The sequence below is a fragment of the Pararhizobium qamdonense genome (assembly GCF_029277445.1).
GTDB lineage: Bacteria > Pseudomonadota > Alphaproteobacteria > Rhizobiales > Rhizobiaceae > Pararhizobium > Pararhizobium qamdonense.
Genome location: NZ_CP119566.1, coordinates 3131709 through 3356766, shown reverse-complemented (window position 1 = coordinate 3356766; position 225058 = coordinate 3131709). Strand labels below are relative to the sequence as shown.

Below are 225058 nucleotides of genomic sequence, written 5' to 3'. Positions count from 1 at the left end.
CTGGAATACCGTCAGCGTCAGATCGACCGCGGCCTGTTCCGCAACTCGTTCTAATCTATGCCCCCTGTCCGGCTGCCTGCTTCGGTAGGCTGCCGGGACCTATGCAAAGAGCGTATAGCAGCTTGTCTTTTTGCGCCTGATACGCAGCTTCTAAGCGCCCACCGATATCAGCGCAAGCGCGGCGTTTTTGCACCTGTAGCGCTTGAAATGCCGATTTTCGCGCAGCCGCCATTGAACAGCCATATCCGCATCGTCTATCAGAGCCTATGTTGTTCAGACGCAAAAAACCGCCGACCTGGTCGGGAAAGCTCCGTGAATTCCTGTGGCCGCGAAAGGGTTTTTCGCGCGGGCTGCGGTATCTGTCGATGCGCGTGCTGCGCCTGTCGTCCTCGCCCCATTCGATCGCGGTCGGCGTTGCCGCCGGTGCTGCCTCCTCCGCCACGCCATTTGTCGGCTTTCACATTCTCATCGCGCTCGCCTTTGCCTATCTCCTGTCCGGCAACATGATCGCAGCCGGCATTTCCACGGCTCTAGCCAATCCGTTGACCATCCCGTTCATCCTGGCGGCCACCTATGAGGTTGGCCTGATCGTGCTGGGGACGGAGGGCAATGGTGCGATGGCCGGCCAGGATATCCTGCATATGCTGCGCCATCTCGAATTTTCGCATCTTTGGGAGCCGGTCTTGAAGCCGATGCTGATCGGCTCATTGCCGCTTGCGGCGGTCAGTGCGGCCGTCTTCTATGTGGCAGCCTTTTATGCCGCCCGGCTATTCCAGTCGCGCCGCCAGATGCGCCGTCAAAACAAACTGCGCGCCCGCAGCGTCGCCTTCGCTGAGGACGTCTGAGCGCTGACGGCTGTTGAACCGCAATATTTGGCAAAGGGTGCACCGGGTGCGCCTGTGGCCCTCTCTTTTAAGGTATTTTCATTTCGATGATTATCGGCATCGGCAGTGACCTGATCGACATCCGGCGTATCGCCAGTTCGCTTGAACGCTTCGGTGAGCGTTTCAGCCATCGTTGCTTCACGGATGTCGAGATCCGCAAGTCGGAAGGCCGCAAGAACCGCGCCGAATCCTATGCCAAACGCTTTGCCGCCAAGGAGGCCTGTTCGAAGGCCTTGGGAACCGGTCTTTCGCAGGGCGTGTTCTGGAAGGATATGGGCGTCGTCAATCTGCCGGGCGGCAAGCCGACCATGCAATTGACCGGCGGGGCTGCAGCGCGGCTGGCCGAAATCCTGCCGGATGGCCATCGCGGCGTTATCCACCTGACCATCACCGACGATTTTCCCCTGGCGCAGGCCTTCGTCATAATTGAAGCTCTGCCCGTTGCTCAAGATTGAGGAAGCGTTTAGAGCATGTCTCGATGACGTGGACCGTATAATCGGGCTGAGGTTCATTTGAAAGGACGGCGCCGCGCGCGATAGGCGTGAAGCAGCCTCCGATCGGATGACCCGGCAGGATACGGAACTCCAAGCAATTCTCCGCCCGGCTTTCAAGCGCGGGCGGGTCCAGATCAAGGAACAAGTCGCGTGGCAGAACATATCGACAAGAAGCAGGCCGGCGGCCTTTGGGAAAACGTCAAGGTCATCATCCAGGCGCTTCTCTTGGCCGTGGTGATCCGCACGGTATTTTTCCAGCCGTTCACCATCCCGTCGGGCTCGATGATGCCGACGCTGCTTGTCGGCGACTATATCTTCGTCAACAAGTTCGCCTATGGCTACTCGAAATACTCGCTGCCGTTCTCGCCCGACCTGTTCGAGGGCCGGATCTTTGCCAGCGAACCCAAGCGCGGCGATGTCGTGGTGTTCCGTTTCCCGCCGAACCCGGACATCGACTATATCAAGCGCCTGATCGGCCTGCCGGGCGATAAGGTCCAGGTGCGCGACAGCATTCTCTATGTCAACGACAAGGCCGTTGAGCGCGTGCCGGACGGCATGTTCCGCGCCGATGATCAGTATGACACCGGCGCCGATGTGCCTGTGTATCGCGAGACGCTCGATAACGGTGTCAATTTCGACACGCTCGACCAGTTTCCCGATTCGCGCGGCGACAATACCCGCGAGTTCATCGTTCCCGCAGGCCATTATTTCATGATGGGCGACAACCGCGACAATTCGGCCGACAGCCGTTTTGACGTCGGCTTCGTGCCCGCGCAAAACCTGATCGGCCGCGCCTCGATGATCTTCTTCTCGCTCGGCAACGACACGTCCTTCCGCGAAATCTGGAAATGGCCGGCCAACCTGCGCTACGACCGCCTGTTCAAGGGCGTCGAATGAGCAAGGGCCGTTCGCTGAACACAGAGGACCGGCAGCGGCTGGAAGTCACGATCGGCTACAGCTTTGCCCAGAAGGAACGGCTCGACCGGGCGCTCACCCATTCCAGCGCCCGCAACGCCAAGGGGTCCAACTACGAGCGGCTGGAATTTCTGGGTGACCGCGTGCTGGGGCTCTGCGTTGCCGAACTGCTGTTCGATACCTTCAAGGATGCCGACGAAGGCGAGCTTTCGGTTCGCCTCAACCAGCTCGTCAGCGCCGATAGCTGCGCGCTTGTGGCTGATTCCTTGTCCCTGCATCTGTTCATCCGCACCGGCGCCGACGTGAAGAAACTCACGGGAAAATCGATGCTCAATGTGCGCGCCGATGTGGTAGAGTCGCTGATCGCGGCGATCTATCTCGACGGCGGGCTGGAGGCGGCCCGTGGCTTCATCCAGAGGCACTGGTCGTCGCGGGCAAGCCGGGTCGATGGCGCGCGGCGCGATGCCAAGACCGAATTGCAGGAATGGGCCCATGCCAAGTTCGGCGTGACGCCAAGCTACCGCATCGACGACCGCTCCGGCCCGGATCACGATCCGCGCTTCACTGTGACGGTCGATATACCCGGCATCGGCCCCGAAACGGGCATCGACCGGTCCAAGCGCGCCGCCGAACAGGTGGCCGCCACGAAAATTCTGGAGCGCGAAGGCGTCTGGAAGAAAGCGACGACGGCCTGATCTGTCCGGAGGCACGGTTCCTCCCGAAAGATCAGGCAATCCTTTGATGGACAATGCGATTTTGCGCGCCTCAGCGGCGCCCGGTCGCCCAATCGGAAATGACGGACACGATGAGCGAAACAGAACCAACAGCAGTAGACACCGGAGAGGGCCCGACCCGGTCCGGTTTCGTCGCCCTGATCGGCGCCACCAATGCCGGCAAGTCGACGCTGGTCAACAAGCTGGTCGGCGCCAAGGTGTCGATCGTCAGCCACAAGGTGCAGACAACCCGCGCCATCGTGCGCGGCATTGCCATCCACAAGCGCGCCCAGATCGTCTTCATGGACACGCCCGGCATCTTCAAGCCGCGCCGCCGTCTGGACCGCGCCATGGTGACGACCGCCTGGGGCGGCGCCAAGGATGCCGACGCGATCATGATGCTGATCGACAGCGAACGCGGCCTGAAAGGCGATGCGGAAACCATCCTTGAAGGGTTGAAGCATGTCGAACAGCCGAAGATGCTGGTTCTCAACAAGATCGACCAGGTCGAACGCGAAGACCTGCTGAAGCTTGCGACCGCCGCCAACGAATTCGTCGATTTCGAACGCACGTTCATGATCTCGGCGCTGACCGGTTCCGGCTGCGACGACGTGCTCGACTATCTCGCCATGAAGCTGCCGGAGGGTCCCTGGTACTATCCGGAAGACCAGATTTCCGATCTGCCGATGCGCCAGCTCGCCGCCGAAATCACCCGTGAAAAGCTGTTCCTGCGCCTGCATCAGGAACTGCCCTATTCGTCGCATGTCGAAACGGAGAAATGGGAAGAGCGCAAGGACGGCTCGGTGCGCATCGAGCAGGTCATCTATGTCGAGCGCGATAGCCAGAAGAAGATTGCGCTCGGCAAGAACGGCGACGCGATCAAGGCGATCTCCATGGCGTCGCGCAAGGAACTCTCCGAAATCCTCGAACAGCCGGTCCACCTGTTTCTGTTCGTCAAGGTCCGCGAAAACTGGGGCGACGACCCCGAACGTTTCCGCGAGATGGGCCTGGAATTCCCGAAGTAAGACCAAGGCGCTGGAAACGGCGCCTTTTTCACTTCGTCAGATGCTCTTCAGCGCGACCCGCTGTTCAAGTTTGCCTGCCTCTTCCTTGCGTTCGCTGTAGCGGTCGGTGAGATAGCTTGAGGCATCGCGCGTTAGCAGCGTGAACTTCATCAGTTCCTCCATCACATCGACAACGCGGTCATAATAGGGCGATGGCTTCATCCGGCCGTCGGCGTCGAATTCCTGGTAGGCCTTGGCGACGGAGGACTGGTTGGGGATGGTGATCATCCGCATCCAGCGGCCGAGAATGCGCATCTGGTTGAGTGCGTTGAAGCTCTGCGAACCGCCGCTCACCTGCAGGATCGCCAGCGTGCGCCCCTGCGTCGGCCGCACGGATCCGACCGAGAGCGGGATCCAATCAATCTGCGCCTTCAGGATGCCGCTCATGGCGCCGTGCCGCTCCGGGCTCACCCAGACCTGACCTTCCGACCACAGGGATAGCTCCCGCAATTCCTGCACTTTCGGGTGGCTGGCCGGGGCGGCGTCTGGGAGGGGCAAGCCTTCCGGATTGAAAAATTCCACCTGCGCGCCGAAATGTGTGAGCAGGCGGCCCGCCTCCTGCGCCAGAAGACGGCTGTAGGACACGCTCCGCAAGGAACCGTAGAGGATGAGGATGCGCGGCGGGTGGCTGGAAAATGCCGGCCGCAAAGCCGCGATATCCGGTTGGGCAAGATGGTCGGTGCTGGCTGCGGGAAAATCAGACAATGCGCTTGCCCCCAGCATCGAGCACCTGTTCGCCGTCTTCCTTGGCAAAGGCGCCTTGATGCCTATTGGGCAAGATGTCGAGCACGACCTCGGACGGGCGGCACAGCCGTGTGCCCATCGGCGTCATGACGAAAGGTCGGTTGATAAGGACCGGATGTGCCAGCATGGCATCGAGCAGCTGGCCGTCGCTGAGTGCAGGATCGGAAAGCCCAAGCGCGTCAAACGGCGTGCCCTTTTCGCGGATTGCAGCGCGCACGCTAAGGCCAGCCGCCGCGATCATCGCCTTGAGTTCGTCCCGTCCCGGCGGGTTTTGCAGATACTCGATCACTTCAGGCTCGATCCCGGCATGGCGGATCATCGCCAGCGTGTTGCGCGACGTGCCGCAATCCGGATTGTGGTAAATGGTGACGGTCATGGCTGGATACTCCTGGTGTCAGTCGTTTTGTTGAGCGGCAGACCGCGCTCGTACCATCCCCGGCTCCGGTTCACGATCCACACCACCGACAGCATCACCGGCACTTCGATCAGCACGCCGACCACCGTGGCAAGGGCTGCGCCGGAGTGGAAACCAAAAAGGCTGATCGCGGCCGCGACGGCGAGCTCGAAAAAGTTCGATGCACCGATCAAGGCGGAGGGGCCGGCAATGCAGTGCCTTTCGCCTGCCAGGCGGTTCAGCACATAGGCCAGCCCGGAATTGAAATAGACCTGAATCAGGATGGGCACTGCAAGCAGCGCGATCACCGCCGGCTGTGCGATGATCTGTTCCCCCTGGAAACCGAAAAGCAAAACCAGGGTCGTCAGGAGCGCGAGAAGAGACACGGGTTGAAGTTTGGCAAGGAGGTGGTCGAGCGATCCGGGACTGGCTGAAAGCCGCCTGCGGATCAGTTGCGCAACCAGAACTGGAAAGATGATGTAAAGACCGACGGACAAGAGAAGCGTGTCCCACGGGATTGTGATTGCGGATAGTCCGAGCAGGAGGGCGACGATCGGTGCAAACGCCACGATCATGATCGCATCGTTGAGGGCAACTTGCGACAGCGTGAAATGCGGCTCCCCCCTCGTCAGATTGGACCAGACGAAGACCATGGCGGTGCAGGGAGCTGCCGCAAGGATGATGAGGCCGGCGATATAGGAATCGATTTGCGCCTCAGGTAGCAGCGGCCGCAACAGCCAGCCGATGAAAAGCCATGCCAGAAGTGCCATCGAAAAGGGCTTCACGGCCCAGTTGATGAAAAGCGTGACCCCAATGCCGCGCCAGTATTGTCCGACATGGCGAAGGGCCGAAAAATCGATGCGCAACAGCATCGGAATAACCATCAGCCAGATCAGCACGGCAACCGGTATGTTGACCCGGGCGATTTCAGCAGCGCCGATCGCCTGGAACATCCCTGGCATGATGTAGCCCAGCGTGATGCCGGCGATGATGCACAGGAAAACCCAGGCCGTAAGGTAGCGTTCGAATGCTGACATGATTCAGGCTGCGTCTTTCTGACTGTCAAACACGTTGATGCGGTGTTCAGGGCGGGGAAGAAGAGGATAGGCAAAGCGGTCAGGCATGGCCCTGTTCCTTTGGCGCGCAGCAGGGCACGAGGTCGGCGATCAGCGGTGCGCAGAGATCGGGATGGCCCGAGCAGCAATCCTTGACGAGAAACGTCACCACGGTGCGCAGGCTGTCGAGGCTGGCGCGGTAGACGATCGAGCGGCTCTGCCGTTCCGCCGTGATCAGCCCGGCACGCTGCAGGATCGCCAGATGGGTGGACATGGTGTTGTGGGGAACCTCCAGCTGCCGGGCGATTTCGCCGGCGGGCAGTCCATCCGGTTCGTGGGTCACAAGCAGCCGGAAGGCATCCAAGCGCGTGGTCTGGGCAAGGGCTGCAAAAGCCGCGATGGTGTCAATATTGTCCATATGTCGAGATTTATCGACATAATTATCATGCGTCAAGCATTTTGGACAGGCCGAACGGCGGTGCCAATCATCGAACAGTCTGTTGCGGGTCTGCACCCTTGCCGTTTTCGCAGGTCCATGAGATTCCAGAGGGCGTGACAGCCCGGCAGTTCCGGGCTTTTGCCGGGACAATGACGGGGACGAGACAATGCCGCAGCTGGTCGATGGAAAATGGGAAACGGGGGATGTCGCCGCCAGCGAGATGAAGAACGGCGCCTTTCACCGCGAGCCGACCAGCTTTCGCAGCTGGATCACGGCCGATGGATCGCCGGGCCCGGACGGGCAGGCGGCCCTTCCAGCTGAAGCCGGGCGCTATCAGCTCTTCGTTGCCTTCATCTGCCCCTGGGCGTCGCGCACCCTGATGATGCGCGCCCTGAAAGGGCTGCAGGATATCGTTGCGGTGTCGATCTCCGAGCCGGAACTTGGCGAAAACGGCTGGACCTATCAGGAGCCGCAGGATGCCGGTCCGCGCGCCGGCAAGATCCGCTACCAGCATGAACTCTACACCGCATCGGACCCGCACTATACCGGCAAGGTGTCCGTGCCGGTGCTGTGGGATCGCAGGCAAGGCCGTATCGTCAACAACGAGTCTGCCGATATCATCCGCATCCTCAACACGGCCTTCAACCATCTGACGGGCGATAGCCAGGATTTCTATCCGCAAAGCCTGCGGCCGGTCATCGACCGCTGGAACGCGCCGATCTACGACCGGGTCAACAACGGTGTCTACCGGGCAGGCTTTGCCAGGACGCAAGGCGCCTATGAGGAAGCGGTCACCAGCCTTTTCGGCATGCTGGATACGCTGGAAGACCATCTTTCCAGCAACCGCTATATTGCGGGCACCCATTTCACCGAAGCCGATATCCGCCTCTTCGTTACGCTGATCCGCTTCGATGCCGCCTATCACGGCGCTTTCAAATGCAATCTGCGGCGTCTGGAGGACTATCCCAGCCTGTCGAATTACCTGCGGGAAATCTATCAATGGCCCGGCATCCGCGAGACGGCGCGGATCGATCATATCAAGCGCGGCTACTACTCCATCGCCCATATCAACCCAACCTTGATCGTGCCGCTCGGCCCAGAGCTCGACCTTGATCGTCCGCATGATCGCGAAAGGCTTGCAGGCGAGGGCGTAATGGCCGTTTGACCGCGAAGGATTTGCTAAGCAAATAAATCCTTGAGGGACCAGTGCACCTATTGCGCAATGCTAAAATGGAATTATCCTAGCGGATGTTCTGATGGATAGAGCTCCCCGGCCGGGGTGCCCAGACGATCTGTCCGGCAGCCGGACGGCGACCGTTTCAGCGTTGCCGCACATCCCGTGTGCCCCGGACGACGCCGACGGCGCTCCAGCTGCGGTTCTTCTCGTTTCCGAACGTCCGGCATAACCAAGGCCGGCGGCACGTGACCATTCACCAGAATGTTTTAGCATCTGTGGTCGAGGTCCGGAATGAACACGACATTTCTGAGAATTTTCCGCCGGCTGGTTCAAAAAGGCAATCTGACACTCATCCTCTCGTCTGGAGAACGTGCCATTCTCGGCGACGGGTCCGGCATTCCCGTCACCGTGCGAACGCTGGATGAGGAGGCCGAAAAAGCCATCCTGCGCGATCCGGGCCTGCGCTTCGGCGAAATGTATGTCGAAGGCCGCATCGTTATCGACGAGGGCAATATCTTCGATCTGATATCGATGGTGAAGGCCAACGGCCTGGAAAAGGCGGCCACCATCAGCAATACGGCAACAGCGCTTCTGCATGTGGCCGAGCAGCAGATCAAGAGCCGCCTGCCGGTCAATCGCAACAAGCACAATGTCGCCCATCATTACGATCTCGACGGCAAGCTGTTCGACTTGTTTCTGGATCAGGACTGGCAATATTCCTGCGCCTATTTCGACCCGCCCGGCATCAGTCTGGACGAGGCACAGGCGGCCAAGAAGCGCCATATCGCCGCCAAGCTCCTGCTGCAGCCCGGACAAACGGTGCTGGAGGTCGGTTCCGGCTGGGGCGGCATGGGCATGTATCTGGCTGAATCTTCTGGCGTCAATGTCACCGGCATTACGCTCAGCGAGGAACAGCTGAAAGTCTCGCGCGTCCGGGCGCAAAAGCGCGGGCTTGAAGACCGCGTCCGCTTCGAGCTGCAGGATTACCGCACGATGGTCGATCGGCAGTTCGACCGCATCGTCTCTGTCGGCATGTTCGAGCATGTCGGCATGGCAAATTACGGCAATTTCTTCACCAAGATGGCCGGCCTTTTGGCGCCCAAGGGCGTGATGGTGCTGCATTCGATCGGCCAGGCGGAAAAGCCCTGGGCGACCAATCCCTGGATCGAGAAATATATCTTTCCCGGCGGCTACATGCCGGCGCTGTCGGAAGTGGTGCCCGCAATCGAAAAGGCGCGGCTGGTTATCCGCGATATCGAGATCCTGCCGATGCACTATGCCCACACGCTGCGGGCCTGGCGCGAGCGGTTCACCGCGCGCAAGGAAGAAGCGATCCGGCTTTACGACGAGCGGTTCTTCCGCATGTGGGAGTTCTATCTCGCCTCGTCGGAAACGGCCTTCCTCTACGACAACCTGTCGATCTTCCAGATTCAGCTGTCGCACGAACTGGAGGCGGTGCCCTTTACGCGCAACTATATTTCCGAGCGGGAAGCGGCCTTGCGCGACTTCGAAAAGACCCGTGCGCCGCTGGAGCCGGTGGAATTCTGAGCCACCGGCGGCCACGTCATCGCCATCCATCTGTGGACGCCCCCGCGACGGCTTGCGCCTTCACTTGGCCTTGAAGGCATGTGCATCTATGGTTCCCGCCAAATCACCGCAAACCACGGAATGCCATGTCCCTGCCATCAAAATCCATCGCTGTCCTCATCGCCCAGGAAATCAAGGCGACGCCCGCCCAGGCGATCGCAGCCATCGAGCTTCTGGACGAGGGTGCGACCGTTCCCTTCATCGCCCGCTACCGCAAGGAAGTGACCGGCGGATTGGACGATACGCAGCTGCGCAATCTCGCCGAACGGCTGGTCTATCTGCGTGAACTCGAGGCGCGCCGGACCTCGATCCTCGATTCGATCCGCAGCCAGGACAAGCTGACGGCGGAGCTGGAAGCCAAGATCGCCGGGGTGACGACCAAGGCGGAACTGGAAGACATCTATCTGCCCTATAAGCCCAAGCGCCGCACCAAGGCCGAGATTGCCCGCGAACGTGGCTTGGGTCCGCTTGCCGAAGCCATCCTGGCCGACCGCGCGATTGCACCCGCAGACCGCGCCGGCGCCTATATCACCGCCGACGTGCCGGATGTAAAAACAGCGCTCGACGGCGCCCGTGACATCATTGCCGAAGGTATCAGCGAAAATGCCGATCTGCTCGGCCGGCTGCGCGCCCATATGCGCCAGGTGGCGCAGATCCGCTCCAAGGTTGTCGAGGGCAAGCAGGAGGCCGGCGCCAAGTTTTCGGATTATTTCGATCATTCGGAAAAATGGGCGACGGTGGCCGGGCACCGCGCGCTGGCCATGCTGCGCGGCTGGAACGAGGAATTCCTCTCCGTCGATATCGTTGTCGATCTCGACGATACGTCCCCGGTCAAGCCCGTCGAGCGTACCATCGCCGCCGTCTACAAGGTCGGCGGCACGCTGCCTGGCGATACGTGGCTGATGGACATGATCGGCTGGACCTGGCGCGTCAAGCTCTCTCTATCGCTGTCGCTCGACCTGATGCGCGAATTGCGCGAGCGGGCCGAAGAGGAGGCGATCCACGTCTTTGCCCGCAATTTGAAGGACCTGCTGCTTGCAGCCCCCGCCGGATCGCGCGCCACGATGGGCCTTGATCCGGGCATCCGCACCGGCGTCAAGGTGGCCGTCGTCGATGGTACCGGCAAGCTGCTGGAAACCACGACCGTCTATCCTTTCCCGCCCAAGAACGACATTCGCGGCACGCAGGCCGAACTGGCAAGCCTGATCCGCAAGCACAAGGTCGAACTGATCGCCATCGGCAACGGCACCGGCAGCCGCGAGACCGAACGCCTGGTCGCCGATATGCTGACGCAACTGCCGGCCGGCCCCAAGCCAACCAAGGTTATCGTTTCGGAAGCGGGCGCATCGGTCTATTCCGCATCGCAGGCCGCTGCCGATGAATTTCCAGGCCTTGACGTCTCCCTGCGCGGTGCCGTCTCGATTGCCCGCCGCCTGCAGGATCCGCTCGCCGAACTGGTGAAGATCGAGCCGAAATCGATCGGCGTCGGCCAGTATCAGCATGACGTCGATCAGGGCCGTCTCAACCGCTCGCTCGAAGCCGTCGTCGAAGATGCGGTGAATGCGGTGGGCGTCGATCTGAATACGGCGTCCGCCCCGCTGCTGGCCCGCGTCTCCGGTCTCGGCAAGTCCTCGGCCGAAGCCATCGTCGCCCATCGCGATGCGACCGGCGCCTTCACCAGCCGCAAGGAACTGATGAAAGTGCCGCGTCTCGGCGCCCGCACATTCGAACAATGCGCCGGCTTTCTGCGCATCCGCGATGGCAAGGAGCCGCTTGATGCGTCCTCGGTCCATCCGGAAGCCTATGGCGTGGCCAAGAAGATCGTTGCCGCCTGCGGCCGCGATCTGCGCGCCATCATGGGCGATAATGCCGCGCTGAAGAGCCTCGATCCGAAAACCTTCGTCGATGAGCGCTTCGGCCTGCCGACCGTCAAGGACATTTTTGCCGAACTCGAAAAGCCCGGCCGCGATCCGCGCCCGTCCTTCAAGACGGCCACCTTTGCCGATGGCGTCGATGACATCAAGGATCTGAAGCCGGGCATGCTGCTCGAAGGCACCGTCACCAACGTTGCCGCCTTCGGCGCCTTCGTCGATATCGGCGTGCATCAGGACGGGCTGGTGCATGTCTCGCAACTCGCCGACCGTTTCGTCAAGGACCCGCATGAGGTGGTGAAAGCCGGCGATGTCGTGCAGGTGCGCGTCACCGAGGTCGATATCCCCCGCAAGCGCATCGCGCTCACCATGCGCAAGGAAGGTGCCGCAGAGTCAGGCGGGCGCGAGATGAAGAACGATCCGAAGGCGGCCGCACAGGCGCGCCAGACCTTGTCCCGGGTTCAGCAGCAGAAGCCGCAGGCCCCGTCGCAAGGTGCGTTTGGCGCGGCACTCGCCGAGGCCATGAAGCGGAAATAGGAATTTGATCATCGGGACGTCCGGTTGCGGAACCTCCGGCAACCGGATTTCGTCCGGATTGTCTTCGCCTGCCGCCAGGGGTAAAACTGAAGACATGCAATGGAGCGATCAGGCCATCATCATCGGCGTCAAGCGTCACGGGGAAACCTCCGTCGTCGCCGAGGTGATGACGCGTGCGCGCGGCCGCCATCTCGGGCTGGTGCGCGGTGGCCGGTCGCGGACGATGCAGCCGGTGCTGCAGCCCGGCAACGAGGTCGAGGTCACCTGGCGCGCACGGCTTGACGAGCATCTCGGCGAATTCAAAATGGAGCCGGTCCGGCTCCGCGCCGCCCGGCTGATGGAAGCGGCAACCTCGGTCTATGGCGTCCAGGCCATGGGCGCGCTCCTGCGGCTTTTGCCCGAGCGCGATCCGCATCCGCATCTTTATGAAGCGCTCGATGTCATCCTGGAAAACCTGCACGATCCGAGCGACGCGGGCGAACTGTTCGTCCGCTTCGAGATCGCCGTCCTCAACGATCTCGGCTTCGGGCTGGACCTTGCCGAATGTGCCGCAACCGGCACGCGCGAGGACCTGATCTATGTCTCGCCGAAATCCGGCCGTGCCGTCAGCCGCACTGCCGGCGCGCCCTACGCCGGCAAGATGCTGGCGCTGCCGGGTTTTCTGGCCGATGGCGGTGCCGCCGATTATGACAGCCTGGCCGCCGCCTTCCGCATGACGGCCTTCTTTCTCCACCGCCATGTCTACGAGCCGCGCGGCCTTGGCCTTTCAGCCGCCCGCGATGGTTTCGTCCAGGCCGCACTCAAGGCCTTGAAGCCGCAAGGCGCCACGCTCCCGCCATCAGGAATTCCGACCGCATGAGCATCGAACTCTACCCCGGAATGACCGTGTCCGGCATCGGCACGGTGCCGCTTGACATTGTGGCGCGCGATGGCGGGCTGAAGGCGATGCGCGATCTTCTGGCGGGCGTGCACCCGGCACCGCCGATGGCCGCGACCCTCAAGTTCGGATTGACCGAGGTCGAGGAGGGCAGGGTTGTCTTTACAGGCCTGCCATCCGCCGAGCATCTCAATCCGCTCGGCACCGTGCATGGCGGCTGGGCGGCGACGATCATGGACTCAGCACTCGGCTGCGCCGTGATGACGACGCTGAAGCCGGGCGAGGCCTATACGACGGTCGAGTTCAAGGTCAATCTCGTGCGCCCGCTGCTGCCCGGAATGGGGGAGGTTTACTGCGAAGGCAAGATTGTCCATCGCGGCCGCACGCTCGCCACCTCGGAAGCCCGGCTGACGGACAGGAATGGCAAGCTTCTGGCGCATGGCACGGAAACCTGCGCCATTTTCCCGATCGAAAACCTGATGCGATAGGCTCTGACCGGTCCAGCCGGCCGGGTGCGGTTGCAGTCTCTTAAAGATTTATCCGAAAATGATCAAAATTTGGCAATTATCCCGTGAAGAGATTGCCGGGCTCAGCCGTCTCCGATTTGGCCTTTGGTTGAAAAGCTGTATGGTCGGGAGCATTGCGCCGGTTCCGGTGCCAGGGAGAAAACATGCTCGAAGTCATTGCTTTCGTTGCTTTTGGTCTAGCGCTCGCAGCGCTTCTCAACGGACGCAAGATTGCCGAAAGGCTGGATGGCGAGATCGCCGCGCTGAAGGAACAGGTGGCGCAGCTTGAGGCAGTCCGTCCGGTTGCCCCCGCCGCTTATGCGGCCCCGGCCGCCGATGCGAATGTTGAAGCCGCCGCTCAGCCGCAGGTGCCGCAGGATGTGGCAGAGCCGCTGGAGGCAACACGGTCGCAAACCCGGCAGATGTCTGAAATCAGCAAGGGCGATGCCATTTTCGGCGGACCGCCACCCAGCCAGGACGCCGTCGAAAAGGCATCGCGTGGCGAACCCGTCAGCGCCCGTGCGCGTGCAGCAACCGCCATCGATGCGGTCGTGCCCCGCCAGAAGGAAAGCCTCGAAAGCCGCCTTGGCGCCCGCTGGGCCGTCTGGGTCGGCGGTATCGCGCTGGCGCTCGGCGGCGTTTTCATGGTCAAATATTCCATCGACGCCGGATTGCTGAGCCCCGCCGTGCGCCTGTCCATGGCAGCCGTGTTCGGTCTGGTGCTGATGGCGATCGGCGAGTTCGTGCGCCGCCGCGCGGTGCCGCTGGTCGCAGATGCGTTCCAGAACGCGATGATCCCCGGTATTTTGACGGCTGCAGGCGCGGTGACGTTGTTCGGCGTCTGCTACGCCGCCCATGGTGTTTATGGTTTCATCGGGCCGGTGACGGCTTTCGTGCTGCTGGCCCTCGTATCGCTTGCCACCGTTGGTCTGTCGCTTTTGCATGGGCAGGCGCTGGCCGGTCTCGGACTGCTCGCCTCGCTGATCACCCCGGCGCTGGTCTCGTCCGAAAGCCCCAGCCCCTGGAGCCTGTTCGGATTTCTCGCCGTCGCCTGGACTGCCACTCTGCTCGCCGCCCGCATCCGCCGCTGGACCGTCGTGCCGTCGATGGCCAATATCGGCCTGAGCCTCTGGGCGCTCGCCTATATCGCCTCGTCGACACCGTTTGAAACCCGGCCGGTGACCCTGATCATGCTGGTGATGATCGCCGGTATCGCCTTCATCTGGCCCGGCCATGTCGCTGACGGCGCAGAAAACGAGCCTGAGGAGACCGGTCAGCCGCCTGCGAAAACGCGTTTCTCCTTTGAGCGCATCATGACGCCGCCTTTTGCCGCCGTCACGGTCACCGCCGGAATTTCCGCGCTGCTGACGGCGCTGGCGATGATCAGCCCGCTTGCCACCGCCTCCGGTTATCCCGTCGTGGCGTTCAGCCTTGTCGTGACCGCTCTTGCAGCCCTTGGCGCATCGCGCGGTTATGCCGTCTATCCCGCCATCCTGTCGGCCGTGGTTGCCATTGTCGGTGTCTGGAGCATGACGGCGCTGAGCGGCCTGTTGACCTATATCGACCCGACCATCCCCGGTCATATCGTGACCTTCGCGATTTCCGGCCACACCGCGATGCTGGCCGCGATGGCACTCTCCTGCGTCTTCGTGGCGCTCGGCGCTTTCGCCATTCAGCGGCATGGAAACGGACGGCCGCCGCTGGCAACGATCTGGGCCGCGATTGCGGCCATCGTGCCGATCGCGCTCACCGGCATGTCGCTGCTGATGACCGGCAACCTGACATTCGATCTGCCGCATGGCCTGTTTGCGCTGGCGGTTGGCCTTACCCTTCTCGGCCTCGCCGAGTGGTTTTCGCGCAAGAAGGCGGAGGGCGAGGGCCTCGATCTGCCGCAGGCATTCCTGGTCGCCGGTTCTCTCGGCCTCATCGTCATTGCGCTGCATGCGTTGACGGACGGTCTTGCGACCACGATCCTGATCGCACTCGTGGGCGCCGCCTATGTTGCGGCAACACGGGTGCGCGTTTGGCCGGCATTGCCCTGGATGATGGTGGGTGCCGCCGTCATCGTCCTTGCCCGCATCGCCTGGGAGCCGACCATCGTCGGCGCGCTCAATCTTGGCCGCACCCCGGTTTTCAACGCACTTCTCGCCGGCTACGGCATTCCGGCGCTGCTGCTTGTGCTCAGCGCCTTTGAGCTCCGGCGCTGGCCGGATCTGCGCGTGCGCAACCTGTTGCAGGCGCTGGCCAGCCTGTTCGTGCTGCTGACGGTCGCCATCCTCGTGCGCCATGCCATGAACGGCGGCGTGCTCGACAGTTCCGTGCCGACGCTTGGGGAACAGTCGATCTACACGCTGCTTGCCATAGGCGGTTCCGCCATCCTGATGACGCTCGACCGCAAGTCGCCAAGCCCGGTCTTCCGCTACGGCAGCATGGCCATCGGCGTCCTGTCGATCCTGTCGATCCTGGGCGCCCATCTGATCGGCCTCAATCCCTATTTCAGCGGCGAACTGCTCGGTTCCATACCGTTCTTCGATCTGTTGCTGATCGGCTATCTGCTGCCCGGATTGGGCTATGCCGGTCTTGCCTGGTATGCAAACGGCAAGCGGCCCGTGCCCTATGTGACGGTTCTGGCCGTTGCCGCCGCCGTGCTCGTCTTTGCCTGGGCGACGCTCTCGGTGCGGCGTTTCTGGCAGGGCCAGAACATTGCCGACTGGAAGGGGTTTCTGGCGGGCGAGACCTATACCTATTCCGTCGTCTGGCTGCTGCTCGGCGTCCTGCTCCTGGTTCTGGGCTCCCGCTTCAATGCCAAGAGCATCCGCATCGCCTCGGCGGTCCTGGTCTTCGTGGCGGTGCTGAAGGTGTTCCTGATCGACATGGCCAATCTCGAAGGCTTCCTGCGCGCCCTGTCCTTCATCGGCCTTGGCGCTGTGCTGATCGGCATCGGGCTGTTCTACCAGAAGATCCTGTCGGGCAAGGCCACATCGCAACAGGATACGCCGGTGGACATCGAGGCGCAGTCTGGCCAGACTGGCTGACGCCATCAAGGGAAACGGGTCTTTCTGCATGGATTTGACATGAGCCAAACTGCCTTGCTTTCCGCCGCTTTCGCGCCTTACCAGGTCCTTGCGGAACAGTTGCTGCCTCATGCCTTCTCCGGCAATGACGGCTCGCATGATGCCGCCCATCTCATCCGGGTCTGGAAGAATGCACTGCGCATCCATGGCTCCGAGGGCGGCGACCTGCGGCTGATCGCGGCCGCCGTCCTGCTGCATGATTGCGTCGCGGTGGAAAAGAATGCGCCGGATCGCGAGAGGGCGTCGCGGCTGGCGGCGGAAAAGGCTTTCGAGGTGCTGGATGCGCTGGGCTGGCGCACCATGGAAATCTCAGCCGTCGCGCATGCGATCATCACCCACAGCTTTTCCGCCAATATTCCGCCGGAAACTCTGGAGGCGAAAATCCTGCAGGATGCCGACCGGCTGGATGCGATCGGCATGATCGGCGCTGCCCGTTGCTTTTATATTGCCGGGCGGATGGGAAGCGGGCTCTATGATCCGCTGGACCCGCTGGCGGAAAACCGCCCTCTGGACGACAAGGCCTTTGCGATCGACCATTTCGAAACCAAACTGTTCAAGCTGACGGACGGTTTCCAGACGGCAGCAGGCCGCGCGCTGGCAAGGCAGCGGCAGGAAAGACTGCGCACGGTGCTTTCCATGATGCTCGAAGAAATCTAGCCGGAACAATGCGTTGTCCGGCTTGCCGGAATCAATCTGCGATACGCTTGAATCACACTATAAACGCCTGGGAGTGACGATATGAAGGTGACCGGTCTCAACATCCATCCGCTGAAAAGCGGCCGCGCCATCGCCCAGACCTCGGTTTCGGTCCAAAAAGACGGACTGGCCGGAGACCGGCGCTTCATGCTGGTTGATCCCGATGGAAAATTTATCACGCAACGCGAATTGCAGCTTTTGGCGCAGGTCGAGGCCAAGCCGATGACCGGCGGCGTGCATCTGACCCTGGGCACGCGCACGGCAAACGTCATATTTGATCCCGCAAGACGGCTTGATGTCCGCGTCTGGGATAGCGAGGTCAATGCCGCCGTGTCTGAAGACAGCGTCAACGAAACGCTGTCCGGCTGGTTCGGCCGCGCAGTCAAGCTCGTGCATATGGACGAGCGGGCGAAACGCCTGGTGGGCGAGGAATGGGCAGGCGAGGCAGCACCCGTCGGCTTTGCCGACGGCTTTCCGGTCTTGATCACCACCACCGCGTCGCTCGCCGATCTCAATGTCACGCTGGTCGCAAAGGGGCAGGAGCCGGTCGGCATGGACCGCTTCCGCACCAATATCCTCATCGACAATGACGCGCCCTGGGAAGAAGACGTCTGGGAAAGCGTCGAGATCGGCGGCATCACCTTCGATCTCGTCAAGCCCTGCGCCCGCTGCATCATGACGACGCAGGACCAGGTGACCGGCGAGCGCATCGGCGGCAATCCGATCCAGGGGCTCGCTGAAAAGCGCATGTCGGCCGACCGCCGCGTGCCTGGCGTCCTGTTCGGCTGGAATGCCGTGCCACGCACCGTGGGCACCATCCATCTCGGCGACGGAATGCGGATCGTCACGGAGCGCAGCGACCGGTGGCCGATGAAGATCAGGGCGTAGTCCGATCCGCCAGGTGGCGTCCGACCGCGTGTCTCGTCTGCCGGTATTCACTGCCGTTTCACGACGTTGACGATGCGCTGACAACAGCACTGCCGCACCCGTTTCCTCACGCGCCACTGAGCCCTGCCGGTCATCCATCAATCCGGCTGATCGCAAGGTCATTTTATTTCGCTTTTTTAACGGTGTGCTGCGGCGTAGATTGCAACTCCCATCCTATGGAGTCGCTGAATGTCCGCCGTTTCCACCGCGTCCACAACCCGGACGCCCACCGCCAATCCAGGTCTGCCCTGGCTGATCATCATTGCCGGCTCCCTCATCGCTGTTCTGACATTCGGGCCGCGTTCGGCCATGGGTTTCTTCCAGCTGCCGATGCTTGCCGATACCGGCTGGGACCGCACCACATTCGGTCTCGCCATGGCCTTCCAGAATCTCGCCTGGGGCGTCAGCCAGCCCTTCTTCGGGGCGATTGCCGATAAATACGGCTCCTGGCGGGTGCTGGCCTTTTCCGGCCTCGTCTATGCCGCAGGCCTGATCATCATGGCTTATGCCGATGCGCCGATCTGGCTGCATATCGGCGGCGGCGTCATGGTCGGGCTGGGCGTCGGTTCCGGCTCCTTCGGCATTCTCCTCTCGGCCTTTGCCCGCAACGTCACGCCGCAGCAACGCTCCATGGCCTTCGGCATCTGCACGGCCGCCGGGTCTGCCGGCATGTTCCTGTTTGCGCCTTTGAGCCAGGGGCTGATTTCAGCCTTCGGCTGGTCGGACAGCCTGATCTACATGAGCGCGCTGATGCTGCTCGTGCCGCTGTTTGCCATCCCGCTGCGCGGCAATTCATCCTCCGGCACGCAGAAGGAAGCGCAGTACAAGCAGTCGATCGGCGAGGCGCTGAAGGAAGCGCTGGGTCACAAGAGCTACCTGCTGCTGATCACCGGCTTCTTCGTCTGCGGCTATCAGGTGGCCTTCATCACCGCGCATTTCCCGGCCTATATCGGCGATATCGGCATCGATGCGCGCTATGCGGTGATTGCGCTGGCGCTCATCGGTTTCTTCAATATCATCGGGTCGCTGGCCGCCGGTTTTATCGGTCAGCGCTATTCCAAGCCCCAGTTCCTGGCATGGATCTATATCGGCCGCTCGATCGTCGTCTCCGCCTTCCTGCTTTTGCCGCAGTCGCCGGCATCGGTCATCATCTTTGCCGCCGTCATGGGGCTGCTCTGGCTATCGACGGTGCCGCCGACCAACGGTCTCGTCGCCATCATGTTCGGCACGCGCCATCTCGGCCTGCTCGGCGGCATCGTGTTTCTGTCGCACCAGGTCGGCTCGTTCCTCGGCGTCTGGATGGGCGGCTATCTCTATGATCATTTCGGCTCCTACGATCCGGTCTGGTGGTTCGGCGTGGTGCTCGGCATTTTCGCCGCCATCGTCCATTGGCCGATCCAGGAAAAGCCGGTCGCCCGCCCGGCCATCGCTTGAACGCACGAATTGTGCACTCCCGCAGAAATAGCGGGAGGGCATTCTTGAAAACCGTCACAAAACCTTTTAAATCTGATGCACCGGCGATGCCGGTTTTGTTTTGATCCTATTATGCTCATTTTGAGCAAAATAGGTCTGCCGCCGGAGGGGCGGCAAGAGGAGCAGGACGATGACCATTGCACAGAGCACGGTGAGCCTTGAAGCGTCGGGTGCGGTCAGAACCGCCGCCGAACGTTTCGGCATCCTGGAGCGGCCGGACCTGACATTCACGCCGGAGATCGCCCGCGAGACGGCCCATCTCTACGAGCGCGTCAAGCAGTTCGTGCCCGCCTTCGAATGGCCCGTCTATGCGCCCTATGTCCATGCCATCAACCGGCTGAAGAAGGAGCGCGGCGCCGTTATCCTCGCCCATAACTATCAGACGCCGGATATTTTCCACTGCGTTGCCGATATTGTCGGCGACAGCCTGCAGCTCGCCCGCGACGCCACCAAGGTCGATGCCGAGATCATCATCCAGTGCGGCGTGCATTTCATGGCCGAGACCTCCAAGCTGCTCAATCCTGAAAAGACCGTGCTGATCCCGGATGGCAGGGCCGGATGCTCGTTGTCGGAATCGATCACCGGCGCGGATGTGCGCCTGTTGAAGCAGCGCTATCCCGGCGTGCCGGTCGTCACCTACGTCAACACCTCGGCCGATGTGAAGGCCGAGACCGATATCTGCTGCACCTCGTCCAATGTGCTCGCCGTGGTCGAAAGCCTGGAGAGCGACACGGTCCTGTGCATCCCCGACGAATACCTGGCCATGAACGTCGCCAAGCAGACCAACAAGAAGATCCTCACCTGGAAGGGCCATTGCGAAGTGCACGAGCGCTTCACAGCGGCCGAACTGCTCGCTTACAAGGAAGCCGATCCCACCATCGAGATCATCGGCCATCCGGAATGTCACCCGGACGTGATCGCCGTCTGCGATTTCGCCGGATCGACGGCCGGCATGATCAATTATGTCAAGGACAAGCGCCCGCCACGCGTGCTGCTCGTCACCGAATGCTCGATGGCCTCCAACATCCAGGCCGAGATTACCGGCGTCGATTTCATCAAGCCCTGCAATCTCTGTCCGCACATGAAGCGCATCACGCTGCCGAAGATCCTCGACAGCCTGCTGTTCATGACGGAGGAAGTCCTGGTCGATCCGGCAATTGCCGGCCGCGCAAGGCTGGCTGTCGAGCGCATGATCAATTTGAAGAGTTGAACGAACGATAGGCGTTTGCTATCTTATGAGCAGCTTTAATGAAGTCCTGGAGGTCTATCGTGTCGGGTCCGCTACCGCCGTTGCTCTGAACCGGCAGGCTGCTTTTGGGCGCCTGCTGCAACAGCCTCATTTTGATATCGACGAACGCTTTGCGGCTGGTGTCGAGGGCCGTCATTTCTGCAAGAATATGATCGAAAACGTGGTCTGGATGGGGCTCCCACCAGTCCCGGTTCAAATCCTTGAGCACTTTTATTCCCAGATAATCGACGAGCTGCGACGTTTCCCTGTAGCTCGCCAGAGCGCGCAGCTTGCGCGGCTTGTCAAATTCGGCGAGGCTGGAGGACAGCACCACCGCCGTGGAACCCTGAAGCTTGCTGTAGAGAATATATGTGCGGATCAGCCGTGCCTGGTTCGGATGCATGCGGTGGATGAATTTCATCATCTCCTCGCTCTCGGAATCGTCCGAAGAGGGAACGGAAAACTTAAAGTCGTCCGGGCCATCGATGATCTGCTGAACCATGATGTCGAAGGCATCGTCGCTGTGGCTGTTCTTGAAGTCATGGCCGCGGATGACGACGTCGTTCTTGAAAAGAGCCGTGGCGTTGCGGAACAGTTTCCTGTCTTCGCGGCGCGCAAGGATTGCCGTCAGAATCACCTTGCCGAAATAACCCAACGCGCCGATCGAGCCCGAAAGCAGGGCGACAACGATGGCTGCAAGGAACGTATCTCCTTCCGCGCCCGCCAGCCAGGCAAAGACGGCGCTGTATCCGCTGAGCGCGGGGTCGGCCGGTGGCTGCATGCTCAACCTTCGCATGTGTTGTTGGTAACGGAAAAAATCTACCATTGCTTGTATGATTTGCAAGCGCCCCTGAAGCCGCGCAGAAGGCGCGATCCCTGCCGTCCTCACAGGTCTGGCAGGAGCGGAGACAGCACCCATGCTCACTGATCATTTCCGCCCGCAGTCCTTCAACGGCATTGACGATATCGTTATCGTCGGCGGTGGCCTGGCCGGGCTCTTTTGCGCGCTGAAACTCAGCCCGCGTCCCGTCACCGTGCTGGCGGCCGCGCCGATTGGCCATGGTGCCTCGTCGGCCTGGGCGCAAGGCGGCATTGCGGCTGCCATGGGGCTTGGCGATACCGTCGACAAGCATGTTGCCGATACGCTGATTGCCGGTGCGGGGATCGTCGATGAAAAGATGACGCGGATGATGGTGGCCGAAGGCCCGGCCCGTATCCATGACCTGCTCGGCTATGGCGTGCCATTCGATCGCGACCTTGAGGGTCAGCTTCTCCTGTCGCGCGAGGCCGCCCATTCCGAGCGCCGCATCGTCCGCGTCAAGGGCGACATGGCCGGCAAGGCGATCATGGAAGCCCTGATCGCGGCCGTGCGCAACACGCCCTCGATCCGCGTGCTGGAAGGCTATGTCGTCGAGGAACTGGTGCGCCAGGGCCGGTTCATTTCAGGCGTCATCGCCCGCCCCGATGCGGGCCAGTCGAAGAAGCGCGTGTCGTTTCCGGCCCGCGCCGTCGTGCTCTGCTCGGGCGGCGTCGGCCATCTGTTTTCCGTCACCACCAATCCGACCGAGGCCTGCGGCCAAGGCGTCGGCATGGCCGCGCGCGCCGGTGCCATCATCGCCGATCCGGAATTCATCCAGTTCCATCCGACGGCGATCAATATCGGCCGCGATCCCGCACCTTTGGCAACCGAAGCGTTGCGCGGCGACGGAGCGCACCTCATCAACGCGGCAGGCAAGCGCTTCATGCTGGATATCCATCCGGACGGCGAGCTGGCACCGCGCGACATCGTTTCGCGCGGCGTCTTTGCCGAAGTTCAGGCCGGGCGCGGCGCATTTCTCGATTGCACCAAGGCGGTCGGCGCCCATTTTCCGCAGGCATTCCCGACCGTCTACGCCTCCTGCATGTCGGCCGGCATCGATCCCGTCACGCAGCCGATCCCGGTGGTTCCGGCAGTGCATTACCATATGGGCGGCGTGCTCACCGATGCGGAAGGCCGAACCTCGATCGATGGCCTCTGGGCCGCAGGCGAGGTGACCTCCACCGGCGTCCACGGGGCCAACCGGCTCGCCTCCAATTCTCTGCTTGAGGCGGTGGTCTTTGCCGCCCGCATTGCCGAAAACATCAAGGGCATGCTGCCGGAGCCGAAGATCACCGGCTGGGGCGACAATGCCGGTGAAAACGACGATCCGGTTACGCTGGAAGACAGCCCGCCGCTGACGGCGCTGCGCCATGTCATGAGCGATCATGTCGGCGTGATCCGCAGCCGCGAGACGCTGGTCAAGGCCATCCGGGCGATTGCCAATCTGGAACGCCAGAACACCCGGCTGCGCTTCAGCAATATCGTCACGACAGCCAAGCTGATCGCCACCGGCGCTTACCTGCGCACCGAAAGCCGGGGCGGTCACTACCGCTCCGATTGCCCCGACGCGCGCCCGGAATGGAAGCACCGGACCTTCCTGACCCTCGCAGACGCGGACCGCGTTGTGGCGGAGGTGACAGAAATGGAAAGCACGTAGAATTCCCCTTCTCCCCATCGGGGAGAAGGTGCCCGAAGGGCGGATGAGGGGGCCAAACACGCGAAATGTGCCGTGCCGCCCCTCATCGCCTCGCATCCGCTCGGCACTTCTCCCCACTTAGGAGAAGAGGAACGCCGCCCAGTTCGAAACCGGAAATATTGAGCCATGACCCCAACCGCCCTTCGCCCCGAACTGCCCGCCCTGATGATCGAGGACCAGGTCCGCGCTGCGCTTCTGGAAGATCTCGGCCGCGCCGGTGATATCACCACCTATGCGACGATCGCGCCGGACAGGACCGCAACTGCCGCAATGAACGCCCGTGAAGATGGCGTGGTCGCCGGCATGGAGCTTGCCCGATCTGCCTTTCGCCTGATCGATCCGGCGATCGGCTTCGAGGCCTTCGTGACGGACGGCGACCGGATCGGGCCCGGCACGGCGCTGGCACGCATCTCCGGAAAGGCCCGTGGCCTCCTGTCGGCCGAGCGTGTGGCGCTGAATTTCCTCATGCATCTCTGCGGCGTCGCCACCTATACCGCGAAATTCGCAGACGAAATCGCCCATACCCGTGCCAAAGTCTGCTGCACGCGGAAAACCCTTCCAGGGCTCAGGGCATTGGAGAAATATGCGGTCCGTCTGGGCGGCGGCTCCAACCATCGGTATGGCCTGGATGACGCGATCCTGATCAAGGACAATCATATCGCCGTCTGCGGCGGCGTCGCCTCCGCCGTCCATGCCGCGCGCGCCTATTGCGGCCATTTGGTCAAGATCGAGGTCGAGGTCGATGGGCTCGACCAGATGCGCCAGGCCCTGACGGCCAGTCCCGATGTCATCCTGCTCGACAATGTGGGGCCGGACCTGCTCAGCCAGGCCGTTGCCCTCAATGCCGCCCATTGGCAGCTCTCAGCCGAGGCCTATGCCGCCGATCCGCGCCGGACCAGGCTGGAGGCCTCCGGCAATGTCAATATCCAGACCATCCGCGCCATTGCCGAAACCGGCGTCGATTACATCTCGACCTCGAAGATCACCATGGCCGCCCCGACGCTGGATATCGGGCTGGACGTGGTCATCGGCTAGGTAAGACGCGTCACCCGGCGTGACGGCGTGTCCATTCGTCGGCGACGTCGCCCATCGTCTTTTCCGTGCCGTCCTTGATAAAGGCCATGAAGGCGCGGTCGAACACAAATCCCGCGCCGCATTCTGCAGTCAGAAAACGGCGGACATTTTGCGTGTTGCGATAGGCCGGTGTCACCGGCGTATCGCGGCTGATTGCATCGGCATGCCAATCGAAAGCCGTCATCGCTGATCTCCTACCGCTGCAAGATGAAAGGGCAGACCACATGTGCGCCGATGGTCAGCGTCTTGCCGCAATCGTAACGGCAGGTTTTGAATTGGCCATTCACGTCATCGCTGGTGAGATTACACTCTGAGATCACCGGTTGGCCGGAAGCCCCGTTGCCATCGAAATAATTCGGGATGGCCGGCTTGTCCTCAGGTGCCGTCAAAAGCGTACCCGCAAGGAGAAGAGCGATCATCGTCATGGGTGCCTCCTTTATCGCACAGCGCTTGTGAATTGCCGTTCTGGAACCTTTACCTATAGGACAGTGTTGGCGCAAATAAGCCGGGTTTTAAACGGTTGGATTTGAAGAAGGATTGTTCGTGCCGGCAGATTTCTGGATGTTCGTCGTCATCGGTTTTTTCGCGCAATTGGTCGATGGCGCGCTCGGCATGGCCTTTGGTCTTTTGTCCACCACCAGTCTGCTCGCCGTCGGCATGCCGCCGGCAACGGCGAGCGCCATGACGCATATCGCCGAGATTTTCACCACTGCCGCCTCCGGCGCCTCCCATACCTACCAGCGCAATATCGACTGGCGCCTTGTTGCGCGTTTAGCGCCGGCCGGCATGATCGGCGGCGCGCTGGGTGCCTATGGCGTCTCTAATGTCGATGGCGAGATGATCGAGCCGTTCGTCTCGGCCTATCTGGTGCTGGTCGGCGTCTATATCCTGTTCAAGGCGTTCCGTCCGCTCTGGCTGCGCGAGGTCCGTGATTGGGCGGTGCCGTTCATCGGTCTTGGCGGCGGCGCGCTGGATGCGGCCGGCGGCGGTGGCTGGGGACCGATCGTCACGACCTCGCTGATCGGCCGTGGCCATGATCCGAAAAAGGTCATCGGCTCCACCAGCCTCACCGAATTCGCCGTCACCCTGACGATTTCGGCGACCTTCGTGATGACGCTCGGCTGGTCGGATCTGGGCTCCGCCATCGGTCTCGTCATTGGTGGCGTGCTCGCGGCCCCGATCGGCGCGCTTGTCGTCAAGCACTTGCCGGTGCGGCCGCTGATGATTGCCGTTGCGCTTATCATCATCGCCACATCGGCGGTGCGGATTTTCTGATCCGGCGCTTGCTGCAAGTGAGAGGTGCGCTGCGGTTGATGATGGAACCGCCGGCGTCATCAGGCGTTGCATCTTGAGGACATCACCCCACCGGAGGACTCTCTCATGAAACGCCTGATCACCACACTCGCCATGGTTCTCGTCACGACGGGTGCCGCCTTTGCACAACCGTCATCGCAGACGGCGGTCGCCAATTTCGTCGGGAAGGATGGCAAGGAAACCGGACGGGCGTCGCTGACGCAGGGCAAGAACGGTGTGCTGATCGAGGTGGAAGTGACAAACCTGCCGCCGGGAAAATGGGTGGCCTTCCATGTGCATGAAACCGGCAAATGCGACGCAGCGCACAATCACGAATCGGCCGGTAAGCATTTCAATCCCGGCGAGACCGAGCATGGGTTCCTCGCGGCGAATGGCCCGCATGCCGGTGATATGCCCAATCAGTATGTCGGCGCGGATGGCGTCATGCGCGCCCAGGTTTTCAACAGTATGGTGGTGCTCGACAATGCCGAAAACGGCATTCGCGGCCGGGCGCTGATGGTGCATGCGAAGTCGGATGACAATCGCAGCCAGCCGTCCGGCGATGCCGGCGACAGGCTTGCCTGCGCCGTCATCGAGTAACCGGCGGACCGGCGAGGCTCCGGCTCACACCGCTGCCGGTTCCTCCTCGCCGGGTTGCTCCGGCAAATAGAAGACGCGTTTTGCCGCCCGCAGCATCTCGCGTGTCGTCGCCCACCAGCGTCCGGTCGCAACCCAGTAGCGCAGTGTCAAGGAGGTGCCGTCCTTGCTGAGATCGGCGATGAAGGTTGAGGGGGCGGGCGCGTGCTCTATTGCGGGATGGTCCTTGGCAAGCTCCAGCAGAGTGGCCTGCGCCGCGTCCAGATCTTCGTCATTGCCGATCACCACTGTCAGATCATGACGGCGCAACCGCTCGCGGCTGTAATTGGTAACGGGAACGTTCCAAAGCGTCGAATTGGGCGCCAGCCGGTAGAGACCGTCGGCTGTGCGCAGTTCCGTGGCAAACAGGCCGATTTCGGTGACGGTGCCGGTCACCGCCGGGGTCTCGATCGATTCTCCGACCCGGAACGGCCGCAGCACCAGAAGCATGATGCCCGCAGCAATATTTTGCAGCGTTCCCTGCAGCGCCAGTCCGACGGCGAGGCCTGCGGCGCCCAATGCCGCGATGATCGAGGCCGTCTGGACCCCGAACTGGCCGAGAACCGTGATGAAGACGAGGAGGAGGATTGCGTACCGCACGATGTTGGAAAAGAACCGTGCCAGCGTCTCGTCGATGCCATGGACCCTGGAAAGCCCGGAATAGGCCCAATTGTGCAAAACGCGCGATATGACCCAGCCAAGGAACAGCAGGATAACCGCCCCGAACGTCGAGAAGGAATATTGAACCGCGAGCGCGCTTGCTTGGCTCAGCGCCGTGCGCGTCGCGATGATGACGTCCGTTGCCTGTTGTTCCATCGTGCCTTTCCCTTGTCATGCTCGAAGGGGAGGGAGATGGAGCGCAGGGCGGATGGGTCAACCCTGAAATGACCGGCTTTGCGTCATCGGCCGCCGACTTTAGAGCCTCGTACGATAAATGCGTCTCATTTACCGTACGAGGCTCTAAGCCCTGGTGCGGGGCGTTCGTCGAGGATCTGGCGGCGAAAGCGGAAGAGTGCTGCGGGCCGCCCGCCGGTGGCAGCCGTTAGCATGCCAGTCGGTTCGACCAGCTCGGCACCCTCGACCAGGCGGCGGAAATTCTGCTTGTGCAGATGCCGCCCGGAAATCGCCTCGACCGTCGCCTGCAGGTCCGTCAGCGTGAATTCCGGCGGCATCAGTTCGAAGATCACCGGCCGGTATTTGATCTTGCCGCGCAGCCGCGCCACGGCGGTGGCAACGATGCGGCGATGATCGTGGCGCATGGTCAGGCCAAGCGGTGGTGTATTGCCCGGTGCCGCGCGTCCGTCGATGATGGCTTCGCCGACAAGACCCGCCTCATACAAAAGCTCGTAGCGCTCCAGAACGCGCTCCTCGTCCCAGGGGAAATCGTCGAGCCCGAAGGCAAGGCGGATGCGGGTCCGCCGCTGCGGCAGTCCCAAGCGCTCCTCCTGATGCCCGCCCTGTTCCCATTGGCGCAGCGCCGGAAGAATAAGCTGGTCGATCAGGAGCGGCCGGCCCTGCCGCCAGTCCTCCCAGGGCAGGTAGCTGTACCAGTCGCGCCAATGGGCGCCGGCCTCGGCCAGCCGTGCATTGTTTTCCGCATCGGTGCGGGTGAGCGCGAGATAGCCGACCGACACCATATGGGTGCTGCTGTCGCCGGCCATGCGGTGGCGGCCCTGGTCGCCGAATGTATAGAGCTGTTCGATATAACCAAGGTCGAGCGCCGTCTGCTGTTCGACGCTGTCGCGCAGGCTGTTTTCGAACGTCCGGTGACGGGCGGGATCGAACGGACCGAAGGGCAGGCCATCGCGGCTGTTTCCATGCTCGTCGCTGACGGCGAGAATGCGCGGCGAACGACTGGTGACGGCGACGATCGCCGCATTGAGGCCGATCTCGACGGCGGCGGTCCGCTCAGCCGGCATGAACGGCGGGCTCCGGCACGGGGGAAAAGATGAAGGGCACATTGCCATCCGTATCGGCACCACGGCCGATCGCCTTGATCGCAGCCACCAGCCGGCCATTGCGCGACAGCAACCGGTCGCCAATCTCGATCAGCCGGGAATTGGGCGTGACATAGGCGGAGGCGGCGCGAAGGCGCAGCGCAAGCTCCGTCTCGTCCTGATCGGGCGCGACCGCCAGCGCAGCAATGACGGCTGCCGCTGGCGAGCGCGAAATCCCCATCCAGCAATGGATCAGCAGCGGCGCCGACCGGTCCCATTGTCTAGCAAAGTCGATGATCTCCAGCACATGCTCTTCGCCCGGCGCCACCAACGCGGCATTTCCGGCAAAGGTAATATCGTTCATACCCAAAAGCAGATGACGGCTGGCCGCAATCACCGCCGGGCGATGAAAGCTCTGCTCCTTCGCCATCAGGCTGATCATTTCGCAGGCGCGGTGACGCACGGCCATCTCGGCGATACGCGACAGGGGCGAGATGACGATCACAGGCATCTCACAACACCGCCCGCAAAGCCGACCGTTCCGCCTCGATGGCGTCGAACCGTTCGGCAAACAGCTTTTGCGCCTCAAGGGCCGGAAGCGGATCGATCAGGATCATCTCGCGGGTAATGCCGCGCGGCTGGCCGAAGAATTTGCGGGCTTCGCTCAGCGAAAACCCGGCCAGAACGGTCGCCTCGAAATAGGCGGCGATCTGGTCGGCCTTCTTGATCCGGGTCTTCAGCTCGGCAGGCGCTGTCGCGGGAAGCCCGAAACGCAGGTGGATCGCGCCTTCCAGCCGTTTTTCGACAACCTTGTAGCCGCCGCCGACCACCGCCTTGAACGGCGAGATCATGTCGCCGATCACATATTCAGGGGCATCGTGCAGCAGCGCCATCTGGCAGTCGTCGGCCGTGTAGGGAAACTGGCGGCGGAAGATTTCCTCGACAACGAGGCTGTGCTGGGCAACGGAAAACGCATGGTTGCCGTTCGTCTGGCCGTTCCAGCGCGCAACGCGGGCCAGCCCATGGGCAATATCGGACAGTTCGACATCGAGCGGCGAGGGATCAAGCAGATCGAGCCGCCGTCCGGAAAGCATGCGCTGCCAGGCCCGGGCAGACATCAGGCGGTGGCCTCATCGGCCTCGGCCGGGAAATCGAGCCCGGTCCAGGCGGGCAGGGTGAGCGTTACCGCGACATCGCCGGCAAGGATCGGCTCGCCCGAGGCGATGGCTTCGCCAGCCTTGTCGATGCGCACGATCGCCAGACCCGAGCCGCCGATAACGCTGCCAAGCACACCGATCGAGCGGCCCTTGGCAGTGAGCGGGGTGCCGGTTTCCGGCAATGCCGTTTCCGCCGCGACGATCACGACACGGCGGCGCGCGGTGCCCCGGTGCTGCATGCGCGACACGACTTCCTGGCCGACATAGCAACCCTTCTTGAACGACAGCGCGCCGTTCTTGTCCATCAGCACGTCATGCGGAAACGCGTCCTGCAGCGCATAGTCGGCGCCCGACACCGCAATGCCGTTCGCGATGCGCAGGCGGTCGTAATCGCCGGCGCCCGTGGTGGCTCCAGCCGGTCCATAGACGCGGTAAACGGCCTGTCCGGCCTTGGCAAAGCGCGCATCGGCATAAGCGCCGGGGGCCGCATCGAAGCGGATGGACACATCGGCGGGATTGGTGAGCGCCAGCGAAATGGGCGCGCGCAGCTTGTACATGGTCAGCCGCTTCAACAGCGCCTCGGCCTGCTCGGTGCCTGTTTCAAGGCGGATTGTTGTGCCGTCGCGCGTGACCATGAAATCGAAGAGGATCTTGCCCTGCGGGGTCAGGAGCGCGCCTGGCTTGGCTTCGGCATCCTCGAGAAGGTCGAGATCGGTCGTGATCAGCGCCTGCAGGAAGTCCTGTGCGTCCTGTCCCGACACGGTAATCACGGCACGATCTTGAAGGGTGGCGGGCTGCATGGCATTTGTCCTGTTCATCAGGTCAAACAGGTAGGATTTCGCAAGCGTCGCGGCAAGCGCTTTGCGTGAGACGTCAGTCGCCAGCGACAAAAAATTTCCACTGTCCATCGGGCGTGATGCCGACACGGTAGAAATTATAGTTGCCGCCTTCTTCCATCTCGGCAAAATCGCCTGCTGTCACCAGCCGGAAAAGATCGACCTTTTCAGGCGGCGTTAGCGATGCAAGCGGCTTTTCGGTAAAATAGGGCCAGACATAGGCTTCGTCGGGCGTGCCCTTTTCCGTGAGCACGAAGCCGGTCGAGAGAACGTCGAGTAGGATCGCCAGGATCTCGATACCCTGCGGATCGCCGGACAGGCCCTTCAGCGTCTCAATGGGATCGGCATCGGTCTCGCCGACCTGGGTCTGGGTCGGGCCTTTGCCGAGCAGGGGGCGCAGGCGCTCGATATCGCCGGAGGCGGCAGCTTCCACGATCAGTTCGCGCATCCGGGCGACGGCGGGGGGGATTTTTGAAACGTCCGATAAAACTTCGACGGGGCCGGCAGGAGCCTGATCCTCGACGGTGTCATCCTTGACCGTACGTGCGGGCTTGTTGACCAGCGGATCCGGCATCGGGATCTGCATCGGCACTTTTTCGGCGGGCTTTTCTTCGGCCGGAACGTCCTTGGCCTTCTGGTCCTGGCTGACTTCGCCGGGGATCTGCTTCAATTCGCTCAGCGCAAAAGCGGCAGGCGGCGTGAGCAGGGAGGAGGAAAAAAGGCTGGCGAGCAACAACGCGGAAAGGCGAACCGCACGCATCCGGCATGCTGATATCTGACGTTCCATGATGGCCTCGAATTACTGCAGGGTGCGTTCCGGCGAGAATTCACCGGCCAGCATGCGCTCGCGAAGCGAATTCAGCATGGCCTCGGCCCCGTCTTCGCCATGAAGGCGGATCGTTTCACGCATGGCAAGCGCAATGGCAGCATCGGCAATGATTTCAGGTTCGATACCATCTGCCATGCCATCCGCCCAGGCCTCATTCTGGTGTTCCAGGGCTGCCTGCATCTTCTCATGAACAATCATGTCGTCGATGTCATTCAGACTGGGTTCCATCATTCGTTCCATGCCGTTTCACGCTCTTTACTTGACACCAGACTCAAGGGAGATGCCACTTCTTACCACTCTCTTAACAACCTTAGCAGCCTTTTCCCAAAACGACACGGGCTCCTGAAGAAAGAGGTTAATTTATCGTTAATTTCCAAAGCGGGCGGTTATTTCTGACGCAAGTGTTGCTCCTTCGGCACGGTATCGCTCGTCGGCAACGACGGCCGGCGGCGTGCAGGCCGTGTAAACCGAGGCAAATGTGCGGTAGCCGCGGTTGAACGCAGCGGTCATGCGCGCCCGACGCCCGGCTTCGCCCTTGGCCTCCTTGTCGAGCAATTCCTGCATCGATTGCCGCCAGCCATCGGCGGCCGGATCCTTGCAGAGCGTGCGCAAATAGTGAACGGAACCAAGGATTTCCGACAGGCGCAACAGGCGCGCATCATAGGGTGCGGGCTTCTCGGTGGCGGTAGCAGGCGTCTCCGATGGCGCAACGGTCTGTGCCTGCGCAATGAGCGGCAAACAGGCAAAAGCCAGAATAAGATACGATCGTGCGGCTTGAAAACGGATCATGGTCCTTTCAAGCCCCGAATCACGCCCAAGGGCAAGCGGATTTTGGCGCGGCTGTTATTGCTGGCGCAGGGCTTCGAGTTTTTCCACGCATTCCCGGACGCTGTCGGGGATTGGCAGGCCGAAGATCTCATCGGCCGTATACCAGCCGATATCGGCCGCATCGTCGGCGGCGATCGCAACGGACAAGGCATCGGCCTCGACCCTGAACACCGAAAGAAAGAAATGCCGCGCACCCGCCCCGTCGGATATGTTGGCGGGCAGGTCGTAGGTCTGAAATAGCAACGGATTGCGCGGCAGAATGCCGGTCTCTTCCTGAAACTCGCGCACGGCCGTCTGTGCCGGTGTCTCGCCAGCCTCAGCACGGCCGCCCGGAAAAGCATACATGTCGGCCGAAGGCGGATTGGCGCGGCGCACCAGCAGATAGCGTCCGTCCCGTTCGAGGATGGCGGATGAGGCAAGTTGGGGAGCGGCCGGGCTCATGTCGTCTTTCATCGAAGCAATTCCTATATGCTGGTCTATATTCCGGCTAATCAACCAAATACAATCGGAGCCAGCGAAGCAAGAGCATGGATATGACCGCACGCAGGATAGATCGGGAGGGCCTGATGCTCCTCGCCCAAAAATACATCTGGTGGAAATCCCCAAGTGATGCGGCGGATCAGCCGGAACGCGTCATCGCGCAGGTCATGAACATCGGAGATTTCGAAGACATCCAGCGTCTCGAAGCCTTGGCCGGAAACGACATGCTGGTCGAGGTTCTGAACCGGGCGGAGATCGGACAATTCACGCCGCGTTCCTGGACCTACTGGCATTACCGGCTCGGTATTGCCGATATCGACCAAGTGCCGCCGCTGCCCTCGCGGAGATTTGTGTGACTGCTCTCATTCCTCATCTGGAGACATTGCCTTTTGAGCAGCAGTCCATCTGGCCGCTGCTTCGGCCTGCGGCAAAGCTGGGTTTTGTCCTCTACGGCGGAACGGCAATTGCGTTGCTTCTTGGACACCGGCAATCCATCGATTTTGACTTCTTCATAGAGAAGACGCTGGATTTTGACGCACTTTATGACGCTATGCCGTTTCTGAGGACAGCCACCGTCGTTCAGCATGAACCAAATGCGCTCACGGTGCTTGCATCTGTATCGGGCCAGGCAGAGGCACCTGTAAAAATATCCTTCTTTGGCCCTGTTCGGACAGGCAGACTGGACATTCCGCAATTCACAGAGGACGGCGTCCTGGCTGTTGCATCGATCCTTGATCTATTCGCGACCAAGGTGAAAGTCCTGCTTCAGCGTATTGAAACGAAGGACTATCGGGATATCGCTGCCCTGATCACCGCAGGCGAGGATTTGGCACATGCGCTTGGTGGCGCGAGGGCTCTCTACGGGTTATCGTTCCAGCCGAGTGAAAGCTTGAAGGCGATGACCTATTTTGAGGGTGGTGACCTTCATCAGCTATCGCGACAGGAACGGCTCGTGCTTGTCAATGCGGCAAGCGCCGTAAAAACAATTCCTGATGTGGAAATTGCCGGTAAAAGCCTTTTAGCCGGGATGGGGGCCTGAGATGTGCGGTCGATTTGCGCTGACGGCGGCACCGGAACAGGTCGGGGAACGGTTTGCGATTCTTGAAAAAGAGGAATTCCCGGCGCGCTACAATATTGCGCCGACGCAGCCGATCCTTGTCGTCATGTCCGGCGAGCGCCAAAGGCCGGGCAGTAATTTGCCGGATCGCCGTGCGCTTCTGGTGCGCTGGGGGCTGACGCCGTCCTGGGTCAAGGATCCGCGTGATTTTCCGCTTCTGATCAATGCGCGCGCTGAAACGGCGGCTGAAAAGGCCTCGTTCAAGGCGGCCATGCGTCACCGGCGGGTGTTGATCCCGGCCTCGGGTTTCTATGAGTGGCACCGGCATTCGAAGGACAGCAAAGAGGCGTCGCAGGCCTATTGGATCAAACCGAGACACGGCGGCATCGTCGCCTTTGCCGGGCTGATGGAGACCTGGTCTTCGCCGGACGGATCTGAAGTCGATACCGGCGCCATCCTGACGACACATGCCAATGCGAGAATTGGCGATGTGCACGACCGCATGCCGGTGGTGATCAAGCCGGAGGACTTTGCCCGCTGGCTTGATTGCAGGACGCAGGAACCGCGCGATGTCGCTGATTTGCTGTCTCCGGCCGATGACGATTATTTCGACGTCATCCCCGTGTCGGACCGGGTCAACAAAGTGGCTAATACCGGCGCTGATCTTCAGACGCCGGTGCATGTGGCTGAACGGCCCCAAGCAAAGCCGTCCGCCGCAAAGCCGAAAGACCCGCCTTCAGATCCGCAGCTGTCGCTCTTTTGAGCGATCAGGCTTGCAAGCGATCAGGCTGGCTTTTTCACCGGCTTCGGCTTGATCTGCAGCGCGGCGGCAAGCACGGCCTTCAGGCCGAGCGGACGGTATTGCTCGACGAGATTGGCCGCCGCTCGCGGACTGTTCCCTTCGGTTTTTGTAGCAGGCATTTCAAATTCTCCTCAGATGCTTTCCCTAAGCGGTTACGCTTCGTTCCAAATGGTTTGCACCAGAACGGCGTTCCTTATTGTGCCCCAGGAAACAGGCATTAATGTGCAAGTGCTCAAAGCCCTGTATCCCCGGACATCCGGCGTCTCCAGATAAGCTCAATCATGACAAAACGATGACGAACTATCCACTATCAGACTATAAGATGCTGGAGCGCGGCTGACCTCTTGACCGGAACCGATCGAAGCGCGATAAAGCACCCCATGAAAACGGTTATCTGCATTATCTGCCGGATTATTATTCGCTAGCCCCAACGCTGGCCTGGCCGTTTTCGTCTCCCAAAAATCAAGATGACAACGCGATGGTCCAGCCGGGCGCCTGCGTGATTCGGTCTTATGCGGAAGGGGAGATTGGAATGGACGAACTGCCGGAATTGAAATTGTACAACACGCTGACGCGGGAGAAGGCGGTCTTTGCGCCGATCGATCCCGGCAATGTCCGCATGTATGTCTGCGGCCCGACGGTCTATGACTTCGCCCATATCGGCAATGCCCGCCCGGTCATCGTCTTTGATGTGCTCTACCGGCTGCTGCGCCATGTCTATGGCGCAAGCCATGTGACCTATGCCCGCAACATCACCGACGTCGATGACAAGATCAATGCGCGGGCGCTGCGGGATTTCCCCAACCTGCCGCTGAACGACGCCATCCGCGCTGTAACCGAAAAGACCGAAACGCAGTTTCTGGACGATGCCAAGGCACTCGGCACGCTGGAGCCGGACGTACAGCCGCGCGCCACCGACAATATTGCTCAGATGATCGAGATCATCGAGGCGCTGATTGCCAAGGGCCACGCCTATGCGGCGGGTGAAGACGTGCTGTTCGATACCCGCTCCATGGCGGACTATGGGCAATTGTCGAAGCGCAATCTCGAAGAACAGCAGGCCGGCGCCCGCATCGCCGTCGATGCGCACAAGAAGAACCCGCAGGATTTCGTGCTGTGGAAACTCTCGTCCGACAATGAGCCCGGCTGGGAAAGCCCGTGGGGCAGGGGGCGTCCGGGCTGGCATATCGAATGCTCGGCGATGAGCCAGCGCTATCTCGGCGAAACCTTCGATATCCATGGCGGCGGGCTGGACCTGATCTTCCCGCACCACGAAAACGAGATCGCCCAGTCGCGTTGCGCCCATGGCACCCAAGTGATGGCCAATGTCTGGATGCACAACGGCTTCGTGCAGGTCGAAGGCCGCAAGATGTCGAAATCGGACGGCAATTTCGTCACCATCCATGACCTGCTGCACACCGAGAATTTTGGCGGCCGCAAATGGCCGGGCCCGGTGCTGCGCCTGGCCATGCTGATGACGCATTACCGCGAACCGATCGATTTTTCGATGAAGCGGCTGGAGGAGGCCGAGCGCCTGCTGGCCAAATGGCCTGCCGGAAAGCCCGGCGATGCCGCCCCGGACGCGTCCGTGCTCGCCGCCCTGGCCGATGATATCAACACGGTCGCAGCGGTGCAGGCCCTGCATGCACTGGCTTCCGCCGCCAATGCCGACCCTTCCGTGCTGCCGGTTTTTGCCGCTAGTGCGGCTCTGCTCGGTGTTTTGCCGCAGGAGACGGAAGTCGATGGCGCGGTAGCATCGGCCGTTGACGCGCTGGTGGCCATGCGGCTTGAAATGCTGAAGGCCAGGAACTTCGCCGAAGCCGACAAGATCCGCGACGATCTCGCCGCCAAGGGCATCCAGCTCAAGGACGGCAAGGATGCTCAGACGGGAGAACGGGTCACGGCGTGGGAGGTCAAGCGCTGACCTTGTGTTGCTGACAATCAAGGCATATGCTGAGGCCTATGCTGAAGGAGCCTGTCATGACTGTGATCCATGTGGATGAGGGACGCGAGGTCAAACTCTTTCGCAACGGCCGTAACCAGGCCGTCCGCATTCCCGTGGAATTCGAACTGCCGGGAAACGAGGCGATCATGCGCAAGGAAGGCGACTGCTTGATCATCGAGCCGAAAAAGAAGAGCGGATTGCTGGAATGGCTTCGGGCGCAGGAGCCGCTGGACGAGGAGTTCCCTGATCTGGATGAAAAGAGCCCTCCGCCGAAGGATTTCGATCTGTGAGCGGCCTGGTTTACATGCTCGATACGAACATTCTCTCGGATACGATCCGCAATCCGTTTGGCGTTGCCAGCCAGTATATGGAGCGGGTCAGTGAGGATGCGCTTTGCGTGAGCGCCATCGTTGCCTCCGAGATGCGTTACGGGATCAGGAAAAAGGGATCGCCCCGGCTATCCTATCTCGTCGAGAATACTTTATCCCGCATCGCCATCCTTCCTTATGACGACGCGGCCTCGCAGAGCTACAGCGTCATACGCACTGCTCTGGAACGTCAGGGCAAATCGATCGGCTTGGCCGACCTCTTGATCGCCGCCCATGCACTGTCGCTTGGTCTGACCATCGTCACAAACAACACCCGTGAATTTTCGCGGGTCGAGGGTTTGACGATTGAAAACTGGCTGGCGGCGGAGGAGCATCCATGACCGGTCCCGTCCATACCGGTGGCTGCCAATGCGGCGCCGTGCGCTTCCGCGTCGAGGGTGAGCTTGGCGATGCTTCCGTCTGCCATTGCCGCATGTGCCAGAAGGCTGCGGGAAATTTCTATCTGCCGCTGGTTTCCGTGCGCCAGGCAAAGCTGTCCTGGACACGCGGCGAACCCAAACGCTTTCAGTCTTCCAATGCTGCGTCACGCGGCTTTTGCAGCGATTGCGGCACGCCGCTCACCTATGAAGCGCCGGATGGCGTGGCGCTGACCATCGCCGCCTTCGACAGGCCGGAAGGTATCGTGCCCGTGATTCAGTGGGGCATCGAGGCCAAGCTGCCCTATGCCGACCACATCCCGCAACTGCCGGGCGAAGACACTATGGCCGATCAGGATGCCACATCGTTCCTTGCCGATCTCGTCTCCTATCAGCATCCCGACCACGATACGGAAACATGGCCGCCGGGAGAGCAAAAATGAGCATCGGCCGCATCTATACCGGCGGCTGCCAGTGCGGCGCGGTGCGTTACCGGGCGCAGGGAACGCTTGGAGATCCGCATCTCTGTCACTGCCGCATGTGCCAGAAGGCATCCGGCAACTATTTCATGCCACTCGCCAATGTGCCGCGCGTCAGCTTCTCCATCACCCGTGGCGCGCCGGGCTGGTTCCGCTCGTCGCATCTGGTGCGGCGTGGTTTCTGTTTTCTGTGCGGCACACCGCTGTTTTACGATATGCCGGAAGCCGATTTCATCAATATCGTGCTGGGCTCGCTTGATGATCCCTATGATGTGCGACCACTGACCCAATCCGGCGTCGAATCGCGCATGCCGTGGTTTTCGCATCTGCCGGGATTGCCGGGCACAGAAACGGATGACGGCAGCGAGGCAAGCGCGGAGCGGCATATCGCCATTCTGGAATCCAACCGCCAGCATCCCGACTATGATACGCAACATTGGCCATCGGAGGACTGACATGACAGAGACGACGAGAACCGGGGGCTGCCAGTGCGGCGCCGTTCGCTTCAAGATCCATGGTGCGCTCGGCCGCCCCTCGATCTGCCATTGCCGCATGTGCCAGAAGGCCTTCGGCGGCTTTTTCAGCCCACTCGTCACCGTCAAGGGCGAGACGGAATGGACCCGCGGCGAGCCCACCTATTTCCAGTCTTCCATCAATATTGCCCGCGGCTTCTGTGCTGCCTGCGGCACGCCCTTGACCTATAAACATCCCGGCGGGCTGGAAATCGCCATCGGCGCCTTCGATGACCGCAGCGATCTCGCGCCGCAGATCCAAGTCAATTTCGCCGCCCGCAATGCCTGGGTGACGACGATCTTTGACCAGCCGGTGCATGAGGACCCCGACTTTTACATGCGGCAGGAGCAGATCATCTCCTTCCAGCATCCCGACCACGATACGCAGGTCTGGCCGCAATTTCCCGATGCCTGATTGAAACGCCCGCAATTCCCCTGAAAGCAGACAGCATGACCGAAATTTTCCGCACGCTCTATCCTGAAATCGAGGCCTATGCCTCCGGCCATCTCGACGTTGGCGACGGCCACATGGTCTATTGGGAAAAGTCCGGCACACCGGGGGCCAAGCCCGCCGTTTTTCTGCATGGCGGCCCCGGCGGCACGATCTCGCCCAGCCATCGCCGCCTGTTCGATCCGAAGCTCTATGACGTCACGCTGTTCGACCAGCGCGGTTGCGGCAAGTCGACGCCGCATGCGGAACTGGACGCCAACACCACCTGGCATCTGGTCGATGATATCGAGCGGCTGCGCGAGATGGCCGGTGTCGAGCAATGGCTTGTCTTCGGCGGCTCATGGGGCTCGACGCTGGCTTTGGCCTATGCGCAGAAGCATCCGCAGCGCGTGTCCGAGCTTGTCGTGCGCGGCATCTATACGCTGACCAAGGCCGAGCTGGACTGGTACTATCAGTTCGGCGTCTCGCAAATGTTCCCCGACAAATGGGAACGCTTCCTGGCGCCGATCCCGGAAAACGAACGCCATGAAATGATGCTTGCCTATCACCGGCGCCTGACCAGCGATGACCGCGCGACCCGTCTTGCCGCCGCCAAGGCCTGGAGCATCTGGGAGGGCGAGACGATCACGCTTCTGCCGGAGCCGTCGACCTCGACGCCGTTCGAGCAGGAAGACTATGCCCACGCCTTTGCCCGCATCGAAAACCACTATTTCGTCAATGCCGGCTGGCTGGACGAGGGGCAGCTGTTGCGCGATGCGCACAAGCTCCACGGCATCCCCGGCGTCATTATCCACGGCCGCTACGACATGCCATGCCCGGCGACCTATGCCTGGGCGCTGCACAAGGCCTGGCCGGAAGCCGAATTCCACCTGATCGAAGGCGCTGGGCATGCCTATTCCGAGCCCGGCATTCTCGACCAGCTGATCCGGGCGACGGACCGGTTTGCCGGGAAGGTTTAAAGGCCTTCCCCTCATCCGCCCTGCCGGGCACCTTCTCCCCGTAAACGGGGAGAAGGGACAAGCGGCATCCTCTGTCATCCCCTCTCCCCGCATGCGGGGAGAGGGCTAGGGTGAGGGGCCTTTTCAAAAGAATATTCCGTTCCTTTGGAGGGAACATCGATGACCCGCGACCGCATCCACCTCTTCGACACCACGCTGCGCGATGGCCAGCAGACGCCGGGCATTGATTTTTCCGTCGAGGACAAGATCGCGATTGCAGCGATGCTGGATGATTTTGGCATGGATTATGTTGAAGGCGGCTATCCCGGTGCCAATCCGACCGATACCGAATTCTTCAGCAAAAAGCGCACGAAGAACGCGCGTTTCGTCGCCTTCGGCATGACCAAGCGCGCCGGCGTGTCCGCCTCCAACGATCCGGGGCTGACCAGCCTTTTGCAGGCGCAGAGCGACGCGATCTGTCTTGTCGCCAAGAGCTGGGACTATCACGTCCGCGTCGCACTTGGCTGCACCAACGACGAAAATCTCGAATCGATCCAGTCCTCGGTCGAGGCTGTCATTGCCTCCGGCAAGGAAGCGATGATCGACTGCGAGCATTTCTTCGACGGCTACAAGGCCAATCCGTCCTATGCGCTGGCCTGCGCCAAAACCGCCTACGATGCCGGCGCCCGCTGGATCGTGCTGTGCGATACCAATGGCGGCACCCAGCCGCCGGAAATCCGCGAGATCGTCACGGCCGTCATTGCCCATGGCGTGCCCGGCGCCCATCTCGGCATCCATGCGCATAACGACACGGGCCAGGCGGTCGCCAATTCGCTGGCCGCCGTCGAGGCAGGCGTGCGCCAGATCCAGGGTACGCTGAACGGCATCGGCGAGCGTTGCGGCAATGCCAATCTGGTGACGCTGATCCCGACGCTGGCGCTGAAGGAAGCCTATACCAGCCGTTTCGAAACGGCGATCGATGCCGACCGGCTGCAGGAACTGACCCAACTGTCGCATTCCTTCGACGAGCTCCTCAACCGCTCGCCGGACCACCAGATGCCCTATGTCGGCGCGTCTGCCTTTGCCACCAAGGCCGGCATCCATGCGTCTGCTTTGTTGAAAGACCCGCGCACCTATGAGCATGTGACGCCCGAAAGCGTCGGCAACCTGCGCAAGGTCATGGTGTCCGACCAGGGCGGCAAGGCCAATTTCATCAACGCTCTGAAACGCCGCGGCATCACCGTCTCCAAGGACGACCCGAAGCTCGACCGGCTGATTTCCATCGTCAAGGAAAACGAGGCCACCGGCTATGCCTATGAAGGCGCCGACGCGAGCTTTGCCATCCTTGCCCAGCGAATCCTCGGTTCGGTGCCGGATTTCTTCCATGTCGAAAGCTTTCGCGTCATGGTCGAACGCCGCTTCGATGCCAATGGCAACCTGAAGACCGTTTCGGAAGCGGTGGTCAAGGTCTCGGTCGATGGTGAGGCTACCATGTCGGTCGCCGAGGGCCACGGCCCCGTCAACGCACTGGATCTTGCGCTGCGCAAGGATCTCGGCAAATACCAGTCGGAGATCGAGGATCTCGAACTGGTGGACTACAAGGTTCGTATCCTCAACGGCGGCACCGAGGCCATCACCCGCGTCCTCATCGAATCCGTCGATGGGACCGGCGCCCGCTGGTGGACGGTAGGCGTCTCCGACAACATTATCGACGCGTCTTTCCAGGCGCTGATGGATTCGATCGTGTTCAAGCTGTTGAAGAACCGCGATCAGGCGGGACTGGCGGCGGCGGAGTAGGGAGCGTTTTTATTCGTCTGAGAATCGAATGTCGCGCCCTCCGTAAAAGACGCGGATGATGAACACATTTGTATCTTCGATGAGAAAAGCAATCGTTGCTTGATGTTTGAAACCGACGAGACGAAGGCCGGGCAAAAGATCGTCCCGGCCCGTGCCACGATGCGGAAAAGTGTCGAGGCCGAGGCAATACCCGTAGATCTCAGCCACGTAGTTGCGCGCAATTCGCTCGCCTGAATTCCCTGCAATGTAATCGAAGACGTCTTCGAGATCAGCTGTCGCAGTCGGGGCGAAGGAGACCGCATAGTTCACGGCAAACGGGTTCCCTTTCTGGGGGAATCCATATGTGCCTGTAATCGCTTCCAGGCGTCTTGCGGCGATAAGGCGCTGCCAGGATCGCTCTTTATCTGTTGTGCGATCGGTACAACGTTTTCACGCAGCCATTTCTCGATCGCGGCATCTCTGGCTGCCAAACTTCGAAGGCCGTCTCGAATGACCTCGCTCTCGGTGGCATATTCACCGGACGCGACCTTGTCTTTCACCATTTTGGCCATTTCGAGCGGCAGGGTGATACTGAGAGATTGTGTTGTTCGCATGGATCATCTCCGCATTTTCTGCAGCCTATCATAACGCACGATTTAATCCTACGCAGCGCTCTTCTCAAGAAAAGCGAAGTCGACCCTGAGCAAGAACCTCACCTCACAACACCAACCGAAATTTCGCAAACCCATCGGCCCCGTCGCCCGCATCCTCGATCTTTGCGCCCTTCACATCCCCGATCAGGCCGCGCGCCTTCGGACCACTCTCGAACACTGCCGTAGCGCCCTTTACCGGCGCAAAGCTCCAGTTGCCGTCGGCTGACGGGTTGATCGTGCCCTCGGCGATGATGTAGCGGACGATCACGTCGCGGTTGGTGTCGGGGGCGGCAAACACCACCTTGTCGGCGGCGATCTCCGGGAATTTGCCGCCACCGCCGGCGCGATAGTTGTTGGAGGCGACAACGAATTTCTGTGCCGGGTCGATCGGCTTTCCCTCGAACGCGAGGTTCCGGATCCGCTTTGAATCCGGGTTCACGGCCTTGCCGTCACCGTCATATTTGGGCGGTTGCGACAGGTCGATCTGGTAGGTGACGCCGTCGATGATATCGAAATTGTAGGAGGGGAAACTGGTATTGAGGAGCGCCACGTCCTTTTCGCCGGGGGCGACGGTGTTGAACATGCCGGCCGACATTTCCAGCCAGTTCTTCACCTGCGCCCCGGTAATGACCACGGCCTGCACGGTATTGGGGTAGAGGTAGAGATCGGCAACGTTCTTGATGGCGATATCGCCGGCGGGCACATCGGTATAATAATCGGCGCCGCCGCGTCCGCCGGCCTTGAAGGGGGCCGCTGCCGAAAGCACCGGCAGGTCCTTGTAGTCCGTGTCTTTCAGCATGTCCTTGATGTACCAGGTCTGGGCATTGGAGACGATCTGCACGGAGGGATCGTCGGCCACCAGCGCGAAATAGGAATAGAGCGGGGCCGTGGTCTTGCCGACGGGCGTGCGGACATAGGCCAATGTTGCCTCATGCTCGGCGCTCGCGGCCGCGAGGATGTCGGCGCGGTCGGGCACGTCGGCAACGACCTTCTTGTCCTCGCGGTGATAGATCGGCCGCGCCTCGGTGGTGAAATCGGCGATCCTCCAGCGGTTTCCGTCCCGTTCCAAAAGCAGGTCGATGAGGCCGAGATGCGAACCCCAGAAGCCGGCCATGACGGCCGGTTTGCCAAGCAGCGTGCCCTTGACGGGATCGACCCCTTCGATGCCGTCAAAGCTTTTCGGTCCTGGAAAGACGAGGTGCTGGTGGCCGGTAAAGACCGCATCGATACCCTCGACGCCGGCCAGATAGAGCGAGGCATTCTCCATCCGGTCGGTCTGGCCCGAACCGTCGATGCCGGAATGCGAAAGCGCGATGATGAGGTCGGCGCCTTGCTCCTTCATGACGGGCACCCAGGCCCTGGCGGCCTCGACGATATCGCGGGTCTGCGCCTTGCCTTCGAGATTCTTGATATCCCACAGCATGATCTGCGGCGGTACGAAGCCGATAATGCCGATCTTCAGCTCGCTTGCGGCGCCCGCGCCATCGGTAATGGTTTTTTCGACGATCGTGTAGGGCTTGAAGAACAGGTCGTCGTCCTTCGGATTGGCGGCAAGCTGGCCCTTCGTCAGGTTGGCGCAGACATACGGGAAATTGGCCCCGCCCAGAACCTTGAACATATAGTCGAGGCCATAGTTGAACTCGTGATTGCCCAGCGTTCCCGCCTCGTAGCCAAGCACGTTCATCGCCTTGATGACCGGATGGAGATCGCCTTCCTTCATGCCATGCTGATAGGCCATGTAATCGCCCATCGGGTTGCCCTGCAGGAAGTCGCCATTATCGACGAGGAAGGAATTGCCGGCCTCGGCGCGGATCGCGTCGATGATCGAGGCGGTGCGGGCCAGGCCCAGCGTGTCGTTCGGCTTGTCGCCGTAATAGTCGTAGGGAAAGACATGGACGTGGATGTCGGTGGTTTCCATGATGCGCAGATGCGCCTGATTGGCGGCCGCGCGCGCAGCAAAGGGGTGCAGCAGGATGAGGGCGGAGGTGGCTGCGGCACCGCTGAGAAGCGAGCGGCGTGTGATCGGGTGGAGCGCAGGGATGGATGACATCTTTGAAGTTCCTTCGTCTGACCGGGTAGTGCCTGCGGGACCGTAGAGCGCCACACCGTGGAATGCACCCCGTAAAATCTGGCGTATCCCGCAAGGTTCCGTCACGATCTCCTGACAACGCTTTGTCAGCTTTGCTGTATTAAGGTTCACGGAAATGAATTGGTTGATCAATGGTCTTTGGAGTACGACGGCCACAACGACTGAGAGCTGCCATTGGGCGGCCGTAACGGGATGAAACGCCATGTCTGACGCGAAACAAACACCAGCGGTGCACAACGGCGATTCCCCGCGCGGCTTTGCCTTCGCGCTGACTGCCTATCTGCTCTGGGGCGTCCTGCCGTTCTTCATGAAGGCCGTCGCGCATATTCCGGCATCCGAGGTCGTCGCCCACCGGATCGTCTGGTCCGTGCCGCTGGCCGGCGCCGTGCTTATCCTGCTTGGCCGCACCGATGATATCAGGGTGGCGCTGCGCACCCCGCGCATGCTGAAGATGGCGATGCTGACGGCGATCCTGGTCACCATCAACTGGGGCATCTATGTCTGGGCGATCGGGGCGGGGCGGGCGCTGGAAACGGCCCTTGGCTATTACATCAATCCGCTATTCTCGATTTTCCTCGGCGCTGTCCTGTTGAAGGAAAAGCTCAATCCGGCGCAGATCGTCGCCATCGTTCTCGCCGCCATCGCCGTCGTCGTCCTTGCGTTTGACGCGGGCGGCCTGCCGTGGGTTTCCCTCAGTTTGGCGCTATCCTGGGGCTTGTATGCCTTCTTCCGCAAGACGCTGCCCGTCGGCCCCAACCAGGGTTTCTTTCTGGAAGTGCTGCTGCTCAGCATCCCCGCTCTTTGCTATATCGCCTATCTGGAATTCACCGGTCAGGGACATTTCACCGATACCGGCTGGGCCGATGTCGGCTGGCTTCTGGCCTGCGGCGTCGTGACGGCGGTGCCGCTGATGATCTATGCCAACGGCGCCAAGCTGCTGAGGCTCTCCACCATCGGCATCATGCAGTATATCGCCCCGACCATGATCTTCATCATCGCCGTCTTCGTCTTCCACGAGCCCTTCGGCACATCGAAGCTGATCGCCTTCATCCTGATCTGGGCGGCGCTGGCCGTCTATTCGACATCGATGATCATGGAAAGCCGCGCCCGCCGGGCAAGCGTGCCAAATCCGGCCGAGTAGCGAACCACGGATCGCGCTGCTTGTGCGTGCGATCCGCACCGCCGTTTACGTGGCGTTGTATCTGTTGAGAACGGCGGCGATGTCTTCGGCGCTGGCAAAGTTACCGCGGTCAGCATCCTCGATGCCGTCCTGCACGCCCTCGATCCACTTTTCCTGCCAGGCAAGAGAGCGGCCATGCGACAGGGCATCCTCGATGATCTGCTGACGCGTCAGGGCAGAGCGGGCTGCCAGCTTGTCGATGCGGCGGCTGAGGTCCTCGGAAATGACGTTCTTGTCGCTCATGGAATGATGGTCCCGGCTCACTATCGCCGGTAGAATACAACGCTGTGTCCAAGCGATCAACTCTGCAGAAACCGGCCCGAAGAGCATACCATATGCCGTCCGGGCCGAATGCATCACAGCTTGGCGATGATCCCGTCGTCGCCGTCGCGGTCGACCTGGCTTGCCCAATGGGCCAAAAGTGCCGGCACGACTTCCTCGGCTTGATCGATCACCAGCGGCTGGACGAGATGGGCGGTGTGGATGAAGCCGCTATCGGCCATGTGGTGGATGAGCTTCATCAACGGATCCCAGAAGCCGTTGATGTTGACGAGCACGATCGGCTTGCGGTGGCGGCCGAGCTGCGCCCAGGTCATCACCTCGACGATTTCCTCCAGCGTGCCGATGCCGCCCGGCAGGGTGACGAAGGCATCGGAGCGCTCGAACATCTTGTGCTTGCGCTCATGCATGTCGGGTGTGACGATCAGTTCGCTGAGCTGTCCCAGCGAATGACGGGTGGCCTCCATATCCATCAGGAATTCTGGTATAATGCCGGTAACACGGCCGCCATGCGAGAGAACGCCGCTGGCGACGGCGCCCATGATGCCTTTCGTGCCGCCGCCATAGACGAGGCGAAGATGATTTTCGGCGATGGATTTGCCAAGAATCCGGCCGGCTTCCATGAAGGACGGATCGCGCCCCGGCTGGGAGCCGCAATAGACACAAATGGATCGAATCGGGGTATTTTGCTCGCTCATGGCATAAAGAGACATCGCGGGGCTGCATGCGTCAAGAAAAATGACGGGAAACAGGGCTTTCCGGCGGTCTGAACATGCGGTGATGCTTGTGGAAAACCTCGGGAATCGTTAGCAATTTTTAAGCATGATCTGACGTTATGGACAGGCTGATTCCGTCCAGCAAGAACAGGCGGAAAGCTACGGGCATAAGGCTTGGAAAAAGCTGTCCCTCTGCGCCCATGGCGGGCGCTGATGGTTCCGGGTCATTTGGAGATGTGCATGATGAAGAACAAGGCCGGCTGGGTGGCCCTTATCGTCCTGGCAATTGCGTCGCTGCTGATGATTTTCTTTGTCATGCCCAATATCAACGGCGGCAAGGACAAGGTCACGGCGCAAGCGCCTGCCAATGATGCGGCCGGAGTAGCGGCGAACGAGCCGGGTGCAAAGCCAGCCTCGCCTGCGGATGCCGCAACGGCAGACGCCAAGGGCGCGCGCCCGACGGCTGGCGGCGAAACGGCGAATGCTCCGGCAACCGGAGCGGCACCTGCCGGGACCAACGGGACCGATCCGGCTGCCGCACTGACGGTACCGGGCTTCGACGTCCTGCGCGTCGAGCCGGATGGCTCCACCGTGATTGCCGGGCGGGCAGAGCCCAATAGCAAGGTTGAGATCGTCAATGGCGAGACGGTGGTCGGAACGGCAGATGCCGGTGTCACCGGTGATTTTGCCGCGATCTTCGACAAGCCGCTGCCGGCCGGTGACTATCAGCTGACGCTGCGCAGCACCGGCGAAAATGGCGTGACAAAATCCTCCGAAGAGGTCGCGACTGTCTCGATCCCGAAGGACAAGGCCGGCGAATTGCTGGCCATGGTGGCCAAGCCCGGCGAGGCAAGCCGCATCATCACCAAGCCCGAGGCTGACGGCACCACGGCGGCCGCAAAGCCCGCCGGGACGGAAACAACCTCCGGCGACGTAGCCAAGGCCGAGCCGGCACCGGCAACGGCCGCAACCGGTATTGCCAAGCCTGCACAGCTCGCCGCGCCCACGCAGACCCCATTGACTGGCGATGCGGCTGCCGTCACGGCAACCGGCGAGACACCGGCCGTCGCGGTTTCCGCCGTCGAGATCGAAGGCAAGAAGATTTTCGTGGCCGGCAATGCCAAGGCCGGTGCGCTGGTGCGCATCTATGCCGATGACAAGCTGGTGGGGGAAACCAAGACCGACGAGCAGGGCCGTTTCGTGGTCGATGGCACGCTCGATCTGCCGGTTGGCAATCACACGATCCGCGCCGACATGATGAACGCTGATGGCAGCAAGGTCGAGCTGCGCGCCGCCGTGCCGTTCGATCGTCCGGAAGGCGATCAGGTGGCAGCCGTGGCGCAGGGCAATGCGCAAGGCTCCGTCGTGCCGTTCGATGGCGGCAGTTTCGATGGCCTGCGGCTGGAGGCGACCAAGGCGCTGAGCCTGCTCAAGGGCCTGTTTGCCAATGGCAAGGTGCCGACGGCCGAAGAGCTGGCGGCGGCACGTTCCTCCACCGAAATCGCCCTGAAGTCGCTCGCCGATTTCAAGGTTGCCGACAATCTGGATGCCAATGTCAAGGAAATGGCAGCCAAGACAGCCAAGTCTGCGACCGATGCACTGACCATGCTGAAGGCCCTTCCGAAGGATGCGGCCAGCGTGTCGGCAGCGCTTGGCAAGATCGAGGCTGCGGTCGGCTCGGCGCTGATGCCGCGCACGGATGGCACCGGCAACGACGCGGTTGCAAGCCAGGCCGTAACGCCGGCACCGGCAAAGGATGCTGTTGCGGAGACGGCACCGGCAGCGGGCGGCGATGTTGCCAAGCCTGCAGATGTTGCAAAGCCTGCAGGTGACGCGACCCAGCCAGCACCGGTCGAAACCGCCCAGCAGCTTGCCGCACAGACAACCGCGCCGTCCACGGATGCAGGCGCTGCTGCGACGGCACCCGCAACGGACAACGCGGCTCCAGCGGCGGGCGCTGGGACCGCCGGGCAGACGGCAGCCGAGCCTGAAACCGTGCAGCAGGCGCCGTTGCAGCAGAGCAAGACCTCGGTCATCATCCGCCGTGGCGATACGCTCTGGCAGATCTCGCGCCGCCTGTATGGCGCTGGCGTGCGCTATACGACGATCTACCTGGCCAATGAGGACCAGATCACCGATCCCGACCGGATTCTGCCCGGCCAGGTCTTCGGCGTGCCGGACAAGGCGATGTCGGAAGCGGAATCGGAAGAGATGCACCGCAAGCATGTGAAGCATCTGCCCTGATCGCTTTTTGCTGCTGCTCCATTGCAGTTACCGAAAATGAGTCCTATCTGAAACACAAAGCGGCGCCTCACAAAGGCGCCGCTTTCCATTGGAAAATTGCGTTTGCGGCGCCTTCGTCGATGTCATCTTCCCCATGACATTCAAGGCGCGCAAGGACGGCTGCCGCAGACCGGCGGCCGGGAAATGAAGGCGGACACGACGTGGCAGCGCAGAAGAAGACGGTATCGGCGGATTCAGGCAATCCGCTGCAGACGATCATCAATCTCTGGCCCTATATGTGGCCGAGCGGCCGGACCGACCTGAAGATGCGCGTGGTCTGGGCAACGGTCATCCTGCTGATCGCCAAGGTCGTGCTCCTGCTTGTGCCCTATTTCTTCAAATGGGCGACGGATGCGCTGAATGGCAAGACCGACGTCACCGGCATCCTGCCCGTGGTCTTCACCGGTGCCGTCATGCTGGTGCTCGCCTATAATCTCGCCCGGCTGCTGCAGGCGGGGCTCAACCAGCTGCGCGATGCGCTGTTTGCCAGCGTCGGCCAGCATGCGGTGCGCCAGCTGGCCTATCGCACCTTCGTCCACATGCACCAGCTGTCGCTGCGCTTCCATCTTGAGCGCCGCACCGGCGGCCTGTCGCGCATCATCGAGCGCGGCACCAAGGGCATCGAGACGATTGTCCGCTTCACCATTTTGAACACGGTGCCGACCCTCATCGAGTTTCTGATGACGGCGATAATCTTCTGGTGGGGTTATGGCTTCAGCTATCTTTTGGTCACCGCCGTCACCGTTGCCGTCTATATCTGGTTCACCATCAAGGCGAGTGACTGGCGCATCTCGATCCGCCGCTCGATGAACGACAGCGATACCGATGCCAATACCAAGGCGATCGATTCGCTGTTGAACTTCGAGACGGTGAAATATTTCGGCAACGAGCAGATGGAAGCCCAGCGCTTCGATCAGTCGATGGAGCGCTACGAGCGCTCGGCTACCAAGGTCTGGACCTCGCTCGGCTGGCTGAACTTCGGCCAGGCGGTGATTTTCGGTGCCGGTACGGCTGTGATGATGGTGATGTCGGCTCTGGCGGTGCAGCGCGGCGAACAGTCGCTCGGCGATTTCGTCTTCATCAACGCCATGCTGATGCAGCTCTCCATCCCGCTCAATTTCATCGGCTTCGTCTACCGCGAAATCCGCCAGGGCCTGACCGATATCGAGCAGATGTTCGATCTGCTCGAAGTCCAGGCCGAAGTCGTCGATAGCCCGGATGCGGTGGAACTGGCGATCGACAAGGGCGCCATCGCCTTCAAGGACGTGCATTTCGCCTATGACCCGGCCCGGCCGATCCTCAAGGGCATCTCGTTCGAGGTGCCGGCCGGAAAGACGGTCGCGGTCGTCGGCCCCTCAGGTGCGGGCAAATCGACGCTCTCCCGGCTGCTCTACCGCTTCTACGATGTGCAGGAGGGCGCCATCACCATCGATGGCCAGGATGTGCGCGACGTGAAGCAGAAGAGCCTGCGCGCCGTCATCGGCATGGTGCCGCAGGATACGGTTCTGTTCAACGACACCATCGCCTATAACATCCGCTACGGCCGCACCTCCGCCTCGCAGGCCGAGGTCGAGGCCGCAGCCGACATTGCCCAGATCGGCGGCTTCATCAAGAGCCTGCCGGAAGGCTATGGCGCGATGGTCGGTGAGCGCGGCCTCAAGCTGTCGGGCGGCGAGAAACAGCGCGTGGCGATCGCCCGTACCGTTTTGAAAAGCCCGCCGATCCTCATCCTCGACGAGGCGACATCGGCGCTCGATACCCGCACCGAGCAGGAAATCCAGACCGCACTCGACATCGTCTCGCAAAACCGCACGACGCTCGTCATCGCCCACCGGCTGTCCACCGTTATCCATGCCGACGAGATCATCGTCCTGAAGGACGGCGGCATCGCCGAGCGCGGTACACACGGAGAGCTGATCGACCGCAACGGCCTCTACGCCTCCATGTGGAACCGCCAGCGCGAAGCCACGCAGGCCGAGGAAACGCTGAAGAAGGTGCGCGAAAGCGACGATCTCGGCGTGGTCGTTCGCGGCCCGGCGGCAGTGTAGGCGAGCGAGGAGGGGGGAGTGATGGGTGAAGAGGGAAGCGATTTTCCAGGAACTTCTCACTTCTCTCCGCTCACTGCCCACTAACGACTACCAACCGCCCACTTTTCCCTGTACGTCCTTGCCGGACCGAACATTTGGAGATGCCATAAGATGAGCTTGATCAATACGGTGCGCAACACGCTGGTTCCGGTGCATAAGGAAGGATATCCCTTCATCGCCGGTTTCTTCGTTGTTTCGCTGGTTCTCGGCTTTCTGTGGGAGCCGTTGATGTGGATCGGCTTCATCCTGACGGCCTGGTGCGCCTATTTCTTCCGCGATCCCGAACGGATGACGCCGCTGGACGATGACCTCGTCATCAGCCCGGCCGATGGCCGCGTCTCGTCGATCGCGATGATGACGCCGCCGGAAGAGCTGGGGCTGGGCACCGTACCGATGCTGCGCATCACCGTGTTCATGAACGTGTTCAATTGCCATGTGAACCGTGCGCCGGTGCGCGGCACCATCCGCCGGATCGCCTACCGTGCCGGCAAGTTCGTCAATGCCGAACTCGACAAGGCAAGCCACGAAAACGAACGCAATGGCCTGGTCATCGAAACCGGCCATGGCGAAATCGGCGTCGTCCAGATTGCCGGGCTGGTTGCCCGCCGCATCATCTGCTGGTCCGTGCCCAATGATACGCTTCAGGCCGGCGAGCGCTTCGGCCTCATCCGGTTCGGCTCGCGTCTGGATGTCTTCCTGCCTGAAGGCGCCGAACCCCGCGTCAGCCTTGGCCAGACGGCCATCGCCGGCGAAACCGTTCTGGCGGAATTCGGCTCCGCCAAGGGACCCGTCATCAGCCGGCGCGGTTGATGGACGAACGAAAAGCGAAACAGGAGCAGATCATGGAAACGCCCTTTCCGCCTTTTGACCCGCATGGCCCCAACGATGATGGCGCGCGCGGCCCGCGCCTGCGGGAAATTCCGCTGCGGCTGCTCGTGCCCAACCTGATCACGGTTCTGGCCATCTGCGCCGGGCTTTCGGGCGTTCGCCTGGCGTTTGAGGGCCGTTTCGAGCTCGCCGTTGCCATGGTGCTGGTCGCAGCTTTCCTCGATGGGATCGACGGGCGCGTCGCCCGCCTCTTGAAGGCCACGTCGAAATTCGGCGTGCAGATGGATTCGCTCGCCGATATCGTCAATTTCGGCGTCGCACCGGCGCTCGTCCTGTTTGCCTATGTGCTGGACGAGGCACGCTCGATCGGCTGGATTGCCGCGCTGATCTACGTCATCGCCGCCGGTCTTCGCCTGGCGCGCTTCAACGTCATGGCCGAGCGCGATATCAAGGCCAAGTGGCAATCGGAATATTTTGTCGGGGTCCCGGCGCCCGCCGGTGCCATGCTGGTGCTTCTTCCTGTTTATCTCGGCCTTCTCGGCGTTCAGCCCGGCCATGTCATGGGGCTGATCGCCTCGGCCTACACGGTGCTGATCGCCTTCCTGCTGGTCAGCCGCCTGCCGGTCTGGTCCGGCAAATCGGAAAACCGCGTCCGCCGCGATCTGGTCCTGCCCGTCATCCTCTTCGTCGTCCTCTATGTGGCGACGCTGATGAGCTTTACCTGGGAAACCATGGCCATCACCGCCGTCGGCTACCTCCTCACACTCCCCTTCGGCGCCCGCGCCTGGCACCGCAAATATGGCAGCCAATGGCCAGGCCATCCCGACGACCACGCCTCACCGGGCGAAGACGGTCTGCCGGTCGATAAGATGTGAGTTTGGACAGGCGATCACCCAACAAAAAGAGCCGCCGCGACACCATCGCGGCGGCTCTTTTTTGTTGGATGTGACGTGTTTGATGCGCCCAGGCGCAATCAATCCGGCAGGCGGTAATCGACGATGCGGTTTTCGCGGACGATGAAGAGTTTGCCGGTTTCGGTCTGGCTGGGGCCCACCAGCGGCAGGAGCTTTGCGGCGACTTCGGACGGGTGCGGCACGGTCGATGGGTCTTCGCCCGGAATGGCCTGGGCGCGCATGGCGGTGCGGGTGGCGCCCGGATCGACCGAGAGGATGCGCAAGGGCAGGCGCTGCGTTTCGCCGGCCCAGGTGCGGGCCAGCGCCTCGACGGCTGCCTTGGAGGCGGAGTAGGGGCCCCAGAACGGCTTGCATTTGTGTGCAGCGCTTGAGGACAGGATCAGCGCGCGGCCGGCATCGGATTGCTGCAGCAGCGGATCGACGGAGCGGATCAGCCGCCAGGTGGCGGTGACGTTGACGGTCATCACCTTTTCGAACACTTTGGCCTCGACATGGCCGACCGGCGAGATAACGCCGAGCACGCCGGCATTGGCGACGAGAATGTCGAGCTTGCCCCAGCGCTCGTTGATGGCGCCGCCGAGCTTGTCGATCGCCGCCATGTCTGCAAGGTCGAAGGGAACCAGCGTCGCCGGCAGTCCGCCCGCCGACTTGATCGCATCGTCAAGGTCTTCCAGCCCGCCGACCGTGCGGGCACAGGCAATCACTTGTGCGCCGGCCTTGGCCAGTTCAAGCGCTGTGAAATAGCCGATGCCGCGCGATGCGCCGGTGACCAGTGCTATGCGGCCCTTGAGATCGATCATGTCTGGGTGGCTCCGAATTCATTGATGCGGGCTTGCTGTGCCACACGTCCGGGTTCCGGCGCAAGCCGGGAACTTTGGGTTTCGACCGGCAAGTGCTGCTCCTCAAGCCCGTGCCGGGCCTGAGGACTGTGGATCAGCCGTTGCTGGCAAGCATCGACAGTTTCGGGCTCGTCGTATCGCCGTTCTTGTCGAGAAGCCGTGTCGGATAGTCGCCGGTGAAATAGTGGTCGGTGAACTGCGGACGGGCATTGTTGCGGGCCTCGCCGCCGACAGCGCGGTAGAGCCCGTCGATCGTCAGGAATTCCAGCGAATCGGCACCGATGAATTTCGCCATCGCCTGGATGTCGGTATACTGGTTTGCGAGCAGCTTGTCGGCGTTCGGCGTGTCGATGCCGTAGAAGTCGGGATAGAAGATCATCGGGCTGGCAACGCGGATGTGAACCTCGGTTGCGCCGGCATCGCGGATCATCTGCACGATCTTCAGCGATGTCGTGCCGCGCACGATGGAATCATCGACCAGCACGACGCGCTTGCCTTCGATCATCGCCCGGTTGGCCGAATGTTTCAGCTTGACGCCGAAAGCGCGGATCGACTGCGTCGGCTCGATGAAGGTGCGCCCGACATAATGGTTGCGGATGATGCCGAGTTCGAAGGGAATGCCGCTCGCCTGGGCATAACCGATCGCAGCCGGCGTACCACCGTCCGGAACGGGAACGACCACATCGGCATCCACGGGGGATTCCTTGGCCAGGTTGATGCCCATGTTCTTGCGCGCGGTATAGACGTTGCGGCCGCCGACCACCGAATCGGGGCGGGCGAAATAGACATATTCGAACAGGCAGAGACGCTCGGGCTGCGGATTGACGGGCTTGCGCGCATCGATCTGGATCGAGCCGTCGGCCTGGATCTCGCAGATGATCACTTCGCCATTTTCCACGTCGCGGATATATTTCGCGCCGATAATGTCGAGTGCACAGGTTTCCGAGCAGAAGATCGGCTTGCCGTCGAGTTCGCCCATGACCAGCGGCCGGATGCCGGTGGGGTCGCGCGCGGCGATCAGCTTGGTCCGGGTCATGGCGACCATCGAATAGCCGCCTTCCATCTGCCGGATGGCATCGATGAAACGGTCGGCCGTCGAGGTATGGCGCGAGCGGGCGATGAGATGGAGGACGACTTCGGTATCCGAGGTTGACTGACAGATGGCGCCGGTGGCGATGATCTGGCGGCGCAGCGTCAGGCCGTTGGTGAAGTTGCCGTTATGGGCAATGGCGATGCCGCCGACTTCGAGTTCGGCAAACAGCGGCTGGACGTTGCGCAGCGCCACTTCGCCGGTTGTCGAATAGCGCGTGTGGCCGATCGAAATGGTGCCGGGCAGCTTTGCGAGGATCGCCGGGTCCGTATAGTGGTCGCCGACGAGACCCATGCGCTTTTCGGTGTGGAACTGCTTGCCGTCGAAGGTGACGATACCAGCCGCTTCCTGGCCGCGATGCTGCAGGGCGTGCAGGCCGAGCGCCGTCAGCGTTGCCGCATCGGGATGTCCCAGAATGCCGAAGACACCGCATTCCTCATGCAGCGTATCGCCGTCCATTTCATCGTGAATTTCTGCTGCTCGCAAATGGGTCATCGCTGTTGGCCTTTGTGTTAACGGCTGGAACGCGTTTGGCATATGGTCTTGGGTCTCTGCAACGGCGCTGCAGGCTTTCTTCGTCCGGCATAATTCTTGAATCGGGTCGGATTTAAGAATTATTCAGTGAGCCTTCAAGCCGGTAAGGCCTGAGGGTTTCACATATCATCGTTGCAAAAATGGACAGAGCCCGCAAAAGCGGGCCCTCATTCTATCGTTCGGCCTCAGCCGTTGGTCGCTGCACCGTTGGTGGCAGGCGTTTCCTCGGCCGGCGGCTGGGTGGTCGTGCCACCGGTGCCTTCGTTCTCGCCTTCGCCGGTCGTGTCCTTGCCGCGCAGGCGGTCGAGGATCGTCGCATCGGCATTTTCAGGCAGGAGTGCGATCAGCTTGCCGCCGAGATTGTCGAGCAGCGGCTTGGATTTGGCGGTTGTGACCCAGACCGGCTGCTGCTGCGGCGCAACCAGCCAGTTGAAGAACAGCATGGCGACGACAACGAGCAGGACGCCGCGGGCGGCTCCGAACAGGAACCCGAGCGTGCGGTCGAGCGCACCGATGCGGCTGTCGATGATGAAATCGGCGATCCGCATGGTGATGAAGGAGACGATGATCAGCGCAATCAGGAAGACGACGCCGGCCGAGCCGATCATCGCGACCGTGTCGCTGCTGGTGTAGTTCTTTGCGTAGGGCAACAGGTACGGGTAGAGGAAATAGGCGGCAGCGGCCGCGCCAAGCCAGCTTGCGACCGACAGAACTTCCCGGGAAAAGCCGCGAACCATGGCCAGGATGGCCGAGAAAAGCGCGACGCCGAGAACGATACCGTCGAGAATTGTAATGGGCATATTGTCCTACTCCGAAACCGCCTTGAGACGGCCCCACGCTGATTGTCCGCGAACCATATATGATGACGCGGCAGGCGTCTTTCGATGGTCCATGATTGAACACTGTTTTCACCGGAATTCACCATTTTTTAAGCGGCAAATTCCTCAATCATCATTGTCGGCCTGCTTCAGGGCTCCCTTCGAGCCGGCAATGCGCGCCACCAGATCCGGCAGGCTTTCCATCTCCGCCCAGCTCATGCCGCTGCCTTTGGGCAGGTCGGCGGAAGCGGCAGGCAGGACGGCCTGTGAAAAGCCGAGTTTTTCGGCTTCTTTAAGGCGCTGGGCGGTATGCGCGACTGGCCGGATGGCCCCGGACAGACTGACTTCGCCGAAATAGACGCAATCGGAGGGAAGGGCAAGACCGGCAAGCGAGGAAACCAGCGCGGAAGCCACAGCAAGATCGGCTGCAGGCTCGGAAATACGGTATCCGCCGGCAATATTGAGATAAACGTCATGCTGCCCGAGCCGGACGCCGCAATGGGCCTCAAGCACGGCAAGGATCATCGACAGCCGGGCCGAATCCCAGCCGACGACGGCACGGCGCGGCGTGCCGAGAGATGTCGGGGCGACCAGCGCCTGGACTTCCACCAGCACGGGACGCGTTCCCTCCATGCCGGCAAAGACGGCCGCCCCCGGCGATTTCGAATTGCGCTCGCCCAGAAACAGTTCCGATGGGTTGGTGACCTCGCGCAGGCCCTTGTCGGACATTTCGAACACGCCGATCTCGTCGGTCGGGCCGAAGCGGTTCTTGACGGTGCGCAGGATACGGTAGTGATGGCCGCGGTCGCCTTCGAAATAAAGCACCGCATCGACCATATGCTCAACGACGCGAGGGCCGGCGATCTGGCCTTCCTTGGTGACATGGCCGACAAGCACGATCGCCGCCCCGGTCTGCTTGGCAAAGCGGATCATCGCCTGAACGCCGGTGCGCACCTGCGTCACCGTGCCGGGCGCCGAATCGGCGGTATCGCTCCACAGCGTCTGGATGGAATCGATGATGGCAAGATCCGGCCTCCGGCCTTCGCCAAGCGTCGCCAGAATATCCTCGACATTGGTTTCGGCGGCCAGAAGCACCTCGGTATCGGCAGCCCCCAGCCGCTGCGCCCGCAGCCGTACCTGCGCCACCGCCTCTTCGCCCGAGACATAGATGATCCGGTGCCCTTGGCGCGACAGCGCGGCGGCGGCCTGCATCAACACCGTCGATTTGCCGATGCCGGGATCGCCGCCGATCAGGACGGCCGAGCCGCGCACGAAGCCGCCGCCGGTGGCACGGTCAAGCTCGGAAATGCCGGTCATGATGCGCGGCGCATCCTCGATTTCGCCCGATAGCGTCGTCAGCGCCACGGGCCGGCCCTTCTTCGGCGTGCGGCCGGGACCGCCGCCGATCCCGCCCATCGGGTCTTCCTCGACGATCGTGTTCCACTGGTTGCAGCCTTCGCATTTCCCCACCCACCGGGCGTGAACGGTTCCGCAGTTCTGGCAGATGAATTGTGTCCGGGCTTTCGCCATCAAATTTCGCTTTCGGGGAAGTCTTTGGAGGTGATGTCCTGGCGGCCATGGAGGATGCGCAGGACCGTCATCGTGGAATTGTCCACAGGTAAGTCGATGCAGCGGTCCCGATAGGGGAACGCCCGCAGGCCGGGAATAAAGTCACGCGAAACGCCTGTCAGGCCGCACAGCCTCGTCTGCATCCCTATAGACGCCGGCGCGAACTTCCTCATCGATGAACGCATGATCGTCATCATTCAATCGGATATTCATCGCGATGATCTCCTTTTGTTCCAGTCTACATGATCGTCGTCACGATTCCAATGTTTTCGGTCTGAAAAGCTGTCAGGCCTCGATATACGCCCGCTCATACCGCGCCCCGAGGCTGGTCAGCATCTCATAGCCGATCGTGCCACCGGCGCGGGCGACGTCGTCAATCGCGACATTGTTTCCGAACAATTCGATATAGTCGCCGGGCCGGACGGCATTGTCGGCGAAATCGGTGACGTCGAACAGGCTGAGATCCATGGTGACGCGGCCGAGATGCGGCACTTGCCGGCCATGCAGGAAACCGTAGGCGCCGGACGGGGTCGCCTGGCGCAGGGTGACGCCGCCGCCGGAGACCGAGCGGTGATAGCCGTCGGCATAACCGATGGCGACGATCGCCACCCGGCTATCGCGGGAAAACTGGGCCGAGCCGCCATAGCTTGCCGTCTCGCCGGTGCGCACGCGCCGGATCTGCAGGATGCGCGCCTCAGCCATGACCACAGGCTTCATCGGGTTGGCGACGCCGTTGACGGCTTCGCCGCCATAGGTGGCGATCCCCGGCCGGGTCATGCCGAAATGAAAATCGGAGCCGAGATGAATACCGGCAGAATTGGCAAGACTTGATTCGATGCCTTCGAAAGCAGCCGTAACCGTCCGGAATGATTCAAGCTGACGGCGGTTCAGCGGATGCGCCTGATCGTCGGCGCAGGCCAGATGGCTCATGACCAGAATGGGCGAGAAGCTCGCGGGCCGGGCAGGATCGCCGGCAAGCGCTAAGGCTTCGTCCAGCGTCAGCCCCAGCCGGTTCATGCCGGTATCGACATGCAGGACGCATGGGTGGTCGCCATGCTGCGACAAAGCCGACATGAAGAAGGCGAGCTGTTCTTCAGAATTGATGATCGGCACGAGGTCATTGTCGAAGAACAGCTGCTCGTTGCCCGCCCACATGCCGGCCAGAATATGGATGCGGCCATCCGGCACGATTGGGCGCAGCGCAACGCCTTCCTCGACGCTGGCAACGAAGAAATCCCGCGCACCGGCGGCGTAGAGCGTGCGGGCGGCCGGTTCGATGCCGATGCCATAGGCATTGGCTTTCAGCACCGCCGCCGCCCGCGCCTTGCCCGACAGTCTGTCCATATGGCGCCAGTTATCGGCAAGCGCACCCAAGTCGATGGTCACGCGGTTGGAGGCAGCCTCAAAGGCAGGATCGGTGAAAGGGGGAGTGTGCAAATCGGCCATGGCGAGAGAAATACAGCCAAGCGGCGGCGGCTGCAATCGCCTTGATTTGATCAATCCGCGACCGCTTTGATAGCGATCGCGGATTGAAATTTCCGACGGGATGGTCCGCCGTCTCGGTGCCTGAAACCGGTTACATCAGCGACGATGTGATCAGCGGTTCGACTTCCACGAAGCCTTCGTAGATCATCTTCAGCGCGACGAAGAGAATGATCGCCAGGCCGAGATAGGAAACCCAGGGGAACCGGTGCAGCAGCTTGGCGATGTAGGATGCGGCAATGCCCATCAGCGCCACGGAGACCGCAAGGCCAAGGATGAGGATATTGGGGTGTTCGCGCGCCGCACCGGCAACGGCAAGCACGTTGTCGAGCGACATGGAGACGTCAGCGATGACGATCTGAAGGGCTGCCTGTTTCAGCGTCTTGCGGGGCGCGCCGCTGCCGACCGTGCCGTCCTTGTTGACGTCCTCGCCGGTCAGCGATTCCAGCCCGGCATTTTCTTCCTGGGCTGCGGTGCGCAGCTCGCGCCACATCTTCCAGCAGACCCAGAGCAGGAGAATACCACCGACCAGAAGAAGGCCGAGGATCTGCAGAAGCTGGGTGGCGAGCAGGGCGAAGATGATGCGCAGCACGGTGGCAGCCGCGATGCCGATCAGGATCGCCTTGCCGCGCTGTTCCTTGGGAAGTCCGGCTGCGGCAAGACCGATGACGATGGCATTGTCGCCGGCCAGAACGAGATCGATCGCAAGCACCTGCAGCAGCGCGATAAAAGCTTCCATGAACAGATTTCCCCAAGCTGATGACGGCCATCGCGGCAAAATGCCGCGATGGCTTTGCTAATTTTCCCTTCGCTTAACGGCAAGCCTGAAGATTTGCAACACGGCCACAGGCTGTAGCGTCGCCCGGCACCATTTTTCGAGAGATCAATGCTCTTCGTATTGCGTGAACGACGGGTCGGCCAGATCGGTGAAGCGGGTAAATTCAGACTGGAAGGCGAGCTTCACCGTGCCTGTCGGCCCGTGGCGCTGCTTGGCGATGATCACGTCGGCGGTGCCCTTCACTGCCTCGAACTTCTGCTTCCACTCTTCGTATTTCGGGTCGAACTCGTCGCGCGGTTCCATGTTCTTCACGTAATATTCCTCGCGGAACACGAAGAGCACGACGTCGGCGTCCTGCTCGATCGAGCCGGATTCGCGAAGGTCGGAGAGCTGCGGGCGCTTGTCTTCGCGGCTTTCCACCTGACGCGACAGCTGCGACAGCGCGATGATCGGCACGTTCAGTTCCTTGCCCAGCGCCTTCAGGCCCGTGGTGATCTGGGTGATTTCCTGCACGCGGTTGTCGCTCGATTTGCCCGAGCCGGTCATCAGCTGGATATAGTCCACCACCAGGCAATCGAGCCCGCGCTGGCGCTTCAGGCGGCGGGCACGGGCAGAAAGCTGGGCGATCGAGATACCGCCGGTCTGGTCGATATAAAGCGGCGTCTTCTGCATGGTCTGCGAAAAACCAACCAGCTTTTCGAATTCGGCTTCGGAAATATCACCGCGGCGGATCTTCGACGAGGACACGTCGGTCTGCTCGGAAATGATACGCGTGGCCAGCTGCTCGGAGGACATTTCCAGCGAGTAGAAGCCGACCACGCCGCCGTTCCTCGCCTTGAACGATCCGTCCGCCTGAACCTCCGGCTCGTAGGCATGCGCAACGTTCCAGGCGATGTTGGTGGCAAGCGAGGTCTTGCCCATGCCCGGGCGTCCGGCCAGAACGATCAAGTCGGAGCGCTGCAAGCCGCCCATGCGGGCATCGAGCGACTGGATGCCGCTGGAAATGCCGGACAGATGGCCGTCGCGCTCGAAGGCCTGTCCGGCCATGTCGATCGCCAAGGCGACGGCATCGTTGAAGGCCTGGAAGCCGCCGTCGTAGCGGCCGGTTTCGGCCAGTTCGAACAGGCGGCGTTCAGCATCTTCGATCTGGCTTTGCGGCGGCATGTCGAGCGGTGCGTCATAGGCGATATTGACCATGTCCTCGCCGATGGTGATCAGCGAGCGGCGCAGCGCCAGATCGTAGATCGCCCGGCCGTAGTCTTCGGCATTGATGATCGAGACGGCTTCGGAGGCGAGGCGGGCAAGATATTGCGCGACCGTCATGTCGCCGACCTTCTCGTCGGCCTTCAGGAAGGTCTTGATCGTCACCGGATTGGCGGTCTTGCCCATGCGGATGATGTCGCCGGCGACCTCGAAAATCTTGCGGTGCAAGGGTTCGTTGAGATGAACCGGCTTCAGGAAGTCGGAGACGCGGTAAAACGCATCATTGTTGACGAGGATAGCCCCCAGGAGCGCCTGTTCCGCCTCAAGGTTGTTCGGCGCTTCGCGATAGGTCGCGTCGCCCTGATCTTTCGCCATGGGTACAATTCTCCGCGCTGCTTCATTCATGGCGTTTCGCCTCTGTCTGTCGTCATTCTTTGGTGTGCTACCGGTTTGCGTGTCCCGTCACTGTGCGTCAATGACCTGGCTGCAACAGTGGCCGCCACATTGGATGCGGCGGCAAGCCGTCACCGTTGTTCACAGGCCCTGATGGCCGAATGCGGAAAAACTGCCGATACCGGCATTTCCTGTTGACCGGATTTCAGCCGAATCGGCGCCTGTGTCCATTCTATCGCGACTGGCTGCTATGCGCAGAGGTTTTAGCCTCTATCTATCGCGTGACTTGAAAAGCATGCGGCATTGAACTAAGTAGGACCATAATAGATAGCATGCTACTAATATGAAAAAGGTATGAAATGCCCAACTCTGCCGTTAATCGCGAACTCTTCGATGCGTTGGCTTCGGTGAACCGCAAGCTGCGGGCGCTGTTTGATGCGCGGGTCAAGGCGCGCGGGCTGACGCTATCGCGGGCCAGAGCGCTGTTTGCCCTGTCCAAGCGCGACGGCCTCAACCAGCGCGAACTGGCCGACGAGCTCGGGATCGAGACGCCAACGATCGTGCGCCTGCTCGACGGTATGGAGAAGCAGGGCTTCATCGAACGCCGGGTCGAAGCCAGCGACCGCCGCGCCAAACAGATCCACATGACCGCCCGTGGCCGCAATATCGCCGGTGAAATCGACAAGCTGGCCTGCGAGATCCGCGAGCAGGTCCTGGGTGGCGTCGATAACAAGGACAAGGCCATTGCCTTGCAGGTCGTCAGTCTGATGGCCGGCAATCTCGTCTCCATCGGCAGGGATTGAGCGGAGATGAGCACGGTGACCGAAGACAGCGCGAACGGCAACCGCATCGCGCCCGAAAACCCGGTCGCCGCGCCAACACAGCCCATTCAGCCACCGCCGGAGCCGATGAGCCCGGCAAGGGCCGCCATCTACATGGCATCGTCGCTGCTTCTGTTTCTGACGCAAGGCTTGGGCATGAACCTGCTCAACGCCAATATCTATCAGCTTCAGGGCTCGCTCTCGGCAACGACCTCGGAAATCGCCTGGCTGTCGGCCGCCTATATCGCGCCCTATGCGTCGATGTCGATCGCACTGTTCAAGATCCGCATGCAATATGGTCTTCGCCGGTTTGCCGAACTCAGCATTGTCTGCTTCGTGCTAGCCTCCGTTCTCAATATCTTCGTCTCCGATCTGCATTCGGCAACGGTCGTGCGGTTTCTGAGCGGCATGGCGGCCGCACCTTTATCGACACTCGGCTTTCTCTACATGCTTGAGGCGTTTCCAGCCGCCCGCAAGCTGTCGGTGGGCTTGAGCCTTGCCCTGATGAACACGACGCTGTCGGCACCGATTGCCCGCATCATTTCGCCGCCGCTGATGGATCTCGGCGGCTGGCATGCGCTCTATACGTTCGAGATGGGACTGGCGCTGATGGCGCTGCCGGTCGTCTACCTCCTGCCGCTGACGCCGCCGCCGCGGGCCAATGTCATCCAGAAGATGGATATCTTGAGCTACCTCCTTCTGGCCATCGGCTTTGGCTGTCTTGCCGTCTTCCTGACGCTGGGGCGGCTCTACTGGTGGTTCGAAGTGCCGTGGCTCGGCGTGCTCCTGGCTGGCTCCATTGCGGCCCTGACGCTGATGGTCGTTCTCGAGCTGCCGCGTAAAATGCCGCTGATCGATCTGCGCTGGGTGTTTTCAAGAGAAAACATGCACATGGCCGGCATCCTGCTGTTGTTCCGGGTGGTGAGCTCGGAGCAGACCACGACGGCTGCGAATTTCTACATGCAGCTTGGCCTCATCAATGACCAGACGCAGACCATGTATACGATCATCCTGCTTGCCTCGATTGCCGGAGGCCTGGTCTGCACGGTTCTGATGCTGACGCGCTATGTCGAGACCGCGCATGTGCTGGCTCTGGTTCTGATTGCCTGCGGCGCTTTTCTCGATAGCCAATCGACCAGCCTGACCCGGCCGGAGCAGATGTATCTGAGCCAGGCGATGGTAGCGGCAGGCGCGGCCATGTTCCTGCCGCCGGTCATGTCCAAGGGATTTGCCACGGCGCTTGCCAAGGGCGCGCCGTTCCTTGTCAATTTTCTGGTGATTTTCCTGTTCACCCAGAGCATCGGTGCACTGGTCGCGCAGGCAGCGCTTGGGACGTTCGTCACGCTGAGGGAGAAATTCCATTCCAATGTCCTGGTCGAACACATCCTTTTGACCAATCCCTTCGTTGCCCAACGCGTGTCGCAACTCTCAGGCTCTTATGGCAAAGTCATAACCGACAAGTCGCTCTTGAATGCCGAAGGTTTGCAATTGCTGGGCCAGCAGGTGACGCGCGAAGCCAATGTTCTTGCCTATAACGACGCCTTCCTCGTCATCTCCGTCGCCTCCGCCATCGGCCTTGTCCTTCTGCTCGGACATCTCACCTGGCGCCGGTTCGTTCCGCACACGGCAGCCGCACCTGCGGTTGCCACCCCGTCCTGATACGTCCAGAGTTCATCCATGCTGAAGACATTCCGTTCCCCCACGACCCTTTTGACGCTGCTGGCAGGCCTCGCCGGCGTGCTCCTGGTCCTCTACGCCTGGCGCCTGCCGCCCTTCGCCACCACGGTCGAGATGACCGACAATGCGTATGTGCGCGGCTATGTGACGGTCGTCAGCCCGCAGCTGTCGGGCTATGTCGCGGCAGTGCCGGTCCAGGATTACGAGGCGGTGAGGGCAGGCCAGGTTCTCCTGAAGATAGACGACCGGATCTATGCCCAGAAACTGGCGCAGGCCAAGGGCACACTGGATACGCAAAAGGCGTCGCTGTCCAATTCCTATCAGCAGGAGCTCTCGGCAAAAGCGAGCATCGCAGCCAGCGAGGCTGAGCGTGACAGCGCCGTCGCCACGCTGACACGGGCGCAGCAGGCCTGGGACCGCATCAAGCCCCTCTCTGAAAAGGGTATTGCCACATCGGTCGATCTCGATACCGCCCGGGCAACGCTGGAGCAGGGACGGGCAGGCGTCGATCAGGCGACGGCGGCCATCGAGGTCTCCCGCCAGAACCTCGCCACCACGATCGGCTCGCGGGCCGGGCTGGAGGCTGCAGTCCGCAGCGCCGAAGCCGCCGTTCAGCTGGCGCAGATCGATCTCGACAACACCACGATCACGGCGCCGCAGGACGGCCGGCTCGGCGAGGTCGGCGCGCGGCTTGGCCAATATGTGACGGCGGGCACGCAGCTGATGGCGATCGTTCCCAAGGATGTCTGGATCATCGCCAATTTCAAGGAAACCCAGCTGGACGGCATGAAGATCGGTCAGCCGGTCGTCTTCAATGTCGATGCGCTGAACAAGGCGCAGTTGAAGGGGCATGTCGAGCGGTTCTCGCCAGCCGCCGGTTCCGAGTTCAGCGTTATCCGCGCCGACAATGCCACCGGCAATTTCACCAAGGTCGCCCAGCGGGTCGGCGTCCGCGTCTCGATCGATCCCTCCCAGCCGCTGGCAGACGCCTTGGTTCCCGGCATGTCTGTGGAAGTTCACATCGACAAGGCCGCCGAGCCGCAGGCCGTCAATTAGGACGTCCGCAGGAGGCTCTGTTCCAGCATCTCTTGAAATGCAAAAGGCCCGCGAAAAATCGATCGCGGGCCTTTCGTTATGCTTCGTCAGACCGGGCACCACCGGGGTGCCCGTTGCTGTGACGATTATTCGTCTTCGCCGTCGAATTCGGCTTCGGGATTGAAGAAGTCTTCCGGCTTCAGGGCATCTTCGTCAACGCCGTAGATGGCGTCGGCCGATGTCAGGCTTTCGCCCTTCTGCTGGCGTTCTGCTTCTTCAGCCGAACGGGCAACGTTCATCTGAACCTTGATTTCGACTTCGGAATGGAGGTGCAGGACAACGTCGTGCAGGCCGATGGTCTTGATCGGGTTGTTGAGATCGACCTGGTTGCGGCCGATGTTGAAGCCTTCGGCGGCCAGAACGTCGACGATGTCGCGGGCAGCAACCGAACCGTAGAGCTGACCGGTTTCGCCGGCCGAACGCACGACGATGAAGGACTTGCCGCCCAGCGTTTCGGCAACGGCCTGTGCTTCGGACTTGCGCTCGAGGTTACGGGCTTCAAGCGTCGAACGCTCGGCTTCGAAACGCTTCTTGTTGGCTTCGTTGGCGCGCAGCGCCTTGCCAAGCGGGAGCAGGTAGTTACGGGCGAAGCCGTCGCGAACCTTGACGGTTTCGCCCATCTGGCCGAGCTTAGCAACGCGTTCGAGAAGAATGACTTGCATGATAGTGTCCTTTCGTTTGTCTGTTTTAGAGGTCTTTTGTGTCAGTCTCAGTGGTTTTCCCTGCCGGTGACAGCGCGATGGCGCGCCGCGTGTCCATCAGACCCGACAGGAGAAAGAAGAATGCCGGGATCGTGAAGATCAGCACCGACAGATAGCCAAGCCACAGCACCGGAAGCCGCCAGGACTTGCCGCGTGTGCGGAAATGAAAGACGGCAAAGCCGGCAAGCAGGAAGCCCGCGCCGAACGTGCCGCAGACGAGCGCGCCGATAGTCGCCGGAAGGCCGCCCATGAAGGCAAGCAGCAGGCCGCCAAGAAAGGCGAAGATCGAGAAGCGGTGCATGCGCAGCGTCGAGGGCATGTCCTCGCGCGGACGCAGGCTCTTGCCGGATGTCTGGACGATGCGGGTGGCGATATAATAGGCCGCAAACAGCATCAGCACCCAGACCGCACCCTGGATCATCGGCAGGGCGATGGCGAAGATCGACTTGATCTGGGCGATGGCGGCGGCATCCGGATTGTAGCCGGGTTCCTGCGCTTTCAGCGCTTCCATAACGATGTCGATCATCCGGTCGGACATCGCGCCGTCATATCCGATGATGACGCCGACGATCAGCATGCCGAGCGTGACCAGCAAAGCGAGATGGGTGAGGATATCCGAGAGCGGGTACCAGGCCAGCGCGCCATCCGGGCCGCCAAGCTCGGACGCGGGGCGCGCCAGATTGGCAAGATGGCTGAGCCACGCGGCGGGGATCAGCGTTATGACGGCGATCAGAAGGGCAAAATAGGGAGAGACGAGCACGGTGCCGGTAAGGCCCGCAACGATAACGGCGGTGATGGCTGCGGCATTGCCCCAGCCAAGCCCGGCAATCAGGATCGGCAGCGCGGATGCGGCATAGAGAACGATCGCCAGCGACGACTGCGTGTTCGCGCCAAGCGAAAGCAAGGCGGCGGTCACGCCGGCAAAAGCGCCGGTTAACAGCGATGTCTGGTTCAATGTCTTCACGGGTCGCTGTCCTGCTATCAAGCAGTTAGAGGCGTTTCCTGAATCAGGAACTGAGCCCCAACATGGGTTTTAGCGCTGGATGCGCCGGCGTTTCCGATCCGCGCCCAACGCGGAAGGGAGAAGGTGAGGCGATGCCACCGGCTGTTCGCCTCACCTTGAGTCAGTTTCCGTTGAGTCAGAAACCCAACGGAGAGTCATGAATTCCAGATTGCCTATGCCTTTCCTTGGAGCGGGGCTCCAAGGGGACATGCATTAGGACATGACGTAGGGCAGGAGACCGAGGAAGCGGGCGCGCTTGATGGCCTGGGCCAGTTCGCGCTGCTTCTTCTGGGAAACAGCCGTGATACGCGAAGGAACGATCTTGCCGCGCTCGGAAATGTAGCGCTGCAGGAGACGGATGTCCTTGTAGTCGATCTTCGGAGCGTTTGCACCGGAGAAGGGGCAGGTCTTGCGGCGGCGATGGAACGGGCGGCGTGCCGGAGCGGACAATGTATCAGCCATAATCTTTTCTCCTTATGCCCGGTCTTCGCGCGGACGGCGCGGCCGGTCTTCACGATCACCACGGTCCGGACGCGGACCACGGTCGCCGAAGCCACCACGGTCAGGACGGTCGCCGTCACGGCGCGGACGGTCGTCGCGGTCGCGCTTCTGCATCATGGCGGACGGGCCGTCTTCATGCTTTTCAACAGCGATGGTCATGTAACGAAGGATGTCTTCGTTGATGCGCATCTGGCGCTCGATCTCGTGAACGGCCGGTGCCGGAGCATCGATGTCCATCAGAACGTAGTGAGCCTTGCGGTTCTTGGCGATGCGGTAGGTCAGGGACTTGAGGCCCCAGTTTTCGACGCGCCCGACTTTTCCGCCATTAGCTTCCAGTACACCCTTGTACTGTTCGACGAGAGCGTCGACCTGCTGTGCGGAAATATCCTGCCGGGCAAGGAATACATGTTCATAAAGAGCCATGAGGCTTTGCCTTTCTTGCGTTAATCGTCACCCGGACCCCAGCGGCTAAGCCTCAACGACTGTTCCAGTGGCTGCATGCAGCCGGCAAGAAAGTGTTGTTTCGAGACGGTCGAGAGCGGAGACACGGGAGGCTGGACCCCTTTAGGTCCTGACAGGTCTCTTAAGGAAACCGGCCCTCCGTTCAGCCACCAGCCAGAAGACCGGGTGTTGCGAACAGCGCGCTTATACGCATTTTTGGGCGGGAAGCAAGGGGTGGGGGACGTTTTGGGGGGGGGGTGGGCGGGAGTGCGAGATTTTATGAAGTTGGCCGTAGGGACCCCCTCTCTTGCAAAATCTAAGACTTAGCTGCGCTAAGATCCTGATTTTGCTTTCTCCCCCGCGAAGGGGGAGAGAGGGCTTTGGCGTCCGCTGTTACCCTCCCCTTGAGGGGGAGGGTCGGAGCAAAGCTCCGGGGTGGGGTGATCTGCGGCATATGCCATTGATCATGATGTGCGCGGTCGGTCGCCCCCACCCGCGACTGCGTCGTGACCTCCCCCTCAAGGGTGAGGTAAAACGGCGGCATCTCTAATTTCCAAACCAAGTTTTTACCACTTTTCGAACCGTCTTCCATTGCAACCGAAATGAAACTTTTTCGCTGCATGCTAGGGCGTCGATATGACATCGAGATGTGGGAATTTCTTATGCCGAGCAGTGTGCAATCCAGTTGCGAAAGCCAGTTTGGAGCAGCGAAGGCGGATGGCGGCGGGCCGGTTTTGCATGCAAGTGAGAATTCCGAGCAGTTTCACCGGCTGCAGAACCTGTTTGACAAATCGTTCAAGGCGGCCCGCGTCGGGATCTGGGAATGCACCCTGCCGGATGAAACACTGACATGGACCGATACGGTCTATGAACTGTTCGAGCTAGAGCCGCGATCGGCGCTGGTACGGGAGGCGACCGTTGCGCTCTACATGCCGGAATCCCGCCGGAAACTGACCGAGGTTCGCAGTGCCGCGATCCGGGATGGCGACGGGTTCACGCTCGACGCCCAGATCGTGACCGCCAAGGGCAACCTTAAATGGATCAGGATCACCGCGATCGTCGAGCGTCATGACGGTCAGCCGGTGCGGATATTCGGCATGAAACAGGATATTACGGCCGAAAAGACCCTTTTTGAACAGATTCGCCGTCTGGCTGAGACCGATCCCGTGACGGGACTGGCATCGCGGACAAAATTCGACACCGCGTTCGACGAGGCCGTGACCGCCAGTGCGACGGTTCAAAAAGCGCTTCTGCTCATCGATCTCGACAGTTTCAAAGCGGTCAACGACCGGTTGGGACACCAGGCCGGGGACGAATGTTTAAGGGACGCCGGCCGGCGGATTTGCGAGGCAACGCCCGATGCGTCGGCGATTGCCCGCCTTGGCGGCGACGAGTTTGCCATCATCCTCGATTGCGAATCGCGGGAAAGCCTCGACGCCGCTGCCCGGCGCGTCGCGGGCAAGCTGGAATGGTGGGTCGGCTCTTATCCCGACAAGCTCAAAGTCAGCGCCTCCGTCGGCGCCGCGATGATCCTGCCGGGCATGGCCGCCAAAGATATTTTTGCCGAAGCAGACAGGGCTCTGTATGCGGTGAAGGCGAAGGGCAAACACAACTTGGGCCTATCCGTGGAGCCCGTCAGGGTTGCAAGCGTGGCCTGATGATGGCTTGGTGACACCACGGATGATTTTAACGCGGCCGCCAAGGTTGCGCGAGGCCATCCGGGTTTTCTAACCATTCAGATCGGGCCTCGCTTATCCGTGCGACACGCTCAAATCGGCGCCGGATATTTCTTGTGCAGCTTGGCAATACCCTTCAAGACTTCCGCCGGGAGTGTCACGTCCTTGGACGCCAGATTGGTTTTCAACTGGTCCATGCTGGTGGCGCCGATGATGACCGAGGTCATGAAGGGGCGGGTGAGGCTGAAGGCGAGCTGCATCTGGGCAAGGTCGAGACCGTGGCTGCTGGCAAGGTCTGCATAGGCCTGGACGGCCGGTTCCTGATATTCGGTGTAGCGGCCGCCGAGATCGCCGTTGATCGACAGGCGCGAGCCGTCCGGCTTGGCGCCGTTCAGATACTTGCCGGAGACAAGGCCTGCAGCGAGCGGCGAATAGGCGAGCAGGCCGACATTTTCATGATGGCTGACTTCGGCAAGGTCGAGGTCAAAGGCGCGGTAGAGGAAATTATATTCGTTCTGCAGCGAGGCAATGCGCGGCAGGCCGTGTTTTTCGGCCAGCGCCAGCATTCTCATCGTACCCCAGGCGGTATCGTTGGAGAGGCCGACGGCGCGGACCTTGCCTTCCTTCACGAAGGCGCCGAGCGTTTCGAGGATCGCATGCAGGTCCTCGATCACGGCGGACGTGTCCTGCCGTGAGGGATCGTAGGTCCAGGACTGGCGGAAATGGTAATGGCCACGGTTGGGCCAGTGCATCTGGTAGAGATCGACGTGATCAGTCTGTAGGCGCTTCAGGCTGATCTCTAGCGCCTCGCGCATGGTTTTCGGGCCTGCCGGCGTGCCATTACGAATATAGGGGCGGCCGGGACCGGCGACCTTGGTGGCGACGACGATCTCGTTGCGCTTGCCGGACGCCTTCAGCCAGGTGCCGATATAATCCTCGGTCAGTCCCCGCGTTTCGGGACCGGCGGGTGTGACGGGATAGAGTTCGGCGGTGTCGAAGAAATTGACGCCTTCGCCGACGGCATAATCCATCTGCTCATGCGCTTCCGCTTCGCTGTTCTGCGTGCCCCAGGTCATGGTGCCCAGGCAGATTTCTGAAACCTTGATGCCGGTACGGCCGAGTGTCTTGTATTTCATGATGCTCAACATGCCTTAAAACGTGTCCGGCGGCGAATGTAGAGCCTGTTTGCTGCAGCGCAAGAGAAAAGCGGTTGCCGTGCACAGGCAGGCGCTTCGGGCCTCAAAAGCTTGACTTGCGGCCCAGGAATGTGAATGGAGAGGAAAAACCCGCGGCCTGCCTTATGTTTGCCGGCAATGGGTTGGAATGAAACAGCGCGGCACAAGCGCGTATGACGGGGATACACCTCATGGCAATCGCATTCACATTTCCAGGACAGGGCAGCCAGGCGCTCGGCATGGGCAAGGACCTGGCCGATGCCTTTCCGCAGGCGGCCGCCGTCTTTGCCGAAGTGGACGAGGCGCTCGGCGAAAAGCTCTCCGATATCATGTGGAACGGCCCGGAAGAAACGCTGACGCTGACGGCGAACGCCCAGCCGGCGCTGATGGCGGTGTCGATCGCGGCCCTTCGGGTTCTGGAATCCAAAGGGCTCGACCTGAAATCCAAGGTCTCCTATGTCGCCGGCCATTCGCTCGGCGAATATTCGGCCCTGTGCGCTGCCGGAACGTTTTCGCTCGCCGATACCGCGCGGCTCCTGCGCATTCGCGGCAATGCCATGCAGGCGGCGGTTCCCGTTGGTAAAGGCGCCATGGCGGCGATCATCGGGCTGGAGCATTCAGACGTGGACGCCGTGTGCAGCCAAGCCCAGGCGCTCGGCTCCTGCCAGATCGCCAATGACAATGGCGGTGGCCAGTTGGTGATCTCAGGCGAAAAGGCAGCCGTCGAAAAGGCTGCGGCGCTTGCAACAGAGAAGGGCGCCAAGCGCGCCATTCTGCTTCCGGTCTCCGCCCCCTTCCATTCCAGCCTGATGGCCCCGGCCGCCGATGCGATGCGGGAGGCGCTGGCAAGCATTGCAAAGCACGATCCGGCCGTGCCGCTGATTGCCAATGTGCGCGCAGCCCCCGTCACCGATGCCGGCGAGATCGCCTCACTTCTGGTCGAGCAGGTCACCGGTCAGGTCCGCTGGCGCGAAACCGTCGAATGGTTTGCCGCCCATGATGTGACGACGCTCTACGAGATCGGCTCCGGCAAGGTCCTGACCGGCCTCGCCCGCCGCATCGACAAGACAGTCACCGGCATCGCCATCAATTCCCCCGCCGATATTGATGCGGCGATTCAGGTTTTGCTGGGGTGAGAAAATGAGTGAGTAGGAATTAGTCAGTAGCAAGTAGGAGTTAGTCAGTAGCGAATAGCGAATAGCGAATAGCAAAGCGCTGCCGCAAAATGCTCTTCCTATTCACTAACAACTACTGGCTACTTACTATTCGCTATTCGCTATTCGCTATTCGCTATTCGCTATTCGCTATTCGCTACCGCCCATTCGCTCTCGCCCTAAAAAGAGGAAAAACAACCATGTTCGATCTGTCTGGCCGCAAGGCCCTCGTTACCGGTGCATCCGGCGGCATTGGCGAAGAGATTGCCCGCATCCTGCATGCCCAGGGCGCGATTGTCGGCCTGCACGGCACGCGCGTCGAAAAGCTGGAGGAGCTGGCCAATTCGCTCGGTGAGCGCGTCCACCTGTTCCCGGCAAACCTTGCCGACCGCGCTGCCGTGAAGGCGCTCGGCGAAAAGGCCGAAAGCGAGCTTGGCGGCGTCGATATCCTCGTCAACAATGCCGGGATCACCAAGGATGGCCTGTTCGTGCGCATGAGCGACGAGGATTGGGACGCGGTTCTGGAAGTCAACCTGACCTCGGTCTTCCGGCTGACCCGCGAGCTGACGCATCCGATGATGCGCCGCCGCCATGGCCGCATCATCAACATCACCTCGATCGTCGGCGTCACCGGCAATCCGGGACAGGCCAATTACTGTGCGGCCAAGGCCGGCATGATCGGCTTTTCCAAGTCGCTCGCCCAGGAAATCGCCACCCGCAACGTGACGGTCAACTGCGTGGCGCCGGGCTTTATCGAAAGCGCGATGACCGGCAAGCTGAACGACAAGCAGAAGGACGCCATCATGGGCGCCATCCCGATGAAGCGGATGGGAACCGGCGGCGAAGTCGCGTCCGCCGTCGCTTATCTGGCCTCCAACGAGGCGGCGTACGTCACCGGACAGACGATCCACGTCAATGGCGGCATGGCGATGATCTGATCGCGTGGTGCAGGCCGTCAAAGGCCTGTGCCGCCACGTTTTTGCGTCAATCGCGAACGTGGGGGTCAAATACCGGGAATTGCATGTTGACCAAGCCATTCCCGGCGATTTTCGGACTTTGCGGCAGACTTAAACCGTGTTAAGCGGGCCATGACTGTGCGCAGTCGATCGAAGGATATGTGGTATATGCGGGCTTCGGCCGGCATGGTTTGCCCGCTTTCGATTGAACGAATTGCCGGACGGATCGTCTTGATCTGTCAGGCGTTAATAGGGTACCGGTGTCAGCACGGCATCGTTGAGAAAAACAAAGGTCGAGGAATCCGACATGAGCGACGTAGCAGAACGCGTAAAGAAAATTGTTATTGATCATCTTGGCGTCGATGCCGAAAAGGTTTCGGAAGGCGCAAGCTTTATCGACGATCTGGGCGCTGACTCGCTCGACACCGTCGAACTGGTCATGGCATTCGAAGAAGAGTTCGGCGTCGAAATTCCCGACGATGCAGCGGATTCGATCCTGACGGTCGGCGACGCCGTCAAGTTCATCGAAAAGGCACAGGCCTAATCACAGGCCGTGTCCGGCGGGGCGCCTTGCGGCCCGCCTTTCGTCCCCTCCAACGGGACGGGCTCCCGTTCGGGAGCCAAAAGCATGATCGAGGAAAGCTTCTAGAGCTTCCGTACCTGAGATCACGCAAGTACAGCATCACGGAAAAGGATGTACGGATCCGGTTTTTTGCGTAAGGGTCCGGTCCGGTTCTGGAACGAACAGGCAGGATGGATCGCGGGCATGAGACGTGTCGTTATCACCGGTACCGGCATGGTATCTCCCTTGGGCTGCGGGACCGAAGTGTCCTGGTCGCGGCTCGTCGCCGGCGGCAATGCCGCCCGCCGGGTGACCGAATTCGAAGTCGATGACCTTCCTGCAAAGATTGCCTGCCGCCTGCCGTTCGGCGATGGTACCGATGGCACCTTCAATCCTGACAACTGGATGGAACTGAAGGAACAGCGCAAGGTCGACAGTTTTATCATCTATGCAATGGCCGCAGCCGACATGGCGCTTGACGACGCCGGCTGGCATCCGAAGACCGACGAAGACCAGATCGCCACCGGCGTGATGATCGGCTCGGGCATTGGTGGTCTCGAAGGCATTGTCGAAGGCGGCATCACGCTGCGCGACCGCGGCCCGCGCCGGGTATCTCCCTTCTTCATTCCGGGCCGTCTGATCAACCTTGCCTCCGGCCAGGTCTCGATCCGCCACAAGCTGCGCGGCCCCAATCATTCCGTCGTCACCGCCTGTTCCACGGGCGCCCACGCCATTGGCGACGCGGCGCGGTTCATTATCATGGGCGATGCCGACGTGATGGTTGCCGGCGGCACGGAATCGCCGATTTCGCGCATTGCGCTGGCTGGCTTTGCCGCCTGCAAGGCGCTGTCCACACAGCACAACGACGACCCGGCCAAGGCGTCGCGCCCCTACGACAAGGACCGCGATGGCTTCGTCATGGGCGAGGGCGCAGGCATCGTCGTGCTCGAAGAGCTCGAACATGCCAAGGCGCGCGGCGCCAAGATCTACGCCGAAGTGGTCGGCTACGGCCTGTCGGGCGACGCCTTCCACATCACTGCGCCGGCCGAAGATGGCGACGGTGCCTATCGCTGCATGCAGATGGCCTTGAAGCGCGCCGGTCTTTCGGCTGCCGATGTCGATTATGTCAACGCCCACGGCACCTCGACCATGGCCGACACGATCGAACTGGGCGCCGTCGAGCGCGTCATGGGCGAGCATGCATCCAAGGTCTCGATGTCCTCCACCAAATCCGCGATCGGCCACCTCTTGGGTGCTGCCGGTGCCGTCGAGGCGATCTTCTGCGCGCTGGCGATCCGCGACAATGTCGCGCCGCCGACACTCAACCTCGACAATCCCTCGGTGGAAACCAAGATCGACCTGGTCCCGCATGTGGCGCGCAAGCGCGAGATCAATGTCGCTGTGTCGAACTCGTTCGGCTTTGGCGGCACCAATGCCTCGCTGGTTCTGCGCCGTTACGCTGATTAAACTGCGGACGGGTGGCCGGATGGCGGCCCGTTTTGTTGCGTACCCGCTGCCCGGCATCGTCTGTCTGCACGATAATTCTCCCGTTATCGTGCTTTTGCCGCATTGCTCAGTTCAAACATGGCATACGGAGGATTGCGACCGAGCCGGTTTCGTCAGCCCTATGGCTTTTTGGCCATGCTGACACAAGGCCTATGGCTTAGCGTCGCTACAATCGTGACAAGGTGATTCTCATTCCTGTTTCTCTTCTGGAGTTCGCATCGGGGATGGAGACGTGCATGACGCGAATTCCAGAAACAGGACTCCAGTGAACGACGCAAACGAAAACAACGCAGCGCCTTTCGGCCGCAACGAGGCGGGCAATAATGGCCCGATCATCCCGAAATCGGCGAGCGAAGCTCTTCGTCCGGAAAAAGTCCCGCAGCCGCCCCGGCGCTCGCGCAAGGCCAAAAGCCAGGTCGTTATCTTTCTGAATTTCCTGATGACCGTGATCGTCTGCCTGACGATCGCGGCAGCCGGTACGGTTTATTATGCGATGTCCGCCTATGAGGACCAGGGTCCGCTGACCGCCAACACCAATTTCATCGTGCGCAACGGCGCCGGCATCCAGGAGATCGCCAGCAGCCTCGAGCGCAACAATATCGTCTCCGACGGCCGCGTCTTCCGGTTCATGTCGGAAGCTTATCTGGAAGACAACGATACGCTGAAGGCTGGCGAATACGAGATCAAGGCCGGTTCCTCGATGCAGGAGATCATGCAGCTCCTGAAGTCGGGCAAGTCCATCCTCTATTCGGTGTCGCTGCCGGAAGGCCTGACCGTCAAGCAGATGTTTTCGCGGCTGAGTAGCGATCCGGTGCTGGAGGGCGACCTGCCGGCGCAGGTGCCGGCCGAGGGTACATTGCGTCCTGACACCTACAAGTTTTCGCGCGGCACCAAGCGGGCCGAAATCGTCGCGCAGATGGCGGCGGCGCAAAAGCAGCTCGTCGATCAGATTTGGGAAAAACGCGATCCCGACCTGCCGATCGCCAGCCGCGACGAGTTCGTCACGCTCGCCTCGATCGTCGAGAAGGAAACCGGCATTGCCGATGAACGCTCGCGGGTCGCCTCGGTCTTCATCAATCGCCTGGAAAAGGGCATGCGGCTGCAGTCCGATCCGACGATCATCTACGGCATCTTCGGTGGGGATGGAAAACCGGCCGACCGGCCGATCCTGAAATCGGACCTGGAGAAGGACACGCCCTATAATACCTACATGATCCGGGGCCTGCCGCCGACGCCGATCGCCAATCCGGGCCGGGCAGCGCTCGAGGCCGTTTCCAATCCCTCGCGCACCTCGGATCTGTATTTCGTCGCCGACGGCACGGGCGGTCATGTGTTTGCAGCCACGCTCGACGAGCACAACAACAATGTCCGCCGCTGGCGCAAGATCGAGGCCGAAAAGGCCGCTGCCGCAAAGGCGGCGGAGACGGCACCGGCTCAGGAGTAACCTGGCCTTTATCAGGCTTGTGGATGACACGGCTCCGGTACGCTTGACCCTTGCGGTTGACCGTACCGGAGCCGTACACATTCATGATCAATTCAATGTTCCCAAGCCTTGTTCGCCGGTTAACGCGCGGATGCTGGCGGGGCCGGAGGACGAGACGATGCCGCTGCAATCCATGACGGGCTTTGCCCGCCGCGAGGGAACCTGCGGGCGCTATCGCTGGGCGTGGGAACTGCGCTCGGTCAACGGCAAGGGGCTGGATCTGCGGCTGCGGCTGCCGGCCGGCACCGAGCATCTGGAAACGGATGTGCGCAAATGTGCAGGCGACAATTTTTCGCGCGGCAACATGCAGGTCAACCTTACGGTTTCCGCCAGCGAAACCAGCGTCGAGCCGGTCATCAACCAGGGCGCACTTTCGGCCGTTCTGTCTTTGCGTGAACAGCTGCGCGATGTCATCGATGCGGCGCCACTGCGCCTCGACACGCTTTTGGCCATCCGCGGCATCGTCGATTTTCGCGAGCCGGAGGAACAGGAGGGCGAGCGCGCCGCGCGCGACAGCGATATTCTTGCCGGGCTGCGGCTGGCAATCGCCGATATGACAGCGATGCGCGAAGGCGAAGGCGTGGCGCTCTACCGCGTGCTTCTGGAACAGATCGACAGGATCGAGACGCTGACCAGCGGGATCGAGGCCGACCCGTCGCGCAGCGTGCCCGTCATCACCGCCCGCCTTGCCAGCCAGATCGCATTGGTGATGGACGGCGGCACCAAGGTCGATCCGGACCGCCTCTATGCCGAGGTGGCGCTGCTGGCCGCCAAGGCCGATATCCGCGAGGAGATCGACCGGCTGCGGACCCATGTGACGGCTGCCCGCGACCTTTTGAAAAAAGGCGGACCGGTCGGCCGCAAACTCGATTTCCTGTCCCAGGAATTTAACCGCGAATCAAATACCATCTGTTCCAAGTCGAATGCAGCTGCGGTCACCGCCGCCGGTATCGAACTGAAGGTCGTCATCGACCAGTTCCGTGAACAGGTCCAAAATCTGGAGTGACCATGAGCCCCGTGAGCCAAACTTCAACCAAAGCCATTCAGCGCCGCGGTCTCATGCTGGTGATCTCCTCGCCTTCGGGGGCCGGCAAATCGACCATTGCGCGCAATCTGCTTGAATCCGATCCGCATATGAGCATCTCGGTCAGCGTGACGACGCGCAAACGGCGTCCGAGTGAAATCGACGGGCGGCATTATTTCTTTAAGTCGATCCGCGAATTCGAGGGGCTTCGCCAGACCGACGCGCTTCTGGAATGGGCCGAGGTGCACGGCAATTTCTACGGCACGCCGCGCGATGCCGTCGAGGCGGCCATGTCGGAGGGACAGGATATGCTGTTCGATATCGACTGGCAGGGCGCCCAGCAGCTGCAGGAAAAGATGGGCGGCGACGTCGTCTCGATCTTCATCCTGCCGCCGACCATGGCGGAGCTGCAATCGCGCCTGCACCGCCGCGCCGAAGACACCGAAGAGGTCATCGCCACCCGGCTGGCCAATTCCCGCTCCGAGATCGAGCACTGGCTGGAATATGACTATATCGTCGTCAACGAGGACCTCGACAGCGCCTTCGCCTCCGTCCAGGCCATCGTCGAAGCCGAACGGCTCCGCCGCGACCGGCGTCCGGGGCTGTTCGAGTTTGTGAATGGGTTGCTGACGGAAACGCCGAAGCTTTGATATTTTTAGGCTGCGTGTTGTCTGAGGAGGGCCGCGACTGCACGCCGTGTGGCCCATCCCCCTCTGTCACGTCGTGACATCTCCCCCTCAAGGGGGGAGATCATTCTTTTTCCTCGCCGCTTGCAAAATCTATAATTCCTGAGGGCACATAGCCTACGGCGAATCTCCCCCCTTGAGGGGGAGATGTCACGGAGTGACAGAGGGGGTGCGGACGCCACGCACAGAATCCGCCGAAAGACCCCCTCATCGCCTCGCCTAGGCTCGGCACTTCTCCCCGCTGGGGAGAAGGGGGAGACCGGGGTTGCCGTCGAAGGTTAATTCGCCGATCTGCTTGCGGCGCGGGCCGCCCTGATCGTCCGACGGGAGTTGCCGCGCGCTCCCTCTTCTCCCCAGCGGGGAGAAGGTGGCCCGCAGGGCCGGATGAGGGGGCGGCGCGCACAGAATTCGCGGAAAGACCCCCTCATCGCCTCGCCTGCGCTCGGCACTTCTCCCCGCTGGGGAGAAGGGGGAGACCGCCGTTTATAAACAATTCGCCAACCGGCAAAACTCTTCCACCGACAGCGTTTCCGCCCGGCGTTTCGGGTCGATCTCGGCCTTCGCAAGCAGCGCTTCGCCGCCGATGGATTTGACGCTTTGGCGCAGCATCTTGCGGCGTTGGCCGAATGCGGCCATCGTCACTTTTTCGAGGTCTGCGGCAGCGCATGGGATCGGGTTTTCGATCGGTTCGAGATGCACCACCGAGGAGGTGACCTTCGGAGGTGGCGAGAAGGCCTGGGGGGGGACGTCGAAGGCCATGCGTGCATGGGTGCGCCAGCCGCAGAGCACGCCGAGGCGGCCGTAGTGATCGTCATTGGCCTTGGCAACGATCCGCAAACCGACTTCGCGCTGGAACATCAGCGTCATCGACTGGTAGAACGGCGGCCATGCCGCCGGTAAAAGCCAATTGACCAGAAGCTGGGTGCCGACATTATAGGGCAGGTTGGCAATGATCTTGACCGGGCCGCCGCCGGCAAGCTCTTCGAACGGCGTTTTCAGCGCATCGCCTTCGATGACGTCGAGGCGGCCGGGGTAGAAATCGGCGATCTCGGCAAGGGCAGGCAGGCAGCGGGCGTCGCGCTCGATGGCAATCACCTTCTTGGCACCGAGCGACAGGATGGCGCGGGTGAGGCCGCCCGGACCCGGGCCGACCTCGATCACCGTCACACCCTCCAGAGGGCCCGCCGTGCGGGCGATCTTCTGGGTGAGGTTGAGATCGAGCAGGAAGTTCTGGCCAAGCGCTTTCTTCGCGTCGAGGCCGTGGCGGGCAATCACGTCGCGCAGCGGCGGCAGGCCGTCGATCGCCGCCATCAGCTCTGTCCCCGCACGGCGTTGCCGGAAAGCTCCTGCGCCAGACGCAGGGCTGCCAGCACGCTGTCGGCGCGGGCGATGCCCTTGCCGGCCAGGCTGAACGCGGTGCCATGATCCGGCGAGGTGCGGATGAATGGCAGGCCGAGCGTTACGTTGACGCTGTCGTCGAAACCCAGCGCCTTGGCCGGGATCAGCGCCTGATCGTGATACATGCAGATCGCCACGTCATAGGTGGCGCGGGCGCGGTCGTGAAACATGGTATCGGCGGGCAGGGGGCCGGTTATATCGACACCTTCCGCTCTCAGCCGCTCGATGGCGGGACGGATGACGGCATCGTCTTCAAGACCGAGCGCGCCGTTTTCCCCAGCATGCGGATTGAGGCCGGCAACGGCCACACGCGGAGAGACAAGGCCGAAGCGCTCCTTCAGGTCCCGCACAGTAATCGCGCAGGTCCGGTAGATGAGATCGCCGGTCAACTGGTCAGGCACATCCTTCAGCGGAATATGGATTGTCACCGGGACGGCCTTCAGCTTCGGTCCGGCCAGCATCATCACCGGCAAGAGCGGCTCTCCGGTCAGGCGCGCCCCGAGATCGGCGAGAAATTCGGTATGGCCGGGAAATTGAAAGCCCGCATCGTAGAGCACGGATTTGGCAATCGGATTGGTGACGATGGCGCAGGCCGCACCATCCATGGTGAGCCGCACGGCGGTTTCGATGGCGCCGGTGATGGCGCCCGCATTGGCGGAATCCGGCAGGCCCGCATGGACCGGGCTGGCGCAGGCCACCGGCAAAACCGGAAGCGCGCTGTCGAAGACGGCGCAAGCCGCAGCGCAATCGGTCTCGCGAACCGCGATCTCGTGGCCAAGCGCGCGGGCGCGTTCTGCGAGAGCCGACGGGTCGCCGATCAGAATGAACGGCGGCGTCTGCCAGGCCCGGCGATTGATCCAGGCGTCAATGGTGATGTCGAGGCCGATCCCGGCGGGATCGCCCATGGTCAGGGCGAGCGGCCTGTCGCGCGTCGGGCTCATGCTGCTTGTGTTACTTCTGGACGATCTGGGCGCGCTTGCGCAGTTCCTCGACATATTTCTTGCTGTTGGCGTCTTCGCCATCGCCCTTCTTGCCGATATCTTCGGCGCGGAACACGATTTCGGCAGCCGCATCGTCGGAAACTTCGCGCTTCTTGCAGATGGCGAGATATTCGACGCCGCGTTCGGTGACGCGCGTGCCGGTCGTGCCGTTCTCGCCGGCCTTTTCGACGAGCGGCTTCCAGTCGGCCGGAATTTCCTGCACCATCATGCGGCCAAGGCTGCGGATCGAGACGTCGCGCATCGTGGCGGCAAAGGCCTTGGCCTGCTCACAGCCCGGATATTTCGCACGCGACGCATTGGCTTCGGCCTGGCGCTTGCCGATGATGGCATTGCGCTTGGAGGCGGGGACGACGAAGATCACCTGTTGCAGGAAATATTCGGTGGTTACCGGCTTCTGGCCGCCATTTTCCTGCATGCGCCGGACGAGTTCCTCATTGGACAGGCGTCCACCGCCACCGCCGCCGAAGCGGGCGTTGACCGCCCGTGGCCAGCTCATGGACACAGCGACATAATTGCGGAAGTGATCGATGCCGACGCCGGCCTGATCGAGGATCTGCGACAGCTGCTGGACCGAGAGCTTGTTGCCGGCCGCAAAGCGCCCGACGGCTGCTTCGACGTCGGTGCTGCTGACGGAGGCGTTCAAACGCAGGATTTCCTCGCGCCTGAGGAGTTCATCGATCATCTGCTGGCGAGCCGCGTCCGGGCCACCGCTCTGGTGCTGCAGGCGCATGAAGGCTGCGCGCTTGGCAACGTCGCCGGACGTGAGCGGCGTGCCGTTGACGACGGCAACGACCTTGACGCTCGCGGCATAGGTGACCGGTGCGGAGGAGAGTGCGAGGCCGCAGGCAAGGATCATTGCCGAAACCGTGCGCGTGATCGAAAGCTTCCCGCCCATTCTTTGTCCTTTTCAGTGGCCGCCGGACATCGGGTGTCCGGGGTCGTGGTCTTCTTGCCAAGCGCCGTCATCGCGCGCATGTGCGTGCAAGGATGCATAATACATGCGGCCGAACAATGACAAGACCCCACCGGTTGCCGCAAAAAGTGCAATCAGGCCGTCAATCGCCCCTTTATTGGGCTCTGCGCCATACTTGGCGCAGAGGAAACGGCGCGCCACAGCCACGGCGCGTCCTAGTTCAGGCCGTCAAACTTCGTGTCGCCCACATCGATATCGCCAAGCGTCCGGAAGCTGATGCGTGCGCCGATCGACCAGTCATTGGCGATGGATTGATCGCTGTCGCGCTCTTCCTTGTAGACCAGCGAGAAGATCGTATCGCGGTCGTCATAGGTGATGCCGATGCCGTTGCGGGTGATGACATTGCTGTTCAGATCATAGGTGACGGAGCCGAATACCGACCAGTAATCGGCAAATTTGTAAGCCGCCGCCGTCTGCAGTTCGTCCTGGTCCCTGGTCGAGCCATAGAGCGGCTGCGCCTGGATGCTGGTATAGGTCACGGCCGTCTGCCACAGGATGCCCTGGTAGCCGAGCGACGCATCGGCGCGGCGCATGTCGAGATTGCGCTCGTCGAAACGGCTGCTGAAGCTGGCGGTAATGCCGGACGGCGCATCGATCCCGACCATGGCCACATAGTCGGACCGGTTGGTTTCAAGGCCGGAATCAGAACCCGCCTTGACCAGATCGTCGGTCGCAAACGAATTCAAGCCGCCAAGATGAAACGACTGGCCGGCAATCGCGCGCAGCGCGTAGCCATTGCCGAGCGCGCCGGTGTAGCGAACACCGAGATTGGCTCGCGTTCCGCCTTCGATACGGTCAAAGCCGGAGAACTTGTCACGGTCGAACAGCGATGTCGCGTCGAACACGAAGCTCTGCGCATCCTCGTTCGGCAGGCCGCCGGCATATTCCTCGTCAGGACGGGCAAAGATCTGGGCGATCGGCTCGATGATGTGGCTGCTATAGTCGGTCGTCAAAAGGATCGGATAGCGCGCATCGATACCGGCCGTCAGCATCCGGCGCGTTGCCGCGTCATCGCTGTCGAAGTTGCCGGTATAATCGGGACCCGGATTGGCCATCGAGGAACCGATGAGATCGCCGCGCGCCGCAAGAATCGGCGTCAGCGACAGGCCGCCGGGAACGATGAAGTTGCGCTTCCATTCCAGATCGGCCGACAGGCGGTGATAGGTGCCTTCGAGACCGCGGAAACGGTAGACCTCGTCGCCGATGGGACCAACGGAGTAGGAATCCTCGCGGTTGCGATTGATGTTGGTCAGGTTGATGTCTGCGGTCAGTTCGCCGCCGAATACCGGTTCGGGATGGGTATAGGAATAATCCAGAACCTGGGCGACGGCCTGCTTGTTTTCGGCGATGCTGTTGGGATCGGCATCCTGGATGTCGAAATAGAAGGCGCGGGCGTCGAAGAAATTGCGCTTGCCGAGACCCGTAAGGTACGCCTGGTTGGTCAGCGTCGTGCCGTCGAAGGTCGAAAGCTCGTAGGTCCTGGCGAAATTGTTGTCGCTCTGGACGAGAACGTCCCAGCCGAAGGTCCAGCGCGGATTGATCTCAAACCGGCCCTGCGAGCCGATCATGCCGCGATTGGTTTCCTGGGCGTCGACGGTGCCACCGGTGAAGCTGCTGCGGTTCAGCTGGCTGATACCGGCCATGCTGAGAATATGTTCGCCGTTGGCAAAGCGCTGGCGGAATTCGCCCTGCAGCAGGAAGCCCTGGCGGGTCAGGCCGGTCGCCGTCACGGTCGCGTCCATATAGGGCGAGATCGCCCAGTAATAGGGAACGCTGACGCCGGCGCCGAGCTTCTGGGTATAGCCGAATTTCGGAAACAGGAAGCCGCTCTTGCGCTTCACCGTCTGGTCTGGAACCTCCAGCACCGGCAGGTACAGGATCGGTTGGCCGAACAGCTCGAACTTGGCGTTCTCCATGCGGATCGTATGGGTCTTGCCGTTCTGGACGATGCGCTGTGCCTTGACGTGCCAGAGCGACTTGTGGTCGGGATTGGTCGCGCAAGGGGTGCAGGCGGTGTAGACGGCATTGTTGAGGATCATTTCCTCGCCATTGCGCCGTTCGCCGGTCACGGCGGCAAGCTTCGTCAGATCCGTGGTTTCGACACGCAGCTGCTCGATGAAGCCGTTGCCGAAATCATCGGTCACGTCCATCTGGTCGGCATAGACCCGGTTGCCGCCGGGCTCGATCAGCTCGATTTCGCCGGTTGCAATGATGCGCCCGGTCTTCTGGCTGTACTCGACCTGCTGGGCGACCATCTGGTAGCCGCCGTAATTGATCTGGACCGCCCCGCGCACGATGACGCGCTCGGCATCCCTGTTATAGACGAGCTCGTTTGCCGACAGAAGCATCTTGGCGTCTTCGGGCATCGTCGGATTGAACGAATCGATATTGGTCTCTTGTGCCCATGCGGGTGCGATCGGCGTCAGCGCCTGCAGCGCGACACCGGAAAGCAGAATGGCCGCCAGCAGCCTGATATGTTTGCGGTTGCCTGCCGCCACTAGCCATCCTCCTCATGCAATAGAATCGTCGAGCCCAGCGCCATCGCTACAACAACTGGCAACCAGGCTGCAACGAACGGAGGCACTATGCCGCTGCTCCCGAATGCTTTGACAAGCACGGTGACGACATAAAGCACGAAGCCCGACAGGATTCCACCGAGAATTACCGGTCTCGATTGGTTAAACCGGCTAAATTTTAACGAGACGCTTGCAGCGATCAGCGTCATGGCGACCAGAAGCAGCGGGAGCGCCAGCATGGAGTGGAATTGGGTTTCCATCGCATTGGTTGGAAAGCCAAACGACTTCGCCACCTCGATCTTGCGCCTCAAGTCGAAAAATTGAATAGAATCAGCCTTCGTCAACGTTTCCTGAACGAATTCCGGCTTCAGGTGAGTCGGCAACTGTACCGTAGCGAGACGGCGTGGAAGCTCGCCGTTGCGGGTTTCCGTGACGGTGTTAAGAAGCCAGTAACCATCTTCCAGTTTTGCCGACTGGGCGTCCTGTCTTAAAACGATCGTGCCAAGCGGATCGAAATGGATCACCGTCACATTGACCAGTGTCTTGCCTTCGTCCTGAACGGAGCGCGCGCCGATGATCGTGTCGTCATTTCCATAGATCTGGCGCAGCCACGGAATGGAGATCGCCGATGTGGCTGAGGACGAGCTGCCCCATTCGGCCTCAAGCGCTTCGGCCTGCTTGGTGCCCCAGGAAGCAATTGGATTGAGCGCAATCACGGTTCCGATGCCAAACAGGAACGCGCCGATGACGAACGGCTGCAAAAACTGCCAGGCGGAAATTCCAGCGGCGCGCGTCACCACCAGTTCATAGCGGCGATTGAGCGAAATCAGCGACGCCATGCCGGCAAACAGAGCCACGAACGGCACCGTCTGCTGTAGAATCATTGGAATGCGGAACGTCGTCATCAACAGCGCGCCGGCAACTGAATAGCGCGGCAGCTGCGACATCCGGTTGGAAAGTTCGCTGAAATCGATGATGAAGATCAAGGCGAAGATGCCGGCGAGGAACCAGAATGTGGTGATCGCGTATCGCTTGAAAAAATAACGCCCGAGCGTCGTGAAGATCATGGCACCTGGTTTCCCTCAGATGCCGGGTTGGCCTTGGTCAGGCGCAGGCGAACCAGAATCTCCTTGACCTTCTGCTCCAGCGTGAGCGGAATTTCAAGCCGCCTGTTGCCCATCAGCTGGCGTATCGCCAGATAGCCGGTGCCGAGCGGGATCAGATACATGACCGGAATGAAGAGCCGCGATTCCTCCGCGCTATTGGCCGCGTAGAAGGTTGTCCAGCGGATGAACAGGCAGGTCAGAAGGGCCGTGATCATCGGATGCACGCGGGCTTCCCGGTGCGAGCGGGCATCGCTGCTGAAGACCAGCGCGATCAGGGCGAAGATCAGGGGATAGGTCCATTCCGTTAGCCGCCGATGCAGCTCGGCGCTAAATGCCTGCGGATTTTTCTCGTAAACCGGGTCCTTCGGATCGGGATTGATCAGGAAGGGCAGGTCACGGTCCTTGGCTCTGATCGTCGCCTGGCCGGCCATCCTGGTCATGTCGGTGAGGTCGAAGGCATAGCTGTCGAATTTGATGATCGATACGTTGCCATTGGGCAATTTGCGATGCACCTCGCCATCCTTCATCACCAGCGCCGAGCCGCTGTCATCGACCGCACCTTCGCGGGCATAGTAGACCAGCTCATAGGCCGGATCGCGCGAATCGGCGACGAAAATCCCATGCAGGACGCCGCCATTGCGCCGCGAGGCGACCTGGACATACAGGCCGTCGCCGATCTTGCGGAAGGTGTTTTCCTGCACGACCGAGGACAGAAGGTCCGCATGCGCGGTGGCGATCATCTTGCGCACGGCCATGCGGGAATAGGGCTCGACGAAATTATCGACGGTGAAGGACAGGGCGCTGAGCGCAAGGCCGAGATAGATCACCGGGCGGATGATGGTCATGCGCGAGCTGCCGGCGGCATTCAGCACAGTCAGCTCCGAATCGGCATTCATCGCCGTCAGCGTCTGCGCCACGCCGATCACCAGCGCGAAGGGAAGGATGAGGGGAATGATCGAGGGCAGAATGAGCGTTGCAAGGCGCATGAACGCAAGCGTCGACTGGCCGCTATCGGTGACCAGATTGACGCTGGTCAGAGCCTGCGTCGTCCAGACAATCGCCATCAGCGGCAAAAGCGTGGCAAAGAACATGCCCGTTGCCCGCTTCAGGATATAGCGCTCGATCAGTTTCATACGGGGTCCTGGACCATCTTCCTGCCGTTCGTCCGGTTCGCTATCGCCAGTGCGGACATCGCCGTGCCGGATGTCCCTATCGCGCTGAATGAACCGGTATGCAAATTTTCCACGATAACCAAATTGTAAAAGGGCAGGGCTAAGGCTCGGCAAAGAATGATAGTTAACAGCATCTAAACATAAGGTGGCGCCTTGCCAAGGTCATCGAAACCAACAACGGTGCATGAAGCTGTTTCCGGGGTTGCGGGAGATGGCGAATGTTTGCCACTGTAACCGGCAGGTAACAGACTGGGGCCGGCACAAGGCAATTCTGGAGTTCTTCATGTCATTGAAATTTGAAATCGGGTTCAGCAAATCAGCACGCCTGTCGGGTGGCCTCGCCATCTTGCTCAAGACTCTTGACGGAAAAGAGGCGGCCGGCGCTGCGGAAGCCGATCCGGAGGCGATCATTGCCAAGGCCGCGCGAATCGCCAAGTTCAAGGCAAAATCCCTGCGCGCTCTCGATATCGTCGCGCCGCAGGGCGCACCCGTCGATCGCATTCTCGTACTCGGCATCGGCGACGCCGCCGATTTGACCGCGCATGACTGGCTGAAGGCCGGCGGGGCTGCGGCATCCAAGGTTCGCGGCGCCGACAAGGTCGCGATTTTCCTCGATGCACCCGGCCTTGACGTGTCCGGCAAGGCGGCCGCCGATTTCGCCCTCGGCATGGAGATGAATGCCTATAGCTTCGACAGATACAAGACCACCAAGAAGGACGATGACGACCAGAAAACCCCGCCCAAGCCGGTGAAGGTGACGATCGTCACCGGTGCGGCGATCGCCGCCAAGAAGGCGGCCACCCATTCGCAGGCGATCGCCGAAGGCGTCTTCATCGCCCGTGACCTCGTCAACGAACCGGCCAATATTCTTGGTCCCGTCGAATTTGCGGCCAAGGCGAAAGAACTGGAAAAGCTCGGCATCGAGGTCGAAATTCTCACCGAACGGGAAATGAAGAAGCTCGGCATGGGCGCGCTGCTCGGCGTGGCGCAGGGTTCGGTGCGGCCGCCGCGGCTGGCGATCATGCAATGGAAGGGCGGCAAGCCGAAGGACCGGCCCGTGGCCTTCGTCGGCAAGGGCGTGGTGTTCGACAGCGGCGGCATCTCGATCAAGCCGGGTGCCGGCATGGAGGAGATGAAGGGCGACATGGGCGGTGCCGCCGCCGTGACCGGCCTGATGCACGTACTGGCAACCCGCAAGGCCAAGGCCAATGTGGTGGGGATCATCGGCCTGGTGGAAAACATGCCCGACGGCAATGCCCAGCGTCCCGGCGATATCGTCACCTCGATGTCGGGCCAGACGATCGAGATCATCAATACCGATGCGGAGGGCCGGCTCGTGCTGTGCGACGCGCTCTGGTATTGCAACGACCGTTTCAAGCCGCAGTTCATGATCAACCTTGCAACCTTGACCGGCGCCGTCATGGTGGCGCTCGGCAGCCATCATGCGGGCCTGTTCACCAATGACGACACGCTGGCCGGCCAGCTGACGGCGGCGGGGATGACGACGCAGGAAAGGCTCTGGCGCCTGCCGCTCGGCAAGGAATATGACAAGATGATCGACAGCAAATTTGCCGACATGAAGAACACCGGCGGCCGCTATGCCGGTTCGATCACCGCAGCCCAGTTCCTCAAGCGCTTCGTCAAGGACACGCCCTGGGCGCATCTGGATATTGCCGGCACCGCGATGGGCTCGCCGACCGACGAGATCAACCAGTCCTGGGCCTCCGGCTTCGGCGTGCGCCTGCTCGATGAGCTGGTTCGCGCCAATTACGAGGGCTGACTCGCAACGTGACCGAAATCCTGTTCTACCACCTGACGGAATCCAAGCTCGAAGACGCGCTGCCACCCTTGCTCGACCGTTGTGTCGGGCGGGGCTGGCGCGTCGCCGTGCAGACGGCGGGGGACGAGCGCCGCGACATGCTCGACACGCATCTGTGGACCTATCGCGACGACAGTTTCCTGCCGCACGGCACGGATGCCACGGAATTTTCCGCCGACCAGCCGATTCTTTTGACCGCAGGCGGCGATAACGGCAACAACGCCACCGTCCGCTTCATCATCGACGGCGCGACGCCGCCGCCGGTTGGTGATTACGAGCGTGTGGTGTTCATGTTCGATGGCTACGACCAGGCCCAGCTGGAAGGCGCGCGGGCGCACTGGAAGGTGCTGAAGGGCGAGGGGCATGCGCTGACCTACTGGCAGCAGAACCAGGATGGGCGTTGGGTGAAGAAGGCGTAGAGCCTCCTAAAAGCGTCGGGTTCAATTCGAAGCGAAGATGACGGAGAGTGGATTATCGCTCTTGCCGACAAACTTATTCAAGATTTGTAAGCGGCAAAAAAAGGCCGCGCACGAAAACATGCGCGGCCTTCAAAATCATATCGACAGGCTCAATCGAAGAACGCGTCCACGAACTTGCGCCGTCCGAGCATGAAGGCGTCTGCCACATGCCGCAGCGGCGCCAGATCGACGTCGGATGTTTTCGCCTTGATGATATCGGCAAAGCGGCCGTAGAGCGCAGGGTATTCCTGTTCCGGCTCGTCATGCACCAGCTTGCCATCGATCGAGAGCTTGGCGCCGCCTTCGGCCAGAACCATCATGCCGGCATCGGTTTCGGCGACGATGTCCCAGCTCTGGTGGCCCGTCTGGCGCCAGTCGAATTCTGCCGAAACAGGCAGGTTGTTGGCATCGGTAAACACGATCGAGGCGGCAATCGGCGCGTCGCGGTTTTCCGGGAATTCCAGCGTCGCTGCGGTGATGAACAGCGGGTTGGGCAGGATATGCGTGACGATCGACAGGGCGTTGATGCCGGGATCGAAGACGCCAAGGCCGCCGGCAGCCCAGATCCAGTCCTGGTTCGGATGCCAGTGGCGCACGTCTTCCTTCCAGATCACCTTGACGTCGTTGATCGTCGTCGAGGCAAGGAACGCCTTTGCGGCTTCGACGGCCGGCGCATAGCGCGAATGCCAGCTGGCAAACAGCGACAGGCCCTTCTGATCGGCCAGCGCCTGCAGGTCGGCGACTTCGCTTAGCGTCGCGCCCGGCGGCTTTTCCAGAAAGACATGCTTGCCAGCTTCGAGCGCCGTGCGGGCGGCGGCATAGCGGAACTGCGGCGGCATGCAGAGCGAGACCGCATCGATTTCCGGGACCGCTTCCAGCATCGCCTCGATCGACTTGAAATTGTCGATGCCATCGACGACGCCGTGACGGCTGGCGGCGGCGATCAGCTTGTAATCCGCATTCTTGGCGATGGAAGGAAGATGCTGGTCGCGGACGATCTTGCCGACGCCGACGATCGAGATATGGATGGGGCTCATGTGCTTCGCTCGATTTGTATGACTTTTATGGTGGGCTTTTGTAGCAGAAAGTCGATTGCGGGCAAGCGGCTGTCGATGGCTGTCAACGGCGAACGGCCGACAATCGTCATTGCGGGTGGTGGACAATAGCCAAGCTGCGCTATTTGGGTAGTCTGCATTGTCAAACAGGAGTCTCCATGCCCCCGATCATCCGAAAAGCCAGCCGCGCCGATCTCGATGTCCTGATCGACTGGGCAGCCAGGGAGGGCTGGAACCCCGGTCTCGACGATGCGCCGGCCTTCTGGGCGGCGGATCCGGACGGCTATTGGATTGCCGAGGAAGATGGCATCATGGCGGCTGCCCTGTCGCTGGTGCGCTATGATGAGACCTATGCGTTTCTCGGGTTCTACATGGTCCATCCGGATTTTCGCGGGCAGGGGATCGGTCTGGCGCTGTGGCAAAGGGCGCTTGTGGAAGCTGGCAGCCGGACGGTCGGGCTGGATGGCGTGGTGGCACAGCAGGACACGTACCGCAAGTCCGGTTTCGTCTATGCCCATGCCAATTTCCGCTATGGCGGTGAGGTGCAATGCACCGAGCCGCCCGGCACCGAACTGGTCTCGGTCTCGCCGGTTCTGGTGCCGATGCTCGCCGACTATGATACAAGGTTCAATCCGGCGCGCCGGGACGCGTTTCTGCGGGAATGGCTGAAAGCCATGGACAGCCGCGAAAGTTTCGCCCTGCTGCGCAATTCCGAGATCCTGGGCTACGGCACCATCCGCGCCTGCCGCGAAGGCCACAAGATCGGGCCGCTCTTTGCCGACAGTGAAACGAATGCCGACCTGATCTTCCGCAAACTGGTGACCAGCGTTGGCGGCGGCCAGGTCTTTCTCGATATTCCCGAGCCGAACGCCGCAGCCCGCGCGCTCTGCGACCGCTATAATCTGAAACCCGTGTTTGAAACGGCGCGGATGTATCGCGGCCCGGTGCCGGAATTGCCGATCGGCCAGATCTACGGGATCACGACCTTCGAACTGGGCTAGGCAATTCGCTATATTGCTGCGGCCATGTCGGGCTTGCGGGCCATCGCCTTGCGCAGGACCTCGAAGATGCGGTTGTCCTGGGATTGCGAGACATTGAACCGCAGGAAGCCGGCTGCCGATTGCGACAGGCTGAAGACGTTGCCGGGAGCGAGCACGATATTGTCCATGAGCGCCTGCCGGGCGATCTCGGCCGAATCGAGCCCGTCCGGCAGCCTTGCCCATAAGAACATCCCGGCCTGCGGTTCGATCCAGGATTCGAGCCCGAGGTTTTTCAGGCGGGCATTGACATCGGTCATGGCGCGCGAAAGCCGCAGGCGCAGCCCTTCCATATGCTTGCGGTAACTGCCGTCGCGCAGCACGTTGAGCACCAGTTCAGCCGTTAGACGGCCGCCGCCGAATGTGGTGGCGATCTTCAGGTCGGTCAGCCCCTCGATCCAGTCCGGCCGGGCCGCAATGAAGCCGCAGCGCGCCGAAGCCGACAGGGTCTTGGAGAAGCTGCCGATATGAATGACGCGCTCAAGGCCGTCGAAGGCGGCAAGCCTTGGGGCAGCGGCATGCTCGAAATCGGCAAAGATATCGTCTTCGATGATGGTCAGCCCCGCCTGTTCGGCCAGTTTCAGCACCCGGTGCGCCGTCACCGGAGAGAGCACCGCCCCGGTCGGGTTGTGGATGGCGGAATTGGTGATGTAGAGCCGCGGTTTGTGTTCGCTCAAGACCGTGGCGAACTGCTCGATATCCGGGCCGCTCGGCGTATAGGCGACGCTGACGATATGGGCGCGATGGGCGCGCAAGAGAGCGTGGAAATTGAAGTAGCAGGGATCGTCCACCAGAACGGTATCGCCGGGCTCGAGCAGAAACCGGCACAGGAGATCGAGCGCCTGCGTGCCCGATTCGGTCAGCATGATCTGGTCCGGCGATGCGTCGATGCCGTGCTCGCCCATCCGGCGCGCGATCAGCTGGCGCAACGGCGGCAGGCCGAGCGGCGTGCCGTAGTCGGCAAGCGACGCGCCCTCGGTGCGCGATAACGTCCGCAAGGCGCGGCGCATGCCGTCGTCCGGAAGCCAGGAGGGCGGCAGCCAGCCGCATCCAGGTTTCAGATCGGCGTTCGCCGCCTCCAGCGACTGCCGCGAGACCCAGAAGGGATCGACCGCCCGGTCCAGCTTCGGGCCGATTTCCGACAGGGCAAGCGGTGCCGCCTGGCTTGCCACGTAGAAGCCCGAGCCCGCGCGCGCCTGGATCACGCCCTCGGCGGCCAGGCGGTCATAGGCTTCGACCACGGTGGAAGTGGACAGCTGAAGGCTGCGCGCCAAAGCCCGGATCGATGGCAGCTTGTCGCCTGCCGTCAGGCTGCGGCCGGCAATGCGCTGCCGGATCGTGGCAATCACTGTGGCGATCCGGGTGCCATTCTGTACATCGTCGAGCATCTGTATGTGATCCGATACCATAACAGTTTTGCCAAACTGTACATGACTGTCGCTGGTGTTGCCAGCCGCTCCCGCCGATAAGGGTGCAACGAAGGAGCATGACATGGACCGGATGGCGAGCGGATGGATCAACGGATTGATCGGCGTGGTGATCTTCAGCGGCTCGCTGCCGGCCACCCGCGTCGCGGTCATGCAGCTCGACCCGGTCTTCCTGACGGTGGCGCGCGCGGCGATTGCCGGTCTGCTGGCGCTGTGCCTGCTGCTCGCCTTCCGCCAGAAGCGCCCCTCGCGCGCCGATATCGTCTCGCTCGTGGTGGTGGCGCTCGGCGTGGTCCTTGGGTTTCCGCTGTTGACGGCGCTGGCGCTGCAGCACGTCACCTCGGCCCATTCCATCGTCTTCATCGGCCTGCTTCCGCTCTCGACGGCGATCTTCGGCGTGCTGCGCGGCGGCGAGCGGCCAAAGCCGGCATTCTGGCTGTTTTCGGCGCTTGGCAGCGCGCTGGTGGCCGGCTTTGCCCTGATGCAAGGCGGCGCGTCGTCGCCGCTCGGCGACGGGCTGATGCTGGCGGCGATCATCGTCTGCGGCCTCGGCTATGCCGAAGGGGCAAGGCTGTCGCGCACGCTGGGCGGCTGGCAAGTGATCTCCTGGGCGCTCGTCATTTCACTGCCGGTGATGATTGCCCTCTCAGTCGCCTTCAGGCCGCAGGCTTTCTCCGATGTGGCGCTGCCGGCCTGGCTCGGTCTTGCCTATGTCTCGCTGTTCAGCATGCTGATCGGCTTCATCTTCTGGTATCGCGGCCTCGTGCAGGGCGGCATCGCCGCCGTCGGGCAGTTGCAACTGCTGCAGCCGTTCTTTGGCCTTGCGCTGGCAGCAACCCTTTTGCATGAACCGGTAAGCCCGATGATGCTGGTGGTCACGCTCGCCGTCATCCTCTGCGTTGCCGCTGCGCGAAAATTTGCCCGCTAGACCGGCGGCGGAGATTTTCCCCAAGAGAGTATCGACACTTCGGTCTTCATCGAAGCATATCGGCGGTTAGCTCGCTATAGCAGGATGGAGAATGGCAATCCCCTGATGCGAGTCGATCATGACACCGGACCCGATAAACCTGAAAAAAGAACTGGCGCTGCTTCTGGCGCTCGCAACGCTCTGGGGCGCCTCCTACACCTTCATCAAGATCGGCGTGGAGACCATCGCGCCGATCACGTTGATTGCCACCCGCACCCTGATCGCCGGCCTGCTCCTGCTGGCGGTCCTGCGCTTTCGCGGGCTGTCCCTGCCGAAGGACAAGGCGGTCTGGGGCCGGTTCCTGGTTCAAGCCTGTCTAAACAGCGCCATCCCCTTCACGCTGATCGCCTGGGCGGAAAAAACCGTGGATGCGGGGCTGGCTGCAATCCTCAATTCGACCACCCCGATCTTCGCCTTTCTGCTGACAGCGCTGTTGACGCGCCATGAACCCGTGACGGGACGCAAGCTCTTCGGCGTCGCCGCTGGAATTGCAGGGATTACCCTCGTGGTCGGCCTGGAAGCGCTGCACGGCGCCGGCGACCAGCTGCCGGCCCAGCTTGCGATCGTGGCAGCGACGATCTGCTATGCAGGCGCCGCCATCTTCGGCCGTGGCTTCAAGTCGCTTGATCCGATGATGCCGGCCGCAGGCTCGCTGATCTGCGGCGCGATTATCCTGATACCGCTCAGCCTCATTATCGACCGGCCATGGACATTGGCGCCGTCTACAGCCTCGATCCTCGCCTTGCTCGGTCTCTCGGTCTTTTCGACGGCACTCGCCTTCGTCATCTATTTCCGGCTGGTGCACACGCTGGGCTCGGTCGGCACGACGGCGCAGGCCTATCTGCGCGTCCCCATCGGCGTGGCGATCGGTGTTGTCTTTCTCGGCGAAACCATCAGCAGCACGGCCCTCATCGGCCTTGCCTGCGTCATCACCGGCGTCGCGGCCATGACGATCCCGGCGCGCAAGCGGGCCGCCGCCTGATCAGACGATCGCTCGCGTCTGCGCCTCGCTGTGCAGCCAGCCAATAAAACGCGCAGCCAGCGGATTTTGCATGGTGCCGGGCGGAAAGACGACGAAATAGGCAAAGTCCGGCGGGCCGCCGATATCAATCAGCTCGCCATCGCCTCTTCGTATTGGCTGGACAGTTCCATCCAGTGTTCCTCGGCCTTGGCGAGTTTGGCGACGGTTTCGGCGCGTTCCTTGACCTTGGCTGCGGCCTTGTCGGGGAACTTGTCGTAGAGGTCCTGGTCTTCGAGTTCCTTGTCGAGGGCTTGAATCTGTTTGTTCAGTTTTGCCGTCAAGGATTCGACATCGTTGATCTTTTTCTTCAAGGGCGCGAAGGTGGCGCGCTTGTCGGCATTGGCCTTGCGCTGCTCGGCCTTGCTCAGTTGCTCCTCGCCGCCATTGCCCTTGGCCTTGCCGCCCTTGCCCTTGGAGCTCTGGACAATGGTGGAGCGGTAATCCTCAAGGTCGCCGTCATAGTTTGAGACGGTGCCGTCCTTGACCAGCCACAGCCGGTCGGCGGTCGCCTCGATCAGGTGGCGGTCATGTGAGATCAGGATGACGGCGCCGGTATATTCGTTCAGCGCCTGGATCAGCGCGTTGCGGCTGTCAATATCCAGATGGTTGGTCGGTTCGTCGAGGATCAGAAGGTTCGGCGCATCGAAGGCGGCAAGGCCCATCAGCAGCCGGGCCTTTTCGCCGCCGGAAAGGTCTTTGGCGGGCGTGCTCATCTTGGCGGTCGCAAGGCCCATCTGGGCGACGCGGGCGCGCACCTTGCCTTCGGTGGCACCGGGCATGCGCTGGCGCACATGCTCGACGGCATCATGTTCGGGGATCAGGTCGTCGAGCTGGTGCTGGGCAAAGAAGCCGATCTTGAGGCCCGGCGCCGTCTGGACCGAGCCGCCCGTGGCGGGCAGGCGGCCGGAGATCAGCTTGGCAAAGGTGGACTTGCCGTTGCCGTTCGAGCCGAGCAGCGCGATGCGGTCGTCGGTATCGATGCGCAGCGACAGGTGCTGCAGGATCGGCTTGCCCGGCGTATAGCCGACGGTGCCGTGTTCCAACGCAATGATCGGCGAGGCGGCTTCCTTTTCCGGATCAGGGAACTTGAAGCCCTGGACGTGATCTTCAATCACGGCCGAAACCGTGCCCATGCGCTCCAGTGCTTTGACGCGGCTCTGCGCCTGCCTTGCCTTGGAAGCCTTGGCCTTGAAGCGGTCGATGAAGGCCTGCAGATGCTTGCGCGCCGCATCGTTCTTGACCTTGGCCTTGGTCTGCAATTCCATCGCCTCGGCGCGCTGGCGCTCGAACTGGTCGTAGGAGCCGCGATAGAAGGTCAGCTTCTGCTGGTCGAGATGGATGATGGCGTTGACGGCGGTGTTCAGGAGGTCGCGGTCATGGCTGATGATGATGACCGTGTGCGGATATTTGCTGATATAATCCTCAAGCCAGAGCGTGCCTTCCAGGTCGAGATAGTTGGTCGGCTCGTCGAGAAGCAGCAGATCCGGCTCGGAAAACAGCACCGCCGCCAGCGCCACGCGCATGCGCCAGCCGCCGGAAAAGGACGAGGCCGGGCGCAACTGCGCGGCGGCATCGAAGCCGAGGCCGGCGAGAATGCTGGCGGCGCGCGATTCGGCCGAATGCGCCTGGATATCGGCAAGCCGCATGTGAATATCGGCGATCCGGTGCGGGTCGGTGGCGGTCTCGGCTTCGGCCAGAAGCGCCTCGCGCTCCTTGTCGGCTTTCAGCACGATCTCGATCAGCGGCTCCTCGGTGCCTGGGGCTTCCTGCGCCACCTGGCCGATGCGGGCATTCTTCGGGATCGACACCGAACCGGTCTCGGCTTCCATGTCGCCGGTGATGATTTTGAACAGGGTCGATTTGCCGGCGCCATTCTTGCCGACGAGGCCAGCTTTGATGCCGGCCGGCAGCGCGACACTGGCCTGGTCGATGAGAAGGCGTCCGACGATGCGGGCCGAAAGATTATTGAGCGTGATCATGGCCGCGTTTTGGCCGAACTCAGGCGAGAAGGCAAGGCTTTGCCGCGCTGCAGCAGGGTCAGGCGGCCTGCGGAGCGTAGGTTTTTTTCGTCCGGCCACCGATTGCAGCGGAAAACACCAGGGTTCCCGGCTTGCCGCCGCTGCGCACGGCCCGCAGCGCGAGCTCGGCCTGGGTGAACAGATCGACGCCGCCGGACGCGGTAAAGGCCATGGCGATGCCGGTGGAGAGCGAGAGGGTCTGCGTCGTGAACGCCCGGTTCGGCAGCGCAACCTGCACGCCTTCCACCGAGGTGCAGATCCGCTGCGCGATCGCCTCGGCATTGTCAGCGGAGACATCATGGAAGACGAAGGCGAACTCGTCGGTGCCGATACGGGCGACGAAATCGTTTTTCTTCACGGATTTGCGGAATTCCGGTGCAAGCTTCTTCAGCGCTTTTTCGACGGTTGCGGCGCCATGGCGTTCGCCCATCTCGCGCAGGCCCTCGACGGTGACGAGCGCCAGCGCCGCCGGCCCTGTCGCCTTGCCGTCGTCATAAAGTGCGGTGAGCTTGGCGGAAAAGGCGATACGGTTGGGCAGGCCGGTGACGGGGTCGCGGGTCGCCGCCTTGCGCATCGTCTCGATCTGGCTGTCAATCCCGCCAAGTTGCGTCACGGTTTCGGTCATCACACCAGCAAAAGCCTTCTCCTCACGCTCGAACACCGCAACCGCATCGCGCAGGCGCGCCGCCTCATCGGCGAAGTCGGACATGCCGGCGACCGGATCGGTTTCCAGACGTGACATGAAGCCGCGCAGCATCGCGGCAAAGACGTCCTTCTTGGCGATGCTGTCCGTCAGCGCATGGCTGATGGCGCAGATCGCGCGGGCGGTATCGGCGCGGATGGCGTCGGCTTCGATCGCGGCAAAACCTGAGAGGTGATATGTGATGCCGATCTGTTCGATCTGGTTTTGCAGCGGATGGGCGCCAAGCGCTGCAACCGCGCGCGTCAGCGGCGGATTGTTGCCGGACAGAGCCTCGTAGAACAGTTCGTAATTGCGCGGGAAGGCGGCAACGCCAAGCTTGGCCATGGTCTGGGCGACCTTGAGCAGGATCGCGGCATTCTGGGCCTGATTGCCGTCGTGCTGGGGCTTGTCCGTCATTGCGCATTCCCTCACAAAACCGCCTGATATGCTGTGGTTGCAAGAGAAAGCTGATACAGCATCGGGATTAAAAGACCGTCAAAGACAAGACTTCAAAATGGGCACATCCGGCGCGCTTTTCGGCATGGATCGCCCGTCATCAGCACCGTTGCCCGCCGCCGCCCGCGCCCTATATGACAGCAAATAGGAGCGGGGAAACATCATGCGCAGAGACGGCCTGGCAAAACATAGCGGCATAAGCCGTGCAAACGGTGTCCATCATGCCGGGTGAACGCGGCAACTGGCTGCGCACCGAAGAGCCCGATCAGACCAGCGCCAGCTTTCCCGAGCTGTTCTTCGACCTGGTCTTCGTCTTTGCGCTCGTACAGCTGTCGCATACGCTCGCCTCCGATTTCGGGCCGACGGCGGCGTTCGAATCGGCACTTCTGGTGCTGGCGATCTGGTGGGTCTGGATCAACACGACCTGGGTCACCAACCTGCTCCACACCGGCAAGGAAGCCGTCCGGCTGATGCTGTTCTGCATGATGTTCGGCGGCGTGCTTCTGGCGCTGGCGCTGCCGGAAGCCTTTGGCGAACACGGGCTGATGTTTGCCCTGATCTACTGCGCCATGCAGGTAGGCCGCTCGCTGTTCACGCTCTATGCCTATCGCGGCGTTGACGACGCCTCCTTCATGACCTTCGTGCGTATCACGCTGTGGTCGCTGGCATCCTCCGTCTTCTGGCTTGCCGGCGCGATGATGGAGCTTGAAGGCCGGCTTGCCCTGTGGAGCCTGGCGCTCGTCATCGACTATGCCTCGCCCGCACTGCGCTATGCCGTACCGGGGCTTGGAAAATCGCCACCGGAAACGCTGGATGTTTCCGGCGAGCATATGGCCGAGCGCTGCGCGCTGTTTGTGATCATCTGCCTTGGCGAAACCATTTTGACCACCGGCAAGAATGCCGCCGATCATATGAACTCGAACACGACCTTCGCCGTGTTCTGCGCCGCCTTCCTCTCCACCGGCTTCATGTGGTGGATCTATTTCCATCACGGACAGGAGGATGCTGCCGACAAGGCGGAAAATACCTCGCAGCCGGAAAGCGTGGCGCACAACCTGTTTACCTACGGCCATCTGCCGATCATCGCGGGTATCATCCTGACTGCGGTCGGCGAGGATTTCAGCCTGTCGCATGCGCAGGAGGACAGTTCGCTGAAAAACGCGCTGGCGATGATCGGCGGGCCGGTCCTGTTTCTGGCCGGCAATGTCTGGGTGAAGATGGCGGTCGCCCACAAAATTCCGGTCTCGCATCTGGCGGGGCTCGTGCTGCTGGCCGCGACCGCAGTGCTCGTGCCGTTTACCAGCAATTACGTCATCCAGATCACCGCCACTGCGGTTCTGTTCGTGGTTGCCCTTTGGGAATATTGGGCTTTGCAGCCGGGAAAAGACGCGGCCGCTTGAGCAGAGGCGTCAAAACGCGGCCGAGACGATCTGCTTTGCGCTGTCGGGCAGGCTTGAAAACAGGGCGGACAGATCCTGCCAGCCGTCGGGGCGCCGTCCCGACACATTTTCCGGCCAATGGCAGATGCCGTCGCCATGGATATAGCCGACCCAGCGCTGCTCGTCCTGGTTTTCAAAATGCAGGACCGCAAGCTTGCCGGCTTCAAGCGCTTCAATGGGATACCATTCCATAATGTCGTCCTGCTCCACATCCTAAAATATGCGGGGATTATGACGCGGCTGTCTTGCTCAAAGCTTGTGACGGGGTTGTGACATGCCGCTAAGAAACAAATGATTTCCGGCGTTTACTCAATCCGCATACTGCCGGTATGCCGGCACCCGTAGGAAATAGCTCATGTCGAGAGCGAGGCTCGGAGCCCCAAGCGCCGTCAGCGTCATGTGGCACTGGCCACGATGGTGGGTCTGGTGGTTGAAGACGTGGGTAAGGGTTGGCGCGAGGCGCTGGGTGACGGGCAGGGGATTGCTGACCGGCGTATAGGTGAAGCGGCCGGCAAGATCGTCTTCGCTGAGGCCGGCGATCCACGCGGCGATGCGCTCGTCTTCTTCGGCGCGGGCGGCCGAGAGGCCGGCAAACGTGTCGAACAGGATCGTGTCGAGCTTTGACGGCGCATCGCCGGTGCCGGTGAAGCGCTTCATCCAGATCCGGTCTGCGGCCAGGATGTGGTTGAGCGTGGCATGCAGCGAGCCGAAGAAGGCGCCCTTGTTCTCGCGGTAATGCGCATCGCTAAGATCGCCGGCGGCATCATAGACGAGGCGGTTGGCCCAGCGATTGTAATCGGCAAACATCCGGTAGTGATCGAGCATGGCAAAATTCCTTTCAGTCCTTGCAAACCTAGCGCGCAATTGCGCCGCAGTGGTTGATGGGATCCATGAAATTTACTGATTTGATTGTTCGTGACCGCTGGTTTCGAATAGGTCTACGGCAATACGGAAAGAACGAGGAAACCCGATGAACCGCACACTCTATGCCCTTTGCGGCGCCGACAGAAGCCGGCCGTTTTCGCCGCATGTCTGGAAGACAATGCTGTCGCTCGCCCACAAGGGGCTGGACTACGATACCAGGGCGGTCGGGTTTACCGAGATACCGGCGATCGAAAACGGCGCGACGGCGCTGGTACCGGTGCTGCGCGACGGCGATCGTCTCATCCGTGACAGTTTCGATATCGCGCTTTATCTGGAAAAGACCTATCCGGATAAGCCGTCGCTGTTTGGCGGCGAGGGCGGCCAGGCCATGGCGCGGTTCATCGAAAGCTGGTCGCAGCTGACATTGCACCCGGCGCTGGCGCGGATCATCCTGATGGATATCCACGACAGCCTGGCACCGGTCGATCAGGCGTTTTTCCGCACGTCGCGCGAACACCGCTTCGGGATGAGCCTTGAGGCGGTCGCGCAAACCGGGATCGAGGAGCAAAAAACCTTTGCCGCCAAGCTGGAGCCGCTGCGCACCACGCTGAAGAGGCAGCCATTCATCGGCGGCGAAACGCCGCTATTTTCCGACTATGTCGTCTTTGGTCCGCTGCAATGGGCGCGCGTCGTCTCGCCAAAGCGGATTCTGGAGCCGGGCGATCCGGTCCGCGACTGGTTCGAGCGCTGCCTCGATCTTCATGATGGTGCCGGGCGCTCCGTGACAGCGGCGTGAAACTTGACGTCTCCCCCTTGTTTTGCACGGAATTGGCGGCTATTGAACCGCAAATTTCGCGGAAAAACCCCCGATTTATGTAAGCAAAGGGAATTGAGACAATGGCGATTGAACGCACATTTTCGATGATCAAGCCGGACGCAACCAAGCGGAACCTGACGGGCGCCATCACCAAGATGCTCGAAGACGCAGGCCTGCGCGTCGTCGCGTCCAAGCGCGTCTGGATGAGCACGCGCGAAGCCGAAGGCTTCTACGCCGTTCACAAGGAACGTCCTTTCTTCGGCGAACTGGTTGAAGGCATGACCTCCGGCCCGACCATCGTCCAGGTTCTGGAAGGCGAAGGCGCCATCCTGAAGAACCGCGAAATCATGGGCGCGACCAACCCGGCCAATGCCGACGAAGGCACGATCCGCAAGACACACGCCCTGTCGATCGGCGAAAATTCGGTTCACGGTTCCGATGCTCCGGAAACCGCTGCCCAGGAAATCAAGTACTGGTTCTCCGACACCGAAATCGTCGGCTGAATCAACTCTTGAGGGTTTCGGCCCGAAGGACTTGAAAGAATGAAGAAAAGCCGGGGCGGAAACGCTCCGGCTTTTTCGCGTTCCGGCTTTTGATGTCCGGCACATTCACCCCGGGCACTTCGCCGTCTCGAAATGTTCGGGCGCCTTGCCGGCCTTGAAGACATCCGGGTTCTTGTCATAGGCAGGGCCGACCACCAGAGCTTCCGCCGGCATGATATCCTGGTCGAGATTGGAAATGACCGAGGTCTTCAGCGTCTGCAGGATGGTGCCGTCGGGGCCTTTGACGTCGATCGTCACCGCATAGGGTTTCTGCTTTTTCACGCAGGTGACGTCCGGGCTTTCGAGGACGACCTTGTCCAGCTTTGGAAACAGCTTGCGGTCGAGCGTGAGCGGCGGGCCGCCGGAGGGGTCTTCGAATGTGGCGGCAACCGTGCTGCCATCCGGCACTGGCTGTGTCTTGGTCAGCGTGATCATATAGGTGGCATAGGCAAGACGGTAGTTGAATACGAACATCTTGCCGGTGAGTTCGAGCGGGTCCGGTCCCGTTTCGCGCTGGCAGGCGGACAGGGACGTGATCACGGCGAGAAGGCCGGCGGCAAGGGGGTTGGCTCTCATGCGGTCAACTCCTTCTTCTGGCGCTGGTAGTGGCGGCTGGCCTTGGCGCGGTTGCCGCAGACCGTCATGTCGCACCAGGTGCGGCTGCGGTTGCGGCTGCGATCGAGAAACAGCCATTGGCAATTGGGGCAGATTTTCAGCCGCTCCGGCTCGCCCGATGCCGCAAGCATCAGCGCCGAACGCGCCGTCGCGGCATCGAGCGGGGCGCCATCGAGCGGGGCGGTTGAAGCCTTGTGCCTGCGGATGATCACGGAAGCCGCATCGAGCAGGTCGGCCAGGCCGTCGCCGGTGGGGGTGCCCAGAACAGTCGCACGAAAATGCCGGTCGGTTGCCTCGCGCAAATCCAGAAATGCAGCGTGGTTTTCGGGCGTCACGGGCTCCAGCGTCCCGAACAGATGTTTTTCTGCGGAAAAGCGGTTGGCGGCTGCGGCAAAGCCGTCCAGCGCAACGGGATCGGCATAGCGGTCGATCCGCCGCTCCGTGTCGAAGCGCAGGATCACCGAATTGGCGACATCGAGAGCAAGCGCACCGCCCGAAAAACGGTGCTGGGTCCAGGCAAAGGTCATATCGATATCCTAACTGGTAAAACGCATTTTACCAGTTATAATGCATTTGTCATCAGCGGGTATGTCATGGCCTATTTTCTGCAGCAGCTTGCCAGCGCCCTGCCTATCGCAGCCCTTTATGCGCTGCTGGCTTTCGGCTATTCCATCGCCTTCGCTGTCACCCGCCGCGCGGATCTCACCTATGGTGCGCTGTTTGGTTTTGCCGGGCAAATCTTTCTGCTGTTTTCCGATTTCGCCTGGAACCGGCTGTGGCTGGTGCTGCCGGCCGCGCTTGCGGTCGGGGCGGTGTCGGCGCTGGTCTATACGCTGGGAGCCGGGCTTTTGATCGGCCGTTCGATCATGCACAGGCTGGCGGCGACCTCGGCCAACACCGTGGTGGTGGTCTCGCTTGCCATCGCGCTGGTGCTGATGGAACTGTCGCGGATTGCGGCGCAGACGCGCAGCCTCTGGCTGCCGCCATTCCTCAACACACCGGTAACGCTCTTTGCGGATCCGCATTTTCCGGTGACGCTGACGGTGGTGCAGCTTTTGAACACGGGCCTGATGCTGGCCATTGTCGCAGTGGCGCATCTGTTTCTTGCGCGCTCGGCCTGGGGCCGCGCCTGGCGGGCCGTGTCAGACGATGCCGGGGCGGCGGCTCTTTGCGGCGTCGATGGCCGCCGTGTCTTCATCGCGGCCTACGGGTTCTCCGCATTGCTGGCCGCGATCGCGGGCATTCTTGCGACCGCCTATTACGGCACGATGGATTTCGGCGCAGGCATCGTCTTTGGCGTCAAGGTCCTGTTCATCGCGGCAATCGGCGGCCAGACGGCGCCGGTTCTGGCGGCTGTGGGGGCGGCAGCGATGGGGCTGAGCGAAACGCTCTGGAGCGCCTATGGACCGATGCTGTGGCGGGACTTTGCCATCTTCTCGTTCCTGGTTCTGTTGCTCGTTCTGACGCGCAAGGAGCAGTTTCAGCCTTGACTTGTCCGCCTGATCAAGCCTTCGACCGGCGATCCCAACCGGCGGTCATTGAGACCAGCGGTCCCTTGCGCTGTCGTCGTCATCCTTGGCGCTGACCCAGCCGCCGGTGCTGCCATCGGCCGCATGTTCCTTCTTCCAAAACGGCGCTGCGGTCTTCAGGAAATCCATGATGAAATTGGCGCCGTCGAAGGCTGCCTGCCGGTGCGGCGAGGCGGTGACGACGAGGACGATGTTTTCGCCGGGTGCGATTGTGCCGTAGCGATGGATGGCAGTCACCGCCTGCAGGCAAAAGCGGGCGGCGGCTTCGTGGCAGATCCGGGTGATCTCAGCGGTGGCCATGCCGGGATAGTGCTCGAGTTCAAGGGCGCTGAGCGTGCCCGCCTCGTCCCGGCAAAGGCCGGAAAAGGTCACGACAGCACCGATATCGTGGCGGCCGGAGGACAGCGCTCTGACTTCCGCAGCAAGATCGAAATCGCCGCGCTGGATGCGAACCGTGACAGGCACGCCGCTCAATGTCTCAGCCCCCGGTCATCGGCGGGAAAAGCGCGATTTCCCGCGCCCCGGCGATGGTTTCGTGGTGCTCGACATGTTCCTGGTTGATGGCAACGCGGATGACGTTTTCATGTTCGAGCGCCGTCTCGTATTCCTCGCCAAGCGTCTTCAGATGGGTCAGCAGATCGCCGGCGGTGATGACGGTGTCGGGAAGCTCCAGCGTTTCCTCGCCTCGGCCGATCCGCTCGCGCACCCAGGCGAAATAGACGAGGTTGACGCTCGCCATCAGTCGACCATGTGCTTGAGGCCGGCGCGAAAATAATCGTAGCCGGTGTAGAGCGTGATGGCGGCAGCCAGCCAGAGAAGGCCGATGCCCATTTCGGTCGTGTAGGGAAGCACCTTGTCGCCGGCGGGGCCTGCCAGCAGGAAGGCGATGGCGACCATCTGGATGGTCGTCTTCCACTTCGCAATGCGGGTAACCGGCACGCTGACCTTCAGCGCGGCCAGATATTCGCGCAGGCCCGACACCAGGATTTCACGGCACAGGATGATGATCGCAGCCCAGATCGACCAGCCTGCGATCGTGCCGTCGGCAGCGACGAGCAGCAGCACGGACGCGACGAGAAGCTTGTCGGCGATCGGATCGAGCATGCGGCCGATATTGGAGGTCTGCTGCCAGATCCGCGCCAGATAGCCATCGAAGAAATCGGTGATCGAGGCGACGGCGAAAAGCCCCAGCGCCGTCCAGCGGGCGGTATCCGAGCTCTGCAGCCTGCCTTCGATGAAGAAACACAGGACGATCAGCGGCACGGCCAGAATACGGCCATAGGTCAGGAGATTGGGAATGTTGTAGGCGGCAGGCGTGGTGGACATCGATTCGGGTTCTCTGCGAGTTCTTTGACGACAGATGAAAGACTTTGTGACAGCGGCGTCAACCGGTCATTAGAGATCGGCTTGAATTATGGCGGAATTCGTCTGAACGCAGTGTGAACTAAACCCCCTATTTTTAGTGGGTTTGACGCATTGTCCTTGGCAAAACCGCTATCCTTAGGGCACTATCGAATAAATGCTCCAACAAAGAGCAGATAATGTCCGATGCGATGACGCTGATTGACCGAATCTACGAAGCCGCCGTTATCCCCGAGCTGTGGCCGGACGTCTGCGCCAGCCTGGCCGAGGAAATCGGCAGTTTCTCCGCCGGCATCATGACCATCGATACGGATTCGACGCTCCGCTGGGTCTGTTCGCCCAATATTGCCGAACAGATGGATCTCTATGCGGCGAGCGATCTGAAATTGCCCAATCCTCGTCCCGAGCGCTCGATGCAACTGTCGCCAATGGCGTTTGCCCGCGATATCGACCTGATGACCCCGGAGGAAATTGCCGCCGATCCCGTCTATAACACATATTTGCGGCCGAAGGGACTGGGCTGGAGCATGGGGGCGGTCATGGTGGAGCCGTCCGGCCACACGCTGATCTTCGACATGATCGGCCGCAGCAGTGACGGGCCTTTCTCGGCCGGCGCGCTCGAGCGTGCCAACAGCCTGAAAGGCGACCTGTCCCGCGCCGCGCTTATTGCGTCGCGCATGGTGTTCCGGCAGGCGGAAAGCATCGCGGCAACGCTTGCATTGATCGGTCTTCCCGCCGCAGTTCTTGGAGGCGACAATCGGGTTCTGGCGATGAATGCGGATATGGAGGCGCTGTCGCCGCGCATTCGCACCGGTGCCGGCGACAGGATTTCCCTGAAAAACCCGACGGCAAACAGCCTGGTTCTGGCGGCGCTGGAGCAATTGCTGCTGGCGCCGGCCTCCAACGTCCAGTCCATCCCGCTTTCGGCGGAACAGGGCCTGCCGGCGCTGATCCTGCATCTGCTGCCGGTGCGGCGAAAGGCCCGCGATGTCTTTTCCAGGAGCCTTGCGGTGCTGATCGCAACCCCGGTCGGCCAGGCCGGTCCGCCCGATATGCGGGTGCTGAGCGGCCTGTTCGATCTGACGCCCGGCGAGGCAAGGGTCGCCCGCGAACTGGCCTCCGGGGTCAGCCTGGAGGCCGTGTCGATCAAGCTCGGCCTGAAGCTGGAAACGGTCCGGACCTACCTGAAGCGCATCTTCCTCAAGACCGGCACCCGCCGCCAGGCGGAACTGACCTATATGCTCTCGGGCCTCGGGCGGCTCTAATCTTAGACTGCTGACAAACCGTGAATAGAATTATTTGCAAGAGGGATACCCACTCGCCCTCATCCCCGCCACAAGGGCGGGGAAGAGGGAGAGTTTGGCAATCCGCTCAGTTTCCCGAGTGACCTGCAGAATTGCTAGATAATGCTTCTGTCAGCAGTTTGAGGCACGCCGCACCTATTTTTTCGCGCTGTCCTCATGGAAATGGTCATAGACCAGCCGCGCCACCGCCTCCGAAATACCCTCGACGGATGTGAGGTCGTTGATCCCGGCGCGTGACACGGCCTTGGCGGTGCCGAAATGATGCAGCAGGGCGCGCTTGCGCGTCGGGCCGATGCCGCCGATCTCGTCGAGCGGGTTTTTGATCATTTCCTTCTTGCGCCGCGCCCGGTGGGAGCCGATGGCAAACCGGTGCGCCTCGTCGCGCATGCGCTGGATGAAATAGAGCACGGGATCGCGCGGCGGCAATGAGAAACCGTCGCGGCTGCCTGCCGGCGGAAAGAACCGCTCGCGTCCGGCCTCGCGATCGACGCCCTTGGCGACGCCGATGGCGATGACGCAATCCTCGATGTCCAACTCTTTCAAAATGGCGCGCACCGCCGTCATCTGCCCCTGGCCACCATCGATCAGGATCACATCGGGCCAGGCCGGAAACGCGCTATCCTCGTTGGTTTCGACGCTGCGGTCGGGCTTGCCCTCTTCCTTCAACAGGCGCGAAAACCGCCGCATCATCACTTCCTTCATCATTCCGAAGTCGTCGCCGGGCGTGATGTCGGTCGATTTGATGTTGAACTTGCGGTACTGGCTTTTGACGAAGCCTTCCGGTCCCGCCACCACCATGCCGCCGACGGCATTGGTGCCCATGATGTGGGAGTTATCGTAGACCTCGATGCGGCGCGGCGTGCGCTCAAGCTTGAACGTCGTGGCAAAGCCCTCGAGCAGCCGCGACTGCGAGGCGGTTTCGGCCAGCTTGCGGCCATGCGCCTCGCGGGCATTGGCAACGGCATGATCGACCAGATCTTTCTTCTCGCCGCGTTGCGGCACCAGGATCGCGACCTTGTAGCCGGATTTTTCCGTCAGCGCCTCGCCGAGCAGATCCTGTTCCTCGACGGTCTCGCAAAGCAGGATCTGCCGCGGACAGGGTTTGTCGTCGTAAAACTGGGCGAGGAAGGCGCTGAGCACCTCGGCCGATGTGAGCGTCGGGTCGGCTTTCGGGAAATAGGCGCGGTTGCCCCAGTTCTGGCCGGTGCGGAAAAAGAACACCTGGATGCAGGAAACGCCGCCCTCGTGATGGATGGCAAAGACATCGGCCTCCTCGACCCCGGACGGATTGATGCCCTGGTGGCTCTGGACATGCGAAAGCGCAGCCAACCGGTCGCGGTAGAGGGCGGCCCGCTCGAAATCGAGATTTTCAGACGCATCGCTCATCGCAGCCGAAATCGTCGCCTTCACCGCCTGGCTCTTGCCCGACAGGAAATCCTTGGCCTCGGTGACGAGCTCGGCATAATCGGCGTCGCTGATCTCATGGGTACAGGGCGCGGCGCAACGCTTGATCTGGTGCAGCAGACAGGGGCGGGTGCGGCTTTCAAAGACGCTGTCGGTGCAGGTGCGCAGGAGAAAGGCGCGCTGCAGCGAATTGATGGTGCGGCCGACGGCGCCGGCGGACGCGAAGGGGCCGAAGAAATCGCCCTTGCGGCTGCGCGCGCCGCGATGCTTGTAGAGTGCGGGTGCCCGGCTGTCGCCGGTCACCAGAATATAGGGAAACGACTTGTCGTCGCGCAAAAGCACGTTGAAGCGCGGCCGCAGGCGCTTGATCAGGTTGGCTTCGAGCAGCAGCGCCTCGATCTCGGTGCGCGTCGTCACGAATTCCATATGGGCGGTTTCGCGCACCATCTTGGTCAGCCGGTTGGAATGCAGCCGGCCTTGCGCATAGTTGCTGACGCGCTTCTTCAGGCTGCGCGCCTTGCCGACATAGAGAACGTCGCCCGCCTCGTTGAACATGCGGTAGACGCCGGGGCTGTTGGGCAGGCGCTTGACAAAGGCCTGGATCAGGTCGGCGCCGCGCAGACCGTCGGGAATGGCGCTGGTCTCCGCCCAATCGAGAATCGGCGCCGGCGCAGCCGCGTCCGGCACTTCGATCAGGTCTTCCTCGTCGCTGGCATTTTCATCATAGAGAATGCCGCCATCATTGGGCACGCGCCCGTTCATTCCACAATCTCCAAAATATCCGGCGTTTGCCAGGCCAGATGCTGGCCGCCGTCAAGGGCGATCATCTGCCCGGTGATCGACGGCGTCTCAAGCAGAAACCGGATCGCCCGGCCGAATTCGTCCAGCTGCGGCCCGCGCTTCAGGATCAGCGTCTCCACCTGCCTGTCGAAATCCACGCTATTTTGCCGCTCGTTCGGCAAAGTCGGGCCGGGCCCGATGCCGTTGACGCGGATCGCCGGTGCCAGCGTTTGTGCCATGGTTTTCGTCGCCGTCAACAGAGCCGACTTCGACAACATATAGGAATAAAATCTCGGATTGGGAGCCCAGACCCGCTGATCGATGATATTGACGATCAGCCCGGAATGGTCCTGCGGCAACTGGGCGGCAAAATCACGCGCAAGCAGGGACGGCGCTTTGACATGGACGGCAAAATGCCGGTCCCAGATCGTCTCGTCGAACTCGTCAAGGCTATCCTTCTTGAACAGCGAGGCATTATTGACGAGAAGGCCGACCGGTCCGAGCGCGGCATTGGCCTTTTGCAGCAGCGTCTGCGTCGAGGCGCTATCGGCAAGGTCGGCGGCCACTACCGCAGCCTGACCACCGCGCGCGCGAATTCCGGCAGCAAGCTCTTCAGCGTCTGCCAGCGACGTATTGGCGTGGATGGCGACGGCAAAGCCATGCGCCGCCAGATCCTCGACGATAGCCTTGCCGATGCGCCGGGCACCGCCGGTGACCAGCGCCGTCTTCAAAGGTGTCCTCATCTTGCCAATGTGCGATTCGTCGTTGTGCATGCGTGAAGGATATAGGAGGCGCAACGTTATTGCGAAACCGGGGGAGTGCATTCGTTTCGGAAAAATTAATGCAAAAGCGGTAAATTGAGTTATTTCGAGTTGTTATAGTATATATTTCATTAATACTGTTTCATGGTTAATAATTACCCTGTGACTTTGAAGCAACAACGAACTTTAGCCATGCTTCTGCCTTTAAAATTTCACATTTTAGCTCTTGAGAATCCGCATTTGATTGTCAATTTCTCCATCAACCGGGCGGGGTTATCTAGAAATTTCCCGATGTATCAGTTTGGGACCGCGAGGGTCCGGAACATCGGTTCGTAAAGGAGACTTTAATGCGTACTCTCATCACCACTCTTATGGCATCTGCCGTATCCCTCATCGCTTTCTCCGCCGTTCAGGCCGCTGATGCGATCGACGAAGTTCCGGCGGCTCCGGCTGCCGAATACAATGAACCGGCCATCAAGAACTGGTCGGGTGCCTATGTCGGTGGTACCGCCAACTGGGCCCGCGGCGAGTATGACGCAACCGGCGGCCGTGGTGCGGCTGGCTTCGGCGGCGGCCTTTATGGCGGCTACAACATGCAGAGCGGTAATATCGTTTACGGTGCGGAAGCCGATGTCAATTACGGCGACAACGACACCCGTAACAATGCCCGCCGCATGGAACAGGGTGTCAACGGTTCGGTCCGTGGCCGCGTCGGTTACGACCTGAACCCGGTCCTTCTCTATGGTACGGCCGGTGTGGCCGCCACCAGCGTCAAGGCGACTGCCAATGGCGGCGGTTCGGACAAGAACACGCTGATTGGCTGGACAGCCGGTGCCGGTGCCGAAACATTCGTCACCGACAACGTCACGGCCCGCGTCGAGTATCGCTACTCCGACTACGGTTCGAAGAACTTCAACACCGGCGGCAGCCGCGTTTCGTCGGGCTACGACGAACACAGCGTTCGCGTCGGTATGGGCGTAAAGTTCTAATCCATCCGATAGGACTGACAAAAAGGCCGGAGCGATCCGGCCTTTTTTGCGTTTCAGGCGCTGAGCGGCCGCCGCATCTCGAAGGTGGGGCACAGAATGCTATCGATGATGACGGGCGCGCATGGCAGCATGCCGATCTTGGTCAGGACCCGCTGCGATGCCGCGTTATCCGGATGGGTAAACGCGATGAAGCGATCCGAAAATCCTTTCTCGAAAAACCAGTTCGCCAAGGCCCCGGCGATTTCCGTCGCATAGCCCTTGCCCCAGGCTTCGTGACGAAGGGAATAGCCGAGTTCATAGGCATCGCCGAGCAGGGAAAATCCCGCCCGGCCGATGAACGCGCCGTCTGCGCGGGCAAGAAGCTTGTATTTGGTCGTGCCGTCGCGTTCGGCTTCCATGAACCAGTTCTGCAGGCGTTCCTGCGCGCGCTCGCGGCTCCACGGGGCGGCACCGGACAGGTAGCGTGTGGTCTCGATCGAGGAATGCAGCGCCTGGATCAGCCCGGCATCGTCCGGCTCCCATGTCACCAGGCGCAGGCGCGGCGTTTGAAGGATGATCTCAGCCATGGCTCCCTCTCATGGCGCCGCTCCCGGTGATCCACGGATCAGATCTTGAACTGCGCATAATCCGGGAAGAACTTTTCGAATTTCTGCGGCCAGTTCTTCAGCTTCGGGCGGCCTTTTTGCCATTCGCCGGCAAAGCGCAGCTCGAGATAGCGCAGCAGTGCCGCCAGTGCGAAATGGCCCGCATGCAGCTTGGCGCCGGTTTTCGGCATGTTGGCATTGAGGAGGTCGAGGCCACGGCCGGCCTTTTCCCATTGCCTGTCGATCCAGGGCTGGTGAACCTTTTCCGGTGGATGGAAACGCTTTTCGTAGACGATTGCCAAAAGGCAATCGCAGACGCCGTCGCACAGGGCTTCCAGCAGTTCCACGTCGGTGCGCTTGCCGGGATTGCGCGGATAGAGCTTGCCCTTGGTCTCGCGGTCGATGAAATTCATGATGACGCGGCTGTCATAGATCGCCTTGCCATCGGATGTGACCAGCGTCGGAATCTTGCCGAGCGGATTGCTGACGATCAGGTCCTGCGGATTGCCGTTGGTGTCGGTCAACACGCTTTCGGTGGCAAGACCCGCATAATGGGCCGCCATGCGCACTTTGGTAGAATAGGGCGAGGTGGGAGAATAGAAGATCTTCATGCGAGCTTTCTTTCGCTGGATGGCAGTTCTTGAAGTTTAAGGCGTGGCCGGAAGGCTGAGGCTTTTGACCTTGCAGCCGCCACGATCGATGTCTTCGCAGTCGCGGAAGCTGAGATCCTTGTTGAAGCAGATGCGGACTTCATCGACGCGGCCGGACGTGCAGGTGACCGCGAGTGCGTCCGTGCGCAGGCCCGGATTGGCCGATGTCAGCGCCGTCTCGATCTGCGCCGCACTGGTCCGCTGGTCCGAGGCGACCGATTGTAGCGCAGGAGGGATCGCCAGTTTTTCGCGTGCAGCGCGCACAACAGTGAAATAATCCTTCTGGCTCAGCCCCGAGCAGGAGCCGTGTTTGCGCCATTCATGGCCGATCAAGCCCATCGACGGCATGATGTCGAACAGGGTTCGGCCGAGCGCGTCGGGCACCCGGTCGGGGTCCCGCGTCCGGCAGAATTCCGGATAGCCCTTGCTGTTTTGCGGCCAGAGCCCGTGGACGATGAAGCCATGCTTGTTATCGGGGTCGCATTGCATCGAGCGCCCGGACGGATCGTTGTCCAGGCACCAGCTCGGCGACCAGGACAGCGACAGGACGTAGAAATCAAAGCCGCTTCCCAGCGGCAACGGGTGTGCCTTGCTGCCCGTGCCCGTGGTCTGCGTGCCGGCAATCGGCGTGTTGGCGGCCGTGGTCTCTACGGCGGGCGCGTCTTTTTTCGCCGCAGGCGTGTTCTCCTCGCCGCTGCACGCCGCAAGCGCCAGAAGACCGGCAAGGGCGGGGATCACAAGGCGGAAACGCGGCATTGCAGCCGTCACCGCAACGAGGCGCATTGCGCACCATAGACATACCAGGGATCAAGACCGCTCACACAGAACTCGATATTCGAGCCGACACCGGCAAAGCCGAAGCCGCGCTCGATCAGATACCAGAGTGCCCGCTTCTGGCCATCGGTGGTGAGCGCCGTGGCATGGCAATATTCGCGCTCGACCGGGTGGGTCCTGTCGCGCAGCACAAGGCGTTGCTGCCGCATGCCGCGGATTTCGGCGATGGCAATGTCCATGTTCAGGTAGTTGGCGGCACGGCTGCCGAAATCCGAGGTGATGAAGCCAAGGACCTGCGGGCTGCGGCAGGCATCCGAGATATGCCCTATTCCAGAGCCGAGCGGGCCGGACGCCGCAACCGGTACCGCGCTGAATGCCATCACGAGCGAGACGGTAACGGTGCGCGCAAGCTTTGCTGTCATGATCCTGTCTCCCGGCTATCCCGCAGAGTGCGTCTCTTGCGGGCGAACCGTCAAGCCCCGTTTCCTTGCGTCCTGTCCTGCGTCCGCTCAGTCGCGCTCCAAAACCTCCTCGCCGCGCAGCCAGAAGGCGCGGGCGGATGCATGGCGGTCCTGTTTCAGCCGGTCCTTGAGGAAGGGAAGCAGGATATCCAGTTCGCCCTTCAGCGTGAACGGCGGATTGACGATGATCAGGCCGGAACCGGACAGCCCGGCCGTGTCGCGGTCGCTGCGCACCGACAGTTCGGCACACAGCATCTTGGGGATTTCCAGAGCCTGCAGCGCGGCATGGAATTCGGCGATCGGCGCGCCCTGCTTCAGCGGATACCACAGGCAGAACGTGCCGCCGGAAAAGCGCCGGTAGGCCTTGTGCAGCCCATCCGCCAGCCGCTCATATTCGCCGGCAATCTCGAAGGGCGGATCGACGAGCACGATGCCGCGCTTTTCCTTGGGCGGCAGATGGGCGCCGAGCGCCAGCCAGCCGTCGAGCTCGGTGATGCGGCTCTGGAAATCACCGTCGAACAGGCGGTGCAGCGTCTCGTAGTCGTCGGGATGCAGCTCCATTGCCGACAGGCGGTCCTGCGGCCGCATCAGCATGCGGGTGAGCTTTGGCGAGCCGGGATAGAGTGTCAGGCCACCATCCGGATTGAGATCGCGGATGGCCGTCAGGTAGGGTTCGAGGATCGCCTTTGCCTTGGCCGGAATATCGGTGTCGAGAATGCGGCCGATGCCATCCACCCATTCGCCGGTCTTTTGCGCTTCTTCGCTCGACAGGTCGTAAAGGCCGATGCCGGCATGGGTGTCGAGCACGCGAAACGCCTTGTCCTTCTGCGCCATATAGACGATCAGCCGTGCCAGCACGGCATGCTTGAGGACATCGGCGAAGTTTCCGGCGTGGTAGATGTGACGGTAATTCATTCGCGTCCCTTACGTCCCGATGAAAAATTGGAATGGATGGTGAAGGGGACTGTGAGACCCTTTCGCGATGCCATATAGAAAAGCCATGAACGTTGCGACCCCCATCAAACCACAAATGTCCGTCGGCCACACTGTCTGTCCGCACGACTGTCCCTCCGCCTGCGCGCTGGAGGTCGATATCACGCAAGAAGGCCGGATCGGCCGGGTGCGGGGTGCCGGCGCCAACACCTATACGGCCGGCGTCATCTGCGCCAAGGTCGCGCGCTATTCCGAGCGGATCTACCATCCCGGCCGCCTGATGGTGCCGCAGCGCCGCAAGGGCGAAAAGGGCGATGGCAACTGGCAGCAGCTGTCCTGGGAGGATGCGCTGGACGAGATCGCCGGCGCCTTCGTCAAGGCCGAGCAGCAACATGGCTCCGAAGCCGTCTGGCCCTATTTCTATGCCGGGACGATGGGGCAGGTGCAGCGCGATTCGATCGACCGCCTGCGTCATGCCAAGCGCTATTCCGGCTTTTTCGGCTCGATCTGCACCAACCTGGCCTGGACCGGGCTTGCCATGGCGACCGGTTCGCTGCGCGGCCCCGATCCGCGCGAGATGGCGAAATCCGATTGCGTGGTGATCTGGGGCACCAATGCGGTCTCGACCCAGGTCAACGTCATGACCCACGCGATCAAGGCCCGCAAGGACCGCGGCGCCAAGATCGTCGTCATCGACATCTACGACAACCCGACGGTCAAGCAGGCCGATATGGGGCTGGTGCTCAAGCCCGGCACGGATGCGGCCCTTGCCTGCGCCGCCATGCATATCGCCTTTCGCGACGGCCATGCCGACCGTGCCTATCTCGCCCGATATGCCGATGATCCGGCGGGGCTGGAAGAGCACCTGAAAACGCGCACGCCGCAATGGGCCTCCGGCATCACCGGGCTGCCGGTCGAGGAAATCGAGGCGTTCGGCCGGCTGATCGGGACCACGCCGAAAACCTATTTCCGCCTCGGCTATGGCTTTACCCGCCAGCGCAACGGCGCGGTCGCCATCCACGCCGCCGCTTCCGTTGCGACCGTGCTGGGCGCCTGGCAGCACGAGGGCGGCGGCGCGTTCCACACCAACAACGATATCTTCAAGTTCGACAAGCGCGAACTGGTCGGTTCCGCGATGTTGGATCCGGAGATCCGCATGCTCGACCAGTCGCAGATCGGGCGGGTCCTGACCGGCGATGCCGAAGCGCTGCGCCATCGCGGCCCGGTGACGGCCATGCTCATCCAGAACACCAACCCGGTGAATGTCGCCCCCGAACAACGGCTGGTGAAGCGCGGTTTTCTGCGCGATGATCTTTTCGTTGCCGTGCACGAGCAGTTCATGACCGACACGGCCAAGCTCGCCGACATCGTCCTGCCTGCCACCATGTTTCTCGAGCATGACGATCTCTATCGCGGCGGCGGGCACCAGCACATCCTGCTCGGCCCCAAGGTGGTCGAACCGCCATCGACGGTGCGCACCAACCTGTTCGTCATCGAGGAGCTGGCAAAGCGCCTCGGTGTCGCAGAGAAACCCGGCTTTGGTCTGACCGAGCGCGAGCATATCGACCATATCCTCGTCAACCACGGCACCGATTTCGAAGGGCTGAAGCGGGACAAGTGGCTGGATATCCAGCCTGATTTCGACACGGCCCATTTTATCGGCGGTTTCGGCCATCCCGACGGAAAGTTCCGCTTCAAGGCGGACTGGACGGGTACACCGGCCCCGAACCGTCCGCCAAAGGCGCTGGGCGTCTTCGGGCCGCATGCGCAATTGCCCGAGTTTCCCGACCATGTCGATCTTATCGAGGTGGCCACCCCGGCGCATCCGTTCCGGCTGGCGACCTCACCGGCCCGGTCGTTCCTGAATTCCACCTTTGCGGAAACGCCGTCCTCGCTGCAAAAGGAAGTCCGCCCGCAAGTGATGATCCATGTGGACGACGCCGAAGCTCTCGGCATTGCCGAAGGCGATATCGTGCGGATCGGCAACGGGCGCGGCGAAATCCGCCTGCATGCCAAGCTTGGCGGTGGTGCGCGCCGCGGCGTGGTGATCGCCGAGGGGCTCTGGCCGAACGGCGCGCATCTGGACGGCGAGGGCATCAACGTGCTCACCGGCGCCGACGCGGCCGCTCCCTATGGCGGAGCCGCCTTTCACGACAACAGCGTATGGATGCGCAGGGATTAGCAGGCGATGACGAAATTTGAAAATGCCGGGGTCGAGATCCTCAAGGACGAGACCCTGTCGAAGAACTGGTACCATTTGCGCAACGTCACGTTCAATTATACCGGCTCGAACGGCACCACCAAGACGCTGAAGCGGGAGGTCTATGACCGCGGCAACGGCGCCACCATCCTGCTCTACGATCCCCGGCGCGACAGCGTCGTCCTGGTGCGGCAGTTGCGCATCCCAGCCTATCTCAACGGCCATTCCGGCTGGCTTTTGGAAACACCGGCCGGCCTGCTTGACGGCGACCAGCCGGCCGAGGCGATCAAACGCGAGGTGATGGAAGAGACCGGATATCTGGTGACGGACGTAAAACCGCTCTTCCACGCCTTCATGTCGCCCGGCGCCGTCACCGAAACCGTCCACTTCTTCGCCGCCGTCATCGACGTGACCGTGCGCGCCGAGGACGGCGGCGGGGCAGCGCATGAGGACGAGGATATCGAAGTGCTGGAAATTCCCCTCGTTGAGGCCATGGCGATGATCGGCACCGGCGAGATCTGCGACGGCAAGACGATCATGCTGTTGCAATGGGCGATGCTGAACAGGGCGGAGCTGGCCATAGCCTGATCGTCAGAATTTCCCCTTGATGCCGAGGCTGACCGATGCGGCGACGAAATTCGCACCGGCCGACTTGGACATGTTCGCGCTGGCGCCGGTGACCGTATCGCGCAAATTGGTGTCACCGGTCCCGAAATTGGTGACTTCGACCGCACCGCTGGCATAGAACGAGATATTCTGGGTAAGGTTGTAAGCAACCGCGGTGGTGGCGCCGTAGGTGAAACCCAGATCGAATGTGTCGGTAAAGCGCAAATTCCGCATCCAATGATCGTCGGGTGCTTTTGCCTTGATCAGTGCTCCGGCTTCCACCCCGCCCGACAGCGTCCAATCGCCATAGTTTTGTGAACCCCGAAGATTGCCGTAGAGCGACGGCATTTGCTGGCGGTAGGTGATGCCACGCTCGCCATCTTGGAAATTGCCGCTGAAATCGCGGGGGTTGAACACACTGTAGATGAAGGAGCCGCCATAGGCGGTCCATTGCACATCGGTATAACGGCCGCCGATCCCGGCACTGAGGAAGCGCCCGTTATCGTTGACGAATGTCCGGTTGAGTTCGATACTGCCGCTGTAATAATGATCGAGCCGGGTATCATCATGGATCGAGCGGTGGCTCCAGCCATTATCCGACGAGTTGGCGGCATTCGGAGCGAGCCAGTCGTAATCGGTCATGTGACCATCGCCGTTCATGCCGGTCTTGCCTTCAGCTCTGATTGCCCAATCCGGCAGAACCTCGATGCTGAGCGCACCGCGCAGAACCGTTACGCCCTTGGATTCCCAATCCAGCCGGCTGATCTTGCGGCCGCCACTGAACACGCTTTCCTCGGCATAGATATTGGCCAGGCCCGCGTCAAAGGTCATGGACACCGGGCCTTCGGTCGCCTGACCGTAGAGATCATTGGCATGGGCGGTTGTTGCGCACAGGATCGCGATGCCCGCGAGCGGGGTCCAAAAAACGTTCATAATCAATTCCCGAAGAGGGGCACCAACACGTGCCGTGGATGAAATCTCTCACCCAATTTCCGTCCTCATGGTAAATTTTCAGTTTATTTATGGTTCCGAAATGTAAAAATACACCACCTTAAGGTGTATTTGTGCTGTGCGTGGGAGGGGGCCAGAACCGGTTTTATGATCTGAAAATTCCCAACGGTCACGTCGCCTGGCGCCAAAAAATGTGCGCCAAATCCGATGGCAGGCAGCGCACGACAACGAAGCTCATCGTCAGGGACGGCCTTCCTCACGCCACTGGCGGATTTCTTCGCTGGTCACGGGTTTGTTGCGCGCCCGCGCCGCACTCAACGCTTCGATGGTCATTTGCAATTCTCATCGTTGATCCGGTTAGGTTTCAACGGGATAAGAATAATCATCAGATGAGCGGATCAAGAGGGATCGTTCACAAAGCCGCCTTCGCCGCCCGAACCACCTTGCCACCATCCATCCGCACCTTGCCCTCGGCCATCAGGCGCAGGGCCTGCGGATAGGATCTGTGCTCTTCGACCAGCACGCGCGCGGCCAGCGTATCCGCCGTGTCGCCCGGCAGGATCGGGACTTTTGCCTGCAGGATGACCGGGCCTTCGTCCATGCCTTCGGTGACGAAATGCACGGTGCAGCCGGCTTCCGCCATGCCGGCGTCGATGGCGCGCTGATGGGTGTGCAGGCCGGGGAAGAGCGGCAGGAGGGAGGGGTGGATATTGATGATCCGGCCTTCATAGGCGTTGATGAAGGTGGCAGTCAGCAGGCGCATGTAACCGGCCAGGCAGATGATATCTGGCGACAGGGTCTCAAGCGCTGACAGGATGGCGGCTTCGTGGGCGTCCTTGCTGTCGAAATCCTTGCGGACGAACGAGAAGGTGGCGATCCCGAGCGCTGCCGCTTTCGCCAGGCCTCCCGCATCCGCCTTGTCGGCGATGACGGCAACGATGTCGGCGGGGTAGCCTTCCGCAGCCGTTGCCCGGACCAGCGCCAGCATATTGGAGCCGCCGCCGGAAATGAACACCACGACCCGCTTGCGGGCCGCTTTCGACGTCCCGTTCATAGAGTGAGCGTGCCCTTGTAGATCGTGCCGGCAGCGCCTTCGTCGCGGGCGACCATGCGGCCAAGGGCAAACACGGTCTCGCCTTCGGCCTTCAGCACCGAGGTCACCTGATCGGCATCTTCGGAGGCCACGACGACGATCATGCCGACGCCGCAGTTGAAGGTGCGCAGCATTTCGTTGGCGGCAACGCCGCCGGTCTTGGCAAGCCAGGAGAACACGGCCGGCGCCTGGATGGCGCCAAGGTCGATTTCGGCGGCGAGATGCTTGGGCAGCACGCGCGGGATGTTTTCGGGAAAACCGCCGCCGGTAATATGGGCGAGCGCCTTCAGCTTGCCGGTCTCGCGGATCGCCTTCAACAGCGGCTTCACATAGATGCGCGTCGGCGTCATGAGAACGTCCGCCAGCGTACCTTCGCCGAATGGGGCAGGCGCGTCCCAGGCAAGGCCCGAGAGCGAAACGATCTTGCGCACCAGCGAATAGCCGTTGGAATGGACGCCGGAGGAGGCGAGGCCCAGAATGACGTCGCCTTCGGCGATATCACCGGCCGGCAGCAGCTGGCCGCGCTCTGCAGCGCCCACGGCAAAGCCTGCGAGATCGTAGTCGCCGCCAGCATACATGCCGGGCATTTCAGCGGTCTCGCCGCCGATCAGCGCACAGCCTGCCTCGCGGCAACCCGCCGCAATGCCGCCGACGATGGCTGCACCCTGGTCGGGGTCGAGCTTGCCGGTGGCGAAGTAGTCGAGGAAAAACAGCGGTTCGGCGCCCTGAACGACGAGGTCGTTGACGCACATGGCGACGAGGTCGATGCCGACCGTGTCGTGCTTGTTGGCATCGATGGCGATCTTCAACTTGGTGCCGACGCCGTCATTGGCGGCAACCAGGACCGGATCCTTGAAACCGGCCGCCTTCAGGTCGAACAGGCCGCCGAAGCCGCCGATCTCGCCATCGGCGCCCGGACGGCGCGTGGAGCGCACATGCGGCTTGATCTTTTCCACCAAAAGATTTCCGGCGTCGATATCCACACCTGCATCGCTGTAGGTCAGACCGTTCTTTCCTGGCTCGCTCATGGCTTGATCTCCGCCGGCTCGTCATATTTGGATTGCGATTGGCATGGTGGTGGCGCAAGTGCAAGCATATTGCCCGGATTACTCCCGCTTTTTTGATGTTTTGCCCGTGATTGCCGGCCCTTTTGCGCCACAGGCTTGACCATGGTCGGTGCCCCATCCTATCTCCAGCACTGGAAGCAGCGCCCGGCAGCGTCTGCGGCAAGCAATCGGAACAGCGGCATGGTCAACAAATTGAGCGGCAGCGGGCTGCAGCGCCAGATCATCTTCTGGCTGCTTTTCCTCGCCGGGTTTATCGCCTTCCTGATGGTGTTCTCCACCATTCTCCTGCCGTTCATCGCAGGGATGGCGCTTGCCTATTTTCTCGATCCCGTCGCCGACAGGCTGGAGCGCATCGGATTGAGCCGGCTGATGGCGACGGTGGTGATCCTGATCGGCTTTGTCGTCGTCTTTGCGCTATCGTTGGTGGTGATCATCCCGATCATCTTTACCCAGGCCTCCGACTTCATCCAGAAGATGCCTGGGTACGTCTCAAAGCTGCAGGAATTCCTGACCAGTCCCGATGCCGCCTGGCTGCCCGACTGGGTGTCCGGCCAGATGGACACGATCAAGCAGAATTCCGCCAAGCTGCTCGAACAGGGTGCCGGCTTCCTCGGCACGCTGTTTCAGCAATTGTGGAATTCCGGCCTGGCGCTGCTCGATATCATCTCGCTCTTCGTGATCACGCCCGTGGTTGCCTTCTATCTGCTGCTCGATTGGGATCGCATGGTGGAACGGGTCGATAGCTGGATCCCGCGCGATCACGTTGCCACCGTGCGCCAGATTGCGCGCGACATGAACGCTACCATTGCCGGTTTCGTGCGCGGCCAGGGCTCGCTCTGCATCATTCTCGGCCTGTTCTACGGAATTTCGCTGACCTTTGCCGGGCTGAATTTCGGCCTGCTGATCGGCCTGTTTGCCGGCATGATCAGCTTCATCCCCTATGTCGGCTCGATGGTCGGCCTGGTGCTGGCCGTTGGCGTGGCGCTGGTGCAGTTCTGGCCGGATTACCTCAATATCATCATCGTCGCGGCAATCTTCTTTGCCGGTCAGTTTATCGAGGGCAACATTCTGCAGCCGCGGCTGGTCGGCAAGAGCGTCGGCCTGCATCCGGTCTGGCTGATGTTTGCGCTGCTCGCCTTTGGCGCGCTGTTCGGGTTTGTCGGGCTTCTGGTGGCGGTGCCCTGTGCTGCCGCCATCGGCGTTCTCGTCCGCTTCGGTATCGGCCGCTATCTCGACAGCGCGCTCTATCATGGCCACCGCCACATCCTGACGATCGAGCCGGAACATCATCGGACGCAGCATCAAAGCCCCGAGTTCAAGCTTCCAGAGTAACCGCGTATGGTCCGCAAGTTCGAACAGTTGCCGCTCGTTTTCAAGCACGAGCCCCAGACCGGCCGTGACGACCTTCTTGTGTCCGAACGGCTGAAGGCGGCTGTCACGATCATCGACAGCTGGCCGCGCTGGCCGTCGCCGGTGGTGATCCTGGCCGGTCCCGTCGGATCCGGAAAGTCGCATCTGGCGGCGATCTGGCGGGAAAACAGCGTTGCCGTTTCCATTCACCCCACGGCAGGCAGCAACGCCGCCGAGATCGCTGCGGCAAATGCCGTCCTGTTCGAGGATGCGGATCGTCAGGGCTTTGACGACCGGGCACTTTTTCATGTCATCAACAGCGTGCGCGAAAACGGCACCAGCCTGTTGATCACCAGCCGGCTGTGGCCGATGTCCTGGCCGGTCGAACTGCCGGATCTGCGCTCGCGCTTGAAGGCGGCAACGGTGGTGGAGATCGGCGAGCCCGACGATGAGCTCTTGGCGCAGGTTCTGGTCAAGCTTCTGGCCGACCGCCAGCTAGCCGTCGATGACAGGCTGATCGGCTATATCGTCGCCCGCATGGAGCGCTCGCTCGAAGCCGCCCAGACGATCGTCGAGCGGCTCGATCATCTGGCATTGGCGCGCGGCACGCGCATCAACCGGGCGCTCGCGCTGGAAGTGCTCGACACCCTTGGAAAGACACGCGAAATCGATTGACTGTCATAGTTAGGTCGTCAAACTGAGCTAGCTGCTTCGAGAAAAGCAAAAACACAGATCAAAGCAAAAACGCAGACCAAAGCAAGAAAAGCGGGCCAAGGCGGAATCGGGGATATGGACAGTTTGACATCTGCAACGACTGCAAACGCGCCGGTGGCCGAAGACATCGACTTGATGAACAGCCCGGAGCGCTTCATCAACCGCGAATTTTCCTGGCTTCAGTTCAACCGCCGCGTCCTTGAGGAAACCCTCAACACCGCCCATCCGCTTTTGGAGCGCGTGCGCTTCCTGTCGATTTCGGCGGCCAATCTCGACGAATTCTTCATGGTGCGCGTCGCCGGTCTCGAGGGCCAGGTTCGCCAGGGCGTCGTCGTGCGCAGCCCGGATGGCAAGACGCCGGTCGAGCAGCTGCAGGACATCCTGAAGGAGATCGACAATCTGCAGATGGAGCAGCAGGCGTCGCTCGCCGTTCTGCAGCAATATCTCGCCAAGGAAGACATCCTGATCGTGCGGCCGATCTCGTTGTCGGCGCAGGATCGCGGATGGCTTGCAACCGAATTCGATCAGGCGATCTTCCCGGTCCTGACGCCGCTGTCGATCGATCCCGCCCATCCGTTCCCGTTCATTCCGAACCTCGGCTTTACCATGGGCCTGCAGCTTGTCAGCACGCGCGGCCGCGAGCCGATGACGGCGCTTTTGCGCCTGCCCGTGGCGCTCGACCGGTTCATCCGTCTGCCCGATGCAAAATCAGTGATCCGCTATATTACGCTGGAGGATGCCGTCAGCCTGTTCATCGAACGGCTGTTTCCAGGCTATGAGGTCAAGGGGTCCGGCACGTTCCGCATCATCCGCGACAGCGATATCGAGGTCGAGGAAGAGGCCGAAGATCTGGTCCGGTTCTATGAGACGGCGCTCAAGCGCCGCCGGCGCGGGTCGGTGATCCGCATCGAGATCGATTCGGAAATGCCTCTGGAACTGCGCCAGTTCGTCGTTGGCGAACTCGGCGTTCCGGAAAACCGCGTCGCCGTCCTGCCGGGGCTTCTCGCCCTCAACACGCTGTCCGAGATCACAAAGGCGCCGCGCGAGGATTTGCGCTTCGAGCCGTACAACGCGCGATTTCCCGAACGCGTCCGCGAACATGCCGGAGACTGCCTCGCCGCCATCCGCGAAAAGGACATGGTCGTCCACCACCCCTATGAGAGCTTCGACGTGGTGGTCCAGTTTCTGCTCCAGGCTGCGCGCGATCCGGACGTTCTGGCGATAAAGCAGACGCTGTACCGCACCTCCAACGACAGCCCAATCGTCCGCGCCCTAATCGATGCGGCCGAGGCCGGTAAATCGGTGACGGCCCTGGTCGAGTTGAAGGCCCGGTTCGACGAGGAAGCCAATATCCGCTGGGCGCGCGATCTCGAGCGCGCCGGCGTGCAGGTCGTGTTCGGCTTCATCGAACTGAAGACGCATGCCAAGATGTCGATGGTGGTGCGCCGCGAAGAGGGCAAGCTTCGCACTTACTGTCATCTGGGCACCGGCAACTATCACCCGGTGACGGCGAAGATCTACACCGACCTGTCCTTCTTCACCTGCAATCCGAAGATTGCCCATGACATGGCCAATATCTTCAATTTCATCACGGGCTACGGCGAGCCGGAAGCCGGCATGAAGCTGGCGATCTCGCCGCACACGCTGCGCCCGCGCATCCTGCAGCATATCGGCGAGGAAATCGTCCATGCGGAGGCTGGCCGTCCGGCCTCCATCTGGATGAAGATGAATTCGCTGGTCGATCCGGAGATCATCGATGCGCTCTACCGCGCCAGCCGCGCCGGCGTCGAGATCGATCTGGTGGTGCGCGGCATCTGCTGCCTGCGGCCGCAGGTTCCCGGACTATCCGACAAGATCCGCGTCAAGTCGATCGTCGGCCGCTTCCTTGAGCATTCGCGCATCTTCTGTTTCGGCAATGGCCATGGGCTTCCATCCGAGCACGCGCTCGTCTATATCGGTTCGGCGGACATGATGCCGCGAAATCTGGACCGGCGGGTGGAGACCCTTGTGCCTCTCATCAACCGGACTGTGCATGAACAGGTCCTGTCGCAGATCATGCTGGGTAATCTCATCGATAACCAGCAGAGCTACGAGATTCTTCCGGACGGAACATCACGGCGCATGGAAGTCGCCAAGGATTCCGAACCGTTCAATGCGCAGGTCTATTTCATGACCAATCCCAGCCTGTCCGGGCGGGGAGAGGCTTTGAAATCCAGCACGCCGAAGGTAATTGCCGGCTGGGATAGTGGCCGCAGAAGATAAACTGGAATTGCATGGTAGAGTCTGAAGCCCAGGGGCGTTTGCCTGGAATTGCCCCGGTCTCCGTCGTGGACATTGGGTCGAACTCGATTCGTCTGGTGATCTATGAGGGACTGAGCCGGTCGCCGGCCGTTCTGTTCAACGAAAAAGTCATGTGCGGCCTCGGCAAGGGCATCGATGCCACCGGCCGGATGGACGCCGAAAGCGTCGAACGGGCGCTGAAGGCGCTGCACCGGTTCCGGGCCTTGTCGACGCAGGCGCGTGCCTCCACGGTCTTCGTGCTGGCGACGGCGGCTGCGCGCGACGCATCGAACGGCCCCGATTTCATCCGCAGGGCCGAAATCATCCTCGGCCAGAAGGTCCGCGTCCTGACCGGCGAGGAGGAGGCTTATTTTTCCGCGCTGGGGATCATCAGCGGCTATCACGATCCCGACGGCGTCGTCGGCGATCTCGGCGGCGGTTCGCTCGAACTGGTCGATGTCATTGGCCCCAAGGTCGGCAAGGGCATCACCCTGCCGCTGGGCGGCATCCGGCTGTCGGAACATGCCGAGGGATCGGTGGTCAAGGCGCGCAGCCATGTGCGCCGCTACCTGAAGGGCGCGCAGGTGCTGCAAAACACCAGCGGCCGCACCTTCTACGCCGTCGGCGGCACCTGGCGCTCGATCGCCAAGCTGCATATGGAGTTGCGCAACTATCCGCTGCACATGATGCAGGGCTATGAAATCTCCTACGACGAGGCCATGGCGTTTTTGCCGGAGGTGATCGAGCCGAAGGATATCAAGTCGCCGGCCTATGCGCATATTTCCAAGAGCCGCCGCGCCCTGCTGCCATTCGGCGCCGTTGCCCTGCAGGAAGTCATCGCCCAGATGAAGCCGTCGATGATTTCGTTTTCAGCACTCGGCGTGCGCGAAGGTTATCTCTATTCGCTGCTGTCGGACGCGGTGCGCGCTCAGGATCCTCTGCTGGTCGCCGCCCGCGAGATCGCCATCCTGCGGGCCCGCTCGCCCGAACACGCCCGCGAGCTTGCCGAATGGAGCGGCCGGATGGTGCCGCATTTCGGCATTACCGAAACCGACGAAGAGGGGCGCTACCGCCAGGCAGCCTGCCTGCTGGCCGATATCAGCTGGCGCGCCCATCCCGACTATCGCGGCCTGCAGGCGCTCAACATTATCGCCCACAGCACCTTTTCCGGCATCACCCATGCCGGCCGCGCCTACATCGCCCTTGCCAATTACTACCGTTTCGAGGGCCTGAACGACGACGGTGCCACCGAGCCCCTGGCGGCGATCGCAACGCCCCGGCTTCTCGAACTGGCAAAGCTCCTGGGCGGACTGCTGCGCGTCGTCTATCTCCTGTCGGCATCCATGCCCGGCATCGTCCGCAACCTGAATATCCGGCCCTCGGCGTCCCCAGACCTCGATCTCGATTTCATCGTCCCCGCCGCCTATTCCGAATTTGCCGGCGAACGCCTCGACGGCCGCCTGCAGCAGCTTGCCAAGCTGACCGGCAAGCGGATCGGGTTCCGGTTCGAGTAGCCGCCGGAATGCGCATGACCGGGAGTGTGGTTTCGCTCCCGTCAAATGATCATATTTTGGATGTGTCAGCAGAATGACCCCGCAACTTCAGTTGCGGGGTCATTCTCTTTGATCAGGCTTACTTCGCGTTCAACAGCTCGCCAACTTCGAGCAGGACGAACTCGTTGTCATCAGCCTTGTCGAGCGAGCGGCCGGCTGAAAACGGCAGGTTGTTGTCGTTGCCGACGATGATATGGGTGTCATCGACGCGGTCGACATTTTCGATGGTGACGAACGGCATGTCGTAAAAGCCTTCGCCGCCGCCCTGGCGCTTCTTGTTGTCGGGATCGGCGATCTTGAGCAGGTCGATATAGCCGATCTTGCGTACCGCCTTGCCGGCGTTCTCGTCGGTCATTTCGATCTTGTAGACGCGCTTGACCTTGGAGCCGACGGCAAAGCAATCCGGCGTCGGGGCCTTCGGGTCTGTGCAGGCTTTATCGACGGTGCCGGCGCCATTGTCGCGTTCGATCACCAGAGCTGTCGTGGCGTCGAGCATGTTGAAATCGCCGATGGCTTCGCCGCCTTCGGCCAGTGGATAGAGCCAGCTGCGGCCGGTCCAGGCCTTGGAAGCGACGTCGAGTTCGATGATGCGCAGCGCCGGGCGGCCTTCGGCCTGTTCGACATTTTCGGCATCGGTCCAGAGCGGGCCTTCGAGCAGGCCGTAGAGCTTGGTGCCATCCTTCGACAGGGCGAGGCCCTCATAGCCGCCGGACCGCTTGACGTTGAGTGCCGGCATCGGCTTGGACGGATCGGCCTGAACGGCCAGCGTCGGATTGTCGGGCGACAGGACCGGCTTGCCGTTGACGTTGGTGGCGATGACGTCGGTCAGCTTGCCGTCGAGATCGAATTTCAGGATATAGGGGCCAAACTCCTCGCCGACCCAGAAACCGTCGGCAACTGGCTGGATGGATTCGACGTCGAAATCAGCGCCCGTCAGGTAGCGCGTTGCGGCACCTTCCATGACAATCGGGAAGGGGGCCTTTTTGCCGGGATCGGAGAGGAACAGCGTCTTGACGGCTTCGACCTTGCCGGCATCCCAGTCGATCTTGATATTGTGCAGCATCAGCATGGTGTCGGACGAGTTCAGCTTGGAGCCGAAGCCGTTGTCCGACATGCTCCAGAACGTGTCGTCCGCCATGGTCTTAATGCCGGAAAAGCCCTGCATCGGCTGGCCGTCGAAAGGAAGCGACAGGCCGGTCAAGCGAACGCCGTCCTTGCCGGGAACGGTGCCGAGCGCTTCGGTGCGCTTGCGGTCGGCGGTCGTGAACTTGCCCGACGTCTTCAGGTAATCGGCCGCATCGGCAGGGGCGGCGATGATCGTGTTGGCGGGCAGGATGGCGTGGGCGGCGAGCTTGGCCGGGAAGACCTTGTCCTCGGCAAGCGCGGCCGATGTCATCAAAAGGCCGAAAGCCACGGAAGTCAAAAGAGCGTTTTTCATCATGTCCCCATTGAGCGGTTGAAACGAGACGTTCCGCTTAGCAGGGCATTGATGTCGGTGAATTGACGGCTGGATGAAGCTTTGGTGACGCCGTCTGTATGAGGCCGCAAGCTTTCGCTATTCGGCCGGGACCGGCAGCGGCAATCTTTGCACCACTTCGACTTTTTGCAGCTGTTTCAAAGCCATGACACCCAGCGTCTGGCCGCGGCCCTTGACCGCATGGGCGCCGAGATCCTCGATATCAAGCGTCTTCGGCAGCTTCATGCGCTGCGCCAGCTCGCTCGAGATCAGCACCTGTTTCCCTAGCGACTTGCACAGAGATTCCAGCCGTGCGGTCGTGTTCACCGTATCGCCGAAAAAAGCGATCTTGTGATGATCGACGCCGATTTCCGCCGTGATGATGACGCCGCCGTGCAGGGCGGCGCGCAGCCTCGGCACCTGGCCGAAACTCGCGCGCCACTTGGCCTCATTGGCCTCGATATCGTCGAGAATATCGAAGACGCAGCGGATGCAGCGGGCCGATTTAATGCCTCTTTCCAGCGGCCAGGTGACGATCGCGGCATCGCCGACATAATCGTCGATCGCGCCCTTGTGGCGCCGCACCGGCTCGGCAAAAGCGGCAAACAGGGCTTTGAGATATTCCTGCGCCCGCAGGTCGCCGTGTTTTTCGGCAAAGGAGGTGGAATCCGCGAGGTCGATGAACAGGAATACCCGTTCCTCCTTCACCGGCCGCCGGTAGCGGCTGATCAGCATGCTGGTAAAGACTTCGCGTCCCAGGAGGTCGCGGACCCGCAGGATGAAGACGATCAGCGCGCAGACGGCCAGCGCATAGAGGAAGACATGGAACGGCATGATGAGGATGTCTGAAATGGCCTTGGGGTTGACCAGGTCCAGAGACCACAATAGCAGGCCGGCAATCGCATAGCCGGCGCTCATCAGGAGTTCGTAGATCAACAGCGCGACGATAATATAGGCCAGCGTCGGGAGCCGCTCGATGCGCCGGTGGAGCGGCCGCAAAAAGATACGCCGTTCAAACGCGATCATCGGCAAGCCCATCAGCACGGCAAAGACCGCGCCGATGATCACCGGTTCGCCGGGAAAAGCAATGAGCCCGTAGATCACGCCGCTCAGCGCCATGCTGAGCGTGATCAGCAGCCAATTCTCTGTCGAGGATATTTCTCTCATGAATCGGCTCCTCGCCCCGGATACATGCGCGTTATTGTTGCCCATGCCTGCCTTGGGTCAAGCATTTTTGTGTATCAATCTGTCGCCATTTCTACCAAGGCCCGTCTTGCAAACAGCGCGCTAAGCCCTGCGGCAAAGGCTCTCCCAGCGTCCGGGCGTCATTCCGTGCGCCTTCTTGAAGTGCCTGTTAAAATGCGCCTGATCGGAAAAGCCGGTTTCAAGCGCGATCTCGACGAGGCTCCTGCCGCTGCCGATCAGGCTACGGGCTCTCTCAAGCCGGCGCATGACGAGATAACGGTGCGGGCTGGTTCCAAGACTTGCGCGGAATTGCCTGGATAGCGTGAAACGGTCAAGGCCGGTGACGGCTTCGAGTTCATCGGAGCTTACCTGGCGGTCAAAATGCACCTGCAGGAAGTCGCAGGCCCGGCGGATGGCCGCCTGGTCGTATGTCCGGCCCCGTTTTGTCGCATCCGCATCCGCATGCCGCACCAGCGCATCGGCAATGCCCGTCAGTACGTCATTCAGCTGCAAACCGTCGATTACGCCATCGAGATCGCGCATGGCGTCGGCAAGGCTTGCGGCAAAGGCACGGTCGGCAATGACCGGCGAGGGGACGAAGGGCAGGCCGGACCGCTTGTCCCCCAGCGCATCGATCAGCATTTCCGGCGGCAGATACATCATCCGGTAGCGCAGGCCTTCCTCCGTCCCGGCAGCGCCGTCATGCACCTCGTCCGGATGCAGAACGATGACATTGCCGGGCTGGCTGTAGCGCACCAGCCCGCGATACCGGAACGACTGGATGCCCTGCAGCGTCAGGCCGAGCGCATAGGTGTCGTGGCGGTGCGGCTCGAACGCGTTGCCGCGAAAATGCGCCTCGATCCGCTCGATGCCGCCGGAGGCCGGCGCAACCTTGATACCGTCGGAGGCGACCGGCATGCACGAACGTTCAAGATCGCTGCCGCCCTCTGCGGCTAAGCAGGCGTTCGACGTCGCAAGCGTCCTGTTTCCCAAGATGGAGTTGGCATTCATGTTCGAGACCAAATTTGCAATCGTGCTGCGCGAGGACCTGGCCGTCTGGCAAAAGCTCAACGTCACCGCTTTTTTGACAAGCGGCATCGTCGCTGAAAAGCCCGGCCTTATCGGCGAACCCTACCGCGATGCCGATGGCAACGTCTACAATCCCTTGAGCATCCAGCCGGTCATCGTGCTGTCAGCCGATGAAAAAACCATGGCTACAATTCACCGCCGGGCGCTGGAGCGCGGGGTGAAGACGTCGCTCTATGTCGAGGACATGTTTGCGACCGGCCATGACGCGGCCAACCGCGAGGTGTTCGCCCGGTTCGGCCCGGATGATGCGAGAGTTGTCGGCATTGCGCTTCATGCCGACAAGAAGATCGCTGACAAGATCACCAAGGGTGCCAAGATGCACCCCTAGCGAATATCCTAGAGAAGCGCTCTAAAGTTCAACCGCTTCGATCTTGCGGTCGATGAAGCGCAGGGCGACCTCGCCGTTGATCAGCTTCAGCGCGGTGTCGCCGAACAGCTCGCGGCGCCAGCCTTTCAGCGCGCCGACATCGGCTTTCGGGCCTTCCGAGGCGATCCGTTCGAGATCGTCGCTATTGGCGATGATCTTGGCGGCGACGCCCTGTTTTTCGGCGATCAGCTTCAACAGGACCTTGAGCATTTCGCCGGCGGCCTGGGCGCCTTCCGGGGCCTGGTTCTGGCGCGGCAGCTTGGGCATGTCGGCCTTGGGCAGTTCCAGTGCTGCGTTGACCGCCTCGAGGATCGCGGTGCCGGCAGCCGAGCGTTCCCAGCCCTTGGGGATGGTGCGCAGGCGCGACAGCGCTTCCACGTCCTTTGGCTGCTGCTGTGCGATTTCATAGAGGCCGTCATCCTTGAGGATACGGCCACGCGGAACGTTGCGGTTACGCGCCTCGCGTTCGCGCCAGGCGGCGACCTTCTGCAGGACGGCGAGCTCGATCGGCTTCTTCAGCCGCATCTTCAGCCGCTGCCAGGCGTCATCCGGATGGATGTCGTAGGTTTCCTTGGCCTCGAGAATGGCCATTTCCTCGGTCAGCCACAGCGAGCGGCCTTCGCGCTCAAGCTCGGCCTTGAGGTGGAGATAGACATCACGCAGATGGGTCACGTCGGCCAGCGCATAGTCGAGCTGCTTTTCCGACAGCGGCCGCCGGCTCCAGTCGGTGAAGCGCGAGGACTTGTCGATATGGACGTTCTTGATGCGGCTGACCAGTTGATCGTAGGAAACACTGTCGCCGAAGCCGCATACCATGGCGGCGACCTGCGTATCGAAGATCGGATGCGGGATCAGCTTGCCGAGATTATAGATGATTTCGATGTCCTGGCGGGCCGCATGGAACACCTTGACGACATCCGTATTGGCCATCAGCGCGAAGAACGGCGCAAGGTCGATGTCCTTGGCCATCGGATCGACGATCACGGCAATGTCCGGTCCGGCCATCTGGATCAGGCAAAGCTGCGGCCAGAAAGTCGTCTCGCGGAGAAATTCCGTATCGATCGTCAGGTAATCTCCGCTGGCCAGCGTTTCGCAGGCGGCGGCAAGTTCGGCGGTTGTCTCGATCATCAAACTTCAATCACTGTGGCGGAAATGCGGCCGTTAAAACTCACCCGATGTATCGCTTCACGCCCGGTGCCACAACGAAAAAAGCTCAAACCACCCGGAAATATGCCGACATTCCGGTCTTCTGGTGCTCGATGATATGGCAATGGAGCAGCCAGTCGCCAGGATTGTCGGCGACGAGACCGAGTTCGGCCTGCTCGTCCGGCAAAAGCAGGATCGTATCGGTGGGGGGCGGAAGGATGGTGCGCTTGTTGGAACTGAGAATGCGGAAGCTCAATCCATGCAGATGGATCGGATGCGCATGCGGGGTACGGTTGCGCACCTGCAGCACATAGCTTTTGCCCAGTTTCAGCTCGGAAACCGGAGCGCCGGGATCGGGCGTGTCGCCCTGCCACGGCACCTTGTTGATGGCCCAGAACGTATAGCCGATCGTGCCGCAGATGCTGGGAACCGGCGCATGTTCGGCGGTTGCGGTAAATTCGAGCGGAATGCGCGTCGCCGCCGACAGATCGGCTTCGGCGATCGGATTGGCGGGCAGCGCCTTCACATCGCGGAGATCGCGCTTGAGCGAGGTGCCGGTTGCGCACAGTGCCGCAACGGTGAAAGGATTGGAGCCACGCAAATTGCCGAGCTTGACCTCGGCGCCTTCCTCATCCGGCATGCGCACGACCAGTTCGACGCGCTGGCCGGGGCCGATATCGAGCAGATCGAGCGGATAGGGCGCATCGACCGGATTTCCATCCAGTGCGATGACCAGCGCCGGCGCCCCGTCTGCGGCAAGCGAATAGATGCGCGTCACGTCGGTGGCGGCAATCCTGATGCGCACAAGGCCGCCCGCCGGCGCGTCATAGCGCGGCTGCTGCTGCCAGTTGGTGGTGCGCACCGTGCCATAGGTGCCGCCGCGCGCAGCATCGCGCGGCTTGAACGGGGCAATGAAGGCGCCGCCGGTGCCAAGCCGCCAGTCGCGCAGGTTGAGCACGATCTCGGCATCGAACACTGGATCGGCCGAGTCCTCGACGACGATGACGCCGGTCAGACCGTGACCCATCTGGGTCAGCGTGTTGCAATGCGGATGATACCAGAAGGTACCGGCATCGGGCGGCGTGAAGGCATAGTCGAAGCCGTCGCCGGGATAGACGTAGGCTTGAGTCATCTCCGGTACACCGTCCATGGCATTGACGATGCGCAGGCCATGCCAGTGAACCGTGGTCGGCTCGTCCAGGGCATTCATGAGCCTTGCGGCAAAGGGCTCGCCCCTTTTCATGCGGATGACCGGCGGCATGCCGGTGGCCGGCGCCTCGCTTGTGCCGTATGTCATGACTTTCGGGGTGACGCCGTCATTGGCCAATGCCGCCTCGGTAAATTGCGCCTTAAGCAGCAGCGGTGTGGGTGCCGCGATGCTGTTGCGCGCCGCAAGACCGCCGCCGATTGCAAAGGAGGCTGCGGCCGCAGCCGATCCCTTCAAAAGTGTGCGGCGGTCGATGATTGGCATGGGCAGGTTTTCCGGAGAGTGCGATGGCCCGGTTTAAACTTGATGACGGCAATCATCAATTGGCATTTGCGCGCATCTTGCCGCAGCTGCGGTTCTTGCCTCTAGTCCTGGGGCTTGTCCTCGGGCCGTGCCGCCAGCTTGTTGAAGAAAGAGGAGGTGCGCAGCAGGTTGCGAAACCGCATGGAGCGTTCGCCGGTGGGCACGCCACTGCGGGCCGTCATCCGCTGCAGCGTATAGAGCATGAAGGCGGCAAGGACTGCGGCCGTATAGATGAACAGCGCCTGCGGCCCGAAAATATCGAGCATGAACGAGGCAAATAGCGGCCCGATAATCGCCCCGCAAGACCAGAAGAACAGCATGCCGGCCGAAACCAGCGCGTGCTGCCCTTCGGCGGCATGGTCGTTGGCATGCGCCGAGCAGAGCGAATAGAGCGGCATGGCGAAGGCGCCGAAGATGAAGATGCCGATGAAATTCAGCCATTCGTCGCTGCCGGCAAAGAGCGCAAGATAAAGCCCCGCAAGCAGCGAGCCGAACGTGGCAAACAGGATGATCAGCCGCCGGTCCAGCCGGTCGGAATAAAGCCCGAGCGGGTATTGCAGCACCACGCCGCCGATGATCCCGACGCTCATGAAGGTGGCAATCGCCGTGATCGACAGGCCGATCCCCTCGGCATAGATCGGCCCCAACGAACGGAAGGTGGAGTTTGTAAGCCCGACGACGATGCAGCCGATCGTGGCGAGCGGCGAGATGTTCCACAGCGCCTTGACATCGAACTTGATCGCTTCCGGCAATCCGGGGCTGGAGCGGTCGGCAAAGGAGATCGGGACCAGCGACAGGGTGAGCGCCATGGACACGATGGCAAACAGCTGGAACCCCTCGATCCCGACGGTCGGGATCAGGTATTGCGCCGCGGTCACCGAACCGAGATCGACCAGGCGATAGATCGACAGGGTGCGGGCGCGGTTGGAATTGTTGACCCGCGCATTCAGCCAGCTTTCGACGGTGGCAAACAGGCTGGCAAAACAGATGCCGGCAATCAGCCGCATCAGGAACCAGAACCACGGATCGATCAGCAGCACCATCGCAAGTGAGGCTGCCGACGCAATCGCCGCCATGGCAGAAAAGGTTCGAATATGGCCGATCGAGCGCAGGATGCGCGTCACATAGATGCAGCCGATGGCAAAGCCGATATTGTAGCCGGTGCCGACCAGTCCGATCAGCGATGTCGAAAAGCCCTCCTGCAGGGCGCGCAGCGAGATATAGGTTCCCTGCAGCCCGTTGCCGCCGATCAGGATGCCGGCCGTGATGAGGAGGGGGATGAGCGGACGAAGCTGCGACATGGGACATTCCGGATTTCGGCGACTCGGTCATGGTCGAGTCCCGGTTCCCTTGTGTACCTCTCCGGCAGGCATGGAGACAGCTCAGATTTCGCCTATTTCGTCGCTTCTGAACGTTGAGCCCTGTTGATTCAGACTGAAGTGAACTGATTGCGGCCGGCCCGCTTGGAGCGGTAGAGGCCGTCATCGGCGCGTTTGAGGATGTCGGTGCAGGTTTTGTCCGTGGCGGAAAACTCGCTGATGCCGCCACTGATCGCGATCGGATGGTTGACCGCTTCCGTCACGCTGGAGGCGATACGCTGGCGCAGGCGCTCGGCGGTGACGCGGCCGTGATCCCCCCGCGTCAGCGGCATCAGGACGACAAATTCATCGCCGCCGATGCGCGCCGCAAAATCGGCGCCCCGCAAAACCTCGCGGCATAGAGTGGCGATGAGAGCGAGAACCCTGTCTCCAGCTGGATGACCATAGGCATCGTTGACATGCTTGAAATGATCGACATCGAACATCAAAGCGACGGTGGGCTGGCGTTCCCGGATGAACCGTTCGAAGTGTTCTTCAAGAACGTCCATCAGCTTGCGCCGGTTGAAAAGCCCTGTCAGGGCATCGGTCTCGCTTTGCAGCCGCAATTGGGTCTCGATGACATTTTTCTGGGTGATGTTGCTGGCAACCCAGACCACCGCATCCTCGCCATCGACCGGAAAATCCAGCGCCTGCACGCGGCCCTCAAACCAGATGGGGTGATCAGGCCCCGCATCTTTCAACCCTTTCACATCGCTGCCGGCAAGGCTGTACTCGACGATGTGCAGGGCCCTGGTGTCCAGCGCGTACTGAATTTCCCCGGCAAACCATCGTGCCTTGTCCTCGGCGAGCACGTCGAACACGCTCTGGCCGATCAGCGAGCTGCCGTCATGATAATAGCGATGGTCCGACCCGCCGAACAATGCGGCGTAGCGGCCGCTCCGCGTCAGGACGAAGGCCGGGTCCGGCAGCGCGGACAAAATGAAATAAAGCTGTTCGCGGGAGAAAAACGTGCCGGTTTTCTCTTGCGGGGCCAAAGCGAGAAGACTTGGCGCGGCGGTCATGTCACGGTCTCCAAACGATCGTCGTCAATTTCATTCGCAAGGATTGCGCATCCCTTTCTGCAGCATCCTTGCCGGTTTGAGCTGATGCTAAGCTGAAATTCCTTCCAAACACTCAAGAGCACAGGTTTTCGCGTGATCGATAATGACACGGGCATGGCGGCGCAAAAATGGGATGGCGTTCAACGTCCGGGCGGCCGCCGGATTGCCGGCAGGATCGGGGAAGCGGCGCCGTTTAATCTGCTCCGGCCTTGACAAATCGGCCTCACCATGCGCTTTTCCGCCCGATTTTGACGCTGCCGCAGCGCGCTTTGGCGTGGCCGCGCGGCCCCTTGGTTCCAGGATAATATCATGCATCGTTACCGCAGCCACACTTGTGCCGCTCTTCGCAAAGCCGATGTCGGGCAGACCGTCCGCATTTCCGGCTGGGTCCATCGCGTTCGCGATCATGGCGGCCTGCTGTTCATCGATCTTCGCGACCATTATGGCATGACGCAGATCGTCGTCGATCCCGACTCACCGGCCTTCAAGGCGGCCGAGACGGTGCGCGGCGAGTGGGTCATCCGCATCGACGGCACGGTCAAGGCGCGCTCGGACGAGACCGTCAACAAGCAGATGGCGACCGGCGAGATCGAGCTTTACGCGCAGGAGATCGAAGTGCTCTCCTCCGCCAAGGAACTGCCGCTGCCGGTCTTCGGCGAGCCCGACTATCCGGAAGACATCCGCCTCAAGTACCGCTTCCTCGATCTGCGCCGCGAAACGCTGCACAAGAACATCGTCAAGCGCAGCCAGATCATTTCCGACATGCGCTCGCGCATGAACTCGGCCGGCTTTGCCGAATATTCGACACCGATCCTGACGGCGTCCTCGCCGGAAGGCGCCCGCGACTTCCTCGTGCCGAGCCGTATCCATCCCGGCACGTTCTTCGCGCTGCCGCAGGCGCCGCAGCAGTACAAGCAGCTGTTGATGGTTGCCGGTTTCGACCGCTACTTCCAGATCGCGCCATGCTTCCGCGACGAAGACCCGCGCGCCGACCGTCTGCCGGGCGAATTCTACCAGCTCGACCTGGAAATGAGCTTCGTCACCCAGGAAGACGTCTGGGATACGATGGCACCGATCATGACCGGCGTGTTCGAGCAGTTCGCCGAAGGCAAGCCCGTCACCAAGGAATGGCCGCGTATTCCTTATGACCAGGCGATCCGCAAATATGGTTCCGACAAGCCGGACCTGCGCAACCCGATCGAGATGCAGGCCGTCACCGAACATTTCGCCGGCTCCGGCTTCAAAGTGTTTGCCGGCATGATCGAACGCGATCCGAAGGTCGAGGTCTGGGCGATCCCGGCCAAGACCGGTGGTTCGCGCGCCTTCTGTGACCGCATGAATGCCTGGGCGCAATCGACCGGCCAGCCGGGCCTCGGCTATATCTTCTGGCGCAAGGAAGAAGACGGCTCGATCGTTGGCTCCGGCCCGCTGGCCAAGAACATCGGCGAGGAGCGCACCGAAGCGCTTCGCACGCAGCTTGGCCTTGATGCGGGCGACGCCTGCTTCTTCGTCGCTGGCGATCCGGCCAAATTCTACAAGTTCGCAGGCGAAGCCCGCACAAAGGCCGGCGAGGACCTGAACCTGGTCGATCGCGAGCGTTTCGAGCTGTGCTGGATCATCGATTTCCCGTTCTACGAATGGAGCGAGGAAGACAAGAAGGTCGATTTCGCCCACAACCCGTTCTCGATGCCGCAGGGCGGGCTTGAGGCGCTGCAGACGCAGGACCCCTTGACGATCAAGGCCTATCAGTATGACGCCGTCTGCAACGGCTTCGAAATCGCCTCGGGCTCGATCCGCAACCAGTCGCCGGAACTGATGGTCAAGGCGTTCGAGCTGGTGGGTCTCAGCCAGGCGGACGTTGAAGAACGCTTCGGCGGCATGTACCGCGCCTTCCAGTACGGCGCGCCTCCGCATGGCGGCTGCGCCTTCGGCATCGACCGTGTCGTTATGCTGCTGCTCGGCGCCAAGAACCTGCGCGAAATCACGCTGTTCCCGATGAACCAGCAGGCCCAGGACCTCTTGATGAACGCACCGGCTCCAGCGATGCCCAAGCAGCTTGCGGAACTGTCGCTGCGCGTCATCCCGCCCTTGAAGAAGGACTGATCAAGGTCAGCACCTCCAATCGGAAGTCATTAACCCGGCGATGCCAATCGCCGGGTTTTTCATGTCGGCGACAGACCTTTGAGACATAAAAAAAGGCCCGGCGATTTCCCGCCGGGCCTTCGCTGTTCGTTGCTGACCGGCTTTATCAGTCGTTGGCGGTGACCTTGACGCCGAGAACGCTTGGGACCGTGTTTGGAGCGCCCATGGCAGCGCCGATGATCATCGGGAAGGGGACCGGGTTTGCCGGTTCGGCCGAGATCGTCAGGCTTTTTGGTGCATCCAGATAGGTGTTGACGGCGGTCGAGACCTGGTTCTGCAGTTCGGGAACGTTGAGCTGCGCCATCATCAACGGCACCATGCCCTTGAGCGACTGTGCCAGCTGGTCGCCGGAGACGCCCTGCTGCGCGCCGATATAGTCGAGAACGCGCTTGGTGATCGTCGCATCGTCGAACCGGATCGAGGCGCTGTTGAAGCTCAGCTGCTGGATGAGGCCCATCATCGACATGCCCATCGCCTGATTGGCTTCCTCCTTGTTCGGATTGGCTTCGGCGGCCTTCATGGCTTCCTGCATGGACTTCATGAAATTCAGCGTATAGCCGGAAATATCAAAGGCGATCGCAAGACGGCCGACATTGGCGAAGTCGAACGCATATTCCTCCAGCGCGACATTGCCGGTGGCGACTTCCCAGCTGCCCTTCATCGTCATTTCGCCGGCCAGGTTTTTCAGCCCCAGCTTTTCGATCGCATCCTTCTGCTTGGCATCCTGGACATCGGAGAGATCCGCCTTGATGCCGGAGGCCGTGACGTCGAAATCAAAGCCGGCATCGCTTTCCTGCTTCGTCAGGTTGGCTTCCGATTCCTCCAGCGAAAACACCTGCTTGCCCCTGGTCGTGACGGTCACCGGGCCGGTCGCGGCGGTCTCGTAAAGGACGATGTCGTTGACCGTGCTGCCGGCCGGATTGCCGGGGATGCTCAGCCCGCCGATCGAGAGGTCCTTGGCCGCAATCGCGGTTTCGTTCTGCTTGACATCGAGATCCGGCAGCGTGACGGTTTCGGCATAGTAGCCGCCGCCATCGGTTTCCTCGACGCCCTCAAGCGTGACGTCGCCGATCTTGAACTCCTTGCCGGGGGCAGCCGTCGATTTGACGCTGACGCCGGTCAGCGTCACGGTCGTGCCATCCACCGCAACATTCTCATAGGCAACAGTTGCGCCATTGAGGGCATAGGCGGCGTTCAGCTTGGTGACGAGATCCGCGCCGTCGAGCGCGAAGGCCGGACCGGAAAGGCCGATAAAAGCGGCACTCGCCAGCATCAGACGGAGATTGCGGGTAGGCATCATGGAGTGTTCCTCGTTGTAAAGGTCTAATTTCGAAGGCATTTCTAATACGGATTAAGGCCGAAATATATTCGAATTGCTCTGCTCAGCGATGTTTCGTGCGGGCTTGCGTCTTTGGGCAGAAAATTGTTCACGGTCTTCCGGTTTGGCGCTGTGCATCTCATCTCGAGACAGGTCAAAGCCGCAGTCCTTCCGCAATTTTCCGGTTTACTTAAGCGTCCGGCCCGTGGCGGCAAGGGTCTGCAAGTGTTGATTCGGTCATTTCTGCTTCTGCCGTCGCCTTGCGTGTCAAACACGGAATTTTCAAGCTTTTGCCCTGCGGCCACACAGGCGCGCTGCCGCGCGGGTTCTCCACAGCGCAATGCCCTGCAATCCTTGCCGTTCAGGGTTTGTTGCGGTAGCAAGAAACCATGGGACAGAGCCTTTTGCCGCCGTCGGGCGGAGACGATCATATTCTGCCGGTTGACCTCAAGGCGGCGCTGGAAGAGCGCTATCTTGCCTATGCGCTGTCGACCATCATGCACCGGGCCTTGCCGGACGTGCGCGACGGCCTGAAGCCGGTCCACCGCCGCATTATTCATGCGATGAGCGAAATGGGGCTGCGCTCCAATTCCTCGTTCAAGAAATGCGCCCGTATCGTCGGTGACGTCATCGGTAAGTTCCACCCGCATGGTGACCAGTCGGTCTATGATGCGCTGGTGCGGCTCGCCCAAGATTTCTCGCAGCGCTATCCGATCGTCGATGGCCAGGGCAATTTCGGCAATATCGACGGCGACAGTGCGGCCGCATACCGCTACACAGAAGCCCGCATGACGGATGTGGCGAGCCTTCTGCTCGAAGGTATCGACCAGGATGCGGTGGATTTTCGCCCGACCTATAACGAGGAAGATCAGGAACCGGTCGTCATGCCTGGCGCGTTCCCGAACCTTCTGGCGAACGGCGCCTCCGGCATCGCCGTCGGCATGGCGACCTCGATCCCGCCGCACAACGCCCACGAACTTTGCGATGCAGCCCTCCACCTGATCAAGAACCCGGGCGCGACGATCGACGACCTGATGCTCGATCCGAACAATCCCGAGCGGGGCGGCATCGAAGGTCCGGACCTTCCGACCGGCGGCATCATCATCGATAGCCGCGAGAGCATCATCGAGGCCTACAAGACCGGCCGCGGCGGCTTTCGTGTCCGCGCCAAATGGGAAGTCGAAGACACCGGCCGCGGCGGCTACCAGATCATCATCACCGAAATTCCCTTCCAGGTGCAGAAGTCGCGGCTGATCGAAAAGATCGCCGAACTGCTGATCGCCCGCAAGCTGCCGCTGCTCGAAGACGTGCGCGACGAATCGGCCGAGGATGTTCGGCTCGTGCTGGTGCCGAAGAGCCGTTCGGTCGATCCGACGATCCTGATGGAATCGCTGTTCAAGCTGTCGGAACTGGAAAACCGCATTCCGCTCAACATGAACGTACTCTCCATGGGCCGCGTTCCCAAGGTGATGGCGCTGAACGAGGTCCTGCTGGAATGGCTGGATCATCGCCGCGAAGTGCTGCAGCGCCGCTCGCGTTTCCGGCTGGCGGCGATCGACCGGCGCCTGGAGATCCTCGGCGGCTACCTGATCGCCTATCTCAACCTCGACGAGGTGATCCGCATCATCCGCGAGGAGGACGAGCCCAAGCCCGCTTTGATGGTGCGCTTCACGCTCACCGACCTGCAGGCCGAATCGATCCTCAACATGCGCCTGCGCTCCCTGCGCAAGCTGGAAGAGTTCGAGATTCGCACCGAATTCGAATCACTGTCGAAGGAAAAGGCGGAAATCGAGACGCTGCTGGCGTCCGACGAAAAGCAGTGGCAGACCGTTGCCTGGGAAATCGGCGAGGTGAAGAAGAAATTCGCCAAGGCCACCGAGATCGGCCGGCGCCGCACGCTGTTCTCCAATGCGCCGGAAGCCGATCTGGAAGCGATCCAGCAGGCGATGATCGAGAAGGAACCGATCACCGTCGTCATCTCCGAAAAGGGCTGGATCCGCGCGCTGAAGGGTCATATCTCCGATGTCTCGACGCTGCAGTTCAAGGAAGGCGACGGGCTGAAACTGTCATTCCCGGCCTCGACCACCGACCGCATCCTCGTCGTCACCACCGGCGGAAAGGCCTACACGCTGGGCGGCGACAAGCTGCCGGGCGGACGCGGGCACGGCGAACCGCTGCGCATCATCGTCGATATGGAAAACGATCAGGATGTGCTGACCGCCTTCGTTCACGATCCCGCGCGCAAACTGTTGATCTCGTCGGCAGCCGGCAATGGTTTCGTGGTCGTGGAAGGCGACATGGCCGCCAATACCCGCAAGGGCAAGCAGATCATGAACGTCGCCATGCCGGATGAGACCAAGCTGGTCATCCCGGTCAAGGGCGATCACGTCGCCATCGTCGGCGAAAACCGCAAGATGCTGGTCTTCCCGCTGGTGCAGATCCCGGAAATGAGCCGCGGCAAGGGTGTGCGCCTGCAGCGCTACAAGGATGGCGGCGTCTCCGACATGCGCTGCTTTGCCATCGCCGACGGCCTCACCTGGGCCGACAGCGCCGGCCGCAGCTTTACCAAGAACAAGGACGAACTGCTCGAATGGATCGGCGACCGCGCCACAGCGGGCAGGGCCGTGCCGAAGGGTTTTCCGAGAAGCGGTAAGTTTACGGGGTGATGGATGTGCGGGCGGTTATTCCGCCCGTTTATCTGTTTTCAGATGGAACGGTAACGTCCCGGAGGAAGCGGATAGCCCCGTCTTCGTCGATCTCACCAGCAGCGACCGATAGGACGAAGCTGAAGAGAAGACCGTCGCTCGTTTCGATTTCGTAACCATTTTCCATCAGGAAAACCGCCGCCGCAACAATGGCGATGCGCTTGTTTCCATCAACAAACGCATGGTTCATCGCAAGACCGAACAGATAGGCGGCGGCAAGTTCGATGACATCGTCGCAGCCGTAATGGGCTCTGTTGACCGGCCGGGCCAGAGCGGATTCAAGTGCGCCTTCGTCTCTCAAGCCAAAAGCGCCGCCAAATCGCTCGATCTGGATGGTTTGCAATGCCTCGATGAGAGGCCGTTCCAGAAAAACGAAATCGCTCATTCGGCCAGCTTTTTCAAAGCAATCTTGTATTTGTCCATGAAACGATTGGCATGTTCGAGCTGACGCTGAAATGCTTCCTCAAGGGGCTGCATCTGAAGGCCCCCATCCTTGGCGGTGAGTTGCATCTGATCGCCGGCCTTCAGGCCCAGGCGGTCAAGCACCTCCTTGGGAATGATGACGCCCTCGGAATTGCCGATCTTGCGGATGGTGATGTTCATGGCAAAACTCCAATGTTATAATCGTGTTATAACATTGGTTGTGCCTTTCAGCAATTGGCCGTGAACGTCAGCCCGTAAACGGAAACTCGGTCACGGCATCCACGGCTGATTTCTTCCGCATCTGCCAGACGGAGTGCCCGACCAAAGCCAGGATCAGCACGGCGCCGCCCACGAGCGTCTGGGATGTGGGGACTTCCAGAAAGACGATCCAGATCCAGAGCGGCGCGAGGATGGTTTCGAGCAGATAGAACATGCCGACCTCCGGGGCCGACAGGTAGCGCGGGCCGGTAGCGAGACAGAAGAAGGCGAGCGGGATCATGATCAGGCCGTCGAAGACGATCCAGCCGGGATGGGCGATGGCAAGGCCTTCGGCCGGTGACAGAAGGTAGCCGATGATGGCGGGGAAGATCGCGGTGGCAAGCGGCACCAGGCCCATGTCCTTGCCGCTGGCGCGGCTGACGGTGATGGCGCAGGCCAGCATCAGCGCCGAGCAGACCGCCATCGCATCGCCGAAGAAATTGCCGCTCTTCAGGCCGTCCTGAACGATCAGCCCGACGCCGAACACCATCACGGCCATGGTCACCAGCGTGGCGTTGGACGGACGCTCCTTGAGGAAGACCCAGGACAGGATGGCAGCGAACATCGACGTAAAGGCAACGATGAAGACGACATTGGCGGTCGCGGTATTGAAGACGGACAACAGGAAGGTGAAGGATCCAAGGCCGTAAAACAATCCGGCAAGCAGTCCCGCCTTGCCCGGAACGAGCGCGATCTTCCGGCCGAGGACCTTGTTGAGCACGGCCCAGGCGACCAGCGCAACGGTAAAGGTGCAAAGACTGCGCACGGCCAGCAGCGACCAGACTTCGCCATCGGCGGAGCGGATCAGCGGAATGTCGAAGGAAAGGGCAAGGCCGCCAAGGCCGGTGATGAGAAGTCCGCGGCGGTGATGGGCGGCATCGATGGCTTCACTCAAGATTTCGTCCTGTCCGGTGGCTGCGCTTTACTCTGTATAGCGCTCCCAGCCCTGGGCCATAAGGTGCTCCTGCGGCAGAAACTTTGTTTTATAGTCCATTTTGCGTGATCCCTTGACCCAATAGCCAAGATAAACGTGCGGCAGGCCGCGTTCCTTCACTTTGCGGATATGATCGAGAATCATGAACGTGCCGAGCGAACGATCGGCGAAATCCGGGTCGAAATAGGAATAGACCATCGACAGCCCATCGCCCATCTTGTCGGTCAGCGCTGCCGAAATCAGTGGACCCTTCGCCAAGCCGATCCCGTCGCCTTCGACCTTCAGGCGGTACTCGATGATCTTGGTGTTGACATGGGTATCCTCGACCATCATCGCGTAGTCCAGCACCGACATGTCGGACATGCCGCCCTTCTGGTGGCGATGATCGAGATAGCGGCGAAACAGGCTGTACTGCTCGCTGGAGGGCTCTGCCGGATATTCGGTCGAAACCACGTCCGTGTTCAGCGCCAGAATGCGCCGCATCGAGCGGGTTGGCGTGAATTCGCCGGCGACGATGCGCACGGAAACGCAGGCCCGGCAGCTTTCGCAGGCCGGCCGGTAGGCGATATTCTGTGACCGGCGGAACCCGCCCTGGGTGAGGAGATCGTTGAGCTCGGGCGCCCGCTCGCCCACCATATGGGTAAACACCTTCCGCTCCATCTCCTGCGGCAGATACGGGCAGGTCGCCGGTGCGGTCAGGTAGAATTGCGGAGACGGTGTCGTTTGCGTGTTCATATGCTGCGGAGATCGCTCTTCTTGGCCGCTTGGAAAACATTAGCATGGCGCAAGATTAGAAAAGGTCAATCGCGACTTTTTGAACCGTCGCGTCAGGGTGTCGCAAGCCTGTCATTTTCAGGTGATCAGCTCAACAACAGTGGCGGAATGACGCAACGCACTCCGCCGCAGGCCGATAAAAGATCATATGCCGCCGAATCAATAGGCGTCGCGGCGCACGGTGACCGTGCCGATCAAGAGGTCATGCAACAGGCGGCCGCGATCGGTGAAAAGGCCGACAAGCAGCACCAGCGGCGTGAGAATGGCATTGCCGATCCAGAAGATCACCAGATGAACGATGGCCGTCAGAAAATCCATCGGTCTGCCGTCGGTGCGGGCAATGGCCAGGCCCATCATGTTCATGCCCGGCGATGCCTGTTTGGGGCCGCCGACCGTCATGCCGAAATAGAGCATGGCCAGACCGGCAAAAAGCACCGGATACAGGAAGAAGCCGAGGCCGAACGTCAGGATGCCGAGAAAAAACACGATCACGGCAGCGGGAATCCACAACAGCGCGACGATGGCATAATCGATGATGAACGCCATGACGCGGCGGCTGAGCACGCCCTGATAGGCCCGCCAGTCATTGCTTGGAATTCGAAGGTTTTCGTCCTGCACGCTCATGTCCGTTTCTCCAGTTCTTCCCCTGATATGGGAAGTGGCAGCAAAAATGCAAATCCATGGGCGGCCAGATATATGGCCAAGGAGAGTGCGCCGGCATCAGCCTCTGGCTTTTGAACCGCAAGCATTGATGCAACCCCTCATCACGGTCTCTCAGCCATCCTTCCCGCCGGTCTTTGTTCGACGGCCAAGCACGGCAAAACTGGGACGCTCACCCTCATAAAAAGCATTGTCTTCTCTCCCGTTTGTCGAATAGCATCAGGCACTTGCGCAGTTCAATGGTTCCTTCACATGCCCCTCAAATTCCATAGTTATAGCGATAGCGGCCGGCTTGGTGGACTTCGCGGCCGTCTCTGGTTCATGGCGGTTTTGGCCATTATCTGCACACTTCTGCTCGCCACCTCGACCATATCGGACTCCGTCGATGCCTTCCGCAACGCCCAAGCCGGCGCGGAAAACATGCGCCAGTTCACGGCCATTTTCGATGCGGCAAACCTCATATCCGCAGAAAGAGGACCGGCAAATACGTTGATGACCGCTGGGGATGCCGAGCGGACCGACGCGCTGTCGAAATGGAAGCAGACCGTCGAGAATACCAACGCAGCGCTGGATGAGCTGAAACGGCGCGATATGCCGGATGTCATGATCGATGGTGTGCGCGCCGGGCTGACATCAGCGCGCGGGCTGATCGATGCGATCCTGAGGCAGCCGCGCCAAGGCCGCCGGTACGAGGAAATCCACGCGGCCATTGGCGCCATGTTTGCGGCCAGAGATTCCTACCGGCGGATCATCGAATGGCAGAGCGGCCAGATCCTGATGCGCGATCCCGATCTCGCCGCCATCGTCGTGCAGGGCATCGCGCTGAGCGACCTGCGCGAATATGCCGGGCGTCTGGGCTCCTATGTGATTGCGCCGATGGCGGCGGGGACCGCGCTGACGCCGCAGGACATCGCCGCCAGCAATGCCGCGCGCGGCAGGCTGCTCGAAGCCTGGGATCTGGTCGGGCCGCGCTCTGCGTCGCCGGTATCGGACCTGATCCGGCTGAAGCGTCAGGAGGTGGAAGAAATCTTCATGCGCTTGGGCATGGCGCTGATCGATGAGCAGATGGCGCTCGGCAGCCGCAGCGGCCGTTTCTCGACGGATGGCGCGGCCTTCACGCAGCGTTACGTCATGCTGATGCAGCCGCTGGAAGAGTTGAGAAAATTCTATCTGGCCGAGATCGTCGCCGAGTTCGAGGCCGGCGAGCGGCAGGCGCTATTGGCACTCTATCGCAGCGGACTGGCAACGGCCGTGCTTTTGCTGCTGGTTCTCGGTCTCGTTGCGGCTGTCCAGATCTATATCCTGCGGCCCTTGCTGAAAGGGGCGCAGGCCGTCATCGCGCTGGCCGAAGAGCGCCCCGCCGATCTCGCGGCGGCAACCGGCGAAGTCCCGGAAATCATGCGGCTCTATAGCGCCATCGGCATCTTAGGACAACGGCTCGGCGAACGGGCGGTGCTGACCCGCAAACTCGAAATCCTCGCCGCAACCGACGGGCTGACGGGTCTTCTCAACCGCCGTGCGCTGGAGAACCATGCGGCCAAGATGGAGACGGGCAGGGCGCGCTACCTCATCCTGCTGGATATCGACCACTTCAAGTCGATCAACGACCGCCACGGCCACCCGTTCGGCGATCTCGTCCTGCGCGCCATCGCCGATTTGATGCGCCAGTCCACGCAGAGCTCCGGTTATGCCGCCCGTTTCGGTGGTGAGGAGTTTGCCATCCTTTTGGCCGCCGGCTCGCTGGCCGAGGCCGCCTGGGGTGCGCGCAAGCTCAGGATGGCGCTGGAGAAAAGCCCGCTGAAAGCACCCGATGGCACGATGCTGATCGTGACGGCAAGTTTTGGCGTGGCGGATGGCACCGGCCGGACCTGGAGCGATATTCTCGTCCAGGCCGACGCCGCCCTTTACCGGGCCAAGGATGCCGGCCGCAACCGGGTCCGCATTTTTCGCACGCCCGGCTGACGGCACGCTACGTTTTTGCGCCGATCGGCGGCAGCGGGCGTTACCGCTTGGCGAGAATGCGGGCCACATCGACAGCGAAATAGCTGAGAATGCCGTCGCAGCCGGCACGCTTGAAGGCAAGCAGGGTTTCGAGCATGACGCGTTCGCCGTCGATCCAGCCATTGGCGGCAGCGGCCTTGATCTGCGCATATTCGCCGGAGACCTGATAGGCAAAGACCGGCAGGCCGAAGCTTTCCTTCATCCGCCAGCAAATATCGAGATAGGGCAGGCCCGGCTTGACCATCAGCATATCGGCACCTTCCTCGACATCGAGTGCTGCATCGCGCATCGCCTCGGTGCCGTTGGCGGGATCGATATAATAGGTCTTCTTGTCGCCCTTGAGCAGGCCACTGGTGCCGATCGCCTCGCGGTAGGGGCCGTAGAAGGCGGAGGCGAACTTGGTGGCATAGGCCATGATGCCGACATTCTGGTGGCCTGCCGCATCCAGCGCATGGCGGATGGCGCCGATGCGGCCATCCATCATGTCTGACGGTGCGATGATGTCGGCGCCGGCATCGGCCTGCATCACGGCGGCGATGGCGATCTGCGCCACCGTCTCGTCATTGACGATTTCGCCGTCGCGCAGGATGCCGTCATGGCCATGGCTGGTGAAGGGATCGAGCGCCACATCGGTGATGACGCCGATATCGGGCACGGCCTTCTTGATGGCCCGCGTCGTCTCGTTGATCAGGTTGTTCTCGGCAAGGCTGTTGGAGCCGGTATCGTCGCGCAGCGAAATATCAACATTCGGAAAGGTCGCAAGGGCAGGGATGCCGAGATCGGCAGCCAGCTTTGCCGCCTCCACGGCCTTGTCGATGCTCATCCGGTTGACGCCGGGCATGGCCTCGATCGGCTCGACGATATTGGTGCCGGGAACGACGAAGATCGGCCAGATCAGATCATCCACCGTCAACCGGTTTTCTTGCACCATCCGGCGGGTCCAGTCGGCCTTGCGGTTGCGGCGCATGCGGCGGTGGCCGGTGATGAGATCCACGGCATGGGTCTTGTCGGTCATGATATCGTCTTTCGTCAGCTTCGTCTTATCTCGTCGCGGTTTATCATGGGCAATGCGCAAAGGAAAACGATTGGGGTGCGGCGTTTCACCGTCCCCACGCTCCCTCTTACCCTCCCCCTTGAGGGGGAGGTAACGTTTCCTCTTCTCCCCAGCGGGAACCGTTGCAAAATTCTGTGGTTGTGATTCTCTGTTGTTACGAGCAGCGGAGATGGTGCGATGTCGGTTCGGAATGGTGGCCAGTTCAGTTTTGTGGATGCGCTGATGCCGCAAGGCAAGGGTGCCGGTCGTCTGGAGCGGCTGTCGTCGCTGGTGAAGTGGTATCGTTTCGAGAAGCATCTCAACCGTCTGCGTGACGACAAGAGCGCCGGCCGTCCGGCCTACAAGCCGATTGTGATGTTCAAGGCGCTTTTGCTGCAGTCGCTTTACGGATTGTCCGACATGGAACTTGAGGAAGCGCTGTGCGACCGGCTGTCGTTCAAGCGTTTCGTCGGCCTTGCGCTGGATGAGACGGTTCCCGATCATTCGACGCTTTGCCGCTTCCGCAACCTTTTGGTCAGCCAAGCGCTGCTCGACACGCTGTTTGCCGAACTCGACCGGCAACTGGATGCCGCCGGCCTGATCCTGCGGCGCGGCACGATGCTGGATGCGACCGTTATCGAAACGACGGCGGCAAGGCCGCCCGAAGGCCGCAATCGCGACTTCGATGCCGCGATCTCCGGCATGGACCGCGACGATCCTACCGGCCGGTTGAAGCGTGCGGCGCCGAGCGATCCGGATGCCCGCTTCACCCTGCGCAAGGGCAAGGCCGGTTCGGCCTATGGCTACAAGGCCCATGTCGGCGTCGATGAAGGTTCCGGCCTGATCCGCAGGATTGTCACCACGCCGGCCAATGTCAACGACACCATCGTCGCTGACCGCCTGATCATCGGCGACGAGGCCTGCGTGATGGCCGACAGCGCCTATCATACCCATACCCGCGAACAGACCTTGAAGGACAAGGGCATCAAGCCACGGCTGATGCGCCGGCCCAACCGTCACCATCGCGCTCTGCCGCCGCGGCTTGAACAGTTCAACCGGCTGATATCGCGGCGGCGGGCGGCCGTCGAGACGACGTTCGCCACGCTCAAGCATCGCATGGGTCTTGGCCTGATCCGCTATCGTGGCCTTGCCAAGGCGGAAGCGCAGGTGCTGATGGCCGCCATCGCCTTCAACATGCGCCGCTGGGTGACAATGGCCACCTGACCAAGGCCGCACCGCGCCCAGAAACTGAAAAAACCACCCCTAACCGGCCCAGAACCTGCTCAGGCGACCGAGCCAGGGCAAAAGAACTCGCTTATCCTGCGGCCACATCAGTCAATTCGACGATTATGCAACGGTCCCCAGCGGGGAGAAGGTGCCCGAAGGGCGGATGAGGGGGCGGCGCGGCACAAACTTGAAGTCTTCGGGCGCAGTTGCCTTAGTTTTGTGGGTTCATGTTTTCTATGAATGTGCGTGTGGCCCCCTCATCCGGCCCTGCGGGCCACCTTCTCCCCGCTGGGGAGAAGAGGGAGTGTGCGGCTTCCTCTTACCTTCCCCTTGAAGGGGGAGGTAACGTTTCCTCTTCTCCCCAGCGGGGAGAAGGTGCCCGAAGGGCGGATGAGGGGGCGGCGCGGCACAAACTTGAAGTCTTCGGGCGCAGTTGCCTTAGTTTTGTGGGTTCATGTTTTCTATGAATGTGCGTGTGGCCCCCTCATCCGGCCCTGCGGGCCACCTTCTCCCCGCTGGGGAGAAGAGGGAGTGTGCGGCTTCCTCTGGGGTGCCAGGGTTATGAACGTAGGGATGCTCAGCAGCCAAAAAAGGCCTCCCCCGGGGGGAGGCCAAATATCAAGTTCTGGCGTGCCCGGTCAGACTGCCAAGCGGCCGGGTGTGGGATTTTTTTCTCAATGAGGGTCTTCTTACAATTAACTTTGTTAAATGCCGCAGACTTTTTTGAGAGAGGGACGGCAGCCATAGAGTTCAAAAATATCCGTCTGGCAAAGCGCCTGCCTGCGGCCTATCTTCGCCGCCATGGCCCTTGATTCTGTCAAAATCCCCAAATTGTCGCTGACCGAAACACTGTTCGGATTTTTCCTGCGGCTGGTGGCGGTGTCGTGTTTCTGGTTCGGGCTGAACTATTGGGCAATGCTGATCGGCTTTTCGTTCGGCGGCGGCGGGCGGTTTGATCTGTTGCCGGTTCCGTGGCGGGTGGCGGCGACGGCGCTGGCCGTCATTTATCCCGTGGCGGCGCTGGGATTGTGGCTTCTGGTGTCTTGGGGGCCTGTAATCTGGGTGGTGGCAGCAGGCGCGGAAATCGTCATGTTCAAGGTCTATCCGCAGATTTTCGGGGCCAAGCCGCTGATCGTCATTCTGCATGCCGCAGTGGCCGTTACCTTCGTGCTTTTCCGGGCCGCGATCCTGCATCAGCGGGCCCGCCTGGCGAAGGCTGCAAGAATTGATTTACCCTGAGACAAAGGCTGTGGATAGTAAGGCGCTGTTAAGGCTGGTGTTTAAGTAGAATTTTATACGTATTCGATAGTGTCTACCTCAAGGCGGGAAGAGAAACATACACCGCCAAACAAAACAGTGAGGCAGTCATCATGAACACCAAAATGAAACCGCAGGCCGTTACCGTCAAAGATCCCCACGAAGATGCGATCCGTTCGCTCTACATGGAATCCCTTCACCTGGTTGAGCGTCTTCACCGCCGCCTGCTCGACGTCGTCAAGGACGAATTCGACCGCTCGGGCCGCTCCGACGTCAACGCCGTCCAGGCGCTTCTCCTCTTCAACATCGGCAATTCGGAACTGACCGCCGGTGAACTGCGCTCGCGCGGTTACTATCTCGGCTCCAACGTATCCTACAATGTTAAAAAGCTGGTTGATCTCGGCTTCATCAATCACCAGCGCTCGCGCGTCGATCGCCGCTCGGTCCGCATCAGCCTGACCGACGAGGGCCAGGAGATCGCCGAAACGGTTGCCAAGCTCTATGAACGCCATATCGGTTCGATCCAGAAGGTCGGCGGCATCGGCACCGACGAGTTCGGCCAGATGAACAAGCTCCTGCAGCGCCTCGACCGCTTCTGGAACGACACCATGTTGTACAAGCTCTAAGCAATGGCTTGCTGACTGCTGTTTCTCCTCTCCTGCGGCTTTGTGGCCGCAGGACGAGAAGCGGACGGGGTGGCAGGCGCCACCTTGATGAACCGATGCCATCGCCCGGATTGAAGCTTTGCTCTCCGGGGTGCTGCGCATCATTGCCCTTGGCGGTCTCCGGCCGATCCGGCAGCACCTTTAGGCCCGATATTCCCTTTATCCATGTGTTATCGACATAAGACGGCGTGGTGTCTTCCCACAGTTTCAAGTCAAGCGAGCGCGGCGGGCAGTGTCTCCCGAATGCCGCGCCGGCAAACGGCCGATGCAGCGAAGGCTGGTGCTGCCTGCCGGTGACACGAATCGGCCATATTACTATGACAGCGACGATGCCAGAGAATGCGGGTTTTGCGTTGCTTCTGTCGCTGATCGGCGATTGGCCGCTCTTTGCGTTCGTCATCTCACAAATGTGAACGGCGGGCAGGAAACGGCAGGTCATAGTTTACGTTTGTTAACCGTGTTCGTGATAGCTCTGCGGTTTGCGTAGCAGCATTTGAATGGTAGGAAACATGTCGAAGAAAACCGGAATTGATGCACTTTCGCGCCGCGGCTTCCTTGGTTCGGTGGCAGCTTTCGGCGCTGCAACATGGGCCGGCGGCGCATTGGCGCAGGACGCGCTCGACGACATCATCAATGCGCCGCGCCGCGGCACCTGGGACGACCAGTTCGATGCCAAGGCTTCGCGATCTGCCACGGCCGTCGTGTCCAACACGCCGATCTTCGGCATGGACACGCTCGCCAACACCCAGAACGCCATCGGCCAGTATCAGCAGATCGTCTCGGCCGGCGGCTGGCCGCAGGTCAATTCGCCGGTTCGCCTGGAAATGGGCGTCTCCGATCCCTCCGTTCAGGCCCTGCGCCAACGGTTGATCATTTCAGGCGACCTGCCGCGTTCCGCCGGTATTTCCAATTCCTTCGACAGCTATGTCGATGGCGCAGTCAAGCGCTTCCAGGCCCGTCACGGCCTGCCGTCCGACGGCGTGCTCGGCGAATATTCGGTGAAGGCGCTGAATATCGCTGCCGATGTGCGGCTCGGCCAGTTGAACACCAATATCGTGCGCCTGCAGTCGATGTCGGGTGATCTGGGCGAACGCTACGTGCTGGTCAACATTCCAGCCGCTTATATCGAAGCGGTCGAAAATGGCCGCGTTGCAACGCGCCACACCGCCGTTGTCGGCCGGATCAGCCGCCAGACGCACATCATCAATTCGAAGATCTATGAGGTTATCCTCAACCCCTACTGGACATCGCCGCGTTCGATCGTCGAAAAGGACATCGTTCCTTTGATGCGCAAGGATCCGGAATATCTGAAGAAGAATTCAATCCGTCTCATCGACGGCAAGGGCAACGAGGTTGCGCCTGAAACGATTGACTGGAATGCCGAGAAGGCGCCGAACCTGACCTTCCGCCAGGATCCCGGCAAGACCAACGCCATGGCATCCACGAAGATCAACTTCCACAATCCGAACAACGAATATATGCACGACACGCCGCAGCAGGGCCTGTTCAACAAGCTCGCCCGGTTCGAAAGCTCGGGTTGCGTGCGCGTCCAGAACGTCCGCGACCTGACGACCTGGCTGCTGCGCGACACGCCCGGCTGGTCGCGCCAGCAGATCGAGGCGACGATCCGTGCGGGCCAGAACTCCCCGATCAAGCTTGCGGTCGAAGTGCCCGTCTATTTCAAATATATCACTGCCTGGGCTGCAACCGACGGCGTCGTGCAGTTCCGCGACGATATCTACGAGATGGATGGCGAGCAGGAACTGGCGCTGCAGACCACGACCGGCATCGAGCAGGCAGCCGGTTCCGTCGAGCGCGACAACCTGCCGCAATAAGCCTTATCTGCCGATATCGAGACAGGCCGCGTTCCTTTGACAGGGGCGCGGCCTTTTCTTTGCCTGCCGGGCGCGGCGAATGGGGGAAATGGCGCAAATCGCACAGCCCGTATTGCCCTTGCCATGCGAGGACGGTAAACACCGTGCCACCGCCTCTTAAGGAGCTTTGAGAATGAGCGCTTCCGTCGTCAACCCCGATGTTTTCTTCAGCCGTTCGCTGGCCGACACCGATCCGGATATTTTCGGTGCGATCGAAAAGGAGCTGGGCCGCCAGCGCCATGAGATCGAACTGATCGCGTCCGAAAATATCGTTTCGCGCGCCGTGCTCGAGGCCCAGGGCTCGATCATGACCAACAAATATGCGGAAGGCTATCCGGGCAAGCGCTATTACGGCGGCTGCCAGTTCGTCGATATCGCCGAAGAACTCGCCATCGAGCGCGCCAAGAAGTTGTTCGGCGTCAATTTCGCCAACGTCCAGCCCAATTCCGGTTCGCAGATGAACCAGGCCGTATTCCTGGCGCTGCTTCAGCCGGGCGACACGTTCATGGGCCTCGACCTCAACTCGGGCGGCCACCTGACGCATGGTTCGCCGGTCAACATGTCCGGCAAGTGGTTCAACGTCGTGTCCTACGGCGTGCGCGAAGGTGACAACCTCCTGGATATGGATGCGGTGGCCGAATCGGCCCGCACGCACAAGCCCAAGCTGATCATCGCCGGTGGTACCGCCTATTCCCGCATCTGGGACTGGAAGCGTTTCCGCGAGATCGCCGATGAAGTCGGCGCCTATCTGATGGTCGATATGGCTCATATTGCAGGCCTGGTTGCCGGCAACCAGCATCCGTCACCATTCCCGCATTGCCATGTTGCCACGACCACCACGCACAAATCGCTGCGCGGCCCGCGCGGCGGCATGATCCTCACCAATGACGAGGATCTGGCAAAGAAGTTCAACTCGGCCGTCTTCCCCGGCCTGCAGGGCGGTCCGCTGATGCATGTCATCGCCGCCAAGGCCGTGGCGCTCGGCGAAGCGCTGCAGCCGGAGTTCCAGGATTATGCAGCCCAGATCGTCAAGAACGCCAAGGCATTGTCGGAAACGCTGGTTGCCGGCGGCCTCGATATCGTCTCGGGCGGCACCGACAACCATCTCATGCTGGTCGACCTGCGCAAGAAGAACGCCACCGGCAAGCGCGCCGAGGCAGCTCTTGGCCGCGCCTATGTCACCTGCAACAAGAACGGTATCCCTTTCGATCCGGAAAAGCCGTTCGTCACCTCCGGTGTCCGCCTCGGCACGCCGGCCGGTACGACGCGCGGTTTCAAGGAAGCCGACTTCCGCGAAATCGGCAACCTGATCGTCGAGGTTCTCGATGGCCTCAAGGTCGCCAATTCCGATGAAGGCAATGCTGTGGTCGAAGCCGGTGTGCGTGAAAAGGTTGTCAAGCTGACCGACCGTTTCCCGATGTATCCCTACCTGTAATCGACGACGTCTGATGAAGGAGCTCGAATGCGCTGCCCCTATTGCGGATCGGAAGACAGCCAGGTGAAGGACAGCCGTCCTGCGGAGGATGGCGCCGCCATCCGCCGCCGGCGCATCTGCCCGGATTGCGGCGGCCGCTTCACGACCTTCGAAAGGGTGCAGCTTCGCGAGCTGATGATCCTGAAGAAGACCGGCCGCAAGGCGCCGTTCGACCGCGACAAGCTGCTGCGGTCGTTCGAGATCGCGCTGCGCAAGCGGCCGATCGATCGTGACCGCATCGAGCGGGCGGTGTCCGGCATCGTCCGGCGGCTGGAAAGCTCCGGCGAGACGGAAATTCCGTCCGAGGAAATCGGCCTGCAGGTGCTCGAGGCTTTAAAAGGTCTCGATGACGTCGCCTTCGTCCGCTACGCCTCGGTCTATCGCGATTTCTCCCATGCGGACGATTTCGAGAAGGTCATTGCCGAGATCAGCGCCAAGATCGCACGCGATCCTGGCGCCTGACGCCAAGGACTTGCGCCGCCGGAAAGGGCGGCGTTTGACGTTTGCAGGGTGAGGGATGGCATCGACATGACGGAACTGGCTGACGACGAGCGTTTTATGGCCGAGGCACTGCGCCTGGCACACCAGCATCTGGGTGCCACCGGTTCCAATCCGTCCGTCGGCTGCGTCATCGTCCGCAACGATGGCGAAGGCGCCAAGATCGTTGGCAGCGCGGTGACGGCCATTGGCGGCAGGCCGCATGCCGAGACGCAGGCGCTTGCCGCCGCCGGCGAGGCCGCGCGCGGCGCGACGGCCTATGTGACGCTCGAACCCTGTTCCCACCATGGCAAGACGCCGCCCTGCGCCGATGCCCTGATTGCCGCCGGCATCGCCCGTGCCGTCGTGTCCGTCGTCGATCCGGATGAGCGTGTCTGCGGACATGGGCTGGAGAAGTTGCGCGATGCCGGTATCGAAGTCGTCACCGGCGTGCTGGAGGAAGAGGGCGAGCGCGAGCTTGAGGGCTACCTCATGCGCAAGCGCAACAACCGGCCCTATGTGACTCTGAAACTTGCCGTTTCTGCCGATGGCATGATCGGTATCAAGGGGCAGGGGCAGGTGAGCATTACCGGCGCTCCCGCCCGTGACATCGTGCACCGGCTGCGATCGGAAACCGATGCAATCCTTGTGGGCATCGGCACCGCCATTGCCGACGACCCGGAACTGACCACGCGGATTGCGGGGCTGGAGCATCGCTCGCCGCTGCGCATCGTCATCGACGGGGATCTCAACCTGCCCGTGACCTCCAAGCTGGCAACAACGGCACGCGCTGTCCCGGTCCTGATCGTCACCGGCGAGAGCGACGGCTCGGTCGCCTTTCTCGAGCGCCAGCAGGCATTGGAGGCAGCCGGTGTCGAGGTCGTGGTCTGTGACCCGAAGGCGCCGGCCGATCTGCTTGCGGCGCTTGCCACGCGCGGCGTATCCTCGCTTCTGGTCGAAGGCGGCGCGCGCACGGCGCAGCAATTCCTCAATGACGGACTGGTTGACCGGATTCTTCTGTTTACCGCGCCGCTAACCCTTGGCGAACAGGGGGTCCCATCCCCACTTGACCGCAAGCTGATCCCGGTGGGCTTCGTTCACCGGCGGACAGACACGTTCGGCGACGACCTGCTCGACACCTATGAATACGAAAGAACGCTCTGATGTTTACCGGCATTATCACCGATATCGGCACAGTTGAAACCATTACGCCGCTGGATGAGGGCATCAAGTTGCGCATCGCTACCGCCTATGATCCCAAGGGCATCGACATCGGCGCTTCGATCGCCTGTTCCGGCGTTTGCCTGACGGTCACGACGCTGCCGGAAGACGGCGCAAACGGCCGCTGGTTCGAGGTCGAGGCCTGGGAAGAGGCGCTGCGGCTGACCACGATTTCAAGTTGGACGGCCAGCCAGAAGATCAACCTGGAACGCTCGCTGAAGATCGGTGATGAACTGGGCGGCCATCTGGTCTCCGGTCACGTCGATGGCAAGGCCGAAATCCTCTCCGTCGAGGCGGAAGGCGAGGCGACGCGTTTTCGCCTGCGCGCACCCGATCATCTGGCGAAATTCGTGGCGCCGAAAGGCTCCATCGCGCTGGACGGTACGTCGCTGACGGTCAATGCCGTCAATGGTACGGATTTCGACGTGCTGCTGATCCGGCATTCGCTGGATGTGACGACCTGGGGACAGCGCAAGGCTGGCGATTTCGTCAATTTCGAAGTCGATACGATGGCACGCTATGCCGCCCGGCTGGCGGAATTCCCGGCACCGAAGGCCGAGTAGTAGCCTGCGCCGCAGATATCTGCTGCAATCGAAAGGCGATCCCTTGGACGATGCATGCGGTGGGCAAAATCTGCCGTATGTATCCCGTTCTCCAGTTCACAGAATGAAATAGCCCTTCGTCAGAACGACCGCATCATCCAGATGGATGGCAAAGTCGGCTTTCCCGTCGCCATTCGTATCGCCGTATATATAGGTGTCGGATGCCTGCTTGCTGTATTTCAGCTCACCCGCCTTGCCGCTGAACGCCGCCGTCCCGATGAAGGTGAATGCCTGATCACCGGATAGGAGGGAATTGGCATCGATGGCGGACAGGTTGATCCGGTCGCCGCCGGTGCCGGAAAAGTCCAGGATCGTATCGCGGCCGCTTGCAGCGACCGTCGTCTCCGGGAGAGACTTGAACACGAACGTGTCCGCACCTGCGCCGCCTGTCAGAATGTCGGCGCCGAGGCCGCCATACAGCGTGTCGTTGCCGCCATTGCCCGACAGGACATCGTTGCCCGCCGCGCCGGACAAAATATTGGCGCCGGCATTGCCAGACAGCTTGTCGGCATAGGCCGTGCCGCTCAGGTTTTCGATGGACACATAGACATCACCCTTCGCGTCGCCGGTATTGCCGGCCGCATTGGCAAGGCTCGCCACGACGCGGGCCGTCGCGCCCAAATAGGATGCGGTGTCTGCGCCTGAGCCGCCATCGAGCCTGTCGGCGCCCGCGCCGCCAATCAAGATATCGGCACCGCCACCGCCGGACAGGAGATCGTTGCCGGCCCCGCCGGACAATTGGTTGGCAAGAGCGTTGCCGTAGAGCTTGTCGGCAAAGCGCGAACCGTCCAGGTTTTCGATGGAGACATAGGTGTCGCCCTTGGCATCTGCGGTATTGATAGCCGCATTGGCAAGGCTTGCCGTCACGCCCTTCGTTGCCGTCGCATAGGATGCAGTGTCGATGCCGGCACCGCCATCAAGCTTGTCGGCACCGGCGTCGCCGCTCAGCCAGTCGGCGCCATTGCCACCGCTTAAGGTGTCGTTTCCGGCGCCTCCAAACAAAGTGTCATTGCCATCGTTGCCAGTCGCCACGTCATTGCCGCCGAAAAGCATGACGTAATCGGCACCATCGCCGCCGTCGAACCGGTCGGCTCCGGTCAGGGCGCCGGCGATGAGGTTGAGATCGTCGGTGGTGGAGGCTGTGTTGGCCGCTGCAAAAATTCCGGCGAGAGACACATTGATGCCGCTGACGAGGAAGGCCTGCGTGGCCTGATACCAGGTGGAAAAGCTGCTGACGGTGCCGCCGGTGGGTCCGCCCATTCTGTCGTAGACAAAGCCGGTGCCGAAGAATTCTTCCCGGCCCATCGTATAGTTGGCAATAAAGCTGGTGGCATTGCTGGTGTAGGATACCGCAGCGAGGATTTCGCTGAAATCGGTGTCGCGGATGTCAAAACCGAAGCCGCTATATACTTTGATATTCGCCATGTTGGTTCCCGAACGTAAACTGGCAGTCATTCCTCCTGTTGACGCCCCCACGTGGACCGGGATGGCGCAACCGATGCGCCTGCAGTGCCGCTCCCACGTTACGGATAGGCCGCAACCGGCGAAGCTTGGGCAGCGTGACAGGCTCTTGAAAATAGCACATTGCAGCCGCAGGAAACGTCGGCTGCCCTACGCCTTCCTCGGTACTGCAGCCTTCTCATTTCGGCGCTGCCTGACGGTGCGGCCCGATCTTGGGATGACGGAAGGGTGGCCCAGTTCATGCCGTGCCGGCATCCGGGAAGTCTGCCAATAGTTCTGGTGTATGCGTAACCGGCGGATCAGCGTTCCAGCATGACCACATTCGCCCCGTGATAGGTTGTGCGGCCGGTTTCCCTAAAATTCAGCTTCGAGGCCACTCGGAGTGAGGCGCGGTTGCTGATATCGATGATGCAGGTCTTCTTCAGCGACGGAAATTGCTGGTCGCCCCATTTCATCGCCGCGCTGACGGCCTCGGTTGCCAGTCCATGGCCGTGGGAGCGCGGCGAGAGCGCCCAGCCGGTTTCCATCGTGCCTTCGAGCGAGGGCGTGATGCTGCGGTGGACATCGTGAAAACCGGCCTCGCCGATAAACTGGCCGGTTTCGCGGTCCTGTAAGGCCAGAAAGCCAAAGCCGAAATAGTGCCACATGCCGACCTGGCGCAGGAAGCGCGTCCAGGCCTGCTCGCGCGAAAACGGCACGCCGCCGATGAAGCGCGTGACTTCGGGATCGGCGAAAAGCGCGGCATAGGGTGTAAAGTCGTCGCGGCGGTAGGGACGCAGGATCAGGCGTTCTGTTTCAATGGTAGGGACGCTGTGCATGGGAAGGTCCGTGTGAAATGGCGATGCCGGTATTTGATCAGATTCCTGGCTCGCCGTCCCAGTAATCTGTTGCGCTGTCGGCGCGCCCGACAAAGCGGAAGACGGGCTTGCTGCCGGGCGTGGCGCGCGACTTGGCGAGGAACTTGCCGGAATCCGGATATTCGACGATTTCAGCCTTGGCGTTGGCCGAAATCGACAGATAGGCCAGCGGGACGGTGCCGGTATTGATCAGGTGATGGGCGGTCTCGGGACCACCGGCCGGCGCGCCCAGCACGTCGCCGGGCTTGACCGGATAGCGGTTGGCGCCAAAGCGGTACTCGCCTTGCCCGCTGACGATGACGAACAGCTCTTCCTCGATATGGTGATTGTGGAACGGGCAGCTGGATTTTCCCGGCGGCACCTCGCTATAGCCGATGCCGAGGTCCTGCAGGCCCAGTTGCGCCCCGAAAGATGCGTCACGGGATTCAAAGAACGTGCCGTTTTGCGAATGTTCAAGCGTAAGCTCCGCCGGATTGACGACGGGTTTCTGCATCTTTGTCATGTTTTTCTCCACCTCGACAAAACCTCTATAGAGATGCCATCAGGTTGAAAAGATGGCGGCAATTGCGGTATTATCGGCTGCAACCATGCGTGCCCGCCCGGTCAAATCGGCCAAGGCCGCGAAAATTGCTTGCCAACCGGGCTCCGGCGTGATTTGACCGCCGCCTGCGCTGGAGATGTCCGGCCCCCAATTTCAGACAGGTGACAAATGTCAGATACCGAAAAACCACATATTCTGATTGTGGAAGCGCGTTTCTATGACGATATGGCCGACGCATTGCTTGATGGCGCCACATCGGCGCTGAAGGAAGCCGGCGCGACCTATGACGTCGTGACCGTGCCAGGTGCACTCGAAATCCCGGCGGCAATCGCCATGGCTTTGGATGGCATCGACAATGGCGGCACCGAGTATGACGGTTTTGTCGCGCTCGGCATGGTCATCCGTGGCGAGACCTATCATTTCGACATCGTCGCCAACGAATCTTCGCGCGCGCTGATGGATCTGACCGTCAGCGAAAGCCTGGCCATCGGCAACGGGATCCTGACCGTCGAAAACGACGCGCAGGCCTGGGCCCGCGCCAAGAAGAGCGAAGGCGACAAGGGCGGCTTTGCGGCCCGCGCGGCGCTCACCATGATCGACCTGAAGATCAAGCTGGGCGGCGAGCAGTGAGCGATACTCCGACCAATCCGCCGGCCGAGCAGCCGATCAAGCAGGCAAACCAGCGTGGCGCGGCGCGTCTTGCCGCCGTTCAGGCGCTCTACCAGATGGATGTCGGCGGAACCGGCGTTCTGGAGATCGTCGCCGAATACGAGACCCATCGTCTCGGCCAGGAGATCGACGGCGATACCTATCTGAAGGCGGATGCCTCCTGGTTCCGTTCGATCGTTGCCGGCGTCGTGCGCGACCAGCGCCTGCTCGATCCGCTGATCGGCACCGCCCTTCAGGACGACTGGGCCCTGTCGCGTCTCGATTCGACCGTTCGCGCCATCCTGCGCGCCGGCACGTTCGAGCTGCGCGAACGCAAGGATGTTCCGGTCGCCGTCATCGTCACCGAATATGTCGAGATCGCCAAGGCGTTCTTCGAAGATGATGAGCCCAAGCTGGTCAACGCCGTGCTCGACCGGATCGCCCGCACGATCAGAACCGACGTCAAGAAGTAAGCGTTGCGATGACAGATCAGGCAGGCGAAGGGCAGGGCATAGATCATGACCTGCGCGGTGCCCGCCGCAACGTCTATCTGCTGACGGCAGCGCAAGCCATTCTCGGCACTATTGGCCCCATCGTCTTTTCCGTCGGCGGGGTCGCCGGCTACCAATTGCTCGGCGAGGACAAGTCGCTGGCGACGGCACCGCTGACCGGGTTCAATGTCGGCGTGGCGCTCGGCGCGATCTTCGTCGCGGCCATGTCCCGGTTTCTGGGCCGCAAGGCAGCCTTCATGACCGGTGCGCTTCTGGGGGCCGGGGGCGGCCTGATGGCCGCCTATGCGCTGTTTCAAAGCGATTTCTGGCTGTTGGCGCTCGGTTTCTGCATCTGTGGCATCGCCGGCGGCTTCACCCAGAAACTGCGCTTCGCCGCTGCCGATGCGTCTCCCCCATTCTACAAACCACGGGCAATCTCCTGGATTCTGGCGGGCGGCATGGTGTCGGCGGTGCTGGGGCCGCAACTCGTCATCCTCACCAAGGACGCGCTGGCACCGGTCTTCTTTGCCGGCGCTTTCATTGCGCTGGTTCCCACCTGTCTTGCCGCAATCGCCATTCTGGCATTTCTGCGTTTGCCGGATCAGCGCCCTGCCGCAGGAGCCCAATCCCTGGGGCCGGTGCGCCCGTTGCGCGAGATCGTTCTGACGCAGCGTTTTCTCACCGGCATGGTTTGCGGCATCTCCACCTATGCGCTGATGACCTTCATGATGACCGGAGCGCCGATTGCCATGGTGGTCGGTTGCGGCTTCTCGCAGGACCTCGCGACGCTCGGTATCCAGTGGCATGTGCTGGCCATGTTCGCGCCGAGCTTCTTCACCGGCATGCTGGTCAGCCGCTATGGGGCGGAGAGGGTGGTCGCCGCCGGGCTGGTCATCCTGATGGCGTGTGCTTTGGTGGCGCATGCGGGGATTGCGCTGTGGAATTTCTGGGGCGCGCTGATCCTGCTGGGCGCTGGCTGGAACTTTGGCTTCATCGGCTCGACCGCGATCGTCGCCTCCAGCTACCGGCCGCAGGAGGCCGACATGGTTCAGGGTTTTCACGATATCATCCTGTTTACCGCCGTTGCCATTGCCTCCTTCGGCTCCGGCAAGGTGCTGACCGCCTATGGCTGGGACATGCTCAGCGCCGCCGTCTGGCCGGTGACGGCATTCTGCCTTTTGCTGCTCGTTTCGCTGTTTGCCGCCGAAAGACGGCGCGCCGCCTGAGGTTTATCTCCAAAAGTTGTATTGCCGACCGGTAAGCCGCCGCCAACCTACCGAAAAACGTGGGTTTTTCCTTTTATGGCGGCTTGACGATCCCGATTCGCCACAGCACTCTGCAGCCACGTATGCAGCCCGCGCTTGAAGAGGAGGCTTGGTCTGCAGCGCTTTTTGGGGGCCTGTGGAACGGAGTGAGCCCGCAGGCTAAACGGAGGAAATCGCGAAATGACCATACTTCTGGGCGTTATCGCATGCGGGTTGCTTTCGGTGGTCTATGCCATCTGGGCGACGCGGTCGGTGCTGTCTGCCGATCAGGGCAATGCCCGCATGCAAGAGATTGCAGGCTTCATACGCGAGGGGGCGCAGGCCTATCTCACACGTCAATATATGACCATTGCCATCGTCGGTGCCGTCGTCTTTGTCGGTGCCTGGCTCCTTCTCTCCGTCACAGCCGCCATCGGCTTCCTGATCGGCGCTGTTTTGTCGGGTGCGGCCGGTTTCATCGGCATGCATGTGTCGGTTAGAGCCAATGTGCGCACCGCGCAGGCTTCCTCCGTCAGTCTTGCAGCGGGTCTCGATATCGCCTTCAAGTCCGGTGCGATCACCGGCATGCTGGTGGCTGGCCTGGCACTGCTCGGCGTCACCATCTACTATCTCGTCCTGACGGCCGGCCTTGGCCTTGCCGAAGGCTCGCGTGAGGTGATCGACGCTCTCGTGTCGCTCGGCTTCGGTGCCTCGCTGATCTCGATCTTCGCCCGTCTCGGCGGCGGTATCTTCACCAAGGGTGCCGATGTCGGCGGCGATCTCGTCGGCAAGGTGGAAGCGGGCATTCCTGAAGACGATCCGCGCAACCCCGCCACCATCGCCGACAATGTCGGTGATAACGTCGGCGATTGCGCCGGCATGGCGGCCGACCTGTTCGAAACCTATGCCGTCTCGATTGTTGCCACCATGGTTCTGGCGGCGATCTTCTTTGCCGGCGCGGCCAATCTCAGCCTCGTGATGAGCTATCCGCTCGCCATCTGCGGCACCTGCATCATCACCTCGATCATCGGCGCCTTCTTCGTCAAGCTCGGCTCGAACGGTTCGATCATGGGCGCGCTCTACAAGGGCCTGATCGTCACCGGCCTGTTGTCGATCGTCGGCCTTGCCATCGCAACGTCATTGACCATCGGCTGGGGCTCGATCGGCACCGTCGAGGGCAAGGACATTACCGGCACCAACCTGTTCATCTGCGGCATTCTCGGCCTCGTGGTCACCGCGCTGATCGTTGTCATCACCGAATACTATACCGGCACCAACAAGCGGCCGGTCAATTCCATCGCCCAGGCGTCCGTCAGCGGCCATGGCACCAACGTCATCCAGGGCCTTGCCGTGTCGCTGGAATCGACGGCGCTTCCGGCGATCGTCATCGTCGGCGGCATCATCTCGACCTACCAGCTGGCAGGCCTGTTCGGCACCGGCATTGCCGTCACTGCCATGCTCGGCATTGCCGGCATGATCGTGGCACTGGATGCTTTCGGTCCGGTCACCGACAATGCCGGTGGTATCGCCGAAATGGCCGGTCTTCCCCCGGAAGTCCGCAAATCGACCGACGCGCTGGACGCGGTCGGCAACACGACCAAGGCCGTGACCAAGGGGTATGCGATCGGCTCTGCCGGTCTCGGCGCCCTGGTGCTGTTTGCCGCCTATTCGAACGACTTGAAATATTTTGCCGCCAATGGCGACAAATACCCGTATTTCGCCGATGTCGGAACGATCTCGTTTGATCTGTCCAACCCTTATGTCGTCGCCGGCCTGATCTTCGGCGGTCTCATCCCCTACCTGTTCGGCGGTATCGCCATGACGGCCGTCGGCCGTGCGGCCGGTGCCGTGGTCGAGGAAGTCCGCCGCCAGTTCCGGGAAAAGCCGGGCATCATGGCTGGAACCGACCGCCCGGATTATGGCCGTGCCGTCGATATGCTGACGAAGGCGGCGATCCGCGAAATGATCGTGCCGTCGCTTCTGCCGGTCCTGGCGCCCGTCGTCGTCTATTTCGGCGTGCTGCTCATCTCCGGCTCCAAGGCGTCTGCCTTTGCAGCCCTCGGTGCCTCGCTGCTCGGCGTGATCGTCAACGGCATCTTCGTGGCGATTTCGATGACGTCCGGCGGTGGCGCCTGGGACAATGCCAAGAAGAGCTTCGAGGATGGCTTCGTCGATAAGGACGGCACACGCCACATGAAGGGGTCGGAAGCCCACAAGGCCTCCGTCACCGGCGATACAGTCGGGGACCCCTACAAGGATACGGCAGGTCCCGCCGTCAATCCGGCGATCAAGATCACCAATATCGTAGCGCTTCTGCTTCTTGCTGTTCTTGCGGGATAAGTAGCCTGAAATTGATACTCCGCGGCATCAGAGATGCCGCGGAGGATGAGACTGGAAACCGATCGGAACGGCAACCGCCGTACGGGCTTTCGCTTTTAGCGGTTCCGGCTGGTGCTGTTATTCCCAAACACCGAATTCGCCATGCTCTTGCCGATACCATTGCCGGAGAGAACCTGGCTGAGGAAGGTCATTTCCTTGCCGCCGGTCGGCGTCGTGCGGGAAATCATGTCGAAGACCTTGCCGTCCTGCAGCGTGTAATGCGCCAGCTGCGTGACGACGCCATCCTTGTCGAAATAGACGGCGAGTACGCTCTGTTCGACCAGCTTCGGCTTCATGAAGGCGACCGGGCGCTGACGCTTCTGTGAAATGTAGTAGAACACCTCATTGTCGAAGGTCGCCGTGGTCGATGGCGTGCCAAGCGACAGGACCACCTGCTCGCGGCTGGAGCCGACAGGCGCAAGCGCCAACGTCTCCTGATCGACCACATAGCCCTGATTGAGGGTTTCGCCGGTATTCAGCATCTCGGCCGTCTTGCAGCCGGAAAGGGTGGTTACGCAAATTGCCAATGTAAAAGCGACGTTGTTCAGAAATTTCATGTCTGACCTGAAATACCGTTTCGTCAACGACATCTCCCTCAAGGTAACGCTGGCAGATGCGCCATTGCATTTCGTGCCTGCTTCGGTAAACCAGCTTCCGCAATCATGCAATAACAGGATGCGCGCGCTTGCGCATTTTGAAGCAGTCAAACTTGGGCTTTATGATGATCTTCGGACTGTTCGGTAAAAAAAACGGCAATACGGCCATAGTTAAGCGCCAATATGCGCTTTTGACCGCCGCCGCCCGCCGTCCGTATCTCTATACCGACCTTGATGTTCCAGACACCGTGATGGGCCGTTTCGAGATGCTGTCGGCATCGCTGATCCTCTATTTCCGCCGCACCCGCAGCTCGCAACGCGCCGGCCAAGAGATCGCCCAGGAGATCATCGACGCATTTTTCGAGGATGTCGATCACTCGATCCGCGAACTCGGCGTCGGCGACGTCGGCGTGCCCAAGCGCATGAAGAAGCTGGCCTCGATGTTTTATGGCCGTCTGGAAAGCTATGCCGCCGCCTTGGAGCGCCGCGATCGCGATGAGCTGGCCGCCGCCTTGAAGCGCAATTTCCATCCCGAGACGGACGATCAGGCGCTGTCGATGCTTAGCCTTGCTGACTATCTTCTGTCCGCCGAGGCCCAGCTTGCGCAGCAAGGCGAGGATGTCGTAGAAACTGGCCGGATCGACCTGCCGCCGGCGGCCGCCTGATCGTCGTCGCAAGACGCAAGGCCGGCGCTTCGCAATGGCCGCAAGCACTATCTTGGGCGGTATCGCCGCCCGAAAGGACCAGACCATGCACCATGACGAAAAGCCCGCATTCTCCTATCCCGTGAAGGTCGGCAATATCTCAGCCAACGCCGTGACGGTGCGTCTGACAGCCGACGAGGCCGAACTGAAGGCGCTGCGCGACCTTTGGAATGTGCTGGAGGTCAAGTCGCTGACATCGGAGCTGCAGATCGCGCGCTGGAAGCGGGATGGCGTCAAGATCAAGGGCCGGGTCCAGGCAAAGATCGTCCAGGCCTGCGTCGTCACGCTGGAGCCGGTGCAATCATACATTGACGAGCCCGTCGAAGCGATCTTCGTGCCGGAAGGATCGCGGCTGGCGCGCATTGCCGCCAACGATAGCGGCGAGATGATTCTCGATCCGGAAGGCCCGGACCTTCCCGACATGTTCAGTGGTGACACGATCGATGTCGGTCTGGCCGTGACCGAACACGCAGCACTGGCCATCGACCCCTACCCGCGCAAGCAGGGCGCGAGCTTTGGCGAGCGGATCGAAAGCAGCGAAAAAGACGATGTCCGCCCAAATCCCTTCGCAGCCCTCAAGGATTGGAAAAAGGACTGAGTCCGCAACGGCACGTGGCACAAATCGGTTGTCACGTCAGCGAAAAACGGTATTTTGGCCGAAATCCAGCCCGTTGGGCCGTTTTGTCCCGTGAGTGGGGCCGTTACGTCTCAAACGTCATGAAAACACGTGTGTCTCCATCGCCCAGACTGATTGCGCCGGAACGAAACATGCAGTGTGGCAGGAAAAAAGGATAGGGCACGCGTGGTCAGAATTTCTCTTGATGTGATGGGCGGCGACTTCGGTCCGCAGGTCGTCATTCCAGGCGCCGCCAAGGCGCTCGAGCGGCATCCCGATATCCGTTTTGCGCTCTACGGTCTTGAAGAGCAATGTGCTCCCCTTCTGGAAAAATATCCGAAGCTCAAGGCCAGCAGCACCTTTCATGCCTCGGAACTGGCGATCGCCATGGACGAGAAGCCGAGCCAGGCGCTGCGGCGCGGCCGTGGCAAGGCCAGCATGTGGCAGGCGATCGAAGCCGTCAACAAGGGCGAGGCCGATGTGGTCGTCTCTGCCGGCAATACCGGCGCGCTGATGGCTATGTCGGTGTTTTGCCTGCGGATGATGCAGGGCATCCAGCGCCCCGCAATCGCGGCCATCTGGCCGACGCTGAAGGGCGAAAGCATCGTGCTCGATGTCGGCGCGACGATCGGCGCCGATGCACAGCAGCTGATGGATTTCGCCCTAATGGGCGGCGCCATGGCGCGCGCGCTGTTTGAGGTGGAGCGTCCGACGCTCGGTCTGCTCAATGTCGGCGTGGAAGAGATCAAGGGCCAGGAGCAGGTCAAGGAAGCCGGACGCCTGCTGCGTGAAGCCGGCATCGACAGCATCGATTATTTCGGTTTCGTCGAGGGTGACGATATCGGCCGCGGCACGGTGGATGTGGTGGTCACCGAAGGCTTTTCCGGCAATATCGCGCTGAAGGCTGCCGAAGGCACGGCGCGCCAGATCGCCGAGTATCTGCGGGCTGCGATGTCGCGGACGCTTTTGGCCAAGATCGGCTATATCCTCGCCAAGGGCGCCTTCGACCGGCTGCGCGAAAAGATGGATCCCAGAAAGGTGAACGGCGGCGTCTTCCTTGGCCTTAATGGTGTCGTGATCAAGAGCCATGGAGGAACGGATGCGGAAGGTTTCGCAGCCGCTATCGACGTGGGCTATGACATGGTCCGCAACGGCCTGAAGGCCAAGATCGAAAACGATTTGCAAAAATACCATGCCTCGCGCCCTACCGAAGGTGCAGCGACCGGCACGGCAGACGAGGTTTGAAAAGTATGATCCGTTCTGTGGTTCGCGGTTTCGGGGCATCACTCCCGCAGCGGGTGATGACCAATCGCGAAATGGAAGACAAGGTCGACACGTCCGACGAATGGATCGTGCAGCGCACCGGGATACGCCAGCGCTACATCGCCGGCGAAGGCGAAACCACGGCGTCGCTCGGCGAGGGGGCTGCCCGCGCAGCGCTTGCCAATGCAGGCCTCACGCCCGCCGATATCGACGTGATCATCGTTGCGACCTCGACGCCCGACAACACCTTTCCGGCCACCGCCGTCAATATCCAGAACCGCCTTGGCATGCATCATGGCGCAGCGTTCGACCTGCAGGCGGTCTGTTCCGGCTTCATCTTTGCCGTCACCACCGCCGACGCCTATATTCGCGGCGGGCTTGCCAAGCGGATTCTGGTGATCGGCGCCGAGACGTTCTCGCGCATTCTCGACTGGAACGACCGCACGACCTGCGTGCTGTTTGGCGATGGCGCCGGTGCGCTGATCCTCGAGGCCCAGGAAGGCGAGGGCACGACCGCCGATCGCGGCGTCCTGACCACGCAGCTGCGCTCCGACGGCGCCCACAGGGAAAAACTCTATGTGGACGGCGGTCCCTCGACCACCGGCACGGTCGGCCATCTGCGCATGGAAGGCCGCGAGGTCTTCAAGCATGCGGTCGGCATGATCACCGACGTGATCGAGGCCGCCTTCGAGGCGACCGGCACGACGGCCGATGATCTCGACTGGCTGGTGCCGCACCAGGCCAACCGCCGCATCATCGACGGTTCGGCGAAGAAACTGGGTATTCCGCTGGAGAAAGTGGTTGTCACCGTCGATCTCCACGGCAACACATCGGCAGCCTCCATTCCGCTGGCGCTGAATGTCGCAGCCTCCGACGGCCGCATCAAAAAGGGTGATCTCGTCCTCCTTGAGGCGATGGGGGGTGGCTTCACCTGGGGTTCCGTGCTGCTGCGCTGGTAAAAAAATGTGATATGGTGCAGACGCTTGACCGGAATGGACAAGGGCAATACTCTTTCCGGGCTAATCGATATTACAAGAAAATCGGTGGGGGAAGATGAGCGGAAAAACGGTAACACGAGCAGACCTGGCCGAATCGGTTTTTCGCAAGGTCGGTCTTTCGCGAACGGAATCGGCCGAACTGGTGGAGACCGTGATCGATGAAATCTGTAACGCCATCGTGCGCGGCGAGAGCGTCAAGCTTTCCTCCTTCGCGACGTTCCAGGTTCGCGACAAGAACGAGCGCATCGGGCGAAACCCGAAAACCGGCGAGGAAGTGCCGATTTCCCCGCGCCGCGTCATGACGTTCAAGGCATCCAACGTGCTGAAACAGCGCGTGCTCAAGGCGCATCTGCAGCGCAAGGCCAAGTTGAAACCGCAATCCCCGGCGCTCTAATTTCATCCTCCATCATTAAAGTGGTTGAAAACACGTCCTTAAGCCGTTGAAATGCGCATGATTCGTGTAATCATCCGCAGCGACGGCAGTTTAGACTCGGGGTGCAAGGCCGCGAGCCGGATTTGCATGATCGATCGCACGATGCGGAATGGGGGAAGACATGGACAAGAGCCCGGATGCATTTCGCACCATCAGTGAGGTGGCCGACGATCTCGACCTGCCGCAGCATGTGCTGCGGTTCTGGGAGACGCGCTTCCTGCAGATCAAGCCGATGAAACGCGGCGGCGGCCGCCGCTATTACCGGCCGGAAGACGTCGATCTGCTCAAGGGCATACGCCATCTGCTTTACGATCACGGCTATACGATCAAGGGCGTGCAGAAGCTGTTGAAGATGAACGGCAACAAGTTCGTCGCAGCCATCGCCAGCGGCGACCTGGCAACGGTCGAAGCGCTGGCGGCGGCCAATATCGAAGAGCAGGTGCAGCCGAAACTCGGCAATCCCGAAGAAGATCAGATCGTCGGCCGCGCCAAGGCACCGGCCAGCCGCCGCTTCTTCTCCTTCGTGGGCGGCAATGACGAAACGCCGGAGATCTCCGTCGGAAAGACATCTGTCGGCAAGGAGGACAGGGCGCTTTTGCAGGAAGCGCTCTATGATCTGCTCGAATGCAAGCGCCTGCTTGACCAGGTGCGCTGAGCCCGCCTCACCGCAGCGGCCTGCCCTTTGCGCCGCCGCTTTCCTCTCGTGCCGCCCTGCCGTTCATGGTAGGAACCCCGACCGAATTTGTGAGCAAGGCGAGACGATGGAAAAGCCCTGGACGAAAAGCGTGACGCTTGCCCTGGAAGGGCCGGGCAGATACGTGACCATCTCCAATACCACGGAGGCTTCCTGGGCGATGATCGAGGATTGGCCGCTGGAGGATGCACCGGCGCTCGACCGGGCACTGGGGATCTGCGCCGAGGTCGTCGAAGGCAAGCGCCCGGCAGAAGACGCGCGAAAAGCGTTTCTGGCGGCAGCCGCCGAAGCGGAGATTGCGGTTCAGGACTGAGGCATCACCAAGATACTGCATAGGGAGGTCTTTTGGCCTTGCCCTCAGTCGGGTAGCTTGGTTCCGGTGCAACCGGCTATCGTCTCCCCGGCATGCGATTGAGAGAGAACAGGATGAACAGGACCCTGCAGGCGAAATTTCACGGCGAGATGCTGGCGCTCTACGATCACTGCGCCCGCATCGGCTTCCGGCCCGTGCTGTTTCGCCGCCTGGTCATCCTCAAGGGCGGCGTCGAGGCTGCCAGGGAACTCGTGTTCAAGCCCGGCACCACCGGCCTGGAACGGCTGATCGAGGCAAAGAAAACCGAACTTTCGATGGAGGCGGCAATGACGAGCGCGCAGTACCGCTGTCTGTTTTCGCCGCTTGAAATCAAGGAAGCCGCCAAGCGGCTCGAAGGCATCGCCACCCGCGAACGCTCCCGGGGCCGCTTGATGGCGACGGCCTCGCCCCGTTCCAAACAGGATGCGGCCAATCAGCATGCGGCCAAACAGGATGCAGCCAAACAGGATGTGCAGGAGCCGCTGTAGCAGTTCAACGATGCTGAAACTTTCTTTGAACCGGAACCGGGTTGAGGAATTATACAGTGTCACCAACGCGAAACAGGCATGATGACCATGACGAAGAAGCAAAAGCTCGAACATTCCGATTTTTCCGGCGAATTCACCGAAGACGACATCACCGTGCTGGTCGATATCTTCCGCACGGAAGGCAGCACCGGCGGCTGGACGATGGAAGTGATCGATCAGGACGAAGGCCTGACCGTCTGGGAAGAGCCCTTCGCCACCGACAAGGAAGCCTTCGAGGAGTTTTTGGCCACCGTCGAACGCGACGGGATCGAATCGTTCCTGGAAGAGCCGGAGACGGATATTTCGGTTCATTGAAGGCAGATGGCCAGTCTCCCATACAACGCAGAATAAACACTTAGAGCTATCAGCACGTCTTCAGGTCGACCGATCGGCAATTCCCTGTATATTATGAATTACTCATATATAGGCTTGGCTGTGGAGGGTGAGATGGCCGTTGTCAGTGGTGGGACTGCATTTCCAATTAAATTCGACATGCTGCAGGTTGATGGCCTGTACGACTACGATCTATCGGCGGTCTCGCCGGTATCGGCGAAATATTTCGACAATGCGAAGAATTACACGCTGTTCAAGGGCAGCGGCTTCACCTTTGATGCGTCTGACGTGCCGACCGGCGGCACTGTTTCGTCGGTGCGATATGTGGTCAACGGCAGCACCGCGCTGCTGGTGACAGGGCTGAACATTGCCGCCACCGACGTTCACCAGTACGCGTCGCAAAACAACACGCAAGGGCTCCTGAGCCTTGCCTTGAACGGTGACGACACGCTGAACGGGACGCCGCTCGCCGACGTTCTTTCCGGTTTCGGCGGCAACGATATCCTCAAGGGCGCTGGCGGCAAGGATGTGCTTGACGGCGGTGCGGGCATCGACACGGCGCTCTATACCGACAAGACCGGGTCCGTCGTTGTTACCCTCAAGGGCGCGGCCAATACAACGGTCACGGTCGGCGGGATCGCTGAAGACACGATCCGCAATATCGAGAATATCACCGGTGGGTCGGGGGCCGACAAGTTGACCGGCAATGGCGGTGCCAATGTCCTGAATGGTGGCGCTGGCAACGATACGATCAAGGGCGGCGGCGGTGCCGACACGCTGATCGGCGGCCGGGGCAATGACAACCTGAATGGCAATTCCGGCTCGGATACCGTCGATTACAGCCGCGATGCTGCTAGCGGCGGCACGCGCGGCGTCACCGTCAATCTGCTTGGCAATGGAAAGCAGGGCGGCCTGGCAGCCGATACCGCCAAGGACGGGTTTGGAAATACCGACACAGTGAAGAACATACCGAATGTCATCGGAACCAAGTTCAACGATCAGATCTTTGGCGGCAACCATGCCAACGACCTGTCGGGCGGCGCGGGCAACGATTTGATCGGTGGCGGCCTTGGAAACGATGTCTTGCGCGGCGGAACCGGCAACGATACGTTTTTCTTCAACAGCCGGCTTGGATCGGCAAATATCGACGCGATTACCGACTTCTCCGTGGCAAACGACACCATACGGCTTGAAAACGCGGTATTCACGGCCCTCAGCGTCACCGGCAAGCTTGCCGCCGCCGCCTTTCATATCGGTTCCGCAGCTGCCGACGCGTCCGACCGGATCATCTACGATTCGACAACCGGCGCCGTCAGTTACGATAAGGACGGCACAGGTGCCGCAGCAGCCGTTCAATTTGCCACGGTCGGCCATGACCTTACGATGACCAACGCCGATTTCTTCATCGTATAGCCAAGGTGCTGCGATCTGCGGCGCGTTGCGTAGCGGATTGCAGACTATCGCAGAGTGGAATGGCGGAGTGGAATTTTTACGGCAGTTTCGGCTGCCGCAGGGCCCATCCACGCTTTTTCTTCCGGTAGAAAAGAAAAGGTGACAGGTGCTGAGCTGGGAATATCAAGGAGAAAAATGGTCGGAGCGGCGGGATTCGAACCCACGACCCCTTGACCCCCAGTCAAGTGCGCTACCGGGCTGCGCTACGCTCCGAACCGAAAAGAGGCGTATATAATCGGGACTTGGCGCGCAAGTGCTGATTTTGGAAAATGCGGTAAATCGCCGGAAAAAGCGGGGAGGTTTTTTGTGGTTGGGGAAATTGCGGCAAAGGGGCGTGCCAGGCCGCAGATTTTCCCGATGCTTAAAGTTTTCGGCAATCCCTTGCCGCGATAATGCGCGGGCGAAAAGGGGATTTGGGTGATGGCGAAGACGGCGGTCAGGAAAGGTCAGAAGCGGCGCACGAGCCGCAAGCAGGCCAGGACAAGCATGTGGCCGTGGTATCTGGCCGGCGTGTTGTCGGTGGGTGCGGTGCTTGGCTATGAGCACCGGGCGCAGATATTACCGATAACTGCTCCGTTCTACACCGCGTCCATCGGCAAACAGCCGGCAGTGGAAAAACGGTCTGCCCCTGAAAGACGTGCAGAGACACCACAACACTCGGTCAGGCCTGCGCTGGCGATGCCTTCGGTGCGGCCCGTTGAGCAGCCGGCCGTCGATGTCAGCGCATTGAAGACCGTGGATGAGCCGGCAGCAGCCCGCAAGCCTGGGGCTTTTTACTTCTGCACCGAAACGCTGGAAAACTGCGTCGTCGATGGCGGCACGTTCTGGTATGGACGCAAAAAGATCCAGATCGCCGATATCCAGGCGCCCAGAATCAAACAGGCCAAATGTGACGGCGAGCGCAAGCTCGGCTCCCTGGCGAAGAAACGGCTGTGGGAAATTCTCAATGCCGGTGAGGTGCAATTGGCCGGCATCTCCGGCCAGAATGCCAAGGTGACCATCGGGCAGGGACGTTCGATCGGCGATATCCTGGTGTCCGAAGGGCTCGCCCATCCCTCCGGCGGCAAGGCAGGCTGGTGCGCGCAGGGATAGCTACGTCAACGACTGCGCCTCTGACCCCATTCCTGCATTTCGGGTTTCAGCGTTTGTGATCCGCGCAAGGTATCGCGCCGGTGCCAGATCGCGTGCCGCCCCGCGCGGGGTAACCGCCTATCTTGCTGCGGCGAGCCCGCGGTAGACGGCTTCGGTCTTGTCGATCATCTGCCCCATCGAGAAGTTCGCCATGCGTGACAGTGCCGCCTCGCTCAGCTGGCGGTAGCGGGTGGGATCCGCACTTTCCACCATGGCATTGGCGAGCTTGGCGCTGTCGCCGTCATTGGGCACGATCAAGCCGCTTTTATCCTTGTCGATGGCGGTCGAGGCGCCGCCGACATCGGTGGAAACGATCGGCTTTCCCGTCGCGGCAGCCTCCAACATGACATAGGACATCGCTTCATAGCGGCTCGGCATCACAAGGACATTGAACGCCGGAACGGCCTGCGGGCCGGTAAAGGCCGAGGTCAGGCGGATGCGTTTCTGCATGCCGCTTTCGGCGATGGCCTTGCGGACCTCCTGTTCGAGTTCGCCGGAGCCGACCATGATCAGCTCGGCGCCGGGCAGTCTGGAGGCGGCGTTGCGAAAGGCCTCGATCAGGCGCTCCGGCGCCTTTTGATAGGATAACCGGCCGACAAAGCCGAAGACGAAGGCATCCGCCGCAATGCCGAAGCTCGCACGCACCGTATGCGCCATGTCGAGCGGTGGCGGCGAAACACCGTTGATGATGACGGAGAGTTTGCGCGCCGGCATGCCGAGCGACAGCGCATGCGCATATTCATCGTCGGACACGCAGACCAGGTGATCGGTGAACAGCTTGGCCAGGATGGTTTCGATCGTGGCAAAGATCAGCCGTCCGGTTCGCCCAAGCGTCGGGTCCATCGTGCGGAAGGCATGCGGGGTGTAAACGCGCGGCGCATGGACGCCGGGTAGGCGAAGGCGCGTCAGCGCGCCGGCCTTCGAGCTGTGCCCGTGCACGATGTCGAAGGGGATGCCGCCGCCGATGATGCGGCGCAAGGCGCGATGGGCGGCGAAATCCGATAGTCCGGGCGAGCGCTTCATGGCAACGGCGTGCACGGCAGGCAAGGCAAGCGATTTCAATTCGCGCACGAAAGCCTCTTCAGCCCTCAGCGGCGAATACACAGCCTCGACATGGTGGCCGCGCTGCTTCAGGCCGCGGCAGAGATCGAGAAAATGGCGGCCTGAACCGCCGCCGCTCGGCTCCAGCACCTGAAGGATGCGAAGGCCGTTTTCAACGCCGGAGTTGAAGGGGTCGATATTCATTCTGACAATCCGCCGCCGGTCCCGATATGGAGCCGATCCGTTGCTGTCTGTGTACAGGATTGACGTTAACGCAGGGTTGGCGCTGCGGCCGTGCGGCGCAATTGCGCCCGCTTGAGGCTGTTGCGATGGCGGTATTCGAGCGCGCCGCACCCCCAGATGATGCCGAGCAGCAGGAAAAAATGCCGCCAGTGATCGGTATCGATGACATTGCCGATCGCCGCATGACCGATCAGCACGATCCAGGCGATCATCAGATAGGGCTGCCAGGGGCGGTCGAGCAGCAGGAAGCGGAAGCCCATCGATACCGTCCAGATGATCAGCGTGACATAGGAGATGAAACCCAGCCAGCCGTAGGAGGTCAGCGATTTCAGCCAGATATTGTGCTCGTCCTCGGGAAACATCGTGCTGAACACCATCGGCCCGATGCCGAGCGGTTTTTCCATCGACATCAGGAAGCCAATCTTGTGGCGGTCGAAACGGCCGAGATGGCCGCCGTCATACTCCTGCACCAGCTGGGTGCGGCTGGAAAACAGATCGGCGACCTGCGGGATCTGCAGGGCAATACCGAGCGCCACGACCATCAGCAAGGCGCCGCTGAGTGTCAGGACCAGGATTTTCAGCCGGAAGGCGCCGGTGCGTTCCTTCAGCAGCATGACGAGGACGAGCGCGCAGGCGCAAAACAGATAAAGCGCCCAGGCGGCGCGCGAGAAAGAGAGGAACAGCCCGAGCGCCATGATTAAAATGGCGATGGCCTTGAGCGGCGCGGTGGCGATCCGGTCGCTCAACAGCCGGTACATGAGATAGAGCGACGGCGCGACGAGGAAGGGGCCAAAGACATTGGGATCCTGGAACGCGCCCTTGGCACGATCGTAGAGGGTGAAATTCGCAGCCCCCGGAATGGCGCCGAAATAGCCGAGAATACCCAGCAGCGAGGTGATGACGCCGGCAGCCACCCAGGCATCGAAGATCAGCTTCAGCCGTTCATGACGGGCTTCGATGATGGCGGCATAAAAGACCGAGGTGAGGCAGAGGAAGCCCGATACCGCCATATACATCGGCGCCGTGGCCAGATCGCTCATGACCGTGAGCGACAGAATGCCGCCGGTCATGAACAGGATGAGAAGAGCCAGAAGCGGCGCGACGGACCGCGAGATTTTCAGTCCGAACAGAAACCACAGGCCGATCAGCGCGACCATGAAGAGTTCGTAAGGGGCGGGCTCGGCAATGACGAAGCCAGACAGGAAGACGCCAAAGGTCACCATGGCCGAGCCGAGGATGGCAACGGCGGCCAGCTGCGGGCGAAACCCCACGGTAGACGTGGCGGCTGGCGTGCTCAATAGGCATTTTCCGTATTGAGCAGCCGGATCGGCGTCAGGAACAGGATCTTCAGGTCCAGCCACAGCGACCAGTTTTCGATATAGTAGAGATCGAAGGCGGTGCGGAACTTGATCTTCTCGTCATTGTCGATCTCGCCGCGCCAGCCGTTAATCTGCGCCCAGCCGGTAACGCCGGGCTTGACCCGGTGGCGGGCAAAATATCCTTCAACGACATCGGAATAGGTGCGGTCGGCGGTCTGGGCAAGAACTGCGTGCGGACGCGGGCCGACCAGCGAGAGCTGGCCGCGCAGCACGTTGAAGATTTGCGGCAGTTCGTCGATCGAGGATTTGCGCAGGAAACGGCCGACGCGGGTGACGCGCGGATCGCCCTTGGTGACGGCATTGCGGGCGGTCGGGTCGCTCATATCGGTGTACATCGAGCGGAACTTGTAGACGTCGATCGTCTCGTTGTTGAAGCCGTGGCGCTTCTGCTTGAAGATGATCGGGCCAGGCGAGCTCACCTTGACGGCGATTGCGGCGCCGATGAAGACCGGCCAGAGTACCACCAGGGCAACGATGCTGAAGAACACGTCGAAGATGCGCTTGGCGACCGAATCCCAGTCGGCGATCGGCTTATCGAAAATATCGAGCATCGGCACCTGGCCGACATGCGAATAGCTGCGCGGCCGAAACCGCAGATTGTTGGCATGGGCGGCAAGGCGGATGTCGGCCGGCAGGATCCACAGCTTGCGCAGCAATTCGAGAATACGCTTTTCCGCCGAGAGCGGCAGGGCGATGATTAGGATGTCGATGCGGGTGAGGCGGGCGAAATCGACGAGTTCGGCCACGGTGCCGAGCTTCGGATAGCCGGCGATGATGCCGGGCGAGCGGCGCTCGTCGCGGTCGTCGAAAATACCGCAGATGCGGATATCGTTGTCGGTCTGCTGTTCGAGCGAACGGATCAGGTCCTTGGCCGGCTGACCGCCGCCGACGATGACGGCGCGGCGCTCCATGATGCCGTTGCGGGCCCAGCGGCGGATGGAAAAGGCGATGAAGGCGCGCTCGGCGATCAGAAAGACGGCGCCCAGCACATACCAGCCGCCGAAGGACAGGCGCGAAAACGTCTCGCCGGTCTTGAGCAGGAACAGCACCAGCGTCATGGAGGCAAATGCCAGCGTCCAGCAGCCGATCAGCCGGGGGATGGCCCGTCCAGCCGAACGCAGCGTTGGCACCTGATAGCCGTCGCACAGCTGCAGGAACATCACGGTCAGCGCGGCCCCACCTGCGATCAGCCCGCAATAGCCGAGCATTTCGTCGCTTGGCGGTGCGACATAGAGCATGTGGATGGCATAGCCGATGGCAAACAGCGCGGTGAACTCGAACAGCCGCATCAGCCCGATGATCATATTGGGGGAATAGGTATCGGTGCGGAACTGTGCGGCGATCTTGCGCGCAAGCGGGTTGAGTTCACGCTTCGGCTCGTCCTCGCGTTTTTCACCGGGCGCGATGGTGCGGATCTCCGAAATCTTCTTGCGCAATGCGTCGGTATCGAAGGAATCCGGTTTATCGATCTGGTTCATCATATCCACCCGGGCCGTTGTGTCCCTTCGGGATAGCAGAAAGCCCCTAAGAAACGCTTACGGGGTCTTTGCCGCCGTTTCGCGCAAGCTGGCCTTTTCCGGCACAAGCTGGCGGTAGAGCCGCATGATGCTGGCCGACATCGTCGAGGTTGCAAAGGCGGTCTTGAAGGCTTCGGCCTCCGGCATGACTTTCGCCGCCCAATCCTTTTGCGTCATCGCAGCCGTCATCACATCGGCCAGCGACTGCGCATCGCCGGGGGTGGCAAGCGCGGCACTGTCTGCGCCGAGCACTTCCGGTATGCCGCCGACGCGCGAAGCAATCACCGGTTTGCGGGCGGCCAGGGCCTCCAGGACGATATAGGGCATGGATTCAGCGCGCGAGGGCACGACCACGTTGCGGGTAAAGGCAAAGGCGTCGCGCGCCTTCATGGCCGGCAGCATCTCGATGCGGCGGCCGAGGCCGCGTTCCAGCATCATCTGTTCGTAATCGTCCTTCTGCGGCCCGTCGCCAATCATCATCGCCGAAAGCGGCCTGCCGATATTGCGCTCGGTCCGTGCAAAGGCATCGATGAAGAGGTCCGGGCCCTTCAGATCGCGCAGCATGCCGATGTAGAGAAAATCCACGGCATCGGGCCGGGCATAGACGGTGTCGAAATCGCGGTCGTCGATGCCGTTATAGATGCGCTCGCTGCGGATGCGCGGCTTGCCGACCTTGTGCTCATAGGTCCGGCGCTCGAAGTCACAGACGAAGACGATCGCATCCGTCAGATATTCCTGCAGGCGCTCCAGCAGGAAGACGATCTTTCCCGACGGCTTCTTGCCGTTATAGTGCAGGCTGCCGCCATGCGGCGAATAGAGGCGGGCAACGCGATACTTGTTCACCCGCAAGGCTGAGCCGATGATCCGGGCCAGAGCGCCGCCTTTGGCGCCATGACCGTGCAGGATATCCGGCTGCAAACTTCTAATTTCCTTGTAGCTTTTCCAAAGGGCCGCAAGATCCGCCGGACCGATGGAGCGGCGGATTGGCAGGCGCACGAGACCGAGCGCCAGGAAGGGCCTGATCTCGTCGAAAAGCGCATCCTCGTAGCTTCCGCCCGTGGTGCTGTCGCAGACGATGCCGACCTCGTGGCCCTGCCGCGCATGCGCTTCCGCCAGATCGCGCACATGCCGGAAAATTCCCCCGATAGGCGACCTGAAACAGTGAATGATGCGCAGCGGCTCGGGATCCGGCATGCCGTCAGAACAGCCGCTCACGGACATAGATCGTGTCGCCGGCCATGATCGGGTCGGAGATCGACACGCGGCCGGTCAGAATACGGCCATTGATCTTGCGGGTGACGTCGACATTGGCCTGGTTGGCGCGTGGCGAATAACCGCCGGCCACGGCAATGGCGTTTTGAACCGTCATGCCCGGCACATAGGAATATTGCCCGGCCTGGCCGACTTCGCCCATGATGAAGACGGAGCGGTAGCGATCGACCTCGATCGTCACGTCCGGATCGCGCAGATAGCCTTCGCGCAGCTTGCTGGCGATGGTCTTTTCCATTTCCGGCAGGGTATGGCCGCGCGACGGTACGGCACCGATCAGCGGGAAGGCGACATAGCCGGCCTGATCGACCGTGTAGCTGCCGGTGAGCCCTGCCTGTTCAAAGACGCTGATGCGCAGCCTGTCGCCGCTATCGACGCGATAGGGCTGGATGGTGGCTTCATGGAAAGCCTTGGGCGCCGGCTGGTAGCTGCTGCACCCTGAAATTGCAAGGCACAACGAGAGTGCGGCCAACACAGGGCCTGTTTTCATGCGTGCGGATGTCATCGGGCTCTCGCGTTCCAGAAACCAGTTCATGGCCTGATGTTATCAATCCATTAAGGTTAATAGCCGGTAAAGGCCGCGAAGAATTTCGCGGTAGGGCTGCAAGTCGATAAAGCGTCAAATGAAGTGCACCGTCGCAGGGGCATTAACGGTTGCGTTACCATGTTTGTTTACGGTGGCGCGAAGTTGTGAAGGTTCGAGGTAAAGCGCATGCCGGGCGTCAACGACGGTCATCAGGATGTAGATATCGATCTCGGCGGGCTTTTCCGCGCCATCTGGCGCCGGCGGGGCAGGGTGCTGTTGGCGACTGTTGCGTTTGGCGGCCTGGCCTTTATCGGCGCCAGTCTGATGAGCCCGGAATATCAGGGCGAGGCCCGGCTTCTGATCGAATCGCGCCAGGCCGAATTCAGCGGCGCCAACCAGGCGCAGCCGCAGACCGGCGACAGTCAATTCGACGAATCCGGTATTTCCAGCCAGGTTCAGGTGTTGCGCTCGGCCGACCTGATCAAGCAGGTCGCCCGCGACATGAAGCTGTACGAATTGCCGGAATTCGATCCGACCACCAACCCGTCGGCGATCTCCGACGTGCTTGTCATGCTCGGCATCAAGAAGAACCCGCTCGACCTTCCCCCCGAAGAGCGCGTCCTGAAAGAGTTCCAGAAGAAGCTGCAGGTCTATCAGGTGGAAAAATCGCGGGTGATTGCAATGCAATTCACCTCGGAAGATCCGAAACTGGCCGCCGCGATCCCCAATGCCATGGCGAAGGTCTTCCTGTCGCTGCAAAGCGGTGCCAAGCTCGATTCCAACTCCGAGGCCAGCCGCTGGCTGGAGCCGGAAATTGCCAATCTGCGCGAAAAGGTTCGCGACGCCGAGGCCAAGGTTGCGGACTACCGCTCGTCATCCGATCTGCTGCTGACAGGCGAAACCGGCGGCACCTTTGCGACCAAGCAGCTGAACGATATCTCGACCGAGCTTGCCCGCGTGCGCGGCGAGCGGGCCAATGCCGAAGCGCGGGCGGAAAACGTGCGCACCGCGCTTGCCAGCGGCCGGGCCGTCGATACGCTGAACGATGTCGTTGCCTCGCCGATGATCCAGCGGCTGAAGGAAACCGAATCCAACATCCAGGGCCAGATTGCCGATCTCTCGACCACGCTTCTTGATGGCCATCCGCGCCTGAAGGGACTGAAATCCCAGCTTCAGGGCATCCGGACGCAGATCATCAGCGAAACCCGGAAAATCCTCGGCAGCCTGGAAAACGAGGCGAATGTCTCGCAGTTGCGCGAGCGCCAATTGATGGCGCAGCTCAATACGTTGAAGGCGAATTCGGCGAAGGCCGGCGAAGATGAGGTCGGCCTGCGGGCGCTGGAGCGGGAAGCAACCGCGCAGCGCCAACTGCTCGAAACCTATCTGGCACGCTACCGCGAGGCGACATCGCGCAGCGGGGAGAATGCAGCGCCGGCCGATGCGCGCGTCATATCGCAGGCGGTCGAGCCAACCGAAGTCAGCTTCCCCAAGGTCCTGCCGATCACCATCGTTGCTGGCTTTGCAGCCTTTCTCGTCAGCTGCGTGATCATCATGCTTTCCGAGCTCTTCAGCGGCCGGGCCCTGCGCCCCGTTGGCCGCCGGGAGGACGAGGTTTTCGACGAAGAGCCAGTGGAGTTCCAGCCGGTCCAGCCGGTTGCCGAACCCTTGATCCGTCCGGTCCCCGTGGAAGCGGCGCCTGCCGTTGCCCGCGCACCCGTCATGGCGGCGCCGATCGAATCGAAACCGGAGCCGGAACCGGCAGAGCCTGAATTTGACGCGCCGGAAGAGGACGATTTTTCGATTGCTTCGGTTGCCGATCACCTGAGCGCCGACGATGTGCGCGTCGCCATCTCCGTGTCGCCGGCGGGCGACGAGGGCTCGGTCAATGCGGTGGCACTAGCGCGGCTGGTCTCTGAAGAGGGACGCAAGATCGTCCTGATCGACCTCACCGGGTCGGCATGCCCGACACGGCTGATGACCGAGACGGCCGATCTCGCCGGGATTACCAACCTTCTGGCTGGCGAAGTTCCCTTCACGGAAACGATCCATGCCGACCGGCTGTCGGACGCGCATATCATTCCGCAGGGCGATGCCGATCCGGTGCTGGCCATGCGCGGCATCGAGCGGCTGCAGATGATCATCGATGCTTTGGCGAATGCCTATGACACGGTGCTCATCGAATGCGGCCCTGCCGATGCCGGTGCCATCAGCCGGGTGACGCGTGCGCGCGATACCAAGATCATCATCTCGGCACCATCCGTCGCCAACGAGGAGATCATCGAACTTATCACCGGTTTTGGCGAAGCGGGCTTTGGCGAGATCGTGCTGATGACGGGAACAGGCTATCCGCAGCCGGGCAATTCAGGCCGCCGGGCAGCTTGATACCGCCGGCGTTTCAGTCGCTGTCCGTTTCCGCAACGGCCACCGCACCGGGCGCCTGCCGGCGCTGGCGCAGCCGCTGGACGAAGGCATAGGCTTTCTTGTTCTTCTTGATGCCGGATTTCAGCCGGACGGCGGCGCGATGCACCGATGCCGCCAGGCGTCCGCGCAGCGTCAAGGGAAGGACGATATCCCGCTGGACCGTCTCCACCGTGCACCAGGAGCGCTTGTAGCCCTGATCGCCGATGCCGAAATCGAACAGCTTCACGCCTTCAGCGTTGCATTTGCGGATGATCAGGTAAAACAAAAGCTCGCCGGGGCTGGCATCCGCCGCAATATCGTCGTCGATCGATCCGAACTGGCAGATGACGTGATCGCCCTTGCGCGACAGACCGGCAATGGCAACGATACGGCCGTTCTGATCACCGCGCAGACGGATCGCATTGAGTTCGAGCGGCTGGCCTTCACGAGCCGGTTCCACGGCTGATAGAGCATGGAAGAACGCTTGCGTTTCCTCGTCCTGAAAGACGTTGGGGAGGCCGAGCGCCTTGAAGCGGGTGGCCTTCTGCTCGAAGAACCGCTTGAGGATCTGCTGGCGTTCTTCGCATGTGGTGGCAATTACATGGTCGTAACCACCGAGCGCTTCCAGCCGTTTTTCCGAAATGCGGAATTTCTTGCGCCGCCGCTTGGCGTTGAGCTGGGCGAGCGTCGCTTCGAACGTCTCCAGAAGCGGCAGCTGATAGGATGCGTTTTGGTTGCGCACGGCCGGAAACGAGGAAAGAGCATGGCGCGTCCCATGCCAGTCGAACGGCATCTTTTCCAGCGTCACGATATCGGCGACGCGCGAGAGCTTGGCCGAGAGATCGGCAATCAGCTCTTCGGCGAACTTCGAGCAGGTGACCGGATCGAAATCATCCGCGAACAGCCCGGTGTTGAGATTGCTGTGCGGCGAGCCGATGAACCGGGCCGTGCGGAAGAGGCGGCCGCGAACGAGTTCCAGCGGCAGGATGAAGACCGTCTTCTCGCCGATCCGGCCGCGCACCAGAAGCAGCTGGTTGGCATGGGTTTGCGCCCAGGCCGAGCACCAGTCAAAGCCCTGATGAAGCGAGGTAGCAGGCAAAGCTTCCAGCGCGCGCCAGTCCGCTTCCAGCGCCTGCATGTTGACATGCACGCTCAGCGTCAGCCCTTCCGCACGCGCGATATCGCGCACCTGATCGCGCTGGCCGAGCCAAACATGGCGGCGAGCCTTGCGAACGGGCATGATATTGAAGTCCACGTCGGTCATGATCGCTGGCGGTTCCGGGAACGGGATGACGTCTCATCTAAGCCGAGCATGCCCTTATTTTCATTTAAATGGCACAGGCGCCGCCCGGCGGGACGCCGATTTCATCAAATGCGGTTACCGAATGGATAAGACCATCCGGCTTTCAAAGGAAAGGCCGGGCGGGCGGCACAGGTGGATTCCGGACGCAATTCTTGCTATGCCGGGCATCTGTTTTCAGGGAGAGACCGATGCGCCACTGAACAAGGTCCGGACAATTCGCGGCAAGTCCCGCGCGTTTCCAGGCCGCTCTATGTCACCAAGACCCTTGGACATAAAGGTGGAGTCTTCCCATGCCTGTTTCTAAAATCGCGCCGGATTCCGGTGCCGTGACCCCTGTCGCCGCCTTTCCGCAGATCGGCTTTCTGAAGAATCTCGTGCGCTCGCCGCTGATCACGGCCGGCGATTTCAGCTATTACGACGATCCTGATGGCCCTGAGCATTTCGAGAAGAAATGCGTGCTCTATCATTTTGATTTCATCGGCGACCGGTTGCAGATCGGCCGCTATTGCGCGCTGGCGCAGGGTGTTGCGTTCATCATGAACGGCGCCAATCATGCCATGCAGGGCTTTTCGACCTATCCGTTCGGCATCTTTCCCGGCGCATGGCGCGACGGGTTCGACCCCGCTGCCTATGCCAGCGGCTACCGGGGCGACACGACGGTGGGCAACGACGTCTGGATCGGCACCAAGGCGACGATCCTGCCGGGCGTGACGATCGGCGACGGCGCCATCATTGGCGCCCATGCCGTCGTGGCGAGCGATGTGCCGCCCTACAGCGTTGTGGCGGGAAACCCGGGCAGGGTGATGAAGCAGCGTTTCAGCGATGATGTCGTGAAGCGCCTCTCGGCCATCGCCTGGTGGAACTGGCCGGTGGACAAGGTCACCCGCCATATCGCCGCGATCACCGGCGCCGATATCGAGGCGCTCGAAGGGGCTAAGTGATCTAGGTGGCGATCCAACCAGTGGCGAGCGCGCTCGCCCATTCCTTGTTTCCGCGTTCCTGCGCCAGCCGCGACATCGCCATGTGGTCGTAGGCGACGCGCCGGAAGGTCACGTCCCAGCGGCCGTCTGCCTTTTCAAGGATGGCGTAGGCGGCATCCGGCGATCCGGTTTCCACCTTGTGGAAGACCGGTTCGTCATCGTCATAGCCAGGGCAGCCGACGCTGCCGGGATTAACGACAATCCGCCCGTCAGAAAGGCGGACCGCGCGGGGAATATGGGTGTGGCCGCACAGGATGACGGGATAGTCGATACCTTCGGCGAAACGCTCGATCCGCTGGCGGGCCGACATGTGGACGACGCCGTCAGCCGTCAGGTCTTCCAGCCAATAGGTGAGATCGTCCTGCGGAATGCCGTGGCAGAGAAACAGTTGCTCGCGGTGAACGAGCGTCGGCGGCAGGGTGCGCAGCCAGTCGAGATGGTGCGGCTGCAATTCGTCATGCGCGGCGCGGTCCCACTGGCCCATTGCGGCCGGTTCCTTCGTGGTCAGCCAGCGGTCGTGATTTCCCCGGATCGACGGGAAATTGCGGGCCATCAGGATATCGGCGGTGCGCGCCGCGTTGAGCGGGCCGCTGAGGTGGTCGCCAAGATTGACGACGTCGTCGATTCCGTGCGCCGCAATATCGGCAAGCACGGCTTCAAGGGCCAGGTCGTTGCCGTGGATATCGGCGATCACTGCAATTTTCATATACCTGTCCTTAGGCTTAACCCTGCTTTTCGGCTCAACGCGGCTTTGCGGGTTTCTCCATCCACTTGATGATCAGCATGGCGGGCAGGATCCACAACAGGCCGGTGAAGAAGAAATAGGCCAGATGCACCCACCACGGCGAGGTGCCAAGCAGAAGCGAGGCAAAGGTGGTGGCCGCCAGCGCATAGACGATGACGAGGATGATGATCAGGACGGTGCCGATCAGTTTTCTCAGGCGTACGGGCATTGATGTCTTTCCGGTTGGCGTTTTCGCCGGACAAATTGCCGCGACGGCATGCCGCAAAGGGGTAAGCCTTGTTTTGCATGCTGCTCTGGTGCAAATCAACGGCTTTGATGCATGCGCCCCCGGACAATTCGCCTTGCGAAGGTATGGGGCCTTGCGTTTCGACGATGGAGGCTTCGATGGCAAGCACGGATTTGGCGACGCAGCAGCGTCTCATGCGCGAGATCGATACGGTCAGCCGCAACCGGACCCAGATCAGGATCTGGCTGGGCATCGTTGTCTTGGTTCTGTTCGGGCTGGTGCTGGTCGGCGGCGCGACGCGTCTGACGGAATCCGGCCTGTCAATTACCCAGTGGAAACCGATCCACGGCGTGATCCCGCCGCTCAATGCTGCCGAGTGGCAGGAGGAGTTCGAGCTCTACAAGCAGATCCCGCAATATGAGCAGCTGAACAGCGACATGACGGTGGAAGGATTCAAGACCATCTTCTGGTGGGAATGGGCGCACCGGCTTTTGGCCCGCTCGATCGGCCTGATCTTTGCCGTGCCGCTGGCCTTCTTCTGGATTCGCGGCCAGATCGAGCCCCGTTTGAAGCTGCCGCTGCTCGGCATTCTGGCGCTCGGCGGTTTTCAGGGCTTCATCGGCTGGTGGATGGTCTCTTCCGGCCTTGCCGATCGCACCGAGGTCAGCCAGTACCGCCTAGCCACCCATCTTATCATCGCCTGTCTGATCTTCGTCTCCTGCATCTGGATCGGCAGGGGGCTGGCGCCGCATGCCAATGATCCGGCGCCGACCAAAAGCTCGAAGAAAATGGCTGCGATCATCGCCTGCATGGCGCTGTTTCAGATCTATCTCGGTGCGCTGGTCGCCGGCCTCGATGCGGGCTTTTCCTACAATACCTGGCCCTTGATGGACGGCGCATGGGTCCCCGGCGACCTGTTCATCCAAAAACCGTTCTGGATCAACCTGTTCGAAAATCCGAAAACCGTGCAGTTCGTCCACCGGATCGGCGCCTATGTGCTGTTTGCCTTCGTGGCGATGCACATGATCGCCTCGCTGCGTAACGCGCCGGAAACGACGCATGCGCGGCGCTCCATTCTTTTGTTCATGCTGGTAACGATCCAGGCGCTGATCGGGATTGCGACGCTGATCCTGCAGGTTCCGGTCGGCTGGGGTGTCGCCCATCAGGGCGGCGCGCTCGTCGTGCTCGGCTTTGCCGTCGCGCATTGGCGGGCTTTTTCGGGCGAATATCCGCGTCCGCTGGAAATCGCGGTCCGGAACTGATCAGCGCATCAGTCCATCGAGGGCGGGCATGCCGAGAAGGGCGGAGGCACCGATCAGCACATAGCAGATGGTCCGGAACGTCGATGGTCTTGCCAGTCCAAAGAGGCGCGAACCGGCGTAGAGGCCGCTGGCATAGAGCGGCACGATGACCAATGTCAGCGCAAAGACCTGTTCGACGAACAGCCCGCCAATCACATAGGTAACTGCCGTCAGCGCCGAGGAAACAACGAAATAGAGCATCAGATTGGAACGGATCACCAGCACGTCGGTCGCGCCGCTCAGCCAGTAGGCGACCACCGGTGGGCCGCCCAGCTGAGCCGCGCCGCTGAAAACGCCGGCGATGCCGCCGACACCGGCCGTCAGCGCGGCGCGCGGCTGTCCCTGATAGCGCCAGCCCGAAACGAGCAGGATCAGCATCAGCGCCCCAAGAACTGTGATCGCCCAGCGCAGATACAAGGGATCAGCCAGGGCAAGAGCCGTGGTGCCGAGCGGCACGCCGATCAGGGCGCCGGAGGCCATGGTGAAGACTTCGCGCCGGTTGGCTGAGCGCCATGCGGCAGGCAGCATGCCTGCGGCAGCGATCGTGTCGATCAGCAGAAGCACCGGCGAAATAATCTTCGGGCCAACGATCGATCCGCCGATGGGGATAAGGATAAGAGCGGCGCCAAAGCCGGAAAACCCGCGCGCCATGCCGGCAATGAAGCTGCAGGCCAGCAGCGCATGGAGGCCATGCTCCGGCAACGCGGCTGCGACCCTTGCCAGAAGGGCCGCGAAGAAACCTGTGTCGCCCATGTCAGGTCCCTGTCTTTGAACGATTGCGGCCGTACGGCCGGGCGGGGACGGACCGTCCCAGCCGGAGATTTCATCACGCCGACAGCATGAGATCCATGTTCTGTACCGCAGCGCCCGATGCGCCCTTGCCGAGATTGTCGAGCAGGGCGACGAGATTGACCTGTTCGCCGCCGCTTGAGCCGAACACGTAGAGCTTCATCGTGTCCTTGCCGGCCAGTTCGACGGCATCGACGCGCGAAAGTTTGGCGCTGACATCGAGCGGCACGACCTCGACGATCGACTGTCCTGCATAATGGGCAGAGAGCGCCGCATGGATGGTCTCAAGCGTTGCGCCATTCTCGAGCTGATCGAGGAACAGTGGCACCTGGACGATCATCCCCTGCGGGAAGCGGCCGACCGAAGGCGAGAAGATTGGCGCGCGATCCAGCATGCCGTGGGTCTGCATTTCCGGCACATGCTTGTGCTTGAGCGTCAGGCTGTAGAGGAAATTGGGCGAATCGATAGGGTCCGGATTGGCCGGGTCTTCCATCTGCGCAATCATCTGCTTGCCGCCGCCGGTATAGCCGGAAACCGCATTGACCGTGACTGGATAGCTCTGCGGCAGGATACCGGCCTGGCGCAGCGGCCGGATGAGGCCGATGGCGCCGGTCGGATAGCAGCCTGGATTGGCGACGAGGCGGGCCTCGCGGATTTTCGCCGCTTGCGCCGCATCCATTTCGGCAAAGCCATAGGCCCAGTCCGGCGCGACGCGATAGGCCGTCGAAGTGTCGATGATGCGCACCTTGTTGTTGCCTTCGAGCATCGAGACAGCCTGCTTGGAGGCGTCGTCCGGCAGGCAGAGGATGGCGATATCGGCGCTGTTCAAAAGATCTTCGCGAATGGCGGCATTGCGGCGTTCTGCTTCCGGAATGGACAGCAGCTCCACATCGGAACGGCCCGCCATGCGGGTGCGGATCTGCAGGCCCGTTGTGCCGTGCTCGCCATCGATGAAAATCTTCGGTTTCATGGTTTTATCCTGTCCTGCCAAGGAATTATCGGAGTGTCCGGAATCACTTTGGCATGCAATTGAATCAGTTTGACAACACAGCGGGGCAGGCCTTTATCCGCGCCGCTCCGCCAGCTGTTCGGCATGAAGGCCGAGCATATACATCGCGATGGTTGAGCCCGCAATGGCGGTGATATCGGCGTGGTCATAGGCGGGCGCCACCTCGACCACATCGGCGCCCTTGATGACCAGCGCACCGAGCTTGCGGATGACCGACAGGATCTTTGCCGAAGATGGGCCACCTGCGACCGGCGTTCCGGTCCCCGGTGCGTAGGCCGGGTCCAGGCAATCGATATCGAAGGTGAGATAGGCCGGGCGGTCGCCGACATGATGCAGGATCACATCGGCAATCTCGCCGGCGCTCATCTCCTCGAGATCGTAGCCATAGAGGATGCGGATGCCACAATCGTCGGGCGCATGCGTGCGGATGCCAAGCTGGATCGAGCTTGCGGTATCGATCAGGCCTTCGCGTGCGGCGCGCCCCACGAAGGAGCCGTGGTCGATGCGGCCTTTCTCGTCGGCCCAGGTATCCTGATGCGCATCAAATTGGACGAGGGCAAGCGGGCCATGAACTGCGGCATGGGCGCGCAACAGCGGCAAGGTGACGAAATGATCCCCACCCAGCGTCAACAGGAAGGCACCAGCCTTCAGGATCTTCGCCGCCTCGCGCTCGATGGTTGCCGGGGTGCGGCTGTGATTGCCATAGTCGAGCAGGCAGTCGCCGTAATCGATCGTCGCCATGTCGGCAAAGAGATCGCGGTCGAACGGATATTGCGGATCATTGTCGAAAATCGCCGAGGCGCGGCGGATCGCCTGTGGCCCGAAACGGGCGCCGGGGCGGTTTGAGGTCGCGGCATCAAACGGGATGCCCCAGACGACGGCATCGACGCCCTTCAGGCTCTTGGTGTACCGGCGCCGCATGAACGACAGAATGCCGGCATGGGTCGGGTCGGTGGCCGCACTTTTCAGCGATGTGGCGGTGATGGCGTGGTCTATCGTCTTGTTGGCCATGATCGGTTCCGTCTGTTGAGTGCCAGACGTTGAACAATCGGCGGCTGGAAGGCAAGACCCTGCAGAGGACTGCAACCGGATAATCTTGGCGTCATGAGGCTTTGGCTTCAAAGGCCGGGGCAAAGTCGCCCAGCGATTTGGCCTTGTCGATCATGCCGCCAATATCCTGCCCGACGATTGCTTCGAGATCGGCAAAGCTGTCGATGACATAATAGATCGGCTGCACGATATCGATGCGGTAGGGGGTTCTGAGAACACTCATCAGGTCGAATGGCCGGAATTCGCACGCGGTGCCGTCCATTGCAGCTTTCGCTTCGCTTGGCGACGAGACGATGCCCGCACCAAAACAGCGGCGACCCTGCGGCGTGTTGATCAGGCCGAATTCGACGGTGAACCAGAAGATGCGGAACAGGTGCCAGGAATAGCCCTTGCCAAGACGGACGGCCGCTTCGCCGAAATGGCGCACGAAATTGGCATAGCTCTGGTTGGTGAGCAGCGGGCAATGGCCGAAGACTTCGTGAAACAGATCCGGTTCCTCGATATAGTCGATATGCTCGCGGCGGCGCAGGAAAGTGGCCAGCGGAAACTTGCCCTGCGACAGCAATTCGTAAAAGCGCGAGGGAGGAATGAGAGCGGGCACGCCTTCGACGCCGAAACCGGTCGTCTCCTGCAAACGTCGATCGACATCGCCAAGCTGCGGCACCCTGTCCGGCCGCAGTCCGAGTATCTTCACTCCATCGAGATAGTCCCGGCAAGCCATGTTGGCGAGCAGCGCCATCTGCCGGTCATAGAGTTCGCCCCAGATGGCGTCTTCCTCGGCCGTATAGGGATAGACCCCATCGGGGCCTGGCAGTTTGGCGGTATAGCTGCTTTCCTTGGTCATCGCGCCGATCCTCCCAGATGCGTAACTCCTCGCAATTATGCTTCAGAAATGGAGGATTTTTCTTTCTTTCGAACGCGATAACGCCATAATCACGGCAGGATTTTTCGGGGATTGATAAGATCATGAAAGAATCTGGGAGTTTCCATCGCAAGCTTCTGCAGCTCGTCCAGGCCGATGGCAGCCTGTCGCTGGCGGAACTGGCGGAAAAGGCCGGCATGTCGCAGAGTTCGGCATGGCGCAAGGTCCAGGAGCTGGAAGCCGATGGCGTCATCCGCAAGCGCGTGACGCTGCTCGATCCCGGAAAGCTCGATCTGAAACTCTGCGTCATCGCGCATGTGACGCTGGAGGATCACCACGAGGAGGCGGTGGCCTCGTTCGCCGCCGTTGTCTCGGAGCGGCCGGAGATCATGGAGTGTTATGCGTTATCAGGCGCCTTCGACTATATGCTGAAAATCCGGGCGAGCGATGTGGAAAGCTACGAGGCTTTCATGACGCGCCATCTGATGCGCAACCCGCATGTGCGCACGGTCGTGTCGAGCTTCGTGCTGCGGGAACTGAAGTTTTCAACCGAGTTGCCCCTGTAGGGCAGGCCGCCTTGAAGCGGCGGCAAAGAAAAAGGCGGGACAAAGCCCGCCTTTTCCAAATCGAAATTTTCGAAACGATCAACGCTTCGAGAACTGGAACGAACGGCGGGCCTTGGCCTTACCGTACTTCTTACGCTCGACGACGCGGCTATCGCGGGTCAGGAAGCCACCCTTTTTCAGAACCGTGCGCAGGCCCGGTTCGAAATAGGTGAGAGCCTTCGAGATGCCGTGACGAACGGCACCGGCCTGGCCGGAAAGACCGCCGCCTGCAACCGTTGCATCGATATCGAACTGGCCGTCACGGGCAGCAGCGAAGATCGGCTGGCGCAGGATCATCTGCAGAACCGGACGTGCGAAATAAGCCGCAAATTCCTTGCCGTTGACGGTGATCTTGCCGGAGCCCGGCTTGACCCAGACGCGGGCAACGGCGTTCTTGCGCTTGCCGGTCGCGTAGGAGCGGCCCTGGGCGTCGACCTTGCGGACATGGACCGGAGCCGAAGCGGTTGCTTCAGTCGCCGTGCCGAGGTCTTTCAGAGAAGAGAGATCAGCCACGATTAGGCGCTCCTTGTGTTCTTGCTGTTCAGCGCTGCGACGTCGAGCGTCACCGGCTGCTGTGCTTCATGCGGATGGTTTGTGCCTGCGTATACGCGCAGGTTCTTCATCTGGCGACGGCCAAGCGGGCCACGCGGAACCATGCGCTCGACAGCCTTCTCGAGAACGCGCTCCGGAAAGCGGCCTTCGATGATCTGGCGCGCGGTGCGCTCCTTGATGCCGCCCGGATAACCGGTGTGCCAGTAGTACTTCTTGTCGGTGTACTTCTTGCCGGTCAGGACAGCCTTCTCAGCGTTGATCACGATGACATTGTCACCATCGTCAACGTGGGGCGTGTAGGTGACTTTATTCTTGCCGCGCAGGATGTTGGCGATGATGGAAGCGACGCGACCAACAACGAGGCCTTCGGCGTCGATGAGGATCCACTTCTTCTCCACCTCTGCAGGCTTCTGAACGAAGGTTGACATGTTGAAACTCTTTCGTTTGAACCCGATGCGTTGCCGCCGGGCGTTTCTTGTTGCTTGAATTGGCAAGCGTGAAGCCGGCCAAAAATGAAAGCGGCCCCAAGGGACCGCGATCTGGTGCGGCTTATACGCAAAGGATGAAATGCGGTCAAGATTGCCGGTCTGACCGTCTTGAAAAATTACCCATTAAAAACAAAGGCTTAATAATGTGGTATTTTAATACCACAAATTACTTCGGCGGAATCGAATAGGTTGCCGTGGCATGGGCGACCATGTCATCGCCATCAAGCTCCGAAATCGCGGCGTCGAGCACCGCGAGCCGCTTGCCGAGCTTCAGGATGCGGCAGGTGCAATTCAGCGGCCCGAGCTCGGGTTTCCGGAGAAAGTTGATGTTGAGATTGGTGGTGACGGCGAGAGCCACCGGGCCAATATGGGCAAGCAGCGTGATATAGGCGGTCACGTCAGCGAGCGCGAACAATGTTGGCCCTGAAACGGTGCCGCCGGGGCGCAGGTGCTTCTCTTGTGGATCGAGCCGCATCGTAGCCGAGCCCGGACCCGTTGCGATCACCTCGAAGATCTTGCCATCGGTATGAACTTCGGAAAAATCCGTTTCGAGGAAGCGATTGAGATCGGCGACGGTAAGGATCGGCTCCAGAGGCATGGTTCACTCCCAATATAGAGTCCTTTTAGCGGTCCTCCAGTCATGGCAGCAAGCCGGACGAAAGTCCTATCGGCCGCTTGAAACGGCGTCTGCGGCAGCGTACCAAGCGGTGATCCGGACAAGCCGTGACGACAGTTGAGACGAAGGAGAAGAGAGATGGCGGATATCGTTCCCCTGCACAAGGAAGAACAAAAAGGCCCGGTGCTCAGCGAGATCTCCGGCAATGTCCTGCGGCTGACGCTCAACAATCCTCCGGCCAACGTCCTGTCCATCGCATTGCTTGAAGCGCTGATTGCGGAGCTGGATGCGGTTGCCCCATCCGAAGACATCCGGGTTGTGATCCTGGCTGCTTCCGGCTCGTTGTTTAGTGCCGGTCATGACCTGAAAGAGTTGACGGCGCATCGCGCGGATGAGGACCAGGGCAGGGCTCTCTTCGAAAAATCGCTGCGGCTCTGCGCTGATCTCATGCTGAAAATCAACCGGTTGCCGCAGCCGGTCATCGCCGAGATCGACGGCCTGTCAACCGCGGCCGGCTGCCAGCTGGTCGCAAGCTGCGATCTGGCGATCTGCACCGACAGTTCGACCTTCTGCACGCCCGGCGTCAATATCGGCCTGTTCTGCTCGACGCCAATGGTTGCGGTATCCCGTGCCGCCCATCCCAAGCAGGCAATGGAAATGCTGTTGACCGGCGAAACCATCGACGCTTCGACCGCCAAGGATTTCGGCCTCGTCAACCGCATCGTGCCGAAACAGTATCTGCAGCAGGTGGTCAACAAATACGCCGCCGTCATCGCCTCGAAATCGCCGCAAGCGCTGAGGATCGGCAAGCGGGCATTTTATCAGCAGGCCGAGATGAGCATCACCGAGGCCTATGATTTTGCGACAGGCGTCATGGTGGACAATCTGCTGAAGTCTGACGCGAAGGAGGGGATCGACGCCGTGCTTGGCAAGCGGACGCCGGAGTGGAGGCGGGATTAACGCAGCGCGCTGCACGATAGACATGCATCGTAACGCGTAGTATCTTTGATCGATGATCAAATCGATCGCCAATACCGCGACACGGCAATTTACAGAGAGCGGAAAATCAAAGTTTTCAGGCTTGGATGCCGGCAAGGCAAAAATGCGGCTGGTCATGTTGCAGAATGCCCGGTCGCTTGACGATCTGGCTCCTCTGAAATCGGTTGGTTTGCATAAGTTGTCGGGCGATCGAAAAAACCAATGGGCCATGACCATCAATGGGCCTTGGCGGCTGTGTTTCCGATTTGAAGATGGGCACGCTTATGACGTGGAAATCGTCGATTACCACTGAAGGAGACTGGAATGTTTGAGGTTCACCCAGGCGCGATGCTAAGAGAAGAATTGGATGCGCGCAGCATGACAGGCAACGCGTTGGCCCTCGCGTTGCGCATAAACTCCGGCCGGATTTCCGAAATTCTGACTGGAAAACGGGCTATTTCCGCCGATACCGCTTTGAGGCTCGGTCAGTTCTTTGGAAATGATCCTCAGTTCTGGCTCGGACTTCAGGCCACGTATGATCTCGCGGTCGCGTCGCGGCAAAACGGGGATCGGATCAAGGCCGAAGTTCTTCCTGCAAAATCTGCCGCCTGAACTTGGCGTCAATCATCGCTCAAGCCAGCTTCAGCATCAGTGCCCCCAGCGCAATGAGGCAGGCAGCAACGATGCGGAAGATGCTGACGCGTTCCTTCAGGAAGACGATCGAGATGACGATGGCAAACAGGATCGATGTTTCGCGCAACGCCGCCACCGTTGCCACCGGCGCTTTTGTCATGGCCCACAGCGCCAGGCCATAGGCGCCGATCGAGCCGCCGCCGCCGATCAGACCGCGCCACCATTGATGGCGTACGTGGAAGAGCACCGGCGCAAAGCCGCGTTTTGCAAAAGCCCATGTAAACAGAAGCACCGGTGGCAGGAGCGCCATCCACAGCGTGTAGGAGATGGGATTGAGCGCCAGCCGCGCACCGATCCCATCGACATAGGTATAGCAGGCAATCACCACGGCATTGGCCAGCGCCAGCAGGATGGCGCGCTTGCCGCCCTTGCGCGCTTCGAAGGCGAGCGTCAGCACGCCGGTCGAGATCGTCAGGACGCCGGCAATCGCGCCGCTCGACAGGTTTTCGCCGATGATCGCCCCACTTGTCGCCGCCACTAGCAACGGTGCCACGCCGCGCATCAGCGGATAGACGAGGCCGATATCGCCGGCGCGGTAGGCAGCGGCGACAAGCTGGAAATAGGCGAACTGGAACAGCGCCGAAACCAGAATGAACGGCCAGGCATCCGGATGCGGCAGCGGCATGAAGGGGAGGAAGGGCAGGGCGACGACGGCGGCACCCAGCGCAATCATCGCCGCATCGAGCGACTTTTCCGATCCGGCCTTGACCAGTGCATTCCAAGTCGCATGCAGGAGCGCTCCAAACAGAACGAGAGCGATGACGTCGAGAGGCACGGGAAACCTTTGGAAATACGAGAAAGGGTCGGCTGAGAAAACGGTGCAGCGTCCGAGTTTTGCGGCGGCAATAGCCGAAAAGCAATCCGATTTTCCAGCAAGGCCGGATGAAGGCCAGATTTGGTGACATCCTAGCCATTTTATAAGCCGCTGATTTACATGCAGCCGCGAACGTGATCGGTTGAAACCTTAAAAGGCCGTCCCATGTATCGGCACACAGAGTATAGAGGCCGGAATTCAACAATGAATCATGATGTCTATCCCGACTATTATCTCTCCGATATTTTGCGCGCGACGAAAACAATTGCCCTGGTCGGCGCATCGCCCAATGCGGAGCGGCCGAGCTACCGCGTGATGGCGTTCCTGCTGCGCAAGGGCTACACGGTTTTCCCGGTCAATCCGGGCCAGGCGGGCAAGGAAATCCACGGCCAGACGGTTTACGCCACGCTTGCCGATATTCCCGAACCGGTCGATATGGTCGATGTGTTCCGCGCCGCAGATGCGCTTCCGGCCCTGGTCGATGAAATCCTCGCCTTGAAAAACCAGCCCCAATTCATCTGGACGCAACTGGCCGTGCGCGACGACCAAGCTGCGGCAAAGGCTGAGGAAAACGGCATCAAGGTGGTGATGGACCGCTGCCCGGCGATCGAGTATCCGCGGCTGGTCGGCTGATTTTGCAACCGTGGGCTCAAGGATTTGGAATTCCTTGCTCGCGCGGCCTGCAAATCAGGCAAAACAGTCTTTGACCGCACGGTACTGCCTCTGAAATAGTGCGCCGAACTTGACCAAGGGAGGACACATCCATGACCAACAAACCCGGTTTCAACACGCTTGCGATCCACGCAGGAGCAGCGCCGGACCCGACGACGGGCGCGCGGGCAACGCCGATCTACCAGACGACCAGCTTCGTTTTCAACGACACCGACCACGCCGCCTCGCTGTTCGGCCTGCAGGCGTTCGGCAATATCTACACGCGAATCATGAACCCGACCCAGGCGGTGCTCGAAGAGCGCGTCGCGGCCCTTGAAGGCGGCACGGCAGCGCTTGCTGTCGCCTCCGGCCATGCCGCGCAGCTTCTGGTCTTCCACGCCATCATGAGCCCCGGCGACAACTTCCTTGCAGCCCGCCAGCTCTACGGCGGCTCGGTGAACCAGTTCGGCAATGCCTTCAAGTCGTTCGACTGGCAGGTGCGCTGGGTGGATACCAACGATATCGCCTCGTTCGAAAGTCAGATCGATGACCGCACCAAGGCGATCTTCATCGAGAGCCTCGCCAATCCCGGCGGCACTTTTGTCGACATCGCCGCCATTTCCGCCGTCGCCAAGAAGCATGGCCTGCCGCTGATCGTCGATAACACGATGGCAACGCCCTATCTGATCCAGCCGATCGAGCACGGTGCCGATATCATCGTGCATTCGCTGACCAAGTTCATGGGCGGCCATGGCAATTCGATGGGTGGCGTGATTGTCGATGGCGGCACGTTCGACTGGTCGAAATCCGGCAAATACCCGATCCTGTCGGAACCGCGCCCGGAATATGCCGGCATGGTGCTGCATGCGACCTTCGGCAATTTCGCCTTCGCTATCGCCTGCCGGGTTCTGGGCCTGCGCGATTTCGGCCCGGCTATTTCGCCGTTCAACGCCTTCCTGCTCCTGACCGGCATTGAGACGCTGCCGCTCAGAATGCAGCGCCATTGCGACAATGCGCTGGCGGTTGCCACATGGCTGAGCAGCCATGACAAGGTGGCCTGGGTGAAATATGCCGGTCTTGAAAGTGACGCCAATCACGGACTGCAGCAGAAATATTCCAAGCGTGGTGCCGGCGCCGTCTTCACCTTCGGCCTGAAAGATGGATACGAGGCCGGAAAGCGCTTTGTCGAGGGCCTGGAAATGGTCTCGCATCTCGCCAATATCGGCGACACACGCTCGCTGGTGATCCACCCTGCTTCGACCACGCACCGGCAGTTGACGCCGGAACAGCAGACGGCGGCCGGCGCTGGCCCGGAAGTCGTGCGCCTGTCGGTCGGGATCGAGGATGTTGCTGATATCATCGCCGATCTCGAACAGTCGCTGGCGAAAGCCTGATCCCTTCAAAGATGGCCGGTTCGCCGGCCATCTCCTTGTTCATGCGGAGCATCCATGACCAACGCGCTGATTTTCGATCCTGCATCTCTCGAGCCCGAGGCGGGCGCGCCGGCGCCTGACCGCTTGATTTCCGGCACGCCGCAATTCCGGACCTGGAATTTCGAGGAAACTGACGGCGGCATTTATGCCGGCATCTGGGAGGCAACGCCGGGCAAGTGGCGGATCGTCTATGACGAGTGGGAATATTTCCACATCCTGTCCGGCCTTTCGATCGTGACGGAAGACGGCGGTGCCGAAACGCACTTGAAGGCCGGCGACAGCATGATCCTCAGACCTGGCTTCAAGGGAACCTGGGAAGTGATTGAAACGACTCGCAAGGATTATGTCATCCGGGTCTAGTATTCCCGCCCGGGTGGATGACGTCTCTCATACTGCACACTTCATATTGTCGAATATTGTCGAATATTTTTCAGGAGAAATCTCATGTCCCACGCCGATAAACCCGTCTGGTTCATCACCGGTTGCTCAACCGGTTTTGGCCGGCAACTGGCACAGCAGACACTCTCGCTCGGTTACCCGACCGTCGTGACCGCCCGCAATCCGGCGCAGGTCGAAGACCTTGTTACCGGCAACGAGGACAAGGCTCTGGCCTTGCAGCTCGACGTCACCAAGCCGGATGAGGTCGAGGCTGCAGTCCAGGCGGCACTCGCCGGTTTCGGCCGCATCGACGTCCTCGTCAACAATGCCGGTATTGGCTATTTCGGCTCGGTCGAGGAAAGCGAGATGGACGAAGTCCGCCGCATGTTCGAAATCAACGTCTGGGGTCTTGCCGCCGTCACGCGGGCGGTTCTGCCTGCCATGCGCCAGCAGCGGTCCGGCACCGTCGTCAACATATCCTCCATCGGCGGCATTCGCGGCGGCCCGGCCGTCGGCTTCTACAACGCCACCAAATTCGCCGTCGAAGGCCTGTCCGAGGCTCTGTCGCTTGAGACAGCGCCGCTCGGCATCAAGGTCCTTCTGGTGGAGCCCAGCGGTTTCAGAACCGATTGGGCCGGACGCTCGGCCAATGAAGCGCCGCAGACGATCGACGACTACAGCGGCACGGCCGGCAAGAATGCCGCGGGCATCCGCGAACGCAATGGCAAGCAGCCGGGCGATCCGGAGCGGGCCGTGAAGGCGATCATCAAGGCCGTCGAAGCCGAAAACCCACCGCTGCGTCTGCTCCTGGGCAAGGCGGCGCTGGCTGGCGGGCGCGGCAAGATCGACACGTTGCGCCGCGATTTCGAGGCCTGGGCCGACGTTACCGAAGCGGCGGATTTTCCGGAGTGAGGAAAAGGCTCGGCGCAGCTCGAATGCTGCGCCGTCCGTTCTACCATTCCAGCTCCAGCCGCTCCAGCCCGTGGAAATGATAGCTGTCCTTGACCTGTGGTTCGGCCGCAAGCCGCAGGCCGGGCAGCCTTTCGAACAGGATCGGCAGCGATAGTTTCAGTTCCAGCCGTGCCAAGGGCGCTCCGATGCAGAAATGCAGTCCTGCACCGAAGGATACGTGTGCGCCTTCGTTGCGGCCGGGACGGAAGGTGAGGGGATCGGAGAATTTCTTCGGATCGACATTGGCAGCTCCAAGCAACAGCCCGATCTTGTCGCCCTTCTTCAGGGTGATGCCGTCTTCGAGCTCAATGTCGGACAGGGCATAGCGCTGGAAGATATGCAGCGGCGCGGCATAGCGCATCGTCTCCTCGATGGTCCGTTCGGTGGTGGTATCGCTGGAAAACACGTCCTTTGGCGATGTGCCGGTTTCCAGCAGGGTGTGCACGGCATTGCCGAGCTGATGCACGGTGGCCTCATGTCCGGCGTTCAAGAGAAGCACAACCGTAGAAATCAGCTCGTCGTCGGACAGCCGCTCGCCGTCCTTTTCCGTGGTGATCATATGGGTCAGGAGATCGTCGGCCGGATTTTGCCGCTTCCAGCCGATAATCCCCTTCAGGTATTCGGCAAACTCGGCCGACGCCTGGTTTGCATCCTGTTCGGTCTCCAGCGACGGATTGAACACATACATTTTCACCATGCGGTGCGACCAGTCGAGCAGTTTGGGCGCCATGTCTGTGGGCACGCCGAGCATCCGGGCGATCACGGTCACCGGCACGATCTCGGCGTAAGCTTTCAACAGCTCCACATGCCCATCCTTCTTAAAACCGTCGATAAGGGAATGGGAAAGGGCGGCAATATCCGGCTTCAGCTGTTCGATCTGGCGCGAAACAAAGGCGCGGTTGACCAGCGTGCGCAGCCGCGTATGGGCGGGTGGTTCAAGCTCCAGCAGCGAATGGGCTTCCAGACGGTCGAAATCTGCAAGATGCGGCTTGGGCTCGGGCAGGCCCAGCTCCTCGCGGGTTGCCACATGCAGGATCTGCCGGCCGAAACGCCGGTCGCGCAACAGGCTGTTCACCTGATCGTAGCCCGCAAAATACCATTGCTGCTGTTCCTCCCAGAAGAAGGACGGACATTGGGCATGCAGGGCGGCGTAGGCGGAAAGCGGGTTCGTGTAGAAAGCGGGATCGCGCACGTCGATATGGGCGGTTCGCGTGTCCGGCTGGATGGTAATGGCTGAAGGTATCGGCATTGTGCATTCTCACTGGATGAAACGGCGTCTGGCGCTTGTGATTTATGGCGAGTGCTGCGAACCCGACAAGCAGATTGTCATGCTGCTGCTAGATTTCCCCACCCGCAAAATCGCATCTCATCCCGTGAAATGCGCCGATCTGGCGGATGCCGTCTTGCCTTGCGGTGCGACATGTCTATGTCTTGCTTGGTGAACGGCAACGACCAGAGAGAGACTATGGCTTCGTCGCATACCAGCCTGTCAGCGGGCATTCTGGCCGCCATCCGCGGAAAACGCGTATCCCTGGCGGGCAGGGATCCGGCAGGCGACCGCGGCGATACCGTCATTGCCTCCTACAATATCCACAAATGCGTCGGTACCGACAATCGTTTCGACCCCGGCCGCATCACCGATGTGATCAGCGAAATCGGCGCCGATATCATCGCGCTGCAGGAGGCCGACCAGCGGTTTGGCGAGCGCGCGGGCCTGCTTGATCTTGAGCGGCTGCACCGCGACTGTCACCTGATCGCGGTGCCGATCGCAGCCTTTTCCGCCAAGGGCCATGGCTGGCACGGCAATGTGCTGCTGTTGCGCGAAGGCGCGGTCGCCAAGGTCCATCAGCTGAAACTGCCGGGTGTCGAGCCGCGCGGCGCGCTGGTTGTGGATCTCGACTTGAAGGCCGGACCGCTCCGGATCATTGCCGCGCATTTTGGCCTGCTGCGGCATTCCCGCGCCCGCCAGGCGGCGGCGATCATCGCTGCCATCAGCGAGGCGGAAGAGCGGCCGACGCTGTTGATCGGCGATCTCAACGAGTGGCGGATGGGCCGCCGCTCGGCGCTGAGTTCGCTGAGCCCGATCTTTGATCACGCCGCAACCGCCGTGCCGAGTTTTCCCTCGCGCTTTCCGCTATTGGCCCTCGACCGGGTGATGGGAAGCCCGCACAATCTGGTGACCGCCGTCGAGGTCCATAACACGCCGCTGTCGCGCGTCGCCTCCGATCACCTGCCGATCAAGGCCTATATCGATCTGAAGGCCGCGCTGGGCGAGGCAAAGCCGGCGCAAGCGGTCTCCGCCGCGCAACCATGACCAACAGGCCGTCCTAGCATGCGTGCCCATATCGTCGCTCTGTCAGTTTCCGTGTTCGCTCTTCTGGCGCTGGTTGCCGTCTATGCCTATGGCCGTTTCGGGCGCCGCCTTCAGGGGCCGGCATCGGCAGCCTTGCAGCCGCAGGAGGGGGAGACGGAGCTGGACCGGCTGGCGCAACCGTTGCTTGGCGAAAACCCGGGCCTCAACGGCATTTCGCTGGTCTCCGACAATATGGCTGCTTTTGCGTTGCGGGCGATATCGGCGCGCAGGGCAGGGCGCAGCCTCGATCTGCAATATTACTACTGGAAGAACGATCTGACCGGGCGGATGCTGATCCGCGAGGTGCTGGCCGCTGCTGATCGCGGCGTCAAGGTGCGGCTTCTGTTGGATGATATCAATGCCGGGCTGCACGACCGCATGTGCCTGTCGCTGGATGGCCATGCCAATATCGAGGTACGGCTGTTCAATCCAAGCCGGGCGCGCACCGACCGTTTGAAGCGCGGGCTGGAAATGATGATGCGGCCTTTCCGGGCCACGCGGCGCATGCACAACAAGCAGTGGATCGCCGATGGCCGGGTCGTGATCGCCGGCGGGCGCAATATCGGCGACGCCTATTTCGATGCCGATGAGCTGTCGAATTTCCGCGATCTCGATGTCTGGATGCTGGGGCCGGTCGCCGACGAGGCCGCAACGGTTTTTGACCGCTACTGGAACAGTTCCGTGGTGGTGCCGATCGGGTCGTTGCGCACGCCGCGCGCCCATTATCTGCCGGCGTTCCGGACGAAGCTGGAGAAAATCGCTCAAACGCCGGGTGGACGGCACTATCTGGCCCATGCCGGCAAGGCGATACCCGACGGTACCCTTTTGCCGGATGGCGCGGTCCTGCATTGGACGAGCGCCGCCATGCTGGTGTCTGATCCCCCCGAAAAAGCGTTTCTGCAGAAGCGCAACAACTGGGTGATGCGGGAACTGATGCCGGCGCTGACCTCGGCGCAGCATGGCGTGCGGGTAATTTCCCCCTATTTCATTCCCGGCGCGCAGGGCATTGCCGAGATCACGCGGCTGGTCGAGCGGCATGTCAAGGTCGAGGTTTTGACCAATTCGCTCGCCGCAACCGACGTCGCTGCCGTTCACGGCGCCTATGCCAATTACCGCAAGGCTCTGCTGAGGGGCGGGGCGGTGCTGTTCGAGCTGAAGGCGACGCATGAACCGGGCGATCCGCAGCGGATGTCGCTGTTCGGCTCGCGCGGCGCAAGCCTTCACACCAAGGCCTTCACGGTCGATGGAAAAACCGGCTTTGTCGGCTCTATGAATTTCGACCCACGCTCGGCATCGCTGAATACGGAAATGGGCGTGCTCTTTACCCACCCCGCTCTGGTGCGGGAGGTGGAGGCGATCTTCGATGCGGAAACCAGCCCGGACAACAGCTTCCGCCTGTCGCTCGACGGCGGCCGGCTGCGCTGGCACGACCGCTTGGGCGATGAGGCGCGGGTGCTTCGCCGCGAGCCGGAAGCCGGCTTCTGGCGCCGCCTGATTGCCGGCGTTATCGGCGTCCTGCCGATTGAATCGCAACTGTGACCCGCATTTACCGATTTTTCACTCAGAATGCGCCAAAGCCTGTGTGGAACAGCATAAATCCCCGATTGCCCCTATCACGCCCGTTCGCAGCCGCTAAAGGGTAGGGCGGGCGCTTGACGTGGCAAGGTTGCGGTTCAAAACGTGTATTAACGTTATGAAGACTTCGCGACTTGAAGTGGGGTACTTGGACACTCTATGTATGGACAAGAGATATTCCCGATGATTCCCGGTGCGCGAAAGGGTTTGCGCGCCAGATAGACAAAGGTTTGACATGAGAAATCCCGTTGATACCGCTATGGCTCTGGTGCCGATGGTCGTTGAACAGACCAATCGCGGCGAGCGCTCCTACGATATCTTTTCGCGTCTCCTGAAAGAGCGCATCATCTTTCTGACGGGTCCGGTGGAAGACCACATGGCAACGCTGATCTGCGCGCAGTTGCTGTTCCTGGAGGCTGAAAACCCGAAGAAGGAAATCGCCCTCTACATCAATTCGCCGGGTGGCGTCGTCACCGCCGGCATGGCGATCTACGATACGATGCAGTTCATCAAGCCGGCCGTCTCGACGCTGTGCATCGGCCAGGCCGCGTCCATGGGCTCGCTGCTTCTGGCGGCCGGCCACAAGGATATGCGTTTTGCGACGCCGAACGCCCGCATCATGGTTCACCAGCCGTCTGGCGGCTTCCAGGGCCAGGCATCCGACATCGAACGGCATGCCCGCGACATCCTGAAAATGAAGCGCCGTTTGAACGAAGTTTACGTCAAGCACACCGGCCGCACCTTGGAAGAGGTTGAACAGACGCTTGATCGTGACCACTTTATGACTGCTGATGAAGCGCTCAGCTGGGGTGTCGTCGACAAGGTCATCACCTCGCGTGAGGCCATGGAAGCCGCGTCAGAAGCGTGAAAACAAGCTTTTGTGTGCGGATAGATGCATTTGTGACACAATTGTAACCGTCATGGGGCTTTATCCGCAGGCCAAAGCCGTTAATATCGACCGTTAATGCTATGTTGAAGTTTGAAGTCCTAGCATTCGGTATTCGGTGGGAGATTCGTTGCTGCCGGACATCAAACGTGGTTGTTTGAAGCCGGTTCGTACTCCCGAGAGCGCCGTGATTTTGCGCCATCAAAGCGGAAAATGTGCGGAGCGGGTTGAGTAGTCCGTTTCACCTTCTCTCAAGGTGTCCGGCGTGCTGGAAGGAAAGTGATATGAGCAAGGTCAGCGGTAGCAACGGCGGTGACTCCAAGAATACCCTATACTGCTCCTTCTGCGGGAAGAGCCAGCACGAGGTCCGCAAGCTGATTGCCGGACCGACAGTGTTCATCTGCGATGAATGCGTCGAATTGTGCATGGACATCATCCGCGAAGAGAACAAGACATCGATGGTCAAGTCCCGCGATGGCGTTCCGACGCCGCAGGAGATCATCAAGGTTCTCGACGAATACGTCATTGGCCAGCAACAGGCCAAGCGCATCCTGTCGGTTGCCGTCCACAACCATTACAAGCGCCTGGCCCATGCCGCCAAGGGCACCGACGTTGAGTTGGCGAAATCCAACATCATGCTCGTCGGCCCGACCGGTTGCGGCAAGACCTATCTGGCGCAGACCTTGGCCCGCATCATCGACGTGCCGTTCACCATGGCCGATGCCACGACGCTCACGGAAGCCGGTTATGTCGGCGAGGATGTCGAAAACATCATCCTGAAGCTCCTGCAGTCGGCCGACTATAATGTCGAGCGTGCGCAGCGCGGCATCGTCTATATCGACGAAGTCGACAAGATTTCGCGCAAGTCCGACAATCCGTCGATCACGAGGGACGTTTCGGGCGAGGGTGTGCAGCAGGCGCTGCTGAAGATCATGGAAGGCACGGTCGCATCCGTTCCTCCGCAGGGCGGCCGCAAGCATCCGCAGCAGGAGTTCCTGCAGGTTGACACGACCAACATCCTGTTCATCTGCGGCGGCGCATTTGCCGGCCTCGACAAGATCATCTCGGCGCGCGGCGAAAAGACCTCGATCGGCTTTGGTGCTTCGGTGAAGTCGCCGGAAGACCGCCGCGTCGGCGAAGTGCTGCGCGAACTGGAGCCGGAAGATCTGGTGAAGTTCGGCCTCATCCCGGAATTCATCGGCCGTCTGCCTGTCCTGGCGACGCTGGAGGATCTCGACGAGCCGGCTCTGATCCAGATCCTGTCGGAACCGAAGAACGCGCTGATCAAGCAGTACCAGCGGCTGTTCGAGATGGAAGACGTCGAGTTGACGTTCCATGAGGACGCGCTGCGCGAAATCGCCAAGCGGGCGATCATCCGCAAGACCGGTGCCCGTGGCCTGCGCTCGATCATGGAGAAGATCCTGCTCGACACCATGTTCGAACTGCCGACGCTGGAAGGCGTTCGCGAAGTGGTCATCTCCGACGAGGTGGTCAAGGGCTCCGCCCGCCCGCTCTACATCTATTCGGAGCGCTCGGAAGAGAAGGCCAACGTTTCGGCCTGACCTGACTTCGGCCAGACCTGATTTTGGCTTGACCTGATTCGGCTTGACCGGAGGACATCGATATCCAGAGCAAGGCCCGCCATGTGCGGGCCTTTTTCATGTCGGATGATGACGGATATCCGTGTTGTACCTCCAAATCGGGAGAGGCGGTGCCGAAGGTGCAGGGCAGCCCTGCGCATTTTGCATCGCGGCGCGCTGACGGCCTTCCCAAGGGAGGTTGCGGCAGAACCGTTAATCCGTCGAATCAGCGATTGCTAAAAGCGAGCAACAACGCGATTATGTTACGATTCTGTGTCGGCGTGTCCCGGCACGAAGCGTGTGCGTTAACTCCCGCGGCAAGGTCCGCGACAGTCAGATGCCGTTTACTATCCGACTACGCCGCCTCCCAGGTCTGTAGTCGGCAAAGGGTTGAAAACAGACGTCACACACTCCACCTGACAGTGGAAAGAATGAGGACCCGATGCGCTCTTGAACGCTTCGGGTAACGGGCCCGGAAACGGGACGGAAAGGAAATGACATGACGAGCAAAACGTCTCCGGCAATCGAGAGCGCGACCTATCCGGTTCTGCCGCTGCGCGATATCGTGGTGTTCCCGCATATGATCGTGCCGCTCTTTGTTGGCCGTGAAAAGTCGATCCGTGCGCTGGAAGAAGTGATGGGTACCGACAAGCAGATCATGCTTGCCACCCAGATCAACGCCAGCGACGACGATCCGGAACCGGCTGCCATCTATCAGATCGGCACCATCGCCAATGTGCTGCAGCTGCTGAAGCTGCCCGACGGGACCGTCAAGGTTCTGGTCGAAGGCCGTGCGCGCGCCGAGATCGACGGCTATACCGGCCGTGAAGAATTCTATGAGGCCATGGCCCATCCGCTTTCCGAGCCGGAAGAAGACCCGGTTGAGATCGAGGCGCTCAGCCGTTCGGTCGTCTCGGAGTTCGAGAGCTATGTGAAGCTCAACAAGAAAATCTCTCCGGAAGTCGTCGGCGCTGCCAGCCAGATCGAAGACTATTCGAAGCTGGCCGACACCGTTGCCTCGCATCTGTCCATCAAGATCGTCGAAAAGCAGGAAATGCTGGAGACGACCAGCGTCAAGCTGCGCCTTGAAAAGGCGCTCGGCTTCATGGAAGGCGAGATTTCGGTTCTACAGGTCGAAAAGCGCATCCGCTCGCGCGTCAAGCGCCAGATGGAAAAGACTCAGCGCGAGTATTACCTGAACGAGCAGATGAAGGCGATCCAGAAGGAGCTCGGCGACGGCGAGGAAGGCCGCGACGAGATGGCCGAGCTGGAAGACCGCATCACCAAGACCAAGCTCTCCAAGGAAGCCCGTGAAAAGGCCGATGCGGAAGTCAAGAAGCTGCGCCAGATGAGCCCGATGTCGGCGGAAGCCACCGTCGTGCGCAACTATCTGGACTGGCTGCTGGGCATTCCGTGGTCGAAGAAGTCGAAGGTCAAGACCGATCTCAACCACGCAGAAAAAGTGTTGGAACTGGATCATTTCGGCCTCGACAAGGTCAAGGAACGGATCATCGAGTATCTGGCGGTCCAGGCACGTTCGCAAAAGATCAAGGGGCCGATCCTGTGCCTCGTCGGCCCTCCGGGCGTCGGCAAGACCTCGCTTGCCAAGTCGATCGCCAAGGCGACAGGCCGCGAATATATCCGCATGGCACTTGGCGGCGTTCGTGACGAAGCCGAAATCCGCGGTCACCGCCGTACCTATATCGGCTCGATGCCCGGCAAGGTCATCCAGTCGATGAAGAAGGCAAAGAAGTCCAACCCGCTCTTCCTGCTCGACGAGATCGACAAGATGGGCCAGGATTTCCGTGGCGATCCGTCGTCGGCTCTGCTTGAGGTGCTGGATCCGGAACAGAACTCGACGTTCATGGACCACTATCTGGAGGTCGAATATGACCTCTCGAACGTGATGTTCATCACGACGGCCAATACGCTCAACATCCCGGCGCCCTTGATGGACCGCATGGAAGTGATCCGTATTGCCGGCTACACGGAAGAAGAAAAGCTGGAAATTGCCAAGCGGCACCTGTTGCCGAAGGCCATTGCCGATCACGCGCTTCAGCCGAAGGAGTTCTCGATTACCGACGGTGCGTTGTCGGCGATCATCCAGACCTATACCCGCGAAGCCGGTGTGCGTAGCCTTGAGCGCGAGCTGATGAAGGTCGCCCGCAAGGCCGTCACCGAAATCCTGAAGGGCCGTACCGGCAAGGTCGAGGTGACTGCCGAGAATATCAACGACTATCTTGGTGTTCCGCGCTACCGCCACGGCGAAGCCGAGCGTACCGACCAGGTCGGTGTCGTCACCGGTCTTGCCTGGACGGAAGTCGGCGGCGAGCTTCTGACGATCGAAGGCGTCATGATGCCCGGCAAGGGCCGCATGACGGTGACCGGCAACCTGCGCGACGTGATGAAGGAATCGATTTCGGCTGCGGCATCATACGTCCGCTCGCGCGCGATCGACTTCGGCATCGAGCCGCCGCTGTTCGACAAGAGCGATATCCACGTGCACGTGCCGGAAGGCGCGACACCCAAGGACGGTCCGTCCGCCGGTGTGGCCATGGCGACCGCGATCGTGTCGATCATGACGGGTATTGCCGTCAACAAGGACGTGGCGATGACGGGTGAAATCACCCTGCGCGGCCGTGTGCTGCCGATCGGTGGCCTGAAGGAAAAGCTGCTCGCAGCGCTTCGCGGCGGCATCAAGAAGGTGCTGATCCCGGAAGAAAACGCCAAGGATCTGGCGGATATTCCAGACAACGTGAAGAACAATATGGAGATCATTCCGGTCTCGCATATTGGCGAGGTTCTGCAGCATGCGTTGCTGCGGGTGCCCGTCGCAATCGAGTGGGATCCGGCCAAGCAGGCCGTGCCGATCGCAGCTGCCGACCCGGTTGACGAGGCCGGAACGGCGATTGCTCACTAATCGCTTGACTTGAGCGCAAACTGGTGCCCTTCGCAGGTTGTGCACTGATTTGCAGCGGAAACAGTGGAAGACCGGCATTTTTGCCGGTCTTTTTTATGTAAAACCCTGCGCAAAGCCTTGCATTCCATGGGATTCGGAGCGATTGGGTTTGCCAAGGCGAGGGCGGCGCGTATGCTGCTCCCGGCTTGAAAATTGAGTCGTTTCGAACCAGTATTGAAAGGGGTGGAAACATGAACAAGAATGAGCTCGTGTCCGCAGTTGCCGAAAAGGCCGGACTCTCGAAGACAGATGCATCTTCTGCAGTTGACGCAATCTTCGACGTTATCCAGGCAGAACTGAAGAACGGCGGCGACGTTCGTCTCGTCGGCTTCGGCAATTTCTCGGTCAGCCGCCGCGAAGCATCCAAGGGCCGTAACCCGTCCACTGGCGCAGAAGTTGATATCCCAGCCCGCAACGTGCCGAAGTTCTCGGCCGGCAAGGGTCTCAAGGACGCCGTGAACTAAGTTTCATGTTTTGTCTGCAGCACCGTGGCGAAGACGCCAACGGTTCGAAAGCAGGTTGATTTGAGGCCCGGGTTTTCCCGGGCCTCTTTTCGTTTGCGGGCTTTGCCAGGCCGCGTTCTGGCCACCGAATTCTAATATGCACCGGCTGTCATGCGGGTGTTACACAGCGCGATCAAAACCCCCTGCGTATTCATTCACCAGGAGGGACATCCCGTGAAGACATTTTCGCTCACCGCAGCACTCGCTGCCGTGCTGGCTGCCTCAACCGCCTCGGCGGTCAGCGCAGAGCCCGTATTCAATCGCATCGCCTCCTTCGCCGTCGCCGGCAATCTGCCTGAAGGGGCGGATGCCAAGTCCGTCACCTCGGCTGAAATCATCGCCGCGAGCGAAGACGGCAACACGCTGATCTATTCCGACAGCCCGAACAAGGCGATCGGCATCATCGATATCACCGATGCCAAGGCCCCGAAGGCCGGTGGCTCCATCGCGTTCGACGGCGAGCCGACCTCGGTGACCATCGCCGCCGGCAGGGCGCTCGTCGCGATCAACACGCGCGAAAGCTTCGTCAAGCCATCCGGCATCCTGGCCCAGGTCGATATCGCCTCCAAGGCCGTCGATACGACCTGCGATCTCGGCGGTCAGCCGGACTCCATCGCCCTGAACAAGGACAAGACGATCGCCGCGATCGCGATCGAAAACGAGCGCGACGAGGACGTCAATGACGGTGACCTGCCGCAGCTGCCGGCAGGCAACCTCGTCATCCTGTCGCTCAAGGACGGCGTTGTCGATTGCGGCTCGATCAAGCACGTCACCCTGACCGGTCTTGCCGATGTCGCAGGCGATGATCCGGAGCCGGAATTCGTCGCCTTCAATGGCCAGGACGAGATCGCGCTGACGCTTCAGGAAAACAACTATATCGTCATCATCGATGGCAAGACCGGCACCGTGAAGAGCCATTTCTCCGCCGGTACCGTCAGCCTCGAAGGCATCGACACCAAGAAGGACGGCGCGCTGAAATTTACCGGCGAGCTGAAGGACGTCGCCCGCGAGCCGGATGCGGTGAAATGGCTGGACGACAATCGTCTCGTCGTTGCCAATGAAGGCGACTGGAAGGGCGGCGCGCGCGGCTTTACCATCTTCGACAAGACCGGCAAGGTTCTCTATGAGAACGGAGCGGCCTTCGAGCGCGAGATTGCCAAGATCGGTCACTATCCGGATGCCCGTAACAAGAAGGGCGTCGAGCCGGAAGGTCTGGAAGCCGCCAAGTTCGGCGAGGACAACCTGTTCTTCGTGCTGGCCGAGCGCGCATCCATCGTCGGCGTCTACAAGGATACCGGCGCTGAACCGCAGCTTCTGCAACTGCTGCCGTCCGGCATCGGTCCGGAAGGCGCCGTCGCCATTCCCGGCCGCAACCTGTTCGTGACCGCCAACGAAACCGACCTCGTCGAAGATGGCGGTGCCCGGTCGCACGTCATGATCTATGAGCGCGCGGAAGGCGAGGCCGCCTATCCGCAGATCGTCTCCACCGAAAAGGATGGCGAGCTGATCGGCTTCGGCGCCCTCTCGGGTCTGGCACCCGTCAAGGACCAGGCAGGCCATCTCTACGCGGTCAACGATTCGGTCTATGCGTCGCAGCCGACGATCTTCACGATCGATGCCACTGCAAAGCCAGCGAGGATCACCGACGCTCTGCGCATCACGCGTGCGGGTGCCGCAGCCCAGAAGCTCGACATCGAAGGCCTGGTGCCGGATGGTGAAGGCGGCTTCTGGCTGGCGTCCGAAGGCGATGCCGACAAGCTCTACAGCCACGCCATCATTCACGTGAACGAAAAGGGCGCAATCGAAAAAGAAATCGCCATCCCCGCCGAGCTGCGTGCCGGCGAGAAGCGTTTCGGCTTCGAGGGCATCACCAGCGTTGGCGAAGGCGATGACAAGGTTCTGTGGATGGCCGTGCAGCGCGAATGGGGCGACGACGAAAAGGGCTTTGTGAAGCTCGTTTCCTACAAGCCCTCCTCGAAGGAATGGGGCGCCGTGCGCTATCCGCTCGAAAAGACGGATGCGGGCTGGGTCGGCCTTTCCGAAATCACCGTCAGCGGCGAGCACGCCTATATCATCGAGCGCGACAACCTGATCGGCGATGCGGCCAAGCTGAAGAAGCTCTACCGCGTCGCACTCGCCGACCTGAAGCCGGCCAAGCTCGGCGGCGAACTGCCTGTGGTCAAGAAGGAAGAGGTCCGCGACCTCATTCCTGACCTGAAGTCAGCCACCAACGGTTACGTCGTTGACAAGGTCGAAGGCTTCACCATCGATGCCGCCGGAAACGGCTACATCGTCACCGACAATGACGGTGTCGATGGTTCCTCGGGCGAAACGCTGTTCTTCTCGATCGGTACGATGAACGCAATGTAATTGCGGCGGTACTGGTAACGGAAAAGGCCGGGATATGATGTCCCGGCCTTTTCTATCTGAACTTGTTGCAAGCAGAGAAAAACGCGCTACCCGGCGGACGTGCCGCTGTTTGCCTCGTTTTCCTTGCGCGTGCGGATTTCATCGGCCTTGGCCACCAGCCGGCTGACGATATCGTGCATCTGGTCGAGCTGCTGGTCGTCGAGCGCTGAAAAAATCTCCTCGATCAGCTGCTTGCGCGGATGTTCGGCGGCTTCCAGAACCACGCGGCCGACATCGGTGATCGACACGATCTTTGCCCGGCGGTCTTCCGGATCGGGCTTGCGCATCACCAGCTTGTCGCGCTCCAGCCCGTCGATGGCTTCCGTCACCGTGCGTGGCGCGAAATTCAGCGCACCGGCAATATCGGTCGATCGGCAGGGGCCGAGCTTGCTGAGGAAAAACAGGAACTTGCTGCGTGCCAAAGACACGCCTTCCTCCGTCATCGATTCGTTAATGAGGCGGTGAACGCGATGATAGAGCTCAAAGAGCTTGTCGGAGACTTCGAATGTGGATTTCATGATGTCTCATATGGATATTATGAGGTGCCATGTCAAATGACGGTATTGTTGACGGTGCCGTCAAGTCTAATTCGCCTGCCTTGCGTCGAGGTGCTGCACGTCCCCAATAATGTTGCTGGACCGAAAGGTCTGAATAGACCTTGGAGCAGGTGATCGGCGGCATTGACGCGGGGGCGGACGCCGGGCCATGGTCGGCCATGCCCTTTCGTTTCGTCCATACCGCCGACCTTCATCTCGATTCCCCCTTGCGCAGTCTTGCGCTGAAAAATCCGGAACTCGCCGATCTCGTGCGAGGCGCGACCCGGACGGCGCTGGCACGCATCGTCGACCTGTGTCTTGCGGAAAATGTCGATGCGCTGCTGATCGCCGGCGACCTCTATGACGGCTCGCAGACCTCGATGAACACGGCGCTCTATCTCTCCGGCGAATTGCGGCGTCTGGAAGCGGCCGGGATTGGGGTGTTCCTGATCCGCGGCAACCATGATTCGCAATCGGCGATGACGCGCGAGCTGACATTCCCCGCCAATGTCCATGTGTTTGCCGGCCGGGCGAAACCGGTTCTGGCCAAGGCGCTCGGCGATGGCCGCGGCGTCCATATCCACGGCATCAGCTTTGCCAACCCGCATGCGCCCGACAGTCTTTTGCCATCGTTCCATCCGCCGGTTGCCGATGCCGTCAATATCGGCATGCTGCATACCAGTCTGGCGGGGACACCGGGCCACGACCCCTATGCGCCCACCAGCGTGGCGGAACTTTCACGGCACGGGTTCGACTATTGGGCGCTCGGCCATGTGCACCTACGCCAGGTTCATGCGCAGGCGCCGCTAATCGTCATGCCCGGCATGCCGCAGGGGCGCGATATCAACGAGGCCGGGCCAAAGACGGTGACACTGGTCACCATTGACGACGATGGGACGTTCGTTCATCGCGAACATCCCATCGGACAGGCGGTGTTCGAGCGCTTGGCCATCGACCTTACCGGCGCGCAGGACTGGCGCCAGATGCTGGAAAAAGTGGGTGAAGCTCTGGCATCTCTGCGAAACGAGGCGGGCGCCGATCATCTGATTCTGAGAATTGCGCTGACCGGCACGACGCCGCTCGCCTGGAAACTCCGGCGCGATCCCGATTTTCTTCTGGCGGAAATCACCAATCTCGCCGCCGGCCTCAACGGCTGCTGGGTCGAGAAGATCGATATTGCCTGCCGGGGTGTTGAAACGGGCACGGCTTTGACCGGTCCGGATCCCGTGGAGGAACTGGCAGACCTGATCCGCACCGACGTGTTGGCCTCCCACGCCTTTCGCCTGGAAGCGGCCGCCCTGGTCGATGAGCTGTTGCTGCAGCTGCCGCGCGAATTGCGCGACAGTCTCGCCGGCGATGAGCAGGCGGCCGGGGTTCTCATGCAAGCCTTGGCGCTGGCCGGCAGCGATGATGTCCTGGCCTATCTGCATGGCGGTGATGCGGAGGCGGATCGCTGATGCGCCTCAATCGTCTCGATCTCATCCGCTATGGCAAATTCACCGGACGCAGCCTGGATTTTGGCGAGGCACGTCCCGGCCGGGCGGATTTCCACCTCGTCTATGGTCCGAACGAAGCGGGAAAATCGACGCTGTTTTCGGCTTTTCTCGATCTCTTGTTCGGTATCGAGCGGCTGAGCGGCTACGGCTTCCTGCACCCCTACGCGACGATGCGGGTGGGGGGCGTCATCGAGACTGGCGGCAAGGTGCATTCCGTCTCGCGCGTCAAGCGCAATCAGAACTCCCTTCTGGGGGCGGATGACCAGCCGCTGCCGGACAACCTGTTTTCCGCAGCCCTCGGCTCGATTGACCGGGCGACCTACCAGATGATGTTCTCGCTCGATGATGACAGCATCGAAAAGGGCGGCGAAAGCATCCTGAAGAGCGAGGGGGAGCTGGGCGCTCTCCTGTTTTCGGCAAGTTCCGGCCTGCCGGACAGCAGCGCCATCCTGTCCGGGTTGAAAGCGCAGGCGGATGCCTTCTACAAGCCGCAGGGACGCAAGCACAAGCTGGCGGAACTCAAGGCCGAATTGGATGTGCTAAAGGACGAAAAGGCGGCTATCGACATCAACGCGCGCGAGTTTTCAAGCTTGCGCAAGCTGCGCGACGCCGCTGCCGAGCGCCATCAGTCGGCGGAAACCGCACGGGCCGGGTTGCGTGTGTCCTTCGATCAGGCGCGCGACCGGATCGAGGCTTTGCCGCTTCTGGCGCGGTTGCGCGGCCTGCGCACCGAGCTTGCCGGTTTCGCCGACCTGCCGGAGCCACCGGCCGACTGGCATGCGCTGCTGCCGCAGTTGCAGCGCGAGGAAACCGCTATCGATGCCCGACTAGTGCAGCTGGATGCCGATATCGACCGCAGAGCCACCGAAATCGCCGCCATCGAGCGGGATGTGGTTGCGCTGGCGATTTCAGCCGATATCCGCGATCTCGACCATTCGGGCCTCGAAGCCCGCCACCGCACCGCTGCCAGCGATATGCCCAATCGGCTCGACGAGCGGGCCAAGATCGCTGCGGATATTGCCGTGCGCGTCGCCCGCCTTGGCCGGACTGCCGAGACCGAGGCGACCACCCTCATCCTGCCCGCTGCTTTGACCGGCCGGCTGCAGGATCTCGCCCAGAAGCATGCCGCCCTGAAGGAGCGCCTGGATGCGGCGCTGCGCGAAAAGACGCTGGCCGAGTCCGAGACCGCCGAGGCGTTGCGGATACAGGCGGCACTTGCCAGCGAAGGCTCCGCGCATACAGCCGATCCGGCGCCGCTTGCCGACAGGCTGCGTACCCTGCGCCAGAATGATTGCCTGTTGCGGCAGCAAACGGCAGATCGACAGATGGCTACGCTCAGCGACCTGATGGCCGACAAGCTTGCAACGCTGTCGCCGGCGAAGCTCGATGCGGACAGTGTGGCAGCGGTGTCCATTCCGGATGAGGCCGACATTGCCGAGTGGACGGCGCGGCGCACGGCGCTGACGGAACAGCTGAAACGGCTGGATGACAAGATTGCCGAGGAAACGGCGCTGACTGCCGCCGAAGAGGCCAAGCTGGAGGAACTGACGCGCACCGGCGGCTTTGCCGCCGATGATGCCGCCTTGACGTTGCGCGCGCAGCGCGACCAGGCCTGGCAGGCGCATGTGGCGCAACTGGACAGCGATAGTGCCAGTGCGTTCGAAACCGTGCTTAGGACAGATGACGCGGCGACGGCGCTGCGGCTGGCGCGCGCGCAGGACCTTGCACAGGCAAGAGGGCTTTCGCTCTCCATCGCGGAGCGCAACGGCAAGCTTTCTGTAATGCGCCAGCAGCATGAGGCAACGCTTGCAGCCATCGCCACCCTTCGCGCGGAGATTTCGGCCTCGGCCATCGATTGCGGCTTGCCTGCGGAGACCAAGCTCAACCAGCTGGTTTCATGGCTTGGGCGCAGGCTGGCTGCGCTGGAGGTTCGAAACCAGCTTCGATCGGCACAGCAGGATGCGCGGCTCGCTGCAGCCGATGAAACCAAGGCTCTGGAACGTCTGACGCAGACGCTGGCAGAGAGCGGCGTTTCGAACGGCGTGCCCGCGCGGCTGGAAGATGCCCTGGCCTTTGCCGAGCGCATCATCGAGACCTTGCAGGCGGCCCACCGGGCACATGCCACGGCTGCGGGAGCGGTGGAACGGGCGCAGACGCTTCTGCGCACGCGCACGGCCGCATGGTCGTCGGCCGATGCGGAGATGGCGCAGTGGACCGGACACTGGCAGGAGGCGATCGGCACGACGTGGCTGGCGGAGGCTGCAACGCCGTTGTCGCCGCAGGAAATAGCCCCCGTTTTGATCATCCTTCAGGATCTCGACAAGCTGATCCAGCGCAAGGCGGATCTCGATCATCGCATCGATGGCATGCGCAAGGACCAGCTCGCCTTTGCCGCGATGATCGACATGCTCACTGAGCGCCTTGCCATGACCGGCGCGGACGAGCCACTGCTTGCCGCGCAGACGATTCGCGACCGGCTGGCGGCTGGCGAACGGCAGGAAGCGCTGTTCCGGCGCCTTTCGGACGAGAACGATGCCCGCATCGCGGAACGGCGTGCACTCAGCGAGGCGCGCGAGCGCCATGATGCGCAAAAACGCGGTATGCTTGATCTCTTTGAAAGCAGCGCGCTGCTGGAGGTCGCAGCCCATCTGGAAACGGTGAAGGCGCGGCAGCGTCTGCGCGAGCGGATTGCCGAGGTCGAAGCCGATCTGGCAGCCCGCCTTGGCGTCGGCCGGGCCGAGGAAGCGGAAATGCTGTTGAGCGCCGTCGATGCCGACGGACTGCGCCTGGACGTAGCCTCGCTCCAATCCCGGCTTGAGCAAGCCGAGGGGGAGGGCGCCGAATTGCATGCCGAACGGCGCGATGCGGAAAAGGCGCTCGCCGCCATCGGCGGCAGCGATGCCGCAGCCCATATCGAGGAAAAGCGCCGCACTGTTCTGGCTGATATCGAGGAGCGGGCCACCGCCTATCTGCGGCTGCGCATGGGTATCCTTGCCGGGGAGACGGCACTTCGCCTGTATCGCGAGCGGCATCGCAGCGCCATGATGCGCCGGGCCTCGACAGCGTTCAGCATCATCAGCGGCGGCGATTACCAGGGGCTGGCGACGCAGGCCGAAAAGGGCGAGGAATTCCTGATCGCCAATGCCGCCGGCGGCGGATCGAAACTGGCGCGGGATCTCTCCAAGGGCACGCGGTTCCAGCTTTATCTGGCGCTGCGCATGGCCGGCTATCATGAGATCGCCGCCACCCGCGAATCGCTGCCCTTCATCGCCGACGACATCATGGAAACCTTCGATGATGGCCGCGCCGAACATGCCTTTTCCCTGATGGCCGATATGGCCGGGGTCGGACAGGTGATTTATCTCACCCACCACCAGCATCTCTGCGATATCGCGCGCAAGGCCTGCCCGGATGTGACCGTTCATACGCTGTGATCTCCGGGCCAGCCTGAGCCCGGTTCTTGACGGCGGGGGAGACATCCGGCTGCAACGCGCTATGGTGCCGTTATGACGGCCGCTCTGTTGGCGGCAGATATCAGGGAGAATTGCCATGGACATCAAGGCCTGTGGATCACGTCCATCCGTCCGCCCGCCTGCGGAATATTTTACCGGCACCGTGCGCCAGGACCCGATACATGACGCGCCGGAGCCCGCGCGGATACGGTGCGTCTCGGTCACCTTCGAGCCCGGCGCCCGCACGGCCTGGCACACCCATCCGCTTGGCCAGACCCTGATCGTCACCGCCGGCTGCGGCCTGGCACAGGTGTGGGGTGAACCGGCCGTTGAAATCAGGGCAGGGGATACCGTCTGGTTTCCGCCGGGCGAAAAGCACTGGCACGGCGCATCCAGCACGACATCGATGACCCATATCGCCATTCAGGAAGCGCTTGACGGCAAGGCGGTGGATTGGCTGGAACAGGTGAGCGAAGCGCAATACCAGGCGAAATAGCTGCCCCGCACCCGCCGGACAAGAAAACGGTGCATGATTCCTGCCGTTTCCTCGTTGCAATGGGTGGGGGAACATCGCTATCTGACGTTACGAGCATTCCGGCAAAGCGCGGTGCGGTTTTCTGTCCGGAAGAGCCTGAAACAAGAAGATCAAGGGTTTTCGCTGTTTGCGGACATGCGAAAATGGTCGTCCGCCCCGGAAGGTCTGGCCGGGGACTGCCGCGTAAGGGTTTTGCCGATGTATAATTTTCATGTTGGGCAGAAAGTCGTCTGCATCGACGACAAGTTCAAGAACGTCTCGATCGATCAGGGCATCCGCAAGGGGCAGATCTACACGATCCGCTGGGTCGGCCCTTACAAGCACTATATCGACGGCGAGTTCATCGGCGTGAAGCTGGCCGAGATCGACCGCGGCAATGATGACGGCCCGGAAGGCTACGGCGCAGCCGACATGCCCTATCGCGCCACGCGTTTCCGCCCGCTTTTGAAGGATCGTCTGTCGGCACTGAAAAATCTTCTCGCTCCCACACCAAAGGGCGAAAAGCCCTACGCGCCGGAGGCTCCGGAAGAGCCCAAGCGCAAGGCGCCGGTCCGCAAGAAGGAAGAGGTCTAACCGCGAGGGCTTATGCGTCATTGATGACGCGGCGGCCCCCGTGCACTCAACATCCCGTTAACTGGACCCCGTCACTGTCCGCCGGCGGGGTCAGCTGGGATCGCTGACCGTTTCCCGGCGCACAAGCCGCAAGGAGCGGTCGGGCTGGATGATATAGGTTTCCTCGGCCGGCTTGCCGTATTGGTCTTTCAACTGATGATGAACGACGCTGCCGACCGGCGCCTTTGTCAGTTTGGTTGCCGGTTGGCCGCCATAGGTGATGCTGCCGGGGATCGGGCTTATTTCCGGAATGGCGTTACAGGCGGCAAGGCCTGCGGCAAGCGTGGCCGCCAGAATGACTTTCCTCATATGCTATGTCCTTCACCCCGATCGCCAGTGCCGGTTCTCTTCCTTGAAGCCGGGTTGGCCGTTTTTGCTCGCAGACAGATGGCAACGGCCTTGTGCAATGACAAGAGCCTTCAATGCCGCTGTTTAAGGAAGCGTGCAAAAACCCTCAATATCGGGGTATGATTTCAACAATCACGTGAGGGATAAGTGGTGGGCGATGAGAGACTCGAACTCCCGACATCCTCGGTGTAAACGAGGCGCTCTACCAACTGAGCTAATCGCCCTTCGCGAAGCAGAAGCGTTGTCTGCCGCGTCGGTGGCCGTGATCTATGCGTATCGGCAGAAAACCGCAAGAGCGGAATGGAAGATTTTTTCGATTTTTTTTCCAAACTCCCGGCATCGCCGGATGCCGCCCGGCAAATCGGATGTGGAAAACCTTGGGGTCCGTGGCGGGAGGCAAAGGAGAGGGCGGATGGGGCAGAATATGGTGGAAGCGGAAGCACTTCCCCGGCATGCCGGAATTTTTCAAGGGCGCTTTTTCCAGCCTGTGGAAACAATTCGATGGCTGTCACGGATTTGTCTCCAAACCTGCTTGACACCCAAAGACGAACCTCGTAGTTAGCCGCTCATCGAAACGGCCTAGCCGGTTCGAGCGGATGCAAAAGCATCTGGACGACTTGAAATGAAATGCGCGGGTGTAGCTCAGTTGGTTAGAGTGCCGGCCTGTCACGCCGGAGGTCGCGGGTTCGAGCCCCGTCACTCGCGCCATTTCAAGAACAGCAGTTTATGCTGATGTCCGGACGGTTTGTAACATAATGCGCGGGTGTAGCTCAGTTGGTTAGAGTGCCGGCCTGTCACGCCGGAGGTCGCGGGTTCGAGCCCCGTCACTCGCGCCATTTTCCGCTAAGATTTCAAATGCAAGTGTGATTTGAAAGCCGGCAGGACCCTAGGTCCCAGCCGGTTCTTGCCGTTTTCCTCGGCCGCGCTCGCCCGTGTCAGATGCGGATGGCGCGCGTCTTGACGTAGATATGCGCCTCGATCGCCGCTGCAATCAGATCCTGGCGGGCGAGTTCCGGCGGCTGTTTGCCCCGGAAGGAATCGAGGCAGGTCATCACCGCCAGCTTGTAGCTCGGGCCACGTTTCTTCGGCCATCCGTTCAAAAGCAGATCGGCAGCCTCCAGCGAGCTGGAAATGGTGATCACGTCTTGGCGATCGTTCATCTCGAGTAAAACACTCTCGTGCCAAACAATATTATCCATGAAATATGCCCTCTATTAGAAACACATTACACAACCAAGCTTGCGTGAAGGTTGTGATTGTTCTTCAGGGTTGCAGATCGAACGGAAGACAGCCTTCGGTGTCGCGCTACCCGTGTTTGAATATTCGGGAAGGAGCGGGGTGGGGATGCCTCACCCATGCAAAAGCCGGATAGGGGCCATGCAGTCTTGTTGCAGCTCGAGTTTGCCGGCCGGGGGCGCCCGCGTCCTCGTCCTGCGCGCATCTGGCGTCAAGGTTTCAATCGATTTGACGAGGCGCGACCTTATGTCCCCGGCATTGCCGCATAGGGGTTTGCCGGTCAGCCCTGCATGCCCCGGCCGGGATTCCACGGCATTTGCGCCTGCCTGCCGGAGATGCTAGCTTTTGGCGTGTCTTCATTCCCGCCACACGAGGGGGTGAAAACCGTTCTGAAGGCTTGCACAGCGGCGCTGGCTGCGCTAACCACTCTGGCGTTGCAACATATTTTTCGGCCTGTGAGCCTTTGTTTTGCGCTTCTCCAGCGCGCCTCGCAGGCAGGGACGGATACAATGACAGACCTTCTCGGCTCCTACATTCCGATCGCGATTTTCATCGGCATTTCGCTGGTTATCGGGCTGGCGCTGCTGATTGCGCCGTTCGCCGTCGCCTACAAGGCGCCCGACGATGAAAAGCTTTCGGCCTATGAGTGCGGCTTCAACGCTTTCGACGATGCCCGCATGAAATTCGACATTCGATTCTACCTCGTGTCGATTCTCTTCATCATCTTCGACCTCGAAGTGGCGTTCCTGTTCCCCTGGGCGGTGTCGTTCAAGGATATGGGCTGGTTCGGCTTCTTCTCGATGATGTCGTTCCTCGGCGTGCTGACAATCGGCTTTATCTATGAATGGAAGAAGGGAGCGCTGGAATGGAACTGACATCCAGCACGACGCTCGTCGCGGCAAAGCCGAAGGGGATCGTCGATCCCGCAACCGGCCAGCTGATCGGCAGCAATGACAAATATTTCGGCGAGATCAACAATGAGCTCGCCGACAAGGGTTTTCTGGTCACCTCGACCGACGAGCTGATCAATTGGGCCCGCACCGGCTCGCTGATGTGGATGACCTTTGGCCTCGCCTGCTGCGCCGTGGAAATGATGCAGATGTCGATGCCGCGTTACGACGCCGAGCGTTTCGGCTTTGCACCGCGCGCCTCACCGCGCCAGTCCGACGTGATGATCGTCGCCGGTACGCTGACCAACAAGATGGCTCCGGCTCTGCGCAAGGTCTATGACCAGATGCCTGAGCCGCGCTACGTCATCTCGATGGGCTCCTGCGCCAATGGCGGCGGCTACTATCACTATTCCTACTCGGTGGTGCGCGGCTGTGACCGCGTCGTGCCGGTTGATATCTATGTGCCGGGCTGTCCTCCCACGGCAGAAGCGCTCCTTTACGGTGTGCTCCTGCTGCAGAAGAAGATCCGCCGCACAGGCACGATCGAACGGTAAGGGCAGGGGACTTGAACATGAGTGAAGCCCTGAACGGACTTGCGACCTATATCCGCGAAACGCGCGGCGCGCTGATTTCGGATGCCGTGATCAGCTATGGCGAGCTGACGCTGACATCGACGGCGGACAACCTGATTGCGCTCCTGACGTTCCTGCGTGATGACGCCCGCTGCGGCTTCATCAACTTTACGGATATTTGCGGCGTCGACTGGCCGCAGCGTCCCGAGCGTTTCGACGTCGTCTATCACATGCTGTCGCCGAAGCAGAACCTGCGCATCCGCGTCAAGGTCGCAACCGGCGAAGACCAGCCCGTGCCGTCGGCCTGCGCCGTCTATCCCGGCGCCGACTGGTTCGAGCGGGAAGCCTACGACATGTACGGCATCCTCTTCACTGGCCATCCGGACCTGCGCCGCATCCTGACCGACTATGGTTTCGAAGGCTATCCGCTGCGCAAGGACTTCCCGACAACCGGTTTCGTCGAGGTTCGCTACAATGACGAAGTCAAACGCGTCGTCTATGAGCCCGTCGAACTGAAACAGGAATTCCGCAATTTCGACTTCATGTCGCCCTGGGAAGGAACGGATTATGTTCTGCCGGGGGATGAAAAGGCGAAACAGAGTTGAACGAGCGAGTAGCGAATAGCGAATAGTTATCGAACAGAACAAAGGAGAGGCAGACGATAAACTCTTACAAGGAGCTCAAAGTCTGGCAATCGGCAATCGAACTCGCCGTCATTTGCTACGAGACGACCGGAGAGTTCCCTAAGGATGAGTTGTACGGTCTCACGTCTCAGATGCGCAGAGCAGCGGTTTCAATTGCTGCAAATATCGCTGAAGGTCACGGGCGTGAAAGTACGGGCAGCTTCGTTCAGTTTTTGAGGGTCTCTCAAGGGTCGTTGAAGGAGTTTGAGACACATTTGGTCATCGCACATCGTGTGGGTATCTTGCCCGCAGAGCAATTTCAAAAGCTGATCCGTCATTCAGATGAAATTGGAAAAATGATACGAGCTTTGATCAGACGTCTGCAGGAAAAATCATGAAGACATTGAACATGAACATTCGCTATTCGCTATTCGCTATTCCCTTCAAGCGCGGAGCGCGCCGGTCATGAACGAACATAACGTCCGGAATTTCAACATCAATTTCGGCCCGCAGCATCCTGCGGCGCACGGCGTGTTGCGGCTTGTGCTCGAACTCGACGGGGAAATCGTCGAGCGGGTCGATCCGCATATCGGGCTTCTGCATCGCGGCACTGAAAAGCTGATCGAGACCAAGACCTATCTGCAGGCCGTGCCCTATTTCGACCGTCTCGACTATGTCGCGCCGATGAACCAGGAGCATGCCTATGCGCTGGCCGTCGAGAAGTTGACGGCGACCGAGGTGCCGATCCGTGGCCAGTTGATCCGCGTGCTCTATTCGGAAATCGGCCGCATCCTGTCGCATCTTTTGAACGTCACGACGCAGGCCATGGACGTCGGCGCGCTGACGCCGCCGCTCTGGGGTTTTGAAGAGCGCGAAAAGCTGATGGTGTTTTACGAGCGGGCCTGTGGCGCGCGCATGCACTCGGCCTATTTCCGTCCGGGCGGCGTTCACCAGGACCTGCCGCATGAACTGGTCGAAGACATCGGCAAGTGGATCGATCCGTTCCTGAAGACCGTCGATGATATCGACGAGCTTCTGACCGGCAACCGCATCTTCAAGCAGCGCAATGTCGATATCGGCGTGGTCACGCTGGACGATGCCTGGGCCTGGGGCTTTTCCGGCGTCATGGTGCGTGGTTCGGGGGCAGCCTGGGACCTGCGCAAGTCGCAGCCCTATGAATGCTATGCCGACATGGATTTCGATATTCCGATCGGCAAGAACGGCGATTGCTTCGACCGGTATCTGATCCGCATGATCGAAATGCGGGAATCGGCCAAGATCATGCGCCAATGCGTCAATCGCCTCTTGGGCGACGCCAAGATCGGCCCGGTCTCCTCGCTCGACGGCAAGATCGTGCCGCCCAAGCGTGGCGAGATGAAGCGCTCGATGGAAGCCCTGATCCACCATTTCAAGCTCTATACCGAAGGCTATCATGTGCCCGAGGGTGAAGTTTATGCGGCTGTCGAAGCGCCGAAGGGCGAGTTCGGCGTCTACCTGATCTCCGACGGCACCAACAAGCCGTATCGCTGCAAGATCCGCGCGCCGGGCTACGCCCATCTCCAGGCCATGGATTATATCTGTCGCGGGCATCAGCTGGCGGACGTCTCCGCCATTCTGGGTTCGCTCGATATCGTGTTCGGCGAGGTGGATCGTTGATGCGCAGGATGGTCCTGACACTCTTGGCCCTGATGCTTGCTGGAGCGCCTGCCTTTGCGCAGGAAACCGCGCCGGCGGCAGGTGATCCCGCGATGAGCAATTCATCGGGCAGCGGCATGGGCCGGCTCTTGAGCCAGGGTTATGAGATCAGGGCCGCAGTGCCGAACGGCACGCGCTACATCGTATTTTTGCAAAAAGACCAGTCAGCCTATGCCTGCGAATTCGTCACCCTGACGACATCGCGGTGCGGTTCGATTAACTGATAAGGTGCGGGAAGAATGTCCGTTCGTCGACTAGCCGAAGAAAATGTCCAGCCAGCGGCCTTTGCTTTCAGCAAGGACAATGCCGCTTGGGCACAGGCCACCATCCAGAAATATCCGAAGGGCCGCGAGCAATCCGCTGTCATTCCGCTGTTGATGCGGGCGCAGGAGCAGGATGGCTGGGTCACCAAGGCGGCGATCGAAGGGATCGCCGACATGCTGGACATGCCCTATATCCGCGTGCTCGAAGTGGCGACATTCTATACCCAGTTTCAGCTGAAGCCGGTCGGCACGCGCGCCCATGTCCAGGTCTGCGGCACGACGCCTTGCATGCTGCGCGGTTCGGAAGAGCTGATCAGCCTGTGCAAGAAGCGCATTCATCCCAATCCGCTGACGCCGAACGAAGCCGGGACGCTGTCCTGGGAAGAGGTCGAGTGTCAGGGGACGTGCGTCAACGCACCCATGGTGATGATCTTCAAGGATACCTATGAGGATCTGACCGTTCCGCAGCTGGAATATATCATTGACAGTTTCGAGGCCGGCAAGGGCGCCGAGGTCAAGCCCGGCCCGCAAATCGACCGGATTTTCTCGGCGCCGGAAGGCGGCTTGACCACGCTGCTGACCGAAGTCAAGAAACCCGCTGCACCGCGTGCCGAACAGGCGAGCAACGGCGCGGCTGTCAGCACGCCACCGTCGAATGCCGGACGCGCCAAGACAGACGCACCGGAAACCGATCCGGCCTTGAAGACCCCTGTCACGGCAAAGTCCGAATCCGCTGCAAACGACAAGGTTGCGGGCGAGACCAAGGTTGAGGGCGGCGCGGACGCAAAGCCTGCTTCCGCCAGCGCAAAGCCGTCGCTCGAGGACAAGAACCGTCCGGCCGGCATCGCCAAGCCAGACGCTGTCGATGACCTGAAGCTGATTTCCGGCGTTGGCCCGAAGATCGAAGGCACGCTGCACGAACTCGGCATCTTCACCTTCGCGCAGGTCGCGGGCTGGAGTGGCGCGGAGCGCGATTGGGTGGACGGCTATCTGAATTTCAAGGGCCGCATCGACCGCGACGATTGGGTCAAGCAGGCTGAAGCGCTGGCCAAGGGCGGCGAAGCCGAATACATCAAAGTTTTCGGCAAGAAGCCGCGATAAGTTAGGTGAACCATGCTCGACGATAAAGATCGCATTTTTACCAATATCTACGGCATCCATGACAAGTCGCTCAAGGGCGCCATGGGCCGTGGCCACTGGGATGGCACCAAGCAGATCCTGGAAAAGGGCCGTGACTGGATCATCAACGAGATGAAGGCTTCCGGCCTTCGTGGGCGTGGCGGCGCCGGCTTCCCGACGGGCCTGAAATGGTCCTTCATGCCGAAGGAAAGCGACGGCCGGCCGCATTATCTCGTCGTCAATGCCGACGAATCCGAGCCCGGTACCTGCAAGGACCGCGACATCATGCGCCACGATCCGCATACGCTGATCGAAGGCTGCGTGATCGCGAGCTTCGCCATGGGCGCGCATGTCGCCTATATCTATGTGCGCGGCGAATATATCCGCGAACGCGAAGCGCTGCAGGCGGCGATCGACGAATGCTATGACGCCGGTCTTCTCGGCATCAACAACAAGCTTGGCTGGGACATGGACATCTATGTCCATCACGGCGCCGGCGCTTATATTTGCGGCGAGGAAACAGCGCTGCTGGAAAGCCTCGAAGGCAAGAAGGGCCAGCCGCGCCTGAAGCCGCCATTCCCGGCCAATATGGGCCTTTATGGCTGCCCGACGACGGTCAACAACGTCGAATCGATCGCCGTTGCCCCGACCATCCTGCGCCGTGGCGCGTCCTGGTTTTCGGCCATCGGCCGTCCGAACAATGTCGGCACCAAGCTGTTCATGGTGTCCGGCCATGTCAACAAGCCGTGCACGTTCGAAGACGCGATGGGCACGCCCTTCCGCGAGATGATCGAGCGCCATTGCGGCGGCATCCGCGGCGGCTGGGACAATCTTCTGGCCGTCATTCCCGGCGGTTCGTCCTGTCCGGTGGTGAAAGCCGAGGACATTATCGATGCACCGATGGATTTCGACGGCATGCGCGACGTCAAGTCGTCGTTCGGCACGGCTGCGATCATCGTCATGGATCGCTCCACCGACATCATCAAGGCCATCTGGCGTCTGGCTGCCTTCTACAAGCACGAGAGCTGCGGCCAGTGCACGCCATGCCGCGAAGGCACGGGCTGGATGATGCGTGTCATGGAGCGCATGGTCCAGGGCCGCGCCCAGAAGCGTGAAATCGACATGCTGTTCGATGTCACCAAGCAGGTCGAAGGCCACACCATCTGCGCGCTCGGCGATGCCGCTGCATGGCCGATCCAGGGCCTGATCCGCAATTTCCGTCCCGAGATGGAAGCGCGTATCGACGAATATACCCGCAATTCCTCATCGCATGGCGCGGTGCTGGCAGCGGCGGAGTAATCGGCATGGCTGGACCGGGAAACGAAACGGGCAAGGGCACGCAGACAGGATCTGCCGGATCCTCGGCCGTGCCTCCGGCCGGCAACGATCCGTTCGGCGTTGCCGAATGGTTGAAGGATATGCCCAAGGTTCCCCTGCATCCGCTGATGCAGCATCCGGCGGCAGCCATGGCAGCTGCAACGGCGATCGGTTTCGGCGTGACCAGCCAGATCGCCGGCTTCATGCTCGGCGCGATGCAGGGATTGGCGCAAACGGCGCAGAAGACCGGCATTGCCGCAGATGAAAACCAGGCCGGAACGGTTTCCCAGCCGGTGGAAACACCGGTCGCGGCCGTCAAGCCGCAGCCGGTCGTGAAATCGGCGGCGCCGGCAAAGGCTAAGGTCAAGGCTGTGGCCAAGGTCAAGGTTGCGGCAAAGACCCCGCCGGTCGCGGAAACGCCGGCGGTGGCAGAGCTGGTTGCTGTTGCGCCGGTCAAGGCCGAAAAGCCGAAGCGGCAGAAGGCCGCCCACGTTGCTGAAACGCAGGCGGATGATCTGAAGCGGATTTCCGGCATCGGACCGAAGCTGGAACAGGTTTTGAATGGAATGGGCGTGCGGCGTTATGCCGATGTCGCTTTGTGGAGCGATAAGGACGTGCAGCGTTTCGACGACGCGCTCGGTTTTGCCGGCCGCATCGCCCGCGACGGCTGGGTCGAGCAGGCAAAGGCCCTGATCAAGGGTTGAGATTTGAGTTTCGGGCGGGGCCGGTGGTGTTCGCTCAACAGGTTAGCGTGCCTTTATAATATCTGTTCGCCGCTTTGGCTGGCGAATGAACGACAGGATTGAGTGCGAAGATGGCAAAGCTGAAAGTCGACGGAAAAGAGATCGAGGTCCCGGATCATTTCACGCTGCTGCAGGCGTGCGAAGAGGCCGGCGCCGAGGTTCCGCGCTTCTGTTTCCACGAGCGGCTGTCGGTCGCCGGAAACTGCCGCATGTGTCTGATCGAGGTGAAGGGAGGGCCGCCGAAGCCGGCAGCCTCCTGCGCCATGGGCGTGCGCGACCTGCGCCCCGGCCCGAACGGCGAAGCGCCGGAAGTCTTCACGACCACGCCCATGGTCAAGAAGGCCCGCGAAGGCGTGATGGAATTCCTGTTGATCAACCATCCGCTGGATTGCCCGATCTGCGACCAGGGTGGCGAATGCGACCTGCAGGACCAGGCAATGGCGTTCGGCGTCGACTCGACCCGCTACAACGAGAACAAGCGCGCTGTCGAAGACAAGTATATTGGCCCGCTGGTCAAGACGGTGATGAACCGCTGCATTCACTGCACGCGCTGCGTCCGCTTCACCACGGAAGTCGCAGGCATTGCCGAACTCGGCCTGATCGGCCGTGGAGAGGACGCCGAGATCACCACCTATCTTGAGCAGGCGATGACGTCGGAACTTCAGGGCAATGTCGTCGATCTCTGCCCGGTCGGCGCTCTGACCTCCAAACCCTACGCCTTCAACGCCCGTCCTTGGGAACTCGGCAAGACCGAATCGATCGACGTCATGGACGCCGTCGGCTCGGCCATCCGCGTCGATACGCGCGGCCGCGAAGTCATGCGCGTCATGCCGCGCGTCAATGAAGAGATCAACGAAGAATGGATCTCCGACAAGACCCGCTTCATCTGGGATGGCCTGAAGACGCAGCGTCTCGACCGCCCCTATGTAAAGAAGGACGGCCGTTTGCAGCCTGCCAGCTGGAACGAAGCCTTCGCCGCCATCAAGTCGGCGGTTTCCAGAACCAGCGGTGAGAAGATTGGCGCGATTGCCGGCGATCTGGCCTCGGTCGAGGAAATGTTCGCGCTGAAGGCGCTGATCTCCTCGCTCGGCTCGGCCAATATCGATTGCCGCCAGGATGGCGCCGCCCTCGATCCGGCCTCCGGCCGCTCGAGCTACCTCTTCAACCCCACGATCCAGGGCATCGAAAGCGCCGACGCGCTGTTGATCATCGGCTCGAACCCGCGCTTTGAAGCCTCTGTCTTGAATGCCCGTATCCGCAAGCGGTTCCGGATGGCCAATTTCCCGATCGGCGTGATCGGCGAACAGGCCGAGCTGCGTTATAGCTACGACTATCTCGGCGCAGGCACAGATACGCTGTCCGAACTGGTGTCCGGCAAGGGCAAGTTCTTCAGCGTTCTGCAAAATGCCAAGCGCCCGATGATCATCATCGGTCAGGGCGCGATCTCCGGCGGCAACGGCGCGTCGGTTCTGGCGTCTGCCGCAAAGCTTGCGGGCGCCATCGGCGCCGTCACCGAAGACTGGAACGGTTTTGCAGTCCTCCACACTGCCGCCTCGCGCGTCGGTGGTCTCGATCTCGGCTTCGTGCCGGGTGAGGGGGGCAAGACTGCCGCTGAAATGTTGACCGGCACCGACGTGCTGTTCCTGCTCGGCGCCGATGAAATGGATTTCTCCGGCAAGACCGCCGGCTTCACCGTCTATATCGGCTCGCA

General features: G+C 61.2%; 224 protein-coding genes and 4 tRNA genes (2 of these 228 only partly in view). 126 read left to right on the top strand and 102 right to left on the bottom strand.

The window, feature by feature from the left end; all coding sequences use genetic code 11:
• From PYR65_RS16400 to era, 6 genes are all read left to right on the top strand, one after another.
• Positions 1–54, top strand: the end of a protein-coding gene (locus tag PYR65_RS16400) for a DUF3563 domain-containing protein (protein WP_082546971.1). It extends 99 nt beyond the left edge of the window; only the last 54 of its 153 coding nucleotides appear in the window; the start codon falls outside the window, past its left edge; it ends in the stop codon at positions 52–54.
• A 212-nt stretch (positions 55–266) separates the two neighbouring features.
• Entirely contained in the window at positions 267–845 is a 579-nt protein-coding gene (locus PYR65_RS16395) for a DUF2062 domain-containing protein (RefSeq protein ID WP_060641400.1), read from the top strand.
• A gap of 86 nt (positions 846–931) precedes the next feature.
• On the top strand, positions 932–1339 hold the full coding sequence (gene acpS, locus PYR65_RS16390) for a holo-ACP synthase (RefSeq protein WP_060641399.1): 408 nt from the start codon (positions 932–934) through the stop codon (positions 1337–1339).
• A 189-nt stretch (positions 1340–1528) separates the two neighbouring features.
• Positions 1529–2275, top strand: a complete 747-nt coding sequence (gene lepB, locus PYR65_RS16385; protein ID WP_060641398.1) for a signal peptidase I — start codon at positions 1529–1531, stop codon at positions 2273–2275.
• Positions 2272–2988 carry a ribonuclease III gene (gene rnc / locus PYR65_RS16380; RefSeq protein WP_276118735.1) on the top strand — a complete coding sequence of 239 codons (717 nt, stop codon included), beginning with the start codon at positions 2272–2274 and terminating at the stop codon, positions 2986–2988. Before lepB ends, rnc begins: the two co-directional genes overlap by 4 nt.
• A gap of 110 nt (positions 2989–3098) precedes the next feature.
• Positions 3099–4031, top strand: coding sequence for a GTPase Era (gene era / locus PYR65_RS16375; protein WP_407951243.1), 933 nt, complete (start codon positions 3099–3101; stop codon positions 4029–4031).
• Between the two features lie 36 nt (positions 4032–4067).
• Here era and arsH read toward each other — a convergent pair whose 3' ends face one another.
• The 4 genes from arsH to PYR65_RS16355 form a co-directional block, all read right to left on the bottom strand.
• The gene (arsH, locus tag PYR65_RS16370; RefSeq protein WP_276118733.1) at positions 4068–4793 is read right to left on the bottom strand and encodes an arsenical resistance protein ArsH; all 726 of its coding nucleotides are present in this window, start codon (positions 4791–4793) and stop codon (positions 4068–4070) included.
• Complete coding sequence (gene arsC / locus PYR65_RS16365) at positions 4768–5190, bottom strand: arsenate reductase (glutaredoxin) (RefSeq protein ID WP_276118731.1); 423 nt, start codon at positions 5188–5190, stop codon at positions 4768–4770. Before arsC ends, arsH begins: the two co-directional genes overlap by 26 nt.
• A complete protein-coding gene (arsB, locus tag PYR65_RS16360) occupies positions 5187–6245 on the bottom strand; it encodes an ACR3 family arsenite efflux transporter (protein WP_276118730.1) in 1059 nt (352 codons plus the stop codon). Before arsB ends, arsC begins: the two co-directional genes overlap by 4 nt.
• A gap of 79 nt (positions 6246–6324) precedes the next feature.
• Entirely contained in the window at positions 6325–6681 is a 357-nt protein-coding gene (locus tag PYR65_RS16355) for an ArsR/SmtB family transcription factor (RefSeq protein ID WP_276118729.1), read from the bottom strand.
• 187 nt (positions 6682–6868) lie between these two features.
• Here PYR65_RS16355 and PYR65_RS16350 point away from each other — a divergent pair, with 187 nt between their 5' ends.
• The 10 genes from PYR65_RS16350 to nadA all read left to right on the top strand — a co-directional run bounded on the left by PYR65_RS16350 (position 6869) and on the right by nadA (position 20637).
• Positions 6869–7867 carry a glutathione S-transferase family protein gene (locus PYR65_RS16350; RefSeq protein WP_276118728.1) on the top strand — a complete coding sequence of 333 codons (999 nt, stop codon included), beginning with the start codon at positions 6869–6871 and terminating at the stop codon, positions 7865–7867.
• 303 nt (positions 7868–8170) lie between these two features.
• Positions 8171–9427 carry an SAM-dependent methyltransferase gene (locus PYR65_RS16345; RefSeq protein ID WP_060641392.1) on the top strand — a complete coding sequence of 419 codons (1257 nt, stop codon included), beginning with the start codon at positions 8171–8173 and terminating at the stop codon, positions 9425–9427.
• A gap of 125 nt (positions 9428–9552) precedes the next feature.
• Entirely contained in the window at positions 9553–11874 is a 2322-nt protein-coding gene (locus tag PYR65_RS16340; protein WP_276118727.1) for a Tex family protein, read from the top strand.
• 94 nt (positions 11875–11968) lie between these two features.
• Positions 11969–12733, top strand: a complete 765-nt coding sequence (gene recO / locus PYR65_RS16335) for a DNA repair protein RecO (protein WP_276121081.1) — start codon at positions 11969–11971, stop codon at positions 12731–12733.
• Positions 12730–13239 carry a PaaI family thioesterase gene (locus PYR65_RS16330; protein WP_060641389.1) on the top strand — a complete coding sequence of 170 codons (510 nt, stop codon included), beginning with the start codon at positions 12730–12732 and terminating at the stop codon, positions 13237–13239. Before recO ends, PYR65_RS16330 begins: the two co-directional genes overlap by 4 nt.
• A gap of 182 nt (positions 13240–13421) precedes the next feature.
• A complete protein-coding gene (locus PYR65_RS16325; RefSeq protein WP_276118726.1) occupies positions 13422–16292 on the top strand; it encodes a DUF2339 domain-containing protein in 2871 nt (956 codons plus the stop codon).
• A 39-nt stretch (positions 16293–16331) separates the two neighbouring features.
• A complete protein-coding gene (locus tag PYR65_RS16320; RefSeq protein WP_276118725.1) occupies positions 16332–16988 on the top strand; it encodes an HD domain-containing protein in 657 nt (218 codons plus the stop codon).
• A gap of 81 nt (positions 16989–17069) precedes the next feature.
• Entirely contained in the window at positions 17070–17915 is an 846-nt protein-coding gene (locus PYR65_RS16315; protein ID WP_276118724.1) for an MOSC domain-containing protein, read from the top strand.
• A 228-nt stretch (positions 17916–18143) separates the two neighbouring features.
• The gene (locus PYR65_RS16310) at positions 18144–19388 is read left to right on the top strand and encodes an MFS transporter (protein ID WP_276118723.1); all 1245 of its coding nucleotides are present in this window, start codon (positions 18144–18146) and stop codon (positions 19386–19388) included.
• Between the two features lie 169 nt (positions 19389–19557).
• The gene (gene nadA, locus PYR65_RS16305) at positions 19558–20637 is read left to right on the top strand and encodes a quinolinate synthase NadA (RefSeq protein ID WP_060641384.1); all 1080 of its coding nucleotides are present in this window, start codon (positions 19558–19560) and stop codon (positions 20635–20637) included.
• Here nadA and PYR65_RS16300 read toward each other — a convergent pair.
• Entirely contained in the window at positions 20621–21574 is a 954-nt protein-coding gene (locus tag PYR65_RS16300) for a hypothetical protein (RefSeq protein WP_276118722.1), read from the bottom strand. The genes nadA and PYR65_RS16300 overlap by 17 nt on opposite strands.
• Here PYR65_RS16300 and PYR65_RS16295 point away from each other — a divergent pair.
• Together PYR65_RS16295 and nadC are read left to right on the top strand one after the other, a co-directional pair.
• A complete protein-coding gene (locus tag PYR65_RS16295; RefSeq protein WP_276118721.1) occupies positions 21573–23171 on the top strand; it encodes an L-aspartate oxidase in 1599 nt (532 codons plus the stop codon). The two genes, PYR65_RS16300 and PYR65_RS16295, sit on opposite strands and share 2 nt — an antisense overlap.
• Before the next feature lie 165 nt (positions 23172–23336).
• A complete protein-coding gene (gene nadC / locus PYR65_RS16290) occupies positions 23337–24245 on the top strand; it encodes a carboxylating nicotinate-nucleotide diphosphorylase (protein WP_276118720.1) in 909 nt (302 codons plus the stop codon).
• A gap of 10 nt (positions 24246–24255) precedes the next feature.
• Here nadC and PYR65_RS16285 read toward each other — a convergent pair whose 3' ends face one another.
• The gene (locus PYR65_RS16285) at positions 24256–24468 is read right to left on the bottom strand and encodes a DUF6434 domain-containing protein (protein ID WP_060641380.1); all 213 of its coding nucleotides are present in this window, start codon (positions 24466–24468) and stop codon (positions 24256–24258) included.
• A 10-nt stretch (positions 24469–24478) separates the two neighbouring features.
• Positions 24479–24709, bottom strand: coding sequence for a hypothetical protein (locus PYR65_RS16280; RefSeq protein WP_276118719.1), 231 nt, complete (start codon positions 24707–24709; stop codon positions 24479–24481).
• A gap of 136 nt (positions 24710–24845) precedes the next feature.
• On the opposite strand from PYR65_RS16280, the gene PYR65_RS16275 reads away from it, so the two are divergent.
• On the top strand, positions 24846–25559 hold the full coding sequence (locus tag PYR65_RS16275; RefSeq protein ID WP_407951335.1) for a sulfite exporter TauE/SafE family protein: 714 nt from the start codon (positions 24846–24848) through the stop codon (positions 25557–25559).
• A 132-nt stretch (positions 25560–25691) separates the two neighbouring features.
• The gene (locus tag PYR65_RS16270; RefSeq protein ID WP_276121080.1) at positions 25692–26177 is read left to right on the top strand and encodes a superoxide dismutase family protein; all 486 of its coding nucleotides are present in this window, start codon (positions 25692–25694) and stop codon (positions 26175–26177) included.
• A gap of 24 nt (positions 26178–26201) precedes the next feature.
• On the opposite strand, the gene PYR65_RS16265 is transcribed toward PYR65_RS16270, so the two are convergent.
• The 9 genes from PYR65_RS16265 to PYR65_RS16225 all read right to left on the bottom strand — a co-directional run bounded on the left by PYR65_RS16265 (position 26202) and on the right by PYR65_RS16225 (position 32253).
• Positions 26202–27029, bottom strand: a complete 828-nt coding sequence (locus PYR65_RS16265; protein ID WP_276118717.1) for a mechanosensitive ion channel family protein — start codon at positions 27027–27029, stop codon at positions 26202–26204.
• A 125-nt stretch (positions 27030–27154) separates the two neighbouring features.
• Positions 27155–28132, bottom strand: coding sequence for an NUDIX hydrolase (locus PYR65_RS16260; RefSeq protein ID WP_276118716.1), 978 nt, complete (start codon positions 28130–28132; stop codon positions 27155–27157).
• On the bottom strand, positions 28122–28661 hold the full coding sequence (locus PYR65_RS16255; protein WP_276118715.1) for a tyrosine phosphatase family protein: 540 nt from the start codon (positions 28659–28661) through the stop codon (positions 28122–28124). The genes PYR65_RS16260 and PYR65_RS16255 overlap by 11 nt, the downstream gene beginning before the upstream one ends.
• Before the next feature lies 1 nt (position 28662).
• Complete coding sequence (locus PYR65_RS16250) at positions 28663–29271, bottom strand: HD family hydrolase (RefSeq protein ID WP_276121079.1); 609 nt, start codon at positions 29269–29271, stop codon at positions 28663–28665.
• The gene (gene ygfZ / locus PYR65_RS16245) at positions 29268–30107 is read right to left on the bottom strand and encodes a CAF17-like 4Fe-4S cluster assembly/insertion protein YgfZ (RefSeq protein ID WP_276121078.1); all 840 of its coding nucleotides are present in this window, start codon (positions 30105–30107) and stop codon (positions 29268–29270) included. Before ygfZ ends, PYR65_RS16250 begins: the two co-directional genes overlap by 4 nt.
• A 73-nt stretch (positions 30108–30180) precedes the next feature.
• Complete coding sequence (locus tag PYR65_RS16240; RefSeq protein ID WP_407951242.1) at positions 30181–30903, bottom strand: hypothetical protein; 723 nt, start codon at positions 30901–30903, stop codon at positions 30181–30183.
• A gap of 39 nt (positions 30904–30942) precedes the next feature.
• On the bottom strand, positions 30943–31212 hold the full coding sequence (locus PYR65_RS16235) for a hypothetical protein (protein WP_113004128.1): 270 nt from the start codon (positions 31210–31212) through the stop codon (positions 30943–30945).
• A 126-nt stretch (positions 31213–31338) separates the two neighbouring features.
• A complete protein-coding gene (locus tag PYR65_RS16230) occupies positions 31339–31761 on the bottom strand; it encodes a TIGR02301 family protein (protein WP_276118712.1) in 423 nt (140 codons plus the stop codon).
• Between the two features lie 54 nt (positions 31762–31815).
• A complete protein-coding gene (locus PYR65_RS16225; protein WP_276118711.1) occupies positions 31816–32253 on the bottom strand; it encodes an NUDIX hydrolase in 438 nt (145 codons plus the stop codon).
• 113 nt (positions 32254–32366) lie between these two features.
• Between PYR65_RS16225 and PYR65_RS16220 the strand changes: the two genes are divergently transcribed.
• From PYR65_RS16220 to PYR65_RS16210, 3 genes are read left to right on the top strand one after another with little or no spacing between them, the layout of a single operon-like run.
• Complete coding sequence (locus PYR65_RS16220) at positions 32367–32636, top strand: hypothetical protein (RefSeq protein ID WP_244490300.1); 270 nt, start codon at positions 32367–32369, stop codon at positions 32634–32636.
• Positions 32633–33319, top strand: coding sequence for a nucleotidyl transferase AbiEii/AbiGii toxin family protein (locus tag PYR65_RS16215; protein WP_276118710.1), 687 nt, complete (start codon positions 32633–32635; stop codon positions 33317–33319). Before PYR65_RS16220 ends, PYR65_RS16215 begins: the two co-directional genes overlap by 4 nt.
• Before the next feature lies 1 nt (position 33320).
• The gene (locus tag PYR65_RS16210) at positions 33321–34100 is read left to right on the top strand and encodes an SOS response-associated peptidase (RefSeq protein WP_276118709.1); all 780 of its coding nucleotides are present in this window, start codon (positions 33321–33323) and stop codon (positions 34098–34100) included.
• A 20-nt stretch (positions 34101–34120) separates the two neighbouring features.
• On the opposite strand, the gene PYR65_RS16205 is transcribed toward PYR65_RS16210, so the two are convergent.
• The gene (locus tag PYR65_RS16205) at positions 34121–34258 is read right to left on the bottom strand and encodes a hypothetical protein (protein WP_200953657.1); all 138 of its coding nucleotides are present in this window, start codon (positions 34256–34258) and stop codon (positions 34121–34123) included.
• 413 nt (positions 34259–34671) lie between these two features.
• Here PYR65_RS16205 and cysS point away from each other — a divergent pair, with 413 nt between their 5' ends.
• The 8 genes from cysS (at position 34672) to cimA (ending at position 41006) form a co-directional block, all read left to right on the top strand.
• Positions 34672–36063: a cysteine--tRNA ligase gene (gene cysS / locus PYR65_RS16200; protein WP_276118708.1), complete on the top strand. Its 1392-nt coding sequence runs from the start codon at positions 34672–34674 to the stop codon at positions 36061–36063.
• A gap of 56 nt (positions 36064–36119) precedes the next feature.
• Entirely contained in the window at positions 36120–36374 is a 255-nt protein-coding gene (locus tag PYR65_RS16195) for an antitoxin (RefSeq protein WP_276118707.1), read from the top strand.
• A gap of 14 nt (positions 36375–36388) precedes the next feature.
• A complete protein-coding gene (locus PYR65_RS16190; RefSeq protein ID WP_407951334.1) occupies positions 36389–36793 on the top strand; it encodes a type II toxin-antitoxin system VapC family toxin in 405 nt (134 codons plus the stop codon).
• Positions 36790–37272 (top strand): GFA family protein, encoded by a 483-nt coding sequence (locus tag PYR65_RS16185; protein ID WP_060641371.1) that lies wholly within the window; start codon positions 36790–36792, stop codon positions 37270–37272. The genes PYR65_RS16190 and PYR65_RS16185 overlap by 4 nt, the downstream gene beginning before the upstream one ends.
• Positions 37269–37763, top strand: a complete 495-nt coding sequence (locus PYR65_RS16180; protein ID WP_276118705.1) for a GFA family protein — start codon at positions 37269–37271, stop codon at positions 37761–37763. Before PYR65_RS16185 ends, PYR65_RS16180 begins: the two co-directional genes overlap by 4 nt.
• Before the next feature lies 1 nt (position 37764).
• Positions 37765–38235, top strand: a complete 471-nt coding sequence (locus tag PYR65_RS16175; RefSeq protein ID WP_276118704.1) for a GFA family protein — start codon at positions 37765–37767, stop codon at positions 38233–38235.
• Positions 38236–38270: 35 nt separating this feature from the next.
• Positions 38271–39230: a prolyl aminopeptidase gene (gene pip / locus PYR65_RS16170; RefSeq protein ID WP_276118703.1), complete on the top strand. Its 960-nt coding sequence runs from the start codon at positions 38271–38273 to the stop codon at positions 39228–39230.
• A gap of 159 nt (positions 39231–39389) precedes the next feature.
• Complete coding sequence (gene cimA / locus PYR65_RS16165; protein ID WP_276118702.1) at positions 39390–41006, top strand: citramalate synthase; 1617 nt, start codon at positions 39390–39392, stop codon at positions 41004–41006.
• A 9-nt stretch (positions 41007–41015) separates the two neighbouring features.
• Here the strand turns inward: cimA and PYR65_RS16160 are convergent, their stop codons facing one another.
• From PYR65_RS16160 to PYR65_RS16150, 3 genes are all read right to left on the bottom strand, one after another.
• Entirely contained in the window at positions 41016–41315 is a 300-nt protein-coding gene (locus PYR65_RS16160; RefSeq protein WP_276118701.1) for a type II toxin-antitoxin system RelE/ParE family toxin, read from the bottom strand.
• A complete protein-coding gene (locus tag PYR65_RS16155; RefSeq protein WP_276118700.1) occupies positions 41312–41599 on the bottom strand; it encodes a ribbon-helix-helix domain-containing protein in 288 nt (95 codons plus the stop codon). Before PYR65_RS16155 ends, PYR65_RS16160 begins: the two co-directional genes overlap by 4 nt.
• A gap of 103 nt (positions 41600–41702) precedes the next feature.
• Complete coding sequence (locus tag PYR65_RS16150; RefSeq protein WP_276118699.1) at positions 41703–43688, bottom strand: bifunctional 2',3'-cyclic-nucleotide 2'-phosphodiesterase/3'-nucleotidase; 1986 nt, start codon at positions 43686–43688, stop codon at positions 41703–41705.
• 241 nt (positions 43689–43929) lie between these two features.
• On the opposite strand from PYR65_RS16150, the gene rarD reads away from it, so the two are divergent.
• Positions 43930–44868, top strand: a complete 939-nt coding sequence (rarD, locus tag PYR65_RS16145) for an EamA family transporter RarD (protein WP_276118698.1) — start codon at positions 43930–43932, stop codon at positions 44866–44868.
• 45 nt (positions 44869–44913) lie between these two features.
• Here rarD and PYR65_RS16140 read toward each other — a convergent pair whose 3' ends face one another.
• Both PYR65_RS16140 and PYR65_RS16135 read right to left on the bottom strand, forming a co-directional pair.
• The gene (locus tag PYR65_RS16140) at positions 44914–45150 is read right to left on the bottom strand and encodes a transcriptional regulator (protein ID WP_276118697.1); all 237 of its coding nucleotides are present in this window, start codon (positions 45148–45150) and stop codon (positions 44914–44916) included.
• A 113-nt stretch (positions 45151–45263) separates the two neighbouring features.
• Positions 45264–45884, bottom strand: a complete 621-nt coding sequence (locus PYR65_RS16135) for an LOG family protein (protein ID WP_276121077.1) — start codon at positions 45882–45884, stop codon at positions 45264–45266.
• Between the two features lie 258 nt (positions 45885–46142).
• Here PYR65_RS16135 and PYR65_RS16130 point away from each other — a divergent pair, with 258 nt between their 5' ends.
• The 4 genes from PYR65_RS16130 (at position 46143) to pssA (ending at position 51975) form a co-directional block, all read left to right on the top strand.
• Complete coding sequence (locus tag PYR65_RS16130) at positions 46143–48146, top strand: LysM peptidoglycan-binding domain-containing protein (protein WP_276118696.1); 2004 nt, start codon at positions 46143–46145, stop codon at positions 48144–48146.
• 200 nt (positions 48147–48346) lie between these two features.
• Positions 48347–50233, top strand: coding sequence for an ABCB family ABC transporter ATP-binding protein/permease (locus PYR65_RS16125; protein ID WP_276118695.1), 1887 nt, complete (start codon positions 48347–48349; stop codon positions 50231–50233).
• Positions 50234–50383: 150 nt separating this feature from the next.
• Positions 50384–51082 (top strand): phosphatidylserine decarboxylase, encoded by a 699-nt coding sequence (locus tag PYR65_RS16120; protein ID WP_060641358.1) that lies wholly within the window; start codon positions 50384–50386, stop codon positions 51080–51082.
• Positions 51083–51114: 32 nt separating this feature from the next.
• Positions 51115–51975, top strand: a complete 861-nt coding sequence (pssA, locus tag PYR65_RS16115; protein ID WP_060641449.1) for a CDP-diacylglycerol--serine O-phosphatidyltransferase — start codon at positions 51115–51117, stop codon at positions 51973–51975.
• A 98-nt stretch (positions 51976–52073) separates the two neighbouring features.
• Here the strand turns inward: pssA and PYR65_RS16110 are convergent, their stop codons facing one another.
• The 8 genes from PYR65_RS16110 to PYR65_RS16075 form a co-directional block, all read right to left on the bottom strand.
• On the bottom strand, positions 52074–52814 hold the full coding sequence (locus PYR65_RS16110) for an SDR family NAD(P)-dependent oxidoreductase (RefSeq protein ID WP_276118694.1): 741 nt from the start codon (positions 52812–52814) through the stop codon (positions 52074–52076).
• 133 nt (positions 52815–52947) lie between these two features.
• Positions 52948–54438 carry an amidophosphoribosyltransferase gene (purF, locus tag PYR65_RS16105; protein WP_276118693.1) on the bottom strand — a complete coding sequence of 497 codons (1491 nt, stop codon included), beginning with the start codon at positions 54436–54438 and terminating at the stop codon, positions 52948–52950.
• A 224-nt stretch (positions 54439–54662) separates the two neighbouring features.
• On the bottom strand, positions 54663–55277 hold the full coding sequence (locus PYR65_RS16100) for a CvpA family protein (RefSeq protein WP_060641355.1): 615 nt from the start codon (positions 55275–55277) through the stop codon (positions 54663–54665).
• 144 nt (positions 55278–55421) lie between these two features.
• A complete protein-coding gene (gene radA, locus PYR65_RS16095; protein WP_060641354.1) occupies positions 55422–56825 on the bottom strand; it encodes a DNA repair protein RadA in 1404 nt (467 codons plus the stop codon).
• Entirely contained in the window at positions 56825–57061 is a 237-nt protein-coding gene (locus PYR65_RS16090) for a type II toxin-antitoxin system RelE/ParE family toxin (protein ID WP_276118692.1), read from the bottom strand. Before PYR65_RS16090 ends, radA begins: the two co-directional genes overlap by 1 nt.
• 88 nt (positions 57062–57149) lie before the next feature.
• Positions 57150–58310 carry an alanine racemase gene (alr, locus tag PYR65_RS16085; RefSeq protein ID WP_276118691.1) on the bottom strand — a complete coding sequence of 387 codons (1161 nt, stop codon included), beginning with the start codon at positions 58308–58310 and terminating at the stop codon, positions 57150–57152.
• Positions 58311–58440: 130 nt separating this feature from the next.
• Positions 58441–59085 carry a TerC family protein gene (locus PYR65_RS16080; protein WP_060641353.1) on the bottom strand — a complete coding sequence of 215 codons (645 nt, stop codon included), beginning with the start codon at positions 59083–59085 and terminating at the stop codon, positions 58441–58443.
• A gap of 144 nt (positions 59086–59229) precedes the next feature.
• Positions 59230–60732, bottom strand: a complete 1503-nt coding sequence (locus tag PYR65_RS16075; protein WP_276118690.1) for a replicative DNA helicase — start codon at positions 60730–60732, stop codon at positions 59230–59232.
• 347 nt (positions 60733–61079) lie between these two features.
• Here PYR65_RS16075 and PYR65_RS16070 point away from each other — a divergent pair, with 347 nt between their 5' ends.
• The 3 genes from PYR65_RS16070 to PYR65_RS16060 are packed head-to-tail and all read left to right on the top strand — an operon-like array spanning position 61080 to position 64274.
• Complete coding sequence (locus tag PYR65_RS16070; protein WP_060641351.1) at positions 61080–61523, top strand: MarR family winged helix-turn-helix transcriptional regulator; 444 nt, start codon at positions 61080–61082, stop codon at positions 61521–61523.
• A gap of 6 nt (positions 61524–61529) precedes the next feature.
• Complete coding sequence (locus PYR65_RS16065; RefSeq protein WP_276118689.1) at positions 61530–63200, top strand: MFS transporter; 1671 nt, start codon at positions 61530–61532, stop codon at positions 63198–63200.
• 18 nt (positions 63201–63218) lie between these two features.
• Positions 63219–64274: an HlyD family secretion protein gene (locus tag PYR65_RS16060; protein ID WP_276118688.1), complete on the top strand. Its 1056-nt coding sequence runs from the start codon at positions 63219–63221 to the stop codon at positions 64272–64274.
• A 125-nt stretch (positions 64275–64399) separates the two neighbouring features.
• On the opposite strand, the gene rplI is transcribed toward PYR65_RS16060, so the two are convergent.
• The 4 genes from rplI to rpsF form a co-directional block, all read right to left on the bottom strand.
• Complete coding sequence (gene rplI, locus PYR65_RS16055; protein ID WP_060641348.1) at positions 64400–64975, bottom strand: 50S ribosomal protein L9; 576 nt, start codon at positions 64973–64975, stop codon at positions 64400–64402.
• Between the two features lie 25 nt (positions 64976–65000).
• Positions 65001–65978 (bottom strand): DUF2232 domain-containing protein, encoded by a 978-nt coding sequence (locus PYR65_RS16050; protein WP_276118686.1) that lies wholly within the window; start codon positions 65976–65978, stop codon positions 65001–65003.
• Positions 65979–66230: 252 nt separating this feature from the next.
• Positions 66231–66479 carry a 30S ribosomal protein S18 gene (gene rpsR / locus PYR65_RS16045; RefSeq protein ID WP_037107250.1) on the bottom strand — a complete coding sequence of 83 codons (249 nt, stop codon included), beginning with the start codon at positions 66477–66479 and terminating at the stop codon, positions 66231–66233.
• A gap of 12 nt (positions 66480–66491) precedes the next feature.
• Entirely contained in the window at positions 66492–66941 is a 450-nt protein-coding gene (rpsF, locus tag PYR65_RS16040; protein ID WP_060641346.1) for a 30S ribosomal protein S6, read from the bottom strand.
• A gap of 680 nt (positions 66942–67621) precedes the next feature.
• Between rpsF and PYR65_RS16035 the strand changes: the two genes are divergently transcribed.
• On the top strand, positions 67622–68617 hold the full coding sequence (locus tag PYR65_RS16035; protein WP_276118685.1) for a sensor domain-containing diguanylate cyclase: 996 nt from the start codon (positions 67622–67624) through the stop codon (positions 68615–68617).
• A gap of 110 nt (positions 68618–68727) precedes the next feature.
• Here the strand turns inward: PYR65_RS16035 and PYR65_RS16030 are convergent, their stop codons facing one another.
• Complete coding sequence (locus PYR65_RS16030; RefSeq protein ID WP_276121076.1) at positions 68728–69771, bottom strand: aldo/keto reductase; 1044 nt, start codon at positions 69769–69771, stop codon at positions 68728–68730.
• Between the two features lie 230 nt (positions 69772–70001).
• Here PYR65_RS16030 and fabD point away from each other — a divergent pair, with 230 nt between their 5' ends.
• The 7 genes from fabD (at position 70002) to gmk (ending at position 77145) form a co-directional block, all read left to right on the top strand.
• Positions 70002–70946, top strand: a complete 945-nt coding sequence (gene fabD / locus PYR65_RS16025) for an ACP S-malonyltransferase (protein WP_276118683.1) — start codon at positions 70002–70004, stop codon at positions 70944–70946.
• Positions 70947–71164: 218 nt separating this feature from the next.
• Positions 71165–71902: a 3-oxoacyl-[acyl-carrier-protein] reductase gene (fabG, locus tag PYR65_RS16020; RefSeq protein ID WP_060641344.1), complete on the top strand. Its 738-nt coding sequence runs from the start codon at positions 71165–71167 to the stop codon at positions 71900–71902.
• A 325-nt stretch (positions 71903–72227) separates the two neighbouring features.
• On the top strand, positions 72228–72464 hold the full coding sequence (locus PYR65_RS16015; RefSeq protein ID WP_018327362.1) for an acyl carrier protein: 237 nt from the start codon (positions 72228–72230) through the stop codon (positions 72462–72464).
• A gap of 222 nt (positions 72465–72686) precedes the next feature.
• Positions 72687–73949 (top strand): beta-ketoacyl-ACP synthase II, encoded by a 1263-nt coding sequence (fabF, locus tag PYR65_RS16010; RefSeq protein WP_276118682.1) that lies wholly within the window; start codon positions 72687–72689, stop codon positions 73947–73949.
• A 304-nt stretch (positions 73950–74253) separates the two neighbouring features.
• Complete coding sequence (gene mltG / locus PYR65_RS16005) at positions 74254–75432, top strand: endolytic transglycosylase MltG (protein WP_276118681.1); 1179 nt, start codon at positions 74254–74256, stop codon at positions 75430–75432.
• 157 nt (positions 75433–75589) lie between these two features.
• Positions 75590–76477 (top strand): YicC/YloC family endoribonuclease, encoded by an 888-nt coding sequence (locus PYR65_RS16000; protein ID WP_276118680.1) that lies wholly within the window; start codon positions 75590–75592, stop codon positions 76475–76477.
• A gap of 2 nt (positions 76478–76479) precedes the next feature.
• A complete protein-coding gene (gene gmk, locus PYR65_RS15995; protein WP_060641341.1) occupies positions 76480–77145 on the top strand; it encodes a guanylate kinase in 666 nt (221 codons plus the stop codon).
• 519 nt (positions 77146–77664) lie between these two features.
• On the opposite strand, the gene rsmA is transcribed toward gmk, so the two are convergent.
• From rsmA to lptF, 6 genes are all read right to left on the bottom strand, one after another.
• The gene (gene rsmA / locus PYR65_RS15990; protein WP_276118679.1) at positions 77665–78492 is read right to left on the bottom strand and encodes a 16S rRNA (adenine(1518)-N(6)/adenine(1519)-N(6))-dimethyltransferase RsmA; all 828 of its coding nucleotides are present in this window, start codon (positions 78490–78492) and stop codon (positions 77665–77667) included.
• Positions 78492–79520, bottom strand: a complete 1029-nt coding sequence (gene pdxA, locus PYR65_RS15985; RefSeq protein ID WP_276118678.1) for a 4-hydroxythreonine-4-phosphate dehydrogenase PdxA — start codon at positions 79518–79520, stop codon at positions 78492–78494. The genes rsmA and pdxA overlap by 1 nt, the downstream gene beginning before the upstream one ends.
• Positions 79521–79530: 10 nt before the next feature.
• Positions 79531–80475, bottom strand: coding sequence for a SurA N-terminal domain-containing protein (locus tag PYR65_RS15980; protein WP_276118677.1), 945 nt, complete (start codon positions 80473–80475; stop codon positions 79531–79533).
• Positions 80476–80708: 233 nt separating this feature from the next.
• Positions 80709–83051, bottom strand: a complete 2343-nt coding sequence (locus PYR65_RS15975; RefSeq protein WP_276118676.1) for an LPS-assembly protein LptD — start codon at positions 83049–83051, stop codon at positions 80709–80711.
• The gene (gene lptG, locus PYR65_RS15970; RefSeq protein ID WP_276118675.1) at positions 83051–84136 is read right to left on the bottom strand and encodes an LPS export ABC transporter permease LptG; all 1086 of its coding nucleotides are present in this window, start codon (positions 84134–84136) and stop codon (positions 83051–83053) included. Before lptG ends, PYR65_RS15975 begins: the two co-directional genes overlap by 1 nt.
• Positions 84133–85308: an LPS export ABC transporter permease LptF gene (gene lptF / locus PYR65_RS15965; protein WP_276118674.1), complete on the bottom strand. Its 1176-nt coding sequence runs from the start codon at positions 85306–85308 to the stop codon at positions 84133–84135. Before lptF ends, lptG begins: the two co-directional genes overlap by 4 nt.
• 322 nt (positions 85309–85630) lie before the next feature.
• Between lptF and PYR65_RS15960 the strand changes: the two genes are divergently transcribed.
• Positions 85631–87127 (top strand): leucyl aminopeptidase, encoded by a 1497-nt coding sequence (locus tag PYR65_RS15960; RefSeq protein ID WP_276118673.1) that lies wholly within the window; start codon positions 85631–85633, stop codon positions 87125–87127.
• An 8-nt stretch (positions 87128–87135) separates the two neighbouring features.
• Positions 87136–87585, top strand: a complete 450-nt coding sequence (locus PYR65_RS15955) for a DNA polymerase III subunit chi (protein ID WP_276118672.1) — start codon at positions 87136–87138, stop codon at positions 87583–87585.
• A 149-nt stretch (positions 87586–87734) separates the two neighbouring features.
• On the opposite strand, the gene PYR65_RS15950 is transcribed toward PYR65_RS15955, so the two are convergent.
• Positions 87735–88661 carry a Gfo/Idh/MocA family protein gene (locus PYR65_RS15950; protein WP_276118671.1) on the bottom strand — a complete coding sequence of 309 codons (927 nt, stop codon included), beginning with the start codon at positions 88659–88661 and terminating at the stop codon, positions 87735–87737.
• A gap of 176 nt (positions 88662–88837) precedes the next feature.
• Here PYR65_RS15950 and PYR65_RS15945 point away from each other — a divergent pair, with 176 nt between their 5' ends.
• Complete coding sequence (locus PYR65_RS15945) at positions 88838–89680, top strand: GNAT family N-acetyltransferase (RefSeq protein ID WP_276118670.1); 843 nt, start codon at positions 88838–88840, stop codon at positions 89678–89680.
• An 8-nt stretch (positions 89681–89688) separates the two neighbouring features.
• Here PYR65_RS15945 and PYR65_RS15940 read toward each other — a convergent pair whose 3' ends face one another.
• Complete coding sequence (locus PYR65_RS15940) at positions 89689–91104, bottom strand: aminotransferase-like domain-containing protein (RefSeq protein ID WP_407951241.1); 1416 nt, start codon at positions 91102–91104, stop codon at positions 89689–89691.
• Positions 91105–91207: 103 nt separating this feature from the next.
• On the opposite strand from PYR65_RS15940, the gene PYR65_RS15935 reads away from it, so the two are divergent.
• Both PYR65_RS15935 and PYR65_RS15930 read left to right on the top strand, forming a co-directional pair.
• Positions 91208–92071 (top strand): DMT family transporter, encoded by an 864-nt coding sequence (locus PYR65_RS15935; protein ID WP_276118668.1) that lies wholly within the window; start codon positions 91208–91210, stop codon positions 92069–92071.
• 118 nt (positions 92072–92189) lie between these two features.
• Positions 92190–93092, top strand: a complete 903-nt coding sequence (locus PYR65_RS15930) for a DMT family transporter (RefSeq protein WP_276118667.1) — start codon at positions 92190–92192, stop codon at positions 93090–93092.
• Positions 93093–93220: 128 nt separating this feature from the next.
• Here the strand turns inward: PYR65_RS15930 and PYR65_RS15925 are convergent, their stop codons facing one another.
• A complete protein-coding gene (locus PYR65_RS15925) occupies positions 93221–95110 on the bottom strand; it encodes an ABC-F family ATP-binding cassette domain-containing protein (protein ID WP_276118666.1) in 1890 nt (629 codons plus the stop codon).
• A 58-nt stretch (positions 95111–95168) separates the two neighbouring features.
• Positions 95169–96248 carry a GGDEF domain-containing protein gene (locus PYR65_RS15920; RefSeq protein WP_276118665.1) on the bottom strand — a complete coding sequence of 360 codons (1080 nt, stop codon included), beginning with the start codon at positions 96246–96248 and terminating at the stop codon, positions 95169–95171.
• 260 nt (positions 96249–96508) lie between these two features.
• Between PYR65_RS15920 and PYR65_RS15915 the strand changes: the two genes are divergently transcribed.
• On the top strand, positions 96509–97687 hold the full coding sequence (locus PYR65_RS15915) for a low temperature requirement protein A (protein WP_276118664.1): 1179 nt from the start codon (positions 96509–96511) through the stop codon (positions 97685–97687).
• 9 nt (positions 97688–97696) lie between these two features.
• On the opposite strand, the gene PYR65_RS15910 is transcribed toward PYR65_RS15915, so the two are convergent.
• The gene (locus tag PYR65_RS15910) at positions 97697–97918 is read right to left on the bottom strand and encodes a hypothetical protein (RefSeq protein WP_276118663.1); all 222 of its coding nucleotides are present in this window, start codon (positions 97916–97918) and stop codon (positions 97697–97699) included.
• 117 nt (positions 97919–98035) lie between these two features.
• Positions 98036–98551: a DinB family protein gene (locus tag PYR65_RS15905; protein ID WP_276118662.1), complete on the bottom strand. Its 516-nt coding sequence runs from the start codon at positions 98549–98551 to the stop codon at positions 98036–98038.
• Positions 98552–98696: 145 nt separating this feature from the next.
• Here PYR65_RS15905 and PYR65_RS15900 point away from each other — a divergent pair, with 145 nt between their 5' ends.
• Together PYR65_RS15900 and ndk are read left to right on the top strand one after the other, a co-directional pair.
• Positions 98697–99386 carry a glutathione S-transferase family protein gene (locus PYR65_RS15900; protein ID WP_276118661.1) on the top strand — a complete coding sequence of 230 codons (690 nt, stop codon included), beginning with the start codon at positions 98697–98699 and terminating at the stop codon, positions 99384–99386.
• A gap of 101 nt (positions 99387–99487) precedes the next feature.
• Positions 99488–99910: a nucleoside-diphosphate kinase gene (gene ndk, locus PYR65_RS15895; RefSeq protein WP_037108924.1), complete on the top strand. Its 423-nt coding sequence runs from the start codon at positions 99488–99490 to the stop codon at positions 99908–99910.
• A gap of 105 nt (positions 99911–100015) precedes the next feature.
• On the opposite strand, the gene PYR65_RS15890 is transcribed toward ndk, so the two are convergent.
• Positions 100016–100525: a hypothetical protein gene (locus PYR65_RS15890; RefSeq protein ID WP_276118660.1), complete on the bottom strand. Its 510-nt coding sequence runs from the start codon at positions 100523–100525 to the stop codon at positions 100016–100018.
• A complete protein-coding gene (locus PYR65_RS15885; RefSeq protein WP_276118659.1) occupies positions 100522–101091 on the bottom strand; it encodes a CGNR zinc finger domain-containing protein in 570 nt (189 codons plus the stop codon). Before PYR65_RS15885 ends, PYR65_RS15890 begins: the two co-directional genes overlap by 4 nt.
• Before the next feature lie 66 nt (positions 101092–101157).
• Here PYR65_RS15885 and PYR65_RS15880 point away from each other — a divergent pair, with 66 nt between their 5' ends.
• The gene (locus tag PYR65_RS15880) at positions 101158–102054 is read left to right on the top strand and encodes a branched-chain amino acid ABC transporter permease (RefSeq protein WP_276118658.1); all 897 of its coding nucleotides are present in this window, start codon (positions 101158–101160) and stop codon (positions 102052–102054) included.
• A 45-nt stretch (positions 102055–102099) separates the two neighbouring features.
• Here the strand turns inward: PYR65_RS15880 and PYR65_RS15875 are convergent, their stop codons facing one another.
• Genes PYR65_RS15875 through pgsA form a run of 3 tightly spaced genes read right to left on the bottom strand, consistent with a single transcriptional unit; the run spans position 102100 to position 103419 of the window.
• Positions 102100–102567, bottom strand: coding sequence for a molybdenum cofactor biosynthesis protein MoaE (locus PYR65_RS15875; protein WP_276118657.1), 468 nt, complete (start codon positions 102565–102567; stop codon positions 102100–102102).
• Between the two features lie 4 nt (positions 102568–102571).
• Positions 102572–102832 carry a molybdopterin converting factor subunit 1 gene (gene moaD / locus PYR65_RS15870; protein ID WP_276118656.1) on the bottom strand — a complete coding sequence of 87 codons (261 nt, stop codon included), beginning with the start codon at positions 102830–102832 and terminating at the stop codon, positions 102572–102574.
• Positions 102832–103419, bottom strand: a complete 588-nt coding sequence (gene pgsA, locus PYR65_RS15865) for a CDP-diacylglycerol--glycerol-3-phosphate 3-phosphatidyltransferase (protein WP_060641313.1) — start codon at positions 103417–103419, stop codon at positions 102832–102834. Before pgsA ends, moaD begins: the two co-directional genes overlap by 1 nt.
• A gap of 215 nt (positions 103420–103634) precedes the next feature.
• Here pgsA and PYR65_RS15860 point away from each other — a divergent pair, with 215 nt between their 5' ends.
• Positions 103635–104720, top strand: coding sequence for a helix-turn-helix transcriptional regulator (locus PYR65_RS15860; RefSeq protein ID WP_276118655.1), 1086 nt, complete (start codon positions 103635–103637; stop codon positions 104718–104720).
• Between the two features lie 174 nt (positions 104721–104894).
• Here PYR65_RS15860 and uvrC read toward each other — a convergent pair whose 3' ends face one another.
• The gene (gene uvrC, locus PYR65_RS15855) at positions 104895–106925 is read right to left on the bottom strand and encodes an excinuclease ABC subunit UvrC (protein ID WP_276118654.1); all 2031 of its coding nucleotides are present in this window, start codon (positions 106923–106925) and stop codon (positions 104895–104897) included.
• Entirely contained in the window at positions 106922–107686 is a 765-nt protein-coding gene (locus PYR65_RS15850; RefSeq protein ID WP_276118653.1) for an SDR family oxidoreductase, read from the bottom strand. Before PYR65_RS15850 ends, uvrC begins: the two co-directional genes overlap by 4 nt.
• A 365-nt stretch (positions 107687–108051) precedes the next feature.
• Between PYR65_RS15850 and PYR65_RS15845 the strand changes: the two genes are divergently transcribed.
• Positions 108052–108693, top strand: coding sequence for an outer membrane protein (locus PYR65_RS15845; protein WP_060641310.1), 642 nt, complete (start codon positions 108052–108054; stop codon positions 108691–108693).
• Positions 108694–108746: 53 nt separating this feature from the next.
• Here the strand turns inward: PYR65_RS15845 and PYR65_RS15840 are convergent, their stop codons facing one another.
• The 5 genes from PYR65_RS15840 to PYR65_RS15820 all read right to left on the bottom strand — a co-directional run bounded on the left by PYR65_RS15840 (position 108747) and on the right by PYR65_RS15820 (position 112077).
• Positions 108747–109259 (bottom strand): GNAT family N-acetyltransferase, encoded by a 513-nt coding sequence (locus PYR65_RS15840; protein WP_276118652.1) that lies wholly within the window; start codon positions 109257–109259, stop codon positions 108747–108749.
• Positions 109260–109297: 38 nt separating this feature from the next.
• Positions 109298–109888, bottom strand: coding sequence for a glutathione S-transferase (locus tag PYR65_RS15835; RefSeq protein ID WP_276118651.1), 591 nt, complete (start codon positions 109886–109888; stop codon positions 109298–109300).
• A 36-nt stretch (positions 109889–109924) separates the two neighbouring features.
• Positions 109925–110683 (bottom strand): ribonuclease T2 family protein, encoded by a 759-nt coding sequence (locus PYR65_RS15830; protein ID WP_276118650.1) that lies wholly within the window; start codon positions 110681–110683, stop codon positions 109925–109927.
• Between the two features lie 8 nt (positions 110684–110691).
• The gene (locus PYR65_RS15825; RefSeq protein WP_276118649.1) at positions 110692–111123 is read right to left on the bottom strand and encodes a hypothetical protein; all 432 of its coding nucleotides are present in this window, start codon (positions 111121–111123) and stop codon (positions 110692–110694) included.
• An 87-nt stretch (positions 111124–111210) separates the two neighbouring features.
• On the bottom strand, positions 111211–112077 hold the full coding sequence (locus tag PYR65_RS15820) for a 23S rRNA (adenine(2030)-N(6))-methyltransferase RlmJ (RefSeq protein WP_276118648.1): 867 nt from the start codon (positions 112075–112077) through the stop codon (positions 111211–111213).
• Between the two features lie 67 nt (positions 112078–112144).
• Between PYR65_RS15820 and PYR65_RS15815 the strand changes: the two genes are divergently transcribed.
• Both PYR65_RS15815 and PYR65_RS15810 read left to right on the top strand, forming a co-directional pair.
• Positions 112145–114277 (top strand): molybdopterin-containing oxidoreductase family protein, encoded by a 2133-nt coding sequence (locus tag PYR65_RS15815; RefSeq protein ID WP_276118647.1) that lies wholly within the window; start codon positions 112145–112147, stop codon positions 114275–114277.
• A 6-nt stretch (positions 114278–114283) separates the two neighbouring features.
• Positions 114284–114883: an NUDIX domain-containing protein gene (locus PYR65_RS15810; protein ID WP_276118646.1), complete on the top strand. Its 600-nt coding sequence runs from the start codon at positions 114284–114286 to the stop codon at positions 114881–114883.
• A gap of 3 nt (positions 114884–114886) precedes the next feature.
• Here the strand turns inward: PYR65_RS15810 and PYR65_RS15805 are convergent, their stop codons facing one another.
• The 3 genes from PYR65_RS15805 to purM all read right to left on the bottom strand — a co-directional run bounded on the left by PYR65_RS15805 (position 114887) and on the right by purM (position 117973).
• Positions 114887–115834 carry an omptin family outer membrane protease gene (locus PYR65_RS15805; RefSeq protein ID WP_276118644.1) on the bottom strand — a complete coding sequence of 316 codons (948 nt, stop codon included), beginning with the start codon at positions 115832–115834 and terminating at the stop codon, positions 114887–114889.
• A gap of 430 nt (positions 115835–116264) precedes the next feature.
• Entirely contained in the window at positions 116265–116906 is a 642-nt protein-coding gene (purN, locus tag PYR65_RS15800; RefSeq protein ID WP_276118643.1) for a phosphoribosylglycinamide formyltransferase, read from the bottom strand.
• Positions 116903–117973 carry a phosphoribosylformylglycinamidine cyclo-ligase gene (gene purM, locus PYR65_RS15795; RefSeq protein ID WP_276118642.1) on the bottom strand — a complete coding sequence of 357 codons (1071 nt, stop codon included), beginning with the start codon at positions 117971–117973 and terminating at the stop codon, positions 116903–116905. Before purM ends, purN begins: the two co-directional genes overlap by 4 nt.
• Positions 117974–118192: 219 nt before the next feature.
• Between purM and PYR65_RS15790 the strand changes: the two genes are divergently transcribed.
• The 4 genes from PYR65_RS15790 to ppx all read left to right on the top strand — a co-directional run bounded on the left by PYR65_RS15790 (position 118193) and on the right by ppx (position 123870).
• Positions 118193–119344, top strand: coding sequence for an AI-2E family transporter (locus tag PYR65_RS15790; protein WP_060641299.1), 1152 nt, complete (start codon positions 118193–118195; stop codon positions 119342–119344).
• A gap of 6 nt (positions 119345–119350) precedes the next feature.
• Positions 119351–120037, top strand: a complete 687-nt coding sequence (gene hdaA, locus PYR65_RS15785) for a DnaA regulatory inactivator HdaA (protein ID WP_276118641.1) — start codon at positions 119351–119353, stop codon at positions 120035–120037.
• A 114-nt stretch (positions 120038–120151) separates the two neighbouring features.
• Positions 120152–122338 (top strand): RNA degradosome polyphosphate kinase, encoded by a 2187-nt coding sequence (locus PYR65_RS15780; protein WP_060641297.1) that lies wholly within the window; start codon positions 120152–120154, stop codon positions 122336–122338.
• An 11-nt stretch (positions 122339–122349) separates the two neighbouring features.
• Positions 122350–123870, top strand: a complete 1521-nt coding sequence (gene ppx, locus PYR65_RS15775) for an exopolyphosphatase (protein ID WP_276118640.1) — start codon at positions 122350–122352, stop codon at positions 123868–123870.
• A gap of 118 nt (positions 123871–123988) precedes the next feature.
• Here ppx and PYR65_RS15770 read toward each other — a convergent pair whose 3' ends face one another.
• From PYR65_RS15770 to PYR65_RS15760, 3 genes are all read right to left on the bottom strand, one after another.
• Entirely contained in the window at positions 123989–125347 is a 1359-nt protein-coding gene (locus PYR65_RS15770; protein ID WP_276118639.1) for an esterase-like activity of phytase family protein, read from the bottom strand.
• A gap of 117 nt (positions 125348–125464) precedes the next feature.
• Positions 125465–126532 carry an adenylate/guanylate cyclase domain-containing protein gene (locus PYR65_RS15765; protein WP_276118638.1) on the bottom strand — a complete coding sequence of 356 codons (1068 nt, stop codon included), beginning with the start codon at positions 126530–126532 and terminating at the stop codon, positions 125465–125467.
• A gap of 120 nt (positions 126533–126652) precedes the next feature.
• Entirely contained in the window at positions 126653–127561 is a 909-nt protein-coding gene (locus tag PYR65_RS15760) for an AraC family transcriptional regulator (protein ID WP_276118637.1), read from the bottom strand.
• On the opposite strand from PYR65_RS15760, the gene PYR65_RS15755 reads away from it, so the two are divergent.
• Entirely contained in the window at positions 127560–127967 is a 408-nt protein-coding gene (locus PYR65_RS15755) for a DUF2000 family protein (protein WP_060641441.1), read from the top strand. The two genes, PYR65_RS15760 and PYR65_RS15755, sit on opposite strands and share 2 nt — an antisense overlap.
• A 21-nt stretch (positions 127968–127988) precedes the next feature.
• Here PYR65_RS15755 and rnd read toward each other — a convergent pair whose 3' ends face one another.
• From rnd to PYR65_RS15735, 4 genes are all read right to left on the bottom strand, one after another.
• Positions 127989–129134 carry a ribonuclease D gene (gene rnd, locus PYR65_RS15750; RefSeq protein ID WP_060641293.1) on the bottom strand — a complete coding sequence of 382 codons (1146 nt, stop codon included), beginning with the start codon at positions 129132–129134 and terminating at the stop codon, positions 127989–127991.
• Positions 129135–129219: 85 nt separating this feature from the next.
• Positions 129220–130623, bottom strand: a complete 1404-nt coding sequence (locus PYR65_RS15745) for a multicopper oxidase family protein (RefSeq protein ID WP_276118636.1) — start codon at positions 130621–130623, stop codon at positions 129220–129222.
• 101 nt (positions 130624–130724) lie between these two features.
• Positions 130725–131963 (bottom strand): MFS transporter, encoded by a 1239-nt coding sequence (locus PYR65_RS15740; protein ID WP_276118635.1) that lies wholly within the window; start codon positions 131961–131963, stop codon positions 130725–130727.
• 128 nt (positions 131964–132091) lie between these two features.
• Positions 132092–133042 carry a GGDEF domain-containing protein gene (locus tag PYR65_RS15735; RefSeq protein ID WP_276118634.1) on the bottom strand — a complete coding sequence of 317 codons (951 nt, stop codon included), beginning with the start codon at positions 133040–133042 and terminating at the stop codon, positions 132092–132094.
• Positions 133043–133390: 348 nt separating this feature from the next.
• Between PYR65_RS15735 and aspS the strand changes: the two genes are divergently transcribed.
• Positions 133391–135184 carry an aspartate--tRNA ligase gene (aspS, locus tag PYR65_RS15730; RefSeq protein WP_276118633.1) on the top strand — a complete coding sequence of 598 codons (1794 nt, stop codon included), beginning with the start codon at positions 133391–133393 and terminating at the stop codon, positions 135182–135184.
• A gap of 145 nt (positions 135185–135329) precedes the next feature.
• On the opposite strand, the gene PYR65_RS15725 is transcribed toward aspS, so the two are convergent.
• Positions 135330–136523: a hypothetical protein gene (locus PYR65_RS15725; protein ID WP_276118632.1), complete on the bottom strand. Its 1194-nt coding sequence runs from the start codon at positions 136521–136523 to the stop codon at positions 135330–135332.
• Positions 136524–136930: 407 nt separating this feature from the next.
• Between PYR65_RS15725 and parC the strand changes: the two genes are divergently transcribed.
• Complete coding sequence (gene parC / locus PYR65_RS15720; RefSeq protein ID WP_276118631.1) at positions 136931–139207, top strand: DNA topoisomerase IV subunit A; 2277 nt, start codon at positions 136931–136933, stop codon at positions 139205–139207.
• 28 nt (positions 139208–139235) lie between these two features.
• Here parC and PYR65_RS15715 read toward each other — a convergent pair whose 3' ends face one another.
• The 5 genes from PYR65_RS15715 to PYR65_RS15695 form a co-directional block, all read right to left on the bottom strand.
• Positions 139236–139631: a type II toxin-antitoxin system death-on-curing family toxin gene (locus tag PYR65_RS15715; protein WP_276118630.1), complete on the bottom strand. Its 396-nt coding sequence runs from the start codon at positions 139629–139631 to the stop codon at positions 139236–139238.
• Entirely contained in the window at positions 139628–139849 is a 222-nt protein-coding gene (locus PYR65_RS15710; protein WP_276118629.1) for an AbrB/MazE/SpoVT family DNA-binding domain-containing protein, read from the bottom strand. The genes PYR65_RS15715 and PYR65_RS15710 overlap by 4 nt, the downstream gene beginning before the upstream one ends.
• 67 nt (positions 139850–139916) lie before the next feature.
• Positions 139917–140822: a DMT family transporter gene (locus tag PYR65_RS15705; protein WP_276118628.1), complete on the bottom strand. Its 906-nt coding sequence runs from the start codon at positions 140820–140822 to the stop codon at positions 139917–139919.
• Positions 140823–140849: 27 nt separating this feature from the next.
• Positions 140850–141596 (bottom strand): arginyltransferase, encoded by a 747-nt coding sequence (locus PYR65_RS15700; RefSeq protein WP_276118627.1) that lies wholly within the window; start codon positions 141594–141596, stop codon positions 140850–140852.
• A 198-nt stretch (positions 141597–141794) separates the two neighbouring features.
• Positions 141795–142259 (bottom strand): RDD family protein, encoded by a 465-nt coding sequence (locus PYR65_RS15695; RefSeq protein ID WP_276118625.1) that lies wholly within the window; start codon positions 142257–142259, stop codon positions 141795–141797.
• 288 nt (positions 142260–142547) lie between these two features.
• Here PYR65_RS15695 and PYR65_RS15690 point away from each other — a divergent pair, with 288 nt between their 5' ends.
• A complete protein-coding gene (locus PYR65_RS15690) occupies positions 142548–144257 on the top strand; it encodes a GGDEF domain-containing protein (RefSeq protein WP_276118624.1) in 1710 nt (569 codons plus the stop codon).
• A gap of 40 nt (positions 144258–144297) precedes the next feature.
• Here PYR65_RS15690 and hemB read toward each other — a convergent pair whose 3' ends face one another.
• A complete protein-coding gene (hemB, locus tag PYR65_RS15685; RefSeq protein WP_276118623.1) occupies positions 144298–145311 on the bottom strand; it encodes a porphobilinogen synthase in 1014 nt (337 codons plus the stop codon).
• A gap of 216 nt (positions 145312–145527) precedes the next feature.
• On the opposite strand from hemB, the gene PYR65_RS15680 reads away from it, so the two are divergent.
• The 8 genes from PYR65_RS15680 (at position 145528) to PYR65_RS15645 (ending at position 154087) form a co-directional block, all read left to right on the top strand.
• Complete coding sequence (locus PYR65_RS15680) at positions 145528–146553, top strand: IS5 family transposase (RefSeq protein WP_276118622.1); 1026 nt, start codon at positions 145528–145530, stop codon at positions 146551–146553.
• Between the two features lie 804 nt (positions 146554–147357).
• Positions 147358–147795, top strand: a complete 438-nt coding sequence (locus PYR65_RS15675; protein WP_060641281.1) for a DUF6163 family protein — start codon at positions 147358–147360, stop codon at positions 147793–147795.
• Between the two features lie 131 nt (positions 147796–147926).
• Positions 147927–148439 (top strand): transcriptional regulator LdtR, encoded by a 513-nt coding sequence (gene ldtR, locus PYR65_RS15670; protein WP_060641280.1) that lies wholly within the window; start codon positions 147927–147929, stop codon positions 148437–148439.
• Between the two features lie 548 nt (positions 148440–148987).
• Positions 148988–150313 (top strand): L,D-transpeptidase family protein, encoded by a 1326-nt coding sequence (locus tag PYR65_RS15665; protein WP_060641278.1) that lies wholly within the window; start codon positions 148988–148990, stop codon positions 150311–150313.
• 172 nt (positions 150314–150485) lie between these two features.
• Entirely contained in the window at positions 150486–151787 is a 1302-nt protein-coding gene (gene glyA, locus PYR65_RS15660) for a serine hydroxymethyltransferase (protein WP_060641277.1), read from the top strand.
• 27 nt (positions 151788–151814) lie between these two features.
• Positions 151815–152288 carry a transcriptional regulator NrdR gene (gene nrdR, locus PYR65_RS15655; protein ID WP_037107514.1) on the top strand — a complete coding sequence of 158 codons (474 nt, stop codon included), beginning with the start codon at positions 151815–151817 and terminating at the stop codon, positions 152286–152288.
• Between the two features lie 66 nt (positions 152289–152354).
• Complete coding sequence (gene ribD, locus PYR65_RS15650; protein WP_276118621.1) at positions 152355–153467, top strand: bifunctional diaminohydroxyphosphoribosylaminopyrimidine deaminase/5-amino-6-(5-phosphoribosylamino)uracil reductase RibD; 1113 nt, start codon at positions 152355–152357, stop codon at positions 153465–153467.
• Positions 153467–154087, top strand: a complete 621-nt coding sequence (locus PYR65_RS15645) for a riboflavin synthase (protein ID WP_276118620.1) — start codon at positions 153467–153469, stop codon at positions 154085–154087. The genes ribD and PYR65_RS15645 overlap by 1 nt, the downstream gene beginning before the upstream one ends.
• A gap of 96 nt (positions 154088–154183) precedes the next feature.
• Here PYR65_RS15645 and PYR65_RS15640 read toward each other — a convergent pair whose 3' ends face one another.
• From PYR65_RS15640 to PYR65_RS15630, 3 genes are all read right to left on the bottom strand, one after another.
• On the bottom strand, positions 154184–155551 hold the full coding sequence (locus PYR65_RS15640) for a calcium-binding protein (RefSeq protein ID WP_276118619.1): 1368 nt from the start codon (positions 155549–155551) through the stop codon (positions 154184–154186).
• A gap of 335 nt (positions 155552–155886) precedes the next feature.
• Positions 155887–156405, bottom strand: coding sequence for a GNAT family N-acetyltransferase (locus tag PYR65_RS15635; protein WP_060641273.1), 519 nt, complete (start codon positions 156403–156405; stop codon positions 155887–155889).
• A gap of 37 nt (positions 156406–156442) precedes the next feature.
• A complete protein-coding gene (locus tag PYR65_RS15630; RefSeq protein WP_276118618.1) occupies positions 156443–156946 on the bottom strand; it encodes a cupin domain-containing protein in 504 nt (167 codons plus the stop codon).
• Between the two features lie 207 nt (positions 156947–157153).
• Here PYR65_RS15630 and ribH point away from each other — a divergent pair, with 207 nt between their 5' ends.
• From ribH to PYR65_RS15610, 4 genes are all read left to right on the top strand, one after another.
• Positions 157154–157615: a 6,7-dimethyl-8-ribityllumazine synthase gene (ribH, locus tag PYR65_RS15625; RefSeq protein ID WP_276118617.1), complete on the top strand. Its 462-nt coding sequence runs from the start codon at positions 157154–157156 to the stop codon at positions 157613–157615.
• On the top strand, positions 157612–158106 hold the full coding sequence (gene nusB / locus PYR65_RS15620; protein WP_060641270.1) for a transcription antitermination factor NusB: 495 nt from the start codon (positions 157612–157614) through the stop codon (positions 158104–158106). The genes ribH and nusB overlap by 4 nt, the downstream gene beginning before the upstream one ends.
• 8 nt (positions 158107–158114) lie before the next feature.
• A complete protein-coding gene (locus PYR65_RS15615) occupies positions 158115–159350 on the top strand; it encodes an MFS transporter (protein ID WP_276118616.1) in 1236 nt (411 codons plus the stop codon).
• Positions 159351–159569: 219 nt separating this feature from the next.
• Positions 159570–161708, top strand: a complete 2139-nt coding sequence (locus PYR65_RS15610; RefSeq protein ID WP_276118615.1) for a sodium-translocating pyrophosphatase — start codon at positions 159570–159572, stop codon at positions 161706–161708.
• A gap of 95 nt (positions 161709–161803) precedes the next feature.
• On the opposite strand, the gene PYR65_RS15605 is transcribed toward PYR65_RS15610, so the two are convergent.
• Positions 161804–162337, bottom strand: a complete 534-nt coding sequence (locus PYR65_RS15605) for an outer membrane protein assembly factor BamE (RefSeq protein WP_060641267.1) — start codon at positions 162335–162337, stop codon at positions 161804–161806.
• Here PYR65_RS15605 and PYR65_RS15600 point away from each other — a divergent pair.
• The 11 genes from PYR65_RS15600 (at position 162303) to PYR65_RS15550 (ending at position 169676) form a co-directional block, all read left to right on the top strand.
• Positions 162303–162491 (top strand): hypothetical protein, encoded by a 189-nt coding sequence (locus PYR65_RS15600; RefSeq protein WP_276121132.1) that lies wholly within the window; start codon positions 162303–162305, stop codon positions 162489–162491. The two genes, PYR65_RS15605 and PYR65_RS15600, sit on opposite strands and share 35 nt — an antisense overlap.
• Positions 162469–163008 carry a ubiquinol-cytochrome C chaperone family protein gene (locus PYR65_RS15595; protein ID WP_276121075.1) on the top strand — a complete coding sequence of 180 codons (540 nt, stop codon included), beginning with the start codon at positions 162469–162471 and terminating at the stop codon, positions 163006–163008. The genes PYR65_RS15600 and PYR65_RS15595 overlap by 23 nt, the downstream gene beginning before the upstream one ends.
• A gap of 85 nt (positions 163009–163093) precedes the next feature.
• Positions 163094–163645, top strand: a complete 552-nt coding sequence (locus PYR65_RS15590) for a YceD family protein (RefSeq protein ID WP_276121074.1) — start codon at positions 163094–163096, stop codon at positions 163643–163645.
• 204 nt (positions 163646–163849) lie between these two features.
• On the top strand, positions 163850–164908 hold the full coding sequence (gene plsX / locus PYR65_RS15585; RefSeq protein ID WP_276118614.1) for a phosphate acyltransferase PlsX: 1059 nt from the start codon (positions 163850–163852) through the stop codon (positions 164906–164908).
• A 5-nt stretch (positions 164909–164913) separates the two neighbouring features.
• A complete protein-coding gene (locus tag PYR65_RS15580) occupies positions 164914–165885 on the top strand; it encodes a beta-ketoacyl-ACP synthase III (protein WP_060641265.1) in 972 nt (323 codons plus the stop codon).
• A 94-nt stretch (positions 165886–165979) separates the two neighbouring features.
• Complete coding sequence (locus tag PYR65_RS15575) at positions 165980–166318, top strand: integration host factor subunit alpha (RefSeq protein ID WP_060641264.1); 339 nt, start codon at positions 165980–165982, stop codon at positions 166316–166318.
• Positions 166319–166478: 160 nt separating this feature from the next.
• The gene (locus PYR65_RS15570; protein ID WP_060641263.1) at positions 166479–167012 is read left to right on the top strand and encodes a MerR family transcriptional regulator; all 534 of its coding nucleotides are present in this window, start codon (positions 166479–166481) and stop codon (positions 167010–167012) included.
• A gap of 106 nt (positions 167013–167118) precedes the next feature.
• Positions 167119–167364 (top strand): DUF982 domain-containing protein, encoded by a 246-nt coding sequence (locus PYR65_RS15565; RefSeq protein WP_276118613.1) that lies wholly within the window; start codon positions 167119–167121, stop codon positions 167362–167364.
• Positions 167365–167477: 113 nt separating this feature from the next.
• Positions 167478–167891, top strand: a complete 414-nt coding sequence (locus PYR65_RS15560) for a hypothetical protein (RefSeq protein WP_276118612.1) — start codon at positions 167478–167480, stop codon at positions 167889–167891.
• A gap of 87 nt (positions 167892–167978) precedes the next feature.
• Entirely contained in the window at positions 167979–168245 is a 267-nt protein-coding gene (locus PYR65_RS15555; protein WP_060641437.1) for a hypothetical protein, read from the top strand.
• Positions 168246–168377: 132 nt separating this feature from the next.
• Positions 168378–169676: a calcium-binding protein gene (locus PYR65_RS15550; RefSeq protein ID WP_276118611.1), complete on the top strand. Its 1299-nt coding sequence runs from the start codon at positions 168378–168380 to the stop codon at positions 169674–169676.
• A 175-nt stretch (positions 169677–169851) separates the two neighbouring features.
• Here PYR65_RS15550 and PYR65_RS15545 read toward each other — a convergent pair.
• Positions 169852–169928, bottom strand: a tRNA-Pro gene (locus PYR65_RS15545).
• Between the two features lie 207 nt (positions 169929–170135).
• Between PYR65_RS15545 and PYR65_RS15540 the strand changes: the two genes are divergently transcribed.
• Positions 170136–170807 (top strand): hypothetical protein, encoded by a 672-nt coding sequence (locus tag PYR65_RS15540; protein ID WP_276118610.1) that lies wholly within the window; start codon positions 170136–170138, stop codon positions 170805–170807.
• 117 nt (positions 170808–170924) lie between these two features.
• Here PYR65_RS15540 and PYR65_RS15535 read toward each other — a convergent pair whose 3' ends face one another.
• From PYR65_RS15535 to PYR65_RS15515, 5 genes are all read right to left on the bottom strand, one after another.
• The gene (locus PYR65_RS15535) at positions 170925–172091 is read right to left on the bottom strand and encodes a glycosyltransferase family 4 protein (protein WP_276118609.1); all 1167 of its coding nucleotides are present in this window, start codon (positions 172089–172091) and stop codon (positions 170925–170927) included.
• 65 nt (positions 172092–172156) lie between these two features.
• Positions 172157–173428 carry an O-antigen ligase family protein gene (locus tag PYR65_RS15530; RefSeq protein ID WP_276118608.1) on the bottom strand — a complete coding sequence of 424 codons (1272 nt, stop codon included), beginning with the start codon at positions 173426–173428 and terminating at the stop codon, positions 172157–172159.
• Positions 173425–174987, bottom strand: coding sequence for an undecaprenyl-phosphate glucose phosphotransferase (locus PYR65_RS15525; protein WP_060641435.1), 1563 nt, complete (start codon positions 174985–174987; stop codon positions 173425–173427). The genes PYR65_RS15530 and PYR65_RS15525 overlap by 4 nt, the downstream gene beginning before the upstream one ends.
• Positions 174988–175044: 57 nt before the next feature.
• Positions 175045–176220, bottom strand: a complete 1176-nt coding sequence (locus PYR65_RS15520) for a glycosyltransferase family 4 protein (RefSeq protein ID WP_276121073.1) — start codon at positions 176218–176220, stop codon at positions 175045–175047.
• Positions 176221–176224: 4 nt separating this feature from the next.
• A complete protein-coding gene (locus PYR65_RS15515) occupies positions 176225–176785 on the bottom strand; it encodes a polysaccharide biosynthesis/export family protein (RefSeq protein WP_244490297.1) in 561 nt (186 codons plus the stop codon).
• Positions 176786–177007: 222 nt separating this feature from the next.
• On the opposite strand from PYR65_RS15515, the gene PYR65_RS15510 reads away from it, so the two are divergent.
• Positions 177008–179203 (top strand): GumC family protein, encoded by a 2196-nt coding sequence (locus PYR65_RS15510; RefSeq protein WP_276118607.1) that lies wholly within the window; start codon positions 177008–177010, stop codon positions 179201–179203.
• Positions 179204–179216: 13 nt separating this feature from the next.
• Here the strand turns inward: PYR65_RS15510 and PYR65_RS15505 are convergent, their stop codons facing one another.
• Complete coding sequence (locus PYR65_RS15505; RefSeq protein WP_276118606.1) at positions 179217–180485, bottom strand: GNAT family N-acetyltransferase; 1269 nt, start codon at positions 180483–180485, stop codon at positions 179217–179219.
• 329 nt (positions 180486–180814) lie between these two features.
• Between PYR65_RS15505 and PYR65_RS15500 the strand changes: the two genes are divergently transcribed.
• Positions 180815–181465 carry a CatB-related O-acetyltransferase gene (locus tag PYR65_RS15500; RefSeq protein ID WP_276118605.1) on the top strand — a complete coding sequence of 217 codons (651 nt, stop codon included), beginning with the start codon at positions 180815–180817 and terminating at the stop codon, positions 181463–181465.
• Between the two features lies 1 nt (position 181466).
• Here PYR65_RS15500 and PYR65_RS15495 read toward each other — a convergent pair whose 3' ends face one another.
• Both PYR65_RS15495 and PYR65_RS15490 read right to left on the bottom strand, forming a co-directional pair.
• Positions 181467–182210, bottom strand: a complete 744-nt coding sequence (locus PYR65_RS15495) for a metallophosphoesterase family protein (RefSeq protein WP_276118604.1) — start codon at positions 182208–182210, stop codon at positions 181467–181469.
• A 34-nt stretch (positions 182211–182244) separates the two neighbouring features.
• Positions 182245–182457, bottom strand: a complete 213-nt coding sequence (locus PYR65_RS15490; protein WP_060641252.1) for a DUF2842 domain-containing protein — start codon at positions 182455–182457, stop codon at positions 182245–182247.
• A gap of 176 nt (positions 182458–182633) precedes the next feature.
• On the opposite strand from PYR65_RS15490, the gene PYR65_RS15485 reads away from it, so the two are divergent.
• Positions 182634–183737, top strand: coding sequence for a COX15/CtaA family protein (locus tag PYR65_RS15485; RefSeq protein ID WP_276118603.1), 1104 nt, complete (start codon positions 182634–182636; stop codon positions 183735–183737).
• On the opposite strand, the gene PYR65_RS15480 is transcribed toward PYR65_RS15485, so the two are convergent.
• The 4 genes from PYR65_RS15480 to PYR65_RS15465 all read right to left on the bottom strand — a co-directional run bounded on the left by PYR65_RS15480 (position 183738) and on the right by PYR65_RS15465 (position 187468).
• Positions 183738–184529 carry a sulfite exporter TauE/SafE family protein gene (locus tag PYR65_RS15480; protein ID WP_276118602.1) on the bottom strand — a complete coding sequence of 264 codons (792 nt, stop codon included), beginning with the start codon at positions 184527–184529 and terminating at the stop codon, positions 183738–183740. It lies immediately after the preceding gene.
• Positions 184530–184602: 73 nt separating this feature from the next.
• Entirely contained in the window at positions 184603–185535 is a 933-nt protein-coding gene (argC, locus tag PYR65_RS15475; RefSeq protein WP_276118601.1) for an N-acetyl-gamma-glutamyl-phosphate reductase, read from the bottom strand.
• A gap of 93 nt (positions 185536–185628) precedes the next feature.
• On the bottom strand, positions 185629–186585 hold the full coding sequence (gene speB, locus PYR65_RS15470) for an agmatinase (protein WP_276118600.1): 957 nt from the start codon (positions 186583–186585) through the stop codon (positions 185629–185631).
• Positions 186586–186676: 91 nt separating this feature from the next.
• The gene (locus PYR65_RS15465; protein ID WP_276118599.1) at positions 186677–187468 is read right to left on the bottom strand and encodes a phenylalanine 4-monooxygenase; all 792 of its coding nucleotides are present in this window, start codon (positions 187466–187468) and stop codon (positions 186677–186679) included.
• A gap of 122 nt (positions 187469–187590) precedes the next feature.
• Here PYR65_RS15465 and PYR65_RS15460 point away from each other — a divergent pair, with 122 nt between their 5' ends.
• Positions 187591–188052, top strand: a complete 462-nt coding sequence (locus PYR65_RS15460; RefSeq protein WP_060641247.1) for an Lrp/AsnC family transcriptional regulator — start codon at positions 187591–187593, stop codon at positions 188050–188052.
• A gap of 78 nt (positions 188053–188130) precedes the next feature.
• Here PYR65_RS15460 and rpsI read toward each other — a convergent pair whose 3' ends face one another.
• The 3 genes from rpsI to PYR65_RS15445 form a co-directional block, all read right to left on the bottom strand.
• The gene (gene rpsI / locus PYR65_RS15455) at positions 188131–188604 is read right to left on the bottom strand and encodes a 30S ribosomal protein S9 (protein WP_060641246.1); all 474 of its coding nucleotides are present in this window, start codon (positions 188602–188604) and stop codon (positions 188131–188133) included.
• A gap of 2 nt (positions 188605–188606) precedes the next feature.
• Positions 188607–189071 carry a 50S ribosomal protein L13 gene (gene rplM / locus PYR65_RS15450; protein ID WP_060641245.1) on the bottom strand — a complete coding sequence of 155 codons (465 nt, stop codon included), beginning with the start codon at positions 189069–189071 and terminating at the stop codon, positions 188607–188609.
• A 226-nt stretch (positions 189072–189297) separates the two neighbouring features.
• Positions 189298–189729 carry a PaaI family thioesterase gene (locus tag PYR65_RS15445; protein ID WP_276118598.1) on the bottom strand — a complete coding sequence of 144 codons (432 nt, stop codon included), beginning with the start codon at positions 189727–189729 and terminating at the stop codon, positions 189298–189300.
• Positions 189730–189885: 156 nt separating this feature from the next.
• Here PYR65_RS15445 and PYR65_RS15440 point away from each other — a divergent pair, with 156 nt between their 5' ends.
• The 3 genes from PYR65_RS15440 to PYR65_RS15430 are packed head-to-tail and all read left to right on the top strand — an operon-like array spanning position 189886 to position 191337.
• Complete coding sequence (locus PYR65_RS15440) at positions 189886–190707, top strand: enoyl-CoA hydratase (protein WP_276118597.1); 822 nt, start codon at positions 189886–189888, stop codon at positions 190705–190707.
• A 52-nt stretch (positions 190708–190759) separates the two neighbouring features.
• Positions 190760–191038, top strand: coding sequence for a type II toxin-antitoxin system RelE/ParE family toxin (locus PYR65_RS15435; RefSeq protein WP_276118596.1), 279 nt, complete (start codon positions 190760–190762; stop codon positions 191036–191038).
• An 11-nt stretch (positions 191039–191049) separates the two neighbouring features.
• The gene (locus PYR65_RS15430) at positions 191050–191337 is read left to right on the top strand and encodes a HigA family addiction module antitoxin (RefSeq protein ID WP_060641242.1); all 288 of its coding nucleotides are present in this window, start codon (positions 191050–191052) and stop codon (positions 191335–191337) included.
• 19 nt (positions 191338–191356) lie between these two features.
• Here the strand turns inward: PYR65_RS15430 and PYR65_RS15425 are convergent, their stop codons facing one another.
• The gene (locus PYR65_RS15425) at positions 191357–192193 is read right to left on the bottom strand and encodes an EamA family transporter (RefSeq protein WP_276118595.1); all 837 of its coding nucleotides are present in this window, start codon (positions 192191–192193) and stop codon (positions 191357–191359) included.
• Between the two features lie 243 nt (positions 192194–192436).
• On the opposite strand from PYR65_RS15425, the gene PYR65_RS15420 reads away from it, so the two are divergent.
• From PYR65_RS15420 to PYR65_RS15405, 4 genes are all read left to right on the top strand, one after another.
• A complete protein-coding gene (locus tag PYR65_RS15420; protein WP_276118594.1) occupies positions 192437–192865 on the top strand; it encodes a CoA-binding protein in 429 nt (142 codons plus the stop codon).
• A 131-nt stretch (positions 192866–192996) separates the two neighbouring features.
• The gene (locus tag PYR65_RS15415) at positions 192997–194277 is read left to right on the top strand and encodes an O-acetylhomoserine aminocarboxypropyltransferase (RefSeq protein ID WP_060641239.1); all 1281 of its coding nucleotides are present in this window, start codon (positions 192997–192999) and stop codon (positions 194275–194277) included.
• A 54-nt stretch (positions 194278–194331) separates the two neighbouring features.
• Complete coding sequence (locus PYR65_RS15410; protein WP_276118593.1) at positions 194332–194676, top strand: cupin domain-containing protein; 345 nt, start codon at positions 194332–194334, stop codon at positions 194674–194676.
• A gap of 84 nt (positions 194677–194760) precedes the next feature.
• Positions 194761–195606: an oxidoreductase gene (locus tag PYR65_RS15405; protein ID WP_276118592.1), complete on the top strand. Its 846-nt coding sequence runs from the start codon at positions 194761–194763 to the stop codon at positions 195604–195606.
• A gap of 40 nt (positions 195607–195646) precedes the next feature.
• Here PYR65_RS15405 and PYR65_RS15400 read toward each other — a convergent pair whose 3' ends face one another.
• The gene (locus tag PYR65_RS15400; RefSeq protein ID WP_276118591.1) at positions 195647–196894 is read right to left on the bottom strand and encodes a cytochrome P450; all 1248 of its coding nucleotides are present in this window, start codon (positions 196892–196894) and stop codon (positions 195647–195649) included.
• A 216-nt stretch (positions 196895–197110) separates the two neighbouring features.
• Between PYR65_RS15400 and PYR65_RS15395 the strand changes: the two genes are divergently transcribed.
• The 7 genes from PYR65_RS15395 (at position 197111) to PYR65_RS15365 (ending at position 207871) form a co-directional block, all read left to right on the top strand.
• Positions 197111–197959, top strand: coding sequence for an endonuclease/exonuclease/phosphatase family protein (locus tag PYR65_RS15395; RefSeq protein ID WP_276118590.1), 849 nt, complete (start codon positions 197111–197113; stop codon positions 197957–197959).
• Between the two features lie 18 nt (positions 197960–197977).
• Positions 197978–199537: a phospholipase D family protein gene (locus PYR65_RS15390; RefSeq protein ID WP_276118589.1), complete on the top strand. Its 1560-nt coding sequence runs from the start codon at positions 197978–197980 to the stop codon at positions 199535–199537.
• Between the two features lie 271 nt (positions 199538–199808).
• Positions 199809–200441, top strand: coding sequence for an ATP-dependent Clp endopeptidase proteolytic subunit ClpP (clpP, locus tag PYR65_RS15385; RefSeq protein WP_060641233.1), 633 nt, complete (start codon positions 199809–199811; stop codon positions 200439–200441).
• Positions 200442–200743: 302 nt separating this feature from the next.
• Positions 200744–202021 (top strand): ATP-dependent Clp protease ATP-binding subunit ClpX, encoded by a 1278-nt coding sequence (gene clpX, locus PYR65_RS15380; protein ID WP_060641232.1) that lies wholly within the window; start codon positions 200744–200746, stop codon positions 202019–202021.
• 517 nt (positions 202022–202538) lie between these two features.
• A complete protein-coding gene (gene lon / locus PYR65_RS15375) occupies positions 202539–204959 on the top strand; it encodes an endopeptidase La (RefSeq protein WP_276118588.1) in 2421 nt (806 codons plus the stop codon).
• 230 nt (positions 204960–205189) lie between these two features.
• Positions 205190–205462: a DNA-binding protein HupB gene (gene hupB / locus PYR65_RS15370; RefSeq protein WP_037107702.1), complete on the top strand. Its 273-nt coding sequence runs from the start codon at positions 205190–205192 to the stop codon at positions 205460–205462.
• Positions 205463–205675: 213 nt separating this feature from the next.
• Positions 205676–207871, top strand: coding sequence for an esterase-like activity of phytase family protein (locus tag PYR65_RS15365; protein WP_276118587.1), 2196 nt, complete (start codon positions 205676–205678; stop codon positions 207869–207871).
• Positions 207872–207957: 86 nt separating this feature from the next.
• Here the strand turns inward: PYR65_RS15365 and PYR65_RS15360 are convergent, their stop codons facing one another.
• Complete coding sequence (locus PYR65_RS15360; RefSeq protein ID WP_060641229.1) at positions 207958–208428, bottom strand: MarR family winged helix-turn-helix transcriptional regulator; 471 nt, start codon at positions 208426–208428, stop codon at positions 207958–207960.
• Between the two features lie 197 nt (positions 208429–208625).
• On the opposite strand from PYR65_RS15360, the gene PYR65_RS15355 reads away from it, so the two are divergent.
• The 4 genes from PYR65_RS15355 to PYR65_RS15340 all read left to right on the top strand — a co-directional run bounded on the left by PYR65_RS15355 (position 208626) and on the right by PYR65_RS15340 (position 214502).
• Positions 208626–209903 carry a metallophosphoesterase family protein gene (locus PYR65_RS15355; protein WP_276121072.1) on the top strand — a complete coding sequence of 426 codons (1278 nt, stop codon included), beginning with the start codon at positions 208626–208628 and terminating at the stop codon, positions 209901–209903.
• A complete protein-coding gene (locus PYR65_RS15350; protein ID WP_276118586.1) occupies positions 209903–213376 on the top strand; it encodes an ATP-binding protein in 3474 nt (1157 codons plus the stop codon). Before PYR65_RS15355 ends, PYR65_RS15350 begins: the two co-directional genes overlap by 1 nt.
• A 115-nt stretch (positions 213377–213491) precedes the next feature.
• Positions 213492–213890, top strand: coding sequence for a (R)-mandelonitrile lyase (locus PYR65_RS15345; RefSeq protein ID WP_276118585.1), 399 nt, complete (start codon positions 213492–213494; stop codon positions 213888–213890).
• A 237-nt stretch (positions 213891–214127) separates the two neighbouring features.
• A complete protein-coding gene (locus tag PYR65_RS15340) occupies positions 214128–214502 on the top strand; it encodes a CAP-Gly domain-containing protein (RefSeq protein WP_060641226.1) in 375 nt (124 codons plus the stop codon).
• Between the two features lie 90 nt (positions 214503–214592).
• Here the strand turns inward: PYR65_RS15340 and PYR65_RS15335 are convergent, their stop codons facing one another.
• Both PYR65_RS15335 and PYR65_RS15330 read right to left on the bottom strand, forming a co-directional pair.
• A complete protein-coding gene (locus PYR65_RS15335) occupies positions 214593–214850 on the bottom strand; it encodes a lipoprotein (protein WP_060641225.1) in 258 nt (85 codons plus the stop codon).
• Between the two features lie 187 nt (positions 214851–215037).
• Positions 215038–215113: transfer RNA gene (locus PYR65_RS15330), tRNA-Val, on the bottom strand.
• 407 nt (positions 215114–215520) lie between these two features.
• Between PYR65_RS15330 and PYR65_RS15325 the strand changes: the two genes are divergently transcribed.
• Both PYR65_RS15325 and PYR65_RS15320 read left to right on the top strand, forming a co-directional pair.
• Positions 215521–215597 (top strand) — tRNA-Asp (locus tag PYR65_RS15325).
• A 51-nt stretch (positions 215598–215648) separates the two neighbouring features.
• Positions 215649–215725, top strand: a tRNA-Asp gene (locus PYR65_RS15320).
• A gap of 99 nt (positions 215726–215824) precedes the next feature.
• Here the strand turns inward: PYR65_RS15320 and PYR65_RS15315 are convergent.
• Positions 215825–216088, bottom strand: coding sequence for a DUF982 domain-containing protein (locus PYR65_RS15315; RefSeq protein ID WP_082546960.1), 264 nt, complete (start codon positions 216086–216088; stop codon positions 215825–215827).
• 546 nt (positions 216089–216634) lie between these two features.
• Here PYR65_RS15315 and PYR65_RS15310 point away from each other — a divergent pair.
• From PYR65_RS15310 to nuoG, 10 genes are all read left to right on the top strand, one after another.
• Positions 216635–217000: an NADH-quinone oxidoreductase subunit A gene (locus PYR65_RS15310; RefSeq protein WP_037107729.1), complete on the top strand. Its 366-nt coding sequence runs from the start codon at positions 216635–216637 to the stop codon at positions 216998–217000.
• Entirely contained in the window at positions 216991–217569 is a 579-nt protein-coding gene (locus tag PYR65_RS15305; protein WP_276118584.1) for a NuoB/complex I 20 kDa subunit family protein, read from the top strand. Before PYR65_RS15310 ends, PYR65_RS15305 begins: the two co-directional genes overlap by 10 nt.
• 17 nt (positions 217570–217586) lie before the next feature.
• On the top strand, positions 217587–218192 hold the full coding sequence (locus PYR65_RS15300) for an NADH-quinone oxidoreductase subunit C (protein WP_276118583.1): 606 nt from the start codon (positions 217587–217589) through the stop codon (positions 218190–218192).
• 56 nt (positions 218193–218248) lie between these two features.
• Positions 218249–218608 (top strand): four helix bundle protein, encoded by a 360-nt coding sequence (locus PYR65_RS15295; RefSeq protein WP_276121071.1) that lies wholly within the window; start codon positions 218249–218251, stop codon positions 218606–218608.
• Between the two features lie 67 nt (positions 218609–218675).
• Positions 218676–219866 carry an NADH-quinone oxidoreductase subunit D gene (locus PYR65_RS15290; protein ID WP_060641221.1) on the top strand — a complete coding sequence of 397 codons (1191 nt, stop codon included), beginning with the start codon at positions 218676–218678 and terminating at the stop codon, positions 219864–219866.
• Positions 219866–220129, top strand: coding sequence for a hypothetical protein (locus PYR65_RS15285; RefSeq protein WP_276118582.1), 264 nt, complete (start codon positions 219866–219868; stop codon positions 220127–220129). Before PYR65_RS15290 ends, PYR65_RS15285 begins: the two co-directional genes overlap by 1 nt.
• Before the next feature lie 15 nt (positions 220130–220144).
• Positions 220145–221269, top strand: coding sequence for an NADH-quinone oxidoreductase subunit E (locus PYR65_RS15280; protein WP_276118581.1), 1125 nt, complete (start codon positions 220145–220147; stop codon positions 221267–221269).
• A 12-nt stretch (positions 221270–221281) separates the two neighbouring features.
• The gene (nuoF, locus tag PYR65_RS15275) at positions 221282–222586 is read left to right on the top strand and encodes an NADH-quinone oxidoreductase subunit NuoF (protein ID WP_060641218.1); all 1305 of its coding nucleotides are present in this window, start codon (positions 221282–221284) and stop codon (positions 222584–222586) included.
• 5 nt (positions 222587–222591) lie between these two features.
• Entirely contained in the window at positions 222592–223308 is a 717-nt protein-coding gene (locus PYR65_RS15270; protein WP_276118580.1) for a hypothetical protein, read from the top strand.
• A 110-nt stretch (positions 223309–223418) separates the two neighbouring features.
• Positions 223419–225058, top strand: the 5' portion of a protein-coding gene (gene nuoG / locus PYR65_RS15265; RefSeq protein ID WP_276118579.1) for an NADH-quinone oxidoreductase subunit NuoG. Its footprint extends 442 nt past the window's final position; the window shows 1640 of its 2082 coding nt (coding positions 1–1640); the start codon lies at positions 223419–223421; the stop codon falls past the right edge of the window.

Excerpts from the sequence above, each read along its gene's own strand:
- PYR65_RS16265 (WP_276118717.1), bottom strand. The coding sequence starts at position 27,029 with ATGGAACAACAGGCAACGGACGTCATCATCGCGACGCGCACGGCGCTG.
- lptG (WP_276118675.1), bottom strand. The coding sequence starts at position 84,136 with ATGATCTTCACGACGCTCGGGCGTTATTTTTTCAAGCGATACGCGATC.
- cimA (WP_276118702.1), top strand. The coding sequence starts at position 39,390 with ATGACCCGCGACCGCATCCACCTCTTCGACACCACGCTGCGCGATGGC.
- PYR65_RS15695 (WP_276118625.1), bottom strand. The coding sequence starts at position 142,259 with ATGAGCGTGCAGGACGAAAACCTTCGAATTCCAAGCAATGACTGGCGG.
- recO (WP_276121081.1), top strand. The coding sequence starts at position 11,969 with ATGCAATGGAGCGATCAGGCCATCATCATCGGCGTCAAGCGTCACGGG.
- PYR65_RS15700 (WP_276118627.1), bottom strand. The coding sequence starts at position 141,596 with ATGAACACGCAAACGACACCGTCTCCGCAATTCTACCTGACCGCACCG.
- arsB (WP_276118730.1), bottom strand. The coding sequence starts at position 6,245 with ATGTCAGCATTCGAACGCTACCTTACGGCCTGGGTTTTCCTGTGCATC.
- PYR65_RS15835 (WP_276118651.1), bottom strand. The coding sequence starts at position 109,888 with ATGAAGATCTTCTATTCTCCCACCTCGCCCTATTCTACCAAAGTGCGC.
- PYR65_RS15430 (WP_060641242.1), top strand. The coding sequence starts at position 191,050 with ATGTTTGAGGTTCACCCAGGCGCGATGCTAAGAGAAGAATTGGATGCG.
- PYR65_RS15520 (WP_276121073.1), bottom strand. The coding sequence starts at position 176,220 with ATGCCGGATCCCGAGCCGCTGCGCATCATTCACTGTTTCAGGTCGCCT.
- PYR65_RS16330 (WP_060641389.1), top strand. The coding sequence starts at position 12,730 with ATGAGCATCGAACTCTACCCCGGAATGACCGTGTCCGGCATCGGCACG.
- PYR65_RS15400 (WP_276118591.1), bottom strand. The coding sequence starts at position 196,894 with ATGCCGATACCTTCAGCCATTACCATCCAGCCGGACACGCGAACCGCC.
- PYR65_RS15910 (WP_276118663.1), bottom strand. The coding sequence starts at position 97,918 with ATGGAATGGTATCCCATTGAAGCGCTTGAAGCCGGCAAGCTTGCGGTC.
- PYR65_RS15935 (WP_276118668.1), top strand. The coding sequence starts at position 91,208 with ATGGACCGGATGGCGAGCGGATGGATCAACGGATTGATCGGCGTGGTG.
- pdxA (WP_276118678.1), bottom strand. The coding sequence starts at position 79,520 with ATGAGCCCGACGCGCGACAGGCCGCTCGCCCTGACCATGGGCGATCCC.
- PYR65_RS16340 (WP_276118727.1), top strand. The coding sequence starts at position 9,553 with ATGTCCCTGCCATCAAAATCCATCGCTGTCCTCATCGCCCAGGAAATC.
- PYR65_RS16035 (WP_276118685.1), top strand. The coding sequence starts at position 67,622 with ATGCCGAGCAGTGTGCAATCCAGTTGCGAAAGCCAGTTTGGAGCAGCG.
- PYR65_RS15495 (WP_276118604.1), bottom strand. The coding sequence starts at position 182,210 with ATGAAAATTGCAGTGATCGCCGATATCCACGGCAACGACCTGGCCCTT.
- PYR65_RS15485 (WP_276118603.1), top strand. The coding sequence starts at position 182,634 with ATGGCAAGCACGGATTTGGCGACGCAGCAGCGTCTCATGCGCGAGATC.
- PYR65_RS15675 (WP_060641281.1), top strand. The coding sequence starts at position 147,358 with ATGGCCCTTGATTCTGTCAAAATCCCCAAATTGTCGCTGACCGAAACA.
- PYR65_RS15765 (WP_276118638.1), bottom strand. The coding sequence starts at position 126,532 with ATGAGAGAAATATCCTCGACAGAGAATTGGCTGCTGATCACGCTCAGC.
- PYR65_RS15610 (WP_276118615.1), top strand. The coding sequence starts at position 159,570 with ATGACCATACTTCTGGGCGTTATCGCATGCGGGTTGCTTTCGGTGGTC.
- PYR65_RS16100 (WP_060641355.1), bottom strand. The coding sequence starts at position 55,277 with ATGCCCATTACAATTCTCGACGGTATCGTTCTCGGCGTCGCGCTTTTC.
- speB (WP_276118600.1), bottom strand. The coding sequence starts at position 186,585 with ATGGCCAACAAGACGATAGACCACGCCATCACCGCCACATCGCTGAAA.
- PYR65_RS16240 (WP_407951242.1), bottom strand. The coding sequence starts at position 30,903 with ATGCGTGCGGTTCGCCTTTCCGCGTTGTTGCTCGCCAGCCTTTTTTCC.
- PYR65_RS16295 (WP_276118721.1), top strand. The coding sequence starts at position 21,573 with ATGCTCACTGATCATTTCCGCCCGCAGTCCTTCAACGGCATTGACGAT.
- PYR65_RS16285 (WP_060641380.1), bottom strand. The coding sequence starts at position 24,468 with ATGACGGCTTTCGATTGGCATGCCGATGCAATCAGCCGCGATACGCCG.
- lon (WP_276118588.1), top strand. The coding sequence starts at position 202,539 with ATGACGAGCAAAACGTCTCCGGCAATCGAGAGCGCGACCTATCCGGTT.
- PYR65_RS15535 (WP_276118609.1), bottom strand. The coding sequence starts at position 172,091 with ATGAATATCGACCCCTTCAACTCCGGCGTTGAAAACGGCCTTCGCATC.
- PYR65_RS15340 (WP_060641226.1), top strand. The coding sequence starts at position 214,128 with ATGTATAATTTTCATGTTGGGCAGAAAGTCGTCTGCATCGACGACAAG.
- ribD (WP_276118621.1), top strand. The coding sequence starts at position 152,355 with ATGACGGAACTGGCTGACGACGAGCGTTTTATGGCCGAGGCACTGCGC.
- rnc (WP_276118735.1), top strand. The coding sequence starts at position 2,272 with ATGAGCAAGGGCCGTTCGCTGAACACAGAGGACCGGCAGCGGCTGGAA.
- PYR65_RS15830 (WP_276118650.1), bottom strand. The coding sequence starts at position 110,683 with ATGCCGCGTTTCCGCCTTGTGATCCCCGCCCTTGCCGGTCTTCTGGCG.
- moaD (WP_276118656.1), bottom strand. The coding sequence starts at position 102,832 with ATGGCGAGCGTCAACCTCGTCTATTTCGCCTGGGTGCGCGAGCGGATC.
- PYR65_RS15980 (WP_276118677.1), bottom strand. The coding sequence starts at position 80,475 with ATGGGCGGGAAGCTTTCGATCACGCGCACGGTTTCGGCAATGATCCTT.
- ygfZ (WP_276121078.1), bottom strand. The coding sequence starts at position 30,107 with ATGCAGCCCGCCACCCTTCAAGATCGTGCCGTGATTACCGTGTCGGGA.
- PYR65_RS16395 (WP_060641400.1), top strand. The coding sequence starts at position 267 with ATGTTGTTCAGACGCAAAAAACCGCCGACCTGGTCGGGAAAGCTCCGT.
- PYR65_RS15725 (WP_276118632.1), bottom strand. The coding sequence starts at position 136,523 with ATGATGCCTACCCGCAATCTCCGTCTGATGCTGGCGAGTGCCGCTTTT.
- rsmA (WP_276118679.1), bottom strand. The coding sequence starts at position 78,492 with ATGGCGGCGATCGACGGCCTGCCGCCGCTGCGCGACGTGATTGCCCGC.
- era (WP_407951243.1), top strand. The coding sequence starts at position 3,099 with ATGAGCGAAACAGAACCAACAGCAGTAGACACCGGAGAGGGCCCGACC.
- PYR65_RS16205 (WP_200953657.1), bottom strand. The coding sequence starts at position 34,258 with ATGCCTGCTACAAAAACCGAAGGGAACAGTCCGCGAGCGGCGGCCAAT.
- PYR65_RS15905 (WP_276118662.1), bottom strand. The coding sequence starts at position 98,551 with ATGCTCGATCACTACCGGATGTTTGCCGATTACAATCGCTGGGCCAAC.
- PYR65_RS15290 (WP_060641221.1), top strand. The coding sequence starts at position 218,676 with ATGAACGAACATAACGTCCGGAATTTCAACATCAATTTCGGCCCGCAG.
- hdaA (WP_276118641.1), top strand. The coding sequence starts at position 119,351 with ATGGTCCGCAAGTTCGAACAGTTGCCGCTCGTTTTCAAGCACGAGCCC.
- PYR65_RS15930 (WP_276118667.1), top strand. The coding sequence starts at position 92,190 with ATGACACCGGACCCGATAAACCTGAAAAAAGAACTGGCGCTGCTTCTG.
- purN (WP_276118643.1), bottom strand. The coding sequence starts at position 116,906 with ATGAACGGGACGTCGAAAGCGGCCCGCAAGCGGGTCGTGGTGTTCATT.
- pssA (WP_060641449.1), top strand. The coding sequence starts at position 51,115 with ATGGAAACGCCCTTTCCGCCTTTTGACCCGCATGGCCCCAACGATGAT.
- PYR65_RS15890 (WP_276118660.1), bottom strand. The coding sequence starts at position 100,525 with ATGAGAGCCAACCCCCTTGCCGCCGGCCTTCTCGCCGTGATCACGTCC.
- PYR65_RS16080 (WP_060641353.1), bottom strand. The coding sequence starts at position 59,085 with ATGGAAGCTTTTATCGCGCTGCTGCAGGTGCTTGCGATCGATCTCGTT.
- PYR65_RS15630 (WP_276118618.1), bottom strand. The coding sequence starts at position 156,946 with ATGACAAAGATGCAGAAACCCGTCGTCAATCCGGCGGAGCTTACGCTT.
- PYR65_RS16310 (WP_276118723.1), top strand. The coding sequence starts at position 18,144 with ATGTCCGCCGTTTCCACCGCGTCCACAACCCGGACGCCCACCGCCAAT.
- PYR65_RS15815 (WP_276118647.1), top strand. The coding sequence starts at position 112,145 with ATGCCATATAGAAAAGCCATGAACGTTGCGACCCCCATCAAACCACAA.
- PYR65_RS16260 (WP_276118716.1), bottom strand. The coding sequence starts at position 28,132 with ATGCCGGCTGAGCGGACCGCCGCCGTCGAGATCGGCCTCAATGCGGCG.
- PYR65_RS15860 (WP_276118655.1), top strand. The coding sequence starts at position 103,635 with ATGTCCGATGCGATGACGCTGATTGACCGAATCTACGAAGCCGCCGTT.
- PYR65_RS15615 (WP_276118616.1), top strand. The coding sequence starts at position 158,115 with ATGACAGATCAGGCAGGCGAAGGGCAGGGCATAGATCATGACCTGCGC.
- arsH (WP_276118733.1), bottom strand. The coding sequence starts at position 4,793 with ATGCTGGGGGCAAGCGCATTGTCTGATTTTCCCGCAGCCAGCACCGAC.
- PYR65_RS15560 (WP_276118612.1), top strand. The coding sequence starts at position 167,478 with ATGAACAGGACCCTGCAGGCGAAATTTCACGGCGAGATGCTGGCGCTC.
- PYR65_RS16180 (WP_276118705.1), top strand. The coding sequence starts at position 37,269 with ATGAGCATCGGCCGCATCTATACCGGCGGCTGCCAGTGCGGCGCGGTG.
- PYR65_RS15960 (WP_276118673.1), top strand. The coding sequence starts at position 85,631 with ATGTCATTGAAATTTGAAATCGGGTTCAGCAAATCAGCACGCCTGTCG.
- rnd (WP_060641293.1), bottom strand. The coding sequence starts at position 129,134 with ATGATCGAGACAACCGCCGAACTTGCCGCCGCCTGCGAAACGCTGGCC.
- PYR65_RS15395 (WP_276118590.1), top strand. The coding sequence starts at position 197,111 with ATGGCTTCGTCGCATACCAGCCTGTCAGCGGGCATTCTGGCCGCCATC.
- PYR65_RS15410 (WP_276118593.1), top strand. The coding sequence starts at position 194,332 with ATGACCAACGCGCTGATTTTCGATCCTGCATCTCTCGAGCCCGAGGCG.
- ldtR (WP_060641280.1), top strand. The coding sequence starts at position 147,927 with ATGAACACCAAAATGAAACCGCAGGCCGTTACCGTCAAAGATCCCCAC.
- PYR65_RS15680 (WP_276118622.1), top strand. The coding sequence starts at position 145,528 with ATGTCGGTTCGGAATGGTGGCCAGTTCAGTTTTGTGGATGCGCTGATG.
- PYR65_RS15440 (WP_276118597.1), top strand. The coding sequence starts at position 189,886 with ATGGCGGATATCGTTCCCCTGCACAAGGAAGAACAAAAAGGCCCGGTG.
- rplI (WP_060641348.1), bottom strand. The coding sequence starts at position 64,975 with ATGCAAGTCATTCTTCTCGAACGCGTTGCTAAGCTCGGCCAGATGGGC.
- PYR65_RS15940 (WP_407951241.1), bottom strand. The coding sequence starts at position 91,104 with ATGCTCGACGATGTACAGAATGGCACCCGGATCGCCACAGTGATTGCC.
- uvrC (WP_276118654.1), bottom strand. The coding sequence starts at position 106,925 with ATGAACGGGCGCGTGCCCAATGATGGCGGCATTCTCTATGATGAAAAT.
- PYR65_RS15345 (WP_276118585.1), top strand. The coding sequence starts at position 213,492 with ATGGACATCAAGGCCTGTGGATCACGTCCATCCGTCCGCCCGCCTGCG.
- PYR65_RS15810 (WP_276118646.1), top strand. The coding sequence starts at position 114,284 with ATGACGAAATTTGAAAATGCCGGGGTCGAGATCCTCAAGGACGAGACC.
- PYR65_RS16075 (WP_276118690.1), bottom strand. The coding sequence starts at position 60,732 with ATGAATGAAGCAGCGCGGAGAATTGTACCCATGGCGAAAGATCAGGGC.
- PYR65_RS15715 (WP_276118630.1), bottom strand. The coding sequence starts at position 139,631 with ATGAGCGATTTCGTTTTTCTGGAACGGCCTCTCATCGAGGCATTGCAA.
- PYR65_RS15665 (WP_060641278.1), top strand. The coding sequence starts at position 148,988 with ATGTCGAAGAAAACCGGAATTGATGCACTTTCGCGCCGCGGCTTCCTT.
- PYR65_RS15360 (WP_060641229.1), bottom strand. The coding sequence starts at position 208,428 with ATGAAATCCACATTCGAAGTCTCCGACAAGCTCTTTGAGCTCTATCAT.
- rarD (WP_276118698.1), top strand. The coding sequence starts at position 43,930 with ATGTCTGACGCGAAACAAACACCAGCGGTGCACAACGGCGATTCCCCG.
- PYR65_RS16065 (WP_276118689.1), top strand. The coding sequence starts at position 61,530 with ATGAGCACGGTGACCGAAGACAGCGCGAACGGCAACCGCATCGCGCCC.
- PYR65_RS16315 (WP_276118724.1), top strand. The coding sequence starts at position 17,070 with ATGAAGGTGACCGGTCTCAACATCCATCCGCTGAAAAGCGGCCGCGCC.
- PYR65_RS15350 (WP_276118586.1), top strand. The coding sequence starts at position 209,903 with ATGCGCCTCAATCGTCTCGATCTCATCCGCTATGGCAAATTCACCGGA.
- fabD (WP_276118683.1), top strand. The coding sequence starts at position 70,002 with ATGGCAATCGCATTCACATTTCCAGGACAGGGCAGCCAGGCGCTCGGC.
- PYR65_RS16195 (WP_276118707.1), top strand. The coding sequence starts at position 36,120 with ATGACTGTGATCCATGTGGATGAGGGACGCGAGGTCAAACTCTTTCGC.
- PYR65_RS15305 (WP_276118584.1), top strand. The coding sequence starts at position 216,991 with ATGGAACTGACATCCAGCACGACGCTCGTCGCGGCAAAGCCGAAGGGG.
- PYR65_RS15310 (WP_037107729.1), top strand. The coding sequence starts at position 216,635 with ATGACAGACCTTCTCGGCTCCTACATTCCGATCGCGATTTTCATCGGC.
- PYR65_RS15590 (WP_276121074.1), top strand. The coding sequence starts at position 163,094 with ATGCACCATGACGAAAAGCCCGCATTCTCCTATCCCGTGAAGGTCGGC.
- glyA (WP_060641277.1), top strand. The coding sequence starts at position 150,486 with ATGAGCGCTTCCGTCGTCAACCCCGATGTTTTCTTCAGCCGTTCGCTG.
- PYR65_RS16130 (WP_276118696.1), top strand. The coding sequence starts at position 46,143 with ATGATGAAGAACAAGGCCGGCTGGGTGGCCCTTATCGTCCTGGCAATT.
- PYR65_RS16030 (WP_276121076.1), bottom strand. The coding sequence starts at position 69,771 with ATGAAATACAAGACACTCGGCCGTACCGGCATCAAGGTTTCAGAAATC.
- PYR65_RS15300 (WP_276118583.1), top strand. The coding sequence starts at position 217,587 with ATGAGTGAAGCCCTGAACGGACTTGCGACCTATATCCGCGAAACGCGC.
- PYR65_RS15415 (WP_060641239.1), top strand. The coding sequence starts at position 192,997 with ATGACCAACAAACCCGGTTTCAACACGCTTGCGATCCACGCAGGAGCA.
- PYR65_RS15690 (WP_276118624.1), top strand. The coding sequence starts at position 142,548 with ATGCCCCTCAAATTCCATAGTTATAGCGATAGCGGCCGGCTTGGTGGA.
- PYR65_RS16355 (WP_276118729.1), bottom strand. The coding sequence starts at position 6,681 with ATGGACAATATTGACACCATCGCGGCTTTTGCAGCCCTTGCCCAGACC.
- PYR65_RS16235 (WP_113004128.1), bottom strand. The coding sequence starts at position 31,212 with ATGGAACGAATGATGGAACCCAGTCTGAATGACATCGACGACATGATT.
- arsC (WP_276118731.1), bottom strand. The coding sequence starts at position 5,190 with ATGACCGTCACCATTTACCACAATCCGGATTGCGGCACGTCGCGCAAC.
- PYR65_RS16135 (WP_276121077.1), bottom strand. The coding sequence starts at position 45,884 with ATGAGCGAGCAAAATACCCCGATTCGATCCATTTGTGTCTATTGCGGC.
- PYR65_RS15280 (WP_276118581.1), top strand. The coding sequence starts at position 220,145 with ATGTCCGTTCGTCGACTAGCCGAAGAAAATGTCCAGCCAGCGGCCTTT.
- PYR65_RS15420 (WP_276118594.1), top strand. The coding sequence starts at position 192,437 with ATGAATCATGATGTCTATCCCGACTATTATCTCTCCGATATTTTGCGC.
- pip (WP_276118703.1), top strand. The coding sequence starts at position 38,271 with ATGACCGAAATTTTCCGCACGCTCTATCCTGAAATCGAGGCCTATGCC.
- PYR65_RS15735 (WP_276118634.1), bottom strand. The coding sequence starts at position 133,042 with ATGACCGCCGCGCCAAGTCTTCTCGCTTTGGCCCCGCAAGAGAAAACC.
- PYR65_RS15710 (WP_276118629.1), bottom strand. The coding sequence starts at position 139,849 with ATGAACATCACCATCCGCAAGATCGGCAATTCCGAGGGCGTCATCATT.
- ppx (WP_276118640.1), top strand. The coding sequence starts at position 122,350 with ATGGTAGAGTCTGAAGCCCAGGGGCGTTTGCCTGGAATTGCCCCGGTC.
- PYR65_RS16090 (WP_276118692.1), bottom strand. The coding sequence starts at position 57,061 with ATGATGACGATCATGCGTTCATCGATGAGGAAGTTCGCGCCGGCGTCT.
- PYR65_RS15355 (WP_276121072.1), top strand. The coding sequence starts at position 208,626 with ATGCCCTTTCGTTTCGTCCATACCGCCGACCTTCATCTCGATTCCCCC.
- PYR65_RS15740 (WP_276118635.1), bottom strand. The coding sequence starts at position 131,963 with ATGTCGCAGCTTCGTCCGCTCATCCCCCTCCTCATCACGGCCGGCATC.
- nadC (WP_276118720.1), top strand. The coding sequence starts at position 23,337 with ATGACCCCAACCGCCCTTCGCCCCGAACTGCCCGCCCTGATGATCGAG.
- rpsR (WP_037107250.1), bottom strand. The coding sequence starts at position 66,479 with ATGGCTGATACATTGTCCGCTCCGGCACGCCGCCCGTTCCATCGCCGC.
- PYR65_RS16350 (WP_276118728.1), top strand. The coding sequence starts at position 6,869 with ATGCCGCAGCTGGTCGATGGAAAATGGGAAACGGGGGATGTCGCCGCC.
- PYR65_RS15600 (WP_276121132.1), top strand. The coding sequence starts at position 162,303 with ATGTCTGACCTGAAATACCGTTTCGTCAACGACATCTCCCTCAAGGTA.
- PYR65_RS15555 (WP_060641437.1), top strand. The coding sequence starts at position 167,979 with ATGACGAAGAAGCAAAAGCTCGAACATTCCGATTTTTCCGGCGAATTC.
- lptF (WP_276118674.1), bottom strand. The coding sequence starts at position 85,308 with ATGAAACTGATCGAGCGCTATATCCTGAAGCGGGCAACGGGCATGTTC.
- PYR65_RS15480 (WP_276118602.1), bottom strand. The coding sequence starts at position 184,529 with ATGGGCGACACAGGTTTCTTCGCGGCCCTTCTGGCAAGGGTCGCAGCC.
- clpX (WP_060641232.1), top strand. The coding sequence starts at position 200,744 with ATGAGCAAGGTCAGCGGTAGCAACGGCGGTGACTCCAAGAATACCCTA.
- nrdR (WP_037107514.1), top strand. The coding sequence starts at position 151,815 with ATGCGCTGCCCCTATTGCGGATCGGAAGACAGCCAGGTGAAGGACAGC.
- rplM (WP_060641245.1), bottom strand. The coding sequence starts at position 189,071 with ATGTCAACCTTCGTTCAGAAGCCTGCAGAGGTGGAGAAGAAGTGGATC.
- PYR65_RS15755 (WP_060641441.1), top strand. The coding sequence starts at position 127,560 with ATGTTCGAGACCAAATTTGCAATCGTGCTGCGCGAGGACCTGGCCGTC.
- PYR65_RS16225 (WP_276118711.1), bottom strand. The coding sequence starts at position 32,253 with ATGAAAGACGACATGAGCCCGGCCGCTCCCCAACTTGCCTCATCCGCC.
- PYR65_RS15540 (WP_276118610.1), top strand. The coding sequence starts at position 170,136 with ATGGCGAAGACGGCGGTCAGGAAAGGTCAGAAGCGGCGCACGAGCCGC.
- PYR65_RS16150 (WP_276118699.1), bottom strand. The coding sequence starts at position 43,688 with ATGTCATCCATCCCTGCGCTCCACCCGATCACACGCCGCTCGCTTCTC.
- PYR65_RS15925 (WP_276118666.1), bottom strand. The coding sequence starts at position 95,110 with ATGATCACGCTCAATAATCTTTCGGCCCGCATCGTCGGACGCCTTCTC.
- PYR65_RS15565 (WP_276118613.1), top strand. The coding sequence starts at position 167,119 with ATGGAAAAGCCCTGGACGAAAAGCGTGACGCTTGCCCTGGAAGGGCCG.
- PYR65_RS15525 (WP_060641435.1), bottom strand. The coding sequence starts at position 174,987 with ATGAACCAGATCGATAAACCGGATTCCTTCGATACCGACGCATTGCGC.
- fabF (WP_276118682.1), top strand. The coding sequence starts at position 72,687 with ATGAGACGTGTCGTTATCACCGGTACCGGCATGGTATCTCCCTTGGGC.
- purM (WP_276118642.1), bottom strand. The coding sequence starts at position 117,973 with ATGAGCGAGCCAGGAAAGAACGGTCTGACCTACAGCGATGCAGGTGTG.
- PYR65_RS15580 (WP_060641265.1), top strand. The coding sequence starts at position 164,914 with ATGATCCGTTCTGTGGTTCGCGGTTTCGGGGCATCACTCCCGCAGCGG.
- PYR65_RS15570 (WP_060641263.1), top strand. The coding sequence starts at position 166,479 with ATGGACAAGAGCCCGGATGCATTTCGCACCATCAGTGAGGTGGCCGAC.
- acpS (WP_060641399.1), top strand. The coding sequence starts at position 932 with ATGATTATCGGCATCGGCAGTGACCTGATCGACATCCGGCGTATCGCC.
- PYR65_RS16300 (WP_276118722.1), bottom strand. The coding sequence starts at position 21,574 with ATGGGTGCTGTCTCCGCTCCTGCCAGACCTGTGAGGACGGCAGGGATC.
- gmk (WP_060641341.1), top strand. The coding sequence starts at position 76,480 with ATGAGCCCCGTGAGCCAAACTTCAACCAAAGCCATTCAGCGCCGCGGT.
- PYR65_RS15790 (WP_060641299.1), top strand. The coding sequence starts at position 118,193 with ATGGTCAACAAATTGAGCGGCAGCGGGCTGCAGCGCCAGATCATCTTC.
- ndk (WP_037108924.1), top strand. The coding sequence starts at position 99,488 with ATGGCGATTGAACGCACATTTTCGATGATCAAGCCGGACGCAACCAAG.
- PYR65_RS15405 (WP_276118592.1), top strand. The coding sequence starts at position 194,761 with ATGTCCCACGCCGATAAACCCGTCTGGTTCATCACCGGTTGCTCAACC.
- PYR65_RS15490 (WP_060641252.1), bottom strand. The coding sequence starts at position 182,457 with ATGCCCGTACGCCTGAGAAAACTGATCGGCACCGTCCTGATCATCATC.
- PYR65_RS16110 (WP_276118694.1), bottom strand. The coding sequence starts at position 52,814 with ATGATCGATCTCAAGGGCCGCATAGCACTGGTCACCGGCGCATCGCGC.
- PYR65_RS15915 (WP_276118664.1), top strand. The coding sequence starts at position 96,509 with ATGCCGGGTGAACGCGGCAACTGGCTGCGCACCGAAGAGCCCGATCAG.
- fabG (WP_060641344.1), top strand. The coding sequence starts at position 71,165 with ATGTTCGATCTGTCTGGCCGCAAGGCCCTCGTTACCGGTGCATCCGGC.
- PYR65_RS16190 (WP_407951334.1), top strand. The coding sequence starts at position 36,389 with ATGCTCGATACGAACATTCTCTCGGATACGATCCGCAATCCGTTTGGC.
- PYR65_RS15845 (WP_060641310.1), top strand. The coding sequence starts at position 108,052 with ATGCGTACTCTCATCACCACTCTTATGGCATCTGCCGTATCCCTCATC.
- PYR65_RS15335 (WP_060641225.1), bottom strand. The coding sequence starts at position 214,850 with ATGAGGAAAGTCATTCTGGCGGCCACGCTTGCCGCAGGCCTTGCCGCC.
- PYR65_RS15805 (WP_276118644.1), bottom strand. The coding sequence starts at position 115,834 with ATGAACGTTTTTTGGACCCCGCTCGCGGGCATCGCGATCCTGTGCGCA.
- PYR65_RS15880 (WP_276118658.1), top strand. The coding sequence starts at position 101,158 with ATGGCCTATTTTCTGCAGCAGCTTGCCAGCGCCCTGCCTATCGCAGCC.
- argC (WP_276118601.1), bottom strand. The coding sequence starts at position 185,535 with ATGAAACCGAAGATTTTCATCGATGGCGAGCACGGCACAACGGGCCTG.
- PYR65_RS16325 (WP_276118726.1), top strand. The coding sequence starts at position 13,422 with ATGCTCGAAGTCATTGCTTTCGTTGCTTTTGGTCTAGCGCTCGCAGCG.
- PYR65_RS16120 (WP_060641358.1), top strand. The coding sequence starts at position 50,384 with ATGAGCTTGATCAATACGGTGCGCAACACGCTGGTTCCGGTGCATAAG.
- PYR65_RS15950 (WP_276118671.1), bottom strand. The coding sequence starts at position 88,661 with ATGAGCCCCATCCATATCTCGATCGTCGGCGTCGGCAAGATCGTCCGC.
- PYR65_RS15460 (WP_060641247.1), top strand. The coding sequence starts at position 187,591 with ATGAAAGAATCTGGGAGTTTCCATCGCAAGCTTCTGCAGCTCGTCCAG.
- PYR65_RS15575 (WP_060641264.1), top strand. The coding sequence starts at position 165,980 with ATGAGCGGAAAAACGGTAACACGAGCAGACCTGGCCGAATCGGTTTTT.
- PYR65_RS15515 (WP_244490297.1), bottom strand. The coding sequence starts at position 176,785 with ATGAAAACAGGCCCTGTGTTGGCCGCACTCTCGTTGTGCCTTGCAATT.
- PYR65_RS15510 (WP_276118607.1), top strand. The coding sequence starts at position 177,008 with ATGCCGGGCGTCAACGACGGTCATCAGGATGTAGATATCGATCTCGGC.
- PYR65_RS15605 (WP_060641267.1), bottom strand. The coding sequence starts at position 162,337 with ATGTCGTTGACGAAACGGTATTTCAGGTCAGACATGAAATTTCTGAAC.
- nuoF (WP_060641218.1), top strand. The coding sequence starts at position 221,282 with ATGCTCGACGATAAAGATCGCATTTTTACCAATATCTACGGCATCCAT.
- PYR65_RS15595 (WP_276121075.1), top strand. The coding sequence starts at position 162,469 with ATGATCTTCGGACTGTTCGGTAAAAAAAACGGCAATACGGCCATAGTT.
- PYR65_RS16320 (WP_276118725.1), top strand. The coding sequence starts at position 16,332 with ATGAGCCAAACTGCCTTGCTTTCCGCCGCTTTCGCGCCTTACCAGGTC.
- PYR65_RS15270 (WP_276118580.1), top strand. The coding sequence starts at position 222,592 with ATGGCTGGACCGGGAAACGAAACGGGCAAGGGCACGCAGACAGGATCT.
- PYR65_RS15780 (WP_060641297.1), top strand. The coding sequence starts at position 120,152 with ATGGACAGTTTGACATCTGCAACGACTGCAAACGCGCCGGTGGCCGAA.
- PYR65_RS16275 (WP_407951335.1), top strand. The coding sequence starts at position 24,846 with ATGTTCGTCGTCATCGGTTTTTTCGCGCAATTGGTCGATGGCGCGCTC.
- rpsF (WP_060641346.1), bottom strand. The coding sequence starts at position 66,941 with ATGGCTCTTTATGAACATGTATTCCTTGCCCGGCAGGATATTTCCGCA.
- PYR65_RS15760 (WP_276118637.1), bottom strand. The coding sequence starts at position 127,561 with ATGAATGCCAACTCCATCTTGGGAAACAGGACGCTTGCGACGTCGAAC.
- cysS (WP_276118708.1), top strand. The coding sequence starts at position 34,672 with ATGGACGAACTGCCGGAATTGAAATTGTACAACACGCTGACGCGGGAG.
- PYR65_RS15640 (WP_276118619.1), bottom strand. The coding sequence starts at position 155,551 with ATGGCGAATATCAAAGTATATAGCGGCTTCGGTTTTGACATCCGCGAC.
- PYR65_RS16140 (WP_276118697.1), bottom strand. The coding sequence starts at position 45,150 with ATGAGCGACAAGAACGTCATTTCCGAGGACCTCAGCCGCCGCATCGAC.
- PYR65_RS15825 (WP_276118649.1), bottom strand. The coding sequence starts at position 111,123 with ATGACAGCAAAGCTTGCGCGCACCGTTACCGTCTCGCTCGTGATGGCA.
- PYR65_RS16220 (WP_244490300.1), top strand. The coding sequence starts at position 32,367 with ATGCTCCTCGCCCAAAAATACATCTGGTGGAAATCCCCAAGTGATGCG.
- PYR65_RS15645 (WP_276118620.1), top strand. The coding sequence starts at position 153,467 with ATGTTTACCGGCATTATCACCGATATCGGCACAGTTGAAACCATTACG.
- PYR65_RS15885 (WP_276118659.1), bottom strand. The coding sequence starts at position 101,091 with ATGACCTTTGCCTGGACCCAGCACCGTTTTTCGGGCGGTGCGCTTGCT.
- PYR65_RS15390 (WP_276118589.1), top strand. The coding sequence starts at position 197,978 with ATGCGTGCCCATATCGTCGCTCTGTCAGTTTCCGTGTTCGCTCTTCTG.
- PYR65_RS16070 (WP_060641351.1), top strand. The coding sequence starts at position 61,080 with ATGCCCAACTCTGCCGTTAATCGCGAACTCTTCGATGCGTTGGCTTCG.
- PYR65_RS15920 (WP_276118665.1), bottom strand. The coding sequence starts at position 96,248 with ATGACGGACAAGCCCCAGCACGACGGCAATCAGGCCCAGAATGCCGCG.
- ribH (WP_276118617.1), top strand. The coding sequence starts at position 157,154 with ATGTCAGATACCGAAAAACCACATATTCTGATTGTGGAAGCGCGTTTC.
- PYR65_RS16015 (WP_018327362.1), top strand. The coding sequence starts at position 72,228 with ATGAGCGACGTAGCAGAACGCGTAAAGAAAATTGTTATTGATCATCTT.
- PYR65_RS15500 (WP_276118605.1), top strand. The coding sequence starts at position 180,815 with ATGCCTGTTTCTAAAATCGCGCCGGATTCCGGTGCCGTGACCCCTGTC.
- PYR65_RS15635 (WP_060641273.1), bottom strand. The coding sequence starts at position 156,405 with ATGCACAGCGTCCCTACCATTGAAACAGAACGCCTGATCCTGCGTCCC.
- PYR65_RS15820 (WP_276118648.1), bottom strand. The coding sequence starts at position 112,077 with ATGAATTACCGTCACATCTACCACGCCGGAAACTTCGCCGATGTCCTC.
- hemB (WP_276118623.1), bottom strand. The coding sequence starts at position 145,311 with ATGACCGACAAGACCCATGCCGTGGATCTCATCACCGGCCACCGCCGC.
- pgsA (WP_060641313.1), bottom strand. The coding sequence starts at position 103,419 with ATGTCCACCACGCCTGCCGCCTACAACATTCCCAATCTCCTGACCTAT.
- PYR65_RS15315 (WP_082546960.1), bottom strand. The coding sequence starts at position 216,088 with ATGGATAATATTGTTTGGCACGAGAGTGTTTTACTCGAGATGAACGAT.
- purF (WP_276118693.1), bottom strand. The coding sequence starts at position 54,438 with ATGACCCATTTGCGAGCAGCAGAAATTCACGATGAAATGGACGGCGAT.
- hupB (WP_037107702.1), top strand. The coding sequence starts at position 205,190 with ATGAACAAGAATGAGCTCGTGTCCGCAGTTGCCGAAAAGGCCGGACTC.
- PYR65_RS15465 (WP_276118599.1), bottom strand. The coding sequence starts at position 187,468 with ATGACCAAGGAAAGCAGCTATACCGCCAAACTGCCAGGCCCCGATGGG.
- PYR65_RS15850 (WP_276118653.1), bottom strand. The coding sequence starts at position 107,686 with ATGAGGACACCTTTGAAGACGGCGCTGGTCACCGGCGGTGCCCGGCGC.
- PYR65_RS15505 (WP_276118606.1), bottom strand. The coding sequence starts at position 180,485 with ATGACCGACGTGGACTTCAATATCATGCCCGTTCGCAAGGCTCGCCGC.
- PYR65_RS15840 (WP_276118652.1), bottom strand. The coding sequence starts at position 109,259 with ATGGCTGAGATCATCCTTCAAACGCCGCGCCTGCGCCTGGTGACATGG.
- PYR65_RS15900 (WP_276118661.1), top strand. The coding sequence starts at position 98,697 with ATGAACCGCACACTCTATGCCCTTTGCGGCGCCGACAGAAGCCGGCCG.
- PYR65_RS16280 (WP_276118719.1), bottom strand. The coding sequence starts at position 24,709 with ATGACGATGATCGCTCTTCTCCTTGCGGGTACGCTTTTGACGGCACCT.
- PYR65_RS16175 (WP_276118704.1), top strand. The coding sequence starts at position 37,765 with ATGACAGAGACGACGAGAACCGGGGGCTGCCAGTGCGGCGCCGTTCGC.
- PYR65_RS16155 (WP_276118700.1), bottom strand. The coding sequence starts at position 41,599 with ATGCGAACAACACAATCTCTCAGTATCACCCTGCCGCTCGAAATGGCC.
- PYR65_RS15550 (WP_276118611.1), top strand. The coding sequence starts at position 168,378 with ATGGCCGTTGTCAGTGGTGGGACTGCATTTCCAATTAAATTCGACATG.
- PYR65_RS16255 (WP_276118715.1), bottom strand. The coding sequence starts at position 28,661 with ATGCCTGTGATCGTCATCTCGCCCCTGTCGCGTATCGCCGAGATGGCC.
- parC (WP_276118631.1), top strand. The coding sequence starts at position 136,931 with ATGGGACAGAGCCTTTTGCCGCCGTCGGGCGGAGACGATCATATTCTG.
- clpP (WP_060641233.1), top strand. The coding sequence starts at position 199,809 with ATGAGAAATCCCGTTGATACCGCTATGGCTCTGGTGCCGATGGTCGTT.
- PYR65_RS15445 (WP_276118598.1), bottom strand. The coding sequence starts at position 189,729 with ATGCCTCTGGAGCCGATCCTTACCGTCGCCGATCTCAATCGCTTCCTC.
- nadA (WP_060641384.1), top strand. The coding sequence starts at position 19,558 with ATGACCATTGCACAGAGCACGGTGAGCCTTGAAGCGTCGGGTGCGGTC.
- PYR65_RS16060 (WP_276118688.1), top strand. The coding sequence starts at position 63,219 with ATGCTGAAGACATTCCGTTCCCCCACGACCCTTTTGACGCTGCTGGCA.
- PYR65_RS16000 (WP_276118680.1), top strand. The coding sequence starts at position 75,590 with ATGCCGCTGCAATCCATGACGGGCTTTGCCCGCCGCGAGGGAACCTGC.
- alr (WP_276118691.1), bottom strand. The coding sequence starts at position 58,310 with ATGGCCGATTTGCACACTCCCCCTTTCACCGATCCTGCCTTTGAGGCT.
- PYR65_RS16345 (WP_060641392.1), top strand. The coding sequence starts at position 8,171 with ATGAACACGACATTTCTGAGAATTTTCCGCCGGCTGGTTCAAAAAGGC.
- PYR65_RS15745 (WP_276118636.1), bottom strand. The coding sequence starts at position 130,623 with ATGCCAATCATCGACCGCCGCACACTTTTGAAGGGATCGGCTGCGGCC.
- PYR65_RS15435 (WP_276118596.1), top strand. The coding sequence starts at position 190,760 with ATGATCAAATCGATCGCCAATACCGCGACACGGCAATTTACAGAGAGC.
- PYR65_RS15770 (WP_276118639.1), bottom strand. The coding sequence starts at position 125,347 with ATGAAAAACGCTCTTTTGACTTCCGTGGCTTTCGGCCTTTTGATGACA.
- PYR65_RS15285 (WP_276118582.1), top strand. The coding sequence starts at position 219,866 with ATGCGCAGGATGGTCCTGACACTCTTGGCCCTGATGCTTGCTGGAGCG.
- PYR65_RS16210 (WP_276118709.1), top strand. The coding sequence starts at position 33,321 with ATGTGCGGTCGATTTGCGCTGACGGCGGCACCGGAACAGGTCGGGGAA.
- radA (WP_060641354.1), bottom strand. The coding sequence starts at position 56,825 with ATGGCGAAAGCCCGGACACAATTCATCTGCCAGAACTGCGGAACCGTT.
- aspS (WP_276118633.1), top strand. The coding sequence starts at position 133,391 with ATGCATCGTTACCGCAGCCACACTTGTGCCGCTCTTCGCAAAGCCGAT.
- PYR65_RS15945 (WP_276118670.1), top strand. The coding sequence starts at position 88,838 with ATGCCCCCGATCATCCGAAAAGCCAGCCGCGCCGATCTCGATGTCCTG.
- PYR65_RS16230 (WP_276118712.1), bottom strand. The coding sequence starts at position 31,761 with ATGATCCGTTTTCAAGCCGCACGATCGTATCTTATTCTGGCTTTTGCC.
- PYR65_RS16185 (WP_060641371.1), top strand. The coding sequence starts at position 36,790 with ATGACCGGTCCCGTCCATACCGGTGGCTGCCAATGCGGCGCCGTGCGC.
- PYR65_RS16270 (WP_276121080.1), top strand. The coding sequence starts at position 25,692 with ATGGTTCTCGTCACGACGGGTGCCGCCTTTGCACAACCGTCATCGCAG.